The sequence below is a fragment of the Gordonia sp. PS3 genome (genome assembly GCF_041950545.1).
In the GTDB taxonomy this organism is placed as follows: Bacteria; Actinomycetota; Actinomycetes; order Mycobacteriales; family Mycobacteriaceae; genus Gordonia; species Gordonia sihwensis.
On record NZ_CP169524.1, the window covers coordinates 3427593 to 3658278 of the forward strand.

Below are 230686 nucleotides of genomic sequence, written 5' to 3' on the forward strand. Positions count from 1 at the left end.
GTGTCGAAGCCGCGGCGTCGCGCCGCACGGATGCCGTTGACGTTGAACGAGACCACGGTCAGTTCCTCGGATGCCACGGCCCCAGAATGCCCGAGCTCTCCGCGGGCGGCATCCGCCGCCCCCGGGCGCGGAATTCTATTCGGTTGCCCGGGGCTGACAGAATGAGTCCATGAGCCGCCCCCACGTGTCGCACCAGAATCTGAACCTGCGCCCCTTGGAACAGTCCGAGAAGCTGCAGAACGTCTGTTATGAGATCCGCGGGCCAGTGCACGAGCACGCGTCCCGTCTGGAGTCCGAAGGACACCGGATCATGAAGCTGAACATCGGCAACCCCGCACTGTTCGGCTTCGAGGCGCCCGACGTCATCATGCGCGACATGATCCACGCCCTCCCGTTCTCGCAGGGCTACTCCGAATCGGCGGGCGTGCTGTCGGCACGGCGTGCGGTGGTCACGCGCTACGAGACCATTCCGGACTTCCCCTACTTCGACGTCGACGACGTCCTGCTCGGCAACGGCGTCTCCGAGCTCATCACCATGACCATGCAGGCGTTGCTCAACAACGGCGACGAGGTGCTCATCCCGGCACCGGACTATCCGCTGTGGACGGCGATGACGGCACTGTCCGGAGGCACGCCCGTGCACTACCGGTGCGACGAGGACAACGGCTGGAATCCGGACATCGAGGACATCGAGTCGAAGATCACGCCGAACACCAAGGCGATCGTCGTGATCAACCCGAACAATCCGACCGGCGCGGTCTACTCCAGAGAGGTCCTCGAGGGCCTCGTGGATCTGGCACGCCGTCATTCGCTGCTGATCCTGGCCGACGAGATCTACGACAAGATCCTGTACGACGACGCCGAGCACATCAACATCGCGAGCCTCGCCCCCGATCTGCTGGTGCTGACCTTCAACGGCCTGTCGAAGGCCTACCGGGTGTGCGGCTACCGAGCGGGATGGGTGGTTCGCACCGGCCCCAAGGACCACGCGAAGGGCTTCATCGAGGGTATGTCGATCCTCGCCTCCACCCGACTGTGCGCCAATGTCCCCGCACAGCACGCGATCCAGGTGGCGCTCGGCGGTTATCAGAGCATCGACGCGCTCACCGCCCCCGGAGGCCGGCTGTTCGAGCAGCGCAATGTGACGTGGGAGAAGCTCAACGAGATCCCGGGCGTCAGCTGCGTGAAGCCGATGGGGGCGCTGTACGCGTTCCCGCGCCTGGATCCGGAGGTGCACCAGATCCACGACGACGAGCAGTTCGTCCAGGATCTGCTGCTGCAGGAGAAGATCCTGGTGGTTCAGGGTTCGGGCTTCAATCTCCCCGACACCCATCACTTCCGAATCGTCACACTGCCGTGGGCCCAGGACCTGGCCGAGGCCATCGAACGGATCGGCAACTTCCTCTCGTCGTACCGACAATGACCGGCTCCGACGCCCTGACCAGCGGAAAAACAGACGCTAACTGCTGCTAGCAGTTAGATGTGACACCTGGTAACGTCAAATCTGTCACACCGACAGATGGAGACGCCCATGGCCGATTGGCACCGCTTCAACGTCACGAACGGCGACGTCGATCTCGCGACCTTCTCGTACGGCACACCCGGCGAGAGCACGCCCGACAAGCCGGTCGTGCTGCTGGTGCACGGTTGGCCCGACACTCACCACCTGTGGGACCTGGTGGCGCCGCGGCTGGCGGAGCATTTCCGCGTCTACGCATACGACACCCGGGGGTTCGGCGACAGCACGCGTCCGGTAGCGGTGGAGTCGTACCGTCTCGACGCCCTGGCGCAGGACATGCTCGCGGTGTGCCACGCCGTGAACCCCGACGGCACGACACACGTCGTCGCGCACGACTGGGGTTCGGTCCAGGCCTGGGAGACGGTCACCACCGCCGGCGCCGATGACGTGATCGCCTCGTTCACCTCCGTGTCGGGCCCGAACCTCGACTACCTCGGCGAGTGGGCTCGCGCGAAGATGGCACGGCCCACGCCGCGGGGCGTCGCACAGGCGCTCTCCCAGGTCGCCTCGTCGGCCTACACCGCGTTCTTCCAGGTCCCCGGCGCATCGGACCTGTTCTTCCGGACCTTCGGATCCGACCGCGTCTGGACGGAGTTCCTCCACCTCGTCGAGGGGACCCCGCGCGAGAACGCTCGGTTCGGCCCGACGCTGCGAGAGGACATGATCAGCGGGCTCAAGCTGTACCGAGCCAACATCCGCGGCAAGCTGGCGAATCCGGAGCCCCGGCCGACCCGAGTGCCGGTGCTGGAGGTCGTGAACGATCGCGACATCGCGCTGCGTCCGGCGATCTACGAACGCACGCACACCCACGCGGACAGGCTCTGGCGTAAGCGGACCGCCACCGGCCATTGGCTCCCGTACACCAACCCCGGTTACCTGGCGGACACGGCGATCGAGTTCATCGAGACCATCGCCGGCGGCGCACCGGTGTCCCCCAACACCATCGACCGTGCCCGCGTCGACGGGCCGGCGCGCGAACTGATCGGCAAACTCGCCGTCGTCACCGGCGCGGGCAGCGGCATCGGACGTGAGACGGCGTATGCCCTGGCCGATCTCGGCGCCGAACTGGTCCTCGCCGACATCGACCTGGATTCGGCCGAGGAGACCGCGATCGCGTGCAAGGCCAAGGGCGTCCCGGCCACCGCCTACCGGCTCGACGTCTCCGACACCGACGCGGTGACCCGCTTCGCCGACGATGTGCGCGCTGCCCACGGCGTCGCCGACATCGTCGTCAACAACGCGGGCGTGGCCCTCGCCGGATCGGCGCTGGCCGCGTCCGACGAACAGGTGGACCGGCTCCTCGCCATCAACCTGCGCGGGGTCATCAGCGGCAGCCGCGCCTTCGGCAGGCAGATGGCCGAGCGCGGCGTCGGCGGACACATCGTCAACCTGGCCTCCGCCGCGGCTTTCACCCTCTCCCGCGACCTCGGCCTATACTCGGCGAGCAAGGCCGGTGTGCTGATGTTCTCCGAGTCGCTGCGCGCAGAACTCGCCGAGCACCGCGTCGGGGTCACCGCGATCTGCCCGGGCATCGTGCACACCAACATCACCGCGAACACCGAGTACGCCGGGGCCGCCGACGAGTCGGCGGCCCGCGAGAAGGTCGACAAGTTCTACCAGAAGCGGAACTTCACTCCCGACCGGGTCGCGCGCGACATCGTCGCCGCCATCGCGAAGAACAAGGCCGTGGTGCCGGTGACGCCCGAAGCCGAGTTCGGCTACCGCGTCTACCGCTTCTTCCCGTGGGCGGCGCGCATCGGCGCCCGTCAGAAGATCGCAGGCTGATCCACCTCGAACAGGACTCTTCTCTAGAACCGGAGGGACAGATGAACACCGGGCACACACACTCCACCGCCGACACCGATCCCGGCAAGATCGAACTCCACGCGCGCAACGTCGCATTCGATCTGTCGGAGACTCCGCTGCACTGGATCCCCGGCCACCCGATGTCGTCGAACATGATCACCGTCCTCAACCTGCTGCTGCCCGAGGGCGAACGGTGGTTCGTCGAGACCTTCAACGAGGCGCTGCCTCTGATCAAGGACGAGGCGCTCGCCGCCGACATGCGCGGATTCGTCGGGCAGGAGGCGATGCACGCCGAGGTTCACGACCGGGCCGTCGAGAACTGGCTGCGCGGACACGGCGTGGACCCCACCGGCTACCTGCAGCAGATGGAGTGGATCTTCCGGCGGGTGCTCGGACCTCGCGACGGGAACGCCGAGCAGAAGCGCAAGCACCTGATCGAACGCCTGTGGCTCATCGCCGCCATCGAGCACTACACCGCGATCCTCGGTGATTTCGCGCTGAACTGCACGTGGGCCGAGAACGGCGCCGACCCCGCGATGACCGACATGTTCACCTGGCACGGAGCCGAAGAGGTGGAGCACCGTGCGGTGGCGCACGACGCCGCCGCGTACTTCGCCGACAGTCCGCTCCGCCGCGCTCGCGCGATGGCGCTGGCCTTCCCCTTCCTGATCTGGCTGATGGCTCGCGGTTTCCGGTTCATCAACAGTCAGGATCCGACGGTCGCCGACAAGTCAGTCGTGGCGAAGACCCGCCTGTACGTCCGGAGCTACGTGCGCGACTCACGCGCCGGAGTGTTCCCGAAGCTCTCGAAGCTCGCGCTCGCGACGCTCACCTACTTCAAACCGGGCTTCGCGCCGACCGACATCGGCGACACCGCCCAGGCGGTGGCCTTCCTGGCCTCCTCGCCCGGAGCTCGTCGAGCGGCATGACGATCATGACGCACGGCTCCGCACGCCCCATCTCCGACCTCTCCACCGAACCGCCGCACCTGTACGGCCGGTTCCGCCGCGACCCGCTGATGAGGCTGCTCACCGGGGTCGGCAAGGTCTGGTTCCCGTTCTGGCGGCCGATCTCGCCGCTGCGCGATCCGGCCGCGAACGACGGCGTCATGACCCTCGACATCGTCGACCGCGAGGTGGTGGCCGTCGACGAGAACGTGATCGCCTTGACCTTCGCCGCGCCGGATCGCTCGATCCTGCCCGAGTGGCATCCCGGCGCGCACCTGGATCTGCTCCTGCCGTCGGGCCGCATGCGCGAGTACTCGCTCTGCGGCGATCCCGGCGATCGGCGCACCTACCGCATCGCGGTCCGGCGCATCCCGGACGGCGGTGGCGGCTCCATCGAGGTGCACGACGGTCTGCGGGTCGGTGACTCGATCCAGATCAAGGGACCGCGCAACGCCTTCCCGCTGGTTCTGCCCGGCTACGGATCGCCGGCGCGCACGCTGCGCTTCGTCGCCGCGGGCATCGGCATCACCCCGATCCTCCCCATGATCGCGATGGCCGACCGTTACGGACTCGACTGGTCGATGATCTACTCCGGCCGCTCCGCCGACTCGATCCCGTTCATCGACGAGCTCAGCCGGTACGGCGACAAGGTGACGGTCCGGACCGACGACGTCGACGGGCTGCCGGGCATGGCCGAACTGGTGGGACCGGTCCCGGCCGGCGACGCGGGGCTGTCGGTGTACTGCTGCGGTCCGGTCCCGATGCTCGAGCGCCTGCGTACGCATCTGGCCGATCGCAGCGATATCGAGCTGCACTTCGAGCGCTTCTCGCCGCCGCCGATCCTCGACGGCACCGAGTTCACAGTCCGGATCGGTTCCACCGGACGCACGGAGACGGTCGCGGCCGACGAGTCGGTGCTCACCGCGCTGCGGCGGGTGGATCCGGCCGTCCCGTACTCCTGTCAGCAGGGATTCTGCGGCACCTGTCGGCTCAAGACGAGCGCGGGCGAGGTGGATCATCGTGACACGCTGCTGACCGGACCCGAACGGGAGGATGGCTGGTTCCTCCCGTGCGTGTCCCGGTGCCGTTCCGACTCCCTGACCGTCGAGATGTGAGGACGGCTCCGGCACCGGTCCGGGGTTTGGAACAATGCACCCCATGACCGAGTACCGAATCGATGATCTGGCACGGGCCGCGGGAACGACGACCCGCAACGTCCGCGGCTACCAGGATCGGGGACTCATCCCGCGTCCCATCCGCCGCGGCCGGATAGCGATCTACAGCGACGAGCACCTGGCGAAGCTGCGCGTCATCAACGATCTGCTGGCTCGCGGCTTCACGATGACGCACATCGGCGACTTCTTCAAGCGCGTGCAGACAGGCGACGACATCGCCGAGTCGCTCGGGCTGCGCGAGGTGGTGTCGCGGCCGTGGTCGCAGACCCCCACCGACACCGTGACCGCCGCCGAGTTGCACGCCAAGCTCAACACCAGCGATCCGAAGCTGCTGAGCCGGGTCCGCGAGTTCGGGCTCATCGAGCCGATCGGCGACGATGACCCGCCCCGCCAGTACATGATCAAGGACGTCGAGACCATCGACGCCTACCAGCGTCTGATGCAGATCGGCATACCGCTGCCGTACATCCTCGACCTGCAGCGACAGCTCGACGAGGACATGGACCGTGCCGCAAAGACGCTGATCAGCGCCGGCCGCCGCGCCATCACCGAAGGCCGCTTCGACGGCTGGATCCCGGAGAGCGGCGCCGAGTCGGACTGGGCGTCCACCTTCTTGGGCGAGCTGAAGGTCACCGGCCGGGTGGCGGCGCACAACACGCTCTACCGCGCGCTCGACCGCGAACTGGCACGACAGCTCGACGACTACCTGGCCGTCGCCCGCGAACGCCGGGACCAGCGCGAGAGCTGAAGGCGACCGTCTCGGATCGGGCCGCGTGAGACCGCGCTACCCGATCACGATCGGCGGGAGACCCGGTATCGGGTTCGGGATCGTCCGACGCCGGTTCTCCGGGGGCGGAGCCGGCGGCGCAGGGCCGGTCTGCGCCTCCGTCGGCGTGCGCCGCGTCGTCTTGGGCGGCGGCGGGGGCGGCGGAGGCGTGGTGTACCTGGCCAGCGGCGCCCGCGCCGCGGCGACATCGCGCGGATCCACCGAGCCGGGCACCCGGACCGGCTCGGACGCGGTGTTCGAGGTCCGGGCAGTCGGCCGGGTCGCCGATTCCGCTGCGCTCCGGTCGGGCCCCGACGTCTCATGAGCATTCATCGCCAGCGCCACGCCGCCGCCCCCGATCGCGAGCAGCGCCAGCGCCGCCACCACGATCATCCGGCCCCTCATACCCGGCTGCGGTTCGACGGCCGCGTCCGCGGGCGCCGGCTCCTCGGCAGGTGGTTCCTCGGCGCCCTCGGCATCGTCGTACACGTCCGGCAGCGCGTTGCCGAAGCGATCCAGTCCGTAGTCGGCCGGGTCGATCAGCCCGGGGTCCGCGGCGCCGGCATCCCACGCGCGGATCGGCGGCGGTGCGGGGACGGGAGCGAGCGTCTCGGTCGGCTCGTCGTCACCGCCGAAGGTCGCCGGGAAGTCGTCGCCCGGTGCGATCACCGAGAAGCCGCGTTCGGTGAGCGACTCGGACAACCCGGGCCAGGCGGTGTCGCCGGGCCCCAGCGCGATCGCATCGACCGGCAGGGCGCCCGCGAGCTCCACCACCATTCCGTGGGCGCGATTCGCCTCCGGGACGGTGGCCTCGACGACGTCGTCGAGCGTCAGCGTGAGCACCCGGATGTGCTCGTCTCCGAGGATGAGCGCACTGTCGCGTCCGGCGAGCGAGGCGCGGGCCCGGCCCACCAGGGTGACGAGCTCGGCGAAGACCTCCGGGGCCGCAGCGTCGACGCGACCGGTATCGCGCAGGTACGCGGCGATTCTGGCGTCGAGCACGTCGGGGTGGATGCGCTCCTCGACCTCGGACGCGATCACCGCACCGTTCTCGATGCGCGCGGCCCACAGTCCGGTGGGACGCAGATCGAGGGCGATCACCGCACCCGTCGGGTCGCCGGGCAGGTCGAAGTCCGCCAGCCAGGCCGGCGGTCGGCTGAGCGGGCCCGTCACGACGACTCTCCTAGTGGTGATTCGAACCCGTCACCCGCACCGGTGCCGCCGGTGCCGGCTCCGGCTCATCTCTGGAAATTGAGGTACGCCTTCGACGGCGTCGGCCCGCGCTGCCCCTGATACTTCGACCCGACCGACGCGGAGCCGTACGGGCTCTCGGCGGGGCTGGTCAACCGGAACAGGCAGAGCTGGCCGATCTTCATTCCCGGCCACAGCGTGATCGGCAGATTCGCCACGTTCGACAGTTCGAGCGTGATGTGGCCGGAGAAGCCCGGGTCGATGAAGCCCGCGGTAGAGTGCGTGAGCAAGCCCAATCGGCCGAGCGACGACTTGCCCTCCAGACGGCCCGCGAGGAAGTCGGGCAGCGAGCACACCTCCAGGGTCGAGCCGAGGACGAACTCGCCCGGATGCAGCACGAAGGGCTCGCCCTCGGCGGGTTCGACCAAGGTGGTCAACTCGTCCTGCCGCTTCGCGGGATCGATGTGCGTGTACTTGGTGTTGTTGAAGACGCGAAACAGCGAGTCCAGTCGTACGTCCACACTCGACGGCTGGACCAGGCCCGGGTCGAACGGGTCGATGCCGAGGTTCCCGGCATCGATCTCGGCACGGATGTCGCGGTCTGATAGCAGCACGATTCCTCAGACTAGAGCATGAAGGCCGAGTTCATCGAGGGTCGGGAGTGCGGAGCGCACCGGGCGGCGGTGACGTCACTGCTCGTCCCGCTGCCGGCGCCGGTACTCGTCGAGCCGGCGACCGCCGGAGACTCGGTCGCGCACCAGGAGGCTGACGAAGCGGATACCGAGACCGAGCACGATCAAACTGCTCGCCATCTGAACCGATACGGCGATCCGCGCATTCTGCGATACCGCGACCAGGTCGCCGAATCCGGTGGTCGTGAAGACCGTCAGGCAGAAGTACAGGGCGTCGACTCTGCTCAGGGCCTCGTTGAACGAACCGGGCGCGTACTCGCTGAAGAGGTAGTAGGTCGCCGAGAACGAGACGATGTAGAAGCAGATCACGGCGGCGAGCATCTCGATCGCCGTCGCGACCGGGTGGTCGGACCGGAGGAAGTGCCGGACCTCCCATACGCAGAAGCCGCCGAGCAGCGCGACGCCGACGATCATCCCGGGCACCCGCCAGGTGCTGTCGCTGCCGATCGGCAGCAGGAAGTAGCCCGCGAGGAGGACCGCCGCGGCTCCGAGCGGCCGCAGCAACGCCGCGGCCACGTGGCTCGTTCGATGGGGCGCGGTGCCGGAATCGTTCATCGAATCAATCGCACCACGCGCGGCGGACCAGGCGCAGAGAATCGCCGAACCGCCCGGTGTCCGCGCCTGTCTCGCAGCAACTCACAGCAGCGTGACGCCCCAGAGCAGCGCCCAGATCACCGCCACCAGAGCGAAGTACACCAGCAGCGCACGCCGCGACTCCGCCGCGGTCGGCGTCGAATACAGTTGCACGCCACCGAACCGGGGGAACATGTAGGTCAGCTCCAGCAATTCGCCCGCACGGACCTCACCGGTGCACTCGGCGAGGTGCTTGCGTTCGGCGCCGCGTCGGATGAACCCCGGAAACGATGCGTTCCGGGAACCACGGGGACTTCGATCCGGCCCCACTTGACCGGTGCCAGTTCGTATCCGTCAACCTCGACGCTGATCGCCGAGGAGGCGAGCACGGGATTGAAGATCGCGAAGCCGCACATGATCGCCACCCCTTCGCTCAGGTACGGCCCCTGCGGCAGCATTCCGAATGCGAGCGGCCGCGGAAGCGGCGACGGGCCGGGTCCCCACGACGGGTGGCCGCCGGGCGGTGGTTCAGTCATCGAGTCTCCGGTGGGTAGCCGATCGCGGTGATCCGAACCTAATCGGGACGGACCTCTCGCCGCGAGAGCGACCATTCGGACGGCGTACCCGCTCGGGTTCTCCACCGTGGCCCCCACAGCCGAACGGTCAGCGGGTGAACGAGCCCTCCAGCCGATTTCGCGAGCCGGGATGGATCAGCCGGGCCACACTCACCAGTCCGTGCTCGGACCAGGTCCGGCGCCGGATCAGCAGGCACGGCTCGGACCGTTCGATCTGCAGCAGCCGGCACTCCTCGGGACTGGCCAGCACCGCCTCCACCACATGCTCTCCCCGGACCAGCGGAGCCACACGGCTGAGGTAATCGTTGGGCGTGAGTTCGGTGAAGTCCTGCGCGAGATAGTCGGGCGCCTCGGCAGGATTGACGAACCTGTCCTCGACCTGGATCGGCGTCTCGTCCTCGAAATGCACCAGCACCGAGTGGAACACCGTGGCGACCCCGACGGCTTCGCTCAACGGCGCGGACGCGGTAGTGGCCTTCTCTTCGCGCACCAGCACCACCTCGGTGCGGTGCCGGTGCCCGCGCTGCTGGATCTCGTCGGCGATGTTCTTCACCTCGAACAGCGGCGACGGCGCCTTCGTTCCCGCCACAAAGGTGCCCACGCCCATCATCCGGACGATCAGCCCCTCGCCGGTGAGTTCGCGCAGTGCCCGGTTGATCGTCATCCGGGAGAGCCCCAGCGCGTTGACGAACTGGTTCTCGGACGGCAGTTGATCGCCTTCGGACCACCGGCCCGACCGGATCTGAGCCGAGACCAACCGCTTGACGCGCTCGTAGGCGGGAAGCGACTCGCCGCCGGGCTCGTCGAACAGAGCCGCGAGGTCCGCGTCGAGTTCGACCACTGCCATCGACCGCCCCTGTTCCTCGAGATCTCACCGGCCCACGAAGTCTACCGACCTCAGCCGGCCATCCGTCGCAGTTGCCGCGACGCGACGGACAGCGCGGCCAGCCCGCGGTCGGCGGAGACCGGTATCCGGGCGACCTCGTCGAGCACGGCCCGCGCCCGGCTCAGCCGGGACCCGTTGCGCTCCTCCCAGTCCGCGATCATCCGTTCGGGGCCGTCGCCGGCCACCGAGTGCATGAGAACGTCGAGGGTCAGGACGCGCACGCTGTCGTACAACTCATCCCGCAGCGCCAGCCGCGCCAGCGTGTCCCACCGGCTCTCCGTCGGCAGCGCCGACACCCTGCCGAGCAGCGGAACCAGGCCCACGTGTTCGCACAGTCGGAAGTACAGTTCCCCCGCGACGGACAGTTCGCATCCGGACCGGTCGGCGATCTCGACGACGTCGAGCAGACCGAACCGATCCAGCACCAACTCCACGTCGCGCACCAGGTCTTCGTGCGCACCGCGGCGCGCGATCGCGCGCGTACGGTCGTGCAGGTTGGTGCGGTCGGCGCCCACCAGCCAGCCGCCGAGCAGTTCCGACGCCCTCGCGATCCGCTCGCGGAACCGCGCGATCTCGGCACCGACCGCCAGCGGCTGGGGACGACGATTCAGCATCCAGCGCGCCGCCCGGTCGAGCAGCCGCCGGGAGACCAGCACGAGTTCGTCGGCGACCGCGGCGGGGACATCGGCCGTACCGATGCGCGACCAGAGCTCCGGCAACCCGAACACCTCCGTCACCACGACGAACGCCCGCGCGGCGTCGTCCGTGGACGCCCCCACCTCCTCGGCGAGCCGGAAGACGTAGGCGAGGCCACCGCCCGCGACCACGCGGTTGGTCAGTTCGGTCGCGATGATCTCGCGGCGCAACCGATGCCGATCGATCGCGTCCGCGTGCGCGCGGTTCAGCGGCTGGGGGAAGTACTCGCGCAGGATCGGCACGCAGACGTCGTGGTCGACGAGGTCGCCTGCCAGCAGTTGCTCTTTCAGTTCGAGTTTGACGTGCGCCATCAGCGTCGCGAGTTCGGGGGCGGCGAGGCCCTCCCCCGCCCGCTTGCGAGCGGCGATCTCGGCGCGGTCCGGCAGCACTTCCAATGCGCGGTCGAGCGCGCCTGCGGCCTCCAGTGCCGCGATCTGCCGGGCGTGCACTCCGAGTTGCGCCGGCGCCTCGGTGAGGGCGGTACCGATCACCGCGTTCTGGGAGACGTTGTCCGCCAGTACCAATGCCGCGACCTCGTCCGTCATGGCCACGAGCAACCGCGCCCGCGCTTCGGCGTCGATCTCACCGGCGCCCACCAGGTCGTCCAGCAGGATCTTGATGTTCACCTCGTGGTCGGAGCAGTCCACGCCGGCGGAGTTGTCGAGGGCGTCGGTGCCGACCTTGCCGCCGCCGCGCGCGAACTCGATGCGGGCGGCCTGCGTCAGGCCGAGATTGCCGCCCTCCCCGATCACACGGGCGCGCAGGTCGCCGGCGTCCACGCGCACGGCGTCGGTGCCCTTGTCCCCCGCGTCGGCGTGAGACTCGGTGCCCGCCTTCACATAGGTGCCGATGCCGCCGTTCCACAGCAGGTCGACGGGTGCGCACAGGATCGCCCGGATCAGCTCCGGCGGGGTCAGTTCGGTGACGGACTCGTCGAGGCCGAGTGCCCGGCGCACCGGCGCACTGACCGGCACGGACTTCACGCCGCGCTCCCACACCCCGCCTCCCGCGCTGATGAGCGCACTGTCGTAGTCGGCCCACGACGACCGCGGCAGCTCGAACAGCCGCCGCCGCTCCGCGTACGATGACGCGGCGTCCGGGTCGGGATCGAGGAAGATGTGCCGGTGGTCGAAGGCCGCGACCAGCCGGATGTGTTCGCTGCACAGCATCCCGTTGCCGAAGACGTCGCCGCTCATGTCGCCGATCCCCGCGACCGTGAAGTCCTCGGCACCGACGTCGACGCCGAGTTCGCGGAATCGGCGGGTCACCGCCTGCCACGCCCCGCGGGCGGTGATGCCCATCTGTTTGTGGTCGTAGCCGACCGAGCCGCCGGAGGCGAAGGCGTCGCCGAGCCAGAAACCGTATTCGGCGGCCACCTCGTTGGCGATGTCGGAGAACGACGCGGTGCCCTTGTCTGCGGCCACCACGAGGTAGGCGTCGTCACCGTCGTACCGGACCAGGCCGGCGGCCGGAATCACGGCACCGGTGGCACGGTCGACGTTGTCGGTGACGTCGAGCAGCGAGCGGATGAACAGGCGGTAACCGGAAACGCCCGCCGCGCGCAGCGCCGCACGATCGGCTTCGGCGTCACCGGTCGCGGCGGGCGGGCGGCGCAGCACGAACCCGCCTTTCGCTCCGACCGGAACGATCACCGCGTTCTTCACCGCCTGTGCCTTCACCAGACCGACGACCTCGGTGCGGAAGTCCTCACGCCGGTCCGACCAGCGAAGCCCGCCGCGGGCGACCGCCCCGAACCGCATGTGCACACCCGCCATCGACGGTGAGTGAACGAAGATCTCGTGTCGCGGGCGCGGCTGCGGCAGTTCGGCGATGGCGCGCGGATCGAGTTTGAGTGCCAGCGCCTCGCGTTCGGGCGTGGCGAAGTAGTTGGTGCGCACGGTGTTCCGCACCACGTCGACCAATGCGCGCAGGATCCGGTCCTCGTCGAGACCGAGCACCGTCTCGATCAGCGCCGATACCTCGGCCGCCGCGGCCTCGCCCCCGTCGCCGGTCGCGGCGGCCGGGTCGAACCGGGCGGTGAAGTGCCCGACGATCCCCGCGGCGATGTCCGGGTGACGGCGCAGGACGTCGGCGACGTAGGCGCTGCTGTACGGCAGTCCGCCCTGACGGAGGTATTCGGCGCAGGCGCGCAGCACGGTCACCTGTCGCCAGTGCAGTCCGGCGCGGGCCGCCAGTTCGCCGAGCGCGTCCGGCTCGGTCCGTCCGTGCCACAGCGCCCGCACGGCGGCGGCGAAGCGCGCCGCGAAGGCCTCGAAACCGTCGGTCGGGGCGCTCGGGTAGCGGACCGTGAACTCGTACACCCAGCACGGCACCTCGGTCGGCGAGACCAGCGCGTACGGACGCTCGTCGAGCACTTCGACGCCGAGACTCTGCAGCAACGGCATCACGTCGCCCAGCGACGCCGGCTGTCCGCCGACGTACAGCGACAGCCGGTGCCGGTCCGCCGCGGCCGGGTCAGCGGCGAGGCGGACATCCAGGTCCCCGGCGGCGAGCCCGGCCAGAACGTCCAGGTCCACGCGAGCGCGCCGAGGCTCGAAGTCCTGCTTGTACCCGGCGGGCAGCCCGGAGACGAACCGTGCGAGTGAGTCGCGGATGTCGGTCTGTGCGCCGTCGAGGGCCGCCTCGTCCCATCGGCGGAAGACGCGGGCGAGGGCGTCGTCGATCCCGCCCGCGGCGGTGTCTCCGGCGTCCGTGTGGTCGGCGTCGGTGTGGACGAGGGCGGCGGTGTCGGTGGGAGATGCGGTGTCCATTTCAAGGGACCCTTCCGCCGGAGACCACGCTGCATCCGGCTGATCGTCGTGTCCGTTCGGGTGGTCGAACTTCTCGCGTCCCGGGACCGGTTTCGGAACCGCCCCTTGACACGAATCTGTATAGACAGGAATATACAAGTCATACTTGCAGAACGTGAGCCAGTACACAACCACCGATAAACACGACGCAGAACACCAGGAGTTCTCATGGACATCACCTCGCCCGGCCACGAAGCCCGCCCCGTCCGCGCACCGCGCGGCTCCGAGCTGAACACCCTCGGGTGGCAGCAGGAGGGCGCGCTGCGGATGCTGATGAACAACCTCGACCCCGAGGTCGCCGAACGCCCGGACGACCTGGTCGTCTACGGCGGCACCGGTCGCGCCGCCCGCAGCTGGGCCGCGTTCGACGCGATGGTGGCCACGCTCAAGACCCTCAAGGACGACGAGACCATGCTGGTGCAGTCCGGCAAGCCGGTCGGCGTCTTCCGCACCAACGAGTGGGCGCCGCGCGTGCTGCTGGCCAACTCCAACCTCGTCGGCGACTGGGCCAACTGGGAGGAGTTCCGCAGGCTCGAGGAACTCGGGCTGACCATGTACGGCCAGATGACGGCCGGCTCGTGGATCTACATCGGCAGCCAGGGCATCCTGCAGGGCACCTACGAGACCTTCGGTGCCGTGGCCCGCAAGCGCTTCGGCGGCACGCTGGCCGGGACGATCACCCTCACCGCCGGCCTCGGCGGCATGGGCGGCGCGCAGCCGCTGGCGGTCACGATGAACGACGGCGTCGCGATCTGCGTGGAGTGCGACCCGGCCCGCATCGACCGCCGGATCGCGCATCGCTACCTCGACGCGAAGGCCGAGACCGTCGACGAGGCGCTCGATCTGGCGACCAGGGCCCGCGACGAGCGCCGACCGCTGTCGATCGGCCTGCTCGGCAACGCGGCCGAGATCTTCCCGCAGCTGCTGGAGATGAACGCCCCGATCGACATCGTCACCGACCAGACCTCCGCGCACGACCCGCTGTCGTACCTGCCCGTCGGGATCTCCCTCGAGGACTGGCACACGTACGCCCAGAAGGATCCGCAGTGGTTCACCACGGAGTCGCAGCGCTCGATGGCCGCGCACGTGGAGGCGATGGTCGGGTTCATGGATCGCGGCGCCGAGGTCTTCGACTACGGCAACTCGATCCGCGACGAGGCCCGCAAGGGCGGCTACGAGCGGGCGTTCGAGTTCCCGGGCTTCGTTCCGGCCTACATCCGCCCGCTGTTCGAGGAGGGCCTCGGCCCGTTCCGGTGGGCGGCGCTGTCGGGCGACCCGAAGGACATCGAGGCCACCGACAAGGCCATCCTCGAACTGTTCCCGGAGAACGAGCACCTGCGGCGCTGGATCACGATGGCCGGTGAGCGGGTGGAGTTCGAGGGACTGCCCGCCCGCATCTGCTGGCTCGGTTACGGAGAGCGGCACCGTGCCGGACTCAAGTTCAACGAGATGGTCGCCAGCGGCGAACTGTCGGCGCCGCTGGCCATCGGCCGCGACCACCTCGACTCCGGTTCGGTGGCCTCGCCCTACCGCGAGACCGAGGACATGGCCGACGGTTCGGACGCGATCGCCGACTGGCCGCTGCTCAACGCACTGGTCAACACGGCGTCCGGCGCCTCCTGGGTGTCGATCCACCACGGCGGCGGCGTCGGCATGGGACGCTCGATCCATGCCGGTCAGGTGTGCATCGCCGATGGAACCGAACTCGCCGCGCAGAAGATCGAACGGGTCCTCACCAACGACCCGGGCATGGGCGTCATCCGGCACGTGGACGCCGGCTACGACCACGCCACCGAGACCGCGCGCACCCGCGGCGTGCGCATCCCGATGGCCGAGAGCTGACCGATGACCTCAGACGGATCGGTTCTCATCACCGGCATCGGCACGTTGATCACCAACAGCCCGGAGCTCGGCGACGGTCCGCTGGGACTGCTCCACGACGCCGCGATGGTCTTCCGCGACGGCGTCGTGGAGTGGGTCGGCCCCGCCGCCCGGGTTCCGGACGGCGCCGCGCACCACCGCTACGACGTGGACGGACGCGCCGTGCTGCCGGGCTTCGTGGACAGTCACGCACATCTGGTGTTCGGCGGTGAACGCGCCGAGGAGTTCGCGGCCCGGATGACGGGCGAGCCGTACGGCGCGGGAGGTATCCGTACCACCATCGCCGCCACCCGCGGCGCCTCCGACGACCAGCTCGACGCCAACATGGCGCGGCTGGTGCGCGAGGCGCTCGCCGCCGGGAGCACCACGATCGAATGCAAGTCCGGTTACGGGCAGGACATCGACACCGAGATGCGCAGCCTTCGCGTCGCGGGCCGGCACACCGGTGAGACGACGCTGCTCGCCGCGCACGTGACGCCGCCCGAATACACCGGTCGCACCGACGATTACGTCGAGATGGTCTGCGAGCGGATGATCCCCGACTGCGCACCGCACGCGAAGTGGATCGACGTCTTCTGCGAGACCGGCGCGTTCGACCGCGACCAGTCCGAGGCGGTGCTGCGTGCCGGCATCGACGCCGGGCTGACCGCGCGAGTGCACGGCAACCAGCTCGGCCCCGGCCCCGGCGCGCAGTTGGCCGTCGAGCTCGGCGCCGCGTCGGTGGACCACGTCACGCACACCACCGCCGACGACGTCGAAGCGCTGGCCGCGAGCAGCACGGTCGCGACCCTGCTGCCCACCGCCGACTTCTGCACGCGCAGCAGCAGATACCCCGACGCCCGCGCGATGCTCGACGCCGGCGTCACCGTGGCGCTGGCCGCCGACTGCAATCCCGGCACCAGTTACACCACGAGCATCCCGCTGTGCATCGCGCTGGCCGTGCGGGAGATGCACATGAGTCCCGACGAGGCGGTCTGGGCCGCCACCGCCGGCGGAGCAGCGGCCTTGCAGCGCAACGACATCGGCCGGCTGACGGTGGGATCGCGCGCCGACGCGATCGCGCTGGACGCACCGTCGCACATACATCTGGCCTATCGGCCGGGAGTTCCCCTGGTCCGCGAGGTGTGGAAGAACGGGGCACTCGTCCCCGCCCGACACTGACAACCGAAGATTGAGAGGCACAAGCGATGTCGATGACCGGACTCGTGGATGTGACACCCGAACCGTGGTCGGAGCGAGACGACGGCCCGGGTGCCGGGCATGTGCGGTGGCATCACGTGGTGCGCCCGCTCGTCGCCGACGATCCGCCCGCCGCCGACTCCCCCGCCCCCACCACGATCGTCGGCTTCGCCAGCGACGAAGGGGTACGCCGCAACAAGGGCCGCACCGGAGCGGCGACGGGGCCCGGTGCACTGCGGCGCGCGTTGGCGCCGATGGCCCTGTCCGGACCGATCAGCGTCTTCGACGCCGGCGACGTCGCTGTCACCGACGGCGAGCTGGAAGCCGGCCAGGAGCGGCTCGGCCGGTCCGCAATGAGCATCGTTGTAAGTGACACCAACCACGTTGTCTATACATGTATAGACGTGTGCTCCCGCTCGGTCAAGACCGCCGTCGCCGCATCGCCATGTCCGTCCGTCTCATGAGGACGCGGAGGCGGGGCCGACGCCGGATGCTCGAGCCGTCACAGCAGACGGAATACGTTGCGGCGGGCGATGTACGGACCGTCCGAGGAATGGTCGGGGCAGCGGGTCGGCGCCGCGTCAGCTCGCCCGACGACGTGGCGTTGAGACCGCGCCTGGTGCGGCGATCGCAGATGCACTCGTCGAGTGTCGCCATGCGGTGGACTCAGAGTCCGATCGAGACGTCCGGAGTCGGGTGCGGGCGAGCCCGCACCTACTCGCAGATGTTGACTCACAGTTGCCTCGCAACGCGAAATCCCCCGGCCAGAAGCACTCTGACCAGGGGATTTCGTGGAGCCGATGACGGGAATCGAACCCGCACTCTCAGCTTGGGAAGCTGATGTTCTACCACTAAACTACATCGGCACTGCGAGGCGATCTCGCGGCTCCAAGACTAGCAAACCGCCGTCGACTCGCAGTGACCGACGCTCCGGAAGCCGTCAGGTGTGACGGCTTCCGTCAGGCCGTCCAGTGCGGATCACGGCCCGACAACCCGACGAGCCTGTCGAGCGGCGGGGCGGTCTCAGGAACCGGCACGCTAGCCGCGAAGGCCTTGCCCTCGCCCTGGAAGTCCGGGGTGAGCATCCCGGGCGCGAACTCCAGCGAAGCCTCCAGCGCGCTGTCGGCGGGCGCCCAGGGTCTCCCGGCCGCGCGAGCCAGGTCCCAACCGTGAACCTGGTACTCCCACAACATCATCGACAGAGCCATGTCTCCGGGCATCGCGGACTCTCCGATTCGGAGCGGTTCGGCGGCGGCCTCCGGCAGCACGACGTCGAGTCGTTCGGCGAGCTCCCGTACCTGGTCGCCGCCGGTGCCGGCCACAGACACCGCGCCCGGATCACTGCAGAGATGGTCGTCTGAAGTGAATCCGTCGGTGAACGCGGTCAACCACCCCACGACGTGGGCCCGCAACGTCTGAAAGTCGAACTCGCTGCATGGAGTCGGAGCGTCGAGCGGAGTGTCTGAGGCACCGTCGAGAACGTCGGCGAGGCTCTTCAGGGTCTGGTTCAGGGCAGTGGACGTTTCCATGATTCGACGGTACGACCACACACTCCCGAGGTCTTGAAGATTTCCGACATCTCCACCGACCGCTCACGGACCAGTTTTGTCGGACCTGAGTGATAGCGTTCAGGTATTCAAGAAAACATGGTTTGAACAGCTGAAACACTCGGGGGAGGTGGCAGCGATGACCGATCCGATCACCGATTCGATCGCCACTGTCGTCGCCACCGGCGCGCTGCCGGGGCGGCCCGCCGAACTACTCGCCCTGATCGATGCCGCGGCGGTCAAACTCGCCGAGACCTCCCTGTCACCGGAGACCGAACCGGAACTGCTGGCCCACACACAGACCGCCGAACGCATCCGGCGACGCTGGGACGGCGTTTCGTCCAGATTGTTGGTGGAGGTCTCCGACCGCAACGCGCACCGCACCGCCGGCTACCTGAAGCCACACCAATACCTCTCACAAGGGCTGCGGCTGGGAACCCGCGAAGCGGGTCGACGGCTCCGGATGACCGAGACCATCGGCGAGTTCTCCAACTTCCAAGGTGAAACCCTGCCTCCACGCAAGCCCGCCACCGCCGCCGCGGTCGCGGCCGGGACCGTCGGCGCCGAACACGCGTTGGTGATCTCCGCGGTGCTGGCGAAAGTACCGGCCTGCATCTCGCCGGAGGTCAAAGCCCGCGCCGAAGCCGAACTCGCTCACGCTGCGGCCGGACTGAATCCGGATGATCTGGGCAAGGTCGGTGACCGCCTGCTCGCTCACCTGGACCCCGACGGTCAGGAAAGCGATCACGTCGACCGGCAACGCCAACGCGGAATCACCATCCTCCCGCAAGACCGACAACTCATGAGCAAAGTGCGCGGCGCGATGACTCCGGAGTTGCGGGCGAAGTTCGAGGTGATCTTGACCGCCTGGGCCGCACCCGGGATGAACAATCCCGCCGACCCGGATTCGCCGACTGGAACCATCGACGCCGACGGCATCGACGCCGAGGCTTTGGCGGCGGCGCGGGGCCGGGATCTGCGCAGCGCCGCTCAGCGCACACACGACGCACTGCTGGCGTTGTGTGATTACGTTCTCGCCCACGGCGGACTCGGAGCACCGAACCGGATACCAGCCGAGTTGGTCATCACCGTCACCGACCAAGAACTCGCCGCCCACGCCGGCATCGCATTGACCGCCACCGGCACCCGCGTTCCGATCGGCGAACTCGTCCGGCTCGCCGCCGAGGCTGTGCCGCATTTGGCGGTCTTCCGGAATCACACCAGCGAGGTCCTCTACCAGGGCCGCGGTGCGCGGTGTGCGAGCAAGGCGCAGCGGTTGGCGTTGTTCGCCCGCGACCGCGGCTGCACCGCCCCTGGCTGCGACCGCCCGTTCGCGCAGACTCAGGCCCATCACGCACCGGACTGGATCACCCCGGGAGGGCGCACCGACATCGACGCTCTCGGCGCCGCGTGCGGGCGCCACAACCGCGCCGTCGGCACCAACCGCGGCCAATGGGAGACCACCACCCTCACCGACGGACCCGATGCCGGACGCATGGCCTGGCGACCAGCCACCACCAATCACCCCTGGCGCCTGAACCCCATCCACCACGCCGGACAAGCACGGCACCTGTACCCACGAGAACTCCCCCAGCCACCTCCGCAGACGCAACCCGCACAGCCGAGAGCCGGATCCCGTCCGTACCACGCGGCCTGATCGGGCGCGCGGGACCGCGAATGCGGCCACTTCCCCCGAAATGAGACTATCGTCACACTCATGGGAGGGGCTCATCCGTCGCGCCGTCGCGCCATGTCGGTCCGAGTCAATCCTGCTCTGCTCCTGGCTGCGGCTCTCGCCCTCGCGCTCGCGTTGAGTGCCGCACTGACCCCGGCGATCCCGTCCAGTCTCACCGCCTCCGCCGAGGCCAAGCCGGCCGGCTCACTGCCGTCCACGTTCCTCTGGGGTGTCGCCTCCTCCGGTTTCCAGTCCGAAGGCGACTCCCCCGACAGCAACTGGACTCGCTACATCGCGAAGGGTGCGACCGACGATCCGATCGGGACGTCCGTCGATTTCCGGCATCGCTACGCATCAGACATAGCGCTGGCGAAGAGCCTCGGCGCCAAGGTCTACCGCATCGGCATCGAATGGGCCCGCATCGAACCGCGCCCCGGCCACCTGGCTGCACGAGAACTCGACTACTACGACGACGTCGTGCGCACCATCGTCGCCGCGGGAATGCGGCCGATGATCACCCTCGACCACTGGGTGTACCCGGGTTGGATCGCCGACCGCGGCGGATGGTCCGACCCCGGCACACTCGACGCCTGGCTGCGGCACAACCGGATCGTCGTCGACCGGTACGCCAAGTACCACCCGCTCTGGATCACGATCAACGAACCGGCCGCGTACGTCCTGAAAGAGGTCCAATACGGTGGCATACCGAAGAAATCGGTGACGCTGATGGTCGACAGACTCGTCAAGGCCCACCAGACCATCTACCGATACATTCACGCCAAAGACCCTGGCGCCCAGGTCAGCTCCAATGTCGCCTACATTCCGACCATCGAGCCCGGCCTCGACCAGGCCTTCCTCAACCGCATCCGCAACCAGCTCGACTACGTCGGACTCGATTATTACTACTCCATCTCCCCGACCGACCCCACGGCCGTGTACGCCGCGACGAGCGAGTTCTGGAAGGCGGCGGCGGCGACCGACGGCGTGTACTACGCGCTCCGCGACATGGCGCACCGCTTCCCGGGCAAGCCGCTCTACGTCGTGGAGGCGGGCATGGCCACCGAGAACGGCAAGCCCCGGCCGGACGGGTACCGGCGCGCCGACCATCTCCGCGACCTCGTCTACTGGATCCAGCGCGCCCGCCGCGACGGACTCCCGGTGATCGGCATGAACTACTGGAGTCTCACCGACAACTACGAATGGGGCAGCTACACACCGAGATTCGGTCTCTACACCGTGAACGTCAAGACCGATCCCACGCTCCGGCGGATCCCCACCGACGCCGTGACCGCCTTCCGTGGCATCACCGCCGAGGGCGGCGTCGGGACGCGCTACCGGCCGACCCGTCCCGCGACCGTGTGCTCACTGGTGGCAGCCCCGGCCAGCTGCCTGATGCCCGCACGATGACCGGCACTCAATCCGGCCACCGCCCGGCCTGCTTCAGTGCCAACCGAAGCGCGTACTCGAGCTGACCGTTGACGCTGCGCAGGTCGTCCGCCGCCCATTTGGCGATCGCCGCATGCACGTCCGGGTCCAGCCGCAGCAGCACCTTCTTCTGCTCGCGCTTCGCCGGACGGGAAGCGCCCGACTGCTCGGTCATCAGGCGTACAGGGTTCCCGCGTTGACCACCGGCTGCGTGGCACGGTCACCGCACAGCACCACCAGCAGATTCGAGACCATCGCCGCGCGACGCTCCTCGTCCAGCTCGACGACGCCCTGTTCGGCGAGCCGGTCGAGCGCGAGACCGACCATCCCCACCGCACCCTCGACGATCTGCTGACGCGCCGCCACCACCTGCGCGGCCTGCTGTCGGACGAGCATCGCCTGCGCGATCTCGGGCGCGTAGGCCAGGTGCGTGATCCGAGCCTCGATGATCTCGATGCCCGCCATCTGGGTGCGCTCACGCAGTTCGACGGTCATCTCCTCCGCGATGGTGGCACCGTCGCGCAGGCTGATGGTGTCGGTCTGATGCGAGTCGTACGGATAGCTCGTAGCCAGATGACGTACCGCCGCCTCCGACTGGATGGCGACGTACTCCTCGTAGTCGTCGACCGCGAACGCCGCCTTGAAACTGTCGACGACGCGATAGACCACCACCGCCGCGATCTCGACCGGATTGCCGTCCGCATCGTTGACCTTGAGCTTCTGAGTCTCGAAGTTGCGGATACGCAGCGAGATGGTCCGGCGATCGGTCAGCGGCGTCACGAGGAAGAAGCCCGCGTCGCTCACCGAACCGATGTAGCGGCCGAAGAACTGCAGCACCTTGGCCTCGTTGGGGCTGACCGTCGTCAGACCGGTCATCGTCAGCAGGGCCGCGAAGCCCACGATCACCGCGAGCACGGTGACGACGATGAGCGCGGGCGACGCCCCGTCCGACACCGCTGCGATGGTCGCGATCACCGCCACCACGCAGGCGATCACCACCACCAGCGATCCGAGCAGACCGATGAACCCGTTGGTCCGCCATGCATTCCGAAAGTCCACAGCGACACCCTCCCGTCGACGGCGGACCGGTCGTCCACCACTAGCAGGATGATATCACTGAGCTATCAGCGGCACGGCTGATCGCATGAGTCAGCTCGCCGGGCCGGAGACCTTGGTCATGCGGCGGGTTCCGGAGCGCACCTTCCACGACTGCGCGTGATACTCGCCGGTGTGCCGGTCGGCGCGGTCGTTGAGCGAGTACCAGTCCATCTGGGCCGCTGCGGGATCGACGGTCAGCACCCCGTACCCGTGGGCGTCCGTGTCGACCCAGCGGGCGTGCCGATTCGTCGCCGTGATGGCGGCCGCGGCGGCGTTCCCGACCGTGTGCTCGGGCGCCTTCACCATGTCGTCGAGATTGTTCGACGTCACCGAGGTCACCACGAACTCCGTGCCGAGTGTGCCCGCGCCCGGATAGTCGGCGGGCTTGCGCGGAATCTCATTGGCCCACGACATGTGGATGTCGCCGGTGAGGAACACCAGATTCTTCTTGCCCGCGCGGTCGGCGGCGTCGAGCAGTCGCGCCCGATCCTTCGTATAACCGTCCCACTGGTCGGTGTTGAAGGGCACGCCGTTCTCCGGAACACCGATCAGATCGGTGATCGCCTTGGTCGTGTCCGGGTTCAGCGGCGGCAACAGCACCGGCGAGATCATCACGGAGTTGCCGATGAGCTGCCATCGGGTGGTGGAGGTGACGATGCCGCCGGTGACCCACTCCATCTGCGCACGACCGGTGATCGTGGTGGCGCCGGCGTCGGACTGCTTGCTGAACCTCGACGCCTCGCGGTCCCGATAGGTCCGCAGATCGAGCATCGACAACTCGAGCAGCCTGCCGTAACGCAATCGCCGGTAGATGTGCCGGTTGTTCGCCGAGACGACCGGCCGAACCGGCATCCACTCGTAATACGCCTTGTCCGCGTTGGCCTTTCGTGCCGCCCACGACCCCTGCCTGGCGGGATCGTGATTCTCCGCCCCCGAGCGATACGAGTTGTCGGCGGTCTCGTGATCGTCCCAGGTCGCGATGAACGGGAGCGCGCGATGCAGTTGCTGCAGGTCGGGGTCGGTCTTGTACTGGCCGTGTCGGATGCGGTAGTCCGCCAGCGAGACGATGTCGTGCGCCGGGCGGTGGATCCGCACCGGGCCGTTCTTCCCGCCGTATTCGCCTGCGCCGTACTCGTAGATGTAATCACCGAGATGAATGACGGCGTCGAGCTCCGTCCGCTGGGCCAGGTGCCGATAGGCAGCGAAATAGCCCGCCTCCCAGTTGGAGCAGCTCACGACTCCGAAGCGAGCCTTCGCGACATCGGCGTCGGTGGCGGGCGCGGTCTTGGTGCGGCCGACCGGCGACACGGCGCCCGCAGCCGGCCCTCCGGTGACCCGGAACCGGTACCAGTAGACGCGGGCCGGCGCGAGTCCGCCGACGTCGACCTTCACCGTGTGATCGCGTGAGGCGTCGGTGGTGACCGAGCCCGAGGCGACCGTCGATCCGAAGTGCTCGTCCGCCGACATCTCCCAGACCAGATTCGACGACGGCCCGCGTCCGGAGCCGGGCGTCGCCTCCGCGGTCGGAGTGACGCGCGTCCAGAGGATGACACCGTTCGGCAGCGGATCGCCGGAGGCCACTCCGTGCTGGAACGCCGCCCGCGGGCCGGGCGCGCCCCGGGCGTCACCCGCCGCGACGACAGAGGGAACACCGAGGGCCAGCGCGCCGGCCCCGGCGGCGCCCATGAAGGCACGCCGGGAGACTGGGAGGGAGGTTCGTTTCTCAGACATCGCGAGAAGGCTGGCAGAGACAGGTTACTCGTCAGTAAACGCAAGTCGGCGCCGACATGGCGAATAGTGCTGGAATCGAACACCTTTCGTTCACGTAGACGTGGAACCATCACGCCCATGACCGACAACAGCCCCCAGCCGCACCGCCGCGGCCTCAATCGACGCACCTTCCTCGCGGGCGCCGCCGCCACCGGCGCGGCCGCCGGCCTCGGAGCACTGGGATCCACCGCCCGGGGAGCCGGAACCGCCTCCGCGGCGTCCCGCTTCCCCCTCCCGTCGAAGGCGTCGAGCCTCCACGTCCTGGTGACCGGCGACGCGGGCACCGGCGAGAAGCCCCAGTACGCGGTAACCGCCGCCGCTCGGAGGATCCACGCGACCACTCCGTTCGACCTCGCCCTCGGTCTCGGCGACAACATCTACGAGACCGGCCCGAAGGGCCCGGACGACCATCAATTCACCACCAAGTTCGAGAAGCCGAACGCCGGTCTCGACTTCCCGTGGCTGATGACGCTCGGCAATCACGACAACACCGCCGTGTTCCCCGGCGACGGCGGCTGGCTGCTGCGCGGCGACGCCGAGGTGGCCTACCACCGGCGCTCCCGCCGCTGGTACATGCCCGCGCGCTATTACAGCGTCCCGCTCGGCGTCGCCGACGTCTTCGTCCTCGACATGAACCCCCTCGCCGCCTACATTCCGCCCTTCCTGTCCCCCGAGTGGGAGCCCGGCGGCCACTACATGACGCGCCAGGCGGCATGGCTCGACCGCGCGCTGCGGACTTCGACTGCACCTTGGAAGATCGTCTGCACCCATCACCCGTACGCGAACAACGGACCACACGGGCCGGCAGGCGACTTCGACGGCCTCCCGGCCCCGCTGAACGGCGTGGAGATGAAGCGGTTCATCGAGAAGCACGTCGCGGGCCGCGCGCACTTCCTGTTCTCCGGACACGATCACAGCCAGCAGGTCCTCGAGAACGTCTCCGGACTCAAGGGCACGCGCCAGATCGTGTCCGGGGCCGCGGCGAAGTCGGTGAACGGCCGCTCCGCCGGCCGCTTCCGGGCCAAGTACGAGAACTACCGCGACCGCGGATTCATGACGCTCGCGATCGATTCCACATCGGTGGTTCTGACGGCCCACGAAGTGGCCGCGAACGCGTCCGGGCCGACGGAGGCCTTCACCACGACGTACCGACGCTGACGTCGAAGTACCTACACCGCACAGTCCCGATCCATCGGACTTTTCGCTGAAAACCCCTCCCCCGACCGACTGACGGCGCTAGTTTCAAGCAATCCATCTCAGTCGTTCGTCGCATCTCGTCGCGGGTCGCCGACCAGGGGAGGCTTCAGATGTCCAAGCTCACGACTCGACGGATCCTGGCCGCCTCCGCCGTGGCCATCGTCGCCGCAGGCGCGTCAGCGGCACCGGCGCACGCGGCGTCGACTCCGGGGGTATCGGCGACATGCGCACCCGGTGAATCGGCCGATGCGAGCATCCGCAATCCGATCAACGGCAACGTCCTGATCCCGATCACCGCCGACTGCAAACGGGCGGCACCGGTCACGGCGGCACTGGGTGACGGGTTGCTCCGCCTGTTCGGTCAGGAACCGATCCTGCGGGACCTCAACCAGGCGATCGCCGTCGGTCCGGCACTGCCGACCAAGGCCTCCATCGCGGGCGGCGGGATCACCGCCGCGATCGCGGTCACGGCGGTGAGGCGCATTCGCTCGCCAATGTGCTGAGCCTCGGTGTCGCCGCCGGTCTCCTCGGCGGAAAGGCCTCGGCCAATGCGACGGTGCTCGGAGCCTCCGTGGCGGTGGCAACGGTGACGGGCGCGCGCGCCGAGGCCACCGCCCTCCCCGCGGCACTCGCCTTCAGCACCGCCGACGCCCGCGGACGCACCACGACGACCACGGCGTTCGGCGGGGTCACCTCGGCGAGCAGTGGCAAGGGGCCCGGCAACGGCGCGATCTGTACGGCGGCCTTCGGCACCGCCGAGGTCCGCTCCGGAAACTCGGTGACCGACTCCTGCACCAGCGTGGGATTCCTGTTCCAGCGGACGCAGCACGACGACGGCCCGATCGCTCTCTCGGTCAAGAACCCGCTCGACGTGAGCCTGGTGAATCCCTTCGGCGAATCACTCGGCGACCTCGTCGGTGTGGTCGGCTCGGTGGTCGACGTTCCGGACGCGGTGCACGATCTCCTCGGTGCGCGGATGGTGCCGCGCCTGAACAGCGATGTGGTCCGCGTCGTGATGGATCCCGCCCGGCCGCGACTGGAGACCGACATCCCGGCCTGGCTGCGCGGCGAGACGCGACCCAAGGGCCGTTAGCCTGCGGTGCCGTCGTCCGCCGAGTTCGCGGAGGCGGCACGCGCGCCGCGTCCCCACCGGGCGATCGCGACGCCCCAGAACGCCAGCCACAGGCTCATCCCGCCGACCTGGATCCGCTGGGCCAGTCCCAGCCGGTAGTCGCCGCCGAGCCGGTCGGCGGCCAGCATCCAGACGGTCGCGAGCACGACGACGGCGAAGACCAGACCGCCCCCGTAACGCAGCCACGCCCAGTCGCCCCGCCGCCAGGCCGCCAATGACGCCGCGACCATCGCCACGAAGATCGCGAACACCGCGAGCGAGCTCGTGAGGGCGTGAACGTGCTGCAACTGCGGCAGCAGGCCGCGTGACTCGGATGGGCACCCCGGGTCGCGACCGGCCAGACACTCGATCGGCATCAGCGCGTCGGCGATGGTCGACGCACCGAACGCGCCGATCGCCACCGCGGCGGTGATCGAGAACCTGTTGCGCACCAGCGACGGCGGCCAACCGAGGCCGAACGCGGCGAGCAGCGAGAAGACCCCGGTCAGCACGTCGCCAGTCACGTAGACATCGCGGTGCGGCATGTGGCCGCTGTCGAGCTCGGACAGGAACGAGCGCATCGGATCGAGTCCGGAATGCAGGAACAGGTCGAGCACCCACGACGAGTAGCAGACCCCCGCCAACACCAGCATCGCGCCGACGAAGGCGGATCTGGCTCGTAATCCGTGCACGACGTCGGAGTCTACCGAGGTCGGCGCCCGACCGGTTCGCGCCGAGTCCCGTCGACGGCCCCTCGAACGTTTACATCGGCTGATGGTAGCTTTCTGGACCATGTCACCTCGCGAACTCCAGAACGTCTATGTCCTGGGCGGTAACCGGATCCCCTTCGCTCGTTCCAACGGCGCCTACCTGGGCGAGACGAACCAGACGATGCTCACCGCCGCGTTGAACGGCCTCGTCGACCGCTTCGGTCTCCACGACGTACGCCTGGGCGGGGTGGCCGGCGGCGCTGTCGTCAAGCTCGCCCGCGACCACAGCCTCACCCGCGAAAGCCTTCTCGACACCCCGCTGTCGCGGGCTACTCCCACCGTGGACGTGCAGCAGCAGTGCGCCACCGGAGGCCAGGCCGTGGTTCACATCGCGAACAAGATCGCGTGCAGCCAGATCGAGTCCGGCGTCGCATGCGGTGCCGACACCACCTCCGATCCGCCGATCGGATTCGGTCCTCGGCTGCGCAACCGGCTCGTCCGGGTCAACGCTGCCCGCAGCCTCCCCGACCGCCTGCGCGAGGCCGTGCAGATCCCGCTGTCATTGGACTTCGACGTCCCCAGCCCCGCCGAGCGCCGAACCAACCTCGTTCCCGGTGCCGCCCAGGCGGTGACCGGCGCGGCGTGGAACGTCACTCGCGCCGACCAGGACCGCATCGCGCTCGACTCCCACCACAATCTGGCGCGGGCCTACGACGACGGATTCTTCGACGACCTGCTGACCCCGTTCGCCGGGCTCGCCGAGGACGACAACCTGCGACGCGGTCTGACCGCCGAACGGGTCGCGGCGCTCGCACCGTGTTTCGGCGGGCCCGACGGCACGATGACGCCGGCGAACTCGACCACGCTGACCGACGGGGCGTCGTCGGTCCTGATGGGCACGGCCGCGTGGGCGCAGAGCCGCGATCTGACCCCGCTCGCCCGGCTGGTGGACGCACAGAGCTGGGCGGTCGACTACGTGGACGGCGACCCGAAGACGCAGGGCGTGCTGATGGCGCCGGTGTACGCGGTCGACGAACTGCTGCGCCGCAACGGCCTCGCCCTGCAGGACTTCGACTTCTACGAGATCCACGAGGCATTCGCCTCTCAGGTGCTCTCGACGCTGGCCGCCTGGAACGACGATGAGTTCTGCCGGACGGCTCTGGGCCGCGACCGGGCACTCGGCGAGATCGACCGCAGCCGCCTCAATGTGTGCGGCGGCTCGCTGGCCACCGGTCATCCCTTCGGCGCCACCGGCGGCCGCATCGTCGCAACGGTCGCCAAACTCCTCGCCTCCCAACCGGGCTCGCGCGCGCTGGTCTCGATCTGCGCGGGCAGCGGCATGGCCGTCACCATGATTCTGGAATCGGCCGGCTGACCGACCGCGGTCGGCGGACGCGCTCAGCGGCTGCCCGACGGGCGGGCCTGCACGGCGGTCGCGCGACGGCGTGGCACCAGGCCGGCCCGCGCGTGCGCGACGATGATCTCGGTGAGCGCGGTCACGGCCGGCGACCGCAGCTTCCAGTACTGCCAGAACAGCGGTACGTCGACCGGCGTCTGCGACAGTTTCACCAGGTCTCGCCCGGTGTGCTCGTCGTCGAGATCCACTTCGGGAACCGCTCCCCAACCGATGCCGGCGGCGATGGCCCGCCGGTACTCCGCGGCCGCCGGAATGTAGTGGACGGGCGGTGAGATCGGTTCGGCGACGAGCTGTTTCAGCGTTTTGATCTGCAAATGGTCGTTGCTGTCGAACATCACCATCGGCGCGTAGCGCATGTCTCGGGCCCGTACGCCGTGGGGCAGCCAGTACTCGATGAACTCCGGCGAAGCGACCGCGAAGTACCGCAGGGAACCGAGTTCGATGGTCTCGCAGCCCCGCACACCGACCGGGTCGGAGGTGACGGCCCCGATCACGTCGCCCGACCGAAGCAGCGCGGTGGTGATCGACTCGTCGTCACGGTTGACGTCGATCGAGACGGCGTGCTCGCGGTGGAGTTCGGCGAGCACCGGAAGGAACCACGTCGCCAACGAGTCGGCGTTGCAGGCGATCGACAGCTCCACCCGCGGCAGATGCCTTGGGTCGCCGTCGAACTCCGGCGCGGTCCCGATCAGCGCGCCCCGGGCCTCGGCCACCAGGACCTCCCACTGTTCGCCGAGCCGGGCGAGCACCTCGCCGTCGACGGTCGGCGTCGCGGGCTTGGTGCGGCGCACCAGCACTCTCCCCACCGACTGCTCCAGCGCCTTGATCCGCTGGCTCACCGCGGACGGCGTGACGTGCAGCGATGCCGCCGCCGCCTCGAATGTGCCCTCACGGAGGACGGTGGCCAGCGTCACGAGTCCTTCAACCGGAAACTCCATATTAAGTCATTCTAATCTTTACTAAGAATCATTTGTTGGACTAATGAGGTCGACGTTCCTAGCGTGGACTCACGTGATCAGCACGTACCTTCTCGCCGCGCTCGCCGGCCTCGTGACCGGCGCCGGCCTCATCATCGCGATCGGACCGCAGAACATCTATGTCATCCGGCAAGGCGTGAGTGGTGCCTACGTACTCCCGGTGATCGCGGTCTGCGTGGTCTCCGACATCGTCCTGATCAGCGCGGGAACGGCGGGGCTCGGCGCCTTGGTCTCCGCTCATCCGAGCGCCGTCGCGATCGCTGAGTTCGTCGGCGGCGGCTACTTGCTCGTCTTGGCCGCCCTCGCCGCGCGGCGCGCTCTTCGCCCTGGCTCCGGACCCGCGCACTCCGGCTCCGGACGGACCGTGGGGCTGTGGGCTGCACTGGGCACCGCACTCGCTCTGACCTGGCTCAACCCCCACACTTACCTCGACACGGTTCTCACCCTCGGATCGATCGCCAACAGTCACGGCGGCGCCAAGTGGTCGTTCACGATCGGCGCATGCACGGCATCCCTGATCTGGTTTCTGATGCTGGGCCTCGGCGCCCGGCGGATGGCGCCGGTGTTCGCCTCTGCGCGCGCGTGGCGCGTCCTCGACACCGCGATCGCCGCCGTGATGGCCGCTCTCGGCGTGATGCTGATCGCCGGAGCCTGAGTCGCACGCAGCGCGCCAGACGACGTCGCTGTACACCTCTCCCCGCGCACCGGACGTCTCTAGACTCGGCTGTACAGGCGAAGTGAGGAGAAGTGAGATGACCGGACCGAACCGACCCTCCGACCCCGTCGTGATCATCGGCGGCGGGCTCGCCGGAGCGAAGACCGCCGAGCAATTGCGGGAGAACGGATACTCCGGCGGCGTGGTGCTGATCGCCGCCGAGCGCGTCGCACCCTATGAGCGCCCACCGCTGTCGAAGGAGTTCCTCGCCGGAAGCAAGTCGCTGCCGGAGTTCACCGTCCACGACGAGGCCTGGTACGCAGATAACGACGTCGACCTGAGGTTGGGCGTGCGCGCCGAGTCCGTCGACACCGCATCGCGGACCGTGCGTCTCAGCGACGGCGGTGCCGTCGCCTACTCCGCACTGGTGCTGGCCACCGGGTCGACGTCCGTGCATCCGCCGATCGACGGCGCCGACGCGGCGGGCGTTCACTATCTCCGCACCGTGGACGAGGCGTCCGCGCTTCTGGAGACCTTCGGCGAGGGCAAGCGGCTCGCGGTGATCGGCGGAGGCTGGATCGGCCTGGAGGTGGCGGCCGCGGCCCGGCGTCGCGACACGGAGGTGACCGTGGTGGAGGCCGCCGATCAGCCGTTGCGGGCCGCGCTCGGACCCGAGATCGGCGCTGCCTTCGCCGATCTGCATCGCGCGCACGGTGTCGACCTGCGCACCGGGCGCAAGGTCTCGTCGATCACCGTCGCCGACGGCAGGGCCACCGGCCTCGAACTCGACGACGGAACGACCGTCACGGCCGACGCGGTCCTCATCGCCGTCGGAGCCCGGGCCGAGACCGGGCTCGCCGAAGCCGCCGGGCTCACGCTCGCCGACGGCGGGGTGGCCACCGACAGCCGGCTGCGGACCAGCGCAGCGGACGTGTACGCGGCCGGCGACATCGCCGCCGCCATGCACCCGATCCTGCGGACGCGGGTCCGCACCGAGCACTGGGCCAACGCTCTCAACCAGCCAGCCGTGGTCGCGGAGAACATCGTCGGGCGCGACACCGAGTACACCCGCATGCCCTACTTCTTCACCGATCAGTACGACCTCGGAATGGAGTACCGGGGCCTCGCCGAGGGCTACCGGCGCGTGGTGACGCGCGGCGACGTCTCCGGGCTGGAGTTCCTGGCCTTCTGGCTCGACGAGGCCGGAACCGTTCTGGCCGGGATGAACGTGAACATCTGGGACGCCGGCGACGACATCGCAGCCCTGGTGCAGGCACGGCGCCCGGTGGACGCCGCCGCGCTGGCCGACCCCGAAGTACCCTTGTCGAGCCTGATCTGACACCCGTTCTGCGCTCGTCCGCAGACACATACCGAAAGGACGACGCGGTGGACGCGACCATCTACTACAACGCGAGCTGCAGCAAGTCCCGCACCGCCCTCGACGCCTTGCGCGACGCCGGCGCCGACGTCACCGTCGTGGAGTATCTGACCGACACCCCCGACAGAGACGCACTCGCCGAACTGATCGCGGCCGCGGGCCTATCGGTGCGCGACGCGGTCCGGAGCGGGGAGCCGCTGTATGCCGACCTCGGTCTCGACGGAGCCGACGACGATGCGCTGCTCGACGCGATGGTCGCGCACCCGTCGCTCATCCAGCGGCCGCTGGTCGTCACTGACGCCGGGACCGTCATGGCGAGAACGCCGGAGAGTCTCCAGCGAATCGTCGAGGGTCTGCGCGGCCGCGAGTAACGTCGGCAGTCGTGACCGCGTCGAAGCCAGAGTCGAAGCCAGAACTGATCCAGACAGCCGCCGACGTTCGTATCGCCGCCACACGCGTCGGTGAGGGCCCCACCGTTCTTCTCAACGGCGGGCTCGGCATGCCGGCGGGTGTCTGGCAGTTCACCGGCGTGCCCGCCGCACTGGTGGAGGCGGGGTTCTCCGTCATCACCTACTCGGCGCGCGGACTCGTGCCGTCGTCCGCGCCGCCCGCGCCCTACTCGGTCCCGGAGATGGCCGATGACGCCGCCGCCGTGCTCGGCCACTTCGGGGTGGACGACGCCGTCATCGCCGGCTACTCGATGGGCTGCTACATCTCCCAGGTCCTCGCGTCGTCGTGGCCGGGACGGATCCGCGGTCTCGCAATGATCGCCGGGCTTCGGTCGTCCGCCATCGGGGAGATGGTGAACGAGATGGAACTCGGGCTCATCGAGCGGCTCGGTGAGATCCCCGAAGCGGTCACCGTCTTCGAACAACTGATGACCACTCTCGGACCGGGCATGCTCGGCGACGACCTGACCGTCCGCGCCTGGCGCGAGGTGCTGACGGCGGGCGAGCCGGTGTGGGCGTCACCGGACGGCCTCAAGGGCCAGCTCTCGGCGTCTCACGGATGGATGCTGGCCAAGGAGCCGACGCCCGAACGCCTCGCCGCGATCGACGTTCCGGCGCTCGTCGTCGCCTACCAGCACGACGTCTTCTTTCCGCCGTCGGGCAGTCGCGAAGCCGCGTCGCACATGCCGATCGCCGACTTCCACGAACTCGACGGACTCGCGCACGGCGGGCTCATGCTCGACCCCGATCGCCGCGCGACGGCCCTGCTGGTCGAGTTCTGCCGCAAGGTCACGGCGTCGTAGCCGCGCGGCTCCGTTCGGGGAGTGCGGCTCTCAGACCTTGTGCCCGTCCCACTCGTGGTCGTGCATGAAAGCCTCCGCGAGGCCCACCTTGTATCGGAATCCGTGACTCAGGATCGCCATGTAGGCCGGAATCAGCATCAGCGCGGGCAGCCGGTCCTCGGAATCCCAGATCACGTCGCTCGCCGCACGGAAGTCGCGCACGAACTGCCGCAGGCTGCGCCCACCTCGGCTGGACTTGCGCCAGCCGTAGAGGGTCATGCCGACGCCGATCATCCGAGTGCGGTTCTCGGGCGGGCTGATGATCTCGGTGTTCTCGCCGAAGAACGCGCGGTCGAGGCGATTCTGCCTGGTGTACATCATGATTCCGCTGGTGCCCCGCGGATTGCATTCGATCGTGTACAGCCCCTTCTCGGGGTGGTCGATGAAGTCGAGTCCCATGTGGCCGGTGAAGTTCACCGACTTCGCGAAGCGCTGCACCCAGTCGAGGATCGGCTGGTGATCGACCTGCGTGAAGGTCAGGCACGAGCTGCCGTCGATGGCGTAGTCGACGGGATAGGTGGCGTGGGCGAAGACCTCGCCGTCACGGCACACCGAGTAGGTGCAGTACCGGTCGCCCTCCATCCACTCCTGGGCGATCCACGGGTTGGTCTCGTCGTAGGTGAGGAAGTCGAGGGATTCGCCCGGCTGCGCCTTGTAGACCTTCTGCGAGCCGCGGGAGTACGTCTGCTTGATGGCGAAGGGCGTGTCGAAGTCGAGCCCGACCGTGTCCTGCGCCGAGGCCAGCTTCTTGAACTTGAGCGTGGGAAAGCCCCGCTCCACCAGCGCCTCCTGGAAGGAGAACTTGTTGTGGAGCATGTCCTCCACCTCGAATGGCGACAGGAACAGCTCGCATGCCGGCGGGAACAGACCGGCCATCATCGAGAGGATGTCGGTCTCCTCGTGGATGGGGATCACCATGTCGATGCCCTCGGACTTGACCAGTTCGGCGATCTCGCGGCAGTACTCCTGCGGCTTGAACTTGGGCGGACTGACCCGATGGAACGACGAGACGGCGTTCGAGAAGCGGCTCACCGTGATCGGGAGGCTGTCGCACGTCGACACCGTGTGCCCGGCAGCGGCGAACTGTCGCGCCAGGTTGAGCGTCAGAAACGACCTGCCGAAGGTGATGAGGACATGTTTGCGCGTACCGGAGACCACAGATACAGAGTAGACAAGTGAACAAGCCTCACGTGTAGCGTGTTCTTACCGAGTACTCATTCACGACTCAGGGGATTCTTCGTTGTACGTAATCGGGATCATTGCGGCGTCGATGGCCGCGGTGGCCTACGGAGTCTCGACCGTGCTCCGAGCACTCGGCGCCCGCCGGGTCGCGGTGGAGCAGCGGGAAGAGGGCAAGGCCGGGGTCGGCGGCGACAACTCGCCGTCGGTCGAGTCGACCTTCTCCACGCTCGTCGATCCCGCGTTCATCCTCGGGACTGTCATGGTCATCGTCGGCTTCGCGGGCGGCGCCGTCGCCGCGCGTTTCCTGCCGCTGTTCCTGGCTCAGTCGATCGTGTCCGCCAACCTCGTCGTCACGGCACTGCTCGGAACACTCCTGCTCAATATCGTTCTGCACACCCGTGACTGGGTCGCGATCTGGCTCGTGGTGCTCTCCCTGTTCCTGCTCGGCGTGTCGTCGTCCCCGGGCGTCAAGGACAGCGCGTCGATGACCTTCCACTGGGGTCTGATGATCGCGACCATCCTGCTGTGCACCGTCTCCCTGGTCGGCGTGTACCGGGGCGGTAAGTTCGCCGCGCCGATCGGCGGTGCCGGCGCGGGGCTGCTGTTCGGCGTGATCGCGTGTTCGGTCCGGGTGCTCGACGGCCTGGAGAAGTTCGACATCCTGACCATCCTGGGTGACCCCGCGGCGTGGTCGATCGCGATCGCCGGAGCGATCGGTTTCTACGTGCAGACGGTGGCGCTGCAGGTCGGTGCCGTCAGCGGCGTGACCGCGATGCTGGTGGTCGGTGAGACCGCGGGCCCCAGCATCATCGGCGTGGCCTTCCTGGGCGACAGCGCACACCCCGGTCTCGGCTGGCTCGCGGTGGTCGGCTTCATCGGCGCCGTGGTCGGCGCGGTCCTCGTCGCCTGGTACGGCACCGGCGACCCCGACCACTTCGGGGAGGCCCCGCCGGAGAAGGGCGGATGGCGCCGCGGCCGCGAGCAGGTCGACGACGCGGACCGCTGACGCGTCCTCAGCAGATCGCGGAACGGCTCGGCGAGGATGCCTGCGCCCAGAACCGCTTCGGGATCCGGCCGGCGTGCGCGGCCAGGTATCCGGCGACGACGGCGTGGCGCATGGCCGCGGCCATCGCCGCCGGGTCGTCCGCGCGCGTGACCGCCGAGGCCAGCAGGACGGCGTCGCAGCCGAGTTCCATGGCCAGTGCCGCGTCGCTCGCCGTCCCGATGCCGGCGTCGAGCACCACCGGCACCTCGGCCCGCGCGACGATCATCTCGATGTTGTGTGGATTGGAGATGCCGAGCCCGGTCCCGATCGGCGAGCCCAGCGGCATCACCGCGGCCACCCCCGCGTCTTGCAGACGCAGAGCGAGGACCGGGTCGTCGTTGGTGTACGCGAGAACCTGAAAGCCGTCGGCGACCAGCGCCGATGCGGCGTCCACCAACTCGAGCGGATCGGGCAGCAACGTGCGGTCGTCGGCCACCACTTCCAGCTTGACCAGATCCGTCTCGCACGCCTCACGGGCGAGCTGCGCGGTCAGTACCGCCTCGGCCGTGGTGTGACAGCCCGCCGTGTTCGGCAGGACCGCGATTCCGAGGCGACGCAGCAGGTCGAGCACACCGGTCCCGGACTCCGGACTGATGCGGCGCATCGCCACCGTCGTCAGCTCGGTTCCGGAGGCGATCAATGCACGTTCGAGCACAGCGAGATTCGGCGCGCCGCCGGTCCCCGTGATGAGCCGCGAACCGAACTCGCGGCCGGCCACGGACAGCGGCGGCACCTCCCCGACCGGTCCCTGTGCTGTGTCAGCCACCCTGCACCGCCGTCAGGATGTCGATCTCGGCGTACGCACCGAGCGGTCGGTCCCACTCGGCTTTGGAACGCACCACCCCGTCCACGGCCACCGCGACTCCGCAGTCGGGCAGGTCGAGGTGGGCCAGCAGCCCGGTGACGGTCGGCGCGTCATCGAAGGTGACGGTGTCGCCGTTGACGGTCAGTTCCATGTCGGCTCCCTGTTGTCGGTGTTGTCAGTTGCGATCGGATCCACCCGCGAGTCCGGTCCGCGCCGATCCGGCGGTCGGAGGAGGGCGGCCACGCGCGCCGCGGTCCACGGGGCGAGCGCGATGCCGTTGCGGCCGTGCCCGGCGGCGACGAGAATCCGCTCGTCCACCCGCCGCACCACGGGCACACCGTCCGGCGACGACGGGCGGATCCCCGCGCCCGCCTCGGCGAGTTCGTAGGTGCGCAGTCCCGGCATCAGCTCGGCGGCGTCGGCGAGCAGATCGCCCACCCCGCCCGCCAGCGGCATCCGATCACCGTCGTCGTAGGCCTCGTACTGGGTGGCGCCCACGACCACCCCGTCATCCCTCGGCACCAGGTACAGGGCGCGCCCATGCCAGCGGGCCCGGATCACATGCGTCGGCGGCGGCACCGACCAACGTGTGCGGCGCAGTCGGAGGATCTCGCCCTTCTCACCGCGGAGTTCCACGCTCGGCAGCAGCCTGCGGGAACCGAGGCCGGCCGCGACCAGCACCTGATCCCCGGGGATCGTCGACAGATCGGTCACCCGCCCGCGCTCCCAGATCACTCCGCGGCTCTTGAGCGCGCGTTGCAGCGCGGCGATCAGCCGCCGGTTGTCGAGCGACCCCTCACCGACCGCGTGAAACCCTCCGGCCACGCCGCGCACCAGCGCGGGTTCGGCTGCACGCAGCTCGGCCGGTGTCATCGCGGGCAGCCGGTCGGCGTCGCCGGGCGACGTGGACAGCCCGAACCGCACCTGTGTCCGCAGGTGCTCCAGATCGGCCGGCGCGGCACCGATCAGCAAGCTGTCGGCGGCCGTCCGCACGGTCGGATCGCCGAGTCGTTCGAGCAGGGCGGGCCATCGCGCCACCGAGTCCCGCGAGATCGCCAGCAGCCGGTCCTCGCCGGGATGTCCTTCTGCGAAGCAGCCGAGCATGCCGCCCGCGACGTGCGCGGCCCGCTCCTGCGGTCCGGCGTCGAAGACGCGCACCCGCCATCCGCGGTCGGCGGCGGACAGGGCGCACGTGAGGCCGACGACGCCGCCCCCGATCACCGACAGTTCACCGAGCCGCTCGGTGCTATGTCCCCTCGGGGAGGCGAACTCTTCGCCGGATGCGCTTTCACCAGACATGACGTCAGCCTTCCTTCGCCGGCATGACCCGGATCAGGTGTGACGGTCAGCGCCGGCGCAGCGCACTCTCAGCCCGGCGGACCTCCGGACTCCCGTGTCGATAACGCCTCACAGTCTACCGCCCGGCATCGGCGACTACGGTGTCGGTCATGGATGCCCGCACTCGTCTCGCCACCTCCCGCCTGTACCTGTGCACCGACGCGCGGCGCGAGCGCGGCGACCTGATCGACTTCGTCCGGAGCGCTCTCGCGGGCGGCGTCGACATCGTCCAGCTGCGCGACAAGAATTCGCCCGGGGAACGCGAGTTCGGCGAGCTCACCGCCGTGCAGGAGCTGGAACTGCTGCGGCGGCTGCGCGAACTGACGCACGCCGCGGGTGCGCTGCTGGCGGTCAACGACCGGGCCGACGTCGCGGTCGCGTCCCGCGCCGACGTCCTCCACGTCGGCCAGGACGATCTGCCGCCCGCCACCGCCCGGCGCATCGTCGGCCCCGACGTGGTGATCGGCCGCTCCACGCACACCGTGGAGCAGGCGCTCACCGCCGATGCCGATCCCGACGTGGACTACTTCTGCACCGGCCCGTGCTGGACGACGCCGACCAAACCGGGCCGGGCGGCCACCGGACTGGAGTTCGTCAGCGCGGTCGCCGCGGCGCGGCCCAGCAAGGCGTGGTTCGCGATCGGCGGCATCGACCTGCCCCGCGTTCGAGAGGTCACCGACGCGGGCGGCGAGCGCATCGTGGTGGTCCGGGCGATCACCGGTGCCGACGATCCCGCGACCGCCGCGCGCGACCTCCGGACGGCTTGCCTTTCCGGCACGGCGGAGTAAGCTGCTTGCCATCATGACGTGGAAGCTTCTTGTAGCCCGCCGCAGCGGGGTCTGATTCGACCGACCCCCCGCTGCGGGGTTGTCGTCTCTCCACATATCTGAGCTCGTCGGTCATCGAATCTTCGACCGAAATGAAGGCTCCCGATGCGTTCCATTCAGATCCTGCCGACATCCTGTACCCGTAACGGATACGACCGTCCGCAGCAGTCCCGCTCCTCTCGGCGACTGCCGAACTGGTTTCCACGGGAGGCGGCCGACATGACCACTTCGAGTTTCGACCAGACCTACGCACCCGCCGGCGACATCGCGTTGGAGGCGATCACGATCGAGCCGGGTCGCGGCGACACCGTCACCTGCCGCGCACGGATCAATCTCGGCCGACGATGCCACGACGTCAGCGCCACCGCGGTCGGCGCCATCGGCGCGATGACCGAGGTGCTGTACGCACTGGGCGCGGGCGTCGAGATCGTCTCGCTGTACCAGCATCAGGAGGACGGCGAGACCGTCACCTACCTGCTCTGCGAACGCGATCTGCACCGGAGTTGGTCGTACGGCCGGGGCCGCACCGGCGACGAGGCCACCATCAACGCGCTGATCGCGGGAGCCAATCAGCTGGCGTGAGCTCGCTCAGGTGGTCCGGGTTTCGGGCGGGCCGGACTCAGGTGAGCCGGGCCAGCAGCCCCGGCCACGCCTTCGCCAGACCGGGATGCAGCGGCAGCTCGGCCACCGACTCGGCGGGCACCCAGCGCAGTTCGGCGGACTCCCCGTTGCCGACCGTCGCGACCGGCGAATCGGCCTTGGCGATGACCGTCGTGTAACTCCACTCCGGCGCCGAGTGCGTGACGATCGACTCGATCACCGCGACGTCCGACTCAGCGATCCCGGCTTCCTCGTGCGCTTCACGCACCGCGGCCTGTTCCACGCTCTCGTGCGAGTCGCGGGCACCGCCCGGCAGCCCCCACGTGCCGCCCTGATGCGACCACACGGCGCGATGCTGGAGCAGCACCACGACGCCTGAGTCGGCCGGCGCGCACAGCAGCAGACCCGCCGCCCCGAAGCGTCCCCAGTAGCGCGCACCGTCCGCACCGAATACCCAGCCGTCACCGTCACCGCGCACCCTGCGACCTCCTGCACCGACCCACCGACTTCAGATCGGCTTCTCTGACGAATCACCGTACCGGGCTGTCCGTCTACTCGCAGCCGCGCCGACTAGGGTTGAGCGCAGCACATCCGAAAGGGACAACTCGTGGCCGGCCAGGTTTACCGAGTGCGCTCGGCACTCACGCATGCGGGCCGCAGTGTGCTGCCCGACCGTGGCGCGCCGAGCCCCACTCTGCGCCAGGTGATCGCCGACCGGCGCGAGATCGCCGCCATGACCCGCGAGCGGGTCTCGTCGCCGTTGCTGACGATGCGCTTCTACGCGACCACCACGCCCGGCAAACTCGTCATCATCCTGCTCGCGATGGTCCTCGCATGCGGTCTCACCGGCTGGTACTCGTCCGTCTCGCTCACCGAGCGAAGCCAGACCCTCGAAGCACTCGTCGACCGCGCCGAGCCGCAGGCCGAGGCCGCCGAGGTCCTCTACAGTTCGCTGTCGGTGGCCGACGCCGCGGCCAACTCCGCGTTCATCTCCGGCGGCCGCGAGTCCCCCGACCTCCGCGCGGAGTACACCGACTCCATCGCGACGGCGTCCTCCGCGCTCATCGCCGCCGCGGACGGACTGTCCACGGCGGCGGAGGTGTCCGAGCGCGACAAGCCCTCGCGTGACGATCTCGACACCATCGCCACCAACATCCCGGTGTACACGGGCCTCATCGAGACCGCACGCACCAACAACCGGCTCGCGAACCCCGTCGGATCGGCCTACCTCAGCGAGGCCTCGTCATTGATGATCGAGACCATCCTGCCCGCGGCGCAACGCCTCTACGAGGACCGGTCGTCGGCGATCTCCGACCCCCAGCGCACCCTCACCGTCCCACCGTGGGGCGTCTACGTGGCGCTGCTGATCATCATCGCGATGCTGATCGTCACCGGACGCTATCTGGCCCGGCGCACGCGGCGCCACTTCAACATCGGTCTCATCGGCGCGCTCACCGCGATGATCCTCGGCACGGTCTGGCTGCTCATCTCGGGACTGCTGTCGGTGGCCGCGGCCAACACGGCGAAGACCGCCGGTGCCGATCCGCTGCACACGCTGACCACCATGCGGATCCTCACACAGCAGGCGCGGTCGGCCGAGACGCTGTCGCTGGTCCGCCGGTCCGATCCGGGAGAACTCGACGTCGGCTTCAGCAAGGATCTCGAGGAGATCCACGATCACGCCGACCAACTCGCGAACGACCCCGACCACGCCGACGACCACGGCCTGACGCAGCCGCTCACCGACGTCCAGTCGGCGCTCGAACGTTGGCGCAGTGCCCACGAGGAGGTGGGCCGTCGGCTGGCGAGCGGTGACTACACGGCCGCGCGGGCCCTGACCATCGGCAACGGCAAGATCAGCACCGCAACCGGATACAACGAGGTCAACGACGCGCTGGTCAAGGCTATAGGCCAGGCCCGCACCACGTTCCGCGACAACATCAGCACCGCCCAGCGTCTGCTCGGCTTCACCGGCACTGGTATCGGCGTGCTGTGCGGGGTGGCCGCCGTGGCGGTCGCGATCGGCCTGTTCCCCCGGATCCGGGAGTACCGATGACAGCCTCCGCGTCCGCCCGCCGCCTGATCGTACTGCTGTGTCTCATCGCGTCCGGCCTCACCTCATGCGCCACCGTGACCAGCACCCCCAGCGAGCCGCCGTCCACCACCGCGCACGCGCCGTTCCCGCCCGACGTCGGTTTCGGCGCGCAGCCCGACGCGCCGGCGCCCGACTCCGACTGCGCCACGATCGCCGGACTCCGGCCGGGACCGCTGCCCGAACCGCGGCAGATGCCGCCCGGATCGACGATGGACCGGATCGCCAAGCGCGGACGGCTGATCGTCGGCACCGACCTCGGCAGCAATCCGCTGAGTTTCCGCGATCCGATCACCGGCGACGTCAAAGGATTCGACATCGACGTCGCGCACTGGATCGCCGAGGCGATCTTCGGGGATCCGAATCTGATCGAGTACCGGATGATCACCAACGAGAACCGAATCCAGGCGCTGGAGAACGGCGCGGTCGACGTCGTCGTCAAGACGATGTCGATCACGTGCGATCGGCTCAAGTCGATCGACTTCTCGGTGCCCTACTACGCCGCCGCCCAGCAGATCCTCGCGTACCGCAATTCGGGTATCTCACAGGCATCCGATCTCGCCGGGAAGAACGTCTGCGCCACTCGCTCGTCCACTTCCATCGCGCGTGTGGAACGTGCTGTTCCGAGCGCGAAATATCTCACCACCGCAAGTTGGGCCGACTGCCTGGTGATGATGCAGCAGGGGCAGGTGGACGCGATCACCTCGGACGACTCCATACTCGCCGGGATCGCCGCGCAGGACCCGTGGGTCCACGTGGTCGGCGACAGCCTCGGAACGGAGTACTACGGAGTGGGGATACCCAAGGGGCAGGATGACTTCGCGCGATTCATCAACGGCGTGATCGCGGCCCGCGAGGCCGACGGCAGCTGGCAGCGGTCCTACGACGAGTGGCTGTCGATCCTCGGGCCCGGATCCCCGCCGCCGACGATGTACCGGGATTGACGTGATGAGCGATATCAAGAAGAAGCGCAACAAGAACGGCGACGCCGAGCCGGTCGCCACCGAGGCGACCGCGCTCCCGGCCGAGACGCAGGCCTCGGCAGTCGAACCCGCACAGACCGAGGCCTCCGAGTCGGTCCAGACACAGGCGGGCACCGTCCCCGCGCCGATGGGCGCTGTCGGGGACACCGCGCCTACGGCGACCGTCACCCAGTCGACGCAGGTGCGGCGGATCCTCGACGACATCGCCGCCTCACGCAGGAAGAGCCGCAAGAGCGCCCACGTCCACGACCGCCGCCTCGGCAGTGAACTGGTCCAGCTTCCCGAGATCACCGACATCGACCCCGCGGACGCCGTCCTGGCCGACCCCGTGATCGCGCCGAGCAAGCGCAAGTGCTGGAACTGCGGCGAGCCGGTGGGCCGGAAGTCGGGCCGCGGCAAGGGACCGCTCAGCGGCACCTGCTGGAACTGCGGGTCGCGGTACTCGTTCGTCCCCGGTCTCAAACGGGGCACGATGGTCGCCGATCAGTACGAGATCGCCGGCGCGATCGCGCACGGCGGCATCGGATGGATCTACCTGGCTGTGGACCACAACGTCTCCGACCGCCCCGTCGTCCTGAAGGGCCTGCTGAACTCGTCGGACTCACAGGCTCAGGCGGTAGCCATCGCCGAGCGGCAGTTCCTCGCCTCGGTGAACGATCCGGGCATCGTGAAGATCTTCAACTTCGTGGAGGGCGTCACGGAGGACGGGCGGTCCGTCGGCTACATCGTGATGGAGTACGTCGGCGGTCACACTCTCAAACAGCTGACCACCAACGAGGACGGCACCTCGTCGCTGCTCCCGATCGAGCAGGCGATGGCCTACATCCTCGAAGTGCTCTCGGCCGTCGGATACCTGCATTCGGTGGGCCTGGTCTACAACGACGTGAAACCCGACAACATCATGATCACCAGCGATGAGGTCAAGCTCATCGACCTGGGTGCGGTGTCCGCGATCAACGGGACCGGGCATCTCTACGGCACGCCCGGGTTCCAGGCTCCGGAGATCGTGCAGACGGGCCCGCAGATCGTCACAGACATCTACAGCATCGGCCGCACACTGGCCGTCCTCACCGTCGACATGCCGATGGCCGACGGCCGATACCTCGACGGACTGCCCGACCCGCGAACCACTCCGCTGTTCGTGGAGAATCCGTCGTTCTACTTCCTGCTGCACCGGGCCACATCCCCCGACCCCGCCGAACGCTTCTCGTCCGCGGAGGAGATGACCACGCAGGTGCTCAACGTGCTGCGGGAGACCGTGGCGCTGCACACCGGCGTCCCCCGGCCCTCCATGTCGACGGTCTTCACCCCGCAGCGCTCGACGTTCGGCACCGAACTCCTGCTGGCGCCCGTGGACGGCTTCTTCGACCCGAAGGACGCGGCGATCCACGACCCCGCCGACATCGCGCGAGCGCTGCCGGTGCCGCTCGTGGACCCGACCGATCCCGCCGCGAGCGTCCTGACCTCGGCCGCTCTCTCGTACCCGCGGCAAACGCTCGACACCATCCGCGCCGCGCGCGCCGACGGGTACAAGGCGCTCATCGCGACGGACGACGCCGACGACGGCGCCGGACCGCAGCACCCGTCGATGGAACTCGACCTCGCCGAAGCGCGCGCCCATCTGGAGCTCGGCAATCTCGACACGGCGCTGCAGTTGCTTCGGGAGGTCGCGGTCCATCACGGGGACTCGTGGCGGCTGCACTGGTATCTGGGCATCTGCTCGCTGCTCAACGCCGAGCCGGAACTCGCCTTCGACCGCTTTCACGAAGTGCTGGAGGCGATGCCCGGTGAGGTGGCGCCGAAACTGGCGGTGGCGGGCACCGCCGAGCTGATCGGTTACTGGCTCTCCGCCGAGGAGTACACCTCCAACGACCAGATGGCGCAGGTGGAACGCTGGTACGAGATCGCGCGGCAGAACTATCACGATCTGTGGCTGACCGATCACAGCATCGTGTCCGCAGCTTTCGGGCTGGCCAGGATGATCCTGGCGGAGGGACGGTACGACGCCGCCATCGAGCCCCTCGATGAGGTACCCACCACGAGCCGGCACTACGGCACCGCGCAGATCTCGGCGATCATCACCCTCGTCCACGGTCGCCCGCCGAGCGAGGTGACGAGGTCGGAGCTGTTCGAGGCGGCCGAGCGCTTCGAAGAGATCAGCTGGGACGATCCCCGGCGCGGCCGCCTCCAGCTCATCATCCTCGGCACGGCTCTCGGGTGGATCGACGCTCACCTCGACGAGGACTATCCGGCCGACGACTTCCTCGGTTTCCCGTTCAACGAGCACGGTCTGCGGGCCGGAACCGAACGCTCTCTCCGCGAGCTGGCGAAGGCGACCCGCGACAATCGCGCCCACCGTTTCCTGCTGGTCGACCTCGCGAACCTGATCCGGCCCGCCACCCTGTTCTGACCGCCGCAACTCCCCAGGCTCGTTGAGCGCCCCCAGGCTGGCTGAGCACTTCCTCCCAGGCTGGTTGAGCGAGCGAAGCGAGTCGAAACCACCGCCCCCACCCCCACGCTGGTTGAGCGAGCGCAGCGAGTCGAAACCACCGCACCCACCCACCACACCCACACCCCTCTTCGGAGGGTGGCCGCACCCGACTGTGATGTGGATCATGTGACCATGACCACGAACACTGAGCTCTACCGCAGCAGCCGCGACCAGATGATCGAGCTGATCCACGATTACGACCGCGCCGTCCGCGAGTTCCGCTGGCCGGAGATCACCGGCACGTTCAACTGGGCCATCGACTGGTTCGACAGCTTCGCCCGCGGCAACGACCGTCTCGCTCTGTGGATCACCGAAGAGGACGGGTCGGAGGTCAAAGTCACGTTCGACGAGATGGCCACGAACTCCGATCGCGTGGCGACGTGGCTGCGGGGTCTCGGCATCACGAAGGGCGACCGCATCGTCCTGATGCTCGGCAATCAGGTGGAACTGTGGGAGCTGATGCTCGCGATCATGAAGCTCGGCGCGATCGTGATGCCGACGACCGCGGCTCTGGGCCCGGCCGATCTCACCGACCGGATCAAGCGGGGCGGCGCGAGCTGTGTGATCGCGAACGCCGCGGACACCGCCAAGTTCGACACGGTCGAGGGCGACTATCGGCGCATCGTGGTCGGCGGCGACGTCGCCGGCTGGACGTCGTACTCCGCCAGCGCCGATGCCGAGTCGGCCGGACCGTTCGAGTCGACCACCCTGGTGGGCGACCCGATGCTCATCTACTTCACCTCGGGCACCACCAGCCGGCCGAAGCTGGTGGAGCACTCGCAGATCAGCTACGCCGTCGGCCATTTCACGACGATGGCGTGGATCGGCGTGAAGCCGGGCGATGTCCACCTGACCATCAGCTCGCCCGGCTGGGCCAAGCACGCGTGGAGCCTGTTCTTCGCGCCGTGGATCGCGGAGGCGACGATCTTCGTCTACAACTACTCACGGTTCGACGCCGCCGCCCTCATGGGGCAGCTGCGACGGGCCCGCGTCAACACCTTCTGCGCCCCGCCGACGGTGTGGCGCATGCTGATTCAAGCGGATCTGGGAGAACGGCCGGAGGGGCTGCGCGAACTGCTCGGCGCGGGCGAACCGTTGAACCCCGACGTGATCCGTCAGGTCGAGCAGTCGTGGGGTCTCACGATCCGCGACGGCTTCGGGCAGACCGAGACCACGCTCCAGGTCGGCAACACACCCGGCCAACCGGTGAAAGCGGGTTCGATGGGCCGTCCGATGCCAGGCGTTCCGGTCACGCTCGTCGATCCGCTGACCGGTGAGGTCTCCGACGACGGCGAGATCTGTCTGGACCTCGCCCGGCACCCGATGAACCTGATGACCGGTTATCTCGGGGATCCGGAACGCAACGAGCAGGTGATGGCCGGCGGCTACTACCACACCGGCGATGTGGCGCACCGCGACGAGGACGGCTACATCACGTACATCGGCCGCACCGACGACGTCTTCAAGTCGTCCGATTACAAGGTCTCGCCGTTCGAGTTGGAGAGCGTGCTGATCGAGCATCCCGCCGTGGTGGAGGCCGCGGTGGTTCCGCAACCGGACGACACCCGTCTCGCGGTGCCGAAGGCCTACGTCGCACTCGCGGAGGGATGGGAGCCCACCGCCGAGACCGCGAAGACGATCATGGAGTACGCCCGGGACCATCTGGCGCCGTATCTGAAAGTGCGCCGCGTCGAGTTCTTCGAACTCCCGAAGACCATCTCCGGGAAGATTCGACGTGTGGAACTGCAGCAGCGCGAAGCCGCGTCGCATGCGGCGGGAGAGGAGATCGTCACCGAGTTCCGGTACGAGGACCTGGTCGTGTGACTCTGCCGGGGTGCGGGAGTTTCGACTCGCTCCGCTCGCTCAACAGGCCTGAGGGGGAGGGAGTCGACTGCACAACGCAGTTTCGACTCGCTCCGCTCGCTCAACAAGCCTGAGAGGAGAGTCGGTCAACAGGCCTGAGGGGGAGGGAGTCGACTGCACAACGCAGTTTCGACTCGCTCCGCTCGCTCAACAGGCCTGAGGGGAGAGTCGGTCAACCAGCCTGGGGGTGGGAGTCGCTCAACCAGCCTGCGGGGGAAATCGGTCAACCGGCCTGTGAGGTAGAGCCGGCGACAGCGACGGCCTGGCGGGCGATGGCGAGTTCTTCGTTGGTCGGCACCACGAGGACCGTCACCTCGGAGGATTCGGTGGAGATGACACGCGACTCACTGCTGCGGACCGCGTTGCGTTCGGCGTCGATCTCGATGCCGAACTTCTCCAGCCCGGCCAGCGAATCGGCGCGCACCGCCGCCGCGTTCTCCCCGACTCCGGCGGTGAACACGATGGCGTCGGCGCCGCCCAATTCGATCAGATACGCGCCGATGTACCGGCGCAGTCGGTGCAGGTACACGTCGTAGGCCAGGCGCGCCGCTGCGTCGCCCGCCTCGACCCGCTCGAGAATCGCGCGGAAGTCGTTCTCCCCGCACAGCCCCTTGAGCCCGGATCGCTTGTTGACGAGCGTGTCGATCTCATCGACCGACATCCCGCCCACCCGCGCGAGTTGGAAGACGATCCCGGCGTCGATGTCTCCGGTACGGGTGCCCATCACCAGCCCCTCGAGCGGCGTCATCCCCATCGTGGTGTCGACCGGGCGCCCGCCCGCCACCGCCGACATGGAGGCGCCGTTGCCCAGATGCAGCACGATCTGGTCGACGTCGGCGTAGTCGCGCCCCAGGAACTCTGCGGCCCGGCGCGAGACGTACTCGTGGCTGGTGCCGTGGAAACCGTAACGCCGCACCGCGTACTCCTCGGCCACGGCGGCGTCGAGCGCATAGGTGGCCGCCGCGTCGGGCAGGTCGTGGAAGAACGCGGTGTCGAAGACCGCGACCGCCGGCACGTCCGGCAACAGTGCCGACACCGCGTCGATGCCGACGAGATTGGCCGGATTGTGCAGCGGGGCCAGCGGGCAGATCCGCTCGATCTCCGAGCGCACCACGTCGTCGATCAGAGTCGGCTCGAAGAACGAGCGCCCGCCGTGCACCACGCGATGGCCGACCGCCGCCAACCCCGAGTCGGCGACGTCCACACCGTCGGCGGCGAAGAGTGCGAGGACCCGCGCGATCGCCGCCTCGTGGTCGGCGAGCGTCTCCTCGACCTCCACGTCGTGACCGCGGTACCAGTGCTTGATCCGCGACGCCGACTCCCCGATCCGCTCGGCGAGCCCGTCGGCGATCACCTCTTCGGTCACCGGATCGAGGACCTGGTATTTCAGCGACGACGACCCGGCGTTGACCACGAGCACCGTCCCGTCGATCGGTGTGCGGCTCATGCGTCGCTCCCGTTCTCTTCCCCGCCCGGGGTCTCGGTTCGCGGTCCCCGCTCCGTGGCGGCGAGGGCCTTCTTGATGTTCTGCGCCTGAATCGCGGTGATGGCGACGGTGTTGACGATGTCGGAGACGAGTGCGCCGCGAGACAGATCGTTCATCGGCTTGTTGAGTCCCTGCAGCACCGGGCCGATGGCGATCGCACCGGCGCTGCGCTGCACCGCCTTGTACGTGTTGTTGCCGGTGTTGAGGTCCGGGAAGATCAGCACCGTCGCGCGCCCGGCGACCGGCGAATCGGGCATCTTCGCCGCCGCGACCGAGGGTTCGATCGCCGCGTCGTATTGAATCGGCCCCTCCACCAGCAGTTCCGGCGCTCGCTCGCGAACCAGCTCGGTGGCGGTGCGGACCTTGTCGACGTCCTTGCCGGAGCCCGACCCGCCCGTCGAGTACGAGAGCATCGCGACCCGCTGCTCGATCCCGAAGGCCGCGGCCGTCTGCGCCGACGACACCGCGATGTCGGCCAGTTCCTCGGCCGTCGGGTCGGGAACCACCGCGCAGTCACCGTAGGTCAGGACCCGATCGGCCAGGCACATGAAGAAGACGCTCGACACCGTCGACACCCCGGGCACCGTCTTGATGATCTCGAATGCCGGCCGGATGGTCTGGGCGGTGGTGTGCACGGCACCGGACACCATGCCGTCGACGCGGCCGGTGTGCAGCAGCATGGTGCCGAAGTACGACTCGTCGCGCACCACCTCCGAGGCCCGTTCCAGCGTCATTCCCTTGTGCTTGCGCAGTTCGGCGTAGATCGGCGCGAACTCCTCGGCGAGCTCCGAGGTCGCCGGGTCGATGATGTCCACCTCGGACAGGTCGACGCCGAGTTCGTTGGCGCGGCGCCGCACCGAGTCCGGGTCGCCGAGCAGCGTCAACTCCGCCACACCGCGACGCACGAGCCGGTCGGTGGCCCGCAGGATCCGATCGTCGCCGCCTTCGGGCAGGACGATCCGCTGACGGTCCGACTTGGCCTGCGCCAGCAGCTGGTACTCGAACATCTGCGGGGTGACCACCTCCGGTGTGTGCAGATCGAGTTCGGCGAGCAGGTCCTGCGGGGAGACGTACCGTTCCATCAGACTCATCGCCGCGTCGATCTTGCGGACCGACCCGCTGACCATCGCGCCTCGGGTATGCGCGGCGATCCGCGCCGTCTCATAGGTTCCGTGATCGCACGCGATGATCGGCAGCGTCGGACGGAGCCCTTTGACCAGGGCGTCGATCATCGGGTGCGGTCGCAGACCGCCGTTGATGATGATCCCGGACAGCCGTGGAAAGCCTTCCGCCGCATTGGCGTTCACCAGTGCGAGCAGAACGTCCGACCGGTCCGCCGGTGCGATCACCACCATCGACTCGCTGAGCCGCTCGAGGATGTGCTCGACGGTCATGCCGCCGACCATCACCTCCAGCGCCTCGCGTTCGAGCAGATCCGCCTCGCCGGAGTACAGAACTCCGTCGAGCGCTTCGCAGAGTTCGGCCATCGTCGGCGCCACCAGGAGCGGCTCGTCAGGCAGCGCCCACGTCCGCACGTCCACCGATCCGAGCGCGGCCACCACCTCGAGCAACCGGTCGGGATCGCAACGGTTGGCGACCACGCCGACAGTGGTGGCGTGCGCGGCCTTGATGTCGGCCATCAGCATCTCGGCGACCGCCTTCACCTCCTGCGGCTGGCGCTCGAAGGCCTTGACCACCAGAATGATCGGCGCCGACAGATTGGCCGCGATCCGCGCGTTGAAACTCAGTTCGGACGGCGAGGCGACGTCGGTGTAGTCGGATCCGATCACCAGGACGTTGTCGCATTGCTCGGCGACGGTGTGGTACCGGTCGACGATCTCGGCGACGGCGGCGTCGGGGTCGGCGTGCACGTCGTCGTAGGTGACGCCGATGCACTGCTCGTACGGAATGTCGACCGACGCGAACTGGTGCAGGAGGTCGAGGATGTAGTCGTGTTCGCCGGCGGCGGCCCGAGAGATCGGCCGGAAGACGCCGACCCGTCCGCCCGCCGCCGTGAGGACGGCGAGCACCCCCAGCGCGATCGTGGATTTGCCGGTATCGCCTTCCGCCGACGCGACGTAGATGCTGCGGGCGCCCGTGCCAGTCATGCATCCGAGCGTAGTCGGTCGGGACGCATTGCTCGGACCGGCCGCCTCCGGCCCGTCACCGGACGACGGCACGCACCACCATTTCGGCGATCTCGTCGTCGGACATCACGCTGTCGGGGACGAGCATGCAGGAGTACACCACGCGGACCATGAACTCGCTGCCCGCGCGGGGGTCGGGGTACAGCACCGCTGCCTCGTCGTCCTGCACATCGGGCGCCGTGGCGTCGACGATCATCTCGATCAGCGACGGCCGCTCGGAATCGTGCGTGGTGATCAGGGCCCGCACCACTTCCTCGGGTTCGTTCCGGAGGACGTACTGCAGCGCCTCGTGCTCGCGGATGTAGGCGAGGCTGCCGCGGACGCGTTCACGGATCCGCTCGCCGGGGTCGGGCTGATCGGCACCCCACACCCGCAGCTGCGTCCGGAGCTGCTCGAGTTCGCGCGCCATGATCGCGGCGACGAGCGCATCGCGCCCGCCGAACATGCGGTAGGCCGTGGCGCGTGCGACGCCGGCCTGCCGCGCCACCGAGGTCAGGCTGAGGGCTTTGGCCCCGAAGCGCGACACCAGTGCGACGCCCACTTCCACCAACCGGTCACGATCCATGGGTTGAACGGTATCGAATCCCACTACCGTTCCGGGCGGATGTCTCGTCTCGATTGGACGAGAATCACTCACTCCTCGTCGATGTAGTGCATGGCCGCCTCTTCGGCCGAAGCGCCCGCGCCGTCGACGCCGGCGTCGGTCGCGAGCAACTGGTTGTCCACATCCGGACCGACGCCCTCGTCCGGCGCGATCAATCGCCCCGCCCGCCGGTCGCCGACCTCGTCGCGCTCTGGGAAGTCCGGGTCGCCGTCCTCGTCTGCATAGCCGACGTCGGGCACCTCTTCAGCGAGTCTCTCGTCGAGACAGTCGTGCTCGTGGGATGCAGGCGCGTAGTCGGGCGGCGAGTAACCGCGGTCGAGGACGTCCGACAGTTCGCTGTCGGCGAGAGTGTCCGCCGGCTGCAACTGATCGGTGTCGTCCTGGTCGTACTCGCCACCTTCGTACGAATCACGAGCGCTCATACTTCCAGGCTAATGCTTCGGCGTCCGCGCGTGGACGTGTTCTCCGCTACCTTCGCCACGGCTCGTAGCTGCGCGGATCCTCGATCGGTTCCAGGTGAATCGTGGGTACGAGGTCCTCGACCTCATCGTGCAGCGCGGCCTCGACCTCCTCGAGCAGGTCGTGTCCGCGCTGCACGGTCCATTGGCCCGGCACCAGCATGTGCAGCTGGACGAATCGCAGATGGCCGGCCTCGCGCGTGCGTACGTCGTGGAAGTCGACGCCGTCGCCCCGGAATCGGTCGAGGACCCGGTCGATCGCCGCGCGTTCGGCATCGGGCACCGCCGAGTCCATCAGCCCGCGCGTCGACTGGCGCACCAAGCGGTAGCCGACGAAGACGATGTTGACCGCGACGGCGATCGCGATGAGCGGATCGAGGATCGTCCAGCCGGTGAGTGCCACCACCGCGACTCCGGCGATCACGCCCGCGGTGGTCCAGACGTCGGTCATCAGATGCTTGCCGTCGGCCTCGAGCGTCAGCGACCGGTGCTGTCGGCCCGCGCGGATCAGCTGCCACGCCACCGCGGCGTTGATCACCGACGCCAGCACCGAGACCGCCAGACCGACGCCCACCGATTCGAGGTCACGCGGATTGAGCAGCCGGTCGACGGCCGTCACGATGATGACGATCGCGGCCACCACGATCATCACTCCTTCGACCACCGCGGAGAAGTACTCGCTCTTGACGTGACCGAAGTTGTGCTCGTCGTCGGCCGGCTTCGCCGCGATGCGCAGGGCGATGAACGCCACCACGGCGGCCACGAGGTTCACCACCGACTCGGCGGCGTCGGAGAGCAGACCCACCGATCCGGTCATCCACCACGCGACCATCTTCAGCGCGATCACCACGATCGCCGTCACGATGCTCAGCAGTGCCCACCTGGTCAGGTCCCGTGTCTGTTCCACCACACCGGAATCATCCCGCACGCCGGCGGGTCGCGCACCATCCGACGCCACGGAAAGTCGGCATTACGCTGCGGATTCTTCCGCACAGGGGGAGCATTGAAGCATGCTCGACGAGTTGAACGACCAGGCCCGCGCCGACTACGACTCCGGCGAGTTCAGCACGGCACTCGCCGGCTTCTCGGTGCTCCGCGAGATCCGTTCACGCCGCGAGGGCCCGTATTCGGTGAAGTACCTCGAGGCACTCCACAACAGCGTCCGCTGCATGTCGATGCTGGAGATGTGGGACGACGCCGACCTCCTGTGCAGCGAGTTGCACAGCAAGTACGTGCGCACGCTCGGTCGCGGTCAGGAGGTGACGGTCGACGTCGCCAAACACTGGGCGTGGGCGATGGTGCACCGCCACGACCTGCGACCGGCCACAGCACTGTATCTGACCACCGCCGACGCCATGTGGGATGCGGACGCGCCGGGCGCGCGCCGTCTCATCGGCGCGGCGGCCGTCGTCCCCGACGCCCGACCGGCCGAGATGGTGTGGCGGGGCCGGGTGGACGGTGTCCCGATCGCGCACACCGACGAACTGCTGGCGGTGCTGGGCGCCGTCGCCGAACGGCTCGCGGAACACGCAGACGCCGAGCCGACCCTCACCCTGGACGGTTTGGCGCTCACCGGCTGAGCTCGGTCAGATCACCGGTTCCTCACGCTCGATCCTGGCGGCCAGCGCGCTGACCTTGCCCGGCACGGTGAACAGCGTGACGACGCTGACCACGATGAGCAGCACCGCGAGGATCCACAGGATGGTCGAGAGGGTCCAGACGGCGGGCAGCACGATCATCGCGATACCCGCGAGCACCGAGACCACACCCGAGAGCATCACCAACCAGCGGGGCGCCATGGTGACCGTGAAGCGCGACCCGAGCAGATCCTGCAGACCGCCGATGATCCATCCGATGCCGATGAAGACACCCAGGAGCACCAGCGACTTGGACGGGTTGATGGTGGCGAGTACGCCGACGGCGAGCACGATTCCGCCGAACACGCCGAGGAGCAGCCGGGTCCCCGCGGTCGCCCGGGTCAGCGCGAAGGCGACGAAGAGCCGGAAGAGCCCGGCGACGATGAGCGAGATGCCGAACAGCACACCGATCACGGCCAGTGTCGCGGCGGGCCAGACGAGCGCGACGATGCCCAGCGCGATTCCGACGAGCGAGGAGAAGATGACGAAGGTCCGCACGGCGCCGACCGCGTCGTTCGGGAGAACCGACGGCGATGCTTGAGTGGTCATGCACGCAGCGTAGCGTGCAGACCTATGACTGATAAGGCCTTCTTCACCGTCGACGGCGCCGGTCGGTACGACCCCACCGGGTATGCGGTGGGACTGTGGGGCCCGGACGCGCTGAACGGACCGTCGGTCTGCGCGATCGCCGCCCGCGCCGCCGAGAACGCTGGCGGCAGTGCCGATTTCACTCCCGCACGGTTCACCCTCGAGTTGTTCAAGAGCGCACGACGGCTGCCCACCGTGCCCACCACGACCGTCCTGCGCGACGGTCACCGCATCCGGGTCATCGAGGTGTCGGTACGGCAGTACGACGGCGACGCCGAGATCCTCGTCGCGCGCGGCAACGTCGTGTTCCTGAAGACGGGTTCGAATCCGCCGGGCGAGCGATGGGAGCGCCCCGCGCGGGAGCGGACCTTCACCCCGCCCGCCGACGCCGGTGACGGCTACCGGCCGTGGTTCCGGACCGAGGGCGGGACGTGGTCCAACGACATGGGCGAGTACCAGAACTCCGAGCGGCTCACGATCTGGAGCAGGCCGTTCAACGCCGTCCCCGATGAGGAGTTGACGCCCTTCCAGCGCGCGGTGATCGCCGCCGAGTCGACGAGCCTGGTCACGAACATCGGCGACGGCGGTATCGGGTTCATCAACTGCGATCTGACCGTCGCGGTCGCCCGATTGCCGGAGGGCGTCCGCGTCGGCGTGGAGGCCGACTCGCACATCGAGAACGCGGGCGTCTCCGTCGGCACCGCCAACCTGTACGACGAGCACGGACAGTTCGGGGTGGGAATGGTGACCGCCGTCGACAACACCCGCGCGATGATCGATTTCACGACCGTGAAGCCGTACACCAACCGGGCCCCCGAACTGAGCTGACCCGGGAGAACCGGCGGCGACCACACCTGGGCGAGTAGTGTTCTAAGTCACAGCGAGCTATTTCCGGAGGCTGTCGTGACGAACAGGTATCTCAGGTACGGTGATCGTCGTTTCATCATCAATCGCGAGACGGAAGCCCGCCTTCACCGCGCGCTCGACAAGGTCTACGCCGACGGGAGCGCGGGCCACGAGTGGCTCAACCTCTACCCCGACAGCGAGGCCGAGTGCCGGCTGCTGATCGCCGCGGGGGTGCCGATCACGATTGAGACGGAGCCGTATCTCGACGCTCCTGCTTAGCCGCGTCTGCTCTCTCCGCCCGCCGGCGCGCATTGCGCGGGAGGATGTACCGGGTGTCGATGAGCCAATAGGCCGCGAAGACCGCTCCGGCGAGGCCCCAGCCGAGCAGGATGTCGAAGACGTAGTGCTCGCCGCTGTAGACCAGCGCGAACGCCATGGTGAGCGCGTACCCCATGAACATCGTCTTGCCGAACCAGCGCGTTCGCGGCCAAATGAACAGCGCGAGCAGCATCGTCAGTCCCGCATGCAGGGACGGGATCGCGGCGACGAGATTCGACTTCGTCTGACCGAACCGGACCGCTCGCAGCACCATGTCCAAGCCGATCACACTCCAGCCGCGGTCGGAGATCCGCTCCACGTACGGTTCGGCGCCGGGATTCTCCGGATGCACCTCACCGAGCAGGTTGCCGGGCACCTCGACGTCGGCCCGGTACATGCACGGCGGATCGTGCGGACTGTCGGCGACCTGCGCGACGGTGCAGCGGGCCGCCGCCCACGGCGGCGCCGCCGGGACCAGCGTGTAACCGACCAGGCCGAGGAAGCTCACCGCGATGAAGCACGCGGCGAACCGGCGCCACAGCGCCCGATCGCGCACCCACAGCACCGCGGCGGTCGCGTACGGAACGATGAAGTACGACATGTAGACCGCGCTGGTGATGACCTCCCACCACGGCGGCGAGGACTCCTTCAGATGCGACTGAAGCCAGACGGTCGGGTTGGTCCCGAAGATCCAGTGGTCGACGTCCGGCGCGAGTTGCCAGTGCGTCGGCATGTCGAGCCACACCGCGATGTTCCGGGTCCAGTCGTAGAGCATCAGGATCAGGACGAAGGGCAGCCAGTCGATCAGCACGGTGCTGACGCGACGGCGCCCGATGGTGGCGGCCGCCATCCCGAACGCGAGAAAGAAGATGAGACTCGTCCGGTCTGCGGCGATGCCGTACCGCCAGAAGTAGACGGCCAGGCTCACCGCCCAGATCGTCAGCAGGATCCGGCGCAGCAACCGGAAGTCGCGCACCTTCTCCTCGACGACTTCGATGGGCGCGTCGTCCGGGGGGAGATCCGGGATCGAGTCCGCACCGGCGGGAGGATCGTCTGGGTCGGGGTCGGATCCACCCGCCGTACCCGGCGACGCCGTGTCCACGCTCACGCCCGAGCCTCCTGCCCCAGTCGAGGACGGTGCCACCGTCCATGGCGAACTCTATAGAAGTTCTCCGGGAACTGGCTGTCAGTGCACCGGATGTCTTCCTTGCGGCCACCCCGGAGGCGGTCGGCCAGACGATAGGCTGGGTTCATGCGAGTCGGAGCCCATCTTCGCCAGGACGAGAACCCCGTCGCCACCGCCGAGGAACTCGGGATCGACATCTTCCAGATGTTCGTCACCGATCCGCAGAGCTGGAAGAAGCCCGAGCCGCATCCGCACGCCGAGCAGATCCGCGAGTCGCCGATCGACGTGGTCGTGCACTCGAGCTATCAGATCAACGTGGCGAGCCTGAACAACCGCCTGCGGATGCCGTCACGCAAGGCTGTGGAGCAGCAGGCCGCGGCGGCCGCCGACCTCGGCGCGATCGGCCTCGTGGTGCACGGGGGCCATCTGAAGGACGGGGAGGACGCGGCCGACGGATTCGCCAACTGGCGCAAGCTGTTCGAACGACAGGCGGACAAGGGCGGCTTCGGGGTGCCGATCCTGATCGAGAACACCGCGGGCGGCGATCACGCGATGGCCCGGACACTGGAGTCGATCGAGCGCCTGTGGGACGCCGTCGGAGACTTCCCCGAGGCCGGGTTCTGCCTCGACACCTGCCATGCCTGGGCCGGCGGTGAAGACCTCGTCGGCCTCGTGGAACGGATCAAGTCGATCACCGGCCGGATCGATCTGATCCATCTGAACAACTCGCGTGACGAGTTCGACTCGGGCCGCGACCGGCACGCCAACCTCGAGTCCGGCCAGATCGATGCGGAGGTGCTCGCCGAGTTGATGAAGACCGCCGGTGCACCCGGTGTGCTGGAGACGCCCGCCGACGGCATTCCCGACGATCTGGCGTATCTGCGATCGCTCTGACGGGCACCGGGCGCCGTCCGCTTGCATTTGTTAGCGGGGCCACACCGCACTCATATTGTCCGTCTGAACGGCTAGCGGTACGCTGTCAATAGTTACCGGCAAGTAACATAGTCGGCACCGAGTCAGCCACCGGAGCCACGCCCCCGGGAAACGAACTTCTAGAACAGCGAGTAAGGAAAACCATGGGCCATTACAAGTCCAACCTGCGCGATCTGCACTTCAACCTCTTCGAGATGTACAAGCTCGACGAGGTCCTCGCCTCCGGCGAGTTCGGCGACCTCGACCACGACACCGCGGTCGACATGCTCCGCGAAGTCAAGCACCTCGCCGAGGGCGTCATCGCCGACTCGTTCGCGGACGCCGACCGCAATCCCCCGGTCTTCAACCCGGAGGACCACAGCGTCACCATTCCCGACAGCTTCAAGAAGTCGTACAACGCCCTGATCGAGGCCGGCTGGGACAAGGTCGGCGTCGACGAGGAACTCGGCGGCCTGCCCGCACCCCGCTCGCTGTACTGGGCGATCGGCGAGATGATCCTGGGCGCCAACCCGCCGGTGTTCATGTACGCCGCCGGTTCGGGCTTCTCGAACATCTTCTACGACAACGGCACCGACGAGCAGAAGAAGTGGGCCGCCATCTGCTCCGAGCGCGGTTGGGGCGCCACCATGGTCCTGACCGAGCCGGACGCCGGCTCGGACGTCGGCGCGGGCATCACCAAGGCCACCCTTCAGGAAGACGGCACCTGGCACATCGAGGGCGTCAAGCGCTTCATCACCTCGGCCGACCAGGACATGACCGAGAACATCTTCCACCTGGTCCTGGCCCGCCCCGAGGGCGCCGGACCGGGCACCAAGGGTCTGTCGCTGTTCTTCGTTCCGAAGTTCCACTTCGACCATGAGACCGGCGAGCTGGGCGAGCGCAACGGCGCCTTCGTCACCAACGTCGAGCACAAGATGGGCATCAAGGCCTCGGCCACCTGTGAGGTCAGCTTCGGCCTGCACGGCACCCCGGCCAAGGGCTGGCTCGTCGGCGAGGTCCACAAGGGTATCGCCCAGATGTTCGACGTCATCGAGCACGCCCGCATGATGGTCGGCACCAAGGCCATCTCGACGCTGTCGACCGGCTACCTCAACGCTCTCGATTACGCCAAGCAGCGCGTGCAGGGCGCCGATCTGACGCAGATGACCGACAAGGCCGCTCCGCGCGTCACGATCACGCACCACCCGGACGTGCGCCGCGCGCTGATGACCCAGAAGGCCTACGCCGAGGGTCTGCGCGCCGTGTACCTGTACACCGCGTCGCACCAGGACGCCGTCGCCGCGAAGATCGTCTCCGGCGCGGACGCCGAGATGGCGCACAAGGTGAACGACCTGCTCCTCCCGATCGTCAAGGGCGTCGGCTCCGAGCGTGCCTACGAGAAGCTGACCGAGTCCCTGCAGACGCTGGGCGGTTCGGGCTTCCTGCAGGACTACCCGATCGAGCAGTACATCCGGGACTCGAAGATCGACTCGCTGTACGAGGGCACCACCGCCATCCAGGCGCAGGACTTCTTCTTCCGCAAGATCATCCGCGACAAGGGCCAGGCACTGGCCCACGTCGCAGGCCAGATCCAGGACTTCATCGACAACGGCCAGGGCAACGGTGGCGAACAGTTTGCGGCCGAGCGCGCACTGCTCAAGACCGCCAACGAGGACGTCCAGGCCATGGCCGCCAAGCTCACCGGCTGGCTGATGAGCGCGCAGGAGGATCCGAAGCAGCTGTACCTGATCGGCACCGCGTCGGTCCGCTTCCTGATGGCCGTCGGCGATCTGCTGATCGGCTGGCTGCTGCTGCGTCAGGCCGTCGTCGCGCAGGCCGCGCTCGACGCCGGTGCCTCCGGTGACGACAAGGCGTTCTACGAGGGCAAGGTGGCCTCGGGTGTGTTCTTCGCGAAGAACATGCTGCCGCTGCTGACCTCCGTTCGCCAGATCGTCGAGAACAACGTCGACAACGACCTGATGGAGCTCGACGAAGCCGCGTTCTGATCGGGCGGTTCAGATCCGGTCCACTCCGACCGGCGCAAGCGCAGGGACCCCGCCGGGAGCAGCCAGTTTCCCGGCGGGGTTCTCTCGTCACCGGATCCGGTCTACGGTCGGATCGGGGGAACTTCGTCCGATTGGAGCGCGAGGCAATGAAAGCACTCGTCTATCACGGGCCCGGGAACAAGTCGTGGGACGACGTGCCCGAACCTCGGATCCAGGCGCCCACCGATGTCATCGTGAAGATCGACGCGACGACGATCTGCGGCACCGACCTGCACATTCTGAAGGGCGACGTCCCCGCTGTCACGCCGGGACGCATCCTCGGCCACGAGGGCGTCGGGACGATCACCGAGGTCGGCGCGGCGGTGACCACGCTGTCTGTCGGCGATCAGGTGATCATCTCCTGCATCAGCGCGTGCGGTAAGTGCGCCTATTGCAAGCAGGGCGTGTTCTCGCACTGCCTCGGCGACGAGGGCACCTCGGGGATCGGCTGGATCTTCGGCCACCTCATCGACGGGACGCAGGCCGAGTACGTCCGTGTGCCCTACGCGGAGACCTCCGTGTACCGGCTGCCCGACACCATGCGTCCGGAACAGGGCGTCGTCCTCTCGGACATCCTTCCGACCGGTCACGAGATCGGCGTCCGCTACGGCGCGGTGAAGCCCGGGGACGTGGTCGCGGTCATCGGTGCCGGCCCCGTCGGCCTGGCCGCGATCGCCACGGCGGGACTCTACGGCCCGAGCCGCGTCATCGCCGTCGATGTGGATGCAGGCCGCGTCGAGCAGGCCCGCAGGTTCGGCGCCACGGACGGCGTCGTATCGTCCGACGACGACTGGCGCGAGCAGATCCTCGCGATGACCGACGGCCTCGGCGTCGACGTCGCCATCGAAGCGGTCGGAGTGCCGCAGACCTGGAACATGTGCCTGGACATCGTGCGCCCGGCGGGACACGTCGCCAACGTCGGAGTGCACGGCACCGGCGTCGACCTGCCGCTGCAGGATCTCTGGATCACCAACGTGACGATGACGATGGGACTGGTGAACACCGACACCCTCGGCACCCTGCTCAAGATGGTGGCGCAGCGGAAGATCGACCCGGACGTGTTCATCAGCCACCGGTTCGCACTGCACGACATGATGGACGCCTATGACGTCTTCGAACGCGCCGCGGAGACCAAGGCGCTGAAGGTGGTGCTCACCGCGTAGCGACGATCCGCTACCGCGCGTTCGCAGCCGCGATCACCGCGGTCAGCAGTCCCGGGTAGGCGGCTTCCATCTCGGCGTCGCGCAGCACGTACTCGGCTCCCTGGCCGGCGGGTCGGCGCTCGATCACGCCCGCCTCGCGCAAGATCTTGAAGTGATGGCTCGCGGTGGCCTTCGTGACGGTGTCGTACAACCCGGCGCACGAGACGGGCGCGCCCGCGCGGCTCAACCGCCGCACCATCTCCAGACGGACCGGATCGGCCAACGCGCTCAGCACCGCGTGCAGGTCGGCGACGTCCAACCGCGCAGTCGTCCCCGTCACGGGTCCACCTCCTCGAAAACAGTTTGATGGTTGTCGAACAGTTGCGGTACTGTCGTCACTGTTCGATCTCTATCAAACATACTCGAGGACGCCATGACCAGCAGCACCGTCACCGACCGACCGGTGGAGCGGACCACGCATCCGCAGGCGTGGTCGTACCTGCTCCTGCTCGCGCTTCTCGCGCTGGCACTGGGCTGCTCCGGACTGCCGTCGCCGCTCTATCCGATCTACCAGTCGGAATGGCATATGAGCCCGCTGACGATCACCATCGTCTTCGCGGTGTACGCGATCGGCGCGCTCGGATCGGCGCTGACCGTGGGCCCGGTCTCCGACGCCGTGGGCCGCAAACCCGTGCTCATCGCCGCACTGATCTCCATCCTCGCCGGACTCGGCCTGTTCCTCATCGCCACCAATGCGTGGGAGCTGATGATCGCCCGCTTCCTGCACGGAGGCGCGATCGGTGCCATCACCGTGGTGGCGGGCGCGGCACTGCTCGACGTCCGACCGCGCGACGGCGCCCGCAACGGCATGGCCAGCGGTATCGCCCTCAACGTGGGGATCACGATCACCGTCTTCGGTGCCGCCGCCGCGGCGCAGTGGGCATCGAACCCGCTGCGCGTGCCCTTCGCGATCGTCGGCGCCGTGGTCGTGGTGATGCTCGTCGCCGTGATCGCACTCGTGGAACCGCACACCGAACGCACCGGCGGCCGCATCCGCCTGCAGCGTCCGTCGATCCCGAAGGAGATCACCTCCGACTTCTGGTTCTCCGGAATCGGCATCATGACGGCGTGGTCGGTCCTCGGCGTCTTCCTGAGCCTCTACCCCGCGCTGACCCAGCACGCCACCGGCCACACGTCGGTGATCTTCGTCGGCGTCGTCGTGGCCGTGATGGCCGCGGCCTCCGCGGCGTCCCAGTGGGTGGGCGGCCGGCTCGATCCCCGCACCGCCGCCATCACCGGCGACCTGGGGATGATCGTCGCACTGCTGTCGGCGATCTGGGCGCTGCACACCGGGTCGACGGCATTCGTGATCGTCGATTCCATCGTGCTCGGCGCGGCCTTCGGTCTGGCGTTCGGAGGGTCTCTGCGGCATCTGAACGACGTCACGCCCGCGGATGCGCGCGGCCGGGTGATGAGCGCGTACTACCTGCTCGGCTACTTGGCGATGGGCGTTCCGACCGTCATCGCCGGGGCGCTGTCGTCGTCGTACGGAACCGCCGAGGTGTTCCCGTGGTTCGCCGGTGCCGTGGCCCTGGCGTGCTTCACGGCAGCGGTGCTCGGCCTCCGGGGCGGTCGGCCGGATCGGGTGCCCGCGGCCGGTGCCTAGGGCGGAAGGACCCGTCAGCCCTCGATGCCGAGATCGACGAGCAGTTCCTCCGCGATCCGCTCCAGATCGGCACGGATGCGCGCGGGGTCGACATTCGGCGGCAGCCGGACCTCCAACTCCGCCTCGAACAGCATCCCACCGGCCATCGGGGCCTCCCGGGTGCCGGTCGTCATCTTCTCGATCGAGACCCCGCCGGCGCTCAGCGCCGCCGAGAGTTCGTGAACGATGCCGGGACGATCGTTCCCGAGCAGTCCGATCGTGAGCGCCGGCCAATCGGCGGTGCTCGGTTCGGCGCCGTCCGCCGAATGGACCGCCACCTCCAGCAGCCCGTCCAGTCCGGTGACCGCGGCGATCAGTGCGTCGGCGCGCTCGTCGGGAACCGCCACGACGACGATGCCCGCGAACTTGCCCGCGAGTTGTGCCAGCTGACTGCGCTCCCAATTGCCGCCCTGCGCGGCGACCGCATCGGCGAGTGCCGACACCAGCCCCGGACGGTCGTCCCCGATCACCGACAGCACCAGATTCCGCATGGTCGAAGCGTATCGGGGAATGCTCACGCGGGCGGTCGCACCGGCAGGTTCTCCCGGAGGAATCGGCTCAATCTCTCCACGGCCGGCGTACGGATCGTCGAGGCCCAGGCCAGCCCGATGTCGCGGCGCAGCGTCTCCGGCGCCACCGGGACCTCGGCCACGCCGGCGATCGGGCGCCCGGCCCGCGGCAGCAACGCGATGCCCAGACCTCGTTCGACGAACTCGCGGGCGGTCGCGAACTCGGTGATCTCGATCGCGACCCTCGGCGTGTATCCCGCCGCGGCGCACCACTCCTGCGTCGCGCGCCGCAGGTGATACGTCTCCGGGTTCGCGATGAAGTCTTCGCCCGACAGCTCCGCGAGCGCCACCGAGGAACGCCGCGCACTCCAGTGATTCTCGGGTACCGCCACGACGATCTCCTGTGAGCCGACCATCGCGTGCTCCACCTCGTGCGCGAGCGGAATGGTGATCGCGAGATCGAGCTCCCCGGACCGCAGATCGGCCACCAACTGTGCGCCGTGAGCCTGTTTGAGCTCCAGGCGGATCCCCGGATTGCGGTGGTGGAAGGCCGCCAGAAGTTCGGGCACCTCGCCGGAACCCATCGTCAGCGGAAAGCCGAAACGAACCGATCCGGTGCTCCCGTCTCCTGCGTCGACCGCGCGCTCCACAGCGTGTTCGAGCGCGGCGAGCGGTGCGCGGATATCGGCGACCAACGACAGCGCGGCCGGAGTCAACCGCACCTTGCGTCCGTCTTTGATCAACAACGGAACGCCCATCTGCGCTTCGAGCGCGTGCAGGCGCCTGCTCATCGAACTCTGCGAGACGCCGAGCGCAGCCGCCGCGGCGGTCATCGAACCGCCGTGGGATTCGAGTGCGGTCAGCGCGCGCAGTCGAGGGGACAGCTCCCCGGTCCATTCATGCACAATCGGATCATATTCCAGCCGAATGACATTAGACGGATCATTAGCGGCGGACGAGCATCGAATACGTCACCTCGACGCGAAGGAGAGCCCGATGAGAATCCGTAACGCAGCCGTCGACCTTCCCGACGCCGACGTCGTCCTGGTGGGCGCGGGCATCATGTCCGCCACCCTGGCCTCGATGCTCGGTCACCTGGAACCCGAGTGGTCGGTGGTGGTGTTGGAAGCCGCCGATCGCGCCGCAACCGAGAGCAGCGATCCGTGGAACAACGCGGGCACCGGTCACTCGGGCTTCTGCGAACTCAACTACATGCCCGACCCGGAGGACTCCGCGAAGGCCGAATCGATCGCGGCGCAGTTCCTCCTGACCCGCGAATGGTGGGCACATCTGGCAGCGGCCGGCGGGCTCGACCCCGCGTCGTTCATCCACACCACCGGGCACCTGAGCGTCGTCTTCGACGGGGACACCGACTACCTGCGGCGCCGTCACGCCACACTGCGCCGGTCGCCGCTCTTCGACCGCCTCGAATTCACCGACGATCCCGCGACCGTCGGCGCATGGGCCCCACTGGTGACCGACGGTCGCGCGCCCGGACCGATCGCCGCCACGCGGCATCCGGACGGGACGGACGTCGACTTCGGGGCGCTGTCGACGGGTCTGCTCGAGACCTCCGGTGCCGAGGTCCTGTTCGGCCATCGGGTGCGCCGGATCGCCCGCGACGCTCACGGCCGGTCCACCGTCACCGGCCGCGGTCGGGCGGGCCGCTTCCGCATCCGCGCTCGGCATGTCTTCGTCGGCGCGGGCGGACAGGCCCTGCGGCAGTTGCAGAAAGCGAAGCTCGACGAGGTGAGCCGCTACGGGGTGCTGCCGGTCGGAGCGGCCTTCCTCCGGTGCGACGCGCCGGAGGTGGTCGCACGGCACGACGGCAAGGTCTACGGGCAGGCCCCGATCGGCGCCCCGCCGATGTCTGTGCCGCATCTGGATCGCCGGACCGTTCGCGGCCGCGACCATCTGATGTTCGGCCCGTACGCCACGTTCAGCACCCGGCTGCTCAAGGGTGGGCACCTGTGGGACTTCTTCGCCACACTGCATCCGCGGAATCTGTGGACCGTGATGTCGGCCGCGGCGACGAACCTGGATCTCGTCCGGTACCTCGTCTCCGAACTGCTCGCGGGGCGCGCGAAACGCTTCGCACAGCTCCAGCGGTACCTCCCCGAGGCCCGCGACGCGGACTGGACCCTGGTGCACGCCGGCCAGCGCGCGCAGCTCGTCACGCCCGGCCCGGGAGTCGCCGGAGTGCTGCAGCAGGGCACCGAGTTGATCGTGAGCGCCGACCGGCAGGTCTCCGGACTGCTCGGCGCATCGCCGGGTGCATCGACGGCCGTGCCGATCATGATCGATCTGCTCCGACGCGCCTTCCCCGCCGAATGGTCGCAGCGGTGGGCAGAGGACCTGCACGCGGCAGTGCCCGATCTGCGCGTCGAGGAGTGGACCCACGACGACGTGCGCCGCGCGACGGCCGAGACCGCCCGCGCACTGCGGCTGCGACCGCCGGCCGAGCACCGCTGAAAGACGAGCGACGGCCCCGCATTCGTGCGGGGCCGTCGCAGGCGTCGATCCGGTGCGGAGACTCTACTTCGGTGGCATCCGGATGCCGCCGTCCACGCGGACCACCTCGGCGTTCATGTACGAGTTCGTGATGAGCTCCTCGACCATCGACGCGAGCTCGTCCGGCACGCCCAGTCGCTTCGGGAACAGCACGCTCTCGCCGAGCTTGGCCTTGAACGCCTCCGACTCCGGACCCGAGCCGTAGATCGGGGTGTCGATCAGGCCGGGGGCGATGCAGTTCACGCGGATGCCCGCCGCCGACAGGTCGCGGGCGACCGGCAGCGTCATGCCGACCACGCCGCCCTTCGACGACGAGTACGCGGCCTGGCCGATCTGGCCGTCGAAGGCCGCGACGGATGCGAGGTTGACGATGGCGCCGCGCTCTCCGTTCGCATTCGGCTCGTTGCGGCTCATCGCGGTGGCGGCGAGGCGGACCGTGTCGAAGGTACCGATCAGGTTGATCGCGATGACCTTCTTGTAGAGGTCCAGGTTGTGCGCCGAGGCGAACTCGCCGTCGCGGCCGATGGTGCGCTGGGCCCAGCCGATACCGGCCGAGTTGACCACGGCCTTCAGCGGTCCGAGCTCGACAGCCTTGTTGACCGCCGCCTCGATCTGTGCGGTGTCGGTGACGTCGACAGCGACGAAGACGCCGTCGATCTCCTTGGCCAGGGCCTCGCCGTCCTCGGCTTTCAGGTCGGCGATGACCACCTTGGCGCCCCGCGCGGCGAGCCGGCGAGCCGTCGCGGCGCCGATGCCCGAGGCACCTCCGGTCACGATTGCACTTGCTCCATTGATATCCATGTCGGGGAGCATATCTGCCGGTGACCGGCAGCACAGCGCCGGGGCTGAAACACGTTTCAGTCCGCGGCTTCCGCAGGGCCGATCAGCGGCAGCGGACCACCGGTTCCGGGTCGTATTTGACGGTCCGGGTGTGCCGGTAGGTCTCCTGGCCGGTCTTGAGACTGCGGATGATCCTGGTGTTGGACGCGGTGAAGCCGGGCTGACCGCTGCTGGGCACACAGCTCTGCCCCGCCGGGACCTCCACGGTCGTCGGTGAGGTCGGATCGGTGCGGTCGCCCGTCACCGATTGGACCTCGACCGTCTTGGTGCTCCACATCCGGACGGTGATGCTCGACGGCGTCCACGACGTGTCGATGACGATTCCGTACGGCGTGTTGTTCTTGAACTGCAGATCGATGGCGCCCTCGAACACAGTGGCCTCGCGCGCCTCGGGATAGCGCGAGATGTAGTAGCTGTGCTCGGTGTGGGCGACGTCCTCCAGCCCGGCGAAGTACGAGGCGTTGTACAGCGTCGTGGCGAACTGCGAGATGCCGCCGCCGACCGCCTCGGACGGACGGCCGTGATCGATGATCCCCGACTCGACGTAGCCCTGGGCCGTCCCCCGCGGTCCGGTGTAACCGTTGAGCGAGAAGGTCTGGCCGGGCAGCACCAGCGCGCCGTCCACCTCTTCGGCGACGAGCCGGATGTTCTCCCCTGACGGTCCGCTGAACCCGCCGGTGGTGAACTCGGACACGACTTCCTTCACCCCCAGCTTCTTCGCCCGCTTCGTGTCGACCTTGGGTCGGGTGATCTTGTAGGCCACCCGACCCGACCGGGAGTCGGCGGAGACAGCCAGCTTCTCGATCTCGGCGGCTGTCCGGGTCCAGTCGACCGCGGCGCCGTCGGACGACGGCACCACTACGGGCGCGCCGCCGGTCAGCCGGAAACTCGCATCGACCGGGGTCGACTCGGTCTTGGCTGCGCGGTCGCCGAGGACTTCCCGCGCCTTCTTGGGATCCACGTGCGGGGTCAGACCGCCGCGGCCGTCGGGCACGAACGACACGAGCGCGCCCGCCTCCCGCGGTGAGACGATCACTCGCGCTCCGCGTCCGGCGAGCGGGACCGCCGACGCCGTCACGTTCTGGGCCGGCCCGTCGAGTGTGGCCTGAACCGTCTCAGCCGAGACGGTCGGCGAGAAGGGCTCCATCTCGAGGTCGATCGGGTGACCGCTGAGCCAGTTGTCGGCGATGGCCTGCTTCGCGGCCTCGCGCTTGATACGCAGTCCCTTGGACGGGAAGTCGCCGACCGGTTGCAGACCGTCGAAATGGACACCGCCCTCGACGGCCGCCTTCTCGAGCGACTCCCGATGCTCGTCGAGCGCCGCGTTGAAGTCGGCGTCGTCGAGCGAGACGACCGGGGCCACATCGCGGGAGAGGCCGATCATGCCGAGGAATCGATCCCAGGGATTGCGCGGCTGGTCCATGAGGCGCGCGAGCGTTGCTTCGACGTCGAAGTCGGCACCGAGCGCGGCCGGATCGATCTGCGCCGAGCCGGAGTCGGTGCGCACCGAGACCGGGCTGTGTGCGGCCACCGTCAGTCCGGTGAGCTTCGCGCGCGCCTGATCTTCGGTGAGGTCGCCCAGATCGAACTCGGCGATGTGTGCGCCGCGGGCCGTGTGGCCGTGGGTGAGGATCGCGTCGATCCCGAAGATCGCGCCGACGAGCAGCAGCGCACCGATGAGCGCGCGGGCGACCCACCGGCGGTGATCGGAGCGATCGTCGGAAGAGGTCACAACTGTCGAATCCTAGCCGGGAACAAGAGCTCCGGCTGAACCGCCGGGTCGGGGGTCTGGCGGTTCAGCCGGAGCTATCCGGTTTATAGGTGGCGGGTGCGGGGGCGTTACACATCCGCGGAAAAAACTTCGGAGTTCTCATCGATGATCGCAGGCCCCGGTCAGCGCCGTGCGGCGGCCGACCGGGGCCTGCGATCCGATGCGGGGATCAGCCTTCGACGATGGCCGTGACGCCCTGGCCGCCCGCGGCGCAGATCGACACCAGCGCACGACCGCCGCCGTTCTCCTTGATCTGCTTGGCGGCCTGCGCGATGATCCGGCCGCCGGTGGCGGCGAACGGGTGCCCGGCGGCCAGCGAGGAGCCGTTGACGTTGAGCTTGCTGCGGTCGATCGAGCCCAGCGCCCCGTCCAGGCCGAGACGCTCGGTGCAGTACTCCTCCGACTCCCACGCCTGCAGGGTCGCCAGGACCACGGAGGCGAAAGCCTCGTGGATCTCGAAGAAGTCGAAGTCGGCCAGGGTGAGGCCGTTGCGCTGCAGCAGGCGGGGGACCGCGTATGTCGGTGCCATGAGCAGCCCGTCGGGGCCGTTCACGTAGTCCACCGCGGCGGTCTCGGTGTCGCGCAGGTAGGCCAGCACCGGGAGATTCTTCTCGGCGGCCCACTCGTCGGTGGCGAGCAGGACGGCCGACGCGCCGTCGGTGAGCGGGGTGGAGTTGCCCGCGGTCATGGTGGCGTCGCCCAGGCTCACGCCGAAGACCGGCTTGAGGGTGGCCAGCTTCTCCACCGACGAGTTCGGACGGAGGTTCTCGTCGCGGGTGAGGCCCATGAACGGGGTGATGAGGTCGTCGAAGAAGCCGCGGTCGTAGGCCGCGCCCATCTTCTGGTGGCTGGCGGCGGCCAGCTCGTCCTGCTCGGCGCGGCTGATGCCGAACTCCTTGGCGGTGATGGCGGCGTGCTCGCCCATCGACAGGCCGGTGCGCGGCTCGCCGTTGCGCGGGATCTCGATGCCCAGCTTGGTCGCCAGACCGAGTGCGGCCTTGATCCGGTCCACGGTGCTCTTGGCCCGGTTCACCTCGAGCATCTGCCTGCGCATGTCCTCGGAGACGCCGATCGGGGCGTCGGAGGTGGTGTCGACGCCGCCGCCGATCGCGACGTCGTAGCGGCCTGCGGCGATGCCGTCGGCCACGATCTGAATGGCCTGGAGACCGGTGCCGCACGCCTGCTGGACGTCCACCGCCGGGGTGTAGGGCGACAACGACGAACCGAGCACCGACTCGCGGATGAGGTTGAAGTCACGCGAATGCTTGAGCACCGCGCCGCCGGCGACCATGCCGAGTTTCTCGCCCTGCAGGCTGAAACGGCTGACCAGCCCCTGGAGGGCGGCGGTGAACATGTCCTGATTGCTCGCGGTCGCGTACGCGCGGTCTTGACGCGCGAACGGAATGCGATTGCCGCCGAGGATGGCGACCGGGCGCTGCTGACGGGTTTCCGGCTGGCGGGGCGTGTACGAGGCCACAACTTCTCCTGGAGAGTCTCGGATGTCGACAGATCGACCTTGAGAGTATTCTTACTCCCGAGTAAGTTAATTGTCGACTCCTGAACCTGCGGCACATGTCACAGACGAGCGGGCTACTGCTCGTCGGCGGCATCCGCTTAGGGTCTCCGGCAGGACCGGTACCCGACACGGGACACGGATTCGTTTCACAGACATCGAAGGAGATAGTCGTGGCAGGCAACACCGACCTGTATTCGTCCATCGTCAACAGCGGCCCGGGCGCTTTCATCGCTTCGCGCGTCGGTCTTCCGCAGCCGCCGGCACTGCGTCGGTACTCGCCGTCTCAGCCCGCTCTCGCCGGTCCGGTCCTGCTCGGCGGCGCCGGACGTCTGGTGGAGCCGGTGCGGGAGATCCTCAGCGCGGGCGACGACTACACGCTGGTCGAGAACAACGCCGGCGGACGCAGCGCCGACAAGCTCGGCGCCGCGGTCTTCGACGCCACCGGCATCTCCAAGCCCGCCGATCTCGAGCAGCTGTTCGAGTTCTTCACGCCGATCATGCGTTCGGTGGGCAACTCGGCGCGCTTCGTGGTGCTGGGCACCACACCCGAGCTGACCGCTGAGCCCGACGAGCACGTCGCGCAGCGCGCACTCGAGGGCTTCACCCGCTCGCTCGGCAAAGAGCTCCGCAACGGCGCCACCGCCCAGCTGGTCTACGTCTCGCCCGAGGCCAAGACCGGCCTGTCCGGTCTCGAGTCGACCCTCCGCTTCCTGCTGTCGGCCAAGTCGACCTACGTCGACGCCCAGGTGATCCGGGTCGGCGCCGCCGACGCCGCTTCGGTGGAGAGCTGGGACAAGCCCCTCGCCGGCAAGGTGGCCCTGGTCACCGGTGCCGCACGCGGCATCGGCGCCACGATCGCCGAGGTGCTGGCGCGCGACGGCGCCCATGTCATCGCCGCCGACGTCCCGGCCGCGGGCGAGGCCCTCAGCGAGACGGCGAACAAGGTGGGCGGCACCGCGCTGCCGCTCGACGTGACCGCCGAGGACGCGGGAGCCAAGGTCGCCGAGCACGTTCTCGAGCGTCACGGCGGCCTGGACATCATCGTCAACAATGCGGGCATCACGCGCGACAAGCTGCTCGCGAACATGGACGCCGGCCGCTGGAACTCGGTCATCAGCGTGAACCTGATCGCACCGCAGACGCTGGTGAACGAGTTGGTCGAGCGCAAGGCCCTCCGGTCGGGCGGCGCCGTGGTCGACGTCTCCTCCATCGCGGGCATCGCGGGCAACCGAGGCCAGACCAACTATGGCGCGTCGAAGGCCGGCGTGATCGGCCTCGTCGACACCTACGCCCCGATCCTGGCTGAGAAGGGCATCACCATCAACGCCGTCGCCCCGGGCTTCATCGAGACCGCGATGACCGCCGCCATCCCGCTCGCCACGCGCGAAGTGGGCCGTCGCATGAATTCGCTGCAGCAGGGCGGACAGACCGTCGACGTCGCCGAGACCGTGGCGTACTTCGCCAACCCGGCGTCCAACGCGGTCACCGGCAATGTCGTCCGCGTGTGCGGTCAGAGCCTCCTCGGCGCCTGACGGGACCCCGCCATGACCAAGACCGTCACTCTGACGTCCCTGCCGGGCGCGGGCCAGATCTACCCGAAAGCCGTGAGCGCGATGCTCCCGGTGATCGGCAAGCCGGCCCGCGTCAGCGCGGACGCGTCACTGCCCGACACCGTCTACCGGATCGAGAACCTGCGCGTCGACGAGGCGCAGCTCAAGGAGTACTGCCGCACCACGGGTCTGCAGTTCGGTGCGCAGGTACCGTTGACATACCTGTTCGTTCTGCAGTTCCCGCTCGCGATGACCGTGATGGTCTCGCCGGACTTCCCGTTCGGCGCGGTCGGCGCGGTGCATCTGGAGAACCGGATCGAGCGGATCCGGGCCATCGGCGTCGACGAGCCGCTGACCGTCTCGACTCACGCCGAGAACCTCCGGGAGCACCGCAAGGGCATGCTGGTGGACGTGGTATCGGAGTTCCGCGTCGGCCGCGAACTGGTCGCCGTCCAGACCGGCACGTTCCTCAAGCAGCAGCGCACGAGCCTGTCGGACGCCGAACGAGGCCCGGCGCCCAAGGACGTCGCACCGCCGCCGCCCGATCGCGTGGTCAGCGTCGACCTCGGTCTGATCCGCCAGTACGCGAACGCCTCGGGCGACCGGAATCCGATCCACATGGCCGACCTGACGGCGAAGGCCTTCGGCTTCAGCCGCGCCATCGCCCACGGCATGTGGAGTGCGGCCGCCGTGCTCGCGAACGTCGAGGCTCAGCTCCCCGAATCGGTCGTGTACTCGGTCCGCTTCGGGAAGCCGATCCTGTTGCCCGCGAAGGTGAACATGTACACCGACCGGGTGGCCGACGGATACGACCTGTCGATCCTGAACCGCCGCAAGGGCTATCCGCATCTGACCGCCACGACGCGTCCGCGCGTCTGACCGCTTGCCCGCGCTCGGTGAGTCTCCCGCAGGCTCGTTGAGTCCTCCTCAAGGCTTGTTGAGCGAGCGCAGCGAGTCGAAACGTGTGCATGTCAGTTTCGACTCGCTCCGCTCGCTCAACAGGCCTAAGGAAGAACCCACGCAACTGGCCGAAGGAAGAACCCGCACGACACGCCGCAAAGGCAACTCGCCGAGTCCTCCCCAGGCTCGCTGAGTCCTCTCTCAGGCTTGTTGAGCGAGCGCAGCGAGTCGAAACATGTGCATGTCTGTTTCGACTCGCTCCGCTCGCTCAACTGGCCTAAGGAAGAACCCACGCAACTGGCCGAAGGTAGAACCCGCACGACACGCCGCAAGGGCAACTCACCGAGTCCTCTCCCAGGCTTGTTGAGCGAGCGCAGCGAGTCGAAACATGTGCGCGTCTGTTTCGACTCGCTCCGCTCGCTCAACTGGCCTAATGAAGAACCCACTCAACTGGCCTAAGGAAGAACCCGCTCAACAGGCCTAAGGAAGAACCCACGCAACAGGCCTCAGGAAGAACTCGCTCAACAAGCTTGGGAAGAGTTCGCTCAACTGGCCTGGAAGGCTCACTCAAACCGGGCCCGGCCGGCGTGAGGGATCCGACTATGTCTCGTCGCCGACGGCGTCCTCCGACACTCCGACACCGCGCAGACCGCGCCAGGTGATGCCGAGCAGCAGGTCGGTGGCCGTTTCGAGGTCGATGTCGCCTTCGGCGATCCGGTCGGCGACGGCCTCGCCGGCGCCGACGAGGGCCACCGCCGTCAATTCGAAATCGACGTCGCTCGCACCCTCGGTGGTGGTGCCGCGGCGGATGAGATCAGTGATCATCGAGGTGATTCCCTCGCGGCTCTCGGTGACGATGTGTGCGAACGTCGCGGTCCCGACCGCGACCCGGTAGAGCACTCGCCACGAATCGGAGTTCTGATAGACGAACCGGAGGAACTCACGCACCAGCGTGCGCGCCTGGTCCTTCTGCCTCATCGTGGGATCAAAACCCGCCGACATGGCTTCCATGAACCGGCCGGACTCGCGCGCGATACAGGCGCTGAACAGTTCGTCCTTGGAGCCGTAGTAGAGGTAGAGCATCGGCTTGGATATCTTGGCCTCGGCGGCGATGGCGTCCATCGAGGTATCCGCGAAGCCATTCGCGGCGAACGCTGAAATCGCAGCATCGAGCATCTGCTGCTCTCGAACTGCCCGCGGCAGCCGCTTGGTTCCGCTAGCCATGACTACAAACTTACCATCGAGTAAGAACGCGTCAGGAGCAGTTCACCACATGCTTGGCCTTCAGGATCCGGAGCACCGAGCGGTCGATCCGGCGCTGCGACAGCTTCCCGTCCGCGACCGCCTTCTCCAAAGTGTCCAGCACCGAGGTCACGTGATCGGTGGAAAGCCACAGGCCGACGTCCGAGCCTGCGGTGATCGCCTTCAGCACCGCCTGTTCGATCGTGTACTTGTCGGTGATCGCCTTCATGCCGGACAGATCGTCGGAGAAGACGACGCCGTCGAACGCCGGTCCGTTGTACTTCTTGCCGGTGCGCAACATGCCGATCGCCGCCGGACTGATGCTCGCGGGCGTCTCCGGCCCGGTCAGACCCGGCACGATCAGGTGCCCGACCATCACGCCCGCGGTCCCGGGACTGCGCAGCAGAGTCCGGTACGGAACGAGATCGGTGTTCTGCATGTCCGCCAGCGGAGGCGTGGTGACGGCGCCGGTGTGCGAATCCCCCGAAGCGTGCCCGTGGCCGGGGAAGTGCTTGTACACGGGCATGATGCCCGCGTCCTGGAGCCCGCGCGCATAGGCACCGGCGTACTCGGTGACCACCTCGGGATCGTTCGAGAACGACCGGTCGCCGATCACCTCGTCGTCGGGCTCGGCGCTGACGTCCGCCGACGGAGCGAAGTCGACGGTGACACCGAGCTTCGCCATCTTCTCGCCGGCCGCCTTGGCGAGCTGCCGGACCTGCTCGGGCGTCTTGGTGCGCGCCAGCACACGCGCCGACGGCATGTCGATGCCCAGCGACTTGAGGCGGCTCACTCGGCCACCCTCCTGATCCACGGTCACCATCAGCGGGACCTTCTGGCTCTTCGAGAGCGTGGCGACGGTGCCGTCGCTCAGCATCGACAGGTCGGTCCAACTGCCGACGAACACTCCGCCGATGTGCTCCTTCGCGACCACCCGCCGCGCGTCGGCCCCGTTCTGCACCCCGACCACCAGCAGCTGAGCGAGCTTGTCGCGCAGCTTCATCCCGGCCAGTTCCTCGGAGCCGCACGCGGCGGGAACCGTCGGAGCACTGCTCGAGGCGGAAACGGTCCGCGAACTCGTCGTCGTGTGCGACGACGGTGCGGCCTGATCGCCGGTCGAGTCCGAGCACGCCGCGGAGGCGAGAAGGCCTGCCGTTGCGACGAGGGCGACGAGAGCACGGCTGGGACGTAGATGCGTGAGCGGGCTCATCCACCCAGTGTTTCATGCTCGCTCGCGACGGCCGGATCGGCGCGGCGGACGAAGCCCGGGCGGCGCCGACTGAACTGGTACCTTGGAATCCATGCTGCGTGAACGCCTGATCTATGGTGCCGTCGCCGGAGTGGCCGGCGTGCTCGTCGGCATCGGCGCCGTCTTCCTCGGCGGGCAGCTCGCCTCCGAAACCAAGCCGTCGACCGACGTGAACAGCTTCAACGCCGACAACGGTTTCGTTCAGGGATCGGTGGACTACGGATCCCGCGGCGGCGGAGACGCCAACAACTGACTCGCGCACTCCTCCGCCGGTCCGCTCGGTCGAGTCCCGCAGCAACTGAGCCGGGCGGCCCGGGCCGGATTCTGACGCGGGCGCAGGCACTCATCGTCGCTGTCGTGGCGCTGGCGGTCTGTCTGCTCCAGCGCCCCGGCCGCATCTCGCCCGACACCAAGCTGGACCTGACCGCCGATCCGATCGGGTTCCTCACTCGCGCCGCGCACCTGTGGTCGCCGGATGCCCCGATGGGCCAGATCCAGAACCAGGCCTACGGATACTTCTTCCCGCACGGCCTGTTCTTCGCCGTCGGCGAGATCCTGCACGTGCCGCCGTGGATCACTCAGCGATTCTGGTGGGCGATTCTGCTGACCGTCGGCTTCCTGGGCGTGGTCCGTCTCGCCGAGGCGCTGCGCGTCGGGTCGTTCACATCGCGGCTGATCGCCGGTTGGGTCTTCGTACTGGCCCCCCGCGTGATGACCACGCTGGGCACCATCTCCTCGGAGACGCTGCCGATGATGCTGGCGCCCTGGGTGCTGCTCCCGGTGGTCCGGGCTCTCGACGCGTCCGACCCCCGTCCACTGTGGCGCAACGCGGCCCGGTCCGCATGCGCGGTGGCGCTGATGGGTGCGGTGAACGCCGTCGCCACGGCTGCGGCCGTGGCGGTGTCGGCGATCTGGTGGCTGCTGGCGACTGCGCGGCGCGACCGGGGACACCGCCGTCGCGGACTGGTCTTCGGCGCATGGTGGGCGGCGGGTCTGGCGATGGCGTGCCTGTGGTGGGTGGTGCCGCTGCTGATCCTCTCGCGGGTCTCCCCGCCCTTCCTCGACTTCATCGAGTCGGCGAGCGTCACCACCGAATGGACCTCCCTCACCGAAGTGCTGCGCGGCACCGACTCGTGGACGCCGTTCGTCTCCCCGGAACGCGCTGTGGGCGCCGTTCTGGTCTCCGAGCCGGCCGCGGTGGTCGCGACCGGCATCCTCGCCGCCGCCGGGTTGGCCGGTCTCACGATGCGGGCGATGCCGCACCGCCGCCGCTTCCTGACCATCCTGGTGATCGGCCTTCTCGCCCTGTGTCTCGGATATCCGGGAGCACTCGGCTCGCCCGTGCGTGAGACCGTCATCGCTTTCCTCGACGGTCCGGGCGCCGCGCTGCGCAACATCCACAAGTTCGATCCGCTGGTCCGGCTCCCCCTCGCGATGGGAATCGCGCATCTGCTCGCGCGTGTCCGTGTCCCGATCCGCAGCCGCGGTGCCGAACGAGGTGTGGCCGCCGCACTGGTGGTGGTGATCGCCGCGTTCGGCTCCGGGTCGTTGCTGTGGACCGGCGGGCTGGCACCGGCCAAGAGCTACCGCGCGGTCCCCGACTACTGGCAGCAGACGGCCGACTGGCTCGACGCCGCGCAGGCCGGCTCCCCGACTCCGTCGCGCGCCCTGGTGGTCCCGGGAGCGCCCTTCGCCGACCAGATCTGGGGTCTCACGCGCGACGAACCGCTGCAGGCGCTGGCGCACTCGCCGTGGGCCGTCCGCGACGCGATTCCCCTGACGCCGCCGGGCGCCATCCGCGCGATGGACTCGGTGCAACGGGCGCTGAGCTCGGGCCGCGGATCACCGGGACTGGCCGCGACACTCGCCGAACAGGGTGTCGGATACCTGGTGCTGCGGGCCGATCTGGACGCGGTGACGTCACGGTCGGCACGACCGCTGCTGGTGGCGCAGGCGATCCGCAACTCACCCGGACTGACGGAGGCGGCCCGGTTCGGTCCCGACGTCTCACCGCCGACGCTCGACGGCGTGGTCGTGGACGACGGACTGCGTCCGCCGATGCCGGCGGTGACGGTCTACCGGGTCGGACCTCCCGACGGCACCGGTGCCACGACCGCCGGCGCGCCCGGACTGGTGGACGTCGGCGCGATGACGCGGGTGACCGGCGGACCGGAGGCCCTCGCCGCGGTGGAGGACGCCCGCAGCCGAGCCGGAGAGGAACCGCTGGGTCCGGCGCTGCTGACCGCGGACGCGAGGCGCGCGGGCCTGCCCGACGCTCCGGCGGTGGTGACCGACGCCCCCGTCGACCGGGAGACCGACTTCGGGCGGGTCGACGACCATTCCTCGGCTATTCGCGGCCCCGACGATCCCCGGCTGACCAAGAACGCGGCGCCGGACTACCCGGTGCCGGACCAGCCGCTGGTCCGCGCGCAATGGCTGCTCGACAACCAGCCGGGCATGGTGCGCGTGACCAGTTCGGGCTCGGCCGCCGACGCGACGCAGCCCGGCCGGACGTCGCCTGCCAATTCCACCGCCGCCGCCTTCGACGGCGATCCGGACACCGCCTGGGTCAGTCGCGGTCTGGAGTCGGCGGTCGGCAGGTGGCTCTCGATCGACTTCACCCATCCGCGGGACGACCTCGCGGTGACCGTCACGACGGCCAAGGCGCTCGGGCCGGACGTCTCGACGCTGCTGGTCTCATCCGATTCCGGCAGCACCGTGGCTCAGGGAGTGAAACCCGGAGTGCCGACCCGGATCCTGGTGCCGTCGGGGCCCACGTCGAGCGTCCAGGTCCGCGCCATCGACACCGCCGACGGCTCGGCCGGTAATCAGTTCGCGATCGCCGAACTGTCGGTCGCCGACGCGAACACCGGTGTCCCGCTGTCGATCCGGCAGCGCACGGTGCTGCCGACACTCGACGCCGCAGACAACGTGTCCGGCTGGGTGCTCTCCCCCGAACTCGGTCCGATCCCGGATTGCGTCACCGCGGCGGACGGCCGGGTGCGCTGCTCGCCGGCGGTGGGGTTGAGTCCGGAGACGCCGGGCGTGTTCTCCCGGACCCTGTCGGTGCCGTCGCAGACCGACGCCGATGTGCATGTCACGCTGCGACCGAAGGCCGGCGGTGAACTCTCGGATCTGCTGGCCCGCACCGGCGTGATCCGCGCGGAGGCGCAGTCGTCGGTGGCCGATCCGCGCGGCAACGCATCGGCCGCCGTCGACGGTGATCCGAACACCACGTGGACCGCACCGGATCCGGACACGTTCCCGAAGGGAAGGAAACCCGTTCTGACCCTTCATCTGCCCGCCCCTCGCGAAGTGTCCGGGATCCGTCTCCAGACGCCCGCGGACTATCCGGCGCACCCGACCCGCGTGGCCGTGGAGTTGCGGAACGGTGATCGGACGGTGGCGCGGACGACAGCGCGGGTCGGCACGGACGGGGTGCTGTCGGTTCCCGCCGCCCGGGCCGACACCGTGGTGCTGACGATCGAGAAGCAGAGCGACCTGATCGACGTCAACGATCTCGGTTTCGCGAAGGACGCACCGGTCGGCATCAGCGAGGCCCAAGTGCTGCCGGGCGGCCCGAACGTACCCGACGACGACCATCGCATCATCGAGATCGGCTGCGCCACAGACCCGTCCGGCCCGTACGGCATGGGTGTCACGGCAGCCGGCCAGATGCTCCGATTGCATGTCCGCACCACCGTGGGCGCGCTGCGCCGCGGCGAGAGCGTATCGGCGACCGCGTGCCCCGGCCCGTCGCTGCGACTGCCGGCGGGTGAGCAGGAGGTCGCGGTGAATCCGGGACGCGCCTTCACCGTCGACGCGGTGACCCTCCGGCGTCCCGGCGCGGAGGCCTCCTCGCCTGCGGTGACACACCCGCAGGTGACCGAATGGGCGCCCACGGACCGGAGGCTGACGGTGGACGCCGCCGACACCGACCGCATCCTGTTCGTTCCCGAGAGCACGAATCCCGCCTGGCATGCACGCGCCGACGGCCGAGAACTGAAGCCGGTCGTGGTGAACGGCTGGCAGCAGGGCTGGATCGTGCCGGCGGGAACGGGCGGCACCGTCGCGCTCACCGTCGACCTCGACTCGCCGTACCGGTGGGCGCTGGGCGCCGGTCTGGCGCTGGTGGTGGTTCTGTTCGCCGTCGCCTTCGGTCCGAGGTTCGGACGGCGCCGCTGCGAGCCGGCCGTGCGGCCGGACGACGGCGTGCGCGCCGGACGAGGCGCGGTCGCCGCGGCGTCCGCCGCGGCCCTCGCGGCGGCGTTCCTGCTGACCGGCTGGCCGGGGGCGCTGATCGCGGCGGCGACCGGGGCCGTCACCTGGCGGCTCTCCGCCCGCCTACGACCGGCGCTGACGTTCACGGCGATGCTCGCGGCGACGGTGGTGCTGGCCGCGGGACCCTGGCATTCGGGCACCGCCTACACCGGCTACAGCGGCTGGGCCCAGGCGTTCGCGCTGATCGCCGTCAGCGCGGCGGTGGCGGCGGCGCTGTTCGGCCGGCCGCGGTGACGCCGGCGCGTTCCGGCGTCGGTTCGTCGGCGGGCACCTCCGCGGTCCGTCGCTTCTCCCGCGCCGACAACCGCGCCCGGAGCGGTTCCTCGACGAACGCGTAGCTGGCGGCCGAGAGCGCGACGGTGATGATCACCGTCAGCAGCCACACAGATACGAAGTGACCGTCGAACATCGGAATGCCGAACAGCCCGAAGACCACGCTCAGCACCGCGAGATGCCAGATGAAGATGCCGTACGACCATCGGCCGAGCGCGTTCATCACCCGAGAGTCGAGGAAGACGAACGGGCCGTCGGACAGCACCAGCGGCGCCAGCACCGCGAATGCGGCGACGGCGCCGAGCACCATCTTGGCCACGTAGGCCAGATGAGTCATGTCGCCGAGCCCGACCGGTCCGGCGATCGGCGTGCACGCGAGTCCGTACGCGACGACGAACACCACGAGCATCACCCGGCGGTCGGCGCCGAGCCGCACTGCGCGCGATCGGCGGTCGAGCCCGCCGATGGCGAGGGCGGCCGCGATCTCCGACAGCACCAGCCCCACGGCGAACCACGGCAGGTACCCGAGCACCCAGTTGCGCGCCTCGACACCGGCGGGAAGCGCGAGCAGTCGCGTCACCCAGGTCCACCCGAGGCTGACGATCGCGACCCCGACGATGATCGGGATGCGGCGGCGGGCGGCGGCACCCCGTACCCGGTACAGCGCGAAGCCGATCACCGGCAGAAGCAGGTAGAACGCGACCTCCACCGACAGACTCCACATCTGGGTGAGGCCGGGCGCGAGAGTGAGGGGGACGAACACCTGGGTGAGGGTGAGATTGGCCAGCCAGACCGTCGCCGAGGCGCCGCGCGCCTGCGGCAGCAGAGCCAGCACCGCGACCACCACCAGCGCGTACGCCGGCCAGATGCGGACGAAGCGATGTCGGAGATAGCGGCGCACGGCGGGCCGAGGAGCCCCGTCGTCGCGGGCCGCCGCGGCATACGGGCGCCACAGCAGGAATCCGCTGAGCGCGAAGAACAATGCGACGGCGAGGTCGAGGCGGCCGAGGATCTCTCCGAGCACCGGCCACTGCGTCACCCGCGTCTGGAAGGCGACGTGCGTCGTGAGCACGCCGAGCGAGGCCACGGCGCGCAGGCCCTCCAGTTGGGGGTAGAAACGCCGGGCCGGTGCCGGCTGCGAGTCAGACATGTCCTGCCCAGGGTAAGCCGCGCGAGGGCGGCGGCGGGAGCCCGGACGAGCGGCCGGCCCCCTCACATACAGTCGACGCTATGTCCGACGCCGCTCCCGACAGCCCCCGGACCGGTCCGCGCTGGTCGACCCGGGACCTCATCGCCCCGACCGCGTTCTTCCTCGGCGCACTGTTGCTGGCGGCGGCGGTCGCGATGGGCCCGATCATCGGTCCCGGCCTGAGGAAACTTCCGCTGAGCGTCGACCAGACATGGATCGCCGACTCCTCCGACGACACGACGGTCCTCGACCGCTGCTCCATCGACTCGCCCGCGGCGAGAGTGCTCGAGGCGCATCTGCAGCAGCGCCGCCGGACGGTCGCGGTGAGGCCGTCGGACTCCGACGTGGTCACACTGCAGGCGGCCACGGCGCTGGGCGTGGACTCGTACCTCGTCGACGGCAGGGCCCAGGACGCCGAGCGAGTCTGCGCAGAGCCCACGTTGGCCGCGACCATCGACCGGGTGACGGTGAACCGGGTGACGGCGTCGCCGACCGGGCGGTCGGAGATCCAGTACGACGACAAGCACGCCGCCGTCGCCGTCCCCGACCGCCGGGGTCGCACTTACGCACTGCCGTACGGCTTCGACGATCCCGGCGACTACTTCGACGTCACCACCAGGCAGACGGTTCCGCTGCAGGCCGCTGGTGAGACCGAGATCGACGGCCGCAGGGTGGTCCGGCTGCGCGCGGTGATCCCCGACACCGACCTGGGCGCGCTGGGAACCGATCCGCGCGGAGTGATCACCCGCCCGGCCTCGTGGTTCGGCACCTTCCCCGGAGTGGCGCCGAGCCGACGACTGACCGCCAGCCTCCATCACCGCGCCACCCGGGACCTGTTCGTCGACACGGCGACCGGCGTGGTGGTGGACGAGCGGATCGAGATCGAGGAGGAGTACCGGTTCGCACCGGGCGAAGCCGGGTCGAATCCGGCGCTGACGGGATTTCGCCTGCCCAATCTGAGCACCGTCCTCACCGGTGATCGGCACAGCCGAATCGACGGGGCCGACGCCGCCCGGCACCGCGCCCGCCCGGTGACTCTGGTGACGCGGACCCTGCCCGTCGCACTCGGCGCCGTGGGCGTGCTGGCGCTGATCGGCGGAGCGGTGTACGTCTACCGCACCGGCGTGCGGAACGGGCGGGAAGACGACGGCGTCAGGAAGCGGTGAGCCAGACGCCGGTCGCGGCCACCGCGCAGGCCGCCGCCCCGGCGGCGACGGCGACGAGCCCGGCCACCGAATCGACCGCGGTCAGGATCACCGACACCTCCACCACGAGGACTACGAGCGCCGGGATCGCACCCCGCGCGCGGTCGCGAGCGATCGCGGTCAACAGCATCAGCTGCAGCACCGCGAGCAGGGCTCCGGTGAGCGCGAACAACCACATCAACCCCGCCACCGGCCGGTAGTCGTCGGAGATCACCACGGGCACCAATCCGCCGCCGACGGCGGCGATCAGGGTGGTGACCAGACCCGTCAGCGCGAGGACGCCGACCGCGCCGCGGAGAGCGGCGGCCGAACGCACCGGGTCGGCCAGCCTCGGGTACACCACCACGCCGATGGCCTGCGGCAGCCAGAACGCCGCCTTGGTGGCGACGGCGCCGAGCGCGTAGACGCCCGCGTCCGCGGCGGTCAGCACCGATCGGGACAGCAGCAGATCCACCGACACCGCGACGATCATCACGAACTGCACGCCCGACGCGGCGACCACCGCCGACAGCGTGAGCCGCGACCCGGGAACTGCCGCGCCTCGGGAGCGTCCGGCCGGACCGATCGCGGCTGCGGCGACCGCGGCCACCAGCGCCGCCGCGACGGCCGTTCCCAGCGTCCCCGCCGCGAGCGCGCCGGCCGCGTCCGCCCCCGCGTACACCGCGCCCACCACGGGCGCCGACCGCAGGAGCCCGACGCCGGCGAGCACCGCCCCGAGCAACCGGAACCGCCCCGCCCCCTGAAGCAGCCCCTGGCCGCCCGAGACCACCGCGAGCGGTGCGGCACCGGCGAGCGCTGCCGCGGTGGGTCCGAGATCGGTGTGCGCGATCCTCATCATCGCGGCCACCGCGAGCACCGACACCAGGGCGACGACGCCGAAGACCACGCCGATCAGCCTCCACAGCCGACGCGACGGCGTTCCCCGCACCACCTCGCGCGCCACCACCGCCTGCAGAGCCAGCGCCGGCACCGAGGCGATGAGCATGGCCGCGTTGAGAACCGAGAACTCGCCGAAGGCGTCCGGCCCCAGCACACGGCTCGCCGGAACCTGCACCACGTACGCCAGCAGATTGGCCAGGAGAGAACCCGCGGTGACCCAGCCGACCGACCGCACGGTGGACCCGCGGCGGGGCGTGGCGGCGTCGACCATGCTGACCAGTGTGCCCGGCCGCTGCGCGATAGACTGCATCGGCAGTATCCGTAGCTGATCGAGACGAGCGCTAAGAGTCGATGTACGACACCGAACCATTCAACGAGCCCGACCCCTCCGATGTCGGGTCCCGCATCGACCCGGTACTGGCCCGCAGTTGGCTCCTGGTGAACGGGGCGCAGTACGACCGGTTCGAGGCCGCGTCGCGCTCCCGCGCCGACATCGTCATCCTCGACATCGAGGACGCCGTCGCACCGAAGGACAAGGACTCCGCCCGCGACAACGTGGTCCGCTGGCTCGCCGACGGTCACTCCGACTGGGTTCGCATCAACGGCTTCGGGACCCCGTGGTGGGCGGCGGATCTCGCCGCGCTGGCCGGGACGTCCATCGGCGGGATCATGCTGGCGATGGTGGAATCGGTCGATCACGTGACCGAGACGGCCCAGCGTGTCCCGGGCGTGCCGATCGTCGCGCTGGTCGAGACCGCCCGGGGCCTGGAACGGATCAACGAGATCGCCTCCGCCAAGGGCACCTTCCGCCTGGCGTTCGGCATCGGCGACTTCCGCCGCGACACCGGTTTCGGTGAGCAGCCGACCACGCTGGCCTATGCGCGGTCGCGGTTCACCATCGCGGCCAAGGCCGCCAACCTGCCGTCGGCCATCGACGGCCCGACCGTCGGTTCCAGCGCCCTGAAGCTGTCGGAGGCGACGGCCGTCAGCGCGGAGTTCGGGATGACCGGCAAGATCTGCCTCACCCCCGACCAGTGCGCGTCGGTCAACGAGGGGCTGTCGCCGTCACACGATGAGATCAAGTGGGCGCGTGAGTTCTTCACCGAGTTCGAGGCGGACGGCGGCGAGATCCGCAACGGCTCCGACCTGCCTCGGATCGCCCGTGCCACCAAGATTCTGGAACTGGCCCGCGCATACGAGATCGTCCCGAGCGACTACGGGATCAACGACCACATGCCCGCACCGACCGACACGTACCACTTCTGATCCGACGGCAGTGCGGTGACCGCCACCTCCACGCGCACGACCGGGGCGGCGGTCTACGCGGTCAGCGCTCTGCTCACCGCCCTGATCTGCGCGCCCCTGGTCGGGAACCACCTGCTCTACCGGGACGCGGTCGCGACTCCGCAGTCGGCGCTGACGGCCGCCGCGCTCGGCATCGACGGCACGGCGCCGCGAGCGGTCCCGCAGGACGCGCTGCTCGCCCTCGGCTCGCGTCTCGTGGACGGCGGCCTCCTGGTGGCCGGCCTGACGATCCTGGCCGTCTTCGCGGCCGGAGTGGGCTATGGGCGGCTGGCCCGCAGGCTCGTCCCGCGCGCCGCCACCGCCGGTGCGGTGGCCGCCGCCGTCGTCGGGATCTGGAATCCCTACGTGGCAGAGCGCCTGCTGCAAGGGCATTGGAGTCTGCTGGCCGGCTACGCCGCCCTCGGGTGGACGGTGTGCGCGGTGCTCGACCTGGCCGACGGCCGGCGGTCGTGGCGCCAATGGGCCGGTCTCGCCGGGATATTCGCGGCAGCCGGCCTGACGCCCACCGGTTCGCTTCTGGCCGGGATCGTGGCGGTGGCCACCGCGGCGGCGGTGCGGCTGCCGATCCGGACGGCGGGACTCGCCGCGGGATGCTGGCTCATCACCGCTTCTCCCTGGCTGGTGGCCTCCGCGGTCGCGTCGGACGTCGGGTCCTCCGGCGGCGCCGCGGTGTTCGCGCTGCGTGCCGAGCCGGGGCTCGGGCTGCTCGGCACCGCCCTCGGGCTCGGCGGCATCTGGAACGCCGACGCCGTCCCCGCCAGCCGCACCACCCCCTGGGCCCTGGTCGCGACACTGCTGCTGCTGGCGGTGGTGGCGGTCGGCACCGGCGTCCTGGTCCGGATGCGCCGGGCACTGAGCCCCGCGGTCGCCGGGCAGGCACTCCTGGCGGCGGTCGCGATCGCGGCGGTGGTGGTCGCTGCGACACCGCCCGGACTGGCGGTGATGGACGTCCTGTTGGCGCATGTGCCCGGTGCCGGGCTGCTGCGCGACACGCAGAAATACCTCGCGCTCGCCGTCCCGTTCGTCGCGGTCGCGGCGGCGGCCGCCGTGACCGCACTGCGTGCACTCGTACCGGCCGGCTTCGCCGCAGCGGCGGTGATCGCACTGATCGTGGCACCGCTCCCCGACCTCGCCTGGGGTGTGGGCGGCAAGATCCGGCCGGTGATCTACCCCGACGACTACGCCCGGGTGACGGCGCTCGTCGGCCACGACACGGACGGCGCCCGCGGCTCAGTGGCCCTGTGGCCCGGCGACGCCGTGCGACGGCTGTCGTGGGCCCGGGGGCCGTCGCTGTCTCCGCTCCCGCGCATGCTGGACGCACCGGTGATCGGTTCGGGCGAATTGACCGTGGACGGGACGACGGTGGACTCCCCCACCGGCCGGACGGCGCAGGTCCTCGACGTTCTCCGAGACGGAGGCGACCCGCAGCGGTTGGCACGGCTCGGCGTCGGCTGGGTGGTGGCCGAGGAGTCGGACCCGCCCACCCTGCTGGCCGCAACCGCTCCGGCCTACTCGGGCGAGCATCTGACCGTGTACCGGATTCCCGGTGCCGTGGCCGCGCCCGTTCCGGCGACCGCCGCGCGGGCGGCGGCATTCGCGGCCCTGGTCCTCTGGATCTGTTCGGTGGCCGCCGGTCTCGCCGCGGCCGTCGTCCGTCGAAGGGCCCCGGAGACCGAGGAAGACGAAGCGGCTCAACGGAAGTGATGCGGCGAGCACGCCGCAGAAGCACGCCAGTGCGCCACCCTCGCGTTCGGATCGAGCGCGGGGGTCGCGCACTGGCGTCGGTGCACCCGGTCCGGCACGTCGCTGAAGCACCCCTCGGTCAGTCGGCGGAAATCCTCCGTGTCCCAGCCGATGTCGCAGCTCCAGTTGTCGTGTCCGGCTAAACCGGTCCACCGGTATGTAACCGTATACTCTGAAGTAATATCGCGCAAGCGCGCTCGGTTACCATATGTGCCGAATACGACCACATCAGAGCGCATTTCTCATACACCGAGGGGGCGGCGATGGCCCAGCAGGCCAGGGCTGTGGAGACACGTCGTCAGATCGTGGTCGCCGCCGCGAATCTCTTCAGTCGCGTCGGCTACGAACGGGCGCGACTGAACGACATCGTCGGCGAATCCGGCCTCACCCGCGGCGCGATCTACTTCCACTTCCAGTCGAAGGACGACCTCGCGGCGATCGTCGTCGACGAATTCCAGGCCACCTCGATGAGGGCGGTCGGAACCATCGCGCAGACCGACACCTACGGCATGCGACAGCTGGCGATGCTGTGCCGGGAGATGGGCCGCCTGCTGGTGGACGACCCGGTGGTCCGCGCGGGCATCCGCCTCATCATCGAACTGCATTCCGGCGAGGCCCCGATCCCCGTGTACCTCGCGTGGATCGAAGCGATCAAGTACTTCGTCACGAAAGCCGTCGAAGACGGCGACGTGCCCCCGGACACCGACGCCGAGGAGGCCGCCGTATTCGTCACCGAGTCGTTCGTCGGCGCCCACGTCCTCTCCTACGCCGTGTCGGGCCACGACGATCTGCCCGCACGCATCGACCGGCTCGCCGACTACCTGGTGACGGCGCTGATGCCCGACGAACGCATCGCCGCGCGCCCCGACCTGCTCGGGGCACGCTGGACTCCGCCGACCGAACCCGGCGCCTGAGTCAGCCGCACACCTCGTCGAAGACGGCCGCGAACCCGTCCGCGGTTCCCGCCCAGGAGAACTGCTCGGCACGGTCCCGTGCGGCCTCCCCCAACGCGCGCCGCCGATCCGGGTCGGCCGCGAGGGCCGCGGCGGCCCGGGCGAGTTGGTCGGCGTCGTCCACCAACACGCCGGTGACCCCGTCGACGATGGAGTCGGCCAGCCCCGCCGAACTGCGATAGCCGATCGTCGGCACCGCGTGCTGTGCGGCTTCGATCACCGCCAGCCCCCATCCCTCCTTCCGCGACGGCATCAGATGGACGTCGGCGGCGGCGAGCAACTCGTGCTTGCGCCGATCGCTCACGTGCCCGTGAAAGCTGACCTGGTCGACGACCCCCAGAGACTGCGCCTGCGCGCGCAGCCGGCCCGCCCACCATCCGTCCCCGACGACGTCCAGGTGCACGTCCGCGCCCGCGGCGGACAGCGTGGCCACCACCTCGAGCGCGTCCTCGATCTGCTTGTGCGGCACCAGCCTCGAGACGGCGATCAGGCGGAGACCGCCCGACCGCCCGGTCACATCGATACCGTCCGGCACCGGGTCGACTCCGCCGCGCACGACGGTGATGCGGTGCCGGTCCACACCGAGACCGGTGAGTTCGGCCGCGGACGGTTCGGAGACCGTGATGTAGCGGTTCCGGCGGTGGATCCGCGGCGCGATCCTCGACTCGATCCACCAACCCACCCGGGCCAGGACCGGCCCCGCCACCGGCCACTGCTCCCGATGACAGTGGTGGACCAGGACCACCGTCGGCGCGGGAGCGACGAGGCGCGCGAAGAAGGGAACGCCGTTCTGGGTGTCGACGACGACGTCGGGCCGATACCCGGCCAGCCGTCCCCGTCCCCAGCGGGCCGCGGCGACGGTGGCCAGAGCCCGCGGGTACACGGTGAGCCGACCGCCCGCGCGGACGATGCGCACCCCGTCGACCGTCTGCTTCCTCGCAGCACCGGGATAGTGGGCGGTGAGCAGGGTGACGCGCGAACCCCGGGCGGCGAACTCGGCGCCCACGCGCTCGAGGTAGCGTTCGCTGCCCCCGCCCTGGGGATGGCCGGTGTCACGCCAGCACAGCAGCAGGACATCGGTCGGGACGCTCATTCGTTCCAGCGTATGCGAACCTGGCTGCATGCCGCGTTCCCGGTTCCCCGCTCCCGCCGCCGCCTTCGGTCGGCACGCCACGATCCGTCGTTCGGTGCGGCTCCTCGACGCCTTCCGGTACGAGCAGTCCGACCCGGCCCGGTTCTATTCGGCGCTCGCACACGACACCGCCGTGATGATCGACTCTCTCCACCCCGGCCCGCTGCGGGGCGCCACCGTGCTCGACGTCGGGGGCGGGCCCGGGTTCTTCGCCGACGCCTTCCGCGATCGCGGTGCCGCCTATCTGTCGGTGGAACCGGACGCGGGAGAGATGGCGGCCGCCGGGATCGACCAACGGTCGGCGGTCCGCGCGCAGGGCGAGCATCTCCCGTTCCGGACCGGAAGCGTCGATGTCTGCTACTCGTCGAACGTCGCCGAGCACACTCGGACCCCGTGGGCGATGGCCGACGAGATGGTCCGGGTCACCCGGCCGGGCGGAACGATCGTCCTCAGCTACACCCTCTGGTGGGGTCCGTTCGGCGGCCACGAGATGGGACTGACTCACTACCTCGGCGGCCACCGCGCCGCGCGCTGGTACACGCGGCGCACCGGTCACCTGCCGAAGAACCTCTACGGAGTGTCGCTGTTTCCGATCACCGCTGCCGCGGGACTGCGCTGGGCACGATCCACAGCCGACGCCGAACTGCTGGCCGCCATTCCGCGCTATCTCCCCAGGTTCGCATGGCCAGTTGTGCACATCCCCGTGGTCCGCGAGGCGGCAGCGACCAACCTGGTCCTCGTGCTCCGGAAAAACTGAGGTCAGGGGCGGTTTCGGGACACGCTTCCCACACCTGAATCCATCCACACTGTGGAAATTACATGTGTGTAATTCATGCACATTGTGGATGAAGGTTGTGGATAACTGTGGATAACTATCCCGAACAGGTGTTTGAGCACAGTACGAAACGAGGCACGCCGCGTAACGCGGCGTGCCTCGCAGGCAGACGGACCGGTCTAGCGCGGCAACCGTCCCGCGCAGCGGAGCGGACCGCCGCGGCTGGTGCTCGACGAGATCATGTCGTCGCCCTGCAGAATCGTGCACGTGACCGGACCGCGCACCACGATCGCTGTCATCTCGACCTCGCGGTCGGGCACGACCGTCTTGGCCGACCACGGAGTCCCCGTCGCGGCGACCACCACCCGACCGCCGGAATCGCGATAGGCCAGAGCCACCACGTCGCCGTCTCCGGTGAGCTGATAGGTGACCGAGCCGGGCTCCACCCGCGGGGTGGTCCGGGTCGGCGTCGGCTTCGGCGACGAGATCGTCTCACTCTCCTCGCTGGTGGTCGTGACGGTGGTCGGCGTCGCCGAGGGCCGGTCGGTTCCCGAGTTCGGCGAACCCGACCGGAACACGAGGAAACCGACGGCCGCCAGGATGATCACCGCGAGGACGACGATCAACGACAGGACCACCGTGCGGCCGCGGCCCGAGGGCGAGGGGCTAGTCATGCCGACCACCGTATACCCGGTGCGAGAAGCCCCTCATTCTGCGGTGATGGCCTCGAGCGGGCGGGTGCGAGCGGCGGTCACCGCAGGCCACAGCGCTGCGATCACCCCGACCACCGCGGCTCCGACCAGCGTCCCGCCGATCAGCGCCCACGGGATCACCACGCCTTCCAGACCCCAGTACGCCAGCGTCCGCACCAGCGGGATGCCGATCGCGAGACCCAGCACGGTGCCCAGCAGCGCCCCGAACACCGCGATGTACGTCGACTCGAGGTAGATCGTGCGGCGCACCTGCGCCCGGCTCATGCCCACCGCACGCAGCATGCCGATCTCCTGTCTGCGCTCCACCACCGACAGCGCGAGCGTGTTCACGATGCCGAGCACCGCGATCACCAGTGACAGGGCCAGCAGCGCGTACAGCGTCGCCATCATCTGGTCGATCTGCGAGGAGATCGAGTTCTTGAACTGATCGCGATCCTGCACCTGGGCGGTGAGGTACTCAGCGGTGGCGTCCTCGAGTTGCTTACGCAGGTCGGCCGCCCTCACCCCGGGCTTCGCGGTCACCAGCACCGGGCCCGCGATCCGCTTCATCGCGACCGGCATGAGCTGCTCGTACGTCGGCCAGCCCACCATCGACGACGCGATCGCCTGGTTGTCCTCGAAGATCCCCGTCACCTCGGTGGCGACCTCGTCGCCGGTACCGCTGGTGAAGGTGACCGTCTGCCCCAGTTTCCAACCGTTGTCGCGCGCTTGCGAGGAACTGATGAGGAGCCCGTCGTCCGGCAGATCCAGGCTGCCCTCGAGCACGTTGATGGACGCGACGTCACCGATCGAACCACCGTACGGGGAGGTCACGTAGGTGTCCTTCCCGTCGTAGCGGGCCTCGCCGTATGCCTGCGCGACCACCTTGTCCGCTCCCGGAGCCTCCTTGACCGCGTCCACCACCGAGAGCGGCAGCGGCATGTTGTTGGTGCCGGTGACGATGAAGTCGGCGCGGATGCCCTTGTCGACCGACGAGTCGACGGTGCCCTTGAACGACCATCCGAGAGTGCCGATCACCACCACGAGCATCAGGCCGAGGGTGAGTGCGAACGCGGTGGCCGCGGTACGCCGGGGGTTGCGGACCGCGTTGGTCCTGGCCAGTTTGCCGACGGTGCCGAAGGGCTTCTGGAAGAGGGCGCCGAACGCGCCCACGACGGGCTGGGAGATGGCGGGTGCCCCCAGCACCACGGCGATCACCGCAAGGAGCGCCCCGATTCCGACGATGGTGGCCGAGCCGGCCCCCTCCCCGAGTCCGCCGATCACCAGCGCGATGACGCCGAGGACACCGAAGACGGCCGCCAGCAGGGTCCGGACGCGGAGCGAGCCGGCGCCGGGTTCCACGGTGCTCTCGCGCATGGCCTCCACCGGCGGGATGCGCGAGGCTCGGCGTGCCGGAATCCATGCGCTGAGCAGGGTGACGACGACTCCGACGAACACCGCGGAGATGATCGCGGCCGCGCCGACCTGGATGCCGTTGGACGGCAGGCCCTGCGATTGGGTGTACGCGAGCAGGCCTGCGGCGATCGCGACACCCAGCGCCAGACCGATCAGCCCGCCGATGACGCCGACGATCAGCGCTTCGAGCAGCACCGACCGGGAGACGTTCTCCCGGCTCGCGCCGATCGCGCGCAGCAGCGCGAGCTCACGGTTCCGCTGGGCGACGATCATCGAGAAGGTGTTGTAGATGATGAAGGTGCCGACCAGCAGGCCGATCGCGGCGAAAGCCAGCAGGATGGCCCGGAAGATCGTCAGGAACTGCTGGATGCTCTCCTTCTGGTCCTCGCGCACCTGCTCGCCGGTGCGGACCTTGTACAGCTGGTCGAAGTCGGTCTTCCCCGATCGGGCGACCACGTCGGCCAGATGGGCGTGGACGGCGTCGCGCAGTTGGTCGTCGGACACCCCGGGACGGGCCGCGAGGTCGACGGTCGAGACGTACTTGCCATCCGAGAACAGCTTGGCGGCGGTCGCCTGGTCGAAGAGCACCCCGACATAACCGCCGGTGGACGACGGCATGTCGGTGAGACCGACCACGGTGACGTCCATCGGCGGGGCCAGCCCGGCTCCGACGACCACCTTCGTCCGGCTCCCGACCTTGAGCCCGCCCTTGTCGGCGGCCTGGGAGTTGACCGCGATCTCATCGGACTTCTCCGGTGCGCGGCCCTCGCTGAACTTCATGTCCTCGCCGACCGCCTCGTCGGGCGGGAGGTAGCTCATGCCGACGCTCGGCGCTCCGCCGGTCTGGACGGCCCGGCCGGACGAATCGGCGAGCGTCACCGGCCCGGAGTTCGAGGCGGCCACCCGTTCGATTCCGAGCTTCTGCTCGTTCTTCTTCAGATCGTCGACGATCGTCACGGGCACGCCGGGTGCTTCGTTGCCCGCCGCGGTGATCTCGACCGCGACTCCCTGCGCGACGTTGTCGAAGATCGAGTTGAAAGCGGTGGCCACGGTCGAGGTGAAGATGACCGCGCCCGCGACAAAGCTGGTGCCCAGCACCACCGAGAACACCGTCAGGATCAACCTGATCTTGTGAGACGCAAGGCTTCTCAGAGAAACCTTGCGCATGACGTTGGCAGCCATCGGTTCAGTTCACCTCGCCGGATCCGGCGGGACGCGTCGACTGCCCGTGGTCGTCCTGTCCCGGTGCCGAGTCGTCGAGATTGCGCATCACCTCGAAGACGTCGTCGGCGGACGGGCGCTGCAGTTCCCGGACGATCTGGCCGTCGGCCAGGAAGACGACGCGGTCGGCGTACGACGCCGCGCGCGGATCGTGGGTCACGATCACCACGGTCTGGTTGAACTCGTCGGTCGCGGCGCGCAGGATGGCGAGCACTTCACCGGACGAGCGGGAGTCGAGGTTGCCGGTGGGTTCGTCGCCGAAGATGATGTCCGGACGTCCGACGAGTGCGCGGGCGCAGGCCACGCGCTGCTGCTGGCCGCCGGAGAGTTCACTGGGACGGTGATTCAGTCGCGGCCGGATGCCGAGGCGGTCGATCACCGTGTCGAACCACGGGCGGTCGACCTCGCGGCCGGCGATCCCCTGCGGCAGGGTGATGTTCTCCTCGGCCGTCAGCGTCGGCACCAGGTTGAACGCCTGGAAGACGAATCCGATGCGGTCGCGCCGCAACTTGGTCATCTCCTTGTCGGACAGACCGGCCAGACCGACGTCACCGATGTGCACCTCGCCCTCGGTGACCGTGTCGAGTCCGGCCAGGCAGTGCATCAGGGTCGACTTGCCGGAGCCCGACGGCCCCATGATCGCGGTGAACTCTCCCGCACGGAATCCGATCGACACGCCCCGAAGCGCGTGCACGGCGGTGTCGCCGCTGCCGTACGTCTTCACCACGTCGTCCGCACGCGCCGCGATCATTGCATGCTTGCCTGCCGGTGCTGTTTCTGTCATGCAGACAAAGGTGTCAGAATTGCGCCGCCCGCGCATCAGGGACCACCCGGAATCACCGCCTCGCCCGACGATTCGCCGCGCGATCCGGACCTATCGGGCTTCGGCCTGCCGGGTTCCGGCGTAGTAGCGGCGCAGGAACTCGTCGCGGTACTCGACGTAGTCGCCTTCGTCGATCGCGCGCCGGGCGCGATCGACCAGGGTGATCGTGAACGAGAGGTTGTGCAGGGTCGCGAGCGTGGACGCCAGACCTTCCTTCGCCTTGAACAGATGGTGCAGGTAGGCACGGGTGTACTGCGTCGAGTAGTTGTCCAGCTCTTCATCGAGGGACCGGAAGTCGTTGCGGTACTTGGCATTCGTGATGTTGTACCGGCCGTCGAACGAGTAGATCGCACCGTTGCGCGCCACCCGGGTCGGCGAGACGCAGTCGAAGGTGTCGGCGCCGTTCTCGATGGCGGTGAAGATGTCGTCCGGCTCGCTGATCCCGAGCAGATGCCGCGGGGCGTCGTCCGGGAGCTCGTCGGTGACCCATCCGACGATGGTGCCGAGATTGGCCTTCTCCAGCGCGCCGCCGATGCCGTAACCGCCGAAACCCTTGCCGCCGTTCTCACGATCGATGCGGCTCAGCTCGACGAGGTCGCGAGTCGCCTTCCGCCGCAGGTCCTCGTACTGCGCCCCCTGCACCACACCCCACAGCGCCTGCTGCGGACGATGCGAGCGCTCGACGGAGAGCCGGTTGTGTTCGGCGAGGCACCGAATGGCCCACTGCCGAGTGCGTTCGAGTGACCGCTCCTGGTACCCGCGCGTATTCATCAGCGTGGTGAGCTCGTCGAAGGCGAAGATGATGTCGGCGCCGAGCCGGTGCTGGATCTGCATCGACACCTCGGGGGTGAACCGGTGCATCGACCCGTCGAGGTGCGATTTGAAGGTGACTCCGTCGTCGTCGACGTTGGCCAGCCGCTCCTTGCCGTCGGCGATCTTGTGGTCGTCCTGCTCGCCGACCAGGTCCATCGCGATGACCTTCTTGAAGCCCGCGCCCAGCGACATCACCTGGAAGCCGCCGCTGTCGGTGTACGTGGGTCCGGGCCAGTTCATGAACCGGCCGAGACCGCCGGCCTGATCGACGATCTCCGGCCCCGGCTGCAGATAGAGGTGATAGGCGTTGGCGAGCACGGCCTGCGCGCCGAGCGCGGCGACCGACTCCGGCAGGACCGTCTTGACGGTGGCCTTGGTTCCCACCGGGATGAAGGCAGGGGTCTGGATCTCGCCGTGCGGTGTGGTGATGGTCCCGGTGCGCCCGGTGGTGCCTTCGAGGCGGGTTCGCGGAGCGAAGTGGCTGGTGGTCACGCAGGCCATCATCCCAGCCGTGCGCTCGGCCGCTCAAATTCGTTAGCGTTGTGCCCATGACTCGCACGATGAAACTGGCCGCGACCGCACTCCTCGGCTGTTCGATCGCCCTGGCCGCCACCGCCTGCGGTTCGGAGAACGAGGCGTCGTCCGGCGCCGACAAGTCCGGGGCCTCCGCGGTCACCGGTTCCAGCGACACCAGCGTCCCGGTGGTCGGCGGACCGAAGCCCCAGAGCACCGCCGCCACGGACGAGAGCACCGGCGAGGCGACGTCGTCGTCCGGGGACAAGACCTGCGGCCCCACCAAGGGGCCCGACGGCGCCCTCCAGATCCACATCGTCGCGGGCGACCTGTCCTGCTCGTCCGCCAAGGACATCGCGAAGCAGTACGGACCCCTGATCGCGACCGGCGCACCGCAGACCGTGTCGGGCTGGGACTGCGGACCGTCGACGACCGTCGGCGAACTCGCCCGCTGCACCAAGGGCGGCCAGGCCTTCGCGCTGATGCCCAACTGAGGCTCGCAGGCCAACGCACAGTCGACCGCGCAGTAAACGCGACATTCGGCGACAGAACCCCCGTCCCGGACGGGGGTTCTGTCGCCGAATGTCGCGTCTGTGTGTGGTGGCGCGGTGCGACGCTCAGCCGAGCGCCTGCACCACTCGTTCGAGGGCGGCGACCCGGCTGCCCTTGACCAGCACGGCGTCGCCGCTGCGGAGTCCGCTCAGGGCGTCGACGGCGCCCTCGATGCCCGAGACATGCGCCACGCCGTCGCCGTAGGCGGGCTCGTCCACCGCGATCACCGTCACGCCCAGTTCACGGGCCTGCTCGGCGACGGCGCGGTGGGCGGCGTCGCTGTCGTCTCCGAGTTCAGCCATCGTGCCGAGCACCGCGAACCGGCGTCCGGCCTCGACGCGCGCCAGTGCCGACAGGCCCGCCGCCATCGACGTCGGGTTGGCGTTGTAGGCGTCGTTGATGACGACGACTCCCGCGGCCGTGGTGCTCATCTCCATCCGCAGTCCGGACAGACCCGCGCGCAGCAGACCGTCGGCGATCCGCTCGACCGACACCCCCACGCCGCCGCCGGCAGCGGCCGCGGCCAGGGCGTTGCCGACCTGGTGCTCCCCGCGTGCCCCGAGCCGCACCGGCACGCTGCCCCACGGGCTGTGCAGAGTGAAGGCCGCACGCAACTGGTCGTCGAGCACGATGTCGGTGGCGCGCACGTCCGCGGCGGGATCGACACCGTAGGTCACGACCCGCGCGCTGGTCCGCGACGCCATCGCCGCGACCACCGGGTGGTCGGCGTTGAGAACGGCGAGCCCGTCGGCAGGCAGAGCCTCGACGAGTTCGCCCTTCGCCCGTGCCACATCCTCGATGCTGCCGAACATCTCCAGATGCACCGCCTCGACGCGGGTGAGCACTCCGACCGTCGGGGAGGCGATGGAGCACAGCTGTGCGATGTGACCGACACCGCGCGCGCCCATCTCCAGGACGACGGCCTCGGTGTCGTCGGGTGCGCCGAGCAGGGTCAGCGGCAGCCCGAGTTCGTTGTTGAACGACTTCTCGCTCGCGGCGGTGCGGAAGGTGGTCGACAGCACGCCGGCGAGCAGGTCCTTGGTCGACGTCTTGCCGACCGAGCCGGTGACGCCGACGACGCTGCCGGTGAGTCCGGCGCGGACGAAGCGACCGAGATCGGCGAGCGCCTCGGCGGTGTCCGCGACCTGGACGGCCGTCGCGGCGAGGGCCGGATCCGGCGTCCGATCGGTCAGGTACACGGGAGCGCCGGCCTGCACCGCCGCCGGGATGTAGTCGTGGCCGTCACGCGCGGCGACGATCGGCACGAACAGCTGACCGGGCCGCGCGGACCGCGAGTCGATGCTCGCGGAATCGACCGTCACATCCGGTCCGTGAAGGGTGCCGCCGGTCGCGGCGGCGATCTGACTGGCGAGGAGATGCACGACAGACCACGGTACAAGCAAGCACGTATGGTTGCATCCATGAGCACCCCCCTCATCCGCCTGGTCGTCCTCTACGGCGGAGTGTCCGCCGAACACGACGTCTCCCGTGTGAGCGCCGCCCATGTACTGGCCGCCGCGGATCGCTCCAAGTACCGCCTGATCCCGGTCGGCATCGACAAGCGCGGCGGATGGCACCGCAACGACGCCGCGGCCGAAGCCCTGGCCGCCGGCGCGGAACTGCCGAACAGTCTCGACGTCGAAGGCCCCGAGGTGAATCCGCTTCAGGTGCTGGCCGGCCGTCCCGAAGACCTCACCGTGGTGTTCCCGCTGCTGCACGGGCCGCACGGCGAGGACGGCACCGTGCAGGGCATGCTCGAGCTGTTCAAGCTGCCGTACATCGGCTGCGGAGTGCTGGCATCGGCGGTCTGCATGGACAAGGCGATGGCGAAGGAGATCGCCGCTCGCGCGGGCATCCCGCAGTGCAAGTGGATCACCTTCCGCGACGGTGTGGACGACGCCCGCCAGGTGCTGGCCGACGCGACCGAGCAACTCGGTCTGCCGGTGTTCGTGAAGCCGGCGAACATGGGCTCGTCCGTCGGCGTCAGCCGCGCCGACTCGATCGAGGAACTCGACGCGGCGATCAACCACGCCCTCCGTTACGACGACGTGGTCGTCATCGAGGAGACGGTGACCGGCCGCGAGGTCGAGGTGGCCGTCCTCGGCAACGCCGCCCCCGACGCGTCCCTCCCCGGAGAGATCAAGCCCGGCAGTGACTTCTACGACTACGAGGACAAGTACGTCACCGGCGCCGCCGAGCTGATGATTCCCGCACCGCTGTCGGACGAGGCGATCGCGCAGGTGCGCGAGTTGGCCGCCGACGCCTTCGTGGCGCTGCGCTGCGCGGGTCTGGCGCGCGTCGACTTCTTCTACGAGGAGGACGGTCGCGGCTGGCTTCTCAACGAGGTCAACACGATTCCCGGTTTCACCCCCGCATCGATGTACCCCAAGATGTGGGAGGCCACCGGGATCACCTATCCCGACCTGATCGACCGCCTCGTGACGCTGGCGCTCGAAGTGCATCGCCGACGGAGCTCGTTCTCCACCGAGCACTGAGCGTCATCGGTCGGTGCCGATCACCTCACCAGTGGCGGCGTCGACGACCACTTCGGTGTCGTCGCCGGCTGTGCCGACGTTGATCTCGTACACCAGGCGGCCGTTCTCGCGATGGAGCTTCCACTCGGACACCGGTCCGGCGACTCGCGCCTGCGCGGCCCTCATGGCGCGATCGGGTTCGACGGTGACTTCACCCGCCTCGAACCGCTCCGCGCCGGCGTGGGCTGCGTCGTCGCCGTGGAGATCGTCGGTCGTCTTCGCGACCACGCCGCCGTTCGCGGCGTCGATCGTGATGTCGGATTCCTGTGTGGCGGAGGCCAGCTCGATCTCGTACACGGTCCGGCCGTGCTCGGTCTCGAGCTTGACCGCGGTGGGCGACCCGGTGAACTGCGCTCCGGCGGTCCGCAGTGCGTCGCGCCAGGAGACGGCGGGCGCAGTCGCGGCGAGATCGACACCGCTTCGCGACGGCGCGGCCGACGCCTCCGGCGACTGCGACCCGGCGGTCCGGGTGATCGTCTCGGTCTTCGTCTCCGGCGTCGCGTCGTCGGTTCCGCACCCGGCGAGCAGACCTGCGCCCGCGGCCAGTACCGCGGCTGCCGAGAGTCTGACGTTCAGCGCATGTGTGTTCAAGGCGTGTCCTCCCAGAAGAGAAGTCTCGTCACGTGACTCACACCGTACGGACATTCTCCGGGCCGGACATTGGAAAAGGCCCCTGACCTGCTCTGCAGATCAGGGGCCCTCGGCGGTGGCGGAGGTGTGTGAGACTGCGACATCGTTGACACGTCTCATCGGGGGTTTTCCGCGCACATCGTTGACACCTGCGGCGCGACATCGTTGACGTTTTGGCCGCGGACATCGTTGACACCTGCAGCGCGACATCGTTGACAGTGACCTCGACGGTGAGCCGATGCCACGATCGGGCATGACAACCGAAGACAAACGACTGGTGATCGTCCGCGCGGTCCGCGACCAACACCTCACACCGACACAGGCTGCCGCGCGTTACCGAGTGTCCCGGCAGTGGGTGTACGAACTCCTCAAGCGATACGACCGCGAAGGACCCGCAGGTCTGGTGCCGCGCTCACGAGCTCCCCGTCATCGCCCCGGAACGACCCCGGCAGTGATCACCGACCGAATCATCGCACTGCGCCGACAACTGACCGCCGAAGGCAAAGACGCCGGACCAGAGACCATCGGATGGCACCTGCACAGGGAAGGACTGCAGGTGCCTGCGGCCTCGACGATCCGCCGCATCCTGCACGCCGCGGGCCTGATCACCCCAGAACCCCGCAAACGGCCCCGCAGTTCCTACATCCGCTTCGAAGCCGACCTGCCCAACGAATGCTGGCAAGCCGACATCACTCACTGGTACCTCGCCCACGGAGACCGGGTAGAGATCCTCGACTTTCTCGATGATCACTCTCGATTCCTGCTCCACATCAGCACGCAGAACGCATACACCGGAACAGATGTCGTCACCGTCATGAACGCACTGATCAACCAGTACGGGGCACCGTCATCGACCCTGACCGACAACGGGATGGTGTTCACCACCCGACTCACCGCACGCAACGCCGGCCGTAACGGCTTCGAGAAACTCCTCGAAGCCCACCACATCACCCAGAAGAACGGCTCACCCGGACACCCGCAGACACAAGGCAAGATCGAACGCTTCCACCAAACCCTCAAACGGTGGCTCCGCGCCCGCCCCCGACCCACCACCATCGAGGACCTACAAGCACATCTCAACGACTTCCGCACCTGGTACAACACCGACCGTCCGCACCGTTCGCTAGGCCGCCGCACACCCTGCCAGGCCTACACCGCGCTGGCGAAGGCACATCCGCAGACCACCACTGAACCAGAGTGGCGTACCCGGACCGACCGGATCGACAACCACGGCAAAGTCAGCCTCCGCTACGCCGGCCGCCTACGACACCTCGGAATGGGCCGAGCCAACATCGGCCAGCCAGTACTCATGCTGATCCACGACCACGACGTCATCACCACCCACGCAGAGACCGGCACAATCATCGCCACCCACCACATCGACGACACCCGCGACTACCAGCCGCCAGACAAGAACACACCGACAACCCGCGAACCCCCGGAAAAGCAATGAGTCGCGACATCGTGTGTAAACGATGTCGCGACTCATCACATCGGCGGTGGCGGAGGGATTTGAACCCCCGGTGCGGGGTTACCGCACACGACATTTCGAGTGTCGCACCTTCGGCCGCTCGGACACGCCACCGCGAAGAACTGTACCGCAGCCCGTCACCAGCACGAAATCGGCAGGTCAGACCCAGTTTCTCGACGATTCAGTGTCCGGAGCGCTTGTTGACGAGATCGTCGAACTTCTCCTTAGCCGTCTCGACCGCGCCGGTGACCTGCTCGCTGTTCGCGATCTCGGCCAGCTTTCCCTTCGCCGTCTCCACCGCGCTCACGACGTGCTCGTTGCTCGCGATCTCGGACAGCTTGTCCTTGGCCGTCTCCACGGCGCCGGCGACGTGCTCGTTGGCGGCGAACTCGGTCAACGCGGACTTCGCGTTCTCCACGGCACCGGCGACCTGCTCGCTGTTGGCGAATTCGTCGACCTTGCGCACCACCGTGTCGACGACCTCGGTGATCTTGTCGATGGGATCGGACATCTCATTCCCCTTCTCGCGATGTCTGCGCGGGCTGCGCCCACCTCCTCAATCTGCCACAGGCGCACGCGCGCGGCGAGAGCCCGGAAGCGAATTCAGGGATAGTTCAGGGCTGACCCCGACGGCCGGCGAAGAAGTCGCGGACCAGCGCGGCGCACTCGTCCTCACGGACCCCGCCGAGCACCTCCGGGCGGTGCAGCTGCCGCTCATCGCGCAGCACGTCCCAGAGTGACCCGACGGCGCCGGTCTTCGGCTCCCAGGCACCGAAGATCAGCCGCGAGACGCGCGACAGTCCGATCGCGCCGGCGCACATCGTGCACGGCTCCACGGTGACGACCAGGGTGCAGCCCGACAGCCGCCATCCGTCGCCGTGGCGGGCGGCGGCCGCCCGCAGCGCCAGGATCTCGGCATGAGCGGTCGGATCGCCATCGGCTTCGCGGCGGTTGGCGGCACGGGCCAGCTCGCTCCTGTCCGGCCCGAAGACGACTGCCCCGATCGGGACGTCGCGGGAGTCCGCATCCCGTGCCGCTTCGAGTGCGACGGACATCAGGGCCGCCGCGTCCCGGTCCACCGCTCCCCGATCCGGTCGCGGGCTGGGGTCCACCGGCATGGACCCGGTCAGCGACCGAGCTTGTCGAGTTCCGCGGCGAGCTCGTCGGCGAAGCCGAGGCGCGCGGCGATCATGCCGATCTGCTCGTCGGCGTACAGATCGGTGTCACCGACGATGATGCTGAGCACGGCGTCCGGCAGACCGAGGTCGGCCAGGATCGAGAGGTCGCCCTCCTCCCACGGATCCACGTCGTCGAGCTCGTCGGGATCGATGTCGGGGATGTCGACGTGCAGCGCGTCGAGGGCGTCGGCGGCGATGTCGTACTCCACCGCGGCGGTGGCGTCCGAGAGGAGCACGTGGGCTCCGGCGGGAGCCGGCCGGACGATGAGGAAGAACTCGTCGTCCACGTCCAGGAGGCCGAACACGGCTCCGGTGGCCCGCAGCTCCCGCAGCTGCAGTTCGGCGTCGTCGAGACTGTCGAGAGCGGACGGCTTCAGCGTCGTGAGCTTCCACCCCGACTCCTCGCGGACGACCGCGACAGCGAATCCTTCGACCTCGTCGTATTCGCTCTGCGCACCGGGCTTCGCCATGACCGCCACCGTAGTCGGTTTTCGGGACTCTCCCAAGTCGAACCGACCCCGATGTGCCACGCTGGAACCGTGTCTGCTGCACCGTCTCGCCCCGTCTGCATCCTCGGTCTCGGCCTCATCGGCGGGTCCCTGCTCCGCCGCCTCTCCGACACGGGCGGTCCCGCGTTCGGCTACAACCGCTCGGCGGGCACCGTCGAGGCCGCGGCGGCCGACGGCTACGACGCCTCCACGGACCTGTCCGCGGTCCTCGAGCGCGCCCGGAACGACGACGCGATCGTCGTTCTGGCGACTCCCTTCACCGCACTCGAACCGATGATCACCGCGGTCCGGGAGCTGGCGCCGGACTGTCTTCTCACCGATGTGGTGAGCGTGAAGGAGCAGGTCTCCGACCTCGTCCGACGGCTCCATCCGCGGGCCCGGTACGTCGGCGGGCATCCGATGACAGGCACCACCGCGTCGGGTTGGCCGGCCACCGATCCGGGGCTCTTCGAGGGCGCGATGTGGATGGTCGCGACGCACGACGACACCGTCGCCGACGACTGGCTCGACGTCGCGGGGATCGCCCTGGCCGCAGGCTCGTACGTGGTACCCGCCGCGGACGACGCGCACGACCGCGCGGCGGCGGCGATCTCCCACAACCCGCATCTGACCGCCGCGGTGACCGCCACGGTCGGCGCGGGTGAGAGCGACCTCGCGCTCCGGCTGGCCGCAGGCAGCTTCCGGGACGGCACTCGGGTGGCGGGTACCGCCCCCGACCTGCAGCGGGCGATGCTCGAAGCCAACTCGGTGGCCCTGCTCAACACGCTGAGCGAGACGATCGACCGGTTGATCACCGCGCGCGACGCACTGCGCGAGCACGGCGACGTCGCGGTGATCGTCGACGACGGCCACCGCGCGCGGCGCAAGTACGAGCGGATCGCCGGATCGCCGCCGGAGCCGATCACCGGCGTCCGGATCGGCGATGCCCGGTGGCAGGAGGAACTGCGCAGGCAGGCCCACCTGGCCCGGGTGTGGATGGGCTGAGCGGCCCGGATCAGATCAGCGTCGCGATACCCGCGTAGTCGCGCACGATGCCTGCGTCGTCGACCGTCAGATCGCGACGTCCCTTGGGACCGATCACCGTGACGCGGCCTTCCGGGCCGCCGACGTAGCTCTTCTGCACCGAGTCGATCTCACAGTCGGGCAGCCGGAGCCTGACGACCGGGACGTCGTCGCGGCGGACGCCGTCGGCGATCCCGAAGCGCCGGATCGGCAGTCCCTTGAAGAAGGGCGAGAGCTCCAAGTCGATCATCTCGGCCCCGTCGAAGTCACTGCGCACGGTGCTGGTCGGCGATTGGACCATCCAGCGACCGTCCATGTCACGGCTGATGTCGAGCGAGCTCTCGCCGCCGGCGCGCAGCAGGCGCACCGACAGCCGCCGCGTCACCCCGCTGTCGTTGGTGACGAGTTCGTACGATGCGGAGTAGGCCTCGGTGGTGTCGGTGGCGGCGGCCACGATGCGGCCGTACGCGCGGACCCGGGCACCGCTCAGATTCAGCCGCACTTGCTCGAACCGATCGCCGTCGGCGCTACGCCAGGTCAGCATCGCTTTCACGCCGGCATCGGCGGACGACGCGTCGAAGGAAGTCATTCTCTAACGGTAGCGTCATCCCTCGTATCGACAGGTGAGCATGCCCGAAGACTGCGCGTCCTGCGTCGTCTGACGGTCGACCACCTTGCCGTCGACCGTGATGCTGCATGACGCCGGATCGGTGTCCGAGAGGATCACGCTGACCCGCAGCAGCGCGTTCTGGCTGCCGCGCACGGTGTGCCGCCACGTGCCGCCGGCGTTGCGTTCGATCTTCACCGACGTGTCGTCGACGTACAGGATGGTCGCGCGCCCGGAGTCGACCTGGTACTCCACCGTCGCGGCGCCGGAGTGGACCGGCGGCTGTGCGCTGTCGGGATCGCGCGGCACCGACTGTTCGGGTTGGTCGGGCAGGCCCCGCAGATAGGGATCGTCGGTCGACTGCGCGTCGGGCGGATCGGCTCGCCGCACCGGGTCGTCGTCGCCGGTCGGAAACATCCGGAAGGCGAGCGCAAGGCACAGCACCCCGACGGCGACGACGGCGACGCCGACGGCGAGACCGCGACGTCGATCCGGAGGTGGCTGCGGCGCGGGCGCGGGTGGGGTGGGATCGGGCGGCGCGGCCGCGGGCGGCGGCCCGGCGAGAGCGCGTTCCCGGTCGTCGTAGGTGAACAACGGAGCGCCGTGCTCGCTGTAGCCGAGCGGTGGGTACGACTGCCCGGGAGCCAGCGGCGGCCGGTATCCCGGCGCCGGCTGCGATGACCGGTCCACGGCGGCTCCTCCCGACGACGTCCTCCCTTCGATGGTGCCAGAGGCGACGGCCCGGGCACGCCGACGGCCCGGATCCCCGATCGGGAATCCGGGCGGTCGCGGCCGGATCGGTCAGGCCTTGACGTCGGACGGATGCGTCGCCAGCGGAGTCACCGTGATGTCCATGTACGGGAACAGCGGCAGCCCCGACAGGATCTCGTGCAACTCGTCGTTCGACTCGACGTCGAAGATCGAGTAATTGGAGTACTCGCCGACGATGCGCCAGATCTGCGGCCACTTGCCCGACCGCTGAAGCTCCTGCGAGTACGCCTTCTCCCGCGCGACGGTCTCCTCACGGACCGTCAGGTCCATGTCGTGCGGAATCCGCACATCCATCCGGACGTGGAACAGCATCGGCTCAGCCCTCCACCGGATCGAGCACGAAGCCGTAATCGATCGTGTAGCCGCCGTGACCGTCCGGCTTCGGGTCGAGAATCAGTTCCGGCTTCACGGCGTCGGCGATGTCGTCGCCGTTGTGCGGATCGCCCGGGAAGTACAGCTGGGCGGTCAGCAATTCGTGCCCCGGAGCCGAGACCTTGACGTGCAGGTGAGCCGGGCGCCACGCGTGCCAGCCGGCCGCGGCGATCAGCTTGCCGCACGAGCCGTCCGTCGGGATCTGGTAGGGGGCGGGACGGATCGTGGTGATCTTGAACTTGCCGTCGGGGCCGGTCGAGAAGGTGCCGCGCAGATTCCACTCCGGGATGCCCGGGGCGAACTGCGAGTAGTAGCCGTCGGCGTCGGCGTGCCACAGCTCCACCTTGCCCTGCAGCGGGGTGCCGTCGGTGGAGGTGATCTGCGCCTCCCAGACCAGCGGATCGCCCGCCTCGCCGTCGCGCATCGGGATGGTGCCCTCGGCGCCCTGCTCGGGCGCATCCGGGACGTAGTACGGCCCTTCGATCGAGCCCTTGTTGCCGTGGCGGTGCGCGGTGTTGACGTCCTCGACGACGTGCTCCACCCACACGTCCAGGAACAGCGGCCACTCGCCGTCGAGGCCCACCTGGATCATCCACGCCTTGAGGGAGTTGTACTCGTCGTAGGTGACCTGGTTGTCGCGGATCGTCTGGTGGACCCCGGCCAGCACCTGGCGGGCGAGCTTGTCGACGCGCTCGGGGCTGACGTTCTTGACGGCGTCGTACGGCGACTTGTCCTGCTGGAAGCGCTCGGTGGCGGATGCGCCTGACGCCGCGGCGGACGGGCTGTGCTCGGTGGTGGTCATGACTGTCTCCTTTGATCTTCAGTTCGTCGTCTCGCCCATGGGCTGTGCGAGGAGTCGTTCACTTGTCGGTGCGGTAGCGGTCGAGTTTGTCGGGGTCAATGTCGATTCCGAGTCCGGCGCCGGATGAGGTCTGCAGGCAGCCGTCACGGATCTGGAGCGGTTCGGCGAGCAGGTCGTCGCTCATGTCGAGGAAGTTCGACAGTTCGCCCGCATAGTGCGAGGTCGCTTCGAACGCCGCACCGAAGGCCAGCGCGCAGGCCGTGCCTATCTGGCCGTCGATCTGATTGCCCATCACCATCTCCAGGCCGAGGCCCTCCGCCAGGTGATGCACACGCCGCGACTGCGTGAATCCGGTGCGGGCGGTCTTGATGTTGATCGCCGTGGCCGATCCCGCGAGGATCTCGCGAGTCACGTCGGCCGGCGTGGGAACCGATTCGTCCGCGATGAACGGGATGTCGAGCTTGCCGACCAGCCAGCGACGCCCGAGGACGTCGTCGGCGGGGCAGAGTTCCTCGGCGAACAGCAGGTCGAGGTCGGCCATCTCCTTCATGGCGCGGGCCGATTCGGCGGCGGTCCAGCCGCGATTGCCGTCGATGTACAGCTCGACGCTGTCGCCGAAGTGTTCGCGCAGCGCCCGTACGACGGCGATGTCGAGCTCGGCCGGGCGCCGCCCGACCTTCACCTTGAACGTCGAGATACCGTGCCGCTCGCGCACCTTGTGAGCTTCGGCGACCATCTTCGCCGGATCGTCGAAGCCGAGCATGTGGCTCACCCGCATGCGGTCGGTGTATCCGCCGAGGAGTTCGGAGACCGGCTGCCCGAGGGTCTTGCCCAAGGCGTCCCACAGGGCCATGTCGATCGCCGACTTGGCGGTGGGATTGCCGACGGTCCGTGCCAGCCTCGCCCCCACCTGTTCGCGTTCGAGCAGGGTGAGGCCGTGCAGTTGTTCGGCGAAGACGTCCTCGATGACGGCGACGATGCCGCGCTGGGTCTCGCCGTAAGTGTAGGGCCGCGGCGGCGCCTCGGCGACGCCGATCACCCCGTCGTCGGTGTGCACGCGGACCAGGACGTGCTCGGCCGCGTGCACCTCGCCCGAGGCGAAGTGAAGGGGTTTGAGGTAGGGAATCGAGAAGGGAATCGATTCCACCCGGGTGATCTTCAACGTGTCTCTCCCATCGAGGAGTCCAGGGCCCGCGCGGACGCGGACGCGAATGCAGCGGCGGCGACGGCGGCCACGGCGTCGACCACCGGGTTGTCGTCGCCCGCGCGCCGGGCGAGAGCCACCGGCATGGTTCCGGTGTCGGGCAGGTCGCGCACCACGACGTTCTCCAGCGGCAGTGCGCGGACGGAGGCGGGCAGCAGGGCCACGCCGAGTCCGGCGGCGACCAGCGCCAGGAGCACCGGGGTGCCGGAGGCGTCGTGGGCGCGGTGCGGGACGAAGCCCGCTGTGCGGCAGGTGCGGACGGCGGCCTCGTTGACCGCCGAGTCGCGACTGTCGTACATGACGAACGATTCGCTGCGCAGATCGTCCACCGAGACCACCGGTTCCACCGCGAGACGGTGGTCGGAGGCGACCGCCAGGACGAGTGGCTCCACGTCGATCGTCCGGACCTCGATCCCCTCTCCGACCACCGGCGGCCGGAGTACGCCGAGGTCGATGGCGCCGTCGCGGAGCCGATCGCACTGGTCGGGGGTCAGCAGATCGGAGACGATCCGCAACTCCACGTGCGGCAGTTCGCTGCGGACGGCCCGGGCGATGCGCGGCAGATGCGAGAACACGGCGATGCCGGTGAGTCCCAGGCGGACCACACCGCTGCGGCCGGCCGCGACGCGCTGCACGCCGTCGACGGCCGCGTCGATGCCCACCAGAATCCGGTCCACCTCGCCCTTGAGGAACTCACCCGCCGCGGTCAGCGTCACCTGACGGGTGGTGCGGGCGAACAGCGAGACCCCCAGCTCGGCCTCCAGTTGGCGGATCGCGTACGACAACGCCGGCTGCGCGATGTGCAACCGGTCCGCCGCCCGCCCGAAATGACAGGTGTCGGCGACGGCGGCGAAATATCGCAGATGCCGTAGCTCCATGTCGCGCTCCTGTCGGTGTGTCGATTCACCGGCCGGGACGCATCGTCATAGTCGCCCCTCTGTGTGATCCGGATCATCCGTACGACCACGGTAAGCACAAGATCCATACGACACCAGGACTCATTTTCGCCTTATTGATCTGTCCTGTTTATGAATCTACGCCTGGGTCAACACTGGGGTTTCTACTGGTGTGAGTGCCATCACGAGATGGGACCGTCGAGGGACAACGCACACAGGAGGTTCTCAATGACTGCGACCAGTTCTCGCCCCAGCGCGTCGATTCCCGGTACGGCGATCACCGCGGACACCCGCGAGCACGTCCGCGAAGTACTCCGGGACGCCGTCATCGACGACCGCGAGGCCGGGGTGTTCCGCGCCAACCGCCGGATCTTCACCGACGAGGACATCTTCGAACTGGAGATGCGGCACATCTTCGAGGGGAACTGGATCTACCTCGCGCACGAGAGCCAGGTCGCGAACCCGGGCGACTACTTCACCACCTACATCGGCCGCCAGCCGGTGGTCATCACCCGCGGCCGCGACGGCGAACTCAACTGCCTGATCAACGCCTGCGCGCACCGCGGAGCGATGATCTGCCGCCGCAAGACCGACAACCGGATGACGCTCACCTGCCCGTTCCACGGCTGGACCTTCCGCAACGACGGCACCCTGCTCAAGGTGAAGGACCCCGACGGCGCCGGATACCCGTCCACCTTCGACTGCGAGGGATCGCACAACCTCACGAAGGTCGCGCGGTTCGACAGCTATCGCGGGTTCCTCTTCGGCAGCCTCAACGCCGACGTCCTCCCCCTCGAGGAACACCTGGGCGACACCCGCCGGGTGATCGACATGCTCGTCGACCAGTCGCCGGACGGCCTGGAGGTGCTGCGCGGCGCGTCGACCTACACCTACGACGGCAACTGGAAGGTCCAGGCGGAGAACGGCGCCGACGGCTACCACGTGACCGCGACGCACTGGAACTACGCCGCCACCACCTCCCGGCGCACCACCGGGGAGTCGAAGAACGACGCGAAGGTGCTCGACGCCGGCGGATGGGGCAAGTCCGGCGGCGGCTACTGGTCGTACCCGCACGGTCACCTGTGCCTGTGGACCTGGGCGGCCAACCCGCAGGACCGGCCGCTGTGGGACCGGATGGACGAACTCAAGGCCCAGTTCGGCGAGGCCAAGGGCGAGTTCATGGTGAAGGGCTCACGCAATCTGTGCCTGTATCCGAATGTCTACCTGATGGACCAGTTCTCCACCCAGATCCGGCACTTCCGCCCGATCGCACCGGACAAGACCGAGGTCACGATCTACTGCATCGCGCCGAAGGGTGAGAGCGACGCCGCCCGTGCCCACCGCATCCGCCAGTACGAGGACTTCTTCAACGCGTCGGGAATGGCGACGCCGGACGACCTCGAGGAGTTCCGGTCGTGCCAGCTGACCTTCCGCGCGACCGCCGCGCCCTGGAACGACATGAGCCGCGGCGCCGAACACTGGCTCACCGGTCCGGACGAGGTCGCCACCGCGCTCGACATGCCGAACGTGATCTCCGCCGGCCTGAAGAACGAGGACGAGGGTCTCTACCCCGTGCAGCACGGCTACTGGCTCAAGACCATGCGCCGCGCCGTCGATGCCGAGGACGTCGAGACCGCCGTCGGCTGAGCGCGATCGGACCACCACTTCGTACCCGAGATCGGACAGGACTCATGACTACCGCCCAGACCACTCCGGCCGACACCGACGGCCGCAAGCTCATCACCCAGAACGCCATCGAACAGTTCCTCTACCGCGAGGCACGGTACCTCGACGACCGCGAGTTCGAGAAGTGGCTCGACTGCTACGCCGACGACGTCGTCTACTGGATGCCGTCGTGGGCCGACGACGATCGCCTCACCGAAGACCCCCGACGGGAGATCTCGCTGATCTACTACGGCAACAAGGGCGGGCTCGAGGACCGGGTGTTCCGGATCCGTACCGAACGGTCGTCGGCGACGTCGCTTCCCGAGCCGCGCACCAGCCACAACATCACCAACGTGGAGGTGATCGAACGGCGCGGCGACATGGTTGACGTCCGGTTCAACTGGCACACCATGTACTTCCGCTATCACACCGTCGACCCGTACTACGGCACGTCGTTCTACACGATCGACTTCTCCGGCGAGGCACCGCTGATCCGCCGCAAGACCGTGGTCCTCAAGAACGACTACATCCACCACGTGGTGGACGTCTACCACTTCTAGGGACTCACCATGACTGTCACTTCCGGCCCCGCATCCGGACGCACCGCGGCACCCGCCGAGGCGCCGACGCACCGCGTCGCACTCGCCTTCGAGGACGGGGTCACCAAGTTCATCGACTGCCGCGAGGACCAGACGGTGGCAGACGCGTCGTACCGGCAGCGGATCAACATCCCGCTCGACTGCCGCGACGGCGCCTGCGGCACCTGCAAGGCCATGTGCGAATCGGGCGACTACGACGGCGGCACGTACATCGACGACGCCCTGTCGCCCGCGGAGTCGGCCGACGGCTACGCCCTGCCGTGCTGCATGAAGCCGCGGTCGGACCTGGTGCTGCAGATCGCGGCCACGTCGGACGTCGCCAAGACCCAGGCCGCCGAGTTCAGCGCCACCGTGGTCGGGCTCGAGCGCCTCTCGCCCACCACGATGCGCCTGTCCGTCGAGATCCCGAACCGCTCCGAGCTGGCGTTCCTGCCCGGTCAGTACGTCAACATCGACGTTCCGGGCACGGACGACGGCAGCGGGAGTCCGGTGCGCCGCTCGTATTCCTTCGCGAACGGACCGCACGAGGACACTCTCGTCTTCCTGGTGAAGCTGACTCCCGGCGGCGCGATGTCGACCTATCTCACCGACCGGGCGTCGACCGGCGATCTGCTGACGCTGCGCGGGCCGCACGGATCGTTCTTCCTGCGCGAATCGATGCGGCCGGCACTGCTGCTCGCCGGCGGCACGGGCCTCGCGCCGATCCTCGCGATCCTGCGGAAGCTGCGCCACGACGGCAGCGCGCGCCGCATCCATCTCATCTACGGCGTCTCCACCGACGACGACCTCGTGGAGACCGAGACGCTCGACCGGATGCAGTCGGAGGTCGCCGGATTCACCTGGGACCACTGCGTCTCCGATCCCGGCAGCAGCGCCGCGAACAAGGGCTACGTCACCTCGCTGATCGCTCCCCGTCACCTCTACGGCGGCGACGTCGCGACCTACCTGTGCGGGCCGCCGCCGATGGTCGAATCGGTGCGCAGACACTTCGTCGAGGCGGGGATCGAACTGACCGGGTTCTACTACGAGAAGTTCGCCCTCGCTGCGGGCCCGTCGCCCGCCGAGCCGGTGACCGACGCAGTCGCGGCATCGGCGTCGGCGAACGCCGAGGCGCCCGTCGACGTGCCGATCGCGCCCGCCCTCGACGCCCGCGCCGTCGCGGGGCAGCCGGTGCTTCCGGCGATCAGCCTGCCCGGTCTCGAACCGCGGTCCGCGCCGGGCGCGGACGAGTCCCGGGCCCGCATCGCCGGGCAGCGGATCTGGCCGGAGCCGACCGCCGCCGAACCGTCTGCTCTGCTCGACGCCGACACCGGAGTCCTGGAACCCGGTGCGGCCAGGTCGATCGCCGGGCAGGAGGTGTTCCCCGGCTCGGCTGCCGCCCCCGTGGCGGACGTCGACGCGGCCGCCGAATCGGTGGCGACCCAGCCCGGGACCACGGCGGACGAGCCCGCGAGCATTGCACCCGCAGAGGTCCCGACGGTCGGTTCCGAGGGTTATGAGATCGGCGAAGAGCATCCCGAGATCCACGAATCCGATGCGCTCTTCGAAGCCCGAGCCGCGCTGGAACTCGGTGCTCTCGAGTTGATGATCGGCCGGATGACCTCGCAGCAACTCGCCGGGTATCGCCTCCTCGCGGAGGCCACCGTCCCGTACGTGGACGGCGATCGCTTCGTCGACTCAGCCGAGTACACGGCCACCAACGCCGCTTTCCACGACTACCTGTTCCACGTCACCGGCAACACCCACCTGCTGGAGGCGTACACCGCGCTCGGGGTCAAGGGCCGGATGAGCGAAGTACTGCGGACCGCCACCTGGTGCCATCCCCTGTGCACCCAGGACCATCTCGACATCGTCGCCGCGTTCGAAGCCGGAGACCGCGACACCGCCCGCGCCCTCATCAGCGCACACGGCGAACGATCCAAGCAGACGATGCGGCGAGCGATGGCCGACGAACTCGCCGCTCGCAAGCCACGGTTCGTGACTCCGGGACGGTTCGCCGGGAAGGTCGTCGTCGTGACGGGCGCCGGGCAGGGCATCGGCGAGGCCACGGCCCGCCGGATCAGCGCCGAGGGCGGACGCGTGGTGGTGGCCGACCGGTCCGAGTACGCGCGCACGGTCGCGTCTGATCTGTCGGCGAGCGGACCCGGCGCGATCGCGGTGAACGCCGATCTGGAGTCGTATGCCGGCGCCGCGGAGGTGATCGATCGCGCGCTGGCCGCCTACGGGCGGGTGGACGTGCTGGTCAACAACGTGGGCGGCGCCATCAACTTCAAACCCTTCACCGAGTTCACCGACGAGGAGATCCGCGCCGAGGTGGACCGTTCGTTGATGACCACGCTCTACGCTTGCCGCGCGGTGCTGCCCACGATGGTGGAGCGAGGCGGCGGCGTCATCGTCAACGTCTCCTCGGCGGCCACCCGGGGCATCCATCGGATTCCGTACTCCGCGGCCAAGGGCGGGGTCAACGCGATCACCGCCTCCCTGGCGATGGAGTACGCACCGGCCGGTGTGCGAGTGGTGGCCACTGCCCCCGGCGGAACCGACGCCCCGCCGCGCCGTGTTTCACGGGGAACACCGGTGCCGGCCGACGACACGCAGCGCGAATGGTTCCAGGCACACATCGACCAGACGCTCGACGCCTCCCTGATGAACAGGTACGGAACCCTCGACGAACAGGCCGCGGCGATCTGCTTCCTGGCCTCCGACGAGGCCTCGTACATCACCGGTTCGGTGCTTCCGGTCGCCGGCGGCGACCAGGGGTGAGCCCCATGCGTGCCCGTCGTTCGCGGCAGTCGACCGCGAGCGACGCCACGCGTCCGCCCTGACAGGAATAACCTCGACAACCATGATCATCGAGGCCGCCTGCGTCGGCCGGGAGAACGAACTGTCGGAGCTGACCGGCCGCGTCGCCGACGCCGCCGGTCCCGGCTTCGTGCTGATCACAGCCCCGCACGGTGCCGGGAAGTCGACGTTGCTGCGGCGCCTGTCGGAGATCCTGCGGGGTCGCCGGGTCCGGGTCGCCGCCGCACCCGAGCTCGGCGATCCGGCCGAGCTCTTCGGTGACGACCCCGCAGCGCTGCTGATCGACGACGCCGATCATGCGGACGACGCGGCTCTGCGCCGGCTCGGGCGGCTCGCCGCCGCGCGTCCGCAGGCCCACGTCACGGTGATCCTGGCCGCGGAGCGGTCCACGCCCGCCATCGCCGACCTGCTGCCGGACACCTTGCGACTTCCAGGTCTGGACCGCAGCGCCGTGGCGGAGATCGCCGCGGCCCGCGGGCGGTCGGTGCACCCGTCTCTTCTCGACGAACTGACCAGGCACACGATGGGCCGACCGCGCGAGATCGTCGAACTGCTCGACGAGTTGCCCGACCGTCTGTGGTCGCGGGCCGACGCAGCCCTGCCCGCACCGGCCCGTGAGGTGGAACGGGTCCAGACCGCCCTGGCGGCGTGTCGACCGGAGACGCGGCGGCTCATCGAGGCGATCGCGATTCTGAACGATCCGAACTCACTCGGCACGGCCGTGGAACTCTCGGCGGTCGGCGACGTGCTGTCCGCCGTCGACGAGGCGGTCGGAACCGGGCTCGTGGAGCCGGCCGCCGCCGTCGGTCCGGCCGCCTCGGCCCTGGCCGTGCCGACTCCGGTCACCCGTGCCGCGGTACTCGAAGTGCTGGGGCCCAAGCGGACCGGGTTGCTGCACCGCCGAGCCTCGGAGCTGGTGGCGGATCCGGCACGCAGACTGCATCATCGCGTCGCCGCCGCACCGGTGCCGGACGCCGAACTCGCGGACGAGGTCGCCGCACTGGCGGCCGATCGGGGCGGCGCGGGCGAATGGGCGGAGGCCGCCGAGCTCTACCGTGAGGCCGGGCGGCTGACCGACGAGCCGCTCCGGCATGCCGAACGAGTGACGCTCTCGGTGGACGCGCTCTTGGCCGACGGTGACTGCCTCACCGCCGGTTCCATGGTGCCGACGGTGGAGAGCCTTCGCGAGACTCCGCTGCGCAATGCGACACTCGCTTATCTGGCGATCCTGCGCGGACGATCGGCCGAGGCCCGGATCCGGCTCGACAGAGCGTGGGGCATCGTCAGCGTGGAGCGCGAACCCGCGATCGCGGCCCTCATCGCGCAGCGTTACGTACTGCACTGCCTGGTCCGCTGTCAGGGCGAGCGCCTCGTCGGCTGGGCGGACCGCGCGATCGACATGGCCGGAACCGCCTCGCCCGCCGGTGTGGAGGCCGCCGCGATCCGCGGGCTCGGCCTGGCATGGTCCGGCCGCACGGCCGACGCCGTCGCGTCGTACGACGCGCTGGGCCGCGACGTCCGGTTCGGAGCGCAGACGCAGCGGGTCGCCATCGGCCACGGCTGGCTGCAGCTGGGGCTGGACGAGGTGGACTCCGCGCGCACCAGTCTCGAGACGGCGGTGTCGATGGCGAATCTGGGCGGCTCCAAACGCATCACGCTGTGGGCACTGGGCTGGCTGGCCCGTCTGCGGTTCGTGAGCGGCGACTGGGACGGGGCACTGCTCACCGTCGCGCAGTCGCGCGAGCTCGCGACCACCAGCGGCATCACCCTCGCCACCCCGCTCGCCGACTGGACCGCGGCTCAGGTCCACTGCCTCCGAGGCGACCGGGAGGCCGCGGACGCCGCGGTCGCGCATTCGGCCCGACTGGCGGGCGACTACGAGATCATGCAGATTCCGCTGCTGCTGGCACAGGCGCAGATCGCCGAGGCGGCCGCCGATTACAACAAGGTCACCCGAGTTCTCTCCCCGCTGAGGCTCCTCGCCGAGGACACTCCGGCTCTCACCGAACCGGGCTGGTGGCCGTGGGTGGACGTGCTGGCCAACGCGCTGGTACTCGACGGCCGGCTCGAGGCCGCCGACAGTCTGCTCCGCCCGCACGAGGAACTGGCCGACCTGCGCGGGCATCGTTCGGCCGGTGCCCGGCTCCGCTACGCCCGCGGCCGCTATCTCGGTGCCATCGGCGACATCGCCTCCGCGCGAAGGAAGTTCGAGGAGGCCCTCGAGCTTCTCGACGGTCTGCCCCTGCGGCACGACCAAGCGCGCGTCAACTTCGCCTACGGGCAGACTCTCCGCCGGGCGGGCAAGCGGCGCGCCGCCGATGCGGTGATGGGCAACGCCCGCGACATCTACCGGTCGCTCGGAGCCACGGCGTACGTCGACCGCTGCGACCGCGAGTTGAAGGCCGGCGGCCTGCACGCGGTTCGCGGCGACCGCAGTTCTGCGGAGCTGACACCGCAGGAGGAGTCGGTGACCGCGCTGGTGGCCTCCGGGATGAGCAACCGGGAGGTGGCCGCCGAGCTCTACATCTCACCGAAGACGGTGCAGTACCACCTGACCCGCATCTACGCGAAACTCGGCGTCCGGTCGCGTTCGGAGCTGGCCGCGCTGCGCCGGTGATCTCGGCAGCGGCTACTGCGCCAGCAGATGGTCCAGCAATGCCGGATTCACGATCTGCGGTTGCTGAGCACAGGCCAGGTGGGCCGACTCGGGAACCACCAGCAGCCGACCGTCCTGGACGCCGTCGACGATCTCGGCCAGGACCGACGGTCCGGTCGCGGTGTCGTCGCGGCCGGCGATCGCCAGGGTCGGCGCGGAGATCGACGGCAGATCGGCGCGCTGATCCATCGCGGCGATCGCCTCGCAGCAGCCCGCGTACCCCTCTGCGGGCGTGCCCGCGACCATCGCCTCGTAGTAGCGCTTCCGCTCGGCGTCGGCGGACAGGTACTCGGGGGTGAACCAGCGGCTCACCACCGCCTCGGCGATCGGCGCGACACCGTCCGCACGCACGGCGGCCGCCCGTTCCGCGTACGACTCGGCGTTGGCCAGCCGGGCCCCGGTGCACAGCAGCGCCAGGCGCCGAACGCGGTGCGGTGCGCGGACCGCGACCCGCATCGCGGTCATGCCGCCGAGCGAGAGCCCCACCAGGTGGGCGCGGTCGACGCCGAAACCGTCGAGGAGCGCCAGCACGTCATCGGCGAGGTCGTCGATGCTGTACGGTCCGTCCGGCACCGGGCTCTGCCCGTGACCGCGGGTGTCGTAGCGGATCACCATGAAGTGCTGTTCCAGGTCGGCGATCTGCGCGTCCCACATCCGGTGCGTGGAGCCGAGCGAGTTGGAGAGCACGACGGCGGGTCCGTCGGGCCGGCCGCTGACCACCGCGTGGACGTCGACGGCGCTCATCGGATCGCCTCGAACACGGCCGCGAGTCCCTGGCCGCCGCCGATGCACATCGTGACCAGCACGTTTCGGGCGCGTTGTCGCTTCGCCTCATGGGCAGCGGTGACCACCAGCCGCGCGCCGGTCGCTCCGATCGGGTGGCCCAGCGAGATGCCCGAGCCGTTGGGATTGAGCCGCTCGTCGCCGGGCTCGACTCCCCATTCGGCCAGGACGGCCAGCACCTGCGCGGCGAAGGCCTCGTTGAGTTCGATGAGGTCGATGTCGTCGAGTGTCAGTCCGGCGCGCGCGAGTGCCTTGGCGGTGGCACCGACCGGCCCGATCCCCATCTCCTCGGGTGCGCATCCGGTGACGGCCCACGAACGCAGTGCGAGCATCGGATCGAGGTCGCGCCGCTCCGCTTCGGCGAGTGTGGTGACCACCATCATCGCGGCGCCGTCGTTCTGGCCCGAGGCGTTTCCGGCAGTGACGGTCGAGTCGGGGTCGACGGCCAGGCGGATCGGGCGCAGTCGGGCCAGCGATTCGGCCGTGGTGCCGGGACGTGGATGCTCGTCCCGGTCTACGACGACGTCGGGGTCGCGGCGGCCGCCCGGGACGGTGACCGGAACGATCTCGTCGGTGAATCGGCCGGCCTCGATGGCGGCGAGGGCACGGCGATGCGATTCGGCGGACAGCCGATCCTGTTGCTCTCGGGTGAGTCCGTAGCGGGCGCGCAGATTCTCGGCGGTCTCGATCATCCCTCCCGGCACCGGATGCGATTGCCCGCCCGCCGTCAACCGAGCACGATCGAGGCGATCGCGCAGTTCCACGCCGCCCTGCCCGACCCCGGTGCGCAGGCCGAGCGCGTAGTGCTCGACGGTGGACATCGACTCGGCGCCGCCCGCGACGATCAGATCGGCCCCTCCCCCGGCGATCTGCGCCGCCCCGGACAGGACGGCCTGCAGACCCGAGCCGCAGCGGCGGTCGAGCTGCATTCCGGGCACCCCGGCGCCGAGTCCGGCGTCGAGGGCGGCGATCCGGCCGAGAGCCGGCGACTCGCCGCTCGGATACCCCTGTCCCAGCACGACGTCGTCGACCTCGTTCTCTCCGAGACCGGTCCGGGCGACGAGCTCGCTGAGCAGGTCGGTCGCGAGGCGGTCGACCGTCAGCTTCGCCAGCGCTCCGCCCATGCGGCCGACCGGTGTCCGCAGCGGGGAACAGATCACGATGTCGTCGTGGGTGCGAATGCCGGACGCAGTAACCATGCGTCCAGCCTAGAAAGCCGGACCCATATCGTGAAGTACATGTTCTACGATCGCTGAAACAGGAGAGGTATCAATCATGGAACTGCGGCATCTCCGGTATTTTCGCGTGGTCGCCGAGGAGCTGCACTTCCGTCGCGCCGCCGAACGTCTGCACATCGCGCAGCCGCCGCTGTCTTCGCAGATCAGACAGCTCGAAGAAGAGCTCGGCGTCCAGTTGCTGACGCGATCGACCCGTCGCGTGGAACTGACTCCGGCCGGGGAGGTGTATCTGGACCGGGTCCGCGAGATCCTCGACGCCGTCGATGCGGCCGGCGAGCAGGCGCACCGGGTGGCCGAGGGCATGCAGGGCGCGTTGACGATCGGGTGCGTCGGATCGGCCACCTATTCACTCTTCCCGCGTCTGGTGCGAGCACTGCGCGACGAGCTGCCCGGCGTCGATGTGAGCGTGCGCGGCGAGATGCTGGCCCCCGACCAGGTGACGGCGCTCGAGGCCGGCCGGATCGATCTGGCGCTGCTGCGGCCCCCGGTCACCAGTGCGCGCGTGGTGGTGGAGCCGGTGCGCCACGATCGACTGATCGCGCTGGTTCCCGACAGTCACCGGCTCGCCGGACGCGGCGAGGCGGATCTGGCCGACCTGCGCGACGACGACTTCGTGATGCACGCGGGCCACGGCCGCTCGGCGCTCAACGGACTGGTCACCGGCCTGTGCGCCGACGCCGGGTTCGTTCCGCGGATCCGGCACGAGGTGACCGAGACCTCGACTCTCGTCACGCTCGTGGCCGCCGGGCTCGGAGTGTCGGTGGTTCCCGAGCCGACGTCGGCTCTCGACATCGCCGGAGTCCGGTACCTTCCGCTGCGCCCCGAGGCAGGAATCGATCTGTCCGCGGCATGGATTCCCGAGCCGGCGTCTCCCGTCGTCGAGCGTGCGCTGACGGTCCTGCGGCGGATCGCCGCGGAGTGAGCCGGTACGAGGGCGCTGACGGTCCGCCCAATGGCGCCGGTTCGTCGTTCTAGGAACTTGTGCCGTAGTCCACCGACGAGAAGGTCCCCGTCGCGAACGACGGGGACCTTCTCGGAGTGCGCCCGTAGGGATTCGAACCCCAAACCTTCTGATCCGTAGTCAGATGCTCTATCCGTTGAGCTACGGGCGCGTAGTGGATCTTGCGATCCGCACTTCTTCAATTGTACCGGGTGCGTGTCCCGGTCGGCGGAGGCGAGAGGATTTGAACCTCCGGTTCCACTTTCATGGAACAACTCATTAGCAGTGAGTCCCATTCGGCCGCTCTGGCACGCCTCCCTGGTGGAGTCCTTTCGGGCCGCCGGGGCAAAACATTACACAGAGGGAGCGTCGGGACGCAAATCGCCGACCGGATGAGCATCGACCCGCAGGTCAGACGTACATTTGAGGGGTGAGCATGCGAATCCGCCCCGATCTGGACACCCTGCCCGTCTACGTCCCCGGCAAGACCTTTCCGGGCGCGATCAAGCTCGCCAGCAATGAGGTGACCGACCCCCCGCTCCCCGGCGTGGCCGCTGCCATCGCCGAGGCCGCAGCGACGGCCAACCGCTACCCCGACAACGGGATGGTGGAGCTCACCGACGAACTGGCCAAGAGCCTGGGCGTGACCCCCGCGGAGATCCAGGTCGGCTGCGGATCGGTGATCCTCTGCCAGAACCTGATCACCGTCACCGCCGTCCCGGGCGACGAGGTGCTGTTCGGCTGGCGCTCGTTCGAGATGTACCCGGTGGCGTCGCGCGTCGTCGGCGCCACCCCGGTCCAGATCCCGCTCACCGGCGACGCCGTGCACGACCTCGCAGCCATGGCGGGCGCGATCACCGACCGGACGCGCCTGATCTTCGTGTGCAACCCCAACAACCCGACCGGCACGGTGGTCGAGGCGCAGGCGCTGCGCGACTTCCTGGCCGCCGTGCCGTCAGACATCGTCGTCGCGCTCGACGAGGCCTACTTCGAGTACATGCGGCTGACCGGACCGTTCGCGTACGATGCCCTCGAACTGCGGCGCGAGTTCCCGAACCTGGTGGTCCTGCGCACCTTCTCGAAGGCGTACGGACTCGCCGGCCTGCGGGTCGGATACGCGGTCGGCGATCCGGAGGTGATCACCGCGCTCAACAAGGTGCACGTGCCGTTCACCGTCAGCAGTGTGGCCCAGTCCGCGGCCGTCGCCTCCCTGCGCGCACAGGACGAGCTGCTGGCACGGACCGACGCGGTGGTCGCCGAACGTGAACGCGTCACGGCACGACTGCGCGAGCTCGGCTACCGGGTACCCGATTCACAGGCGAACTTCGTGTGGCTGATGCTCGGCGACGACTCCATGCCTTTCGCGACCGAGTGCGCCGAGGCCGGGGTGATCGTCCGACCGTTCGCGGGCGACGGGGTGCGGGTCACCGTCACCCATCCCGCAGAGAACGACGCCTTCCTCACCTTCGCGGAGAAGTACGCCGGCGCGCGGTCAGAGTGAGGGCGCGATGGCGTTCCACGCCTCGGGCAGGTCGCGCTTCCAGTAGTCCCAGCTGTGCGTGCCGATCAGGCGGAATCCCGAGGTGAAGGGGATGTCGTTGGCGCGCAGCAGTGTCGCGAACTCGAGCGAGCAGCGGTTCGCGCCCACCTCCAGCGCCGAACCGGCAGCGATCTGCGCGTTCTCCGGGCCGTCCTTGGGGTCACGCTTGGCGGCCAGGTCGAGCGGTCCCACCGCACCCGAACCGGACGAGATGTACAACGCCTTCCCGCGCAGGGCGTCCAGCTTGTGGGCGGGATCGTGCTGCACCCAGTCCTTGGAGCCGGGCGCACCCCACATATTGTCGGCGTTGGCGCCGCTCTTCGCGACGGTCGCGCGGACGTAGGCCTCGTTGGCCTGGCCCGAGACACGCGGGCAGCCGCTCATCGAGGCGACACCGCGGTACAGCTTGGGGTGGCGGGTGGCGAGGGCGAACGCCGACTGGCCGCCCATGGACAGACCCATCACCGCATTACGTCCGGACCCGCTGAACTTCGCGTCGATCACGGGCGGCAGCTCCTGCGTCAGGAAGGTCTCCCACTGAGGCTTGCCGAGCTTCTTGTCCGGCTTCTCCCAGTTGGTGTAGAAGCTGCCCGCTCCACCGGCAGGCAGGACGACGTTGACGTTGCGCCCGGCGAAGAACGACTCGGCGCCGCCCTTGGTGATCCAGTCGCTGACCTTGTCTCCGCCGTCCGCGCCGTCGAGCAGGTACACAGTGGGCCGCGGACCGGAGCCGCCGGGGCTGAGAACCGTGACCGGCACCGAGCCGTTCATCGCCGCCGACTCAACGGTGAGGTCCACCCGGTGAATGCTCCGAACCTTCTCCGCGACCACGTGCGCCCCCTTGGGAGCGGCGTTGACCGGTGCGGTCGACACCGACGCCAGCATGGCCGCAGCCGCGACGACAGACCCGGCGGTGACCAGCTTCAGTGACATACGATCGCACCACATGGTCGCCCAGCGTACCCGGCGAAAGTGTCGACCGTGTGAACGTCGATGCCGAGCAGCGTGCTGGGCCGGCACTAGGATCGGCGACATGACCGAGACGTCGACGCTGCCGGACGGCCGTCGCCACGCCTTCACCGCGCAGGTCCCCGTCAGGTGGTCGGACATGGACGCCTTCGGTCACGTCAACCATGCGCGGATGGTGACCCTCATGGAGGAGGCACGTATCCAGTGGCTCCTGAGCGCCGGGGACGACTACGCACCGCTCATCAAGAGCGCGATGATCGTCCACGTCGACATCCGGTACCGAGCACAGCTGCACCACGACGATTCGCCGCTCCGGATCGGGATGTGGATCAAGGGTTTCCGATCGGTCGACTTCACGATCGGCTACGAGATCGCCGGCGCCGCCGCGCCCGCGGGGGCGCGCCCGGCGTGCGTCGCAACCACTCAGATGGCCGTCGTCGACATCGAGAAGCACAGTCTGCGACGCCTGACCGCCGCCGAGAAGGACCGTCTGCGCGAGTGGACCCGCTCCTGAGGCTCAGGGCTCGTACTTCGCCGGAAGCTGCGCGGGTGCCGCCGTGCCGAGCTGAGCGATGTTGCCCTGCAGGACGTCCCGGTAGATGCGCAGCTGTTCTTCGCCGCTGCGCACCTGCTGCGACAGCCTGCGGGAATGGTCCGCGGACAGTTCGCGGTCGCCGGAGCGCGAGAGCAGATGGTCGATGCGCGCGTCGATGGTGGTGGCACGGTCGAACTCGTTGAGCAGCCGCAACTCGACAGCCGCGGACTCGACGGTCGCACAGATGTCGATGAGAGCGTGGACGCGGTCGATCAGTTCGGTCCACACCGGCCGCAACGCCTCTTCGCGCTCTCTGATGTGGGCGACGAAGCCGGGATCGAAACCGCCGTTGTCCCGAGCGCGGTCGAGATCGACGCGCAACGCCCGCAGCGCCACGACGTCGGAGGCGATCTCGGCGAGTTCGGCGTGCAGGTTCACCTGCACCCGCTGCATCTCGAAGTGGTCCGACAGCCAGGCCGGGTTGGTCCGGATGCGGTCGTAGTAGTGGCCGGCGACGAACAGGAGTGCCTCGTAGCCGTCGGCGAAGCTCGAACCGCGCGACGAGTCCTGCGTGGTGGGCATGGTTCCGAAGACTTCGTCGGCCCAGTGCTCCACCTGCCTGCGTCCGGCGCGCCCGGCGACCTTGTCGACGATTCCCGCCACTTTGTCCAGGGCATCGGTGCCGGCCCAGCGGGCACCCGAGGTGGACAGGTTCGCCACCGGTGTGCAGAGCAGCCCGGCGAAGAGTTGCTCGCGCTCATCGACCTCGAGGTAGACGTTCTCGCGGCGTTCTCGGCGAATGGCCCGCATACCCGACGGAAAGACGCCCTTGCCGGTGACGACCGCGCGGTGCGCCTCGTCGCGCCGGCGGGTGAGCCCGGCCATCCGGGACCGGATGATCGGGACCACGACGCCCGGCAGCATCGTCGACGCCAGTTTGCGCTCGGCGTGCACGATTCCGCGCTGCACGCGCCGCAGTTCACTGAATCCCGACTGCGGAACCGGCATCGGCAGTCCCTGCGAGACGCGGCGGACCACCGTCGCCCGCGCGGTGGGCACGAGATAGCCGGCAGCGATGAGAATGCACGCGGTGTCGGACAGTTCCGCAGGCTGCCCGGGCACCCGCGCATCCGTCGTCCACTGACGGAGATCGGCTGCCGTGACAGCACGCTGCGGTGAGGTCATGGCGCCGATTCTACCCGCGGACCCCGACAGATCGCGTGGGAGAATCCCGCCACAGCGGGGCGGTGAGGCGATGCAGCGACCACGCGACGGGCACGCTGATGACACTGGTCACGACGAAGGCCGCGAGGGTGGATCCGGTGAAGACCGAGTACCCGAGAAGATCCATCGTGAACTCCAGCACCATCACGTGGACCAGGAAGAACTCGTAGGAGATCTCGCCGAACCACACCATCGGCCGACTGCCGCACACCCGGGACCACGCGTCGTCGCCGGGGCCGATCGCCAGGGGACCGACCAGACCCAGGGCCACCACCAGGTAGAGCGTGTGTTTGACGACCGTCGCTCCGGCGTCGGCCGGCACGATCGTCGGCTCTCCGGCGACCGCGCCGCCGCTGATCAGGAACGCACCGACCGCGACAGCGACGCTCGGGATCGCGGGCCACCGCGTCACCGTCCGGGCCAGGACGGCGAGCACCATCCCGCCGACGAACCAGCTCGCGAAGGCGGGCGGCCACATTCGCGCGGTGGGGTCGACGCCGTCGGACCCGTGCACCACCACCGTCCACAACGGCGAGACCAGCAGCAGCCCGCCCAGGCACACGAGCAGCAGGTCGGGCCGCCACCGATCGCGGCACACCAGATGCGCGATCGGCCACGCCACCAGCGGCAGCGCGATGTAATAGGCCACCTCCGCCGCCATGCTCCACATCTGGGTGAGGCCGGTGTGCAGGTGTCCGAGCCCGTACACCTGGGTGAATGTGAGGTTCCGCAGCAGGTCCGACCACCCCTGACCGAAGTCGGACGTGTCCGTGCGCACCAGGAAGATCGCGTACACCGCCAGCACCGTGACCCAGTAGGCGGGCACGATCCGCCGCACCCGATGCCATGTGTAGCGCCGCAGCCCCGGATACTCGGCCGGCGCTCCGGATTGCGTCTCCTGCAACGCCCGCACCCAGGGCGCGAACAGCAGGTAGCCGGAGAGGACGAAGAAGAGCGCGACGCCGACCTCGAAACGAGACAGCAACCGACCCACGTAGTCGTCGGTGTAGTGGCCGGTCCAGTACGCGGCGTGCGTGAGGCAGACCGACAGCGCGGCGACGGTCCGGACACCGGTCAGTGCGGGGACGCGGCGTCGCACCGGGGTCAGATCCAGCCCCGATCGCGTGCGATCCGCGCGGCCTCGGCCCGCGTCGACGCGCCGGTCTTGCCGATGGCCGACGACAGGTGATTGCGCACGGTGCCCGCCGAGAGGTGCACCTGCGACGCGATGGTCGCGACGGTCGCACCCGAGAGCGCGGCGGTGAGAACCTCGGTCTCGCGCGGAGTGAGCGGATTGTCACCGCTGGTGAGGCTCTCGGTGGCCAGCGTCGGATCGATGACGCGGAGCCCGGCGTGGACGCGTCGCACGGCGTCGGCCAGTTCGGCGGCGGGGGTGTCCTTGACGACGAATCCGGACGCACCGGCGTCCACCGCGCGGCGCAGGTATCCGGGCCGGCCGAAGGTGGTGACCACCAGCGAGCGGACTCCGGGCAGTTCCCGCGTGATGCGGGAGGCCGCCTCGATGCCGTCGGCCCCGGGCATCTCGATGTCGAGCAGGCACACCTGGGCGCCGCTGGACCGCGCCGCGTCCACCACCTCGTCTCCCCGGCCCACCTGCGCGACCACCGCGAGGTCGGGCTCGAGATCGAGCAACGCCGCGAGCGCACCGCGGACCAGCGCCTGGTCGTCGGCCAGCAGCAGTCGGATGGTCTCCACCGGTCCCCCTCTCGGAGAAGAACCTACCGTCCCTCGTCCACGCTCGCGGTCACCGTGGTGCCGGTGGCATCGGAATCGACCGTCAGGCGTCCGCCGCCGGCATCGACCCGTTCAGCGAGCCCGCGCAGGCCGTTCCCGAAGGTCAACAGCGGCGAGCCGTGACCGTTGTCGGCGACGGTCAGGCTGTGATCGGTGAGCGTCACGACGCATCGGGTGGCTCCACTGTGGCGGACCACGTTCGTCACCGACTCGCGCAGCACCCATGCGAACAGCGCCGCGTGCGGACCGTCGTAGGCGTCCGGATCCGGCAGGTCGGCGTCGATCTCCGCCGCCGTCAGCGCGATCTCCGCGGCCGCGACCACACTCGGCAGTTCCGGCGCACGCAGGTTGCCGACCGTCGACCGGACCTCGGCGAGCGCCTGCCGGGCGAGCGCGTTCAGTTCCGCCATCTCCTGCTTCGCCCGCGCCGGATCGAGATCGACGAGCCGGCCCGCGAGCTCGGACTTCACCGAGATCACGGTCAGCGAGTGCCCCAGGATGTCGTGCACGTCGCGGGCCACGCGTTCGCGTTCGGCGACCACCGCGAGCTGCCCGTTCAGCTCCCGCTGGCGTTCGGCGGCGAGTTCCCGGTCGCGCTCGCCGTCGCGCATCACGCGCGAGAACCCCATCGTGATGCCGACGACCAGCAGGACGATCAGGAAGCCGCTGTCGAGCTCCCACCCGAACAATTCCGGGACGACCACCGCCGAGACGAGGACCGCCGCCACCCCGGCCAGCGAATACCCCACCCGCCACGGTGCCGCGAAGGCGACCGCCGCCATCACGAACGGCGCCACGGAGAACGCGTCCGCGCGCAGCAGCGGCATCAGTCCGATCATCAGAACCGCGAGCAGGGCGATCGCGGCGTTGCGCGCCGGCGCGGAGCGGGGATCGCAGTCGAACATCGAGTACACGCACAGCAGCAGATAGACGACGACGAACACCGCGATGATCGCCAGGGCCAGAGCTTTCATCAGCCATCGCGCGTCGGCGGTGATGATCCCGGCGATCGGATACCCCATGAACAGCAGCCACACGGCCGCGAACAGCCAGCGCCCGCTCCGCCACGGTGAGGTGGGGGCGGGCGCTGCGGTCATCGGTTCCTCCAAACTGGTCCCGGCACGGCGCGAACTACTGCCTGCGCGTGCTGCGGTTGTAGAAGTAGCTTGCCGCAACGGCGAATGCGATGGCCCAGAAGGCGATGTTCGCGATGATCACCCACAGGGAGATCGGGGTGCCGTAGACGGTGACCCCGTGGTCGAGCGGGTACCGCGCCAGCGAGACGACGCCGAACATCGGGGTGAATTCGGCGATCCGCAGCATGGTTCCGTTCAGGGGGACGAAGACGTTGCCCGCGAAGGCCAGCAGCGCGAGCACGCCGCCGAGGGCCTGCATGGCGCCGTCGGACTTCAGAATGCTGCCCAGGGCCAGCCCCAGCGCCGCGAAGACTGCCGAGCCGAGCCACGCCAACACCAGGCACACCGCCCAGACTCCGACCGGGGCGGTGGCTCCGGAGATCGCGCCGACCACGGCCAGCAGCACCACCGGCAGTGCGCTCATGGTCAACGCGAGCGCGACCTTGGTCGAGACGTAACCGGCGGGCCGCAGCGGGGTCATCATCAGTGTGCGCGTCCAGCCGGCCTGCTGCTCGATGGAGACCGCGGCGGCGTTCGACGCCGCCGCCAGGACCGCGCCGTACAACGCCATGCCGACCAGGACGTAGAAGGCGACGTTGCCGCTGCCGACCGTCTCGGAACTCTTCTGGGTGGCGCCGAAGACGAGGTACAGGAGGGCGGGCATCGCGACCGTGAAGATCATCGCTCGCCGGTTCCGCAGAACGCGGCGGATGTCGTTACGGAGATAGACGGTCGACACGCTGCTCGCAGCGAGGGTGGAATTGAGACTCATGGCAATGCCTTTCAGGTCTCGGCGCGTCAGGCGCCGGTGGTCAGCGCGACGAACGCGTCTTCGAGGTTGTGGCTGGCGATCTCGAGATCGCGGGCGCGTGTGCTGGTCAGCAGGTGGCGGGCGAGGACATCGGAGTTCTCGAGAGACAGATAGATCCGGCCGCCGCGCCGTTCGGTGATCTCCAGGTCCGGGAACACCCGCTGGAGACCGGGCACGGCGTCGTCGTCGAGGACGGCCGAGACGATGCGGCGGCTGGCCCGGGCGCGGATGTCGGCGGTGGAGCCGTCCGCGACCACCCGGCCGCTCGCCATCATCACGATGCGGTCGGCGAAGGAGTCCGCCTCCTCCAGATAGTGGGTGGCGAACAGGACGGTGCGGCCGTGCTGGGCGTCGGCTCGCATGGCGGCCCAGAAGGTCCTGCGCGACTCCACGTCCATCCCGGCGGTCGGCTCGTCGAGGACGATGAGGTCGGGATCGGGCAGCAACGCCAGCGCGAACTTGAGTCGCTGCTGCTCACCGCCCGAGCACCGGGAGACCTTGCGAGCGCCGAGATCGGCGATGTCGGCACGGCGCATCACCTCGGGGATGTCGGCGGTGCGCCCGTGAAGCGCGGCGACAGTGGAGACGGTCTCGGCGACGGTGAAGTCGTCGAGCAGTCCGCCGGTCTGCATGACCGCGGCGATCCGGCCGGCGCGCGCCGCCTCGCGCGGATCGCGGCCGAAGACCCTCACCTCGCCGGAGTCGGGTGTGGTGAGGCCGAGGATCATGTCGATGGTGGTCGTCTTGCCCGCGCCGTTGGGTCCGAGGAAGGCCACCACTTCGCCGGGCTGGATCTGAAGGTCGATGCCGTCGACGGCCTGGACGGTCTCGCCCTTCGAGCCGCGGAACCGCTTCGACAGATCGGAGATGGCGATGGCCGGAACCGTCGACGCGGTTCGCGCTGGGGTGAGATGTCGCTGTGTCATGACATTCACTCTCCCGCCGGGGGACGCCGGTCACCCAGAGCGGATGTCATCGGTTCGCCATGACGTTTGTCATGGGCCCGGCACAACGATTCGCGATCGCGGCAATCGGTGTAGCCCGGGCCGCCGACGGGGCCGGTCGTTGCCCGGGTCACACCGTGCAGGCACAATCGAAGGACGAGGACCTGCGAAAACAGTCGGGAGTTGAACGCGATGAGAGACGGCGCCGGCGTGTCGACTCGCGTCCGCCGTGCCTACGAGCAGTTCCTCGCCGGTGTCTCACCCGCCGACGACTCCGTGCGCTCGCTGGTCCGGGAATCGTGGGAGCGGTCCCGCAGCCGAGGAGTGGATCCCGGTGAGGTGGAACCCGGCCACGACGCCGGTGCCCCCATGTCGGGTGATGCCTTCGACGCGTACCGCTCGTCGCATCGGCTGGCGGCCGTGCGGCCGCTGGTGCAGTCGCTGATGCTCGACGACATCGCCGATTCCGGCGTGGTGGTCGCGCTCACCGACAACCAGGGCCGGCTTCTGTGGGTGGAGGGCGACCACGGAGCCCGTGACGCCGCGGCCCGCATCAACTTCGTCGAGGGCTCGGTGTGGAGCGAGGACACCGTCGGCACCAATGCGCCCGGACTCGCCCTGACGATGAATCGCGGTGTGCAGATCATCGGTCCGGAGCATTTCTCCGGTCCCGTCCAGAACTGGAACTGCGCCGCGGCCCCGGTGCACGATCCGGTGTCGGGCGAACTGCTCGGCGTCGTCGACGTCACCGGCGGACCCGCGGCCGCGGCACCGTTCGCTCTCGCGGCGGTCCGATCGGTGGTCGCCGCGGTGGAGCGGGAACTGCAATCACGCGCCGTCGACCTCGCCGCACCCGAGACCTTCGTCCGACCCGACACGCGCCCCCGGCTGACCGTGCTGACCGACGGCCCCGCCCACTGGCACGATGCCGCGGGCGCCGCCCGACCGCTGTCGCCGCGGCACGCGGAGATCCTGCTCCTGCTGCAGAGCTACCCCGAAGGCCTGGGCACCGAGCAACTCGCGACGATGCTCTCGGACGAGGTGCTCGGCGCGGTCACCGTGCGCGCCGAGATCTCGCGGCTGCGGCGCGACCTCGGCGATGTGATCGCCGCCCGCCCGTACCGGCTCACCGTCGACGCCGGCTCCGACGTCGACGAGTTGCGCGGGCTCATCGCCGCGGGCGATCTGACCGCGGCGGTCCGGGCGTTGGGGCGCGGCGGACTGCTGGCCGAGTCCCTCGCCCCCGGCGTGGTGGAACTGTTCGACGAAGTGCGCGAAGACCTGCGATCGCGCATGTTCGGCACCGGCGACCTCGTCGCCCTGAACGCGTGGGTCGCCTCGCCGCACGGCCGGGACGACATCACCGCGTGGAACGCGCTCGCCCAGCGGCTCCCCGCCGGACATCCGCAGCGGGCGGTCGCACAGGGGCGGGTCCGGCTGCTCGATCGGCGGTTCGGAGTGCGGCGCTGAGGGCGCCGGGCGCACCCCGCGCCGCGATGCAACGCGACTGCAACCACACCACCCCTAGTGTGTGATTCACCTCACCAATTGAAGTGAATCCACGAAGGAGTGCAAGCATCATGACCGTCTTCGCAAAGCCCGGAGCCGACGGCTCGCTGATGAGCTACCAGTCCCGCTACGACAACTGGATCGGCGGCAAGTGGGTTCCGCCGGTGAAGGGTCAGTACTTCGAAAACCCGTCGCCCGTCGACGGCAAGACCTTCTGCGAGGTGGCCCGCTCCACCGCCGAGGACATCGATCTGGCGCTCGACGCCGCGCACGCCGCCGCACCCGCGTGGGGCAAGACGTCGGTCGCCGAGCGCGCCGCCGTCCTGAATAAAATCGCCGATCGCATGGAGGAGAACCTCGAGGCGATCGCCGTCGCCGAGTCGTGGGAGAACGGAAAGGCCGTCCGCGAGACACTCGCCGCCGACATCCCGTTGGCGATCGACCACTTCCGCTACTTCGCCGGCGCCATCCGCGCCCAGGAGGGCGGCATCTCCGAGATCGACAAGGACACCGTCGCCTACCACTTCCACGAGCCGCTGGGCGTCGTCGGTCAGATCATCCCGTGGAACTTCCCGATCCTGATGGCGACCTGGAAGCTGGCCCCGGCCCTGGCCGCGGGCAACGCGATCGTCATGAAGCCGGCGGAGCAGACCCCGGCGTCGATCCTGTACGTGATGAGCCTGATCGGCGATCTGCTGCCGGACGGCGTCGTGAACATCGTGAACGGCTTCGGCGTCGAGGCGGGCAAGCCGCTCGCCTCGAGCAACCGCATCCGCAAGATCGCCTTCACCGGCGAGACCACCACCGGCCGCCTCATCATGCAATACGCGTCGGAGAACCTGATCCCGGTGACCCTGGAGCTGGGCGGCAAGAGCCCGAACATCTTCTTCGAGGACGTGATGGCCTCCGACGACGGCTTCCTCGACCGTGCGCTCGAGGGCTTCTCGATGTTCGCCCTGAACCAGGGTGAGGTGTGCACGTGCCCGAGCCGCGCGCTGGTGCAGAGCAGCATCTACGACGATTTCCTCGAGCGCGCCGTCGCCCGGGTCGCCGCCATCAAGCAGGGCAACCCGCTCGACACCGACACCATGATGGGCGCCCAGGCGAGCAACGATCAGTGGGAGAAGATCAAGTCGTACCTGGAGATCGGCAAGCAGGAGGGCGCCAAGGTGCTCACCGGCGGCGAGCCCGCCGATCTGGGCGGCGACCTCTCCGGTGGCTTCTACATCCAGCCGACCGTCTTCGGCGGCAAGAACGACATGCGGATCTTCCAGGAGGAGATCTTCGGACCGGTCCTGTCGGTGACCTCGTTCACCGATTACGACGACGCGCTCTCCATCGCCAACGACACGCTGTACGGCCTGGGCGCCGGCGTGTGGAGCCGTAACGGCGCCGTCGCCTACCGCGCGGGCCGCGACATCCAGGCCGGCCGGGTGTGGACTAACACCTACCACGACTACCCGGCGCACGCCGCCTTCGGCGGCTACAAGCAGTCGGGCGTCGGCCGCGAGAACCATCTGATGATGCTCAGCCACTACCAGCAGACCAAGAACCTGCTGGTCGGCTACGCGCAGAGCGCCAAGGGCTTCTTCTAAGCCGGCGTGCGATGAACGAGCCTGCAACCGTCGCGCGTGTGGTTGCCACCGACTCCGCCGTGGAGCTCCTGACCAAGCTGTCGGAGCTCCACGGCGGGCTCATGATCCATCAGTCGGGCGGATGCTGCGACGGCTCCGCTCCGATGTGCTACCCGGTCGGCGAGTACCGGGTCGGCCAGCGTGACGTGCTCGTCGGCGAGGTCGAACTGCCCGAACCGCTGCCCGCGGTGCGCATCTGGATCAACGGCGACCAGTTCGAACTGTGGAAGCACACGCAGCTGATCCTCGATGTGGTTCCCGGCCGCGGAGCCGGATTCTCCCTCGAAGCCCCCGAGGGCGTCCGGTTCCTGTCCCGATCGCGGGTGTTCACCGATGAGGAGAACGCCGCACTCGCGGATTCGCCGCCCCTGACCGGGGCAGACCTGGACGTGTAGCGGCGACCCGCAGAATTTTTGGCTCCCGGAACGGTCTGAGAGACCGTTCCGGGAGCCAAAGTTTTCCCGATCGGAGCTCACCCGGCGAGCAGCACCCCGCCGAGTGCCACACCGGCCACCAGGACGGTGGTCAGCGCCGCCTGGACGAAGGGACGCCATCCCACCCTGCGCATGACCTCCATGCGGACGCCGAGTCCGAGAGCCGCCATCGCGATCGTCAGCAGCACCACCTGCGCCTCGTGCCCCACGGAGATGACCGCCGAGGGCAGCCCTCCGGTGGACCGCAGGATCGCGCACGCGACGAATCCCACCACGAACAGCGGGACGATGGGAGGCCGCTTGCCCGCTACCCCGGTGGCGCGGCGCTGACGGATGCTCAGAACGGTGACGACCGGCGCGAGCATCATCACGCGGGCCAGCTTCACCACCACCGCGACGGTGAGCGCGCCTCCGCCGATCATCCCGCCTGCGGCCACCACCTGCGCCACCTCGTGGATCGAGCCGCCGGCCCACAGCCCCGCGACCTCGTCCGAGAGCCCCATCGCGTTGGAGAACAGCGGGATCGCCGGAATCATCAGCGTTCCGAAGATGACGACGGTGCCGACCGCGGTGGCGGTGTCCTCGTCGTCGGCCTCCACCACGCCGTCGACCGCCGCGACCGCCGCCGCACCGCAGATCGACATGCCGCAGGCGATCAACAGCCGGCGGGCGAACGGAATGCCCAGCGCCCGTCCGATGAGCAGACCCCCGACGATGCCGCCGACGACGATCGCGACCACCACCAGAATCATCCCGAATCCGAGTCCGAGCACATCGCCGAGAACCAGTTGCAGCCCCAGCAGCGCGACACCGATGCGCAGCAGCGTCTTCGACGCCAGCGTCAGTCCGGGCGCCGCGGCGGCAGGCAGCCGGACCACGTTGGCGACCACCGCGCCGATCACGATGGCCAGCAGGAGCGGACTGACCGCAGGCAGCAGCAAGGTGATGCCGGTGGCGGCGAGGGCGACCGCGCCGCAGATCAGCAGCCCCGGAACCACGGCGCGGGGATCGGGCCGGTCGCCTCTCCCGGACTTTCCGGCACGATGCAGTGTCTGAGTCATACCTCCACGGTCGGCGAACCGGAGGCGATCGGGAACCCGGAGATCCGATATACAGACATATCAAATCGATATGGTCATGCCCCCGTCCGTCTCGCTAGAGACTGGCCTCCCGGCCGAGCCGGGAGGCGAGTTTCTGCAGCATCAGCAGCCCGGCGCCCATCCGGTCGGCGAACTCCAGCAGCCGGTCGACGGCGGCCGAGCCGGGATTCTCCAGCCGGAAGGCCAGCAACTCCCGGGCACCCGCGTGCATCACGCGCGCCGTCAGTTCCGGATCGAGCTGGTCGAGCCCGATGTCGGCGACGACGTCCGCCAGGTACTTCCGCACCCGCTCCTGCGACACTTCGAGCCGCCGGCCGAACTCGGCAGGCGCCCCCAGCGGGGGCGACAGGAACAGCCGCCAGCTCGCCGGATTCTCGTCGATCGCCTCGATCAGCCGCGCGAGCACCGCACGCAGCTGCTCGAGTCCGGCGAGACCCTCCGCGCTCGCGACAGCGGCCGCGAAGTCGGCCTGGTCTCGGTCGCCCTCGCGATCGACCAGCGCGACGAACAGTCCGGTGACGTCGCCGAACTGCTGATAGATCAGCGTCCGGTGCACTCCGGCCTCGTCGGCGATGCGGGCGGGGGTCGCGGCGTGAAAGCCCTCGCGGTCGACGATCGCGAGAGCGACGTCGAGAATCTGCTCACGCCGGGCCGCACCGCTCATCCGCCGACGCACGTTCTCCGAAGCCACCCTTGACATCGTAGTTCACACATTGTTAGTTAGTAACTAACAATGTGTTAGTTACCCCGGAGGGCCGCCGTGACCACCTATTACCCCGATCTCGCCGACGTGGTCCGCCGACAAGCCGACGCCCTGCCCGAGGTGTACGGCGACGTCGACTTCAGCGGCGTTCCCTACCGGTTCACCACTGACCCGGACGTCGAATCGGCACTACCGGCGTGGGTGGGCGGCCGGTCCCGCTACCTGTCGGACGAGCGAATCGTGGAGCTGATGACCACGTCGACGATGCTCGGCGACGTGGTCGCCGACAGGTATGCGGCGCTCGCGGCCGACCACAGCGTCTCGGAGCTGATCTCGATGCTCCGCACGGCGTGCCGCGAGGGGATCGACGCCGTCGAAGACGCGCCTTCCGAACTGGCGTCGTTCCTGGAAGCGATGGAGACCACCCCCGACTGGATCGATCTGGACCTGGTCGCCGAAGGCGCCCGCCTGTCGCGAGTGCCGTCCGCGCTGCTCTCGCCGTTCATCACCCGCGGGGCGTTCATCGCCACCTTCACGAATCTGTACGCCGCACTTCCGATGGTGATGACCGGCGCACTGACCGGCAAACGCGCGGCACGGCGGGTCAACGAGACGACGAGCTTCTTCGCGGTCACCACGCTGCCCGGCGCACTCGACCGCGACGGCGCGGGGTTCGAGGCCGCCGCGATGGTGCGACTGATGCATTCGATGGTGCGGTACAACGCCTTGCGCCGATCCGGAACCTGGGATGTCGACACCTACGGAATCCCGATCCCCCAACTCGATCAGGCACCGGCCGGTCTGATGGGCGCGTTCATCCTCGCCCAGCGCGCATTGCGACAGGGTCGCTCCGAGTTCACCCGGGCCGAGCGGGCGACGGTGGAGTTCCACCGGTACCGCTGCTTCCTGCTCGGGCTTCCCGAGGAACTGGTCCCCGCCACGCCCCGGGGAGTGGTCGACGTGTTCACCGGCCGCGCTGCGCTGCTGCGCGCCGGATTCGACGGCTCGTGCGCGTCACTGGTCTCGTCGACGATGAACGCCTACCTGCGCTCGGGACACACCGCCTTCGACCGTGCCGCCGAATCCGTCGAGCGCAGCTACAGCAAGATCGCGTTCATGATCGCGTTCTGCCAGGGGAATCGCCGTGCCGCGGCACGGATGGGCGTCGAGATCGCCGCCGCCGACTTCGCCAGGATCGCGGTCACCGCACCGTTCATCGTCGGTCGCCTCGCGGCCGCCCAGTACGCGACGCGGATCCCGTTCCTCGCCCCGCACGTCGACCGGTACGCGACGCGGATGGTCGAGCGACGGCTCGCCGACTACGGCAAGCCGGAGTTCCGGACCGACCACACCGAGTACGCCGTCGCGCACTGAACGATGCACGACCGCCGGCGCGACCGGGGTACTGTCCAGCCGTGGACTTGCGATCGATCGACCTGGGGGCGCTCGAGTTGCTCGTCGGAGTCGACGACCACGGCAGTCTGAGCGCGGCGGCCCGCGCGTTGCACGTCGCACAGCCCAATGCGTCACGGGCCATCGGGCGGCTGGAACGCCTGCTCGGCGTCCGTCTGCTCGATCGGGTCACCACCGGCTCCCGCCTCACCCCGGATGGGACCGTGCTGGTGCATTGGGCCCGACGCACCGTCGACGATGCGCGCGCACTGCTGGATGTGGCGGCCGGGCTGCTCAGCGATACCGCCGCCGAGGTGACCGTCGACGCCTCGATGACGGTCGCCGAACATCTGATGCCCCTGTGGCTCGGGACATTCCGCACCGACCATCCCGAGACCACCGTGCACCTGCGGGTCCGCAACTCCAGCGCGGTGTTCGAGGCCGTCGCCTCGGGCGGCTGCGACGTCGGCTTCGTCGAGAGCCCGTCGATTCCGTCCGGACTGCACAGCGCGGTGGTCGCGCGCGACCGCCTCGTGCTCGTCGTTCCGCCCGGCCACAAATGGTCGCGCCGTCGGCGCCCCATCGACATCGCCGAACTCGCCGCGACGCCGCTGCTGGTCCGCGAACCCGGATCGGGCACGCGCACGACACTGGAGGTGGCGTTGACCGGATACGACATCGCCCCGCCGATCCTCGAACTCGGCAGCAGCGCCGCGATCCGCACCGCGGTGGCCGGCGGGGTCGGCCCCGCCGTGCTCAGCACCCTCGCCGTCCAGGAGTCCGCGCGCAGCGGCGAGTTGCGCGTGATCGATGTGGACGGGCTCGATCTGACCCGGGAACTGCGCGCCGTGTGGCGACCGCCACGCACTCTCCAGGGCCCCGCGACCGAACTCGTCCGGATCGCCCGCCGGTCGGCACAATAGATCCGTGACCGCCGACCAGCCCGGCTACGACGCCCTCGCCGACCTCTACGACAGAACGTTTCCGGATCCGTTTCAGACGGCGCTCGAGCGCCGGGCCGTCGACGCCTTCGCGGACATGGTGCTCGAGTCGCGGCCGGATGCGGGGGTCGTCGACGTCGGCTGCGGCACGGGCGGTGTCTCCGCGCATCTCGCCGGACGCGGGCTGAGCGTGTGCGGCGTCGATCCGAGCGCCGGAATGCTGGCGGTGGCCCGACGGAGGCACCCGCAGCTGACGCTCCGGACGGACGATGCCCGGCTCGTCACCGTCGACCTGTCACGGGTGGGCGGCGTCGTGGCGCGGCACAGCCTGATCCACGTACCTCCGGACGAGGTGCGCGAGATCCTCGTCGACTGGTCGGCACGACTGTCCGCCGGCGCCGTGGTGCTCATCTCGACGCAGGCCGCCGACGAGCCCGGTGTGCACGAATTCGATCACGCCGTCGCGAAGGCGTGGCGCTGGCATCCGGACGCGCTCGCCGACGCGGTCGTCGCGGCCGGCTTCGCGGAGATCTGGCGCACGGTGAGCCGAGCGGACGCCGACCACCGCTTCCCCGACGTCCATCTGACGGCGCGGCGCCCATGACCGATCACGCACCGGTCCCGCCGTCGCGACCGTCGGTCCGCGCACTACTCCTGTCGCGGCCGTCCACCCGTGGACGCTGGGCTCCGGCACTGCGCGGAGGGCTGGCCTTCCTGCTGCCCGCGCTGACGCTGTACGGGCTGGGATTCGAGCGAAACGCGGTCCTCGCCGCACTGGGCTCGTTCGCGCTGATGTACGGCGAACGTCGCCCGTACCGGATCAGGTGGCGGGTGAACCTCACCACGGGTCTGCTGCTGGTCGCCTCCGCGGCCCTGTTCGGCGCGCTCGGCTCATGGATGGGTCCGGGTGGATCGACGGCTCGCGAGATGACGATGGTCGGCGCGCTCGCGGCGCTCACCGCCGTCTCGGTATTCGGGGTGAACACCCTGCGTCTGGGGCCTCCCGGTCCGTTCTTCCTGGTCTTGGTCGGAGGTGTCGCCGTGGTCGTCTGCCGCGCCGGCGGCTCCGCCGCGACGGTGGCCCTGTGTACGGCCGCGGGCGCGGCCGCCGCGTTCATCGTCAGCATGTCGCCCGGACTGTGGCGCCCGCACGGACCCGAGATCGCCGCCACCGAGACCGCACTGGCCGAGGGCGAGCGCTTCCTCGCCGACAACCGCGAGCCCTCCCGCAGGCACAGTGTCGCGGCGTCGACGCTGAACGCGTGGTCGGTGCTGCACGACGCGGCGCAGATCGACGGCGATCTCGCACATCGTCTCTGGCTCACTCATCACCGCGTTCACGGCGCCGAGGCCGGCGCGCTGATGGCGCCGCTCCCCCGTCCCAGCATCGTGCACCGCCTCAGATTCGGAGCGCGCCTCGACAGCCACGCGACAGTGACGGCCACCCGGGCGACGGTGGCCACGCTGCTCGCGGGCGGGGTCTCGGTCCTCGCCGGCCTGGGACGCCCCGACTGGGCGATCATGGGCGCGGTCCTGGTGCTGCAGTTGGGGCCCGACCGTGTCCGCGGCGCGGTGCGCGGTGTGCACCGCGTGCTCGGAACGCTCGGCGGTCTGGCGATCTTCGCCGTGCTGCACACACTCGATCTGCACGTCGCCGCGCTGATCGTGGTGCTGGCCGTGCTGAACATCATGATCGAGCTGACCGTCACCACCAACTACGCGCTCGCGGTCACCTTCATCACGCCGCTCGCGCTGCTGATGGGAGCGCCGACTCAGCCGCTCGGCGAGCAGATGCTCTCACGCGTCATCGAGACCCTGTTGGGCGTCGCGTTCGCGGTGGCGACGATGTGGCTGCTGTTCCCGCGGATCCACCGCAGCACCCTCCGCTCCGCGGACGAGGCGGCCAGGGCGGCGTGTTCCGATGTGTTGAACCGGGCGAGCACGGATGTCCCCGCGTCGGCGTCCATGCGCGTGTCGCGGCGCGACCTCCAGTGGCAGTTGCTGGAAGCCGAGCTGGCCGCGACCGACAGCGCGAACGACGAGCCCGCCTGGGCGTACCGCTACTGGCCCGCCCATGCGGCGGTCCGATCCGTGGGCTACGACACGCTCGGCGCCTGCTGGCGCGCCGGCCCCGACACCCTGATCGGCGAGACGATCCGCGCCGACCTCGCCGACCGCGTCACCGCGAGCCGCACGATCGGCCTCACCCCTCCCCCGACTGAGCGAGGCCCTGAACAGGCAGGTTGAGCAGCCTTCATATAGGCCAGTTGAGCGAGCGCAGCGAGTCGAAACCCTCCCGACCCAGCGACCTCCAACAGGCCAGTTGAGCGACCTCCAACAGGCTGGTTGAGCAGCCTTCCACAGGCTGGTTGAGCGAGCGCAGCGAGTCGAAACCCTACCGACCGCCACACCCCCACTCACCGACCCCCTCAGTACCCCGCATCCGGCTCGACCACCGCCAGCAGCTCCTCGCCCGCTTCGAACCGCCGGATGTTCTCCGCGAGGAAGGGCGCCATCTCGCGCGTGAGCCCGGACGCCGGATTGGCCACGTGCGGGGTGATGATGACGTTGGGCAGCGACCAGAGCGGATCGTCGTCCGCGGGCGGTTCCGGATCGGTGACGTCGAGCGCCGCGCCCGCGATCACTCCCTCCGACAACGCCCGGTGAAGAGCAGCCTGATCGATCAGCGGCCCGCGGGCGATGTTGACGACCCAGCTGTGCGGGTGCAGTCTGCCGAGGGTCTCGTCGTTGAGCAGGTGACGGGTATCCGGAGTGTCGGGTGCGGCGAGCACCACGTGGTCGGTACGCTCCCACACCTCGTCCATTCGGTCGGCGGGCAGCATCAGCTCAGCGCCTTCGACGGCGCGGCCGCTGCGGTTGACGGCGATCACCGAGGCGCCGCACGCCGCCAGACGCGGCGTCAGCTCGCGCCCGATCCCGCCCGCACCGATGATCGCGACCGTCGCACCCCGCAGTGTCCGGACGGCCGGGTCGATCCGTTCCTTCGCCCACCCGTCCCGGACCGCCGTGTTGATCTGCCGCAGCCCGGCCAACAGCAACGCGAGGGCGTGTTCGGCGACGCCCGCTGCGTAGAAGCCCGAGGCGTTGGTCCAGAGTCGACGGCCGTCCAAGACGCCGGCGTCGACGAAGCGTTCGATACCGGCGGTGCTGAGCGCCACCCAGCGGACGGCGTCGCCGAGTTGCGGGAAGCCGTCCGGCCCGCCGATCCAGACGAGAGCCTCGGCGTCGTCGAGCCCGGTCACCTCACTTCCGGCTCCGGTCACCGCCTCCGACAGGTGCCGGTCCACAACCGGTTCGATCGCGATCTTCACGAGCGCCTCCTCAATCTCCGGTCCCACGGTAGACCGAATGCTCTGTTCCGATCACGCGTGCCATTCGTTCGATTCACCATCGGCTCGCATGGCACACTTGCCCGGTCGATGCTGCGACCGAAAAGAGCACTTCATGGAGATGACGGAAATCGCCGGGTACAGGATCCTGCGCACTCTCGGCGCCGGCGGGATGGGACAGGTGTTTCTCGTCGAGCATCCCCGTCTGCCGCGTCGTGATGCATTGAAACTGCTCGACGCGGGTGTCTCGCGGAACAGCGAGTTCAAAGCCAGGTTCCAGCGTGAGGCGGATCTTCTGGCCCAACTGTCACACCCGAACATCGTTACGCTGTACGACCGCGGCGAGTACGACGGCCGTCTCTGGGCCACCATGGAGTTCGTCGAAGGCACCGATGCCGGCCAGTTGCTCGAATCGACTGGCCCGCTGTCGCCTACCCGAGTGATGTCTCTAGTCGCGAGCGCAGGGTCAGCGCTCGACTACGCGTGGCGTAAGCAGCGGATCACCCACCGCGACGTGAAGCCCGCGAACATCCTTCTCGCGATCGACGATCACGACACCGTCGAGGCAGTGAAGCTCGCCGACTTCGGCATCGCAAAAGCGGCCGAAGAGACGACGACCTTGACCTCCACCGGAATCACCGTCGGCACCTTGGCGTATATGAGCCCGGAAGCGATTGAGGGCGCGGAAATCGACAACCGATCAGACATCTACTCACTCGGTTGTACCGCGTTCCATTTGTTCTCTGGGCAGGCTCCCTTCACCGGTAAGACTATGACCGCGCTGATGTCGGCTCATTTGAACGGTGAGCCGCCCAGCCTTTCAAAGTTCGCCCCGCATCTGCCGGCGACGTTGGATTCGGTGTTCACTCGAGTCCTGTCGCGAGAGCCCGACTCGCGATACTCGAGTTGTGCCGAATTCGTGGCTGCGTTGTCCGATGCGCTGGATGGCAGAACAACGCCGCTGACCGGTCCGGCCTACGCCCAGACGATTGTCGGAACGCACTCGGTTCCAGGGCGCCATCCGCACCACCGATCGTCGTCGCGCCGGAACCGATGGATCACGGCGGTCTCGGCACTCGCCGCGACCGCGGTCCTCGCAGTCGGTGGAGCCGCCGCGTACGCGTACTTCCAGCAACGGGACGAGACGCCGACAGCTTCGGCACCCATCACACAGACCACGGTCACGACGCACGTCACATCCACGCCATCGACCACCACTGCTCCTGCGATCGCCACGGTCTACGAGCAGGTCACGCCGACCGAGGAGCCCGAACCCGTGACCGTCACGCCCGAACCCGTCGAAGGGCAGGAGTGCGGGTTGGATCAGTTCGGTGACATCTCCGCTGACGGCACACTGTTCTGCAGCGCAGAGAACGGCGCGTGGACCGACCGTACACACCAGTCTCGTCCTGCTGTGACGTACGGTACTGAGTGTTCCGAACCCGGGGCGCGCGCCCGGATCAGCGGTACCGACGCAATCGCAACCTGTGAGTCCGACACTGACGGGACTCCGACCTGGGGCTACTAGACTCCGACCCTCATCGTTACCGCCGACCGCGTCGTGCGGCCTTGCCGAAGCTATTGCCTGCGATCTTGCCCGCCGCCTCGCGGTTCGCCCGCTTGGCGGCAGCCTTCTCCTTCGCGGTCCGCTTGGGCTGCGGCTCCCTGCCGCGCGACGAGTTCGCCCCGCGACCACGGACGAGTCCGACGAATTCGTCGGCGAGCTGGGACGTGGGCGACGGCCAGACCAGTCCCACCCGGCTGACGGGGGCGTCGAGCAGCGGCCGGTAGACGAGGTCGCGGCGATGGTGCAGCCGGGCCAGCGACTGCGGCACGGCGAGCAGTCCGGTGCCGGCCGCCACGAGTTCGATCGCGTCGGCGGTGGTCGCCGGACGGTGGTCGAGCAACGGCCCGGGCCACCGATCCCAGGTGAGGGCGTCGTCGAGGGGCGACAGAAAGGTCTCGTCGGCGACGTCGTCGGCGCGCAACTCGTCCGTCAGGGTCAGGTAGTGGTCCTTCGGAACCACGACCACAGTGGTCTCGACGTACAGATCGATGGTGTGATGGGGTCCGGGATCGACGGCGTCGAGGGCCTCCGGCAAGCGTGTGACGGCCGCGTCGACCGCGCCGTCGGCGAGCAGCCGCACGCTGTCGGACACGCTGCACGCCACCAACTCGAGCGGCACGTCGGCGAACCGTTCGCGCCATTTGCGTTCCCATTTCGCCGGCGTGACGCCGGGGACGTACGCCAGACGGAAGCGGCGGTGCGCGGCGGCGTTCTCGGCCGAGTCGGGAGTCACGGGGAAAGACTATCGGGGCCGGGCGGTCACGCGCCGCGTCCGGCGACGGCGAGCAGCCGGTCGGCGGGGTGATCGGAGGCGGCGGGCAGCTCCGGACCGAACAACCCGAGCGCGCGAAGGTCCTCGATGATGGGCGTGCCCACATCGAGCAGGTGAGCGACCAGTTCCGCCGGGGGCGTCCATTCCACGCCGAGCGCGTCGGCGAGGTCCTTGCTGTGCAGGGTCAGTTCCAGCAGCCGCAAATGCATCAGCGAGGCGCCGGTGCGCCGCCCGGCCCGGTGATCGACCAGCGCGCTCAGATCCGCGTGCTCGGCCGCCTCCCGCAGTCGGTGCTCCTGTTCCCAGAAGCTGCCGACAGCATCGGCGCCGATGTAGTCGACACCGCGGGTAGCCGCCGTGTCCGCCGCGCTGCCGCCGTCGAGCAGGATGGCGTACCGCTGCGCACCGCCCGCGACATGGTCGACGAGCTGTCGGACCGTCCAGTCGCCGCAGCCGCCGGCGCGGTCGAGATCGCCGTCGACCCGCTCCAGCAACTCCACCCACAGCGTCTCCGCGGAACCGAGCAGTTCGTCGCCGGCCAGTGCTGCGACCACCTCGTCGGCGGTGCGCAGTTGCACGCCGATCGACTCCAGATCGGCCAGCCGAGCCGGCGTGACCTGCGAGGTCGCGTCGGAGATCAGGACGGTGCGGTAATCGAGTTCCGAGGCGTCGAAGAGGGTGGCCCGGGGGCAGTTGGGCAGATTGCAGCCCGCGACCACCACGGTGCTCACGTCGTGGTCACCGAGCAGCGAGTCGAGGGGCGTGCGGAAGAACGCCGACCACCGGGGCTTGTACACCACGTACTCCGCAGCGCCGATCTGCTGCACCGCACCGAATCGCAGTGAATCCCAATCGAACTCGACGGGACCGGGCAGCAGATCTGGGGGAATCTCAGCTCCCGGAGTGCCCGGCGCGACGACCGCGTCACCGGCCTCGACCGCGGCGCGCCGGAGCAGGTCGACGTCGCTCTCCCCCGGGCGGTACGACCGCACGATGTGGACCACCGGCCGGCCGAGCCGACGGAACTCCGCGACCGCCGCCGTCATCGCCGGCAGGGCCTCGCGCGTGCCCGGCACAGCAGCCGGGCCGTCGACGAAGTCCCGCTGGACGTCGATGAGCACCAGCGCCGCGTCGGCCCAGTCGGGAACGAGGTAGTCGGCCACGTCATCGATGGTCGCACAGCGCTGCGCAGAGCGTCAGTCGCCCGCCGGCAGCGGAATGTTCTGAAGGCGCAGCTGCCCGCGGGCGAGATCCTTGCCGGTGGCCTCGTCGCTGATCCGGACGAGCCAGAGCTGCTGCGTGCGGCCCTGAACGATCGGTTCGGCGACCACCCGCGCACGAGTGCCTCGCGACGACCGCAGGAAGTCCGTCGAATTGTTCAGCCCCACCGCGAACTGCCCGCGGTCGGCCACGGCCACGCTGGCGCCGATGCTGCCCGCGCTTTCGACGATGGCCGCGTACACGCCGCCGTGGACCACACCGAACGGCGTGTGGTGCCGCTCGTCGAGATCGGCGTATCCCTCCACGCGCGTGCCGGAGGCCTCGGTGACGACGAGGCCGGAAGCGTCCATGAACTCGCTCGACGTCGACGGAATCGGTGCGGTGTCGGTCATCGTGTCTCTCCTGCGATCGATGTCGGCGACACGTTGCCGCTGACTTCTGATAGAGAAGTTAGATCGCCGATCAACTGACTGTCAACATCGAAGCCAGCTAGACTGGCGACGTGGACTGGCTGGATTTCGACACCGACAACTGCTCCGTCCAGCGCACGCTCGACGTCATCGGCGACCGCTGGAGCGTGCTCGTGCTGCGCGAGGTATTCAATGGTGTGCGCCGGTTCGACCGCATCAAGCAGCACACCGGGATCTCCGACTCTGTCCTGTCCGACCGTCTGCGCAGGCTCCTCGACGCCGGCGTGCTGGTGGCCTCCGAGTATCGGGAGCCTGGGTCGCGGCGCCGGAAGGAGTATCGACTCACCGACGCCGGGCTCGACCTTCAGCCGGTGCTGATCTCCATGCTCCGGTGGGGCGACAAGCACCGCGCCGACCCGGCGGGCCCGTCGCTGAACGTGGTGCACCGCGGGTGCGGCGCTCCGGTGCGCACCGAGATCGTCTGCGACGCCGGGCACCCCGTGCCCCAGCGCGAGGTACGCAATGAACCGGGTCCGGGTGCGCGCAAGCGCGCCACCGGGCCCGTCGCCTGACGCATCCGCGCCGTCAGTCCTCTCCCAGCTCCGGCGGAGCGCTCCGATAGACCGGCGGCGTCTCCGACATCCGGATCGGATTGGCCACCGTCCTGACCGGCGCGTCGCGGCGCGGGTCGTCGACCTGCGCGATCGGTTCCAGTCCGAGCCGATCGGCCAATGCGAACGCCTCGGCGATGTCGTTGACCGGTCCGCATGGGACTCCGACCGCCGCGAATCGGGTGAACCAGCCGTCGGCGGTGTCGGCGCGCAGCAGCTCGGTGAGTTCGTCGATGAGCGACTCGCGATTGGCGACGCGGTCGGAGTTGGTGGCGAACCGCGGATCGTCGGCCATCCCGGGGGCGCCGAGTTCGGCGGTCAGCGCGGAGAACTGGCGGTCGTTGCCTACCGCGAGGATCAGGGGACGGTCGGCCGTCGGGAACGGCTGATACGGCACCACGCTCGGATGCATGTTGCCCATGGCCCGCGGGACCACACCCGCGCCGACGTATCCCGAACCCTGATTGGCCAGTGCCGACAGCAGCGACGACAGCAGGTTCACCTCCACCCGCTGCCCTCGGCCGGTGCGGTCACGGTGGCGCAGTGCCGACAGGATGCCGACGGCCGCGTGCAGACCGGTCACCACGTCGACCAGCGCGACGCCGACCTTCGTCGGCTCCTCCGGCGACGCGCCGGTGATGCTCATCAGACCGCCGACGGCCTGCACCAAGAGGTCGTATCCAGGCAGGTCGTTGTGTCCGCCGAAGCCGGTGATCGAGCAGTAGACGACGCCGGGGTTGACCGCGGCGACTTCGGAATAGCCCAGACCCAGCCGGTCCATGGCTCCCGGCAGGAAGTTCTCGACCACCACGTCGGCCCGTGCGACGAGGTCCCGAGCCGAGGCGAGGTCGTCGGCGTCGCGCAGATCGAGCGCGAGCGAGGACTTGTTGCGGTTCACCGCCTGGAAGTACGTCGCCTGCCCGCCCGCGTACGGCGGCCCCCACGACCGCGTGTCGTCACCCGATCCCGGCCGTTCGATCTTCACCACCTCGGCGCCGAGGTCGGCAAGGAGCATGGTCGCGTAGGGCCCGGCGAGCACTCGGCCGAAGTCGGCGATCAGCAGCCCGTCGAGGGCTCCGCCAGCGCCGTCGCCCGTCACCGGAAGGCGGCTTCGCCGGTCAGGGCGCGGCCGATGGTGAGCTGGTGGACCTCGGACGTGCCCTCGTAGGTGAGCACGGACTCGAGGTTGTTGGCATGCCGGATCACCGGGTACTCCAGGGTGATCCCGTTGGCGGCGAGGATGGTGCGGCATTCGCGGGCGATCTTGATCGCCTCCCGGCAGTTGTTGAGCTTTCCGAGACTCACCTGGGCCGGCTCCACCTCACCGGCGTCCTTGAGCCGGCCGAGCTGGTAGGCGAGCAGGTGTCCCTTACCGACCTCGAGTGCCATGTCGGCCAGTTTGGCCTGGGTGAGCTGGTAGGCGGCCAGCGGCTTGTCGAACACCCGGCGGGTCGACGCGTACTCGATCGCGGTCTCCAGGCAGTCGCGGGCGGCACCGATGGAGCCGAAGATGATCCCGAAGCGCGCCTCGTTGAGACAGCTCAGCGGACCGCTCAGACCCGCCGCCTCGGGCAGCATCGCCGATTCGGGCAGACGCACGTCCTCCAGGACCAGCTCCGAGGTCACCGATGCGCGTAGCGACATCTTGGCGCGGATCTCCGGCGCCGAGAATCCGGGCGTGTCGGTCGGGACGACGAAGCCGCGGATCCCCCGGGCGCCCTGCGCCAGGTCGGTCTTGGCCCACACCACCGCGACGTCGGCCACCGAACCGTTCGTGATCCACATCTTGGCGCCGTTGAGCACCCAGTCGGAGCCGTCGCGGACCGCCCGCGTGCGCATGCCGCCCGGATCGGACCCGAAATCCGGTTCGGTGAGCCCGAAGCAGCCGAGCGCGTCGCCCGCCGCCATCTGCGGCAGCCACTGCTGCTTCTGCTCATCACTGCCCCAGTGATGGATGGCGAACATCGCGAGCGAGCCCTGCACCGAGACCAGCGAACGGATGCCCGAGTCGATCGCCTCGAGTTCCAGGCACGCCAGGCCGTAGGTCACCGCACTCATCCCCGCACAGCCGTAACCGTCGAGGTGCATGCCGAGCACCCCGAGTCCGCCCAGTTCCTTGGCCAGTTCGCGCGCCGGGATCCGCGCCTCGTCGAACCAGCCCGCGATGTGCGGCCGGATCCTCTCCGCGCCGAACTTCCGGACGGTGTCGCGGATCGCCTTCTCCTCGTCGGAGAGCAGTCCGTCGAGGGCAAAGAGTTCGGTGACGGTGCGGGTGTCGGCCATGAGGATTCTCCTGAGTTCGGGGACGAGGTGGCTGCAATGCTTTGCGCAATCGATTGCATATGGTGGAGTGAGAGTATCCATCACGGCGGCGAGCCGTCAATGCCCATCGACGTCAATGCCCATCGACGAGGACCCACCCGATGACAGATCACTCCGGCCCGCGCCGCACGCGCCCGCCGACGATGAAAGAGATCGCCGAACGTGCCGGTGTGCACGTCTCCACGGTCTCGCGGGTACTACGGCAGACCGAACCGGTCGACGGATGGTCCGAGGCGGCCAAGCGCGTCCGCGAGGTGGCGCAGGAACTCGGCTATCAGCCCAACCTGTGGGCCGCGAGCCTGCGCACCCGGCGCACCACGACCATCGGCGCGGTGATGCCGCGGCTCACCGACGGCGTGGTCGCGACCGTCTACCAGGGCGTGGAGCAGGCCGCACGCGAAGCCTCGTACTCGGTGCTCCTGTCCAGCCCGCCCGACGACCCCGACGCGCAGCGACAGGCGATCGAACTGCTCACGGGCCGTCAGGTGGACGGTCTGATCCTCAGCAGTCTGCACAGCCCGGCGGCCGAGTTCGTCCGCCGATTGAAGCTCACCGTCCCCGCGGTGGCGTTGAACCGCCATGCCGGGTCGGGCCTGCCCTTCGCCGGCGGCGACGACCGTCTCGGCGGCGCGCTCGCCGGGCGGCATCTGCTCGACTGCGGATACCGGCGCATCGCGGCGGTGGGCGGTCCACTGTTCGCGACGACCGGCCACGACCGGCTGTCGGGCTTCCTCGACGCGATGAGCGACGCGGGCGTCCGCATCCCCGACCATCGCATCGCGCACGCTCGAATGGATGTGCAGGGCGGGATCGACGCGGCCCGCTCACTGCTCACCCGCGACGACCGGCCCGACGCCGTCTTCTGCGTCAGCGACACCATGGCGATCGGCCTGCTCGGCGTGGCCCGCGACCTGCGTCTGTCCATCCCCGGCGATCTCGGCGTCGTCGGCTACAACGACATCCCGGTGGCCGCACAGCTCCCCGTCCCGCTGACCACCGTCGTCACGCCCGCACACGAGATCGGTGCAGCGGGAGTGCGCCTACTGCTCGGGATGGTCACCGGCACCGACCCCCAACCGGACGACGTCCGGCTCCCGGTCCGGTTGGTCGTGCGGGGGTCGACGGCGCAGCAGCGTTGACGGGTTCGTCGACGGGTGACATCACTGCCCGTAGCTGTATCGGAGCCCGGCGAAGAGCAACTCGTTGACTCGCTTGCGCATATGACCGGTCAACGATGCGTCCGGCACCTCGCCTGTGACATCGAGCCGCCACGTCAGCCGAGTCCCGCTGCCGCGCGAGGCGAGCTCGAACTCGATTCGGGCGTCCGGGCGCCTCTTCCAGATCGACGACCAGATCACCCGATGTTCGGAAGCGACGATCGTCACTCCTGGAACCGCTTCGTCGTCCAGGAGGCTCAGCCACGGACGCGCGGGCTGTCGTTTCGGATCGATCAAGTCCTCGAACACCGCCCGAGGCGGCGCCGGCAGGTCGCGGGTCCGCTCGCCGATGACGGTCCGAAGCGGCTCGATCACTCCGGACGGCCGTCACCGGGTGCGTCCTCCGACGCCGTCTTGATCCAAGCCAGCGTCGCGGACACGTGCTCGGAGAGTTCATCGGTATGGCGTTCGATACCGCCGAGCAGGACGCGGGCGAACAGCCGTGCGGTGGCCGACGCACCGTCGGGCATCTGGCGACGCTCGCGGAGCACGGTCCCGTCACCGTCGGCGGTCAAGGTGTAGGTCCACACCGCTCCGCTCGATCGCGTATGCCACGCGATCTCCCGGCCGATGTCGAACGTCGTCACGGTGTTGACCGTCGGCCAGAGCGCCAGACCGTTCCGGTTCCATCCGACGAACGTCTCGCCGGCGCGCAGCGGTCCGCGACGACGGCGGGTGGTGGCGAAGAGTTCCGGACTCGCCTGCGTCATCGTCCGGGGATCGATCAGCAGCGACCACACTCGATCAGGTGCCGCGTGGATGCGGATCGACTCGTCCAGGTCGCGCTCAGCACGTTCGGGGTTCACAGTTCGACCATAGAGCCCGCGAGCGCGGCGTTCAGTAGCAGAAGCCGCATTCACCCGATGTCGAGAGCACGGTGAAACAGTTCGGGCACAGCTTGGGCTTGGGCTCTTCCGGCTTCGGGTCGGCTTTGGGTTTGGCCTTGGCCTTCTTCGGCTTCGGTTCGGCCGCGGCCGCGGGCTTCGTTCCCGGCGCAGCGGACTTGGCCGCCTTCGCCGGCGACTTGGCTGCCTTGGGCGGTCGTGCCGGACCGCGAGCGGCGCGCTTCTCCGCTACCCGGGGAGCCAGCGTCGGGCGGGCACCCGCCGGGATCGTCGCGCCGAAGAACTCGTAGCAGCGGAACCGCACATGCGCCGCATCCGAGTCGAGATCGGCGGGGACGGACCGGCCCGCGACACCGAGCGCATGCGCGTAAGCATCACCGGCTGTCTGGTCGAGCAGCACACACAGTGACGCCAGGAGCGGTTCGCCGTCGTCCTGCCCCTCGGTGACGGCGCCGAGGAGATCGGCGATCCACTTGCGCACCGGAGCGCCGGCCTTGATGCCGGTCTGGCTCTGAACCTGGAATCCCAGCTCAGCCTGGGTGATGAGGGAGCCGTACACGCGCGCGGTCTCGATCAAGGCCTCCCGGGCCGCGACGGCCCACGCGGCGAGGGCGTCGGAGAACGGAACGGGGATTTCGCCGGCCACCCGCCATGCGGGGACTCTCGTGTCGTCGTCGGAGTGCACCCGAAAACGCTACGGCGTCACGCCCCGATAGTCGAATCGCCGGTCCGGGCGGAGCAACACCGCTCGGACCGCCGGCGAAGACAATCCACAGTTGGAATCACTTCCATATTTGGATCTCATTCTATATCGTCGGAGCATGCCTCGAAATGATGCGACCTTTCCTTCGACCGGCGGGACCTGCGCCGGCTGGCTGTACGAGCCCGCCGACGCGGCCGGCACGCCCAGGCCGATCATCGTCATGGCGCACGGTCTCGCCGGCGTGAAGGAGATGCGGCTCGACGCCTTCGCGGACCGCTTCGCCGACGCCGGATACCGATGCCTGGTCTTCGACTACCGGCACTTCGGCGCCAGCAGCGGTGAGCCACGCCAACTGCTCGACATCGGCAGCCAGCTCGACGACTGGCGCGCGGCGATCGCGTACGCGCGGACTCTGGACGACGTCGATCCCGAGCGCGTGGTGATCTGGGGAACGTCCTTCGGCGGTGGCCACGTGATCCATACCGCCGCGCGTGATCACCGCATCGCCGCAGTCATCGCGCAGTGCCCCTTCACCGACGGACTGGCGGCGTCGATGGCGATTCCGCCGGTCACATCCGCAAAGGTCACCGCACTCGCGGTGCGCGACCTGATCGGCGCTCGCCTCGGACGCGCGCCGATCATGGTGCCTAGTTACGGGCCGCCGGGGTCGACAGCCCTGATGACCGCACCGGATTCGGCACCGGGAGTGGAGGCCCTCATGCCGCCCGGCGCCGACATTAGGTCCGACGTGGCGGCTCGCTTCGCGCTCGACATCATCAGGTACTTTCCGGGTCACGACGCGGGCCGGGTCAGCTGTCCGATCCATTTCGCCGTCTGCGAGAACGACACGGTCGCGCCCACGCGCGCCACCCTGCGTCACGCCGCGAAGGCGCCCAAGGGTGAGATCCGAATCCAGCGAGGCGGCCACTTCGACATCTACGTCGGCGACGACTTCGAGACCAACGTCGCACAACAACTCGCATTCCTCGCCGAGCACGTTCCCGCCGGCGACTGACCCGCCCACCGCCACACCCACCGCACCACCAGTTCAGGAGTTTCGAATGTCCCGCTACCAGCTCGCCGGCCGCACCGTTCTCATCACCGGATCCACCGGAGGCCTCGGGTCGGCCGTCGCCCGTGCACTGCGCGACCGCGGCGCCAACCTCGCCCTCGTCGACCTCGACGCCGATCTCGCCCAGCGCCAGGCCGCCGAGCTCGGACCCGAGACGGTCGCACGCGGCTGGTCCGCCGACGTACGCGACCTGGACAGCCTGCAGTCCACGGTCGATGCGGCCGCCGAGCACTTCGGCCGCATCGACGTCGTGATCGCCAATGCGGGCGTCGGATCGATGGCGCCGCTCGAGACGATCGACCCCGCGGCCTGGGAACGGATCATCGACATCAACCTCAACGGCGTGTGGCGCACGTTCCGGGCCGCCCTTCCGCATGTCAAGTCCGAGCGCGGATACATGCTGGCCGTCTCCTCGATGGCGGCGTTCGTGCACTCTCCGCTCAACGGCCCCTATGTGGCGAGCAAGGCCGGCGTCTGGGCCCTGTGCGATGCGACCCGTCTCGAAGTGCGTCATCACGGTGTCGGTGTCGGCAGCGTGCACCCGACCTTCTTCAAGACGCCGATGATGGACGACGTGCATTCCGATCCCGCAGGCAACACGCTCTGGGGAGGGAACAAGAGCGGACTGTGGAAGATGATCCCGCTGGAGACGGTGGTCGACGCCGTGGTCCGCGGCATCGAGCGGCGTGAAGATCTGATCGTCCCGACGCGAACGAACGCGCTCGCGGCGCGGATCCCCGGGCTGGTCCGGCCCTTCGTCGACCGTTTCGGGTTCCGCGGCACCACCATTCCGGATGCGATGGCTCAGGCGTCGACATCCGGCTGGATCAGCCGCTGACACCGGCTCCCGCTCAATGCCTATTCACTAGCGCTCGAACAATAGATAGACGACGTGTTGAATTAATTTGTTCGGGTGTCCGAATACTCGCTAGGGTGGCGTGACGTACGAGAGTCACGCTCAACGAGGAGAGTCACCGGTGCCCGTCTACCACCTGCCCGACCTGCCCTACGACTACGGCGATCTCGAACCCGCCATCAGCGGCGAGATCATGGAGCTGCATCACGGCGCGCACCATGCCGCCTACGTCAAGGGAGCCAACACCACGCTCGAGCGGATCGAACAGGCTCGGGCCGAGCGCGACTTCTCGAATCTCCCCGGGTTGGAGCGTGCGATGGCGTTCCATCTGGCTGGACACATCCTGCACTCGATGTTCTGGACCAACCTGTCGCCGGAAGGCGGCGGCCGGCCCGCCGGCGCACTTGCGGCCGCGATCGACGAGTACTTCGGCGACTTCGACTCATTCCAGGCCGAGATGAACGCCGCCGCCGCGAGCGTGCAGGGAGCCGGCTGGGCGGCCCTGTCGTGGGACCCGCTCGGCGTACGGCTGGTGGTGACTCAGATCCACGATCACCACATCACCGTCGCACCGACGACCACCCCGATTCTCGTCTTCGACACGTGGGAGCATGCGTTCTACCTCCAGTACTGAATCGCCCCGGGTCTGATGGAGGCTCTCAATCCTGGGAAGGATGATGAGAGTCATGGCAGGACCGGGGAAGTACAGCGTTGAGCTCCAGCAGCGGGCGACGCGGATGGCGATGGACGCCAGGAAGGACCCCGAGTCCGCTCGTGGGGCGATCAAGCGGGTCGCCGATCAGCTCGGGGTTCATCCCGAAGCGCTTCGGAATTGGGTCCGTCAGGCCGAGATCGACGGCGGTGTTCGGCCGGGTACCACGACCGACGACGCGCAGCGGCTGGCCGAGCTCGAGCGCGAGGTCCGCGAACTGCGTCGGGCGAACGAGATATTGAAGACATCTGCGGCGTTTTTCGCGGCAGCGGAGCTCGACCGCAAGATCAAGTAGAGGTACCCACCGCGGTGCTGGTCGACTATATCGATCAGCACCGCGACCGGTTCGGGGTCGAGCCGATCTGCGCTGTGGTGAAGGACGCCGGCGTGCAGATCGCCCCGAGCACCTACTACGCCGCTAAGAAGCGGCCACCCTCGGCACGTGCGGTACGAGACGCTGAGCTGGTCATCGATATCCGGCATGCTCACAAGGCCAACCTCGGCGTCTATGGCGCCCGCAAGATTCACGCCGAGCTCAACCGCGAGGGCCTCAAGGTCGCCAGGTGCACCGTCGAGCGACTGATGAAGGATGAGGGCCTACGTGGCATCGGTCGGGAGAAGACCCGCAAGACCACCATCGGCGCCGACGCCGAGACCGAACGTCCGGAAGACCTCGTCGACAGGAAGTTCGTCGCCACTGCACCGAACCAGCTGTGGGTGGCCGATCTGACCTACGTCAGAACACACGCCGGGTGGGCCTACGTCGGGTTCGTCCTAGATGTGTTCAGCCGGATGATCGTCGGCTGGCAGGTGTCGACCTCGCTTCGCACTGACCTCGCTTTGGACGCCCTCGACATGGGGCTGTGGGCCCGGCAGCGCCGACCAGGACCTCACTGGCCTTATCCACCACAGCGACAGAGGAGTCCAGTATCGAGTGATTCGCTACACCGAGCGGCTCGCCGAGGCCAACGCCGTCGCATCCGTCGGGTCGAAGGGCGACAGCTACGACAACGCCATGGCCGAGGCGCTCAACTCGCTGTTCAAGGCTGAGTGCATCCGCAACCCCGTCATGCGGCCCAAGGGCGGCTGGAAGAACGTCGGTGACATCGAGATCGCGGTCGCTGAATACGTCGACTGGTTCAACCACCGACGGCTTCACGGCGAGATCGGGCTCGTCCCGCCAGCTGAATTCGAGGCCAACCACTGGGCATCACAACCCACGAAGCACTACCGTCAGAATCCGGTCCTCACCGAGGTCGGATCCAACTAACCGAGCCTCCACGAAACCCGGGGCGATTCAAACACGAAAGGTGACGCCGGAAGGGATTGCGGATCCGAGATGTTGTGAACCCCCAAACAGACCAACCTGTCTATTTCCTACCCTGTAGACAGACAGGTCGGTCTGCTGTCGTCCGCAACCACGAACAATCAGCGTTCGGAACGCGTTCGTGCCGTTCAGAGTAACGCCAGGCCCGTCCTCGGTCCCTCGTCGACAGCAGTGAACCTACATGGCGTTAGACCCAGTCGGGGCGTCGGACGGGTCGGAGGCTCCCTCACAAGGCAAGATTGGTACTCCGCAGAGTTGCAAGCAGAGGGAGCACCACGGTGGGATCGATCCACGAAGTCATCGACGCGTTCAGGCAGGCCCCGTCAAACTCGGAGCGCGGCACGAAGTTCGAGAAGCTGATGGTCCGCTACTTCGAGCTGGACCCCCTGCTCGCCGACCGCTACGAGTCGGTATGTCGTTGGATCGATTGGGACGGCCGGAACGGCAAGCCCGACACCGGCATCGACCTCGTCGCACGCGATCGCATCACCGGTGAACTCACAGCGATCCAGTGTAAGTTCTACGAACCTGACCACCGCCTGGCGAAAGACGACATCGACAGCTTCTTCACCGCGCTCGGCAAAGCCCCGTTCACCCGCGGCATCATCATCTCCACCACCGACCGCTGGGGGAAGAACGCCGAAGACGCGTTGAACGACCAGTCCAAACCCGTACAACGCATCGGCCTGGACCTCCTCGCCGACTCACCGATCGACTGGCAGATCGAGTGGGCCGACGACGACTTCACCGTCGGAGTCGAGCAGATCACCCGGCACAAGCCCAAAGACCATCAGCAACTCGCAATCAACAAGGTCTTCACGGGATTCGCTGCCGGAAACGACCGCGGCAAGCTCATCATGGCGTGCGGCACTGGCAAAACGTTCACCGCGCTCAAGATCGCCGAACGCACAGCAACAGAGAACGGCGGGCACGCACGCATCGTGTTCTGCGTTCCATCGATCTCTCTGCTGTCTCAGACGCTCCGTGAGTGGACCGCACAGACCTCAATGCCGTTGCGTGCGTTCGCTGTCTGTTCTGACCAGAAGGTCTCACGGGCGGCTGAGGATTCCCGCACCTACGACGTTGCCATCCCGGTCACCACCAACGCAGCGAAGCTGGCAGAGTCGCTCACCAGCGCAGACCTCGACAGCAACGGCCTAACGGTCGTCTTCACTACCTACCAGTCCCTGCCAGTGGTCTCCGACGCCCAGGCCCAAGGACTGCCGGACTTCGACCTTGTGCTTTGCGATGAAGCACACCGGACGACCGGCGTCACCCTCACCGGCGCGGATGAGTCCAACTTCGTCAAAGTCCACGACCCTGACTTCCTCAAATCGACTCGACGCCTGTACCTGACCGCCACCCCACGGATTTACGACCAGAAGCTCAAAGACAAGGCCGAAGAGCATTCGGCCGAGGTCGCCTCGATGGACAACGAAGAGTTGTTCGGCCCAGAGTTCCACCACCTCGGATTCGGAGAAGCCGTCGAAAAAGGGCTGCTCACCGACTACAAAGTCCTTGTGCTGACGGTCGACCAGTCCCTGGTCGCAGGCCCCATGCAGGCACAACTCGCCGGCCCCGACGGCGAGCTGAGCCTGGATGACGCCACCCGCATCGTCGGCTGCTGGAACGGGTTGGCCAAACGCGCCGGCGCTGCGATCGACGGCTCCACTTTTGCCCCTGGCGAGAACCCCATGCGCCGTGCTGTGGCCTTCGCCAAAGACATCGCCACCTCGAAGTCGGTCGCCGAGATGTTCCCCGCTGTGGTCGACGCCTACCGCGACACTCTCGACGATGAAGACAGCGACGACCCCGCAACCAACAACACGGACTTGTACTGCTCGGTCGAACATGTCGACGGCACCTACAACGCACTGGAACGCACGTCCCGCATCAACTGGCTCAAAGGCATCAGCGCACCGCTGTCGGACAACGAATGCCGAATCCTCACCAACGCACGCTGCCTGTCCGAGGGCGTCGACGTCCCCGCCCTCGATGCCGTCCTCTTCCTGCACCCACGCAACTCGATCGTCGACGTCGTCCAAGCCGTCGGCCGCGTCATGCGCCTGTCCGATGACAAGGACTACGGCTACATCATCCTTCCTGTGGCCGTACCGGCCGAGATGAGCCCGTCACAAGCGTTGCAGGACAACAAACGATTCAAGGTCGTGTGGGAGGTCCTCAACGCGCTACGTTCCCACGACGAGCGTTTCGACGCCCACGTCAACGCCATCAACCTCAACGCCGCCGACACCAAGAAGCTCGGTGCTGGTACCGACTCGTTGATGGGCGGACACATCGGCCCGGCCGCCACCGACGAGACTGAGTCGATCGGCCCGTCCGACGGCACCGGGTCCGACAACACCAGCAACGACGCTGACTTCACCTCGCAGTTGGCGTTGTTCTCCCTGTCGCAGTGGCGGCAAGCGATCTTCGCCCGCATCGTCGACAAAGTCGGCACCCGCACCTACTGGGAAGACTGGGCGCACGACGTCGCCGACATCTCCGCCGCGCAGATCACCCGCATCAAAGCGATCCTCGCCCAAGGCGATCCAGCCATCGAAGCGGAGTTCGGCAAGTTCGTCGACGGGCTGCGCGACAACCTCAACGACTCCATCAGCACCGACGACGCGATCAGCATGCTGTCCCAGCATCTGATCACCAAACCAGTCTTCGACGCCCTGTTCAGCGAACACGACTTCGCCTCCCACAACCCGGTCTCGATCGTCATGCAACGCATGGTCGACACCCTCGGCGACACCGGCCTCGAATCAGAAACAGCAAGTCTCGACAGCTTCTACGACTCCGTCCGACTCCGCGCCTCCCAGGTCACCAGCGCCGAAGGCAAACAGCGCATCATCGCAGACCTATACGAACGCTTCTTCAAAATCGGGTTCAAAAAGCAGGCCGATGCCCTCGGCATCGTCTACACCCCCGTCCAGGTCGTCGACTGGATCCTCCACGCCGCCGACACCGTCTCCCGCGAGCACTTCGGCAAGGGACTCACCGACGACAACGTCCACATCCTCGACCCGTTCACCGGCACCGGCACCTTCATCACCCGACTCATGCAGACCGGCCTGGTCACCCCCCACGACCTCGCCCGCAAATACACCCAAGAACTACACGCCAACGAGATCATGCTGCTCGCATACTACGTCGCCGCAGTCAACATCGAAGCCACCTACCACGCCCTGGTCGGCAAGGTCGACACAGCCGATTATCAGCCGTTCCCCGGCATCGTCCTCGCCGACACGTTCCAGATCAGCGAATCCGACGACACTATGGACGCTGAAATGTTCCCGGCAAACAACGACCGCATCACCCGCCAACTCGGCACCAAAATCAACGTCATCATCGGGAACCCGCCCTACTCGGTCGGCCAAGACAGCGCCAACGACAACAACGCCAACATCAAGTACCCCACCCTCGACGGCCACATCGAGAACACCTACGCCGCCCGCTCAACGGCCACCAACAAGAACAGCCTGTACGACTCCTACATCCGAGCATTCCGCTGGGCCACGAACCGCATCGGCGACCAAGGCATCGTCGCATTCGTCTCCAACGGCGGCTGGATCGACGGCAACGCCCACGACGGCATGCGCCTCACCCTCGCCAACGACTACAGCGACCTCTACGTCTACAACCTCCGCGGAAACGCTCGGACCGCAGGCGAACTCCGCAAGAAGGAGAAGGGCAACGTCTTCGGCAGTGGTGGACGAACAACGATCGCCATCTTCGTCGGTGTCAAAGACCCCACCCACACCGGACCCGCCACCATCCACTACCGCGACATCGGCGACTACCTCAACCTCGACGACAAACTCCGCATCCTCGACACCGACCCACTACCCACTATCGACTGGGACACCATCACCCCCAACACCGCAGGTGACTGGATCAACCAACGCAACGACACCTTCGCCACATACCCCGCAATCGGCGACAAGAAGACGAAGCCGGGAGACATCACGGTGTTCAGCACGTTCTCTGCCGGTCTTCAGACCAATCGAGACGCTTGGGTGTACAACTACAGCCGGACCAAGCTCGAAGAGTCCGTCGCACGCCTCATCACCAACTACAACGCCGCACTCACCGACTTCCGGGCGTACTGCGCCGATCGTGACATCACGAAGCCCAAAGAAGCCACTGTCACCGAGTTCCTCAAAACCTCACCGACCGCGTCGGACTCAGGGCGCATCAAATGGTCTCGTAGTCTACGAACCCATGCCGCACGGAATCGAGTAATCGAGAGAGCAGGAGAGTTCACATCCGGAACTTACCGTCCGTTCGATAAGCAGCACGTCTACTTCGACAAGTACCTCAACCACGAGCGATCACAAATTCCAAGCATGTACCCAACCCCGCACCACACGAACATCGGGATCGTTCTGACGGCTCCAGCGTCGCACTTTGAGTTCACACCATTCGCTACGAGGGAGTTGCCGAATCTCCACACTCTGGACACAGGCCAGTTCTTCTCTCGGTACACCTACCGCAAACCCGACACGGACGATGGGGCACTCGACTTCTCGACCGGTGAGGTCAACGTCGACGAATGGGGCTACGAGCGCGTCGACAACATCACCGACGAGATCGCATCCTTGTACCGATCGAAACTCGGCGAAGACATCACCAAGGACGACATCTTCAACTCCGTCTACGGACTCCTGCACTCACCGACCTACCGCACCACCTATGCAGCAGACCTGAAGAAGATGCTGCCACGCATCCCCACACCGGAGTCCCGTACCGAGTTCGACACCTACACCAACGCTGGCCGACAACTGCTTGAGCTGCACACCGACTACGAAGACGCCGAGCCGTACCCGCTCGACGTTGCCGTGAAGAAGGGCCACAACCCCGGCGACCCTGACACCTGGCGCGTGCAGAAGATGAAGTGGCGCTCCAAAGCCGACCACTCCACGATCGTCTACAACCCTCACGTGACCATCTCCGGTATCCCCGAAGACGCGGAACGCTACCTCCTCGGATCACGGACCGCCCTCAGCTGGATAATCGAGCGCTACCAGGTCAAAACCGATAAGGACTCCAAGATCGTCAACGACCCCAACGACTGGTGCGACGAACATGACGATCCGACCTACATCGTCGACCTGATCCGCAAGGTAACCACCGTGGCCGTGAAGACCATGAAGATCGTCGACTCTCTGACCTGACCGGCGAAAGTCACGAGATCGGCCACGTGCGCTCACCCGAGAATTAGCGCAGCGTTAGCGCATTAGCGGTTCCTCGGCATCCACACTGAAGCAGGTCGCAGGTCAGAATTACCACATCTGACCTGCGATAATCCGCGGAAGCGGGGGGATTTGAACCCCCGGTGGTTTTACCCACGCTCGCTTTCAAGGCGAGTGCATTCGGCCGCTCTGCCACGCTTCCCTGGCGATCCACGTTATCGCATGACCGGTGGCCGGGAGCCCGCCGGTGGTCCCGGGCCGCACCGGACGAATGGGCTCTCGACGCGACCGGGCTCGTGCTGGAACACTGAACCGTATGCGAGCCATCCCCGGTACCGCGTCCGCGACCCTCACCGACGTCCCCGACCCCGAACCACAGCCCGGCGAGGTCGTCATCGACGTGGCCGCGGCGGGAGTCAATCGAGCCGACCTCCTCCAGCGCGCCGGGCACTATCCCCCGCCGCCGGGAGCCTCCGACATCTTCGGGCTCGAAGTGTCGGGCGTGGTCAGCGCGCTCGGTACCGGCGTCACCGGGTGGCGGGTCGGCGACGAGGTCTGCGCGCTGCTGGCCGGCGGCGGTTACGCCGAGCGGGTCGCCGTGCCTGCGGTCCAGGTGATGCCGATTCCGCGAGGCATCGACCTGGTCTCGGCGGCATCGCTGCCGGAGGTCGCGTGCACGGTGATGTCGAATGTGGTGATGACCGGCCGGCTGGCGCCGGGCGAGCTCTTCCTCGTCCACGGCGGCACCAGCGGCATCGGCACACACGCCATCCAACTGGCGAGCGCGCTCGGCGCGCGCGTGGCGACCACCGCGCGCAACGAGAAGAAGCTCGCACGCGCGGCCGAGTTGGGCGCCGACATCCTGATCGACTACACCGTCGACGACTTCGTCGAGCGCCTCAAGATCGAGGGCGGCGCCGACGTCATCCTCGACATCATCGGCGCCAAGTACCTGGCCCGGAACGTCTCGGCGCTGGCCACCAACGGCCGCCTGGTCATCATCGGCATGCAGGGCGGCGCCAAGGCCGAACTGAACATCGGGCAACTGATGGCCAAGCGCGCGTCGGTCAGCGGCACCACCCTGCGTACCCGCCCCGCCAGCGGCGGACCGGATTCGAAGGCCGCGGTGGTCACCGAGACCGTGGCACGCACCTGGCCGCTCATCGAGTCGGGCGACATCCGGCCGGTGATCGACTCCACCTTCCCGCTCGCGGAGGTCGATGCGGCGCACGCGCGCCTCGAATCCGGCGACGCCGTCGGCAAAGTGCTTCTGACCATCGCCTGACGGCCGCGGCGGCATCGCCCTTCGGCGTCAGTCCTCGGTCTCGGCGATGCGCGCGCCGAGGTTGCCGAAGAGCGTGCAGAGCTGCTCGAACTCCTCGGGAGTCAGTTGGTCGACGACGAGTCGGCGCACCGCCCGGTCACGCGTGTCGAGGATCGGCTTGAGCGCTTCCATACCCTCGTCGGTGATCTGCACCCACTTCTGACGGGCATCGTCCTCCACCGACTCCGCGCGCACCACGTAGCCGCGCTCCAGAAAGCGGCTGACCTGGCGCGACACCGTGCTGAGACCGATCTGGGTGGCATCGGCGAGATCGCTGATGCGCAGTTGCGGCGCGGACGCGAGAACCTCGAGCAGTCGCCAGTCCGCCGACGTCAGCGGCGCCGCACGGTCGATCTCGCGGAAGAACGCGCGGTACATCATCCAGCCGCCGCTCACGAACTGCTGCCACAGCTTCTGCTGCTCCGGCGTCAACGCAGGCCCATCAGCGCCGCGCTCAGCGAAATCGCCACCTTCCGGTTCCGCCAAGGTCGTGTCCTCCACCCTCATGAGATTCTCGATCGACCGCCACGACGAGTCACGGTCGGCCGATCACGACCCTACCGGCGGGTACGCGGTGGCCAAACTCGACGTCCGCCGAACGGATCAACACCGTATGCGCGATCAGCCGAACGAGCCGAGCACCCTCACCAGCTGGTCTGCCTCGTACGGAGTGGAGTACGGAGAGAGCCCCACCGTGACGGCGCCGCCGATCTCGTCGACGCCGATCGCCCCCAGCGCGCGGCTGGGAACCTCTGCCAGTGCGGCGATCCCGTTGTCGCTGAGCCGAACACAGACTTCAGTGGCCGGAACACCCTCGACGACGAAGCTGACCACGGGGACCCGGTGCACATCGGGCCCGATGACCCGCACGTTCGACAGATGCGACAGGGAGTTCACCAGGTAGTACAGCAGACGGTGCACGTACTCGAAGGTCGCGTCCATCGACGCGGTGATGCGTTCGCGGCGGGTGCCCGCAGCTGCTTGATCGAGGCCGGCGAGATACTCGATCGACGCGATCAACCCGGCGAGCAGGGCGCCCGGCAGCGGCTCGGGTTCGAGGCGTGCCGCGCCGGCGGCCTTCGGATTCATCGACACGCGGACCAGTGAGCCCAACTGCTCCGGATCGGCGAAGACGAGGGCGGCGACCCGCGGGCCGCCCCACCGCTCGGCGCTGACCAGCACCGCATCGGCGCCGAGCTCGTCCATCGACAGCGGCACATAGGGCGCCGCGGTGGTCGCGTCCACCAGAAGCCGGGCCCGCGCGGCGCGGGCGTGCCCGGCGATCGGACCGATATCGGTGATCGCGCCGTTCACCGACGAGGCGAGAGTGACTGCCACCAGTGAGGTGCGGTCGTCGATGATGTCGGCGAACTGCCAGGTCGGCAGGGTCCCGTCCTCCACGTCGATCTCCGCCCACCGGACCTGAGTCCCGTGGCGTGCCGCTCCGGTCAGCGCCGGCGTCAGAACGGCCTCGTCGTCAGACCGCGAGAGCACGATGTTCCGGTTCAGCCACGCGGACAGGGGCAACGCGTCGGCCAGCGCCGACATCAGCGCCGCTCGAGACGACCCCAGCACCACACCGGCGGGATCGGCGCCGAGCAGATCCGCGACCGCCCGCCGGGCGTTCTCGATCGTCTCCGCCGCTGCGCGAGCCTGGGGGCTACGACTGCCCGCGACCACCGGAAGCGACCGGAATCCGGTCGAGACGGCGGACGCCACCGAATCGGGGATCTGCATCCCGGTCTGCGGATCGAGGTAGATCCAGCCGTCCCCCAACGCGGGAAAGAGCCCCCTGACCGAGGCGACGTCGAACGGCATGCGCACAACGATACTGGCACCGAAAAGGCACAATGGACGCCATGCACCCCGCAATGTTCGGCTCCCCGACACCGGGCGGCCCAGACGACCAGCCCGATTCGGGCTTTCCCCAGCAGCAGTCCATCATCCTCCCCGGCGGACTGCCGTCGAACGAGGAGAGCCGCGATTCCGCGGACGACGACCAGCCCGGCACCGTCGCGTCGATGGTGGAACAGCCCGCGAAGGTGATGCGGATCGGGACGATGATCAAGCAGTTGCTCGAAGAGGTGCGCGCGGCTCCTCTCGACGACGCCAGCCGCAACCGGCTCGCGGAGATCCACCGCACGTCGATCGCCGAGCTCGCCGACGGGCTGGCGCCGGAACTCCGTGACGAGCTCGACCGGCTGGCCCTGCCCTTCTCGGACGATGTGACCCCGTCTGACGCCGAGCTGCGGATCGCGCAGGCTCAGCTCGTCGGCTGGCTGGAGGGCCTGTTCCACGGCATCCAGACCGCGCTGTTCGCTCAGCAGATGGCCGCCCGCAGCCAACTCGAACAGATGCGCCAGGGCGCGCTGCCTCCGGGAGCTGTGCCACACGACGGGCACAGCACAGGTCAGTACCTCTGAGGCACTTGTATGCTGTGGCCTTGTGTCAGCCGTAGTCAATGACGGCGGAATCCCGCCCGCGCCCCAGGCCTCCGACTCGAAGACGTTCGGTCGTGGCTTCAAGGACCTCGTCGACGGGTTCCGCAACTCCGAGCTGTGGTTGCACCTCGGCTGGACCGACATCAAGCAGCGCTACAAGCGCTCGGTGCTCGGTCCGCTGTGGATCACGGTCGCCACCGGCGTCACCGCCGTCGCGATGGGAATCCTCTACGGCGAGCTGTTCCACCAGGACATCAAGGTCTTCCTGCCGTACGTGACCCTCGGCTTCATCTTCTGGGGCTTCATCGAGACCTCGATCCTCGACGGCTCGGTGGTCTTCTCCACCAATGAAGGACTGATCAAACAGCTCCCCGCGCCCACCAGCGTGCACGTGTACCGGGTGGTGTGGCGCAGCCTCATCATCTTCGCCCACAACATCGTGATCTATCTGATCCTGCTCGCGGTGTTCCCGCAGCCCCTGGGCTGGACGGTCCTGCTCGTCTTCCCGGCGCTGCTGCTGTACGCGCTGAACGCCGTCTGGACGACGATCGTCTTCGGCATCATGTCGACCCGGTTCCGCGACATCGGCCAGCTGCTGACCACCGCCGTCCGGCTCGTCTTCTTCATGACGCCGATCATCTGGTCGGCGCAGTCGCTCAGCAGCACCGGCGCCGACGAGTCGAGCCGGCTGAAGCTGGTGGAGCTGAACCCGATGTACCACTACCTGGAGATCGCGCGCGGCCCGCTGCTCGGCCAGCACGTCGCGCTGTACCACTGGCTGATCGTGATCGGTTGCACAGCCGTCGGCTGGACGGCAGCGATGTTCGTGATGCGCAACTACCGCGCCCGCGTGGCGTACTGGGTCTAGGAGGACCTGTGACAGCCAACACCGACATCCGCGTCGACACCTGGGACGCCTGCGTCGACTTCCCCATCTTCGACGCCAAGACGCGCTCCCTCAAGAAGGCGGTGATCGGCGCCGCCGGCGGCGTGATCGGCGCCAACAATTCCAAGACCGTCGTGGTCGAGGCCCTGCGCGACATCAACCTGCACCTGCAGCACGGCGATCGCGTCGGCCTCGTCGGCCACAACGGCGCGGGAAAGTCGACACTGCTGCGTCTGCTCTCGGGTATCTACGAGCCGACCCGCGGATCGTGCCGCGTCACCGGCCGCGTGGCGCCCGTCTTCGACCTCGGCGTCGGCATGGATCCGGAGATCTCCGGGTACGAGAACATCATCATCCGCGGCATGTTCCTGGGGATGAGCCGCAAGGAGATGCTGAAGAAGACCGACGAGATCGCGGAGTTCTCCGAGCTCGGCGACTACCTCGAGATGCCCCTGCGCACCTACTCCACGGGCATGCGCGTGCGTCTGGCGCTGGGCGTGGTCACCAGCATCGATCCGGAGATCCTCATCCTCGACGAGGGGATCGGCGCGGTGGACGCGGAGTTCATGAAGAAGGCCCGCGTCCGGCTGCAGGCCCTGGTGGAGCGTTCGGGAATCCTGGTCTTCGCCAGCCATTCCAACGAGTTCCTCGCTCAGCTCTGCGACCGCGCACTGTGGATCGACCACGGTCAGATCCGGATGGACGGCGGCATCGAAGAGGTCGTCGGCGCCTACGAGGGTCCCGACGCCGCGCAGCACGTGCGCAAAGTGCTCGACGAACTCGCCGACGAGCGCGACGGCGCCTCCGGCACCCCGGGTTCGGCGTGAGTGCGCCGACCGCCGAGATGGTCGTCGGCGTCGTCGTCACCCATAAGCGCCGCGAACTGCTCGCCGAATCCCTGAAGGTGCTGGCGGCGCAGGACCGGCCGCTCGACCACCTGATCGTCGTCGACAACGCCGCCGAGCCCGAGGTCGGCGAGCTCGTGGCGAGCCAGCCCGTGCCGACCACCTACCTGCCCTCGCGGCACAACCTCGGCGGTGCCGGCGGCTTCGCCCTCGGCATGCTGCACGCGCTGGCGCTGGGCGCCGACTGGGTCTGGTGCGCCGACGACGACGGCCGGCCGGAGGGCCCGGAGGTGCTCTCGACACTGCTGGACTGCGCTCGCCGCCACCGCCTCGGCCAGGTCTCCCCCGTGGTGGTGAACATCGACGCGCCCGACGACCTCGCCTTCCCGCTGCGCCGCGGTCTGGTGTGGCGGCGCAAGCGGTCGGAACTCTTCACCGATACCGAGACACCCGGTCACGACGATCTGCTGCCGGGCATCGCGTCACTGATGAACGGTGCGCTGTTCTCCGCGGACACCCTCGACGCGATCGGCGTCCCCGACCTCCGGCTGTTCTTCCGCGGCGACGAGGTGGAGATGCATCGACGCCTGGCACGTTCGGGGATCGGCTTCGGCACCTGTCTGACCACCGCCTATCTGCACCCCGACGGCAGCGACGAGTTCCGGCCGATCCTCGGAGGCCGGATGCACACGCAGTACCCCGACAACGAGGTGAAGCGGTTCTTCACCTACCGCAATCGCGGTTATCTGATGAGCCAGCCCGGCATGCGGAAGCTGCTTCCGCAGGAGTATGCGCGATTCGCGTGGTACTTCCTCGTGCAGCAGCGCGATCCGGCGGGGTTCCGCGAGTGGATGCGGCTGCGCCGCCTCGGTCGCGCGGAGCGGTTCGGCCGCCCCTGAGCCACGTGCGGAGGCGGATGGGCGGACCCGGTCGCCGGAGATCCGGAAACCTCGTCCCGCACTAGAACGTGTTCTAGTCTGGGGTCCATGCGATTCACCTTTGCCGAAGCGATGACCGACTACACCTACTATCCGGCGCTGGCGCAGGCGGCCGAGCGATCCGGGTTCGCGGGCATGACGATCCCCGACTCCCTCGCCTACCCCAAGGAATCGGACTCGGTGTACCCCTACACCCCGGACGGCAGGCGGGAGTTCCTCGAAGACAAGGACTTCATCGAGACCTTCATCCAGGCCGCCGCCCTCGGCGCCGTCACCAGCACCCTGCGCTTCCTGCCCTTCGTGCTCAAACTGCCCGTCCGACCGCCGGCACTCGTCGCCAAGCAGGCCGCGTCGGTGGCCTGCCTGACCGGCAACCGGCTCGCCCTGGGCGTCGGAACCAGCCCCTGGCGCGAGGACTACGACCTGATGGGCGTCGACTACGCCCGCCGCGGCAAGCGCATGGACGAATGCATGGACATCATCCGCGGCCTGACGACTCCCGGGTACTTCGAGTTCCACGGTGAGTTCTACGACATTCCCGAGATCAAGATGAGTCCGACACCCTCCGAGCCGATTCCGCTCCTGGTCGGCGGGCACGCCGACGCCGCACTGAAGCGAGCCGTGATCCGCGGCGACGGCTGGATGCACGGCGGCGGCGCCCCCGAGGAACTCGACGCTCTGATCGACAAGCTCGGCGCGATCCGCAAGGCCGAGGGCAAGGAGAACGATCCGTTCGAGATCCACGTGATCTCCCTGGATGCGTACACCGTCGACGGGTGCCGCCGCCTCGAGGACAAGGGCGTCACGGACGTGATCGTCGGGTTCCGGCTGCCCTACATCATGGGCCGCGACACCGAGCCGCTGGAGACCAAGATCGCGAATCTGGAGCGCTTCGGCGAGTCGGTGATCGCGAAAGTCAACGGGTGATCGCAGTCGTGCGACGGCCCCACCGGGCGCCGACCGGCCCCGAACCCGGCATTTTTCTGCTCCCTCGCACGTCAGGTACCTTATTCGAATGACCAGCCGTGAACTGACTCGCGCTGAGGCCATCGATCAGGCGATCGGAAAGGTCTTCACGACAGCCGACTACTACGAGGTGGGTCGCGAGAAGATCCGCGAATTCGCCCGCGCCCTGCACGACGACAACCCGCTTCACTGGGACGACGCCAAGGCCCGCGAAGGCGGGCACGCCGCGCTCGTCGCACCCCTGACGATCGTCGCCATCATGGGTGCCAAGGCGCAGGCCCAGCTCCTGGAGAAGGCCGTCCCCGGCGACCTGCTGAAGTCGGGCGTCCTGCAGATCGACCAGCGGTTCGCCTTCCACCGGCCGATCGAGGCCGGCGACCGGCTCTACTGCGACGTCTCCCTCGAGTCGTACCGCACCGTGGCGGGAGCCGACCTGTTCACTGTCAAGACCCTGGTCCGAGACATCGACAAGGGCGTGCTGCAGGAGTCGTGGACGTCGCTGGCCGGTCCCGGCGAGGACGCCGACCGTCTTCCCGACGACTTCGAGGAGATCGTCGACGGCATCATGTTCACCGGTGGCGACCGGCACGTGCAGCCGCTCAGCCCGGCCGAACCGGCGGCGATCCCGCCCGAGTCGGATGTGCGTTGGACGACGATTCCGTTCGACTCGCTGACCGAGGGCATGGACCTGCCGGTCCGCGCGCAGCGCTTCACCCGCGGCGACGTCATCAACTACATCGGCGTATCCGGCGATCCGAACCCGATCCATCACAGCGCGAAGGTGGCGCAGGCCGCCGGGCTCGACACCGTGGTCGCGCAGGCGATGCTGACCCTCGGAACCGCCGCCGGTTACCTCACCTCGCAGGTGGGCGACCCCGCGGCCTTCCGCGACATGAGCGCACGGTTCACCAGCCCGGTCTACGTCCCGGCTCACGAGCCGGCGGTCGTCGAATACACCGCGAAGGTCAAGTCGCTCGACCCCGAGACCCGTCGCGCCCTGATCGTCTTCGGCGCCAGCGTCAACGGGAAGCGCGTCTTCGGCCGCTGCACCGCGACCGTCCAGTTCGCCTGATCGTCTCAACTCTCATGCCGTATTCCGTTACCCGATTCGGGTAACGGAATACGGCATAACACTTCTCGGACGTCAGCGGATCTTGAAGATCACCGCACGCTGGACGACGAAGTTGATGACGGTCGCGACACCTTGCGCGATGCAGAAAGCCAGGACGATGAGGAGGAAGCCCGTCCCCCAGGCGTGCATCAGCCAGTTGTAGAGACCGATGTTGACGAAGAAGGTCACCGCGTAGAGCAGGACGACGGCGATGAACCGCGCGGTGCTCGGCTCGGCTCGGAAGGTCCACCGGCGGTTGATCAGATAGGCGATCGTGGTGCCGAGAATGAAGCCCGCCGCTTTGGCCAGCCAGAACGGCGCACCGAATACCTCCTGGAGCAGGAAGGTGAGGCTGAAGTCGAAGACCGCCGAGAGCGCTCCAGTCGCGATGAACCGGATGATCTGGGTCTTGATGTCGACATCGGTCGACGCCTCTTCGTCGTCGAGCGGCAGCTCGATCGGCATCGGTGCGTGACGGGTGTGGAAGTCCTCGTGCTCCGGATGATGTCCGGGCTTCGCAGGATCCTCGTTCACGGGCGACGTATCTGACACCGTGCCAGCCTAGCCCGTGGCCGACCGAGGTCGATATGAGCGAAAGCTGAGAACGCGGTCCCGCAATCGAGCCGTCCGGCTACCGGATTGTGAGGCGGTTGGCTTAGGGTCGTCCACTATGAGCAGTCCCTCCCTCCTCCGTTTCAAGCGATCGGTGGTCGCCCTCACCGTGGCGGCGACTGCGGCCGCCGGCCTCTTCGCCACCGCTCCGGCCGCTCGCGCCGACGACGCCGCCACCGGCGCACCGGTCTGGTCGGGTCTCGACGCCCGGGGCTACAACGGCCCGATCGGCGCACCCGGCACACTGATCCAGAAGACGCCGCTCGCCGGGTCGGTCGACCTGACCGGCGCGTCGAGCGCCTATCGCATCCTCTACGCGACCACCGACGTCCACGGTGCCCCCGCGGTCAGCACCGGCGCCGTCTTCCTCCCGAAGCGCCCGGCACCGAAGGGCGGCTACAAGGTGATCGCCTGGGCGCACGGGACCACCGGGCTCGGCGACGACTGCACCCCGTCGGCCCAGCCGCGAAGCGATCGCGACCAGGAGTACCTGAACCACTGGCTGAACCAGGGCTACGCGATCGTCGCGACCGACTACGCGGGCCTCGGCACTCCGGGCCTGATGAACTACCTGAGCAGCAAGGTGCAGGCCCACTCGATCGTCGACTCGGTGAAGGCCGCATCGCACTCCGGCCTGCCGCTGTCGAAGACGTGGGCGATCGTCGGACAGTCGCAGGGCGCGAGCGCGGCGCTCAACGGCGCCCGCCGTGCGACCGAGTACTCGCGCGGATCGGGCCTGGACTACCGCGGCGTGGTCGCCACCGGCACCCCCGCCAACATCGAGCACATCGTCTGGCAGGCCGGTCCCGGCTTCCCTCCGGTCGCGTTGCCCACCGGTCTGAACGTCTACGCCGCCTACATCTGGGCCGGTTTCTCCGACGCCCGGCCCGACCTCAAGCCGCTGTCGATCCTCACTCCCGAGGGGCGTCGAGTGGTGAACGAGGCACGCACCCGCTGCTACCCGGAGATGCGTTCGGTGGTCGAGGGAGCGAAGATCCGCGACTGGTTCCGCAAGCCCGTCACCTCCATCCCAGGCGTGCAGGGCGCGCTGGTGGACTACATGAGCACCCCGTATCGCGGCTACGACCGTCCGATCTTCCTCGGCCAGGGGCTCAAGGACATGGACGTCCCGGCTCCGTCGGCGCTGTCGCTGTACGCGCAGATGGTCTCGGCCGGGCAGCCCGTGGAACTGCACGTCTACCCGACCCAGGATCACTCGGGCACCGTCCTGGCCTCGATGAAGGACTCGACGCCGTTCGTCGCGCGGATTCTGCGCTGACGCCCGGCGCACAGTAGACACTCCATTCGACGACAGAACCCCCGTCCCGGACGGGGGTTCTGTCGTCGAACGGCGCGGAGGCGCGCGGCTCAGGGTTCGGGTTTCACCACGAGGACGGGCTTGCGGCATTCGACGAGCAGGTATTGCGAGGTACTGCCCAGCAGCAGCTTGCCGACCTGGGTGCGTCGCCGCATGCCGATGATGAGCAGTTCCGCCTCGGGATCGTCCATCGCGTTGAGGAGTTCCTCGGCCGGGGTGGTGCCGATCGGCTGCGTGATACGGAACTTCACCCCCGACGACGACAGCCGCTCCTGAATCTGCACGATCTCGTCGGCCTCGGCGTAACGCTGGCCGCGTGCCTCGGAGACCGCGTTGATCACCAGGAGATCGGTCCCGCGGCGGCGCGCCTCATCGATGCCGTGCTCCAGGCAGGTTCGCCCGAACGAGCCGGACGAGTATCCGACGACGATCATGCCCGCCACCTCCCTGGTTCCTGTCACACGTCTCGAGAACAGAATGTAGTCGACGCCGGCGATCACCACAGTCCGCGGCGGCCACAGCCCGACCTCGATACGCAGTGCCGCCCGACACAGCGCCGACTCAAGGATCCCGGACCAGCTGACCGACGAGTAGTCTCTACTCCGATGACGAACACAGCTGTACTCCCGATCGAGACCCGCAAGCTCATGGGGTGGGGCCGGACCATGCCGACAGAAGGCCATGTCCTGTCGACTCCGTACCCGGAGCTCATCGCCGAAGCGGTGGCACGCGTGGCCGACGACAACGCAGACAAGCCCAGCTACCTTCGCCGCGGCGTCATCGCCCGCGGCCTCGGCCGGTCGTACGGCGAGAACGCCCAGAACTCGGGCGGTCTGACGATCGACATGACCCAGCTGACCAGGATCCACGAGATCGACGACGAGACCGGGATCATCGATCTCGACGCCGGCGTCGACCTGGACACCCTCATGCGCATCGCGCTGCCCCACGGCCTGTGGGTTCCGGTGCTGCCGGGCACGCGCCAGGTGACGATCGGCGGCGCCATCGGCTGCGACATCCACGGCAAGAACCACCACAGCGCCGGCAGCTTCGGCAACCACGTGGTCGAGATCTCGCTGCTCACCGCGTCGGGCGAGATCCTGACGCTGACCCCGGGCGGCACCTCCGACGACCCCGACGCCTCCATCTTCTGGGCGACGATCGGCGGCATCGGCCTCACCGGCATCATCCTGCGCGCCAAGATCCAGATGACGCGCACCGAGACCGCGTACTTCATCGCCGACGGCAGCGTCACCAACAGCCTCGACGAGACCATCGCCCTGCACATGGACGGGTCGGAGGAGAACTACACGTACTCCTCGGGCTGGTTCGACGCGATCAGCAAGCCTCCGCGTCTGGGCCGAGGCACCTTCTCGCGCGGGAGCCTCGCGCGGCTCGACCAGTTGCCCGACAAGCTCGCGAAGGACCCGCTGAAGTTCGACGCGCCCACGCTGGTGAACTTCCCGGACATCTTCCCGAACGGGCTGGCCAACAAGCTGAACTTCTCACTGGTCGGCGAGGCCTACTACCGGATGGGCGGCGACTACCAGGGCAAGATCCAGAATCTGACGCAGTTCTACCACCCGCTCGACCTGTTCGGGAACTGGAACCGCGCGTACGGATCGAAGGGTTTCCTGCAGTACCAGTTCATCGTTCCGCCCGAGGCCGTCGAGGAGTTCAAGGGCATCATCTACGACATCCAGGCGTCTGGCCATGTCAGCTTCCTCAACGTCTTCAAGCTGTTCGGCGAGGGCAACCAAGCGCCGCTGAGCTTCCCGATGCCGGGCTGGAACATCTGCGTCGACTTCCCGATCAAGCGCGGCCTGCACGAGTTCGTCACCGAACTCGACCGTCGCGTGATGTCCATCGGCGGACGCCTGTACACCGCGAAGGACTCGCGGACGAGCGCGGAGACCTTCCACGCCATGTACCCCGAGATCGACAAGTGGATCGCCACCCGGCGCCGCGTCGACCCGAACCACGTCTTCATGTCCGACATGGGCCGCAGACTGGAACTGGTCTGACCCGAGCCGGCTGAGTCCGAACCGGCTCGACGAGCCCTACACCGACCGCACGTGAGAAAGCAGACACCCATGTTCAACGCCGTCGGCGTTCCGCAGTCCATCCTGATCCTCGGCGGCAGCTCCGAGATCGGTCTGGCCATCGCTTCGGAGTTCCTCACCCGGGGTCCGATGCGCGTGGTGCTCGCCACCGTCCCGAACGACCCGGCGGCCGCCGCTGCGGCCGAGCAGATGACCGCCGCCGGCGCGTCGTCGGTGGAGCAGATCGACTTCGACGCGCTCGCCACCGACACCCACCGCGAGGTGATCGACAAGGCCTTCGAGGGCGGCGACATCGACGTCGCCATCGTCGCGTTCGGAATCCAGGGCGACGACGAGCAGGCCTGGCAGGACCAGAAGCTCGCGGTCCTCGAGGCCGAGATCAACTACACGGCCGCCGTCTCGGTGGGTGTCCTGTTGGGCGAGAAGATGCGCGAGCAGGGCCACGGTCAGATCATCGCGATGAGTTCGGTGGCCGGCGAGCGCGTCCGCCGCTCCAACTTCGTCTACGGCTCCACCAAGGCCGGCCTCGACGGCTTCTACCTCGGGCTGGGCGACGCGCTGCGTCCCGAGGGCATCCGGGTGCTGGTCATCCGCCCAGGCCAGGTCCGTACCCGCCTGTCCGCGCACGTCGCCGAGGCCCCGCTGACGGTGAACAAGGAAGACGTGGCACGGATGGCCGTCGCCGCGGTCGACAAGGGCAAGGACGTCATCTGGGTGCCCGGCCCGTTCCGCTTCATCATGATGGTGTTGCGGCACATCCCGCGCCCGGTGTTCCGCAAGCTCCCCATCTGACGGCCGGTGGAGACCTCCGCTGCCGACCGGCCCCGGCTCTCCGGTCGTACCCGTGACGTCGTCGAACTCGGCGGCGCGGTCCTCGGTGCGGCGGTCATCGCCTTCGCCGGGCTCAAGATCATCGGCGCAGTCGGCTGGCCTGCGTTCAACACCTCCAATGTCACGCGGGCGCTGACCACGCTCGGGCAGACGGCCTGTCTGCTGCTCGCCGTGGTCGCCGTGGTGTGGTCGCGCTACGGCTCGCGGATCCTGGCCTCGCTGTTGTCGGCGTTCGCGTCCGCCGGGCTGGTGACGGTGACGCTGGGCATGCCGCTCGGCGCCACCAAGCTGTATCTCTTCGGCCTGTCCGTCGATCAGCAGTTCCGCACCGAGTATCTGACGCGCCTGACGTCGAGCCCGCATCTGGCGGACATGACCTACGCGGATCTGCCGCCGTACTATCCGGCGACCTGGTTCTGGCTCGGCGGCCGGTACGCGAACACCCTGGGGTTGGCCGGCTGGGAGGCCTACAAGCCGTGGGCAATCCTGTCGGTCGCGGTGGCCGCCGCACTCGGCGCGGCCCTGTGGAACCGGATGGTCGGGGTGACGGCCGGGACCGCCGTCTCGATCGCCGTGACCCTGGTGACCCTGCAGTTCGCGTCGCCCGAACCCTATTCCGCCACCCTCATCCTGGTCGGCATCCCGATGCTCGTGGTGTGCGCGTACGCGCTTCGAGGCCGGTCGAGACTGGCCGGCGGTCCCACGCCGCTGTCGCAGACGAGTTGGCTCGCGGTGATCGCGGGCGGCGTCTTCATCGGCCTCTCCGCCACCGTGTACACCCTGTTCACCGCGCTCTTCGCCGGCACCGCGGTGCTGATGGCGCTGGTCTATCTGGTGCAGGCCTGGCTGCTGCCGCGCAACAAGACGGTGCCGCGCGAGACGATCTCCGCGGAGCGACGGCCCCGCATAGTCGCGGTTCTCATCCGGCTCGTCGTGATGGGGGTGCTCGCCGGCGCCATCGCGCTCATCGTGTGGGGTCCGTACCTCGTCGAGCGGTTCAGGACCGACGTCGCGGTGAGCGGCAGCGCCGAGCACTACCTGCCGGAGTCCGGTTCGATTCTCGCGCTGCCCATGTTTCATGTGAGCCTGCTCGGCCTGCTGTGCCTGATCGGCTTCGTCTGGATCCTGATGCAGTGCCGCCGGCGCACCATCGCGATGAGCATGGCGTGCACTCTCGTCGGCGTCGTCGGACTGACGCTGCTGTCGCTGGCCCTCACGGCCAAGGGAACCACCCTGCTGTCGTTCCGCCTCGAGCCGGTCAGCACCGCCGTCCTCGCCGCGGCCGGCGCGTTCGGCGTGGTGTGGCTCAGCCGGGCGGCGATCGCCCGATTCGGCGACATCCGGACCGTGATCGGAGTGGTGGCGGCGGCCGCCGCGCTGGCCGTCGCCCAGCAGATTCCGTCGGTGCTGTCGGTGGAGATCACCACCGCGTACACCGACACCGACGGCCGCGGCGTGCGCGCCGATCAGCACGCTCCCGGCGCCGAGTCGTACTACCCGAAGATCGACGAGACCATCCGTGCCCAGACGGGCCGGCCGGCCACCGACAACGTGGTGCTGACGGCCGACTTCGGTTTCCTCTCGCTCTACCCGTACTGGGGATTCCAGGGGTTGACCTCGCATTACGCGAACCCGCTGGCAGAGTTCACCGAGCGTGCGGCGACGATCGAGAAGTGGTCACAGGCGTCGACGCCGCAGGAGATGAAGGACAACCTCCGCACCAGCCCGTGGCGGCCGCCGAACGTCTTCCTGTTCCGCTACAGCCCGGACGGGTACACGCTGCGACTCGCAGAGGACGTCTATCCCAACGATCCGAACGTCAAGCGGTATACCGTCACCTTCAACCCCGCGGCCTTCGACGATCCGGCGTTCACCGTGACGGAGATCGGGCCGTTCGTTCTCGTCGTGAAGAAGAGCTGATCGCATGGCAGACCTCGACATCACCACCATCGACCACGGTTCGGCCAAGACGCACCTGGTGCACACGAAGTATGTGAACTGGGTGATCCTTCAGTCCGATGAGGGCGTCACGCTGGTGGACGGCGGGTATCCCGGTCACGCCGACGCGGTGGCCGAGTCGCTGCGTCGGGTGGGCAGCGACCTGTCGGAGGTTCACGCGGCCCTGCTGACCCACGCGCACATCGACCATCTGGGCGGGCTGGCGCGGATCGGCCGGACGCGGTCGTTCCCGGTCTACGCCGACCCTGCGGAGGTGCCGCATGCGCGTCGTGAGTTCCTCGAGCAGGCGGACGCGTCGACCATCGCTCCGATCGCCTATCGTCCGCGGGTCCTCGGCTGGCTGCAGGGCGTGGTGCGCCTGGGCGCCCTCGACAAGTCCGGCATCGGCGACGCTCAGCCGCTCGGCGACCTCTCGCTGCTGCCGGGCTCGCCGACCGCGGTGCCGACCCACGGGCACACCCGCGGGCACAGCGCCTTCCTCGCGGGCGACGGCGAGGTGCTGATCTCGGGCGACGCGCTGATCAGCGCTCACCCCACTACCAAACGCCGCGGACCGCAGTGCCTCGACCACGTCTTCACCCACGACGTCCCCGCGAACGAGGAATCCGTCGCGGCACTGCGCGACCTCGACGCGGTGATCGTGATGCCCGGCCACGGCCCGATGCTGTGCGGCCGGGTCTCGACCTTCGTCGATCAGGCCCTGAGCCGATAGCCTCGGCCGGGCCCGAGGCGAACCGTCAGCCGCGCGGGGCGCCCGCCGGGCGACTGGCGCGGCGACGACGGCGCGGGGCCGCCGAACCCGCATCGGACTTGGGCGTCGAGGACGTGTGGACCGCCTTGGCGGCCGGGCGCGACGGCTGCGTCTCGCCGTGGCCCGCGCTGCCGGAACGCGGACGTCCCGAACCGCCGCGAGCCGAAGCACCCCGCCCCGAACCGCCGCGGCGAGCACCGCCGCCGGATGCGGAACCGGAGCCCTGACCCGACCGGCGACGCCCCTGGCCGCCGCCCTGCCGCTGCGACTGCTGCGGCGCCACCGGCGGCGCCTCGCGGTACGGCGCACGCTCACCCACGAGTTCGTCGACGACATCCGACTTCGCCGTCACCTGCTGGCCGGGAACCTTGATCGCGGCCTTCTGCAGCAGCTTGCGGAGATCGCCCCACTGCTCGGGCAGGCAGATGGTGACCACGTCGCCCGCCGAGCCCGCACGCGCGGTGCGGCCCGAACGGTGCAGGTACGCCTTGTGCTCGGCCGGCGGATCCACGTGGACGACGAGTTCCACACCGTCGACGTGAACGCCGCGCGCCGCGACATCGGTCGCGACGAGGACCTTGGAGCCGTCCGGTGCGGCGAACGAGGCGAGGTTGCGGTCGCGCTGCGCCTGCGACAGGTTGCCGTGCAGATCGACGGCGGGCACGCCTTCGGCGGTCAGCTTCTTGGCCAGCTTCTTGGCCTGGTGCTTGGTGCGGGTGAACAGGATGCGCCGTCCGGTACCCGAGGCGAGCTCGCGAACCAACTCGGTCTTGTCGGCGGCCGAGCCGACGCGGAACACGTGATGGGTCATCTGCGCCACCGGCGAGGTCGCGTCCTCCAGCGAATGCGTCACCGGCGTGGAGAGGAATCGCTTCACCAGCTTGTCGACGCCGTTGTCGAGCGTCGCGGAGAACAGCATCCGCTGGCCGCCCGCGGGGGTGGCGGCCAGGATGCGGGTCACCACCGGAAGGAAGCCGAGGTCGGCCATGTGATCGGCCTCGTCGAGCACCGTGATCTGGACGTCGTCGAGGCTGACGATGCGCTGTCGCATCAGGTCCTCGAGACGTCCGGGGCAGGCGACGACGATGTCGGCTCCCGCGCGCATCGCCGACTCCTGGCGGGTCTGCTTCACACCGCCGAACACGGTGGTGACACGCAGGCCCACCGCCGAGGCCAGCGGCTCCATCGCGGTGGCGATCTGTGTGGCGAGTTCGCGGGTCGGCGACAGCACCAGTCCGGTCGGGCGGCCGGGCTTGCGGCGCACGCCGGCTCCGGCCAGGCGGGTCACCAGCGGCACGGAGAAGGCGAGAGTCTTACCGGAGCCGGTCTTGCCGCGGCCGAGGACGTCGCGGCCGGCGAGAGTGTCGGGGAGCGTGCGCGCCTGGATGGGGAACGCCTCGGCCTTGCCTTCGGCGGCGAGCGCGTCGGCGATGGGGGCGGGCACACCGAGATCGGCGAATGTGGTCATGGAGGTGGGAGCCTTTGCATGCGGGCATCCGCGTACGGCACATAGGCGCCGCAGAGCGGATTCAGGTGGCGAACACGCGCGGCGGGCGCGTGTCGGTTCGCCGTATGAAAGTTCGACGCACCCGCGTTGGATCCGGGGTCTGCGTGGAGGCGTTCTACGACGCACGGCGCATTTGCGCCGAATGAACGAGCGTGCGCAGTAGCACGCTCCGACTCGTCCATCCTACGGCATCGGAACCGATAAGCGGTGAACGAGCAGGTCAGCGCCCCATGAGAGCGGCGATTCGGCGCACCGCGAACTCGTATCCGGCGGTTCCGCAGCCCACGATCACCCCCGCGGCGATCGGCGAGATGTACGAGTGATGGCGGAACGGTTCGCGGGCGTGCACGTTGCTGATGTGCACTTCCACCACCGGCACCTCGGGCACCACGAGGGCGTCGGCCAGCGCGACTGAGGTGTGCGTCCATCCGCCGGGGTTGATGACGATGCCGCCGATCTCGCCGCGGGCGGCGTGGACGGCGTCGATCATCTCGCCCTCGTGGTTGGTCTGCAGCGCCCGGACCGTCAGGCCGAACTCGGCCGCGGTCCGGCGGGTCGACTCGACGACGTCTTCGAGGGTGTCCGCGCCGTAGACCTCTGGCTGACGCACCCCGAGCATGTTCAGGTTCGGGCCGTTGAGCAGCAGAATCGGCGGAGTCTCGGGGGCATCAGACATGGTTGGGACTCTACTCGGCGCCGCCGTGCGCCGCCGTGGGCGACGGCTCCACCAGACCGCGCAGCGTGTGCGCGACCGACTCCGGCAGCGGGCGGGACCGCTCAGTCGCGGTGTCGACGTTCACGTACACCAGCCGCACCTCGCTGACCGGCTCCCCGCCCCTGCTCATCGCGAACCGCAGGGAGAAACTCGACCGGCCCACTGACAGGCACGTCACGTCCACGTCGATCACGTCGTCGAACTTCGCGGGCCGGGAGAAGGTGATCTCGGCTTTCACCACGGATGGGTCGAGGCCGTCGTCCAGTAGTCCAGGATACGGGTGGCCGATCGCGCGGAACCACTCGGTCATCGCCACATCGGCGAGTTCCATGTACCGCGCATTGAAGAGAAATGTCTGCGTATCGGTCTCGTGATACCGAACCCGGTGCTGGTAGGCGATCAATCGTCGGTCCTTTCGCATCTCGGCGATGTGATGCTCTCCCGATACTGCCTCACCCACCGGCCGCCCGACTCTGGTAACGGTGGAGGAGGTCCATCACACGCGGGCCGGTCCGGCCCGCCGCTATTGGAGGGAGGATTCCTTGACTACCGCGCGGAGCACCCACGAGGCCGTCGACGACCGCTACCCCTCGCGGCTCGACGCCAGTGCCACCCACGACATCAACACCATTCCCCGGCCCGATCCGACGGTCTGGGGCGCCACCCCCGGCCCCTTCCCGGCGACGGCGCTCGCCGAGTACGAGCGCAAGGGGTTCCACATCGAAGACGGTCTGTTGACCCCGGCTCAGGTGCAGGAGTGCTGGTCGGAGTTCGACCGGATGACCGACGACGCCGACCTCGCCGACAGCGGACTGTTGATCCGTGAACGGGAGTCCGGGGCCATCCGGTCGATCTTCCGCGTCCACCGGGTCAGCCCGGTCTTCGAGGCCCTGGCCCGCACACCCCGGATCCTCGACCGCGCCCGCCAGATCCTGGGTTCAGAGGTCTACATCCACCAGTCGCGGATCAACGCGATGCCGGGCATGGCAGGCACGGGGTTCTACTGGCACTCCGACTTCGAGACCTGGCACGCCGAAGACGGCCTGCCGGCGCCGCGCACCGTGAGCCTGTCGATCGCGCTCACCGACAACTTCCCGTTCAACGGCGGCCTGATGCTCATGCCCGGCGCCCACCGGACGTTCGTGCCCTGCATCGGCGAGACGCCCGAAGGCCATTTCCACGAGTCCCTGCAGGACCAGCGCGTCGGCGTCCCCTCGCCGAGCGCCATCACCGAACTCGGATACGAACACGGCATCGAGCAGTTCACCGGCGCCGCCGGCGCCGGCCTCTTCTTCGACTCGAACTCGATGCACGCCTCCGGTAACAACATCTCGCCCTACCCGCGGGCGAATGTGTTCCTCGTGTTCAACAGTGTCGAGAACGCGCCCCGCGAACCGTACGGGGGCACCGCACCGCGGCCGGACTATCTCGCCGAGCGCGACGTGACTCCGCTGACCCCGCTGGCGGATTCACCGTTCGCGTGAGGAACGGCCGCCGGCCCGGATCGGGCCGGCGGTGCGCGCGGCGGCGGGGCGGCGGGCACCGCGAACCGCCGGGCTAGGATGACGACCTGTGCCAGCTTTCACCGTCCGACGCGCCCAGATAACCGCGATCGTCACCGGCGCACTGGGCGTCCTCCTGGCTCTGGCCACCCCGCTGCTCCCGGTGAAGCAGACTGTCGCCGAAGTGAGCTGGCCGCAGCACGGCGTCGTGGAATCGGTCTCGGCACCGCTGTTCTCCTACGCACCGATCAACCTGAGCGTCGACATTCCGTGCTCCGCGGTCGGCTCCCTGCCCGCCGGAAAGACAGTGCTGTTCTCGACGACCTCGCCCTCTGCGCCGAAGGCCACCGACCGCGGACTGTTCGTGCGGGTCACCGGCTCGGAGAACCCCAGCGTGGAGGTCGTCACCCGGAACATTCCGATTCTGTCGGCACCGTTGTCGCAGGTGCGCTCCAGCGCATGCGAACAGATCCGGGTCCGCGCCACCTCCGACGAGGTCAGCGCGGCCTTCACCGGCCTGCGCACCGCATCCGGCGAGCCCCTCGAGGCCGCGACCGGATCCGGCAACATCCCCGGCGGCGACCAGCGTCCGCAGGTCACCGGGCTGTTCACCCAGCTCACCGGCCCGGCGTCGACGCTCGACGGTCTCGATGCCCACATGGTGATCGATTCCCGCTACAGCACGGCGCCGACGATCACCAAGTGGATCGCCATCGTCGTCGGAGTGCTCTGCACGCTCATCTCGCTGGCCGCGCTGGCCCGGCTCGACGCCACCGACCGCCGCGGGCACCGCCGGATCTTCCCGGCACGCTGGTGGCGGCTGAACCCTCGCGACTACACCGTCATCGGGCTGCTGGCCGTCTGGCACATGATCGGGCCCAACACCTCCGACGACGGCTACCTCATGACGATGTCGAGGGTGGCCCAGAACAGCGACTACACCGCCAACTACTTCCGGTGGTTCGGCGCGCCCGAATCACCGTTCGGCTGGTACTACGAGGTCTTCGGTCTCCTCAGCCACGTGAGCGTCGCGAGCCCGTGGATGCGGCTGCCCGCCCTCGCCTGCGGGATCGTCAGCTGGCTCATCATCAGTCACGAGGTGATACCGCGGCTGGGACGCGCCGCACGCATCCGCCCCGCCGTGCCGTGGACCGCCGCCGCGGTCTTCCTGGTCGCCTGGTTCCCGTTCAACAACGGCCTGCGGCCCGAGCCCATCATCTGCCTCGGCGCCCTGCTGACCTGGTGTTCGGTGGAACGCGCCATCGCCACCGGCAGGCTGCTCCCCGCCGCGGTGGCCTGCGCGGCCGGCGCGTTCAGCATCGCGGCCGGGCCCACCGGCGTGCTCGCGATCGCGGCCCTCGTCGCAGGTGCGCGCCCGATGTTCCTGGCCCTGCGCCGCCGCGCGATCGAGGTCGCCGCGCTCACCGGCCGCGGCCGGTTCCAGGCCTACGCCGCACTGCTCGCGCCGATCGCCGCCGCGGGCACCTTCGTGATCTTCGTGGTCTTCTCCAATCTCACGCTGCGCGCGTTCAGCGAGGCGTCGAAGATGAAGACCGCGCTCGGACCGTCACTGAACTGGTACAACGAGATCGATCGCTACTCGTCGCTGTTCGCGTTCTCCGCCGACGGCGGCATCGCCCGGCGCTTCGCGGTTCTGGCGATGGTGCTCGGCATGACGGTCGCCGGAGCGGTCCTCATCCGCAAGTCACGCATTCCCGGAACCGCACTCGGACCCGCGCGGCGCATCGTCGGCATCACCTTCGGTTCGCTGCTGTTCCTCATGTTCACGCCTACCAAGTGGACGCATCACTTCGGCGTGTTCGCCGGACTGGCTGCCGCACTGGCCGCCCTCGCCACCATCGCCGCGAGCAGTCAAGCCACCCATTCGCGCCGCAATCGGACGATCTTCGGTGCGCTGGTCCTGTTCGTCGCCGCGCTCGCGATGACTGCACCGAACTCGTACTACTACGCCTCGGCGTGGGGTATGCCGTGGGGCGTCTCGCAGGTCATGGTCGCCGGCGTCCCGCTCGGCGACATCCTGCTCTACGCGGCTCTGGCGCTGCTCTGCCTGGCGTTGTGGTTCCACTTCCGCGAACCGTTCACCGGCACCGATCCGCACCCGGCTCCGCCCGCTCATCCGTCACGGCTGCGCCGCTCGGCCGGCGCCGCGACCCACGTGATCGCCGCCGCCCCGCTCGGGATCGTCGCGGGCGTCCTGGTGGTCTTCCTCATCGCGACCGCCGCGATGGCGGGAGTCCATCAGAGCGACTCCTTCTCGGTGCCGCGATCGAATTTCGCCGCCCTCGCCGGCCGTCCGTGTGCGATGGCCGACAAAGTCCTGGTGGAGACCGATCCGAGTCGCTTCCAGCTCACACCGGTCGACGCCTCGCTGGCCGACCCGCTCGCCGGGTCGCCGACGCACTCCGATTCCGACAACGGTCCGACCACCGGTTTCACGCCGGACGGCATCCCCGACGAGGTGGAGACGAAGGCCTCTTCGGGTTCGCTCGGAGTTCTGGCCCGGGACGCCGCCTACGACCCCGATCTGCTCATCGCGAACAGCGGGGGCACCGGCGGCGGCACCACCGAGACCGCGGGCGTCAACGGAAGCCACGCCCAGCTCCCGTTCGAGCTCGACCCCGCCCGCACGCCGGTGATGGGCAGCTACGACGCCGACGAGCAGACGCCGTCGTCGCTGACCTCGGGCTGGTACCGGCTGCCCGCCGACTACAAGAGCCGCCCGCTGATCACCCTGTCTGCCGCGGGCGTGTTCCCGTCGCGGAATCTGCGGCTGGAGTACACCGACGCCCGCCTGACGCCGGGGATCAAGGACGATGCGATCGAGTCGACGGGCTCGATCGGCCTCATCGACCCCGGACCGCGGCCCTCGTGGCGGAACGTGCGGATCGACACCGCGTCGCTGCCCGACGATCTGACCGCGGTCCGCATCGTCGCCACCGACAACGACCTCGCGAAGGACCATTTCATCGTGGTCACGCCGCCGCGACTGCCGGAGATGACGACGCTGCAGCAGACCGTCGGCAGCTCCGACCCCACACACGTCGACTGGACCTCGGGTCTGGTGGTGCCGTGCCAGCGCCCGTTCGACTTCCATGCGGGCGTCGCCGAGATCCCCAAGTGGCGGGTCCGTCCCGGCGCCGACCTGGCCGCAGTGAGCGCATGGCAGGGAGCCCTGGGCGGCGGACCGCTCGGCTGGCTGGAGGTGTCGCAGCGCGCCGACACCGTCGCGACCTACCTGAGCGACGACATCGGCCGCGACTGGGGAGCTCTCGAACGCTATACGCCGTACGACGCCGCGGTGCCCGCCCAGATCGACTACAGCGAGAAGGTACGGAGCGGACTGTGGAGTCCCGCGCCGATCCGCTACTGACACCCGGAGCCGGATACGCGGGATCCTGACGAGACCAGAGGCGCCGAGAACAGAGGCGCCGAGAAGAGGTGACGAGGAACAGGCCACCACCGCACGGGACAAAGGGCGGATAACGGGCGGATGTGACGCCCCGCGGCACGTTTGGGCCGTTCCGAGCCCGGTCGACTAACGTCATAGGGCGTGCCAGACCCGACTCCCACTCCGCCGGACGCCGAGCCCGACCGTCCTTCGAGCCCGCTGACGGCGTCGACCGCGCGATGGGTCGCCATCGTGGCGGGCCTCATCGCCGTGGTGGCTGCGACCGTGACTCCGCTTCTGCCCGTGGCGACCACGTCGGCCACCATCTCTTGGCCGCAGGGACAGTCACTGAATCCCGACAACCCGTCTGTCGTCGCGCCGCTCATCGCGCAGACCGCCCAGGACGTCGACATCACCCTCGACTGCCGCGTCCTCGCGCAGCTACCCGCAGGCAAGACCACCGTGCTGTCGACGATGCCGCCCGGCGCGCAGAAGGCCGCGAGCAAGGCCCTCACGGTCACCGCTACCGATTCCGCGGTGTCGGTTCTGTTCCGCAGCAATCTGGCCGCAGTCGCCGATCGGGGCGAGATCGCCTCGGGTCGATGCGAGCGTCTGCACATCTTCTCCTCCGCGACCGCGACGGGGGCGCAGTTCGTCGGTCTCGGTCCGGCGAAGATCCTCGAACCCGATACGCGCCCGCAGATCGACGGCCTGTTCACCTCGCTCACCGCCGCGCAGGTGAAGGCCGCGGGTGACGGAATCCGCTCCCGAATCGTCATCGACGACCGTTACGAGAGCCACGCCTCGGCGGCCAAGATCGCCGCGATGGTGATCGCCGTGCTCGCGACTCTCGTCGCGCTGTTCGCACTCTGGTGCCTCGACCGCATCCACGGCCACACCGGCGCCCTCATCGCACGAAGCGGCTCCCGGCTGTCGCGACTGCGTCCCAAGGTCTCCGACCTGGTCGTCAGCGGCGTGCTGCTGCTGTGGACCTTCCTCGGCGCCGGCGCTCCCGACGACGGTTACATCCTCAACATGGGCCGCACCGCGGGCGAGGCCGGCTACATGTCGAACTACTACCGGTTCTACGGCATCGCCGAGGCACCGTTCGACTGGTACTACAGTTTCCTCGCCCTCTGGGCGAAGGTCTCTCCGACCATCCTGTGGATGCACATTCCGCAGCTCGTCGCCGGCGTCGCGTCGTGGCTGATCCTCTCGCGCGTGGTGCTCCCCCACTTCGGCAAGGCCGTCGCGAGGAACGCATGGGCCGAGTGGACGGCCGGCGCGGTCTTCCTCGCCTTCTGGCTGCCCTTCTGCTCGGGTCTGCGCGGCGAGGCGATCATCGTCCTCGGTTCGCTGCTCACCTGGTGGGCCACCGAGTCGGCCATCACCCGCAGGCGGATCCTGCCCGCCGCACTCGCCGCGACCGTTGCCGGACTCACCCTCGCACTCGCGCCCCAGGGCGTGGTCGGTGTGGCGATCCTCCTCGTCGCCGCACGCCCGATGCTGCACGTTCTGATCGACCGCCGGCGCGAATCGGGACTGCTCGCACTCTTGGCTCCCATCGCCGCCGCCGGGACCGTCGTCGCCGTCGTCGTGTTCCGCGACCAGACGCTGATGACCGTGCTGGAGGCCATGAAGATCCGTTACCAGACGGGCCCCATCGTGCCGTGGCACCAGGAGTTCCTGCGCTATTACTTCCTGTCCGTCGGCACCCCCGACGGCGCGCTCGCCCGCCGGATCCCGGTACTGCTGACATTCGTCGCCGCGTTCCTGGTCGCCGCAGTGCTCCTGCGCCGAGGCGGCGTCAAGGGCGTCGCCACCTCGCCCGCTTGGCGGATGATCGGCGCTTTCGGCGTCACCCTGCTGCTGCTGTTCGGCACGCCCACCAAGTGGACGATCCAGTTCGGCGTGCTCACCGGTCTCGGATCGGCCCTCGCCGCGCTCGCGGCGATCGCGATCGCACAGAGCGGCGCCCGTTCGCTGCGGAATCTGTCCGCGCTGACCGCGGGACTGCTGTTCGCACTCGCCGCGGCGGCCGCGGGCACCAATGCTTGGCCGTACGCGTACAACCTGGGCATCCCGTGGTTCAACATCGCACCGGTGGCCGCCGGTTTCGAGGTCTCCACCATCCTGCTCGCGCTGGCCGTGGTGGCCGTCGCCGTCACCCTCTGGCTGCATCTGCGCAACGACTACGTCGCCAACAAGGGGCTCGCCCATCACGCCGAGGGCGTCCCGGACAGCCCCGCCGACAAGCGCCGGATCGCCCTCGCGTCCACGCCGCTCCTGGTGATCGCCTCCCTGATGGTGGTGGCCACCATCCTGGCCTTCGGCCGCGCCGTGGTCATCCGTCACCCGGCGATGACCGTGGCCTCCAACAACGTCGACGCGCTGACCGGGAACACCTGCGGTATGGCCGATCAGGTTCTCGCCGAACCCGATCCCAACGCGAACATGCTGACCCCGGCCGGTGGCGCGTCGCCGACCGCCGCGCTCACCGGCGCCGATCCGGTCGGGTTCACCCCGGACGGCATCCCCGACGACCTCTCTCCGGACACCCGCAGTTCCCGCGCCGGTCAGATGCACGTGGGCGGTTCCACCTCCAAGCCCTTCGCCATCATCGGCGGTCTCGGCGCCGGCACCACCGGAGGCGTCGGCCCGAAGACGGTGAACGGCTCGACGGCGCTGCTGCCCTTCGGTCTCGATCCGAAGACCACCCCGGTGCTGGGCAGCTACGGGTACAACGCCAACGCACATCTGACGACCGGCTGGTACGAGCTCCCGGCGCGCGACGCGTCGCCGCTGATCGCCTTCGCCACCGCGGGCGCGGTCTCGACCATCGACGCCGACGGCGTGCCGACCTTCGGACAGAAGCTGGTGGTCCAGTTCGGCAAGAAGGGCCCGGGCGGCTCGTTCGTGCAAGTGGGCCCGGAGGTCGTTCCGATCGATCCCGGACCGGTGATTCCCAACCGGCCGTGGCGCAACCTACGCGTTCCGATGACGCAGGTGCCGCCGCAGGCCGAGGTGATGCGCCTGGTGCTGGCCGACACCAACCTGGGCCCGATGCAATTCATCGGCATCACGCCGCCGCGCGCCCCCAAGTTGCAGACCCTGCAGGAGCTGGTCGGCTCCACCGCACCGGTGCTGATCGATTTCCCGGTGGCCGCGCACTTCCCGTGCCAGCGACCGCTGGCGATCCGGCACGGTGTGGCCGAGGTCCCCGACTGGCGCATCCTGCCCGACTACGTGACGGCCAACTCCCAGTCGAAGACCTGGATGGCCGCCAATTCGGGCGGTCTGCTCGCCGTCACCGAGGGCACCACGTCGCAAGTCACCGTCCCGACGTATCTGCGCGACGACTGGCATCAGGACTGGGGCTCGCTGGAGAAGGAGTTCCCGCTCAGTCCGGGCGCGGTCCCCGCCGCCGTCGTCACCGATCCGGTGCGCAGCTGGGGCTGGACGCGAACCGGGTCGATCCGGGTGGAGCCGAGTAAATGACCGAGCGTGACGGGAATGAAGAAACGGTGACCGTGAACGATTCTCCGCAGACCGCCGAGGCCGGAGCGACCGGCCGCCTGCGTCGGCTGAAGACGCGCGACTACCGCAACGCCAAGCTGGTCGCCGCGGTGGCCGGTCTGCTCGGCTTCGTGCTCGCGGCGCTGACGCCCATCCTGCCGATCGATCAGAAGACGTCGGAGCTGCACTGGCCGCAGAACGACGCGGTCACCAACGTCACCGCGCCGATGGTCTCGTACGTCCCGACCTCGATGGACGTCTCCGTGCCGTGTTCACTGGCCCGGAGTCTGCCCGCCGACGGCGGCGTCCTGATGTCGACCGTGCCCAGACAGGGACGTCAGGCCACCGCGCGCGGGTTGTTCGTCCGCGCCACCGACAAGTCGATCAGCATGATCGTGCGCGACGTGGTGCTGCTCTCGACTGACCGCGCCGCGGCGCAGAGCGACCCCGGCTGCCGCTTCGTGATGACGGGCGACGGCGACGGCGTCACCGCATCGATCGAGGGTGTCGCGCCCGGCGACAGCACGTCTTACCGCACCGACGATCCGGACATGCGGCCGCAGATCCTCGGAGTGTTCTCCGATCTGCCCCGTGACGTCTCACGCGACGGTCTGTCGTTGAACGCGACCGTCGACACCCGCTTCGTCAACTCCCCCACGCCGCTCAAGCTGGCGGCGATCATCGTCGGCATCATCGCGACACTGTTGTCGTTGCTGGCGCTCGGGGTGCTCGACGCACGGGACGGCCGCGGGCACAAGCGGTTCCTCCCCGCCGGATGGTTCACCATCCGAGGCCCCGACGTCGCCGTCTTCCTCGTCCTGGCCGTGTGGTGGCTGATCGGCGGCAACACCTCCGACGACGGCTACAACATCACCGTCGCCCGGATCACGAGCGAGGCCGGCTACGCCGACAACTACTTCCGGTACTTCGGCGTCCCGCAGGACCCGTTCGGCTGGCACTTCCAAGTCCTGTCGTGGATGACGCACATCTCGGTCGCCACCCCCTGGCTGCGTCTGCCGAGCCTGCTGCTCGGTCTGCTCGGCTGGTGGCTCATCAGCCGGGAGGTGATCCCCCGGCTGGGTCGGTCGGTGCGCAACAGTTCGGCGGCCGTCTGGACCGGCGCGATGGTGTTCCTCACCATCTGGATGCCGTACAACAACGGCATCCGCCCGGAACCGGCCGAAGCCGTGGGCGCGCTGCTGACCTGGTGCTGCGTGGAGCGCGCGATCGCCACTCGGCGGCTGCTGCCCTACGCGATCGCCGCGATCGCCGCGGCCTTCACCCTGGCTCTCGCGCCGGGCGGTCTGATGGCGGCGGCCGCCCTGGTGGCGGGCCTGCGCGGGATCGTCAAGACGATCGTCGACCGGCGCAGGCGCGACGGACTGCTCCCGATGATCGCGCCGCTGCTGGCGGCGGGCACGGCCGTGCTGTTCATGATCTTCTACGCGCAGGCGCTCGCACCGCTGCTGGAGGGCAACAAGGTGGCGGGCGAGGTCGGCCCCACCGAACAGTGGTGGCAGGAACCGGTCCGCTACTACTACCTGATCCTGCAGACCGGCGACGGCACCTTCCCACGCCGCTTCGGCATCCTGATGATGATCCTGGCGCTGGTGATCGCGATCTTCCGGCTCGCGTCGAGACGATCGCCGCAGGGCATCGCGCGGGCTCCGATGTGGAGGCTGGTCGCCGTCATCATCGGCACGATGTTCTTCACCTCCTTCACCCCGACCAAGTGGACGCACCATTTCGGCATCTACGCGGGTATCGGCGCGGCGCTCTGTGCGGGCGTGGCGGCGATGATGGCCCCGGCCCTGCTCCGTTCGCGGCGCAACCGCGCATTCTTCGCGTCGGCCGTGTTGCTGGTGACGGCGGTGTCGGCGGCGGGCACCAACATGTGGTGGTACGTCGGAAGCTACGGCGTTCCCTGGTGGGACCGCCCGGTGGCCCTGGGCGGGATCAAGCTGAGTTGGATCGTGCTCTTCTTCGCCGTTCTCACCGCCGCGGTGGGTCTGTGGTACCACTTCCGTGACGACTACGTCGACGAGGCGACCCGCACCGGCACCGTCCGTACCGGCTTGGCTCGGTTCAAGTTCTCGCCGTTGCCGGTGATCGCCGGACTGCTGGTCGTCTTCATGCTCGGCTCCTTCGTCAAGGGCGCCTGGGTGCAGCGCGACAGCTGGTCGTGGGCCAAGTCGAATGTGCGCGCGCTCACCGGCGACGAGTGCGGGTTGGCCAACGACGTCCTCGTCGAGGACGATCCGAATGCCGCGATTCTGCATCCGGCGGCCGTCGACGGACATCCCGCGCCGACGCCGCGCGCGGCCCTCTCAGGCCAGAACGTCGGCTTCACTCGAGACGGCATCCCGGCCGGAACGTTCATCGATCCGCTGGAGGAGAAGGACGGAACCGACGAGGACACCGATCCGGCGACCGCACCCCCGACCGCCGGGGGCGGCGCCGCGACCGCGGACACCGCCGACAACGGCACGGACGACACCGAGCAGAATCCGGTGGGCGCCGAGCCGACGGCACCCACCAGCGCCGTCCGGCTGCCCTACGGCCTCGATCCGGCCACCACCCCGGTGCTCGGCAGCTACGGCTCGCCGGGTGTCAACTCGGTGACCACCGACTGGTACGACCTCGGCTTCGAGGCGGGCAGCGCCCCGGCCGACAAACCGCTGCTGACCGTCGCCGCGGCGGGTTCGATCGAGGCGGTGAACGGCCTGGGCGCCCTCACCCCCGGACGGAAACTGACCGCACAGTTCGGCCGCCGGGAGGCGAACGGCCGGGTGACCCCGCTGGGCCGGGCGCTGACGCCGGTGGACGCGATGGAGCAGAAGTACTGGCGCAACATGCGGTTCGCGTTCGCCGACGCACCGCCGCGCGCCGATGTGGTCCGGCTCAGCGTGCTCGACGACGCCGCCGCGGTCAACGAATGGGTGGCGTTCACGCCGCCGCGCGTGCCCGCACTGCGCACCCTGAACGACGTCGTCGGGCGGACCGACCCGGTGTTCATCGACTGGATGCCGGGACTGGTGTTCCCGTGCCAGAGGCCGATGGCCGTCAGCTACGGAATCCTCGAGATCCCGGACTGGCGCATCATGCCCGACGCCGACGCCACCAAGCGCAACAGCCAGACCTGGTCGGCGGGCGTCAACGGCGGTCCGCTCGGCATCACCGACGGACTGCTCAAGGGCACGCTGGTGCCGACGTACCTGCGCAACAACTGGGGCCGCGACTGGGGCGGCCTGGAACGGTACGCGATGGTGGTCGACGCCGAGCCCGCCGAGATGGTTCACGGGTCGCATCAGGTGAGCGGACTGTACAGCCCCGCGCCGATGCGCTCGAAGGGCTACTGAGGCTCCGCTCGGGAGAGGGGTGAGCAGCGGATCGGACCGGCTGCCGCGGGCCGCGGCGTTCTCAGTCGATCCGCAGCTCACCCATCTCGTCCCAGCCGTCGCCGTCGACCTGACGGGAGACGATCCTCGGGGTCGAGACGAGGTGCGGGCGCATCGCCTCCAATCCCGCGGCGAAGTGGTCGCTGGAGACGTGCGGGCCCGCTCCCTCGTCGGTGAAGGCCTCGACGAGCACGTACTCCGACGGATCGTCCAGGCTGCGCGACCACTCGAACCACAGGTTCCCCGGCTCGGCTCGCGTGGCCGCGGTGAATTCGGCCACCACGTCCGGGAACCGGTCGACGCTGTCGGGCTTGACCTGGAATTTGACGACGATGAAGTACATGCGGGTCCTGTCTGGAGTTGGGACGATTGCCGATCCCATTATCGGTCGTCCCGCCTGTACCGGCCACGGATCGCGGCGCCCGGCGGTCAACGGCAGTCGGTGCGCTTCTCGTGCCGGGCCGAGGTGAACAGGTCGATCGCGTCAATCGTCATGAGTGCGTTCCTTCCAGTCTCTTCTCGTTCGTATCGCCCTTCTCGTTCGCATCGCTGCGGTCACGCGCCGCGGCCTCCACGAGCGGCGTGACGGTGCGCGTCCGCCGAGGCGTGCGGCGCGGCAAGAGCACGATCGCCGCCACTGCCGCCAGGGCGAACAACCCGGCGGCCACCGCCAGCCCCAGGGCGTAGCCGCCGCTCACCGCCACGGGGTCGACCGACGTCCCCGATCGGTGCGCTGCGATGGTGGCGAGGGCTGCCACTCCGACTGCACCGCCCAGTTGCCTGGAACTGTTCATGAGTCCGGAGGCCATGCCCGCCTCGTGCGGAGCGACGCCGGTGGTCGCGGCGGTCGCGACCGGCGCCAGGACCAGGCCGACACCGACGCTGGTGAGGATCGACGGGCCGAGCACATCGACCATGAAGCTGCCACCTGGATCGATCGTGGCGAACCAGCAGAGTCCGGCCGCCGCCACCACTGCCCCCGGCACCAGCGCGGTGCGCGGCGAGTGCGCCGCCGTGATGCGGACGGCGACGACGGTCCCGGCGATCAGTCCGGCCGTGAAGGGCAGGAACGCCACTCCTGTGGTCCCCGCGCTCAGGCCGAGGATGTTCTGCATGTACAGCGATACGAGATAGAACGCCGCGAACTGCCCGGCAGCTGCCAGGAAGACGATGATGTTCGCGCCCGAGACCCACCGGTCGGCGAGCAGACCCGGACGCAGCAGCGGTGCGGCAGACTTCGCCTCGATCACGATCAGACCCGCCAGGAGCAGCCCCGCGGTGGCCAGCGTCGCGATCGTGATCGCTGATCCCCAGCCGACGGTGTCGGCGCGCACGACGCCGAGCACCAGAAGTACGGCGCCCGCGGTCGCGGCGAGCGCGCCCGGCCAATCGAGCCGCTGACCCCGTGCGGACGATTCTCCGGCAGGCACTCCGAGCGGGATGAGCGCGAGCGCCGTCATCACGATCGGAATGTTGACCAGCATGACCCAGCGCCAGCCGGCGTACTCGGTCAAGAGTCCGCCCGCGAGCACCCCCAGCGCGCCGCCGGCCGCATTGACCGCACTCCAGACCCCGAGGGCCCGCACCCGGGCCCCGCCCTCGGGAAACGTAGCGGTGAGCATCGCCAGTGCCGACGGTGCCACCGCCGCGGCACCGAGGCCCTGACCGGCCCGGGCCGCGATCAACTGCCACGGCGCGTGCGCCGCGCCGCCGGCAAGGGAGCAGACGCCGAACACGATCAGTCCCGCGACGAAGACCCGGCGGCGGCCGTAGAGGTCGCAGGCGCGTCCGCCCAGCAGCAACAGTCCGCCGAAGACCAGGGCATACACGTGCACCACCCACGACAGATCGAGCGGAGCGAAACCCAGGTCGAGCCCGATGGTCGGGAGCGCGACGGTGACGACGGACATGTCCAGAGCGACGATGAACTGAGCGACGCAGGCCGCGGCGAGCACCACCGTCGGCTTCCCGATCCTATTTTTGTACATGTATAAAAACTAACGGCGCGCCCCTCGATTGTCGACCCCTGAGGAATGATGAGGGCATGGCGCAACCTTCAGTTCCCCGAAAGAGCACAGGCAGGCCACCACGGATATCGCTCTCGGAGATCCTGGACGCGGCGCGCCGCATCGTCGACGAAGACGGTGTGGACCGCCTGACGATGCGGCGGCTGGCGTCGGAGTTGGGAATTGCGCCGATGGCGGTCTACCACCACGTCCGGAACAAGGACGAGTTGCTGGTGATGCTGTTGGACGACTACGCCGCGCAGAACCTGCGGCGATTCGAACCGCCGGAGCGGGCGCGCGATCGCGTCCTGTCCGGGGCCGACGCGATCCACGAGGCCCTCGTCGGCTGCCCGTGGATCGTGGAGGTGCTGACCGCCGACGATCTGCTCTCGACCTCGGCTCTCTGGTTCGTCGAACAGATCGTCGACGGTCTCGTGCAGGCCGGCCTGACGCTCGATCAAGCCGTCCGCGGGTATCGGTCGATCTGGTACTACACGGCGGGTGAGATCGTCGTGAAGACCACCGCGGCGCGCCGGCGGTCGGACGACCGCCGCACCTTCCGCGATCAGGTCTTCGCCGACCTCGATCGCAGCGAACTACCGAGACTCGCACAGGCCGCCGACCGCTGGGCGCCACTCACTTCGGCTGACACGTATCGCGAGGGCCTGGCCGCGCTGGTCGACGGGCTGCTTCAGTCGGTGCAGTCCCAGACGTAGGGCTCGGAGGTAGGGCCCGGACGCCTCGGCCCGACCTCACCCGACGGCGGTCCCGACCAGCGAACCGATGCCGTATGTCACCGCCATCGCAATGCCGCCGCCGATCACCATCCGCAGCGTCGGCCGCCACGGCGACGACTTGCCGAGGTACGCACCGAGGACCCCGGTGGCGGCCAGTGCCACCAGCACCGCGACCACCGCCACCGGGATGCGCCACTGTGCGGGCGGTACCAGGATCGCGATCAGCGGAAGCAGTGCTCCCACGGTGAACGACACCGCCGATGAGAACGCGGCCTGCCACGGGTTGGTGAGTTCGTGCGGATCGATTCCGAGTTCGGCCTCAGCGTGGGCGGCGAAGGCGTCCCGGTCGCTCAGCTCGGCGGCGGCCCGCCGCGCCGTCTCCGGTGACATGCCCTTCTTCTCGTAGATGCCCGCCAGTTCCTCGAGTTCTTCTTCGGGCTGGTTCCGCAGCTCCCATTTCTCCTTCGCGAGCATCGCCGCCTCGGTGTCGCGCTGCGTGCTCACCGACACGTACTCCCCCAGCGCCATCGACACCGCGCCCGCCGCGAGGCCCGCGATCCCCGCGGTGAAGATCGGACCGCGGTCGGCGGTCGCCGCGGCCACGCCGACGACGATGCCCGCCGTCGAGACGATGCCGTCGTTGGCGCCCAGGACTCCGGCGCGCAACCAGTTGAGCCGGCTCGCCAGCGCGCCGGTGTGGGGCTCGTCGGCATGCCCGCCGTCGGGCGTCGGCCTCGTCTCCGTCGTCATGAATCCATGGTCGCAGCTGGTCAGCGTCCCGGCAAGCAAGGTTTGGCAGGGCTGAGAAGTGTGAGCCGAGGGTTACCCGTGAACTTCCGTAGAGTCCGGCCGCGCGTCCTGACCGGTTCCCGCCGATACCGTAGATTCACTCGCATGGACACCATCAACGGGCTGCCCGCGCACCCGCTTCTCGTACATTTCGTCGTGGTCGCGGTTCCAGTCACCGCACTGGTGGCGATCGCCATCGCCGTATGGCCCAGGGCCCGGATCGCCCTCGGCGTCTTCCCGTCGATCCTCGCACTCGTCACGTTGATCGCCGTGCCGATCACCACATCCGCTGGTGAGGCATTGGAAAAGAAGGTCGGCTCGACTCCTCAGCTGGAGCAGCACACCCAGCTCGGCGACGAGCTGATCCTCGCGGTCGGTCCGCTGTTCGGGCTGATCGCCCTGCTCCAACTGCTGCGGTATCCATTCGTCACCGAACGGATTCCGCTGTCGGACAAAACTATCGGAGTCGTCGACGCCGTCGTGCGAGTCGCGGTCGTCGCAGCGGCGATCGCCTCGCTGGTGATGGTGGTGCTCGTCGGCGACAGCGGTGCCCGCGCGGTGTGGGGCGGTTAGTCTCGCGGCGGCTCAGCTGCCCGACAGAGTCGGATTGCAGAAAACCAGTTTCACTTATAAGTGCAACTGGTTTAGTGTCGAGACAACGACTGGGAGGTGTGTAGCGATGAGTGCAGTGATCGATCGGGGCGTCGGAAAGACCACAGTGACCGTGACGTCAGACCAAGTGTCGCAAGCCAGTGCAGTCGATCTGGCGGCCCTGCGTGCGGCGGTGCCGGCAGAATTGGCTGGAGTCCTTATTGAGGTGCTCCGGATCGTCGCCGCCGGCGGGACGGTAACCGTGGGATCGATGCCGGATGAGCTGACGACCACCGCCGCGGCAGACCTACTCGGCATGTCACGACCGACATTGATGAAGCTGATTCGAGATGAACAGATAGTTGCGCACAAGGTCGGCACCCACACTCGACTGAACACGTCCGACGTTCTCGCCTACCGAGACCGGCTGCGTGAGCAACAGCGGGCAGCGTTGTGGGAGCTACGCGAGTTCGAGCAGGCGGAGGACCTAGACTACTGAAACGGCACCTCCTGTCGGCGACTCTGTCCCGCACGGGATCTATTGTGACTTGAGTGACTTCAGGAGTGCCGAACGTGCTGCCGGATGCGAACGTGCTTTATTCGCGAACACTTCGGGACTGGATTTGTCTCCTCGCCGCGAGATCAGGTCCGCCGCTGTTCCACCTGCGCTGGACCGAGGATGTGCTCGCCGAACTGGTTTACCACCTGCGCAAGAATCACCCGCATTACTCCGATCACCAGGTCGGCGGCGTCCGACAACGGATCATCAAAGTCGCGGTGCACGGTCGGATCGAGGGATACGAGGTCGACTCGGCGTTTGAGTACACCGATGAGTACGACGCGCATCTGCACGCCGCGGCTGAGCACGGCCGCATACAATACGTCGTCACCAACGATCGAGGATTCCACCGGTTCGCCGAGGCGAACGACGAACGTCTCGGATACGAGGTATATACCCCCGACGACTTCCTGATGCTCGTCCATCGGGACGCAATCGCCACCGTCCGCGAGGCTCTACTCGACCAGATCACCTACCATTGCCGTCTCGGCAGACCGTTCAACCTCGCCGATCGCCTCGAGGCCGCTCAAGCCCCGACCTTTGCCGCCGCGATCCGCGCGATGATGCAAGCCCCGGCTGTCGCGGAAGCGCTATCCCGCGCGTCGTCCTCGACCTGACCCGCACTGATTGCCCGCTGGGCAGGCGAGTCTCTCATTCCCTCCTGGTCCCCTCTCGTCAGCCAATGAGTGCGCTCGTTGTCAGAGGGGATCGGTAAGATTCGAACATAGAAACACAGCAGGAGTGTTCTCGGACACTGTGCAGGTCGAAAGGGGGTGGGTTCGATGGTCACGTCAGAAGTGCTGCTCCCGGACGACCCGGCCGCCCTCGCCCGCCTGTTGGAAGCTGCGGCAACCAAGTTCGCGTCCCTGCCACTGTCCGCGGTCCCCGAAGACACCCTGCTGGAAACCGTCGAGACATTGGAACGTACTCATCGTCGTCTCGACGGTGTCGACGCCGCGGTGCTGGTGGAGGTCTCCGACCGCGGCGCCTACCGCAAAGCCGGATACCTATCGGTGCACCAGTACCTGGCGCAGGGGTTACGGCTCGGTGACGGTGCCGCCCGATCCCGACGCGTCAGCGCCGCCGGCATCGGACGATTCACCGACCTACAAGGCCAAACCCGCCCACCGGTACTGCCGGCGACCGCGGTCGCGGTCGGCGAGGGAGCGATCGGCGCCGACCACGTCCGCGAAATCGACGCCATCATGGACAAGATCCCCACCGCCATCGACGCATCAGTACGCGCGCGGGCCGAGGTGCAGTTGGCGTGGGTCGCCCGCGAGCTGAGTCCGGCCGGTGTCCGCACCGCCGGCATCCGACTGCTGGCGCACCTGGATCCGGACGGGACCGTCACCGACGAACGCGACCGCAAACGCCTGCGCGGCTTCACGATCCTGCCCCAGGATCTGCGGCTGATGAGCAAAGTCCGCGGCTACCTCACCCCGGCGTTGCGGGCGGAGATGGAGGCGGCACTGCCGTCGTGGGCGGCGCCGGGGATGAACAATCCCGACGACCCGGACTCCCCATCCGGGACCGTCGAATCGGCCGACCCGGCCGCCCTCGCCGCCGCCGTCGAACGCGATACCCGCACACCCGCGCAACGCACCCACGACGGACTGCAAGCCCTGCTGCGCACCTCACGCACTGGCGTTGGGGGTGGTCGGCGGTCGGGTGATCTGGTCATCACCGTCACCGACCACGAATTGGCCGAGCGGGGCGGGATCGCGTTGACCGCGACCGGGACCCGGCTGCCGGTGGCGGAGTTGATCGAGGTCGCCGCCACCGCGACCCCGCATCTGGCCGTCTTCTCCGCCCATACCGGGCAGGCGTTGTATCTCGGTCGGGGTCGCCGGCTGGCGTCGCGGGCGCAGCGGTTGATGCTCTTCGCCCGCGACCGCGGCTGCACCGCCCCCGGCTGCGCAGCCCCGTTCACCCGCGCCCAAGCCCATCACTTCCCGGACTGGGCCGACGGCGGACCCACCGACATCGACCACCTCGGCGCCGCATGCGGACGCCACAACCGCTCCGTCGGCCCCCGCCCCGGGCAATGGCAGACCACCATCCTGATCGACGGACCCCACGCCGGCAGAGTCGCCTGGCGACCCAGCGGCAACACCAGCCGCGGCGGGACAAGACCACCCGGATGGCGGATCAACCAGATCCACCACGCCGAACTGTTACCGGACCACCAACCCCAGCCGCCGCCCGAACCCAGCGAATCTCGCATCGAGAACTACCTCGACACCCTCCTGGCCGCCTGACCACGAGCAGAGACCGGCCGCGGCCGGAAGGATACCGATCGCTAGATCGGCATCAAGTAGTGCTTGCGCGGGTTCCGCAGCACCTGCTTGTCGCGCAGCTGTGCCAGCGCCTTGCGGAGTTGGAGTCGAGTCTGCGCGGGTTCGATGACCGCGTCGACGTACCCCTTCTCCGCGGCGAGGTACGGGGTCGCCATCATCGCGTTGTAGAAGGCGATGAAGTCCTGCCGGACCTTGTCGGCGTCGTTGGCCGACAGACCCTCGGTCTGCTTGCGGGTCAGCACGGCCGCTGCCGACTCCGCACCCATGACGGCGATCTTGGCCGTCGGCCAAGCGAAGTTGATGTCGGCGCCCAGTTGCTTGGAGCCCATCACCGCATACGCGCCGCCGTAGGCCTTGCGCAAGACCACGGTGATCTTCGGAACGTCGGCCTCCACGTAGGCGTAGAGGAACTTGCCCGACCGCCGGATGGTCCCCTTCTGCTCCTCCACCAGGCCCGGCAGGATGCCGGGGGTGTCGACGAGGAAGATCAGCGGGATGTTGTAGGCATTGCAGATCCGGACGAAGCGCGTCGCCTTCTCCGCCGAGTCGGTGTCGAGGGTTCCCGCCATGACGCTCGGCTGATTGGCGACCACGCCGACGCTCCGACCGTCCACTCGCGCGTAGCCGGTGAGGATGTTCGGGGCGAACAGCTCCCCGACCTCGTGGAAGGCGCCGTCGTCGAACAGGCGGATGATGATGTCCCGCATGTCGTAGCCGGCATTGTCGTTGTCGGGCATGAACGTGTTGAGGCTGAGGTCCGACTCGGTGATCTCCGGCTCCAGACCCGGGTTGATGATCGGCGGCTCCTCGTGTGCGCTCGACGGCATGTACTGCAGGTACTCGCGGACCCACTCGAATGCCGCCGCCTCATCCGGTGCGATGTGGTGGATGTTGCCCCACCGCGCCTGGTTGTGGGCGCTGCCGAGGTCTTCGGCCGAGATCTCCTCACCCGTGGTCTGCTTGATGACGTCGGGCCCGGTGACGAACATGTAGCTCTTGTCCTCGACCGCCACCAGGATGTCGGTGTTGGCAGGCGTGTACACCGCGCCGCCCGCGCATTTGCCGAGGATCACCGAGACCTGCGGCGCCAGACCCGACAGCAGGTCGTTGCGGCGTCCCATCTCGGCGTACCAGGCCAGCGATGTGACGGCGTCCTGAATGCGGGCGCCGGCCGAGTCGTTGATACCGACCATCGGGCAGCCGAGCTTGCCCGCCCATTCCATCAGCGCTGACACCTTGCGGCCGAACATCTCACCGACGGTGCCGCCCATCACGGTCTGGTCGTGACTGAAGGCGGCCACCGGCCGTCCGTGGACCAGCCCGTGACCGGTCACCACGCCGTCGCCGTAACCGGTCTCCCCGGCTCCCGGCATCTTGGCGAGCGCACCGACCTCCACGAAGGTCCCCGGGTCGAACAGCAACTCCAGCCGTGCGCGCGGCGACAGGATGCCCTTCTTGGCGCGCTTGGCGATCGCCTTCTCGCCCCCGGGTTCCTTCGCCAGTTCGAGCTTCTCGCGCAGATCGGCGAGCTTGGCAGCAGTCGTGTCAGTCACTACGTGTGCCCTTTCCGTCACTTCTCGGTACTGATATCTGCCATGCGGCGGGCCAGGTCGGCTGCGACCTTCGCGACGTAGGGCTCATCCACGATGGCCAGGTGGTCGCCGCCGATGTGAATGATCTCCAGATCGTCCACCACCTCGCCCCAGCGCCCGTCCTCATCGATCTCGGCCCACTGCGGCTCGAGTTCGATGGCTCCGTCGTGCATCTTGTCCGCGCGGTAGAGCACCACCTTGCCGTCGTACGGCGTGGGATCGATCTCGGTGAGCGCACGGTTGTCGAGGAACGACGTCCGCTGATGCTCGATGATCCCGCCCGGAATCTTGGTCCCCGACATCGACATCATCTCGGTGATGATCGCGAACTGCTCGTTGTCGTCGGCGGCGACGAGCCGGTCCATCGGGATCGGCACGTCCTCGTCGAGCCCGTAAGTCTTGATCGCGAACGCCTTCCAACGCTCCAGCCGCGCTCGCTTGTTCTCCGGGGTGTCGGGCACGTCCCGGGTCGGGCGCACCACATCGATCAGTCCGACGAAGGCGATCTCCTCGCCCTCCTCGCGGAGCAGCTGTGCGGCGCCATAGGCCAGCGCCCCGCCCAGAGACCAGCCCACCAGCACGTACGGACCGTGCGGCTGCACCTCGCGCAGGCGCGGCATGTACTGACGTACCCGCTCTTCGATGGTGCCCTCGACTCGGTCGAAGCCGATCACCGGCTGGTCGTCCGGCAGCCGCTTGAGCAGTGCCTCGTAGGCCGAGGTGTTGCCGCCCGCGGGGTGGAACACCAGCATCGGCGTCGGGTCGCCCGCGGCGGTGTCGAACGTGTGCTTCGGCGTGCCGTCGGAATTCTTCGGGACACGCAGGAACCGCACGAAGCCGTCGATGTCGGCAGACGCCTCCATGTGCTGACGAACGTAGTTCGAGAGCTCCTCGATCGTCTCCGAATCGAGGACGTCCTCGACGTCGATCTCGCCTCCGGTGCGCTCGTTCAGCCGCTCGGTGAGCTTCTCCGCGGTCTCGTCGTCGAGCACCGGCAGCTTGTTGAAGACGCCACCGGCCGACTTGCCGGTCACCACCGCGTACGCACCGTAGGTCAGGCGTTCGGCAGCATCGCGCGGCGGCACATCGGTGCCCGAAGCCTCCGCCACCGACGCCTGGTCGGTGATGGTGGGAGCCTGTGCGGGCGGGGTGTCGGTGGCGGTCTCGGCCATCTTGGGCGCTTCGCTCACCTGGCTCCGACTCGACTCCTCGCTCGCGCTCGTCGTCGGCTCAACGGGCTCGACCTGCTTTGCAGGCTCCGGCGCATCGGGCGCCTGTCCCTTCAAAGCATCCTTGGCCAGTTCCGCATCGATGTAAGCGTTCAGCGCGGCGGTGTCGAGTTCTCCGCCGCCGGTGGCCTTCTCCAGGTCGTCGAGCTGATCGCGGTGGGTGACCGCGAAGGCGACGAACTTCTCGACGTCCGACAGATCAGCCTGTCGCATCGCCTGCAGCTGCAGCTGCGGGATCTCGAACTCGTACTCGACGCGGTTCTTGATGCGAACCGCCATCAGGGAGTCGAGGCCCAGTTCGATGAGGGGGATCTCCCGCGGCAGGTCCTCGGGGTCGTAGCCCATCGACTCGCCGACGATGACCGCGAGGCGGTCGCCCACGCTCTCTCCGGAGTCCGGGCTCCACCGGTCGCCGATCACGTCGACGACCTCGTCCTCGACGACCACCTTCTCGTCGACGAAGCCGGAGGCCTTCGCGGCCTCGGCAGGCGTCTGCGCGTCCGCGCCGGTCGCGGACGGCACCGGCTCGCGCACCGTGCCGCCGGTCACCGCGGCCTGGTAGAGCAACGCGAATCCGCCCTGCGGACCGGCGTGCACACTGATCGCCGCGCCACCCGGGTGGCCGGTGAGCGTGGTCGTGACCGTGCCGTCGGTCGGGAAATCACCGAGAGACTCGACTGCCGCCACCGCGGCGCCGGAACCGAGCACCTGCTTCGCCGCGGCGAGCACCAGCTCCCGCGGATCGGTGACCGCCGCGGCGTTGACCTCCCAGGCGTGCCTGCCGTCGGGCAGCGCGACGTGCGCGCCCGGCACCGAACCGGCACCCGAGCCACCGGAGATCACTGCATCGATCCAATACGGCTTGCGCTCGAACCGCGTTCGCGGAATGTTCGCGAACCGCTGATCCGGTCCGGTGCCGAACAGCGCCGCCACATCCACCGGATGCCCGTGGACGTACAGCTTCATCAGCGCGTTGACGAGCCCGTAGCTCTCGTCCTCCTTGCGGCGCAGCGTCTCGATCAGCTCCGCGTCGTGCACCCCGGCGCCGAACGTGGTGGCAGCCACCGAGATCAGGACGGCGGGATTCGGCGAGAGTTCGACGAACGTGCGGTGCCCGGCCTCCACCGACTTCGCGATCGCCTGGGCGAACCACACACTGTGGCGCAGGCCCTTGAGGTAGTAGTCGATCGTGAACACGTCGGGGGTGCCCGGACGGTAGAAGGTCTCGCGGTCCACCGAGCTGTAGACGCCGTACTTCAACGGCTGCGGCTCGATGCCGGTGATCTCGTAGGAGAGTTCACCGAGCAGCGGGTCCATCTGCGAGGTGTGGCTCGCGCCCTTGGTCTGCAGCTTGCGGCCCAGCTTGCCCTCGGCCTCGGCACGCGCCACGATCGCGTCCACCTGTGGTCCCGGACCGCCGATCACCGTGTGCGTGGGAGCCGCGTAGACGCAGATCTCGAGGTCCGGGTAGTCCACGAGGACGTCGTTGATGTCTTCCGCGCTGTACTCGACCAACGCCATGAAGCGCACCGCGTCGCCGGTCAGCATCGCCTCGCCCTCGCCCATCAAGCGCGAACGCTGGCAGATCACCCGCGTGGCGTCCTCCAGCGACAGTCCGCCGCTGATGTAGGCGGCCGACGCCTCGCCCATCGAGTGCGGAACAAGGACGCCGGGCTCAGCGCCGTAGTGGCGCATCGTGTCGGCCAGCGCCACCTGGATCGTGTAGATGCCGATCTGCGCGGTCTCGATCTCGTACGTCCGCGCATCGTCGAGGAAGATCTCGACCATCGAATACCCCAGCTCCCGCTGGATGTAGGCGTCGACGCGGTCGGCGTACTTCGCGAACACCGGGTTCTCGGTGTACAGCTGCTTGGCCATCTTGCGATGCTGCGAGCCGAAACCGGAGAGCAACCACACCGCGGACGCGGCGTCGGGAGAGTCGCAGGTGTAGACGAAGGGCAGCGACTTGCCTTCGGCGACCGCGCGCATGCCCTTGACCGCGTCCTCGTACGTACGAGCCATCACCACCGAGCGCGTGCGGCCGTGGTTGCGGTGAGCCAGGGCACGGCCGATCTCCGCCAGCGGCGTCTGCCTGCCCTCGTCCGACTCCAGCCACTCGACCAGCTCCGCGGCGGCCTTGCGCCGGCGCGAGGCCAGAAAACCGGAGATCACCAGGGGCACTACAGCGCCGGGGACGGCGGCCGGCGCGAAGCCCTCCGCCGGATCGGCCTCGGGTGCTTCCGCGGCGACCGGCTCACGCTTGGCCTGAGCCGCGAGCACCGCCCGCTCGGCCTCGGTGAGGAAGTCGTCGTCGTCGAGATCGTCGGGCACCGGGACCCCGGCGGCGGCGTCGGCGTCGGCGGGCGAGGCCGCGCGGTCTTCGAAGTCGGACGGCAGCACCTCGCGGACCACGACGTGCGCGTTGGTTCCGCCGAAACCGAATCCGGAGACACCGGAGACGGCGTGCCCGGAGTACCGCGGCCACTCGGTCGGTTCGGTGATCACCCGGAGGTTGGTGGCCTCGAACTGGATGTACGGGTTGGGTCCTGCGTAGTTCAGCGAAGCGGGGAGTTTGTCGTTCTGAAGCGAGAGCACCACCTTGGCGAGCGCACCGGCGCCCGCCGCCGACTCCATGTGACCGAAGTTGGTCTTGGCCGAGCCGAGCAGCATCGGCGCGTCGCCGCTGCGGCCGCGACCGACCACGCGGCCGAGCGCATCGGCCTCGATCGGGTCGCCGAGCACGGTTCCGGTGCCGTGCGCCTCGACGTAGTCGACGGTGCGCGGGTCGATGGCGGCGTCGGCGTACGCCGATCGCAGCACCTCCACCTGGGCTTCGGGATTCGGCGCGAAGATGCCGTTCGAGCGTCCGTCGGAGTTGACCGCGGAACCGGCGATCACCGCGAGAACGGTGTCGCCGTCGCGGCGGGCGTCGGCCATCCGCTTGAGGACGAAGACGCCGCCGCCCTCGGCGCGGATCATGCCGTTGGCGTCCGAGGAGAAGGCCTTGATCCGACCGTCCGGCGCCTGTGCGCCGATCTGGTCGAAGCCGAGCGTCGCGGCCGGGGTGATGAGCATGTTGACGCCGCCGGCGATGACGACATCCGAATCACCGTTCCGCAGGCTGCGCACGCCCTCGTGAACGGCGACCAGCGACGACGAGCACGCCGTGTCGATGGCGAGCGACGGGCCGTGGAAGTCGAAGAAGTACGACACTCGGTTCGCGATGATCGACGTCGCCGTACCGGTCAGCGCGTACGCGGCCGTCTCCGATGCGCCTTCGCCGAGCCCGAGGGTCGCCAGCAACTGGTAGTCGTTGGTCGAGGTGCCCATGAAGACGCCCACCTGGCCACCGCGCAGGTCACTCGGCGGGATGTGCGCGTGCTCCAGCGCCTCCCACGTCAGCTCCAGTGCGAGCCGCTGCTGCGGGTCGACGTTCTCCACCTCGCGCGGGCTCATCTGGAAGAAGTCGGCGTCGAAGCCCGTCACGTCGTCCAGGTAGCCGCCGCGGACGTTGCCCTTCTCGATGGCCTCGGCCAGTCGCGGGTCGGCCTTGAACTCGAGCCACCGGTCGTCCGGCAGATCGGTGATGCCGTCGACGCCGCTGATCAGCGCCTCCCACGTCGACTCCGGGGTGGTGCCCGCCTTGGGGAACCGGGTGGCCAGGCCGACGATGGCGATATCGTCGTCGGCCGATCGCTCACGCTCCCAGAACCGGTCGGCCTCGACGTCGAGTCCCTCGTCGGGATCGCCTTCGATGATCCGCTTGGCCAGCGACGCGATCGTCGGGTGGTTGTACGCGGCGGTCGCGGTGAGGATGACCCCGGTGAAGTCCTCGACGTCGGCCGCGAGCGCGACGGCGTCCCGCGAGGCCAGTCCGAACTCCTCCATCGGGCGGTCGTCGGAGATCTGCTCGACGGCCACACCCGTGGCCCGCGACACCCAGTTGCGGAGCCAGTCGCGCAGTTCGTCGACGGTCAGGTCGCCGACGGTCTCGCCGTTCGAGACGGCGCGGCCGGCCGGGGACTCAGTGCTCTCGGAGGGCCCGGTGCGCTCGGTGGGCCCAGTGGTGTCGGAGGGCGCAGTGCTGTCAGACGGCGCGGTGTTCTCAGTTTCAGACATCGTATTCAGCCTACCGGTGGCGTTAATCATTTCGTTACTCAGCAAAAGGCCCGGTATGTCACGGCGTGACATACCGGGCCGGTCGCCGTCTCATGCGTCGGCGTCGGGGAACGCGGTCTGCTGGTACCCGCCGCGCAGGGTTCCGTCGATGTACGCGGCCTTGGTGGCGCGGCGTGCGATCTTGCCGCTGGACGTACGCGGAATGGAACCGTTCGGGACCAGCAGCACGTCGCGGGCCATCACGCCGTGCCTGCCGGCGATGGTCGCGCGTACGGCGTCGGCCACTTCCTGCGGGTCGGCTTTGCGTCCGGGACGCTCGGCGACGATCACCAACTGCTCGGACGAGTCGTCGGGATCGCGGGTGAGTCCGCTGAAACCGCCCTCGAAGACCTCGTCGGGCAACTGGTTGGCCGGCACCGCGAATGCGGCGACGAAGCCCGGACGGATCGCGACGCTCGCCTCCTGGGCGCTCGCCTCGAGATCCTGCGGGTAGTGGTTGCGGCCGTCGACGATCACCAGGTCCTTGACTCGCCCGGTGATGTACAGGTCGCCCTCGTACCAGACGCCGAAGTCGCCGGTCCGCATCCAGCGGTCGTTGTCGGGTGCGCCCTCGGCGTGGCTGCCGCTCTCGAGCCGCTTGGCCAGCCGGTTGTGGAAGGTCTCGACGGTCTCCTCGTCCTTGTTCCAGTAGCCCTCGCCGATGTTCAGTCCGTTCAGCCAGATCTCACCGACCCGCCCGTCGGCCTGCTCCTCGCCCGTCTCCGGGTCGACGATGGCGGCCCACTGGCTCAGCGCCACCTGACCGCACGAGACCTGCGCCACGGCGCCCTCGGCCTCCGGGTCGACCGGCACGAATTCGCCCTGATTGAGCTTCTCGCGGTCGACGTACCGGACGAGCGCCTCGTTGTCGCGCTGGGTGGCGGAGACGAACAGCGTGGCCTCGGCCATGCCGTAGCAGGGTTTGATCGCCTTGGGCGAGAGCCCGTACGGCGCGAAGGCCTCGTTGAACTTGCGCATCGAACTGACGGTGACCGGTTCGGAACCGTTGATCAGGCCGATCACGTTCGACAGGTCGAGCGTCTCGCCCTCGTGGGGCAGACCGCGCAGCGCCGCGTGCTCGTAGGCGAAGTTGGGGGCCGCGGCGTAGGTCGGGGCGTGGTCGTCGACCGCCGCCAGCTCGCGGATCCAGCGGCCCGGGCGGCGCACGAAAGCCATCGGGCTCATGATCGTGACGTAGCGGCCGCCCAGCGCGGGCAGGATCACGGTGAGCAGACCCATGTCGTGGAACAGCGGCAACCAGGTGACGCCGCGGGCGTTGCGGTCGATCTCGATGGTGTCGTAGATCTGCAGACAGTTCGCTGCCACCGCCCGGTAGGTGATCTCCACGCCGGCGGGCACGCGGGTCGAGCCGGAGGTGTACTGCAGGTAGGCGACCGAGTCGAGGCTGTTCCGGTCGGCCACCGGCGGCACCCAGGAGGCGCCCACCGAGTCGGGAACCGCGTCCACCGCGATCACGCGGGGGCGCTCCTTGGCCGGACGGTCGGCGAAGAAGTCGCGCACCGCCTCGGCCGATTTCGTCGAGGTGAGGATCGCCGAGGGCTTGCAGTCCTCGAGGACACCGATCAGCCGGTCGGTGTGGCCGGGCTCGTCGGGACTGAACAACGGCACGGCGATGTTGCTCGCGTACAGCGAGGCGAAGAAGCCGATCACGTACTCCAGCGACTGCGGCGCGAGGATCGCGACCCGGTCACCCGGCTGCGTCACCTGCTGCAGCCGCGCGGCGACGGCGCGCAGACGCTTGCCGAACTGCGCCCAGGTGAGGTCGATGCGCTCACCGTCCCGCTCCCGGCTGAAATCGAGGAAGCGGTAGGCCAGGGTGTCGGCCTGTTCCCGAACGTTGCGCTCGACATAGTCGACCAGCGTCACGTCGTCCTCGAAATGGAGGTTGCCGGTCTCGTCGAGGAACTGCTCGAACTCGGTATTCAGCATCCGTTAACTCCTGTTACCCGCACTCTTGCACGGCCTTGGGTCAATTGATCCGCACGCGTCCCCCAGTGGCACCACGGTGCCCAGCCCCCCGAACGTACGAAAACCTCGGTCAGTTTACTCTCCCCGCAGAAGCGGGATGACAGGCGCGAACGCGTCCATCTGCGTCGGGAATACTCCCACGTAGCTCATCGTGGTCCGGCGGCGGACTTCACGGATCTGCTCGGCGATCTCCTCGAAGGAGCCGAAGGCCAGGTACGGCGACGAGAGGATGTCGTCGACGGTCAGCTCCACATCGCGCGCGATGTTCGGCGGATACCCCTGCTCCAGAGCCTTGAGCGCCATCTCCGCGGTGGCCACGCGATCGTCGGTGACGACGATGGTGGCGATGGTCCAGTTCAGTTCGATCTGATCGAACCGGTCGCCGGCGGCCTCGCGGATCCGGTCGACGCGCTCGATGGTCTTCTCGATCGTCATGTCCGACAGCCGGAGCTTGCCCTCGCGGGTGGTGCCGGTCGCCACCGAGATGATGTCGGCGTGCTTGGCGGCGAGCGCGAGCATCTTGGGACCTCCGCCGCCGACCGCGATCGGCGGTCGCGGCCCCTGGCGCGGTCGAGGCGACCCCTCGAGGCCCTTGATCTGGTAGAACTCGCCGTCGAAGTCGACGGTCTCGCCTCGCATCAGCTTGTCCAGGATCGTCAACGACTCGTCGAGCCTGCGGATCCGCTCGCCGGGCGTGCCGAATTCGATGCCCGCCTTGTCGAACTCCTCTTTCATCCAGCCCGAGCCGATGCCCAGCTCCAGCCGGCCCTTCGACAGGACGTCGATGGTGGTGGCCTCCTTGGCCAGCACGGCCGGATGCCGGAAACCGTTGGCCAGCACGGACGTCGCGAGACGGATGGTGCTGGTGGCCTGCGAGAGCGCACCGAGGGCCGCGAGCGGCCCCACCTGGTTGCCCATGTGATCCGGTATCGCGAAGGTGTCGTACCCGTACTCTTCAGCGGTCTGGGCGAGCTTCACGAATTTCCGGGCGCCGCCCTCGTCCTTGTTGCCCTCGCCGCCCGCGCCGAAGCGGAACTTCCGAAGTCCGTCGGCGGTATGCGTCGACGAGTCTTTGGCAGTCGTCACGAAGCGTTCTCCTCATAGGTCTGCGGCCCGCTGCGCGGGCCCCAACCCGAGAAGGCTATCGCAGGCAGTCGCATCGCCCAAGCTGACCGGCACTGATACCGCCCCTGTCGGACGGCGCGGATCTCGGGGAGCCGGTCTCCGGTTCAGGTGTGCTCGGGATGCGGCGCACCGGAGATCAGCTTCGAGGCCCACGCGGTCATCCACTGCGTGGCGCTCTGTCCGCTGTTCGACTTCCAGTACCGGGTGGTCGCGTACAGGGCGTGCACCGGGTTGCCCGCCGCGTTCGCCAGCTTGCCGATCGCACTCAGCGGATCGTTGACGGTCGGCGAATCGCAGATGAGGTCGCCGGGCGCGCAGATCGAGTAGACGCGATCGGAGAGGTCGCCGAAACCGCCGCTGCGAGCGCCGGACAGCGTGGTTCCGGGAACCATGCTGCCGAAACCGCCGAGTGCGATCTCGGCGCCGACACCGGCCGGGCTCGGCGCCACGTCGTGCTGACCGCCCGGCTGACGACGGCCGTCGGCGATCATCCCCACGCCCAGGACCAGGTCCTGGTCGGCCGCCGGGATGGGACCGCGGCCGTTGGCGATATCGCTCGCGACATCGCCGGTGATGACCGCGCCCTGGGAGAAGCCCATCAGCACGTACCGCGTCAGCGGGCAGTGCGCATGCGTCTTGCGGAGCTTCTCCTCTGCACGCCGGGTGCCCTGAGCACGCGAATCGTCGTAGCTCGCCTGACGGTCCGCCAGGTTGGTCGGATTTCGGAACTGCGCCTTGTACGGCACGGTGTACACCTCGGTCCGCGACCGATCGAACTTCTCCTCCAGCGGCGAGGAGACCTTCAGCATCAGCGACTTCGGGTTCGCGGTGGGATGGTACGGATCGTCGCCCGCCTTCGACTCCCATGTTCCCGGGATCACCAGGGTCAACACGTCGGGACAGTCGGCCGGTTGCGCCTGCGGACGGTTCGACGGCGCCGTGGTGGTGGTGCCCGGCTGCCCGGGCCCCGGCGGAGGGGGCGGCGGCTTGAGCCACTGATAGATCAGGAATCCGATCAGCAGCGCAGCGACGATCGCGAGGACGAGCACGATCAGCAGCAGCCGCCCGATTCGGCGGCGCTTCAGCACAGGTTCTTCTCTGCCGCGGTGATCACCTTGTCGGACTTCGTGTTCGCCTCGGCGTCACTCTTGGTCATCGGGCCGATCGCGGCACGCACGTACGCCTTCACCAGCATGGGATCGGCCTTCTGCGACTTCGCGTCGCAGACGTAGTGACCCATGGTCAGCGCCACGTTGTTGTCGTCGTCGCCCATGAACGAGACGTTCTGCTTCTTCAGATCCGTCAGATACGCCTTGTCCTTGTCGCTCAGCTTGATGCCGCTCGGCGGCGGCGATCCGCCCGGGAAGTTGCCCGGCGGCGTGGTGGACGAGTTCGGCTTGGTCTCGGGCGGCGACACGGCGGCCTTCGACGCCCCGCTCTCGGCCTGCTTGGACGCCTCAGCCGATGCGGATGCCTTGCTCGAATCCGATCCGGGCATCGTGGTGGTGGTGACTGGCGCGGTGCCGATGGGGGCGCTCGCGGTCGACGAATCGCTGCACGCGGTGAGCGCGCCGACCGCGACGGCGAGCGCTCCCGCCGCGACGGCGAGCCGGAGGTACTTGGCAGTCATGACGGCCAGCCTACCGCCGTCGAGCGGCCCGACCCGCCGCGCAAAGGGGTTCACCTGCGAAGACATGGCAATTCCTCAGACGAAACTCAGGCAGTGGTGGTGCGGGTCACTCGACCCGGGCACCGCCCTGCGGAGTCCAGGTGATCTTGCCGCGTTCGAAGGTGTTGAACTTGACGCCGTCGCGGCCGGTCTGCTCGTCGCTGGTCGGCAGTCCCAACCGGTCCGCGGCGGGCACGTACGCGCCGCCGATCGCGCCGCCGACCACCTTCGGCCCCTTCGGTCCGGTGAAGATGCGTCCGTTGCGGAAGTCCTGGGCACTGCCACCGGGCACCGGGTACTGCGGGGTGAGGCAGCCGCCGAGATCCTTGACCTGCGGCGCCTTCTTGAAGGCGTCGCCCACCTGGCACGCCACCTTGTCGCCGCTGAGTCCCAGCGCGCTCGCGGCCTGCGGCCACGCCTGTGCCATTTCGAACTCCCAGTAGGGCCAGGTGTGCGTACCCGACGGCCGGTAGACGGCCTGCCCCGGGATGCCCAGCTTGTTGAGGCGGAAGGCGAACTGCTGGCTGGTGACCCGAGAGAGGACCTCCAGGCCCACGCCGGAGTAGTTGGTCGCCAACAGCGGGATGTCGGAGGGCTTGTCGTGGGGGCCCACCACGCCGTTGCCCGACGAGATGTACAGGCTGGTGCCCCGCAGCTTGGATGCGAGCACGTACGGGTCGTGCTCCTTCCAAGCCGGGTCGCTCGGCGGTCCGAACATCTTCATCGAGTCGTAGCCGCCGCCGTCGCGCAGGGCGAACTGGACGGCCTGCGGCATCCCGTACGACGACAGCTGGAGAATGCCCGAGAAGGACGCCGCGAACCGGTAGAAGCCGGGGTTGCGGGCAGCGAGCATCATCGCCGCCGACCCGCCCATCGACAGACCTTCGATGCCGCGCACGTCGGTGGATCGCCACTGTCCCTCGAGGATCGGCGGCAGCTCGTGGATCAGGAAGCTCTCCCACTGGTAGTTCTTACCGCGGTCGGGTTCCTTCCAGTCGGTGTAGAAGCTCGACTCACCGCCGACCGGCATGATCACGTTGACGTTCTTGTCCTGATAGAACTGCTCGGCGTTGGTGTTGATGAGCCAACCGCTCTGGTCGTCCTGCGCCCGCAGTCCGTCCAGCATGGTCAGCTGGGGGAACTTGGCGCCCGGGTTCGAGAACCAGTCGCGGGCCAGGAGGATCTGAACCTGGATGTCGGTGTTCATCGCGGGCGAGTGCACCCACAGCGCCACGCGGTGCGAGCTGTACCAGTACGTCTTGGTGACCACGGCCGGCGGTGCCGGCTTGGCCGGAGCGGGCTTGGCTCCCGGCTTGTCGCCGGGCTTGGCGTCCGGCTTCGCGCCCGGCTTGGCGGGGGCGGGCTTGTCGGCGCCCGGCTTGGGCGCGGGCTTGGGAGCCGGCTTGGCGGGCGCCTGCTGCGGCGGCTGGGGCGCCGGATCGGCGAGCGCGGGCCCCGCACCGGCGGCGACCATCGATACGGCCACGGCGAGACTCGCCGCGCCTCGTCTCGCGGTCGTCGTCTTGGTCCAGATCTTCACTGCGTACTCCTCACAAGTCCCCGGCCGTGCCTTCTCGCGCCCACGCGACACCGGGCGTCTCCCGTGTTTTTACACGGGAAATCCTCAGTTCGGTGCGCGCCACGCTGTGACTCGTGTGAATTATGTGACTGAAGTGTCTAAGACGTCCCGGAATGACGCGACCGAACCAGCCCCGCCCGGCCACAGTCGGCCCGACAACGGACTGAGCCGCGACATCGCGGATGCGATGTCGCGGCTCAGGCGAGATGTGCTCTAGCGCGCGGCCAGTGGGATCAGTTGAAGAATCCCCGGGCCTTGGCGTTCCACAGCATGTCGCTCCAGTAGCCCCAGGCGTGGGTGCCGTTGGCGGAGTACGACATCACCGGGACTCCCTGGACGAAGGCCGCAGCCTCGAAGGCCTTGGCCTGCGCGAACGCCAGGAGCTCGAGCGGCGTGCCCTTGAACAGGTCGTCGAAGGTGTTCTGCGGGTAGTTGTAGCGGCCGAACAGACCGTTACCCGAGCCGACGAAGATCTTGAGGCCGTGCATGCGGTTGATGAGCATGAACGGATCGTTCTGCGTCCAACGCGGGCTCCACGGCGGACCCCACATCGCGTCGACGTTCCACGGCTGCGGCTCCACGTCCAGCATGGCCAGACGGAGCGCGGTGCGCATGCCCGGCGCCGACAGCGTCAGGTAGCCCGACAGCGAGCCGGCCGCGTAGTAGAGGTCACGACGCTGCGCGGCGTGCGTCAGCGCGGCACCGCCGCCCATCGACAGACCCATGATGGCGTACTTGCCGCCCTTGCTCGCGAAGCCCTTGCTGCGCAGAGCCGGGACGAGGCGCTTGTCGAGCACGCAGCCCCACTTGTACGCCTTGCGCTGGCCGTTGAAGTTCGACGGCGCATCCCAGTCGGTGTAGAAGCTGGCGGGACCGCCCACCGGCATGACGACGTTGACGCCGCGATCGGCCATCGCGCGGGCGTTGGTCTCGATGTCCCAGCCGCTGCGGTCGTAGCGCGCACGCATTCCGTCCAGCAAGATCACCGTGCGGGTGTTGCCGGGCTTGCGCCAGGCCTGCACCTTCACCTGACCGGGGGCCATCGACTTGTTGCCGAAGGCGCCGTTGGTCGGCATGCCACAGGCGTCGATCCAGAACCCCGCGTACGACGCGGCGCTCGCCTGACCCGCTCCGATGGCGGTACCCATCAGCCCCATGGCAGTGAGCACTGCGACGAGGACCGCGGTGAACCGGCGATGGCCGGCCTGCGGTTTGCTCTTAGCTACGCGCATTGACTGCATTCTCCCTAACTCTGCTTTGCACTCACCGGCGGTCCTGAGACCACCTGTGAACCTCTTCGGCACGCGTGGGCACCGTCGTTGACGTCACAAAAGTCACATCTGCAACTGGATAGAGCGAGCCTATTCGACTCTCCCACCCTCACCAAACCCTGTGATCGCAATCACATAGCCTGGTCAGTCGACTTGTGCACAGCCGCTCCGCGGGCCTTCACCCTCGTTGCGGCCACGCCGTTTCTATCGTGCAACCGAGCAAGGACGTTACCGTTTCGATATCTGGCCCGCCAATCGGTGAGAGCTATCTGACACATGTCCGTCTCAGCTTCACCTGAGGCGGCTCTCAGTTATCCGAGGTCAGCCCCTTGGGCATCGCCAAGCCGCACCGCTCGATCTCGTATTTCGGTTCGCGGGCGATCCGGTAGGAATTGAACTCTGCGGCCTGCCGCAGATTGTGCCGGAATCGGGCGAATGTCCAGGTGCCCTTGTACGAGGCGAATCGCGCTTCGGTCATCGGGCAGGTCAGTGCCACGCGGGCCATCTTCACCTCGTCCCGGTCGATGAACGCCGGGAAACCCGAGACGCTTCCGCTCTCGGCGACCACCCATTCGGTCGGCAGATGCTTGTCGTGCCCGATGCGCCCGTCGGTCAGCCGCGGCGTGTGCGCCGCCAACGGATACGCCAGGCCCATCTGGTCCACCACCCGGACGTCGAGCGGAGCGTTCATGCTCGTCATGCCGAGGTTGAGGAAGTACACCGTGGTCTGTCTGGGGATCCCGGGCTTCAAGTGCTCGGGCAGCGGAGCCACGTACCACTCGTCGAAGTTCGCCGACGGGAGGATCACCCCGCCTCCGGCGGCCTCGGTCTGCCGGATCTTCTCGACCATCGCGCGCATCCGCGGATACTCGAGGTAGTCCTCTGCGGTGATCGGGTTCTCGTTGCCCATGTTCGTCACATAGAAGCGACGCTCGTCGACGATGCCGTCGCGGCCGATGTCCATACCGGCGTTGGGCAGCACGGTCTGATTGACCGCCACCCCCCACCACACGGTGGTGACGACGCCGCCGAGCAGCAGCAGCCCGGCGCCGAACTGGTACCGCGACCGCGCGCTGGAGAGCGAGGCGGGAATCGTCACCGGGATCACCATCACCGGCAGCAGCAGAATGAACAGCGGCGCCAGCAGGACGCGGCCGTGCATGAAGTCCCCGCCTTGCCGAATCCAGTACAGGCCGAGGATCAGCCCGGCCACCAGCGTCGTGACGACGACGGCGTTCTGGGACTGCACGTGGTCGACGGCCGACGACCACGTGCGACGGAGCCGCTGCATCGGCGGGACCGGCGGCGCCCCGAGGATCTCCGGCGCATCGGCATCGTCGGCGGGGGCCGCCGAGACGGCAGACGCCGCCCGAGGAGCCTCGCGGCGAGTCAGGTACGCGCCGACGGCGAGCAGTACGCCCGCCACGATCGCGACGATCACCGGCAGCAACAGGGTGTACGGGGTGAACAGGTTGTCCAGGTAGGCGAAGCCCTGCTTCCACTTGGACCCGCTCGCATCCTTCGCGATCGCCGGATTCGGCACCAGGACGGCGTAGTAGCCCATGCGGAAGATCTGATAGCCGATCGGGACGGCTCCCGCGACCACCACCATCGCCACACGCATGCGCCAGCCGATCCGCGAGACGAACAGCACCAGCAGGACCAGTCCGCCGAAGACCGTGATCTCCGGACGGATCAGCGGCGCCATGCCCGCGGTGAAAGCCAGGAGCAGGAAGGCGATCCGCGACCGCCGGCTCCCGTCGGCCGGGTCACGCCGGCCCCAGGCGAGGAACTGGCACCACAGCGCGGCGATCCAGAAGATCACCAGACCGTTCTCGAGGCCGGACGTGGCGAAGTCGCGCGCGGGCGGAATCACGATGTACACGATCGCGCCCAACGGCAGCAGCAGCGTGAGCCCCGGCCCGAGCGCCCGGCGACCGTACAGGCGCGCCGTGCCGTACATGGCGAGCGGCAGCGCGGCCACCGACAGCACCAGCGCCACCCAGAGTGCGACGTACTCGGTGTGCTCGGCGCCGGTCACCCAGCTCCAGAACCAGATCAGGTAGGTCCACGCGGTGGAGGTGTTGGCCTCCACCCGTTCACCGGCGTTGAAGACCGGTCCGTTGCCCGCGAGGAGGTTGCGCACGGTGCGCAGGACGATGAGGCCGTCGTCGGCGATCCAGCGGCGCTGCCACGCACCGATCGCGAACAGCACGGTGACGGCGAGGGCTCCGATCGAGAAGCTGGCGATCGGTGCGATCAGCCTGCGCCGGTCGCCGCGGTTCGCGGGCCGTCCGCCGTCGCGGGGCTCGTCGAGGGCCTCCGGGCCATCGGGGTCGTCGGAGACGACCGGGATCACCGTCGTCGGATCATCGGACCGGGACTCATCAGAGCGGGACATAGACCGCAACACCCACCAGCACGACCCACGCCACCGCAAGGAACTGCAGCACCCGATCGCCGAGCGCGATGTCCTCCGGCTCGCCGGCCTGACCGCCGTCGACGTCGACGGCGTAGCGGAGGATCGCGACGGTGAACGGCACCATCGAGATGGCGTAATAGACGTTCTGCGAGTGGATGCCGTCGAAGGCCCACAGTCCGTAGCAGAGGACGACGGCGGTGGCCGAGAGCGTCCACACGAACCGCAGGTACGTGGTGGTGTAGTACTCGAGCGACTTGCGGATCTTGGCCCCGGTGCGCTCGGCCAGCTGCAACTCGGCGTAGCGCTTGCCCGCGGCCATGAACAGCGAACCGAAGGCCATCACCAGCAGGAACCACTTGGACAGGTCGATCTCGGCGGCCACGCCGCCGGCGATGGCGCGCAGCAGGAAGCCCGACGACACGATGCAGATGTCGACGACGGCCTGGTGCTTGAGCCCGAAGCAGTAACCGAGTTGCACGCCCAGGTACACCGCGATCGTCACGGCCGTCTGCCAGTTGGCGATGAACGCGATGCCGATCGATCCGGCGGCCAGCACCACGGCGAGCACGAAGGCGAGGTTACGCGGTACCACGCCCGCCGCGATGGGCCGGAAGCGCTTGGTGGGATGGTTGCGGTCGGCTTCCACGTCGAGAGCGTCGTTGATGAGGTAGATCGACGACGCGACCAGGCAGAACGAGATGAACGCGATGCCGACGTTCAGCATCCGGTCCGAATCCTTGAGGACCTCGGTTCCGGCCGCCAGCGGCGCCGCCAAGACCAGGACGTTCTTCACCCACTGGCGCGGGCGGAGTGCCTTGATCAGACCCGTCGCCAGATTCTTCGGCGGACCGGGGACGCCGTGCTCGATCGGCTCCTCGCTCATCGGTGCTTCCTCACTTGCTCGAGTCTCGGTTGCGGGATTGTGCATCGGCGGCGATCACCGCTCCCGCGGTCACTGCACCGACAAGAGCGCCGGCGGCCACATCGGAAGGGTAATGGACACCCAGAACCAGACGCGAAAGCAGCATCGGCGGAACCACCGCGGCGGGCACCAGCACCTGCGCGACGGGACTGCCCGCGGCCCGCCCCAGCAGAATCGCCGCAGCGGTGGTGGACGTGGCGTGACTGGACGGGAAACTCAGCCTGCTGGGGGTCCCGACGCCGACGCGGATGTCGGGGTGGCTCGGGCGCCTGCGGCGCACCACGCGCTTGATCACCACGGACGCGGCATGCGCCACGAATGCGCCGGCACCGGCTTCCAGGTAGCGGCGGCGCGCGACCTCGTCGCCACGTCGGTGCGCGGCGTAGGCGCCGGCCCCGGCGAGCGCCAGCCAGCCCAGCGAGTGCTCTCCGAAATGCGAGAGTCCGCGTGCGCCGGAGAGCACGCCGGGCCGGTCGGCGATCGCCGACTGAACGGCCACCAGCATCGCCGCCTCGCCGGTCGCGGGTTCCGGCGCGGCGATCTGATCAATCGATTCCGAAGACACGGGCCCAGCTCTCCTTGCTCACCAGATCGTCATGTGCGGCGCGGTACTCGTCCCGCTTCGCGTCGAACTCATCGCGCAAACGCTTGACGAGAGCCGCCGACTCCCTTGCCAACGACAGCATCTTGTCGCGATCACGCTGGCGGTAGACCACCCCGCGACCGTCGGCGGTGGTGACGGTGACGCCGTCGACCCGGCCGAGCGAGAACCAGCGCGCCTCGATGGGCGGATAATTGGCCTGCGGGACGCTGTGATGCCGGGGATCGGCCGGGCGCACGTTGTTCACGACCGCCGCGGCGAGTGCCTTCACCTTCGCGACCGGGCCGGTGGGGACGTCTGCGCCCAGCGCCGTGGCCTCCCCAGTGGCGGTCGGCAGGTCGGTGGCCGAGGGAAGCACCACCGCGTCGGGGTAGCCCTTGCGGATCTGCGCCACCTTGCCCAGGGCGGTGGGCAGCAGCGACCGGATGTGCTCCGGCCCGGCGAGGAAGTCGCGGATCGCCTCGTTCTGGATGGCGACCGTGGAGTACTCCAGGCACAGGAGGTGCTTCGCGGTGGCCTTGGCCATCGACTTGAGGATGCCGTCGATGGAGCCGTCGGTGTAGATCGACGCGACCACCAGGCGGTTGCGCAGATGGAAGTACGCCTGCCAGTCGATGGCGTCGTCCTTGTCGCTCCACGCCATATGCCAGATGGCGATGCCCGGGATGGTCGCGGTCGGATAGCCCGCCCGCTCGGCACGGAGCGCGAACTCCCAGTCGTCCCACTTGATGAACAGGGGCATCGGCAGGCCGATGGTCTCCGCGACCTCGCGGGGGATCATGCACATCCACCAGCCGTTGCCCTCGACGTCGATGCGCCGGTGCAGGTTCTTGGAGTTCTCGCGATCGCTGAGCGGATACTCGGCGAAATTGTGGTCGTACTCGACGAACGGAGCGGCGGTCCACATGAACCGGTTGCGGTCGATCACCTCCCCCATGCAGTGCAGATGGCTGCGATCCTGCAGGTTCAGCATCTGACCGCCGACCAACATCGGCGACTTGGCGAAGCGCGACATCGCGAGCGCACGCAGGATCGAGTCCGGCTCGATCATGATGTCGTCGTCCATGTACAGGATGTACGGGCTGTCGGTGAGCCGCAACGCCTCGTACATGATGCGCGCGTAGCCGCCCGACCCACCGAGATTGCCCTGGTCGAAGATGTGCAGACGATCACCGAGGCGCTCGGCGGCGGCCGAGTAGCCGTCCTCGTCGACCACCTTGCGGGTGCCCTGGTCGGGCATCAGGACGGCGTCGATCACGGCGTCGACCATCGGGTCCGAGGTCAGCGCGCTCAATGCCGCGACCGCGTCGGCCGGGCGGTTGAAGGTCGGAATGCCCACGGTGACGCGGTCGGTGCCGGCCTGTGCGGGCTCGATCGGTGCATACCACCCGGCCGAGAGGATCTCGGTGTCCGTGTCGGTGGTGATGTCGAACCAGATCCAGCCGCCGTCCTCGAACGGGCCGAGGTCGGTCTGAAACTCGAACACGCCGGTCCCGTCGTCCCCGAGCGGAACCAGATCGCCGCCGATCGCGATACGGGAGCCGTCGATCTTGGATCGGTAGAGGTCCACGCGCGCATTTCCGCGCACCTCGACGCGCAGGACCACCGAGTCCAGGACGCTCCAGCGGCGCCAGTACGAGGCGGCGAAGGCGTTGAAGTAGGTCGCGAAGCTGATCTCCGAATCGGCGCCGAGCCGCACGCTGGTGCGGTCGGGCGCGTGGGCGCGCGAGGCGTTGCTCGGCGACTCCACGAGGTACAGCGACCGAACGTCCAGCGGTTCACCGGGACGCGGGAAGATCACGCGCTGAAGCAGGCTGACCGCTCCGGATTGCTGTGCCTGAGTCATCGGGCCGCTCCCTCGGCCAGCGGCGCACCGTCGCGCAGGTGCGGCGCCAGCGTGTTGTCGAACATGGTCAGCGCGCTGGCGATGGCCATGTGCATGTCCAGGTACTGGTAGGTGCCGAGGCGACCGCCGAAGAGCACCTTGGACGAGGCCGCCTCGGCTTTCGCCAATTCGCGGTAGGCGTTCACCATGGCGCGATCGTCCGGGGTGTTGATCGGGTAATAGGGCTCGTCGTCGTCCTTGGCGAAGCGGCCGTACTCCCGCATGATGACGGTCTTGTCGGTCGGATAGCTCTTCCGCTCCGGGTGGAAGTGGCGGAACTCGTGGATCCGCGTGAACGGCACGTCGGCATCGTTGTAGTTCATCACCGGGGTGCCCTGGAAATCGCCGGTCGGCACCACCTCGAGCTCGAAATCGAGCGTGCGCCAGCCGAGCCGGCCCGCCGAGTAGTCGAAGTAGCGATCCAGCGGGCCGGTGTAGACGACGGGTGCGTCGGGACTCGCGGCGCGCAGCTCGTCGCGGACGTCGAACCAGTCGGTCGACAACCGCACCTCGATGCGCTCATCGGCCGCCATGTTCTCCAGCCACGCGGTGTAGCCGTCCACCGGCAGACCCTCGTAGGTGTCGTTGAAGTAGCGGTTGTCGAAGTTGTAACGGACCGGCAGACGGGTGATGTTGCCCGCCGGGAGGTTCTTCGGATCGGTCTCCCACTGCTTGGCGGTGTAGTGCTTGATGAATGCCTCGTAGAGGGGACGGCCGATCAGGCTGATCGCCTTCTCCTCGAAGTTCGCCGCCGCATCGGTGTCGACCTCGGACGCCTGTTCGGCGATCAGCGCACGCGCCTCGTCGGGGGTGAAGTAGCGGCCGAAGAACTGGGACACCAGGCCCAAGCCCATCGGGAACTGGTAGGCCTGGCCGTTGTGCATCGCGAAGACTCGATGCTGGTAGCCGGTGAAGTCGGTGAACTGGTTGACGTACTCCCACACACGCTCGTTGGACGTGTGGAACAGGTGCGCGCCGTACTTGTGGATCTCGATGCCGGTCTCCGGCTCCGCCTCCGAGTACGCATTGCCACCGATGTGGTCACGCCGTTCGACGACGAGCACTCGCTTCCCCAGTTGCGTCGCTGCGCGTTCGGCGACGGTCAAGCCGTAGAAACCCGAGCCGACCACGATCAAGTCGTAGGTGCTGTTGTTCGTCACGACTGTTCAGCCTATCGGACCGATCCTGAGTATTCCCGCAGCGAGCACGCGCGACGGCCCGCCCGGCGGTGTGAGATTCGTCCGTGAAAGAGGCCGTGAGAACCGTCAGCCCAGGCCGTCCCGCGTGGGGAAACCGAGCGCGGCGAGGCCGCCCGCGTTCAGGAAGTCGGTCAGCGACTGGCCCATCAGCGCGTGCACGCCGGTGAGCGGGCTGAAGTAGATGACGCCGTTCTCCAGCACCTGCACCAGACCCGGCAGTCCCTTGCCGTCGGTGAGCAGTTCCGGTTTGGCGACGGTGCCCGTGGAGCCCTGCGAGTTGTCGCTGCGCTCCAGATTCACCTGCTTCAGATCCACCTGCTTCGCGGTGAGCTGCTTGAGTCCCTCGGTGACCAGTTTCTCCAGCATCGGGGTGACCTCGCCCACGATGCCGGTCACGTCGGGCAGTCCCACCGCCGACAGCCCGGGCACGATCTGGTTGAGGACGGCGCCCAGCGGGCTGAGGTCGAGCAGTCCCCCTCCCGGCGAGTCCGGTCCCACCTGCGGCTTGACGATCTTCGGCATCGATTTCTGGCCCCGCACGGAGAACCAGTCCGATTTCAGTTGCAGCTTGACCCGCGCGTCGTTGCCCGAGGCCTCCACCGTTCCGCCGGTGCCGGTCACCCGGACCTTGACGACGCGGCCGCCGCCTTCGCCGAGACCGTTGGCCTCGATCACCTCGAAGCTCTTGAGCGACCCGACGCCGAACGCGGAGCCGATGCTCGACGCGCTGACGGTCGCGGACCACGAGTGGTCGGGTGCGATGGAGTCGCCCGCATCGCGGACGGCCGGGAAGAGTCCGCCCGCGGTGTACCCGCCGGTGGAGGCCGAGAACTCGGTGAGAGCGGGTTTGCCGTTCAGCAACCGGATCTGCCCGGCGGTGGCGTCGGCGGCCCGGCTGGTCCGGGGATCCTCGCCGGAGGCGCCGTGATACATCTGGGACGCCTGGGTGTTGTCGATCTTGCGACCCGCGGCCAGTCCGGCCAACACATAGGAGCGCGCCGCGACCGCCTGCGCCTTGAGGGCCTCGAATCCGCCGGTGTCACCCCAGGACGGCATCGACTCCTTGGGGATCACACCCTTGACGTAGTCGTCCACGTGCAGCTTGTTGTAGACGCCGCCCGGACCGATGCCGATGGAGCCGCGGTACTTGTCGCCCCCGTTGCAGAAGGTCAGCAGTTCCTGGTCCCGCCGGTTGGTCCCCGGGTTGATCGGGTCCACCTGCGTGGCCGGAACAGTGCTGACGACGGCGCCGCCGCAGCCGTCGGTAATCGTGGCCGTACCCCCGGACAGGCTGACCGCCTGTCCGGGAGCGACCGTCTGCGTGCCTACGCGCATTCCGGCAGCCGCATGAACACCGACCGACGCCTTCTCGCTCAGCGAGACCGTGACGTCGGGGGTGCTCACCTTCCCCGCGACTGTGTTTCCGTAGTAGTGCCGGAGGATCTGATCCGCCGACCACCCCTGCTTCGCGTAGCCGTACGCACCCCACTGGCCCAGACCGCGTCCGTGCCCGTGCCCGTGCCCGTCGAGGACGATCGGCGTGTTCGCCGCCAGGGCGACCCCGTCGGAGGAGAACACGTCGGTGCCGCCGACGACCAGACCACCCGCGAGCAACGCGGGCGCCAGGCCCAGGGCAGCGAAGGTCAGAGTTCGCTTCTTGGCTCGGCTCGGTCGAACATTCGGCAACTGCACAACCCCTTATGGCGGGACCACTGCATGCGTGTGGCCCGTGTGACTAGTGGGACTCCTGTGACAGTAGTGACCAGACTGCGGACACGACAAGTTCAGACGGTCACAACCGAGTCACGCTTTTAGAACCAGCGTTCGAGGACCTGGGCGACACCGTCGTCGAGGTTCGACGAAGTCACTTCGTCGGCCGCCTCCGCCGCTGCCGGATCGCCGTGCCCCATCGCCACGCCGTGCGCCGCCCACCGCAGCATCTCGGCGTCGTTGGGCATGTCGCCGAACGCTATCGGTGCCCGTCCGTCGACGTCCGAATGCTCCACGAGCCACGCGAGCCCTGCGGCCTTGTGCGTTCCGGCCAGTGAGAACTCGATCAGGCCGGTGTCGATCGAGAAGGTGATCTCCGCCAGGTCGCCGACGCGCGGCGCCACCGCCTCCGCCATCGCGCGCGAGGACATGCTCGGCATTCGTGCCAGCAGCTTGACCGCAGGCGACGCGGCGACCTCGTCCTGGCTCACATAGACGTGATCGGGATTGAGCCAGGCGTGTTCGTAGCCCGGCGTCGCGACGAACGGCGGCGTCGCGGTGTCGTAGGCGGAGCCTCCGGCCCGCTCCGCGGCGAGCCCGCATCCCGGCAGTACGTCCGCGCAGATCTCGGCGATCCGAGCGAGTGCGCCCGGTTCGAGGGTCGCGGCGTGCAGCACCGTGTCGGTGGCGACGTCATACACGATGGCGCCGTTGGCACAGACCGCGTAGCGCACGGCGGCGGGGGTGTCCGCGAGTTGATCGGTGATCTCGGGAATCCAGCGTGGCGGGCGACCGGTAGCCAGAACCAGTTCGACGCCGCGCTCACGGGCGCGGCGCAGCACCGAGACCGTGCGGCCGGAGATCCGGTTGTCGTCGTCGATCAGGGTGCCGTCGACGTCCGAGGCGATCATCGTCGGAGTCGGCGAGTCGGTGGTCATTCGGATCGGCTCCCCCGTTTGGCTGCGCGACGTCGCGCCTTCTCCGCTGCTTCCGCGTCCTCGATCACCAGTGCCTCCGCGGGTGTCGGCGCACTGCCGCCGAGTCTCTCCGGCAACCAATCGGCACCGGCGGGCGCCTCCGGGTACCGGTCCTGCGCCCGGTGCAGAAGGACGGTCATCGTCTCGCGCAGTCGGGCCGTGCCCACGGCGGGATCCTCGTCGGCGGAGAAGGTCATCGGCGCACCGAACTCGACGTCGATCGGGATGCGATGGAATCCGATCCGGCGCTTGGCGCCCTTGGTCCATTGCCGCTGTGCGCCCCAGACGATCGTCGGGATCACGGGTACGCCGGCCTCGGCCGCCATCCGCACAGCTCCCGACTTGAACTCCTTGAGTTCGAAGCTGCGGCTGACCGTCGACTCGGGGTACACGACGATGAGTTCACCGCCGCGAAGCGCGTCGACGGCGGATCGATATGCGTCCCCGCCCGCTGAACGGTCCACCGGCACCGCCCTGGCGTGTTTGACGAGAAATCTCATGATGCCCAGGTCCATCACTTCGGACTTGATGAGGTACCGCCCGCGTCGACCGCGCTGGTGGAGCCCCAGACCGGCCGGAATGAAGTCCACGTAGCTGGTGTGGTTGATCACCACGACACCCCCGCCCGCGGCGGGAACGTTCTCGAGGCCGAAGTAGCGACGCCGAACCCCCTGCGCCAGCATGATCGATCCGGCGATCCCCTCGAGGGTTCGATAGACCGGCTCCATCGTCAGTCCGCATCTCCGGACGCCTCGCGCCGAGCCCTCTTCGCCGCCTTGGCCTCGGCATCCGCGCGGTCCATCGCGTTGGCCTCCTCGAGCGTGGGGGCACCGCCGCCGCGCGCCGCGGGCACCCAGAACTCACCCGCCGGGTACTCGCCGTAGCCGTCCTGCAGTTCGGTGAGCTTGGCTCGCATGGAGTCGAACAACCGCTGAGTCAGTTCCTCCGGCGTGCCCTCCGGCCTCAGGGGCTCGCCGACCCCGACCATGATCTTGAATCCGGTCCGGCCGAGCTGCCGCGGATGTCCCTTGGTCCAGATCCGCTGCGCTCCCCAGATGATGGTCGGGATGATGGGCGCGCCCGACTCCAGCGACATCCGCGCCGCTCCGGACTTGAACTCCTTGAGTTCGAAGCTCCGGCTGATCGTCGCCTCCGGGTAGACGCCGACCAACTCACCGCGCTTGAGGTAGTCGACGGCGTCGCGATAACTCTGCGCACCGTTGGCGCGATCGACCGGGATGTGCTTCAGGGACCGCATGATCGGTCCGCCGACGGCGTTGTCGAAGACCTCTTTCTTGGCCATGAAGCGGACGTACCGCCGCGGCTTCTGCAGGAATGCGGGAATGCCCGCGAAGGTGAAGTCGAGGTAGCCGGTGTGGTTGATGGCCACCACCCCGGGACCGTGGGCCGGCATGTTCTCCACACCGGAGATATCGAACTTCAAGCCCTGGGCGAGCCAGAGCAGACGGGCGGTGGACACGACTCCGGCGTACACGGGTTCCATGTCAACAGAGCTTAGTCACCGGCTCCGACACCGCAGGACTCCGCGAGGCGTCGTCGCCGGCTCCCGCGCTCATGCGAGCGATCGACTGATCACCAGCCGCTGGATCTGGTTGGTGCCCTCGAAGATCTGAGTGATCTTCGCTTCGCGCATGAATCGCTCCACCCGGAAGTCGCGCGTGTAGCCGTTGCCTCCGAACACCTGGACCGCGTCGGTGGTCACCTTCATCGCCGCATCCGTCGCCACCAACTTGGCCACCGACGCATTGCGCGAATACGGCAGTCCGGCGTCGCGGCGCCGTGCCGCGTCCAAGTACGTCGCCCTCGCCGAGTCGACGGCCGCGGCCATGTCCGCGAGCAGGAAGCCGAGGCCCTGGTGGTCGATGATCTTGCGGCCGAAGGTCTCGCGCTCCTTGGCGTAGGCCACCGCTTCGTCGAGGGCCGCCTGTGCGATGCCGGTCGCGACCGCCGCGATGCCGAGGCGTCCCGAGTCCAACGCACTGAAGGCGATCTGGAGTCCCTGGCCCTCCGCACCGATCCGGCGCTCGGCCGGCACCAGCGCACCGTCGTACCGGGCGGAGGTGGTCGGCACGGCGGCCAGGCCCATCTTCTCCTCGGGGCGCCCGAAGCTGAGGCCCTCCGTGCCGTCCGCCACGAGGAAGCAGGAGATTCCCTTGGACCCCTCGCCGGTCCGGGCGAACAGGTTGTAGAAGTCCGCGACGCCGCCGTGGGTGATCCACGCCTTCTCGCCGGTGATCCGGTAGTCGTCGCCGACCGCCTCCGCGCGGCATGCCAGGGCCGCGGCATCGGATCCGGCCTGCGGTTCGGACAGACTGTACGCACCGATGCTCGCCCCGCCGAGCATCTCCGGAAGCCAGCGTTCCTGCTGTTCCCGGGTGCCGAAGGCGAACAGCGGATGACATGCCAGGCTGTGCACGCTCACTGCGACGCCGACCGCCGCCCAGCGCGCCGCGATCTCCTCGAGTACCTGCAGGTACACCTCGTACGGTTGCCCTCCGCCGCCCCACTCCTCGGGATACGGGAGGCTGAGCAGCCCCGCCTCGCCGAGCTTCGCGAACACGCCCTCCGGATACTTCTCCGCCTTCTCGTGCTCGTCGACGATCGGAGCGAGCACCTTGTCCGCGATGTCGCGCGTCAGGTCGATCAGATCGCGGGCTTCTTCGGTCGGCAGCAGGCGGTCGACGGGCACGTCGGACTCCTCGGGATTCGAAAGCGAACAGTACTGGGAACGGTTTCAGAGTACTGCCGGGCCGGCAGTACTACAAGACAAGGAGCAGTACCCCTGGTCAGTACTATCGAACCCATGTCCGCGCCGACCGATCCCGACTTCGCCACGCGACGCCGCTCGCAGTTGTTCGACGAGTTGCTCGCGATGTTCCTCGAGGAGGGCTTCGCCCACTTCACCCTCGACGCCATCGCCGGGCGCCTGCGGTGCTCCAAGTCGACGCTCTACACGCTCGCCGCCAGCAAGGGCGAACTGGTCCGCGCGACCACCATCCACTTCTTCCGCCGGGCCACCGACGACGTCGAGGCCGCCGTAGCGGAGGCCGCGTCGCCGCGCGAGAAGATCACCGCCTATCTGGAGGCGGTGGGCGACGCACTCGGCGGGGCCTCGCCTGCGTTCATGACCGATCTCGCCGCCTTCGCTCCGGCGAGAGAGGCGTACGAGCAGAACACCCGGATCGCGGCGGCGCGCGTGCGGGAGCTGATCGACGAGGGCGTCGCCACCGGCCAGTTCCGGGACGTGCACGCGGCTTTCGCCGCCGACCTGGCCGCGACCGCGATGGTCCGGATCCAGCAGGGCGACGTGCGCGCGGTCACCGGCCTCGACGACGCCGGCGCCTACCGCGAATTGGCTGCGCTCCTCACAGCGGGGATCAGCGCCTGACCCGGATCATCCGCGGCCAGGTCAGCGCCCAGGCGACCGGTCCGGCCATCGCATCCAGAAGTCCAACTCGAGCGGTCCGGTGCCGGGTTCGGCCCGGTACGGCTCGAAGTCGGTGATCCCCTCCGCGGCGAGCACGTCGTCGTCGATCAGGCACCGGCCGGTGAACTCCGCCGCGGGCTTGGTCAGGACCGCGTACGCGGCGTCGCTCATGATGTCGGCACTGCGCGCACCCCGGAGCATCTCCTCGCTGAGGAGATTGCGGACCGCCGCGGTCGCGATCGAGGTCCGGGGCCACAACGTGTTCGCGGCGATGCCGTCCGCGGCGAGTTCCCGCGCGAAGCCGAGCGTCAGGATGGTCATGCCGAACTTCGACAGGGTGTACGCCGCCCCGACCTGATCGAACCATTCGGGCGCGAGGTCCACCGGGGGCGAGAAGGTCAGGATGTGCGGGTTCTCCGACTTCCGCAGGTGCTCGATCGCCGCCTTCGAGAGTGCGAACGTGCCGCGCGCGTTGATGTCCTGCATGAGGTCGTACTTCTTCATAGGGATGTCTTCGGTGGCGGTGAGATCGATCGCCGATGCGTTGTTGACCACGATGTCGATGCCGCCGAACCGCTCCACCGTCTGCGCCACGGCGCCGGCGACGGACTCGTCGTCGCGGACGTCGCCCACGATCGGCAGCGCCCGCCCGCCGGCCTCTTCGATCGCCGCGGCCGCGGTGTAGATGGTCCCGGGGAGCTTCGGGTGCGGCTCGGCCGTCTTGGCGAGCAGCGCGATGTTCGCGCCGTCGCGCGCCGCGCGAATCGCGACAGCCTCGCCGATGCCGCGGCTGCCGCCGGAGATGATGAGCGTCTTGCCGCGCAGTGAACCCGTTTCGGTCATGGTCGCCTTCCTGTCCACCGATCCGAGCCGTGACGGCCCAGATCGATCGTTCGTATTCGATCCGAACGTAGAAGGCTCGGACGCGATCCGTCAATAGCCCGATCCACGCACTTCAAGCCCGTTAAAACAGACCGTCAGTCCTTTCGCGAACCGCTCCGATCGCACACGGCAGATTTAGTATCCTTAAATCCATGAACGATGATTCGGCGTCGGCCGCCACTATCGAAGCCGAGCTGGGATCGCGGATCCGAGCGGCACGCCTAGCTCAGCGGCGGACTCTCCGCGATCTCGCCGCGGCGGTCGGCGTCAGCACGGCCACGCTCAGCCTGATCGAGAACGGGCGATCCGGGCTTCGCGTGGCTCGGCTCGCCCGGATCGCCGACGCACTCGGACTTCCGCCGGCGGCGCTCCTGTGCCCCGAAGTCCCCGAACCGCCGGCTCCGGGGCCGCCCACAGCCGGCGGCATCCTGCCCGACGACGGCGACTGGCGACGGTACCGCCCACTCGTCCTCGATCCCGTTCTCGCCGCAGCGCTCGACGAGATCGTCGAAGTGGGATACCACGGCGCGACCATCCGCAGCATCGCGAACCGGTGCGGAAGCACGGTCTCGGCTCTCTACACCAGGTATGAGAACAAGCAGCACATCCTGATGACGCTGCAGGAGCTCGCCGTCAGCGCGGCGACCGACCGCGGCGCCATCGCCCGCGCGGACGGCCGGAACCCCGTCGAACGCTTCTGCTTCCTGGTGGAGCATCTGGCATTGCTGCACACCTACCGGCGCGAGCTCGCGTTCATCGGCACCAGCGAACTGCGCAGTCTCGATCCGGAGAATCGGCGCCGGATCGCCGGACGCCGCACCGATCTGCAGCACATGGTGGACGAGGAGGTCGACGCCGCCGTGCGCGCGGGGCGGTTCCACCCGGACCATCCGCACGAGGCCTCGCGCGCGGTCGTGACCATGTGCACGGCGATCTCCGGCTGGTGGCGACCGGGCGGCCCGTTGTCGCCGGAGCGGGTGGCACAGTTGTACGTCGGCTTCGCACTTGACCTGATGCGCGCCGATCCGCGATAGCGACGCCGGTCACGGCGCGACGATCTGCCCCCACCGCCGACCGTGCTCGGCGATACCCTGGAACAACAGCCCCTGCGCCACCCGAAAGGCAGCACCCCGTGCAGATCACCAGCATCGGCCACGCCGGATTCCACATCCAGACCGCAGCCGGATCGATTCTCTGCGATCCCTGGGTCAACCCCGCGTACTTCGCCTCCTGGGTGCCCTTCCCCGACAACTCCGATCTGGACTGGAAGGCGCTCGGCGACTGCGACTACCTGTACGTCTCGCACCTGCACCGCGACCACTACGACGAGCAGAACCTGCTCGAGAACGTGAACAAGGACGCGACCGTGCTGCTGCCGGACTACCCGGTGCCGGATCTGCGCCGCGAGCTCGAACGCCTCGGCTTCACGAAGTTCGTCGAGACGCAGGACTCCACGAAGCACACCGTCTCGGGACCCAAGGGCGATCTGGACATCATGATCATCGCGCTCCGCGCGCCCGCCGACGGCCCCATCGGCGACTCCGGTCTGGTGGTCGACGACGGCGAGACCGTCTGTTTCAACATGAACGACGCCCGCCCGATCGATCTCGACGTGATCGCCGACGAGTTCGGCCGCGTCGATGTGCACCTGCTGCAGTACTCCGGCGCCATCTGGTACCCGATGGTCTACGACATCCCCCGCAAGTCGAAGGCCAACTTCGCGATGCAGAAGCGCCAGCGCGGCATGGACCGCGCACGCTCGTACATCGAGCAGGTCGGTGCCACGTGGGTGGTCCCGTCGGCCGGGCCGCCGATGTTCCTGGACGACGACCTGTTCGGTCTCAACGATTTCAACACCGGCAGCGATGCCGACAAGGCCAGCATCTTCCCCGATCAGGCGGAGTTCCTGGAACAGATGCGCACGCACGGCACCGACGACGGGGTCAAACATCGCGGACTGATGATGGTCTCCGGGTCGGCGGCCGACTTCGCGGGAGACGAACTTCGCGAGATCGTGCACCCGTATCCCCCGGAGACGGTTTTCGGCGAGAACAAGAAGGCCTACCTGGAGGCGATGAAGGAGAAGTTCGCTCCGGTCATCGCCGCGCAGAAGGCCACCTGGGCCTCACCCGACGGACCGTCGCTCCTGGAACCGCTGCGCGAGAAGTTCGAGCCGATCATGAAGCAGTCGGACCTGATCTGCGACGGCATCGGCTACCCCGTCGGTCTGGTGGTGGGAGAAGAGACGTACGTGCTCGACTTCCCCAAGCGAACGGTGCGGATGCGCGAGGACGGCGACGGCAAGTACCGGTACGGATTCCGGATCGCCCCCGAGTTGGTGCGCACGGTGCTGCGCGACGACGAACCCGACTGGGTGAACACCATCTTCCTCTCGACCCGGTTCACCACCTGGCGGATCGGCGGATACAACGAGTACCTGTACACCTTCTTCAAGTGCCTCACCGATGAGCGCATCGCCTACGCCGACGGCTGGTTCTCCGAGGCGCACGACGACTCGGCGTCCATCGAGCTCGACGGGTGGGAGATCCAGCGCCGCTGCCCGCACCTGAAGGCCGATCTGAGCAAGTTCGGCGTGATCGAGGGCGAGAAGCTCACGTGCAACCTGCACGGCTGGCAGTGGGATCTGGCGAGCGGGCGCTGCCTGACGTCGAAGGGACACGAGCTGCGAGCACAGCGTGCCGAGCCCTAGTCCGGACGCCCCCAGCCGGTGCTATGCCGGCCGTTCACTGGCCGAGCGGAGGGCTGAGCGGCGGGAACGGTTCCAGGAGGCCGGCCTCGAGCTGTTCGGCACCCTCGGCTTCTCCTCCGTCACGGTCTCGGCGCTGTGCGCCGAGGCCGGATTGTCGCGCAGACAGTTCTACGAGGAGTACTCGAGCCGGGAGGCGTTGCTCGCCGAGGTCTACGACAAGATCCAGGAGCACGCACGCAAGACTGTCGTCGACGCGGTGCGGGCGCTCGGGGAGACGAATCCCCGCGAGGCGGCGCGCGCGGCGATGAGCGCCTACATCGACACGATCGCGACCGATTCGCGAGCTATCCGATGCTCCTTCATCGAGGTCGTCGGGGTCTCCGCCGAAGTGGAACGGCGTCGTCTCGCCGGTCGTGTGACATGGGCGCGGTTCATCGCCGACACGATTTCAACGATCCCGGGAACCACGCGCAAAGACGTCGACTACGCCGCGACTGCCTTCATCGGCGCGCTGACCTCGGTCGTTCACCGCTGGGGGACGGCACAGGAGCGTCCGGACCGGTCGGAGATCGTAGATCTGCTGTCGGACATACTCGTTCACATCGCAATCGACCGCACTGACTAGTGCACACAGCCGGTTAACCGTGATAGCTTTGGCACAGGTTCTGAGACGCTAGAGTCTCACACCGCGTGCTCGGTCCGGGTGGAATCGGGGCTCTTGGGAGGGAGCTGCTCGGATCGCCGGAGGGCGCGGCGCCGGTTTGGGGGAGAATCCGCAAACTGCGCCGCGCTTTCTCTTGCCACAGGTCAGGACGGATTCAGCACACCGGTCGCGACCAGGACCGCATAACCGATGAAGGCCACGGTGTCGATCAGCGCGTGCGCCAGGACGAGCGGCCAGAGCCGCCCCGTCGCCTGATACCAGCGTCCGTACACCAGACCCATCACGAGGTTGCCCGCGCCGGCACCGACGCCCTGGTACAGGTGGTAGCCGCCGCGCAGAAGCGCGGACGACGCCAGCGCACCCCGCTCTCCGACGCCCAACTGCCGTAGCCGGGTCATGAAGTAGCCGACCACGACGACCTCCTCGGCGAACCCGTTGCCGAACGCCTTCATCGCCAGAACCGGGATCCGCCACCACAGACCGTCGTCCGGCGCCGCCACGAGCTGCGAATTCCAGCCCATCGCCTGAGAGAACGCGACCAGCGCCAGACCGGGCAGTCCGATGATCGCCGCCAGGACTGCGGCGGGCGGCACATCCGCACGCACGGGCCGCCCGAGGCCGATCCGCCGAAGGCCGATTCCGCTGCGCCACAGCAGGTACGCGCCCAACCCACCGATCGCCAGCAGGCGGACCACGCTCATCGACTGACGGATCACGTCGATCGCGGCCACCGACGAGCTCACCGGGTTGAGGGCGACCGTCGTGTCGCCGATGCCCGCGGTGAGAGCGTTCTCCGCCAACGACAGCACCGCGTACACGGCCGAGAACCCGAAGGTGAGAACGCCGACGAGGATCAGTTCGACGACGATCGCACGCCGTTCGCCGCGGTCGTCGACGCGTCCCACGGCAGGCGCGGGCGGGTGGACGAAAGCCCGCAGAAGTCCGCGGATGCCGCCCGCCTCAGAACTCACCGCTCCAACGGTAGCGGCAGCACTGAGGCGATGCGTTCAGTCCTCGCCGAAGCAGGGATGCAGGGCCAGCGAGTGAATCGCCGCGGACAGTTCCGGGATGCGGGAGACCGGGCGGGCGAACGGCATCCGCACGTCTTCATCGCGATTGCCGACCTCCACGCGGAAGGTGATGCCGAACCGGTCCAGGCGCAGCGGCCGGGCGCGCCCGCCTCGGACGTGGTCGGGCAAGCGCTGAGCGAGTTGGCAGATGAGGTCCTGGTGATCGGCGTCCAGGTGCACCAGCCAGTCGTTCTCGAACTCCCAGAACAGATCCGGACTCGCGGCGGCGAGCGCGTCCACGTCGACGCCGCCCGCCCCGGTCGACGTCGCGATGACAGCCGACTCGAGCGCCATTCGCATGAGGCTGTATCCGTGGCCCACGTCGAGCAGCTTCTCGTCCGGGTGGTCACCGGCGATCTCCACCGCCAGGTCGCGCTCGAGCCGTGCGGGCACCTCGTGAAGCGTGCCCGACAACCAGATCAGCGACCGCACCCGCTCGCGCATCCTGACCGGTGCGACGTCGATGACCTCGACCATCGCCGTGACGTCTCCGCCCTCGCGGACCAGGCGCAGCGCCGGCGTCTCGTCGGGAACCAGGAGAAAGGCGTCGCTTTCGAACAGATGGACCATCCCGACCGAATCGCACCCCTTCGGCTCGGTCGCCGCACAGTCCGGCGCACTGACCGACAGCGTTCCCGAATGAGCACGACGGCAGGCCGTCTGGATCAGTTCGGCATCGCACGGCGCGAGGATCGTGTTCACGTCCACCTCCAGGAAACGGTCTAATTAGCTAAGCCTAACTTATGCTCACCTAACCTAACCTGAGGGCTTTTCGCCGTCAACGCCCCGGCCGCACGGCCGGTTTCTCTCGACTACTGTGAAATGGTGCCCGTCTACGCTTACTTCGGCCCCGCCGGCACGTTCACCGAGATGGCGCTCGATGCCGTCCTGCGCCGACGCGGCGAGGCATCGACGGCGACCAAGATCGCGGTGAGCAATCCGCCGGCCGTCATCGATCTGATCCGCAGCGGGGGCGCGGACTTCGGCTGCGTCCCCATCGAGAGTTCGCTCGAGGGAGCGGTCCCGGCCACGATGGACGCCCTGTCGCCGAGCGCCGGCCTCCCGCGCGTCCAGGCGTACGCGGAGGCGGCTCTCGACATCTCCTTCACCGTCGCCGCGGCAACGCCCATGGACCCCGCCGACGTGCGGACCGTCGCGGCGTATCCGGTGGCCGCGGGTCAGGTCCGCCGCAGCATCGAAGAGCTGTTCCCGCGGGCCGAGGTGGTCGTCGCCACCTCCAATTCGGGCGCAGCGCGCGACGTGGCCGAGGGTCGCGCCGACGCCGCCGTGACCACGGCCGCCGCGGCGCGGATGCATGAGCTGGCGACGCTGGCCGACGGCGTCGCCGACTCCGACGACGCCGTCACCCGGTTCCTGCTGCTGGGGCCTGCGGGGCCGCCGCCGGAACCGACGGGAGCAGACCGCACGTCGGTGATTCTGGACCTTCCGAACACGCCCGGAAGCCTGGTCGCGGCGATGAACGAGTTCGCGATGCGCGGCATCGACCTGACCCGTATCGAATCGCGGCCGGTCGGCCCCGGACAGTACCGTTTCTATCTCGACGCGCGAGGCCACGTTCGGGACGCTGCGGTCGGCGAGGCGCTCCGCGCCCTGCACCGCAGTGCCGAACGTGTGGTCTTTCTCGGATCGTGGCCGGTCGACCCGCAGTTGGCCGTGACCACGGCCGCGACACCGCCCGACCACACCGAGTCACGCGAGTGGTTCCACCGTCTTCTTTCTGGAGAACTCTAAAGACATGGCAAGGCTTCACCTGGTCCGGCACGGCGAGACCACGTCCAACGTGCTCAAACGTCTCGACACCGCACTTCCCGGCGCGTCGCTGACCGATTTCGGCGCGCGACAGGGCGTGCGGTTCGGGCTCGAACACCCGCTGACCGACTCGGCGGTGCTGGTGAACTCTGTCGCCAATCGGGCGCAGCAGACCGCGGAACTGATCGGATCGGTGTGGGACTCGTCCACCGAGACCGTGGAAGGCGTTCACGAGATCCAGGTCGGCGACCTCGAGGGGCGCAGCGACCGCGAGGCGCATGAGCAGTTCCACGAGATCGTCGCGCGCTGGCACCGGGGCGACCTCGACGCCCGGCTGCCCGGTGGCGAGTCGCTGGAGATGCTTCACGACCGCTATCTGCCGATCATCGACGATCTGGCGTCGCGGTACCTCACCGGCGCGAATCAGCGGGACGTGTACTTGGTCTCCCACGGTGCGGCGATCCGGCTGATCGCCGCACACCTGACGCGGCTCGACCCGGAGTTCGCCATGAAGAACTACCTGAACAACACCGGTTCGGTGGAGTTGGAGTTCACCGGCGATCTGTGGGTCTGCCACCGATGGGGCGAAGCCGCACTGCCGGACGCCGACGGTTCGGATACCGCACCCGGCTACGAGGATCCGATGGGCTGACCCGGCCCCGACGGCCTGATCCGGTCAGCCCCAACCGTTGGCGTGCAGCCACTCGTCGCTGATACCGAAATGGTGCCCCACCTCGTGCAGCACGGTGATCGCGACCTCTCGGCGCAGTTGCTCGGCCGAATGGCACATCGCGAGGAGCGGCTCGCGATAGATCTCGATCGTGTCGGGCAGGAAGCCGCTGTACTCGGTGGTCCGCTCGGTGAGCGCCACACCCGTGTACAGGCCCAGGATGCCGGGATCGTCCTCGTTGTGCGGACGCACCAGGATCACGACGTTCGACATGGCGTGCATCAGCTCCTCGGGGAGGAGGTCGAGCGCATCGCCGACGAGGTTCTCGAACTCTCGCTCCGACATCCGCAGCGGCATGTCAGCCGCCTGCCGGCGCGGGAAGCTGCGCGTCGTTCGGCGTGTAACCGGGAGGCAGTGGCACGGGCTCGCCCACCGACCGTCCCGGCGGGCCGACGTCGACCGGCTTCGGACTGCCGCCGTTGATGAGCAGCGTGTCCGGTCCGCCGCGGGCGTCGCCGACCAGGGTCGCGAAGCCGCCGCGGTCGGGCAGCGCCGCGTAGCAGACCACACGCCGGCTTCCCGTCAGCCAGCTCACCTCGGAGATCACCGACCACTGCACGTTGAGCGTGGTCGCCTTGAACTTCTGCGCGCCGCCGAAGAACCTGTTCGTCTGCGTCGGGCAGATCGTCTTCAGGTAGTCGTTCTGATCCGCGACGCTGGGCCACGGCTTGCCGGAGTTGCGGCCCCCGAAGCGCTGGGACAGGTCCACGGTGCCGGTCACCTGGAAGGCGTGGGGTTCGGCGCAGTTCACGACGCTGCTGGTGGCCTTGCGGGTGGTCTTGTCGATGCCGATGCAGGTGCCGTCGGGCCATGCGAACGACTGGTCCACATCGCGGACGCGGCCGGTGAACTCCTCCTGGCCGCCGCCGGCACCGGGTTGTTCGATTCCGCAGCGCAGACTGCGCACGCCGCGTTCCCACTCCACCTTCGACGGGAACATCAGTCCGGGCGAGAGCCGGCCCTGCGGATCCAGTCCACCGCCCAGGTAGCGGTCGACGATCACGCCGCAGCTCTCATCGCGGATCGCGGCGAAGCGCTCCGGTCCGGGCCACGGTGCCTCCGAGGAGAACTCGGAGCTCGGGAACGCGGAGGTGTCGAGCACACCGGCCACTTCGAACCGATGCGGCGACTCGCACGCCACCGCGCTCGGCTCGCCGGGTGTGTCGGCGCTCCAGGTGAGGCAGTCGCCCGCCTCGGATCGGGTGAAGTCGTTCTCCTGCGCGGGCGATCCCTCACCGATGACCGACGAGCCGACATCGCCGACGTCGTCGAAGACACCGGTTCCGAGCATCACTCCGCCCGCGGCGAGCGCACCGACGAGCACGGCCCCGAGCACCAGCCGCAACGAGTTCTTCGGCATCCGGTTGCGGGAGTCGGCCGGCTCGCGGCCGTCGGCGGGCTCGGGCCCCCCGTCGTCCCCATCGCGCTCTCCGTCGTCACCGTAGTCGTCGTCGCCGTATCCGTCGTCGCCGTAGTCGTAGGCGTCCTCCGGTTCGACGCCCCACTCCTCGACGTCGTCCTCGACCTCCGCGTCGTAGTCGTCGAGTCCGGCCGTCGGCTCCGCCTCCCCGCCGATCTCCGGGAGCTCTGCGGTCGCCTGCTCATCGCCTTCGACGGCACCGACCGGCCCCCACACGTCGGCATCGCCGTCGACGACGGGGCGGGCCTCGTCGTCGCCGCGGCCGTCATGCATCGGTTGATCCCTCTTCGAAGTCATCGCGTTCCATCATGCCTGGTCGTTGCTCGCCTCGTGTTCCGAGTAGGGTTCAACGTGTGATCGACCTGAAGATCGTGCGTGAGAACCCCGACCTTGTACGTGCCTCCCAGCGTGCCCGCGGCGAGGATCCCGGACTCGTCGACCAGCTCCTGGAGGCGGACGCGGCACGGCGCTCGGCGATCGCCGAAGCCGACGCCCTGCGCGCGGAGCAGAAGTCGCTCGGCAAACTCGTCGGCAAGGCATCCGGAGACGAGAAGACCGCTCTGCTCGCCAAGGGCAAGGAACTGGCCGAGCAGGTGAAGGCCGCCGTCGCGAAGCAGAACGACGCCGACTCCGCGTCGCAGGCCGCGCACCGCGCCATCTCGAACATCATCACCGATGCCCCGGCCGGTGGCGAGGACGATTACCTCGTCCTCGAACACGTCGGTGAACCGCGCGCCATCGACGACCCGAAGGACCATCTCGAACTCGGAGAGAGCCTCGGCCTCATCGACATGGCCCGCGGTGTCAAGGTGTCGGGTTCGCGGTTCTACTTCCTCACCGGTCTGGGCGCGATGCTGCAGCTCGGTCTGCTCAACATGGCCGCGGCGAAGGCGACCGCCAACGGTTTCACGCTGATGATCCCGCCGGTCCTGGTGAAACCGGAGATCATGGGCGGCACCGGCTTCCTGGGCGCGCACAGCGACGAGATCTACCACCTCGACGAGGACGACCTGTACCTCGTCGGCACGTCGGAGGTGCCTCTCGCCGGGTACCACAAGGACGAGATCCTCGACCTCTCCGGCGGACCGAAGCGTTACGCGGGCTGGTCCACCTGCTTCCGCCGCGAGGCGGGGTCGTACGGCAAGGACACCCGCGGCATCATCCGCGTGCACCAGTTCGACAAGGTGGAGGGCTTCATCTACTGCAAGCCGGAGGACGCCGAGGCCGAGCACCAGCGGATTCTGGGCTGGGAGAAGGACATGCTCGCGGCGATCGACGTGCCGTACCGAGTCATCGACGTGGCAGGCGGGGACCTGGGCAGCTCGGCCGCCCGCAAGTTCGACTGCGAGGCATGGGTTCCGACGCAGGGCACGTACCGCGAACTCACCTCCACGTCCAACTGCACCACCTTCCAGGCACGACGACTCTCTGTCCGCTACCGGGACGAGAACGGCAAGCCTCAGATCGCGGCGACCCTCAACGGCACCCTCGCGACCACCCGGTGGCTGGTCGCCATCCTCGAGAACCACCAGCAGCCGGACGGTTCGGTTCGCCTTCCCGAGGAACTCGCGCGGTTCGTCGGGGTGGAACACATCCGACCGGTGTAGTCGGCATTCCGGACGTCGTCGTCCGCGCCCTCGAAACCGTTTCATCCGTGCCGTCGCCGGGTATCCGACGGCACGGATGAAACCGCCAGAGAGGACCTCGGGTCGATGGACGTGCCACAGAGACTGATCGATCGCATCAGCGAGTTCGAGGAGGCCGATCGGGCCGCAGCGCCGCTCGCCGGTGCGGTACACCGCGTGACTCGGCGCGATGCGGTGAAGAACGCACTGTCGGGCAGCGCACTCGGCCATCAACTGCATCCGGTGCTGACCGATCTGCCGATCGGCGCCTGGACGATGGCGTCCGCGCTCGACTACTTCGGCGGCACTCGTCACGCGGACGGCGCGAGGCGGCTGGTCGCGCTCGGTGTGCTCAGCGCTGCGCCCGCCGCTGCGGCCGGAGCCTCCGATTGGTCGGATTCGTACGGCGGCGACCGGCGGATAGGCCTCGTCCACGGCGTGATGAACCTGGCG

General features: G+C 68.5%; 201 protein-coding genes, 5 tRNA genes, 2 pseudogenes, 1 riboswitch and 1 other annotated feature (2 of these 210 only partly in view). Of the genes and pseudogenes, 97 read left to right on the forward strand and 111 right to left on the reverse strand.

Annotation, left to right across the window (positions count from 1 at the left end):
* A protein-coding gene (locus ACE11G_RS15920) for an exodeoxyribonuclease III (RefSeq protein WP_006896965.1) crosses the window boundary here: on the reverse strand, positions 1–77 show its 5' portion. 799 nt of this gene lie to the left of the window's left edge; only the first 77 of its 876 coding nucleotides appear in the window; the start codon lies at positions 75–77; its stop codon lies off the left edge, out of view.
* A gap of 92 nt (positions 78–169) precedes the next feature.
* Between ACE11G_RS15920 and ACE11G_RS15925 the strand changes: the two genes are divergently transcribed.
* The 5 genes from ACE11G_RS15925 (at position 170) to ACE11G_RS15945 (ending at position 6195) form a co-directional block, all read left to right on the forward strand.
* Entirely contained in the window at positions 170–1423 is a 1254-nt protein-coding gene (locus tag ACE11G_RS15925; RefSeq protein ID WP_006896966.1) for a pyridoxal phosphate-dependent aminotransferase, read from the forward strand.
* A 108-nt stretch (positions 1424–1531) separates the two neighbouring features.
* Positions 1532–3304 carry an SDR family oxidoreductase gene (locus tag ACE11G_RS15930; RefSeq protein ID WP_375003041.1) on the forward strand — a complete coding sequence of 591 codons (1773 nt, stop codon included), beginning with the start codon at positions 1532–1534 and terminating at the stop codon, positions 3302–3304.
* 41 nt (positions 3305–3345) lie between these two features.
* A complete protein-coding gene (locus ACE11G_RS15935) occupies positions 3346–4254 on the forward strand; it encodes a metal-dependent hydrolase (RefSeq protein ID WP_006896968.1) in 909 nt (302 codons plus the stop codon).
* A 5-nt stretch (positions 4255–4259) separates the two neighbouring features.
* Complete coding sequence (locus ACE11G_RS15940; protein WP_375004177.1) at positions 4260–5387, forward strand: PDR/VanB family oxidoreductase; 1128 nt, start codon at positions 4260–4262, stop codon at positions 5385–5387.
* A 43-nt stretch (positions 5388–5430) separates the two neighbouring features.
* Positions 5431–6195, forward strand: coding sequence for a MerR family transcriptional regulator (locus tag ACE11G_RS15945; RefSeq protein WP_375003044.1), 765 nt, complete (start codon positions 5431–5433; stop codon positions 6193–6195).
* A gap of 36 nt (positions 6196–6231) precedes the next feature.
* Here the strand turns inward: ACE11G_RS15945 and ACE11G_RS15950 are convergent, their stop codons facing one another.
* The 7 genes from ACE11G_RS15950 to ACE11G_RS15980 form a co-directional block, all read right to left on the reverse strand.
* Complete coding sequence (locus ACE11G_RS15950) at positions 6232–7386, reverse strand: hypothetical protein (RefSeq protein ID WP_346076661.1); 1155 nt, start codon at positions 7384–7386, stop codon at positions 6232–6234.
* A gap of 65 nt (positions 7387–7451) precedes the next feature.
* Positions 7452–8018 carry a dCTP deaminase gene (dcd, locus tag ACE11G_RS15955; RefSeq protein WP_006896972.1) on the reverse strand — a complete coding sequence of 189 codons (567 nt, stop codon included), beginning with the start codon at positions 8016–8018 and terminating at the stop codon, positions 7452–7454.
* Between the two features lie 75 nt (positions 8019–8093).
* Entirely contained in the window at positions 8094–8651 is a 558-nt protein-coding gene (locus tag ACE11G_RS15960) for a potassium channel family protein (protein ID WP_375003047.1), read from the reverse strand.
* Positions 8652–8732: 81 nt separating this feature from the next.
* The gene (locus tag ACE11G_RS15965; RefSeq protein WP_375003049.1) at positions 8733–8864 is read right to left on the reverse strand and encodes a hypothetical protein; all 132 of its coding nucleotides are present in this window, start codon (positions 8862–8864) and stop codon (positions 8733–8735) included.
* Positions 8865–8869: 5 nt separating this feature from the next.
* A complete protein-coding gene (locus ACE11G_RS15970) occupies positions 8870–9205 on the reverse strand; it encodes a hypothetical protein (RefSeq protein ID WP_375003051.1) in 336 nt (111 codons plus the stop codon).
* 127 nt (positions 9206–9332) lie between these two features.
* Positions 9333–10091: a histidine utilization repressor gene (gene hutC, locus ACE11G_RS15975; RefSeq protein WP_278125953.1), complete on the reverse strand. Its 759-nt coding sequence runs from the start codon at positions 10089–10091 to the stop codon at positions 9333–9335.
* A gap of 50 nt (positions 10092–10141) precedes the next feature.
* Positions 10142–13597, reverse strand: coding sequence for an NAD-glutamate dehydrogenase domain-containing protein (locus ACE11G_RS15980; RefSeq protein ID WP_375003053.1), 3456 nt, complete (start codon positions 13595–13597; stop codon positions 10142–10144).
* Positions 13598–13804: 207 nt separating this feature from the next.
* Here ACE11G_RS15980 and hutU point away from each other — a divergent pair, with 207 nt between their 5' ends.
* The 3 genes from hutU to ACE11G_RS15995 are packed head-to-tail and all read left to right on the forward strand — an operon-like array spanning position 13805 to position 17160.
* Positions 13805–15478 (forward strand): urocanate hydratase, encoded by a 1674-nt coding sequence (gene hutU / locus ACE11G_RS15985; protein WP_006896977.1) that lies wholly within the window; start codon positions 13805–13807, stop codon positions 15476–15478.
* 3 nt (positions 15479–15481) lie between these two features.
* Complete coding sequence (gene hutI / locus ACE11G_RS15990) at positions 15482–16678, forward strand: imidazolonepropionase (RefSeq protein WP_375003056.1); 1197 nt, start codon at positions 15482–15484, stop codon at positions 16676–16678.
* A 32-nt stretch (positions 16679–16710) separates the two neighbouring features.
* Complete coding sequence (locus tag ACE11G_RS15995) at positions 16711–17160, forward strand: hypothetical protein (RefSeq protein WP_375003058.1); 450 nt, start codon at positions 16711–16713, stop codon at positions 17158–17160.
* 328 nt (positions 17161–17488) lie between these two features.
* Here the strand turns inward: ACE11G_RS15995 and ACE11G_RS16000 are convergent.
* Positions 17489–17562: transfer RNA gene (locus ACE11G_RS16000), tRNA-Gly, on the reverse strand.
* A 93-nt stretch (positions 17563–17655) separates the two neighbouring features.
* Positions 17656–18225 (reverse strand): TIGR03086 family metal-binding protein, encoded by a 570-nt coding sequence (locus tag ACE11G_RS16005; RefSeq protein WP_039867662.1) that lies wholly within the window; start codon positions 18223–18225, stop codon positions 17656–17658.
* Between the two features lie 157 nt (positions 18226–18382).
* On the opposite strand from ACE11G_RS16005, the gene ACE11G_RS16010 reads away from it, so the two are divergent.
* Together ACE11G_RS16010 and ACE11G_RS16015 are read left to right on the forward strand one after the other, a co-directional pair.
* The gene (locus ACE11G_RS16010) at positions 18383–19900 is read left to right on the forward strand and encodes a DUF222 domain-containing protein (protein ID WP_375003060.1); all 1518 of its coding nucleotides are present in this window, start codon (positions 18383–18385) and stop codon (positions 19898–19900) included.
* Positions 19901–19993: 93 nt separating this feature from the next.
* Positions 19994–21325 (forward strand): family 1 glycosylhydrolase, encoded by a 1332-nt coding sequence (locus tag ACE11G_RS16015; protein ID WP_375004178.1) that lies wholly within the window; start codon positions 19994–19996, stop codon positions 21323–21325.
* Between the two features lie 7 nt (positions 21326–21332).
* Here ACE11G_RS16015 and ACE11G_RS16020 read toward each other — a convergent pair whose 3' ends face one another.
* From ACE11G_RS16020 to ACE11G_RS16030, 3 genes are all read right to left on the reverse strand, one after another.
* Complete coding sequence (locus ACE11G_RS16020; RefSeq protein WP_006896996.1) at positions 21333–21518, reverse strand: toxin-antitoxin system HicB family antitoxin; 186 nt, start codon at positions 21516–21518, stop codon at positions 21333–21335.
* Positions 21518–22402, reverse strand: coding sequence for an SPFH domain-containing protein (locus ACE11G_RS16025; RefSeq protein ID WP_006896997.1), 885 nt, complete (start codon positions 22400–22402; stop codon positions 21518–21520). Before ACE11G_RS16025 ends, ACE11G_RS16020 begins: the two co-directional genes overlap by 1 nt.
* A 90-nt stretch (positions 22403–22492) precedes the next feature.
* Positions 22493–24127, reverse strand: a complete 1635-nt coding sequence (locus ACE11G_RS16030) for an alkaline phosphatase (protein ID WP_006896998.1) — start codon at positions 24125–24127, stop codon at positions 22493–22495.
* 162 nt (positions 24128–24289) lie between these two features.
* Between ACE11G_RS16030 and ACE11G_RS16035 the strand changes: the two genes are divergently transcribed.
* The 3 genes from ACE11G_RS16035 to ACE11G_RS16045 all read left to right on the forward strand — a co-directional run bounded on the left by ACE11G_RS16035 (position 24290) and on the right by ACE11G_RS16045 (position 26501).
* Positions 24290–25369 (forward strand): metallophosphoesterase, encoded by a 1080-nt coding sequence (locus ACE11G_RS16035; RefSeq protein WP_006896999.1) that lies wholly within the window; start codon positions 24290–24292, stop codon positions 25367–25369.
* Between the two features lie 149 nt (positions 25370–25518).
* Positions 25519–25911, forward strand: a complete 393-nt coding sequence (locus tag ACE11G_RS16040; protein WP_375003063.1) for a hypothetical protein — start codon at positions 25519–25521, stop codon at positions 25909–25911.
* The gene (locus ACE11G_RS16045) at positions 25905–26501 is read left to right on the forward strand and encodes a hypothetical protein (protein WP_375003065.1); all 597 of its coding nucleotides are present in this window, start codon (positions 25905–25907) and stop codon (positions 26499–26501) included. The genes ACE11G_RS16040 and ACE11G_RS16045 overlap by 7 nt, the downstream gene beginning before the upstream one ends.
* On the opposite strand, the gene ACE11G_RS16050 is transcribed toward ACE11G_RS16045, so the two are convergent.
* Positions 26498–27172 carry a DUF998 domain-containing protein gene (locus ACE11G_RS16050; RefSeq protein ID WP_062366204.1) on the reverse strand — a complete coding sequence of 225 codons (675 nt, stop codon included), beginning with the start codon at positions 27170–27172 and terminating at the stop codon, positions 26498–26500. The genes ACE11G_RS16045 and ACE11G_RS16050 overlap by 4 nt on opposite strands.
* A 139-nt stretch (positions 27173–27311) precedes the next feature.
* Between ACE11G_RS16050 and ACE11G_RS16055 the strand changes: the two genes are divergently transcribed.
* Positions 27312–28604: an acetyl-CoA C-acetyltransferase gene (locus ACE11G_RS16055; RefSeq protein WP_006897002.1), complete on the forward strand. Its 1293-nt coding sequence runs from the start codon at positions 27312–27314 to the stop codon at positions 28602–28604.
* A 23-nt stretch (positions 28605–28627) separates the two neighbouring features.
* On the opposite strand, the gene ACE11G_RS16060 is transcribed toward ACE11G_RS16055, so the two are convergent.
* Positions 28628–29584 (reverse strand): LysR family transcriptional regulator ArgP, encoded by a 957-nt coding sequence (locus ACE11G_RS16060; RefSeq protein WP_006897003.1) that lies wholly within the window; start codon positions 29582–29584, stop codon positions 28628–28630.
* Positions 29585–29627: 43 nt separating this feature from the next.
* Between ACE11G_RS16060 and ACE11G_RS16065 the strand changes: the two genes are divergently transcribed.
* From ACE11G_RS16065 to ACE11G_RS16080, 4 genes are all read left to right on the forward strand, one after another.
* The gene (locus ACE11G_RS16065) at positions 29628–30278 is read left to right on the forward strand and encodes a LysE/ArgO family amino acid transporter (protein WP_006897004.1); all 651 of its coding nucleotides are present in this window, start codon (positions 29628–29630) and stop codon (positions 30276–30278) included.
* A 97-nt stretch (positions 30279–30375) separates the two neighbouring features.
* On the forward strand, positions 30376–31617 hold the full coding sequence (locus ACE11G_RS16070; protein WP_006897005.1) for an NAD(P)/FAD-dependent oxidoreductase: 1242 nt from the start codon (positions 30376–30378) through the stop codon (positions 31615–31617).
* A gap of 47 nt (positions 31618–31664) precedes the next feature.
* A complete protein-coding gene (arsC, locus tag ACE11G_RS16075; protein WP_006897006.1) occupies positions 31665–32027 on the forward strand; it encodes an arsenate reductase (glutaredoxin) in 363 nt (120 codons plus the stop codon).
* 11 nt (positions 32028–32038) lie between these two features.
* Positions 32039–32908, forward strand: a complete 870-nt coding sequence (locus ACE11G_RS16080) for an alpha/beta fold hydrolase (protein WP_006897007.1) — start codon at positions 32039–32041, stop codon at positions 32906–32908.
* A gap of 30 nt (positions 32909–32938) precedes the next feature.
* Here the strand turns inward: ACE11G_RS16080 and ACE11G_RS16085 are convergent, their stop codons facing one another.
* Positions 32939–34105: an ATP-grasp domain-containing protein gene (locus tag ACE11G_RS16085; protein WP_006897008.1), complete on the reverse strand. Its 1167-nt coding sequence runs from the start codon at positions 34103–34105 to the stop codon at positions 32939–32941.
* Positions 34106–34187: 82 nt separating this feature from the next.
* Here ACE11G_RS16085 and ACE11G_RS16090 point away from each other — a divergent pair, with 82 nt between their 5' ends.
* Positions 34188–35135, forward strand: coding sequence for a hypothetical protein (locus ACE11G_RS16090; RefSeq protein WP_006897009.1), 948 nt, complete (start codon positions 34188–34190; stop codon positions 35133–35135).
* A 7-nt stretch (positions 35136–35142) separates the two neighbouring features.
* Here the strand turns inward: ACE11G_RS16090 and ACE11G_RS16095 are convergent, their stop codons facing one another.
* The 3 genes from ACE11G_RS16095 to ACE11G_RS16105 all read right to left on the reverse strand — a co-directional run bounded on the left by ACE11G_RS16095 (position 35143) and on the right by ACE11G_RS16105 (position 37278).
* Positions 35143–35940, reverse strand: a complete 798-nt coding sequence (locus ACE11G_RS16095; RefSeq protein ID WP_006897010.1) for a thiazole synthase — start codon at positions 35938–35940, stop codon at positions 35143–35145.
* Complete coding sequence (gene thiS, locus ACE11G_RS16100; RefSeq protein WP_006897011.1) at positions 35933–36130, reverse strand: sulfur carrier protein ThiS; 198 nt, start codon at positions 36128–36130, stop codon at positions 35933–35935. The genes ACE11G_RS16095 and thiS overlap by 8 nt, the downstream gene beginning before the upstream one ends.
* Positions 36121–37278 (reverse strand): FAD-dependent oxidoreductase, encoded by a 1158-nt coding sequence (locus ACE11G_RS16105; protein ID WP_006897012.1) that lies wholly within the window; start codon positions 37276–37278, stop codon positions 36121–36123. Before ACE11G_RS16105 ends, thiS begins: the two co-directional genes overlap by 10 nt.
* Positions 37271–37384: riboswitch (TPP riboswitch) on the reverse strand. (Overlaps the previous gene by 8 nt.)
* 43 nt (positions 37385–37427) lie before the next feature.
* Here ACE11G_RS16105 and thiE point away from each other — a divergent pair.
* Positions 37428–38105: a thiamine phosphate synthase gene (gene thiE, locus ACE11G_RS16110; protein WP_006897013.1), complete on the forward strand. Its 678-nt coding sequence runs from the start codon at positions 37428–37430 to the stop codon at positions 38103–38105.
* A gap of 258 nt (positions 38106–38363) precedes the next feature.
* Positions 38364–38726 (forward strand): hypothetical protein, encoded by a 363-nt coding sequence (locus ACE11G_RS16115; protein ID WP_039867667.1) that lies wholly within the window; start codon positions 38364–38366, stop codon positions 38724–38726.
* A gap of 37 nt (positions 38727–38763) precedes the next feature.
* Here the strand turns inward: ACE11G_RS16115 and ACE11G_RS16120 are convergent, their stop codons facing one another.
* Entirely contained in the window at positions 38764–39222 is a 459-nt protein-coding gene (locus tag ACE11G_RS16120; RefSeq protein WP_006897015.1) for an NUDIX hydrolase, read from the reverse strand.
* Positions 39223–39351: 129 nt separating this feature from the next.
* On the opposite strand from ACE11G_RS16120, the gene ACE11G_RS16125 reads away from it, so the two are divergent.
* The 4 genes from ACE11G_RS16125 to ACE11G_RS16140 all read left to right on the forward strand — a co-directional run bounded on the left by ACE11G_RS16125 (position 39352) and on the right by ACE11G_RS16140 (position 46134).
* Positions 39352–40800 (forward strand): hypothetical protein, encoded by a 1449-nt coding sequence (locus ACE11G_RS16125; protein WP_006897016.1) that lies wholly within the window; start codon positions 39352–39354, stop codon positions 40798–40800.
* On the forward strand, positions 40797–41780 hold the full coding sequence (locus ACE11G_RS16130) for a glutamate ABC transporter substrate-binding protein (protein ID WP_045537237.1): 984 nt from the start codon (positions 40797–40799) through the stop codon (positions 41778–41780). Before ACE11G_RS16125 ends, ACE11G_RS16130 begins: the two co-directional genes overlap by 4 nt.
* A 4-nt stretch (positions 41781–41784) precedes the next feature.
* Positions 41785–44229: a serine/threonine-protein kinase gene (locus tag ACE11G_RS16135; RefSeq protein WP_062366344.1), complete on the forward strand. Its 2445-nt coding sequence runs from the start codon at positions 41785–41787 to the stop codon at positions 44227–44229.
* Positions 44230–44442: 213 nt separating this feature from the next.
* Complete coding sequence (locus ACE11G_RS16140) at positions 44443–46134, forward strand: AMP-binding protein (protein ID WP_062366342.1); 1692 nt, start codon at positions 44443–44445, stop codon at positions 46132–46134.
* A gap of 262 nt (positions 46135–46396) precedes the next feature.
* Here ACE11G_RS16140 and ACE11G_RS16145 read toward each other — a convergent pair whose 3' ends face one another.
* The 5 genes from ACE11G_RS16145 to ACE11G_RS16165 all read right to left on the reverse strand — a co-directional run bounded on the left by ACE11G_RS16145 (position 46397) and on the right by ACE11G_RS16165 (position 51778).
* Positions 46397–47620: an acetate kinase gene (locus ACE11G_RS16145; RefSeq protein WP_006897020.1), complete on the reverse strand. Its 1224-nt coding sequence runs from the start codon at positions 47618–47620 to the stop codon at positions 46397–46399.
* Positions 47617–49767, reverse strand: a complete 2151-nt coding sequence (pta, locus tag ACE11G_RS16150) for a phosphate acetyltransferase (RefSeq protein ID WP_045537235.1) — start codon at positions 49765–49767, stop codon at positions 47617–47619. Before pta ends, ACE11G_RS16145 begins: the two co-directional genes overlap by 4 nt.
* A 55-nt stretch (positions 49768–49822) precedes the next feature.
* Positions 49823–50371: a TetR/AcrR family transcriptional regulator gene (locus tag ACE11G_RS16155; RefSeq protein WP_006897022.1), complete on the reverse strand. Its 549-nt coding sequence runs from the start codon at positions 50369–50371 to the stop codon at positions 49823–49825.
* 68 nt (positions 50372–50439) lie between these two features.
* Entirely contained in the window at positions 50440–50832 is a 393-nt protein-coding gene (locus tag ACE11G_RS16160) for a DUF5709 domain-containing protein (protein WP_045537234.1), read from the reverse strand.
* 46 nt (positions 50833–50878) lie between these two features.
* Positions 50879–51778, reverse strand: coding sequence for a cation diffusion facilitator family transporter (locus ACE11G_RS16165; RefSeq protein WP_006897024.1), 900 nt, complete (start codon positions 51776–51778; stop codon positions 50879–50881).
* Between the two features lie 100 nt (positions 51779–51878).
* On the opposite strand from ACE11G_RS16165, the gene ACE11G_RS16170 reads away from it, so the two are divergent.
* Positions 51879–52448 carry a hypothetical protein gene (locus tag ACE11G_RS16170; protein ID WP_045537233.1) on the forward strand — a complete coding sequence of 190 codons (570 nt, stop codon included), beginning with the start codon at positions 51879–51881 and terminating at the stop codon, positions 52446–52448.
* Positions 52449–52454: 6 nt separating this feature from the next.
* Here the strand turns inward: ACE11G_RS16170 and ACE11G_RS16175 are convergent, their stop codons facing one another.
* Positions 52455–53054 (reverse strand): HdeD family acid-resistance protein, encoded by a 600-nt coding sequence (locus ACE11G_RS16175; RefSeq protein ID WP_045537231.1) that lies wholly within the window; start codon positions 53052–53054, stop codon positions 52455–52457.
* 24 nt (positions 53055–53078) lie between these two features.
* On the opposite strand from ACE11G_RS16175, the gene ACE11G_RS16180 reads away from it, so the two are divergent.
* Positions 53079–53921 (forward strand): acyl-CoA thioesterase domain-containing protein, encoded by an 843-nt coding sequence (locus ACE11G_RS16180; protein ID WP_045537229.1) that lies wholly within the window; start codon positions 53079–53081, stop codon positions 53919–53921.
* Between the two features lie 75 nt (positions 53922–53996).
* Positions 53997–54218: a hypothetical protein gene (locus ACE11G_RS16185; RefSeq protein WP_006897028.1), complete on the forward strand. Its 222-nt coding sequence runs from the start codon at positions 53997–53999 to the stop codon at positions 54216–54218.
* Here the strand turns inward: ACE11G_RS16185 and ACE11G_RS16190 are convergent.
* Positions 54178–55365 carry a phosphatase PAP2 family protein gene (locus ACE11G_RS16190; protein ID WP_375003077.1) on the reverse strand — a complete coding sequence of 396 codons (1188 nt, stop codon included), beginning with the start codon at positions 55363–55365 and terminating at the stop codon, positions 54178–54180. The genes ACE11G_RS16185 and ACE11G_RS16190 overlap by 41 nt on opposite strands.
* A 144-nt stretch (positions 55366–55509) precedes the next feature.
* Between ACE11G_RS16190 and ACE11G_RS16195 the strand changes: the two genes are divergently transcribed.
* From ACE11G_RS16195 to ACE11G_RS16205, 3 genes are all read left to right on the forward strand, one after another.
* Positions 55510–56277 (forward strand): deoxyribonuclease IV, encoded by a 768-nt coding sequence (locus ACE11G_RS16195; RefSeq protein WP_006897030.1) that lies wholly within the window; start codon positions 55510–55512, stop codon positions 56275–56277.
* Positions 56278–56459: 182 nt separating this feature from the next.
* Entirely contained in the window at positions 56460–58301 is a 1842-nt protein-coding gene (locus ACE11G_RS16200; RefSeq protein ID WP_006897031.1) for an acyl-CoA dehydrogenase, read from the forward strand.
* Between the two features lie 146 nt (positions 58302–58447).
* A complete protein-coding gene (locus ACE11G_RS16205; RefSeq protein WP_006897032.1) occupies positions 58448–59503 on the forward strand; it encodes a zinc-dependent alcohol dehydrogenase family protein in 1056 nt (351 codons plus the stop codon).
* Between the two features lie 10 nt (positions 59504–59513).
* On the opposite strand, the gene ACE11G_RS16210 is transcribed toward ACE11G_RS16205, so the two are convergent.
* Positions 59514–59822: a helix-turn-helix transcriptional regulator gene (locus tag ACE11G_RS16210; protein ID WP_006897033.1), complete on the reverse strand. Its 309-nt coding sequence runs from the start codon at positions 59820–59822 to the stop codon at positions 59514–59516.
* A 93-nt stretch (positions 59823–59915) separates the two neighbouring features.
* Between ACE11G_RS16210 and ACE11G_RS16215 the strand changes: the two genes are divergently transcribed.
* Complete coding sequence (locus ACE11G_RS16215) at positions 59916–61148, forward strand: MFS transporter (RefSeq protein WP_045537222.1); 1233 nt, start codon at positions 59916–59918, stop codon at positions 61146–61148.
* A 14-nt stretch (positions 61149–61162) separates the two neighbouring features.
* Here ACE11G_RS16215 and ACE11G_RS16220 read toward each other — a convergent pair whose 3' ends face one another.
* Positions 61163–61678 (reverse strand): glycine cleavage system protein R, encoded by a 516-nt coding sequence (locus ACE11G_RS16220; RefSeq protein ID WP_006897035.1) that lies wholly within the window; start codon positions 61676–61678, stop codon positions 61163–61165.
* Between the two features lie 23 nt (positions 61679–61701).
* The gene (locus ACE11G_RS16225; RefSeq protein WP_045537220.1) at positions 61702–62601 is read right to left on the reverse strand and encodes a LysR family transcriptional regulator; all 900 of its coding nucleotides are present in this window, start codon (positions 62599–62601) and stop codon (positions 61702–61704) included.
* A gap of 91 nt (positions 62602–62692) precedes the next feature.
* On the opposite strand from ACE11G_RS16225, the gene ACE11G_RS16230 reads away from it, so the two are divergent.
* A complete protein-coding gene (locus ACE11G_RS16230; protein ID WP_222110870.1) occupies positions 62693–64168 on the forward strand; it encodes a malate:quinone oxidoreductase in 1476 nt (491 codons plus the stop codon).
* Between the two features lie 63 nt (positions 64169–64231).
* On the opposite strand, the gene ACE11G_RS16235 is transcribed toward ACE11G_RS16230, so the two are convergent.
* The 3 genes from ACE11G_RS16235 to ACE11G_RS16245 form a co-directional block, all read right to left on the reverse strand.
* On the reverse strand, positions 64232–65008 hold the full coding sequence (locus tag ACE11G_RS16235) for an SDR family NAD(P)-dependent oxidoreductase (RefSeq protein ID WP_039867696.1): 777 nt from the start codon (positions 65006–65008) through the stop codon (positions 64232–64234).
* 82 nt (positions 65009–65090) lie between these two features.
* Complete coding sequence (locus ACE11G_RS16240) at positions 65091–66779, reverse strand: VanW family protein (RefSeq protein ID WP_375003083.1); 1689 nt, start codon at positions 66777–66779, stop codon at positions 65091–65093.
* Positions 66780–66987: 208 nt separating this feature from the next.
* Positions 66988–68295 carry an acetyl-CoA C-acetyltransferase gene (locus ACE11G_RS16245; protein ID WP_045537214.1) on the reverse strand — a complete coding sequence of 436 codons (1308 nt, stop codon included), beginning with the start codon at positions 68293–68295 and terminating at the stop codon, positions 66988–66990.
* A gap of 203 nt (positions 68296–68498) precedes the next feature.
* Here ACE11G_RS16245 and ACE11G_RS16250 point away from each other — a divergent pair, with 203 nt between their 5' ends.
* Entirely contained in the window at positions 68499–69866 is a 1368-nt protein-coding gene (locus ACE11G_RS16250; RefSeq protein WP_174302296.1) for a 3-oxoacyl-ACP reductase, read from the forward strand.
* A gap of 12 nt (positions 69867–69878) precedes the next feature.
* Complete coding sequence (locus ACE11G_RS16255) at positions 69879–70763, forward strand: MaoC/PaaZ C-terminal domain-containing protein (protein WP_006897042.1); 885 nt, start codon at positions 69879–69881, stop codon at positions 70761–70763.
* 621 nt (positions 70764–71384) lie between these two features.
* On the opposite strand, the gene ACE11G_RS16260 is transcribed toward ACE11G_RS16255, so the two are convergent.
* Both ACE11G_RS16260 and ACE11G_RS16265 read right to left on the reverse strand, forming a co-directional pair.
* Positions 71385–72008: a TetR/AcrR family transcriptional regulator gene (locus ACE11G_RS16260; RefSeq protein WP_006897043.1), complete on the reverse strand. Its 624-nt coding sequence runs from the start codon at positions 72006–72008 to the stop codon at positions 71385–71387.
* 31 nt (positions 72009–72039) lie between these two features.
* The gene (locus ACE11G_RS16265) at positions 72040–73236 is read right to left on the reverse strand and encodes a glycoside hydrolase family 3 N-terminal domain-containing protein (protein WP_375003086.1); all 1197 of its coding nucleotides are present in this window, start codon (positions 73234–73236) and stop codon (positions 72040–72042) included.
* A gap of 91 nt (positions 73237–73327) precedes the next feature.
* Here ACE11G_RS16265 and ACE11G_RS16270 point away from each other — a divergent pair, with 91 nt between their 5' ends.
* Positions 73328–73528 carry a DUF2613 domain-containing protein gene (locus ACE11G_RS16270; RefSeq protein ID WP_006897045.1) on the forward strand — a complete coding sequence of 67 codons (201 nt, stop codon included), beginning with the start codon at positions 73328–73330 and terminating at the stop codon, positions 73526–73528.
* Between the two features lie 104 nt (positions 73529–73632).
* Positions 73633–77790 carry an alpha-(1->3)-arabinofuranosyltransferase gene (locus tag ACE11G_RS16275; protein WP_346076826.1) on the forward strand — a complete coding sequence of 1386 codons (4158 nt, stop codon included), beginning with the start codon at positions 73633–73635 and terminating at the stop codon, positions 77788–77790.
* Here ACE11G_RS16275 and ACE11G_RS16280 read toward each other — a convergent pair.
* Positions 77747–78979, reverse strand: a complete 1233-nt coding sequence (locus ACE11G_RS16280) for an acyltransferase family protein (protein ID WP_375003088.1) — start codon at positions 78977–78979, stop codon at positions 77747–77749. The genes ACE11G_RS16275 and ACE11G_RS16280 overlap by 44 nt on opposite strands.
* Positions 78980–79059: 80 nt before the next feature.
* Between ACE11G_RS16280 and ACE11G_RS16285 the strand changes: the two genes are divergently transcribed.
* Complete coding sequence (locus ACE11G_RS16285; RefSeq protein ID WP_278125901.1) at positions 79060–80184, forward strand: porin PorA family protein; 1125 nt, start codon at positions 79060–79062, stop codon at positions 80182–80184.
* Here the strand turns inward: ACE11G_RS16285 and ACE11G_RS16290 are convergent.
* Positions 80171–81412 (reverse strand): polysaccharide biosynthesis protein, encoded by a 1242-nt coding sequence (locus ACE11G_RS16290; RefSeq protein WP_278125899.1) that lies wholly within the window; start codon positions 81410–81412, stop codon positions 80171–80173. The genes ACE11G_RS16285 and ACE11G_RS16290 overlap by 14 nt on opposite strands.
* A gap of 41 nt (positions 81413–81453) precedes the next feature.
* Between ACE11G_RS16290 and ACE11G_RS16295 the strand changes: the two genes are divergently transcribed.
* The 3 genes from ACE11G_RS16295 (at position 81454) to ACE11G_RS16305 (ending at position 85064) form a co-directional block, all read left to right on the forward strand.
* Entirely contained in the window at positions 81454–82368 is a 915-nt protein-coding gene (locus ACE11G_RS16295; protein WP_006897435.1) for a CoA ester lyase, read from the forward strand.
* 15 nt (positions 82369–82383) lie between these two features.
* Positions 82384–84111, forward strand: coding sequence for a hypothetical protein (locus tag ACE11G_RS16300; protein ID WP_375003091.1), 1728 nt, complete (start codon positions 82384–82386; stop codon positions 84109–84111).
* Positions 84112–84413: 302 nt separating this feature from the next.
* Entirely contained in the window at positions 84414–85064 is a 651-nt protein-coding gene (locus ACE11G_RS16305) for a ScbR family autoregulator-binding transcription factor (protein ID WP_375003093.1), read from the forward strand.
* A gap of 1 nt (position 85065) precedes the next feature.
* Here ACE11G_RS16305 and ACE11G_RS16310 read toward each other — a convergent pair whose 3' ends face one another.
* Positions 85066–86196, reverse strand: a complete 1131-nt coding sequence (locus ACE11G_RS16310; protein WP_375003095.1) for a glycosyltransferase family 4 protein — start codon at positions 86194–86196, stop codon at positions 85066–85068.
* A gap of 28 nt (positions 86197–86224) precedes the next feature.
* On the opposite strand from ACE11G_RS16310, the gene ACE11G_RS16315 reads away from it, so the two are divergent.
* Positions 86225–86992 carry a class I SAM-dependent methyltransferase gene (locus ACE11G_RS16315; protein WP_006897440.1) on the forward strand — a complete coding sequence of 256 codons (768 nt, stop codon included), beginning with the start codon at positions 86225–86227 and terminating at the stop codon, positions 86990–86992.
* A 197-nt stretch (positions 86993–87189) separates the two neighbouring features.
* Here ACE11G_RS16315 and ACE11G_RS16320 read toward each other — a convergent pair whose 3' ends face one another.
* From ACE11G_RS16320 to tgt, 4 genes are all read right to left on the reverse strand, one after another.
* On the reverse strand, positions 87190–87684 hold the full coding sequence (locus ACE11G_RS16320) for a hypothetical protein (protein ID WP_062366338.1): 495 nt from the start codon (positions 87682–87684) through the stop codon (positions 87190–87192).
* A gap of 33 nt (positions 87685–87717) precedes the next feature.
* Positions 87718–90300, reverse strand: coding sequence for an ABC transporter permease (locus ACE11G_RS16325; protein WP_006897442.1), 2583 nt, complete (start codon positions 90298–90300; stop codon positions 87718–87720).
* Positions 90301–90304: 4 nt separating this feature from the next.
* Positions 90305–91123 carry an ABC transporter ATP-binding protein gene (locus ACE11G_RS16330; protein WP_051999670.1) on the reverse strand — a complete coding sequence of 273 codons (819 nt, stop codon included), beginning with the start codon at positions 91121–91123 and terminating at the stop codon, positions 90305–90307.
* 90 nt (positions 91124–91213) lie between these two features.
* Positions 91214–92479, reverse strand: coding sequence for a tRNA guanosine(34) transglycosylase Tgt (gene tgt, locus ACE11G_RS16335; protein WP_006897444.1), 1266 nt, complete (start codon positions 92477–92479; stop codon positions 91214–91216).
* 44 nt (positions 92480–92523) lie between these two features.
* Here tgt and ACE11G_RS16340 point away from each other — a divergent pair, with 44 nt between their 5' ends.
* Positions 92524–92982: a hypothetical protein gene (locus ACE11G_RS16340; protein ID WP_278125889.1), complete on the forward strand. Its 459-nt coding sequence runs from the start codon at positions 92524–92526 to the stop codon at positions 92980–92982.
* A 123-nt stretch (positions 92983–93105) separates the two neighbouring features.
* Here the strand turns inward: ACE11G_RS16340 and murF are convergent, their stop codons facing one another.
* On the reverse strand, positions 93106–94422 hold the full coding sequence (gene murF, locus ACE11G_RS16345) for a UDP-N-acetylmuramoyl-tripeptide--D-alanyl-D-alanine ligase (protein WP_045539048.1): 1317 nt from the start codon (positions 94420–94422) through the stop codon (positions 93106–93108).
* A 39-nt stretch (positions 94423–94461) separates the two neighbouring features.
* Between murF and ACE11G_RS16350 the strand changes: the two genes are divergently transcribed.
* On the forward strand, positions 94462–95535 hold the full coding sequence (locus ACE11G_RS16350; RefSeq protein ID WP_006897447.1) for a D-alanine--D-alanine ligase family protein: 1074 nt from the start codon (positions 94462–94464) through the stop codon (positions 95533–95535).
* 3 nt (positions 95536–95538) lie between these two features.
* On the opposite strand, the gene ACE11G_RS16355 is transcribed toward ACE11G_RS16350, so the two are convergent.
* Positions 95539–96165, reverse strand: a complete 627-nt coding sequence (locus ACE11G_RS16355) for a PepSY domain-containing protein (protein WP_375003099.1) — start codon at positions 96163–96165, stop codon at positions 95539–95541.
* Between the two features lie 292 nt (positions 96166–96457).
* Between ACE11G_RS16355 and ACE11G_RS16360 the strand changes: the two genes are divergently transcribed.
* Positions 96458–97657 carry an IS481 family transposase gene (locus tag ACE11G_RS16360; protein WP_278125250.1) on the forward strand — a complete coding sequence of 400 codons (1200 nt, stop codon included), beginning with the start codon at positions 96458–96460 and terminating at the stop codon, positions 97655–97657.
* Positions 97658–97701: 44 nt separating this feature from the next.
* Here ACE11G_RS16360 and ACE11G_RS16365 read toward each other — a convergent pair.
* The 4 genes from ACE11G_RS16365 to ACE11G_RS16380 all read right to left on the reverse strand — a co-directional run bounded on the left by ACE11G_RS16365 (position 97702) and on the right by ACE11G_RS16380 (position 99323).
* Positions 97702–97789: transfer RNA gene (locus tag ACE11G_RS16365), tRNA-Ser, on the reverse strand.
* A gap of 67 nt (positions 97790–97856) precedes the next feature.
* Positions 97857–98186 (reverse strand): mannosyltransferase, encoded by a 330-nt coding sequence (locus ACE11G_RS16370; protein WP_222110878.1) that lies wholly within the window; start codon positions 98184–98186, stop codon positions 97857–97859.
* A gap of 103 nt (positions 98187–98289) precedes the next feature.
* Positions 98290–98793, reverse strand: a complete 504-nt coding sequence (locus ACE11G_RS16375; protein ID WP_278125883.1) for a nucleoside deaminase — start codon at positions 98791–98793, stop codon at positions 98290–98292.
* An 8-nt stretch (positions 98794–98801) separates the two neighbouring features.
* A complete protein-coding gene (locus ACE11G_RS16380; protein WP_006897451.1) occupies positions 98802–99323 on the reverse strand; it encodes a tRNA adenosine deaminase-associated protein in 522 nt (173 codons plus the stop codon).
* A gap of 69 nt (positions 99324–99392) precedes the next feature.
* On the opposite strand from ACE11G_RS16380, the gene ACE11G_RS16385 reads away from it, so the two are divergent.
* Positions 99393–100346, forward strand: a complete 954-nt coding sequence (locus tag ACE11G_RS16385; RefSeq protein ID WP_375003102.1) for a prephenate dehydrogenase — start codon at positions 99393–99395, stop codon at positions 100344–100346.
* Positions 100347–100356: 10 nt separating this feature from the next.
* On the opposite strand, the gene ACE11G_RS16390 is transcribed toward ACE11G_RS16385, so the two are convergent.
* The 6 genes from ACE11G_RS16390 to ACE11G_RS16415 form a co-directional block, all read right to left on the reverse strand.
* Positions 100357–100953, reverse strand: coding sequence for a putative glycolipid-binding domain-containing protein (locus ACE11G_RS16390; RefSeq protein WP_006897453.1), 597 nt, complete (start codon positions 100951–100953; stop codon positions 100357–100359).
* Positions 100954–100968: 15 nt separating this feature from the next.
* Positions 100969–101661 carry a hypothetical protein gene (locus ACE11G_RS16395; RefSeq protein ID WP_062366171.1) on the reverse strand — a complete coding sequence of 231 codons (693 nt, stop codon included), beginning with the start codon at positions 101659–101661 and terminating at the stop codon, positions 100969–100971.
* 111 nt (positions 101662–101772) lie between these two features.
* Positions 101773–102054: a muconolactone Delta-isomerase gene (gene catC / locus ACE11G_RS16400; protein WP_006897455.1), complete on the reverse strand. Its 282-nt coding sequence runs from the start codon at positions 102052–102054 to the stop codon at positions 101773–101775.
* 4 nt (positions 102055–102058) lie between these two features.
* Positions 102059–102916, reverse strand: coding sequence for a catechol 1,2-dioxygenase (catA, locus tag ACE11G_RS16405; protein ID WP_375003105.1), 858 nt, complete (start codon positions 102914–102916; stop codon positions 102059–102061).
* A 58-nt stretch (positions 102917–102974) separates the two neighbouring features.
* Complete coding sequence (locus ACE11G_RS16410) at positions 102975–104078, reverse strand: mandelate racemase/muconate lactonizing enzyme family protein (RefSeq protein WP_375003107.1); 1104 nt, start codon at positions 104076–104078, stop codon at positions 102975–102977.
* Entirely contained in the window at positions 104075–104998 is a 924-nt protein-coding gene (locus ACE11G_RS16415) for a LysR family transcriptional regulator (protein WP_062366168.1), read from the reverse strand. Before ACE11G_RS16415 ends, ACE11G_RS16410 begins: the two co-directional genes overlap by 4 nt.
* 246 nt (positions 104999–105244) lie before the next feature.
* Between ACE11G_RS16415 and benA the strand changes: the two genes are divergently transcribed.
* From benA to ACE11G_RS16435, 4 genes are all read left to right on the forward strand, one after another.
* On the forward strand, positions 105245–106663 hold the full coding sequence (benA, locus tag ACE11G_RS16420; protein ID WP_062366167.1) for a benzoate 1,2-dioxygenase large subunit: 1419 nt from the start codon (positions 105245–105247) through the stop codon (positions 106661–106663).
* A 44-nt stretch (positions 106664–106707) separates the two neighbouring features.
* On the forward strand, positions 106708–107241 hold the full coding sequence (gene benB / locus ACE11G_RS16425) for a benzoate 1,2-dioxygenase small subunit (RefSeq protein WP_062366166.1): 534 nt from the start codon (positions 106708–106710) through the stop codon (positions 107239–107241).
* Between the two features lie 9 nt (positions 107242–107250).
* Positions 107251–110043: a benzoate 1,2-dioxygenase electron transfer component BenC gene (gene benC / locus ACE11G_RS16430; RefSeq protein ID WP_062366163.1), complete on the forward strand. Its 2793-nt coding sequence runs from the start codon at positions 107251–107253 to the stop codon at positions 110041–110043.
* Positions 110044–110125: 82 nt separating this feature from the next.
* Positions 110126–112699 (forward strand): LuxR C-terminal-related transcriptional regulator, encoded by a 2574-nt coding sequence (locus tag ACE11G_RS16435; protein WP_062366161.1) that lies wholly within the window; start codon positions 110126–110128, stop codon positions 112697–112699.
* A gap of 12 nt (positions 112700–112711) precedes the next feature.
* Here the strand turns inward: ACE11G_RS16435 and pcaD are convergent, their stop codons facing one another.
* On the reverse strand, positions 112712–113482 hold the full coding sequence (gene pcaD, locus ACE11G_RS16440) for a 3-oxoadipate enol-lactonase (protein WP_006897462.1): 771 nt from the start codon (positions 113480–113482) through the stop codon (positions 112712–112714).
* Positions 113479–114720 carry an acetyl-CoA C-acetyltransferase gene (locus ACE11G_RS16445; protein WP_062366158.1) on the reverse strand — a complete coding sequence of 414 codons (1242 nt, stop codon included), beginning with the start codon at positions 114718–114720 and terminating at the stop codon, positions 113479–113481. Before ACE11G_RS16445 ends, pcaD begins: the two co-directional genes overlap by 4 nt.
* A 76-nt stretch (positions 114721–114796) precedes the next feature.
* Here ACE11G_RS16445 and ACE11G_RS16450 point away from each other — a divergent pair, with 76 nt between their 5' ends.
* A complete protein-coding gene (locus ACE11G_RS16450) occupies positions 114797–115681 on the forward strand; it encodes a LysR family transcriptional regulator (RefSeq protein ID WP_045537891.1) in 885 nt (294 codons plus the stop codon).
* A gap of 117 nt (positions 115682–115798) precedes the next feature.
* On the opposite strand, the gene ACE11G_RS16455 is transcribed toward ACE11G_RS16450, so the two are convergent.
* Together ACE11G_RS16455 and ACE11G_RS16460 are read right to left on the reverse strand one after the other, a co-directional pair.
* Positions 115799–115871: transfer RNA gene (locus ACE11G_RS16455), tRNA-Arg, on the reverse strand.
* Between the two features lie 57 nt (positions 115872–115928).
* A tRNA-Ser gene (locus ACE11G_RS16460) sits at positions 115929–116017 on the reverse strand.
* Between the two features lie 112 nt (positions 116018–116129).
* On the opposite strand from ACE11G_RS16460, the gene hisC reads away from it, so the two are divergent.
* Complete coding sequence (hisC, locus tag ACE11G_RS16465; protein ID WP_278125864.1) at positions 116130–117200, forward strand: histidinol-phosphate transaminase; 1071 nt, start codon at positions 116130–116132, stop codon at positions 117198–117200.
* Here hisC and ACE11G_RS16470 read toward each other — a convergent pair.
* On the reverse strand, positions 117192–118172 hold the full coding sequence (locus tag ACE11G_RS16470; RefSeq protein ID WP_082083920.1) for an alpha/beta hydrolase family protein: 981 nt from the start codon (positions 118170–118172) through the stop codon (positions 117192–117194). The two genes, hisC and ACE11G_RS16470, sit on opposite strands and share 9 nt — an antisense overlap.
* Before the next feature lie 100 nt (positions 118173–118272).
* On the opposite strand from ACE11G_RS16470, the gene ACE11G_RS16475 reads away from it, so the two are divergent.
* Positions 118273–118722: a thioesterase family protein gene (locus ACE11G_RS16475; protein WP_045537897.1), complete on the forward strand. Its 450-nt coding sequence runs from the start codon at positions 118273–118275 to the stop codon at positions 118720–118722.
* Positions 118723–118725: 3 nt separating this feature from the next.
* Here the strand turns inward: ACE11G_RS16475 and ACE11G_RS16480 are convergent, their stop codons facing one another.
* The 6 genes from ACE11G_RS16480 to ACE11G_RS16505 are packed head-to-tail and all read right to left on the reverse strand — an operon-like array spanning position 118726 to position 124595.
* Positions 118726–119928 (reverse strand): hypothetical protein, encoded by a 1203-nt coding sequence (locus ACE11G_RS16480; RefSeq protein WP_375003113.1) that lies wholly within the window; start codon positions 119926–119928, stop codon positions 118726–118728.
* Positions 119929–119938: 10 nt separating this feature from the next.
* Positions 119939–121066, reverse strand: coding sequence for an acyltransferase (locus tag ACE11G_RS16485; protein ID WP_006897469.1), 1128 nt, complete (start codon positions 121064–121066; stop codon positions 119939–119941).
* 5 nt (positions 121067–121071) lie between these two features.
* The gene (locus ACE11G_RS16490; RefSeq protein WP_006897470.1) at positions 121072–121683 is read right to left on the reverse strand and encodes a response regulator transcription factor; all 612 of its coding nucleotides are present in this window, start codon (positions 121681–121683) and stop codon (positions 121072–121074) included.
* Positions 121684–121706: 23 nt separating this feature from the next.
* On the reverse strand, positions 121707–122819 hold the full coding sequence (locus ACE11G_RS16495) for a sensor histidine kinase (RefSeq protein WP_045537903.1): 1113 nt from the start codon (positions 122817–122819) through the stop codon (positions 121707–121709).
* 34 nt (positions 122820–122853) lie between these two features.
* The gene (locus ACE11G_RS16500; protein WP_006897472.1) at positions 122854–123630 is read right to left on the reverse strand and encodes an ABC transporter permease; all 777 of its coding nucleotides are present in this window, start codon (positions 123628–123630) and stop codon (positions 122854–122856) included.
* Between the two features lie 26 nt (positions 123631–123656).
* A complete protein-coding gene (locus ACE11G_RS16505; RefSeq protein WP_006897473.1) occupies positions 123657–124595 on the reverse strand; it encodes an ABC transporter ATP-binding protein in 939 nt (312 codons plus the stop codon).
* Positions 124596–124805: 210 nt separating this feature from the next.
* Between ACE11G_RS16505 and ACE11G_RS16510 the strand changes: the two genes are divergently transcribed.
* The 3 genes from ACE11G_RS16510 to ACE11G_RS16520 all read left to right on the forward strand — a co-directional run bounded on the left by ACE11G_RS16510 (position 124806) and on the right by ACE11G_RS16520 (position 128151).
* A complete protein-coding gene (locus ACE11G_RS16510) occupies positions 124806–126083 on the forward strand; it encodes a hypothetical protein (RefSeq protein ID WP_045537930.1) in 1278 nt (425 codons plus the stop codon).
* 110 nt (positions 126084–126193) lie between these two features.
* Positions 126194–127717, forward strand: coding sequence for an aldehyde dehydrogenase family protein (locus tag ACE11G_RS16515; RefSeq protein WP_006897475.1), 1524 nt, complete (start codon positions 126194–126196; stop codon positions 127715–127717).
* Positions 127718–127728: 11 nt separating this feature from the next.
* Positions 127729–128151 carry a DUF779 domain-containing protein gene (locus ACE11G_RS16520; protein ID WP_045537907.1) on the forward strand — a complete coding sequence of 141 codons (423 nt, stop codon included), beginning with the start codon at positions 127729–127731 and terminating at the stop codon, positions 128149–128151.
* A gap of 77 nt (positions 128152–128228) precedes the next feature.
* Here the strand turns inward: ACE11G_RS16520 and ACE11G_RS16525 are convergent, their stop codons facing one another.
* Together ACE11G_RS16525 and ACE11G_RS16530 are read right to left on the reverse strand one after the other, a co-directional pair.
* Positions 128229–129251: a YeiH family protein gene (locus ACE11G_RS16525; RefSeq protein ID WP_082083922.1), complete on the reverse strand. Its 1023-nt coding sequence runs from the start codon at positions 129249–129251 to the stop codon at positions 128229–128231.
* 94 nt (positions 129252–129345) lie between these two features.
* Positions 129346–129981, reverse strand: a complete 636-nt coding sequence (locus ACE11G_RS16530; RefSeq protein ID WP_375003118.1) for a TetR/AcrR family transcriptional regulator — start codon at positions 129979–129981, stop codon at positions 129346–129348.
* A gap of 69 nt (positions 129982–130050) precedes the next feature.
* Between ACE11G_RS16530 and ACE11G_RS16535 the strand changes: the two genes are divergently transcribed.
* The 4 genes from ACE11G_RS16535 to ACE11G_RS16550 are packed head-to-tail and all read left to right on the forward strand — an operon-like array spanning position 130051 to position 134573.
* On the forward strand, positions 130051–131367 hold the full coding sequence (locus tag ACE11G_RS16535; protein ID WP_006897479.1) for an oxygenase MpaB family protein: 1317 nt from the start codon (positions 130051–130053) through the stop codon (positions 131365–131367).
* A gap of 41 nt (positions 131368–131408) precedes the next feature.
* A complete protein-coding gene (locus tag ACE11G_RS16540) occupies positions 131409–132308 on the forward strand; it encodes a LysR family transcriptional regulator (protein WP_375003119.1) in 900 nt (299 codons plus the stop codon).
* A 4-nt stretch (positions 132309–132312) separates the two neighbouring features.
* Positions 132313–132930, forward strand: a complete 618-nt coding sequence (locus ACE11G_RS16545; RefSeq protein WP_222110896.1) for a class I SAM-dependent methyltransferase — start codon at positions 132313–132315, stop codon at positions 132928–132930.
* The gene (locus ACE11G_RS16550) at positions 132927–134573 is read left to right on the forward strand and encodes an FUSC family protein (protein ID WP_045537911.1); all 1647 of its coding nucleotides are present in this window, start codon (positions 132927–132929) and stop codon (positions 134571–134573) included. Before ACE11G_RS16545 ends, ACE11G_RS16550 begins: the two co-directional genes overlap by 4 nt.
* A gap of 182 nt (positions 134574–134755) precedes the next feature.
* On the opposite strand, the gene ACE11G_RS16555 is transcribed toward ACE11G_RS16550, so the two are convergent.
* Positions 134756–135658, reverse strand: a complete 903-nt coding sequence (locus ACE11G_RS16555; RefSeq protein WP_375003120.1) for a D-isomer specific 2-hydroxyacid dehydrogenase family protein — start codon at positions 135656–135658, stop codon at positions 134756–134758.
* Positions 135659–135791: 133 nt separating this feature from the next.
* Here ACE11G_RS16555 and ACE11G_RS16560 point away from each other — a divergent pair, with 133 nt between their 5' ends.
* A complete protein-coding gene (locus ACE11G_RS16560; protein WP_375003121.1) occupies positions 135792–137204 on the forward strand; it encodes a serine/threonine protein kinase in 1413 nt (470 codons plus the stop codon).
* Between the two features lie 16 nt (positions 137205–137220).
* Here the strand turns inward: ACE11G_RS16560 and ACE11G_RS16565 are convergent, their stop codons facing one another.
* From ACE11G_RS16565 to ACE11G_RS16580, 4 genes and pseudogenes are all read right to left on the reverse strand, one after another.
* Entirely contained in the window at positions 137221–137976 is a 756-nt protein-coding gene (locus ACE11G_RS16565) for a LysR family transcriptional regulator substrate-binding protein (protein ID WP_006897485.1), read from the reverse strand.
* A 26-nt stretch (positions 137977–138002) separates the two neighbouring features.
* Entirely contained in the window at positions 138003–138569 is a 567-nt protein-coding gene (locus ACE11G_RS16570) for a TIGR03086 family metal-binding protein (RefSeq protein WP_375004180.1), read from the reverse strand.
* Positions 138549–139178 (reverse strand): annotated as a pseudogene (locus ACE11G_RS16575) (cysteine hydrolase family protein); the annotation flags it as partial. The pseudogene ACE11G_RS16575 and the gene ACE11G_RS16570, both read right to left, overlap by 21 nt.
* Positions 139179–139211: 33 nt before the next feature.
* On the reverse strand, positions 139212–139628 hold the full coding sequence (locus tag ACE11G_RS16580) for a PaaI family thioesterase (protein ID WP_006897487.1): 417 nt from the start codon (positions 139626–139628) through the stop codon (positions 139212–139214).
* A 110-nt stretch (positions 139629–139738) separates the two neighbouring features.
* Between ACE11G_RS16580 and ACE11G_RS16585 the strand changes: the two genes are divergently transcribed.
* Positions 139739–140218, forward strand: a complete 480-nt coding sequence (locus ACE11G_RS16585) for a helix-turn-helix domain-containing protein (protein ID WP_006897488.1) — start codon at positions 139739–139741, stop codon at positions 140216–140218.
* Positions 140219–140231: 13 nt separating this feature from the next.
* Here ACE11G_RS16585 and ACE11G_RS16590 read toward each other — a convergent pair whose 3' ends face one another.
* Both ACE11G_RS16590 and ACE11G_RS16595 read right to left on the reverse strand, forming a co-directional pair.
* Positions 140232–141356, reverse strand: a complete 1125-nt coding sequence (locus tag ACE11G_RS16590) for a CaiB/BaiF CoA-transferase family protein (RefSeq protein WP_006897489.1) — start codon at positions 141354–141356, stop codon at positions 140232–140234.
* Positions 141353–142540 (reverse strand): acyl-CoA dehydrogenase family protein, encoded by a 1188-nt coding sequence (locus ACE11G_RS16595; RefSeq protein WP_006897490.1) that lies wholly within the window; start codon positions 142538–142540, stop codon positions 141353–141355. Before ACE11G_RS16595 ends, ACE11G_RS16590 begins: the two co-directional genes overlap by 4 nt.
* A 140-nt stretch (positions 142541–142680) precedes the next feature.
* Here ACE11G_RS16595 and ACE11G_RS16600 point away from each other — a divergent pair, with 140 nt between their 5' ends.
* On the forward strand, positions 142681–143718 hold the full coding sequence (locus ACE11G_RS16600) for a LacI family DNA-binding transcriptional regulator (protein WP_062366143.1): 1038 nt from the start codon (positions 142681–142683) through the stop codon (positions 143716–143718).
* Between the two features lie 21 nt (positions 143719–143739).
* Here ACE11G_RS16600 and ACE11G_RS16605 read toward each other — a convergent pair whose 3' ends face one another.
* The 3 genes from ACE11G_RS16605 to ACE11G_RS16615 are packed head-to-tail and all read right to left on the reverse strand — an operon-like array spanning position 143740 to position 145326.
* Entirely contained in the window at positions 143740–144111 is a 372-nt protein-coding gene (locus ACE11G_RS16605) for a hypothetical protein (RefSeq protein ID WP_082083923.1), read from the reverse strand.
* Complete coding sequence (locus ACE11G_RS16610) at positions 144108–144602, reverse strand: SRPBCC family protein (RefSeq protein ID WP_062366140.1); 495 nt, start codon at positions 144600–144602, stop codon at positions 144108–144110. Before ACE11G_RS16610 ends, ACE11G_RS16605 begins: the two co-directional genes overlap by 4 nt.
* A gap of 31 nt (positions 144603–144633) precedes the next feature.
* A complete protein-coding gene (locus tag ACE11G_RS16615; protein ID WP_045537928.1) occupies positions 144634–145326 on the reverse strand; it encodes a hypothetical protein in 693 nt (230 codons plus the stop codon).
* Positions 145327–145462: 136 nt separating this feature from the next.
* Here ACE11G_RS16615 and ACE11G_RS16620 point away from each other — a divergent pair, with 136 nt between their 5' ends.
* The 5 genes and pseudogenes from ACE11G_RS16620 to ACE11G_RS16640 all read left to right on the forward strand — a co-directional run bounded on the left by ACE11G_RS16620 (position 145463) and on the right by ACE11G_RS16640 (position 154494).
* A complete protein-coding gene (locus ACE11G_RS16620; RefSeq protein WP_375003126.1) occupies positions 145463–146359 on the forward strand; it encodes an alpha/beta hydrolase in 897 nt (298 codons plus the stop codon).
* A gap of 46 nt (positions 146360–146405) precedes the next feature.
* On the forward strand, positions 146406–147254 hold the full coding sequence (locus ACE11G_RS16625; protein ID WP_375003128.1) for an SDR family NAD(P)-dependent oxidoreductase: 849 nt from the start codon (positions 146406–146408) through the stop codon (positions 147252–147254).
* Between the two features lie 139 nt (positions 147255–147393).
* On the forward strand, positions 147394–147906 hold the full coding sequence (locus ACE11G_RS16630) for a superoxide dismutase (RefSeq protein WP_375003130.1): 513 nt from the start codon (positions 147394–147396) through the stop codon (positions 147904–147906).
* Between the two features lie 52 nt (positions 147907–147958).
* A pseudogene (locus ACE11G_RS16635) lies at positions 147959–149254 on the forward strand (IS3 family transposase).
* Positions 148237–148386 (forward strand) — a sequence feature (AL1L pseudoknot). (Overlaps the previous pseudogene by 150 nt.)
* A gap of 335 nt (positions 149255–149589) precedes the next feature.
* A complete protein-coding gene (locus ACE11G_RS16640) occupies positions 149590–154494 on the forward strand; it encodes a DEAD/DEAH box helicase (protein ID WP_375003132.1) in 4905 nt (1634 codons plus the stop codon).
* Positions 154495–154629: 135 nt separating this feature from the next.
* On the opposite strand, the gene ACE11G_RS16645 is transcribed toward ACE11G_RS16640, so the two are convergent.
* A tRNA-Ser gene (locus tag ACE11G_RS16645) sits at positions 154630–154714 on the reverse strand.
* Positions 154715–154828: 114 nt separating this feature from the next.
* On the opposite strand from ACE11G_RS16645, the gene ACE11G_RS16650 reads away from it, so the two are divergent.
* Positions 154829–155797: an NAD(P)H-quinone oxidoreductase gene (locus tag ACE11G_RS16650; protein ID WP_375003134.1), complete on the forward strand. Its 969-nt coding sequence runs from the start codon at positions 154829–154831 to the stop codon at positions 155795–155797.
* 27 nt (positions 155798–155824) lie between these two features.
* Here the strand turns inward: ACE11G_RS16650 and ACE11G_RS16655 are convergent, their stop codons facing one another.
* Positions 155825–156322 (reverse strand): MarR family winged helix-turn-helix transcriptional regulator, encoded by a 498-nt coding sequence (locus ACE11G_RS16655; RefSeq protein ID WP_231875775.1) that lies wholly within the window; start codon positions 156320–156322, stop codon positions 155825–155827.
* A gap of 135 nt (positions 156323–156457) precedes the next feature.
* Positions 156458–157654 carry an aminotransferase class V-fold PLP-dependent enzyme gene (locus tag ACE11G_RS16660; protein ID WP_375003136.1) on the reverse strand — a complete coding sequence of 399 codons (1197 nt, stop codon included), beginning with the start codon at positions 157652–157654 and terminating at the stop codon, positions 156458–156460.
* Between the two features lie 32 nt (positions 157655–157686).
* Between ACE11G_RS16660 and ACE11G_RS16665 the strand changes: the two genes are divergently transcribed.
* The 6 genes from ACE11G_RS16665 (at position 157687) to ACE11G_RS16690 (ending at position 162984) form a co-directional block, all read left to right on the forward strand.
* Positions 157687–158259, forward strand: coding sequence for a bacterial proteasome activator family protein (locus ACE11G_RS16665; RefSeq protein ID WP_006897093.1), 573 nt, complete (start codon positions 157687–157689; stop codon positions 158257–158259).
* A 22-nt stretch (positions 158260–158281) separates the two neighbouring features.
* Positions 158282–159145 (forward strand): ABC transporter permease, encoded by an 864-nt coding sequence (locus ACE11G_RS16670; protein WP_006897094.1) that lies wholly within the window; start codon positions 158282–158284, stop codon positions 159143–159145.
* An 8-nt stretch (positions 159146–159153) separates the two neighbouring features.
* Positions 159154–159990, forward strand: a complete 837-nt coding sequence (locus ACE11G_RS16675; protein ID WP_006897095.1) for an ABC transporter ATP-binding protein — start codon at positions 159154–159156, stop codon at positions 159988–159990.
* A gap of 17 nt (positions 159991–160007) precedes the next feature.
* A complete protein-coding gene (locus tag ACE11G_RS16680) occupies positions 160008–160907 on the forward strand; it encodes a glycosyltransferase (RefSeq protein WP_062367982.1) in 900 nt (299 codons plus the stop codon).
* Positions 160908–160994: 87 nt separating this feature from the next.
* Complete coding sequence (locus ACE11G_RS16685; RefSeq protein WP_006897097.1) at positions 160995–161873, forward strand: TIGR03619 family F420-dependent LLM class oxidoreductase; 879 nt, start codon at positions 160995–160997, stop codon at positions 161871–161873.
* Positions 161874–161961: 88 nt separating this feature from the next.
* On the forward strand, positions 161962–162984 hold the full coding sequence (locus ACE11G_RS16690; RefSeq protein WP_006897098.1) for a fused (3R)-hydroxyacyl-ACP dehydratase subunits HadA/HadB: 1023 nt from the start codon (positions 161962–161964) through the stop codon (positions 162982–162984).
* A gap of 72 nt (positions 162985–163056) precedes the next feature.
* On the opposite strand, the gene ACE11G_RS16695 is transcribed toward ACE11G_RS16690, so the two are convergent.
* Positions 163057–163557 (reverse strand): GtrA family protein, encoded by a 501-nt coding sequence (locus ACE11G_RS16695; RefSeq protein WP_006897099.1) that lies wholly within the window; start codon positions 163555–163557, stop codon positions 163057–163059.
* Between the two features lie 136 nt (positions 163558–163693).
* On the opposite strand from ACE11G_RS16695, the gene ACE11G_RS16700 reads away from it, so the two are divergent.
* Positions 163694–164914: a S9 family peptidase gene (locus tag ACE11G_RS16700; protein WP_006897100.1), complete on the forward strand. Its 1221-nt coding sequence runs from the start codon at positions 163694–163696 to the stop codon at positions 164912–164914.
* Between the two features lie 89 nt (positions 164915–165003).
* Here the strand turns inward: ACE11G_RS16700 and ACE11G_RS16705 are convergent, their stop codons facing one another.
* Positions 165004–165387: a universal stress protein gene (locus tag ACE11G_RS16705; protein ID WP_039867714.1), complete on the reverse strand. Its 384-nt coding sequence runs from the start codon at positions 165385–165387 to the stop codon at positions 165004–165006.
* A 171-nt stretch (positions 165388–165558) separates the two neighbouring features.
* Between ACE11G_RS16705 and ACE11G_RS16710 the strand changes: the two genes are divergently transcribed.
* The 4 genes from ACE11G_RS16710 (at position 165559) to ACE11G_RS16725 (ending at position 170518) form a co-directional block, all read left to right on the forward strand.
* Entirely contained in the window at positions 165559–166977 is a 1419-nt protein-coding gene (locus ACE11G_RS16710; RefSeq protein ID WP_375003140.1) for an FAD-binding protein, read from the forward strand.
* Between the two features lie 69 nt (positions 166978–167046).
* On the forward strand, positions 167047–167808 hold the full coding sequence (locus ACE11G_RS16715; RefSeq protein WP_006897103.1) for a decaprenylphospho-beta-D-erythro-pentofuranosid-2-ulose 2-reductase: 762 nt from the start codon (positions 167047–167049) through the stop codon (positions 167806–167808).
* 6 nt (positions 167809–167814) lie between these two features.
* Positions 167815–169767, forward strand: coding sequence for an arabinofuranosyltransferase (locus ACE11G_RS16720; RefSeq protein ID WP_006897104.1), 1953 nt, complete (start codon positions 167815–167817; stop codon positions 169765–169767).
* A 4-nt stretch (positions 169768–169771) separates the two neighbouring features.
* Positions 169772–170518, forward strand: coding sequence for an MBL fold metallo-hydrolase (locus ACE11G_RS16725; protein ID WP_222111337.1), 747 nt, complete (start codon positions 169772–169774; stop codon positions 170516–170518).
* 25 nt (positions 170519–170543) lie between these two features.
* Here the strand turns inward: ACE11G_RS16725 and ACE11G_RS16730 are convergent, their stop codons facing one another.
* From ACE11G_RS16730 to ACE11G_RS16740, 3 genes are all read right to left on the reverse strand, one after another.
* Positions 170544–172025, reverse strand: coding sequence for a DEAD/DEAH box helicase (locus ACE11G_RS16730; protein WP_375003143.1), 1482 nt, complete (start codon positions 172023–172025; stop codon positions 170544–170546).
* Between the two features lie 259 nt (positions 172026–172284).
* Entirely contained in the window at positions 172285–172740 is a 456-nt protein-coding gene (gene aroQ / locus ACE11G_RS16735; protein ID WP_346077407.1) for a type II 3-dehydroquinate dehydratase, read from the reverse strand.
* A 10-nt stretch (positions 172741–172750) separates the two neighbouring features.
* Positions 172751–173200: an acyl-CoA thioesterase gene (locus ACE11G_RS16740; protein WP_375003145.1), complete on the reverse strand. Its 450-nt coding sequence runs from the start codon at positions 173198–173200 to the stop codon at positions 172751–172753.
* 121 nt (positions 173201–173321) lie between these two features.
* Here ACE11G_RS16740 and thpD point away from each other — a divergent pair, with 121 nt between their 5' ends.
* The 4 genes from thpD to ACE11G_RS16760 all read left to right on the forward strand — a co-directional run bounded on the left by thpD (position 173322) and on the right by ACE11G_RS16760 (position 184565).
* On the forward strand, positions 173322–174263 hold the full coding sequence (gene thpD, locus ACE11G_RS16745; RefSeq protein WP_375003147.1) for an ectoine hydroxylase: 942 nt from the start codon (positions 173322–173324) through the stop codon (positions 174261–174263).
* Positions 174264–174351: 88 nt separating this feature from the next.
* Positions 174352–177672 (forward strand): arabinosyltransferase domain-containing protein, encoded by a 3321-nt coding sequence (locus ACE11G_RS16750; protein WP_375003149.1) that lies wholly within the window; start codon positions 174352–174354, stop codon positions 177670–177672.
* A 180-nt stretch (positions 177673–177852) separates the two neighbouring features.
* Positions 177853–181188, forward strand: a complete 3336-nt coding sequence (locus ACE11G_RS16755; protein WP_375003151.1) for an arabinosyltransferase domain-containing protein — start codon at positions 177853–177855, stop codon at positions 181186–181188.
* The gene (locus ACE11G_RS16760; RefSeq protein ID WP_375003153.1) at positions 181185–184565 is read left to right on the forward strand and encodes an arabinosyltransferase domain-containing protein; all 3381 of its coding nucleotides are present in this window, start codon (positions 181185–181187) and stop codon (positions 184563–184565) included. The genes ACE11G_RS16755 and ACE11G_RS16760 overlap by 4 nt, the downstream gene beginning before the upstream one ends.
* 61 nt (positions 184566–184626) lie before the next feature.
* Here ACE11G_RS16760 and ACE11G_RS16765 read toward each other — a convergent pair whose 3' ends face one another.
* Together ACE11G_RS16765 and ACE11G_RS16770 are read right to left on the reverse strand one after the other, a co-directional pair.
* Positions 184627–184947 (reverse strand): putative quinol monooxygenase, encoded by a 321-nt coding sequence (locus ACE11G_RS16765; RefSeq protein WP_346077398.1) that lies wholly within the window; start codon positions 184945–184947, stop codon positions 184627–184629.
* Positions 184948–185095: 148 nt separating this feature from the next.
* Positions 185096–186592 carry an MFS transporter gene (locus tag ACE11G_RS16770; RefSeq protein WP_375003155.1) on the reverse strand — a complete coding sequence of 499 codons (1497 nt, stop codon included), beginning with the start codon at positions 186590–186592 and terminating at the stop codon, positions 185096–185098.
* Between the two features lie 56 nt (positions 186593–186648).
* Between ACE11G_RS16770 and ACE11G_RS16775 the strand changes: the two genes are divergently transcribed.
* Positions 186649–187326, forward strand: a complete 678-nt coding sequence (locus tag ACE11G_RS16775) for a TetR/AcrR family transcriptional regulator (protein ID WP_375003157.1) — start codon at positions 186649–186651, stop codon at positions 187324–187326.
* Between the two features lie 36 nt (positions 187327–187362).
* Here ACE11G_RS16775 and ACE11G_RS16780 read toward each other — a convergent pair whose 3' ends face one another.
* Positions 187363–188097, reverse strand: a complete 735-nt coding sequence (locus ACE11G_RS16780) for a VIT family protein (protein WP_006897116.1) — start codon at positions 188095–188097, stop codon at positions 187363–187365.
* Positions 188098–188241: 144 nt separating this feature from the next.
* On the opposite strand from ACE11G_RS16780, the gene ACE11G_RS16785 reads away from it, so the two are divergent.
* From ACE11G_RS16785 to ACE11G_RS16800, 4 genes are all read left to right on the forward strand, one after another.
* Positions 188242–188709, forward strand: coding sequence for a DUF2231 domain-containing protein (locus tag ACE11G_RS16785; protein ID WP_006897117.1), 468 nt, complete (start codon positions 188242–188244; stop codon positions 188707–188709).
* 106 nt (positions 188710–188815) lie between these two features.
* Positions 188816–189226 (forward strand): helix-turn-helix domain-containing protein, encoded by a 411-nt coding sequence (locus tag ACE11G_RS16790; protein WP_006897118.1) that lies wholly within the window; start codon positions 188816–188818, stop codon positions 189224–189226.
* 74 nt (positions 189227–189300) lie between these two features.
* Positions 189301–189903 carry a PIN domain-containing protein gene (locus tag ACE11G_RS16795; RefSeq protein ID WP_006897119.1) on the forward strand — a complete coding sequence of 201 codons (603 nt, stop codon included), beginning with the start codon at positions 189301–189303 and terminating at the stop codon, positions 189901–189903.
* 165 nt (positions 189904–190068) lie between these two features.
* Positions 190069–191547 (forward strand): DUF222 domain-containing protein, encoded by a 1479-nt coding sequence (locus ACE11G_RS16800; protein WP_375003160.1) that lies wholly within the window; start codon positions 190069–190071, stop codon positions 191545–191547.
* 41 nt (positions 191548–191588) lie between these two features.
* Here the strand turns inward: ACE11G_RS16800 and ACE11G_RS16805 are convergent, their stop codons facing one another.
* From ACE11G_RS16805 to ACE11G_RS16890, 18 genes are all read right to left on the reverse strand, one after another.
* The gene (locus ACE11G_RS16805; RefSeq protein ID WP_006897121.1) at positions 191589–193139 is read right to left on the reverse strand and encodes an acyl-CoA carboxylase subunit beta; all 1551 of its coding nucleotides are present in this window, start codon (positions 193137–193139) and stop codon (positions 191589–191591) included.
* Positions 193140–193156: 17 nt separating this feature from the next.
* Positions 193157–198526, reverse strand: a complete 5370-nt coding sequence (pks13, locus tag ACE11G_RS16810; RefSeq protein WP_006897122.1) for a polyketide synthase Pks13 — start codon at positions 198524–198526, stop codon at positions 193157–193159.
* 90 nt (positions 198527–198616) lie between these two features.
* Positions 198617–200515, reverse strand: a complete 1899-nt coding sequence (fadD32, locus tag ACE11G_RS16815) for a long-chain-fatty-acid--AMP ligase FadD32 (RefSeq protein ID WP_006897123.1) — start codon at positions 200513–200515, stop codon at positions 198617–198619.
* Between the two features lie 114 nt (positions 200516–200629).
* A complete protein-coding gene (locus ACE11G_RS16820) occupies positions 200630–201640 on the reverse strand; it encodes an LLM class F420-dependent oxidoreductase (protein WP_006897124.1) in 1011 nt (336 codons plus the stop codon).
* Between the two features lie 143 nt (positions 201641–201783).
* A complete protein-coding gene (locus ACE11G_RS16825; RefSeq protein ID WP_045539322.1) occupies positions 201784–202767 on the reverse strand; it encodes a cutinase family protein in 984 nt (327 codons plus the stop codon).
* Positions 202761–203309, reverse strand: coding sequence for a DUF732 domain-containing protein (locus tag ACE11G_RS16830; RefSeq protein WP_039867708.1), 549 nt, complete (start codon positions 203307–203309; stop codon positions 202761–202763). Before ACE11G_RS16830 ends, ACE11G_RS16825 begins: the two co-directional genes overlap by 7 nt.
* Before the next feature lie 106 nt (positions 203310–203415).
* Positions 203416–204888: an alpha/beta hydrolase-fold protein gene (locus tag ACE11G_RS16835; RefSeq protein WP_375003164.1), complete on the reverse strand. Its 1473-nt coding sequence runs from the start codon at positions 204886–204888 to the stop codon at positions 203416–203418.
* 272 nt (positions 204889–205160) lie between these two features.
* Positions 205161–206159, reverse strand: a complete 999-nt coding sequence (locus ACE11G_RS16840) for an alpha/beta hydrolase family protein (protein ID WP_006897128.1) — start codon at positions 206157–206159, stop codon at positions 205161–205163.
* A gap of 346 nt (positions 206160–206505) precedes the next feature.
* Positions 206506–208599, reverse strand: coding sequence for a hypothetical protein (locus tag ACE11G_RS16845; RefSeq protein WP_375003167.1), 2094 nt, complete (start codon positions 208597–208599; stop codon positions 206506–206508).
* Entirely contained in the window at positions 208586–209503 is a 918-nt protein-coding gene (locus ACE11G_RS16850) for a decaprenyl-phosphate phosphoribosyltransferase (RefSeq protein WP_006897130.1), read from the reverse strand. Before ACE11G_RS16850 ends, ACE11G_RS16845 begins: the two co-directional genes overlap by 14 nt.
* Before the next feature lie 10 nt (positions 209504–209513).
* Entirely contained in the window at positions 209514–210107 is a 594-nt protein-coding gene (locus tag ACE11G_RS16855; RefSeq protein WP_006897131.1) for a phosphatase PAP2 family protein, read from the reverse strand.
* Positions 210088–211989: a glycosyltransferase gene (locus ACE11G_RS16860; RefSeq protein ID WP_062367834.1), complete on the reverse strand. Its 1902-nt coding sequence runs from the start codon at positions 211987–211989 to the stop codon at positions 210088–210090. Before ACE11G_RS16860 ends, ACE11G_RS16855 begins: the two co-directional genes overlap by 20 nt.
* Positions 211986–213188, reverse strand: a complete 1203-nt coding sequence (glf, locus tag ACE11G_RS16865) for a UDP-galactopyranose mutase (RefSeq protein ID WP_062367833.1) — start codon at positions 213186–213188, stop codon at positions 211986–211988. Before glf ends, ACE11G_RS16860 begins: the two co-directional genes overlap by 4 nt.
* 105 nt (positions 213189–213293) lie before the next feature.
* Positions 213294–214913: a SpoIID/LytB domain-containing protein gene (locus ACE11G_RS16870; protein WP_375003170.1), complete on the reverse strand. Its 1620-nt coding sequence runs from the start codon at positions 214911–214913 to the stop codon at positions 213294–213296.
* Between the two features lie 125 nt (positions 214914–215038).
* Positions 215039–215875 (reverse strand): HAD family hydrolase, encoded by an 837-nt coding sequence (locus ACE11G_RS16875; RefSeq protein ID WP_045538148.1) that lies wholly within the window; start codon positions 215873–215875, stop codon positions 215039–215041.
* Complete coding sequence (locus tag ACE11G_RS16880) at positions 215872–216642, reverse strand: lysophospholipid acyltransferase family protein (RefSeq protein ID WP_375003172.1); 771 nt, start codon at positions 216640–216642, stop codon at positions 215872–215874. The genes ACE11G_RS16875 and ACE11G_RS16880 overlap by 4 nt, the downstream gene beginning before the upstream one ends.
* A gap of 2 nt (positions 216643–216644) precedes the next feature.
* Positions 216645–217418, reverse strand: a complete 774-nt coding sequence (locus ACE11G_RS16885; RefSeq protein ID WP_006897137.1) for a 1-acyl-sn-glycerol-3-phosphate acyltransferase — start codon at positions 217416–217418, stop codon at positions 216645–216647.
* A gap of 69 nt (positions 217419–217487) precedes the next feature.
* Positions 217488–218624, reverse strand: coding sequence for an acyl-CoA dehydrogenase family protein (locus ACE11G_RS16890; RefSeq protein WP_006897138.1), 1137 nt, complete (start codon positions 218622–218624; stop codon positions 217488–217490).
* A gap of 114 nt (positions 218625–218738) precedes the next feature.
* Between ACE11G_RS16890 and ACE11G_RS16895 the strand changes: the two genes are divergently transcribed.
* Positions 218739–219323, forward strand: coding sequence for a TetR/AcrR family transcriptional regulator (locus ACE11G_RS16895; RefSeq protein WP_375003175.1), 585 nt, complete (start codon positions 218739–218741; stop codon positions 219321–219323).
* Positions 219324–219344: 21 nt separating this feature from the next.
* Here the strand turns inward: ACE11G_RS16895 and ACE11G_RS16900 are convergent, their stop codons facing one another.
* Positions 219345–220205 carry an SDR family oxidoreductase gene (locus ACE11G_RS16900; RefSeq protein ID WP_375003177.1) on the reverse strand — a complete coding sequence of 287 codons (861 nt, stop codon included), beginning with the start codon at positions 220203–220205 and terminating at the stop codon, positions 219345–219347.
* Positions 220206–220396: 191 nt separating this feature from the next.
* Between ACE11G_RS16900 and ACE11G_RS16905 the strand changes: the two genes are divergently transcribed.
* The 3 genes from ACE11G_RS16905 (at position 220397) to ACE11G_RS16915 (ending at position 223579) form a co-directional block, all read left to right on the forward strand.
* Positions 220397–221278: a helix-turn-helix domain-containing protein gene (locus ACE11G_RS16905; RefSeq protein WP_278125750.1), complete on the forward strand. Its 882-nt coding sequence runs from the start codon at positions 220397–220399 to the stop codon at positions 221276–221278.
* Between the two features lie 98 nt (positions 221279–221376).
* A complete protein-coding gene (locus ACE11G_RS16910) occupies positions 221377–222954 on the forward strand; it encodes an MBL fold metallo-hydrolase (protein ID WP_062367830.1) in 1578 nt (525 codons plus the stop codon).
* On the forward strand, positions 222941–223579 hold the full coding sequence (locus ACE11G_RS16915; protein WP_062367829.1) for a TetR/AcrR family transcriptional regulator: 639 nt from the start codon (positions 222941–222943) through the stop codon (positions 223577–223579). The genes ACE11G_RS16910 and ACE11G_RS16915 overlap by 14 nt, the downstream gene beginning before the upstream one ends.
* Before the next feature lie 182 nt (positions 223580–223761).
* On the opposite strand, the gene ACE11G_RS16920 is transcribed toward ACE11G_RS16915, so the two are convergent.
* Positions 223762–224589: a CPBP family intramembrane glutamic endopeptidase gene (locus ACE11G_RS16920; RefSeq protein ID WP_375003180.1), complete on the reverse strand. Its 828-nt coding sequence runs from the start codon at positions 224587–224589 to the stop codon at positions 223762–223764.
* Between the two features lie 36 nt (positions 224590–224625).
* Positions 224626–225396 carry a DUF2470 domain-containing protein gene (locus tag ACE11G_RS16925; RefSeq protein ID WP_006897145.1) on the reverse strand — a complete coding sequence of 257 codons (771 nt, stop codon included), beginning with the start codon at positions 225394–225396 and terminating at the stop codon, positions 224626–224628.
* Positions 225397–225510: 114 nt separating this feature from the next.
* On the opposite strand from ACE11G_RS16925, the gene pheA reads away from it, so the two are divergent.
* Together pheA and ACE11G_RS16935 are read left to right on the forward strand one after the other, a co-directional pair.
* Positions 225511–226440 carry a prephenate dehydratase gene (pheA, locus tag ACE11G_RS16930; RefSeq protein ID WP_006897146.1) on the forward strand — a complete coding sequence of 310 codons (930 nt, stop codon included), beginning with the start codon at positions 225511–225513 and terminating at the stop codon, positions 226438–226440.
* A gap of 4 nt (positions 226441–226444) precedes the next feature.
* Positions 226445–227110 carry a histidine phosphatase family protein gene (locus ACE11G_RS16935; RefSeq protein WP_062367828.1) on the forward strand — a complete coding sequence of 222 codons (666 nt, stop codon included), beginning with the start codon at positions 226445–226447 and terminating at the stop codon, positions 227108–227110.
* Between the two features lie 24 nt (positions 227111–227134).
* Here the strand turns inward: ACE11G_RS16935 and ACE11G_RS16940 are convergent, their stop codons facing one another.
* Entirely contained in the window at positions 227135–227485 is a 351-nt protein-coding gene (locus ACE11G_RS16940; protein WP_006897148.1) for a metallopeptidase family protein, read from the reverse strand.
* A 1-nt stretch (position 227486) separates the two neighbouring features.
* Positions 227487–228881, reverse strand: coding sequence for a septum formation family protein (locus ACE11G_RS16945; protein ID WP_062367827.1), 1395 nt, complete (start codon positions 228879–228881; stop codon positions 227487–227489).
* A gap of 80 nt (positions 228882–228961) precedes the next feature.
* Here ACE11G_RS16945 and serS point away from each other — a divergent pair, with 80 nt between their 5' ends.
* Both serS and ACE11G_RS16955 read left to right on the forward strand, forming a co-directional pair.
* Positions 228962–230215 (forward strand): serine--tRNA ligase, encoded by a 1254-nt coding sequence (serS, locus tag ACE11G_RS16950; RefSeq protein WP_006897150.1) that lies wholly within the window; start codon positions 228962–228964, stop codon positions 230213–230215.
* Positions 230216–230320: 105 nt separating this feature from the next.
* Positions 230321–230686: the 5' portion of a DUF2231 domain-containing protein gene (locus ACE11G_RS16955; RefSeq protein ID WP_375003184.1), read on the forward strand. Its footprint extends 339 nt past the window's final position; only the first 366 of its 705 coding nucleotides appear in the window; its start codon is at positions 230321–230323; its stop codon lies off the right edge, out of view.

Excerpts from the sequence above, each read along its gene's own strand:
- ACE11G_RS16305 (WP_375003093.1), top strand. The coding sequence starts at position 84,414 with ATGGCCCAGCAGGCCAGGGCTGTGGAGACACGTCGTCAGATCGTGGTC.
- ACE11G_RS16035 (WP_006896999.1), top strand. The coding sequence starts at position 24,290 with ATGACCGACAACAGCCCCCAGCCGCACCGCCGCGGCCTCAATCGACGC.
- ACE11G_RS16580 (WP_006897487.1), bottom strand. The coding sequence starts at position 139,628 with ATGACCGACACCGCACCGATTCCGTCGACGTCGAGCGAGTTCATGGAC.
- ACE11G_RS16895 (WP_375003175.1), top strand. The coding sequence starts at position 218,739 with ATGTCCGCGCCGACCGATCCCGACTTCGCCACGCGACGCCGCTCGCAG.
- ACE11G_RS16350 (WP_006897447.1), top strand. The coding sequence starts at position 94,462 with ATGAGCACCCCCCTCATCCGCCTGGTCGTCCTCTACGGCGGAGTGTCC.
- ACE11G_RS16415 (WP_062366168.1), bottom strand. The coding sequence starts at position 104,998 with ATGGAGCTACGGCATCTGCGATATTTCGCCGCCGTCGCCGACACCTGT.
- ACE11G_RS15965 (WP_375003049.1), bottom strand. The coding sequence starts at position 8,864 with ATGTTCCCCCGGTTCGGTGGCGTGCAACTGTATTCGACGCCGACCGCG.
- ACE11G_RS16690 (WP_006897098.1), top strand. The coding sequence starts at position 161,962 with ATGACCAGCCGTGAACTGACTCGCGCTGAGGCCATCGATCAGGCGATC.
- ACE11G_RS16145 (WP_006897020.1), bottom strand. The coding sequence starts at position 47,620 with ATGAGCCGCACACCGATCGACGGGACGGTGCTCGTGGTCAACGCCGGG.
- ACE11G_RS16900 (WP_375003177.1), bottom strand. The coding sequence starts at position 220,205 with ATGACCGAAACGGGTTCACTGCGCGGCAAGACGCTCATCATCTCCGGC.
- ACE11G_RS16195 (WP_006897030.1), top strand. The coding sequence starts at position 55,510 with ATGCGAGTCGGAGCCCATCTTCGCCAGGACGAGAACCCCGTCGCCACC.
- ACE11G_RS15945 (WP_375003044.1), top strand. The coding sequence starts at position 5,431 with ATGACCGAGTACCGAATCGATGATCTGGCACGGGCCGCGGGAACGACG.
- ACE11G_RS16065 (WP_006897004.1), top strand. The coding sequence starts at position 29,628 with ATGAGGTCGACGTTCCTAGCGTGGACTCACGTGATCAGCACGTACCTT.
- catA (WP_375003105.1), bottom strand. The coding sequence starts at position 102,916 with ATGACCACCACCGAGCACAGCCCGTCCGCCGCGGCGTCAGGCGCATCC.
- ACE11G_RS16515 (WP_006897475.1), top strand. The coding sequence starts at position 126,194 with ATGACCGTCTTCGCAAAGCCCGGAGCCGACGGCTCGCTGATGAGCTAC.
- ACE11G_RS16050 (WP_062366204.1), bottom strand. The coding sequence starts at position 27,172 with ATGCTGGTGTTGGCGGGGGTCTGCTACTCGTCGTGGGTGCTCGACCTG.
- ACE11G_RS15925 (WP_006896966.1), top strand. The coding sequence starts at position 170 with ATGAGCCGCCCCCACGTGTCGCACCAGAATCTGAACCTGCGCCCCTTG.
- ACE11G_RS16315 (WP_006897440.1), top strand. The coding sequence starts at position 86,225 with ATGCCGCGTTCCCGGTTCCCCGCTCCCGCCGCCGCCTTCGGTCGGCAC.
- pheA (WP_006897146.1), top strand. The coding sequence starts at position 225,511 with ATGGTGCCCGTCTACGCTTACTTCGGCCCCGCCGGCACGTTCACCGAG.
- ACE11G_RS16475 (WP_045537897.1), top strand. The coding sequence starts at position 118,273 with ATGACCGAGACGTCGACGCTGCCGGACGGCCGTCGCCACGCCTTCACC.
- ACE11G_RS16040 (WP_375003063.1), top strand. The coding sequence starts at position 25,519 with ATGTCCAAGCTCACGACTCGACGGATCCTGGCCGCCTCCGCCGTGGCC.
- ACE11G_RS16235 (WP_039867696.1), bottom strand. The coding sequence starts at position 65,008 with ATGGATATCAATGGAGCAAGTGCAATCGTGACCGGAGGTGCCTCGGGC.
- ACE11G_RS16330 (WP_051999670.1), bottom strand. The coding sequence starts at position 91,123 with ATGACAGAAACAGCACCGGCAGGCAAGCATGCAATGATCGCGGCGCGT.
- ACE11G_RS16560 (WP_375003121.1), top strand. The coding sequence starts at position 135,792 with ATGGAGATGACGGAAATCGCCGGGTACAGGATCCTGCGCACTCTCGGC.
- ACE11G_RS16375 (WP_278125883.1), bottom strand. The coding sequence starts at position 98,793 with ATGCCGGTGGACCCCAGCCCGCGACCGGATCGGGGAGCGGTGGACCGG.
- ACE11G_RS16230 (WP_222110870.1), top strand. The coding sequence starts at position 62,693 with ATGAGAATCCGTAACGCAGCCGTCGACCTTCCCGACGCCGACGTCGTC.
- aroQ (WP_346077407.1), bottom strand. The coding sequence starts at position 172,740 with ATGTCTGATGCCCCCGAGACTCCGCCGATTCTGCTGCTCAACGGCCCG.
- ACE11G_RS16320 (WP_062366338.1), bottom strand. The coding sequence starts at position 87,684 with ATGACTAGCCCCTCGCCCTCGGGCCGCGGCCGCACGGTGGTCCTGTCG.
- ACE11G_RS15960 (WP_375003047.1), bottom strand. The coding sequence starts at position 8,651 with ATGAACGATTCCGGCACCGCGCCCCATCGAACGAGCCACGTGGCCGCG.
- ACE11G_RS15970 (WP_375003051.1), bottom strand. The coding sequence starts at position 9,205 with ATGACTGAACCACCGCCCGGCGGCCACCCGTCGTGGGGACCCGGCCCG.
- ACE11G_RS16700 (WP_006897100.1), top strand. The coding sequence starts at position 163,694 with ATGAGCAGTCCCTCCCTCCTCCGTTTCAAGCGATCGGTGGTCGCCCTC.
- ACE11G_RS16360 (WP_278125250.1), top strand. The coding sequence starts at position 96,458 with ATGACAACCGAAGACAAACGACTGGTGATCGTCCGCGCGGTCCGCGAC.
- ACE11G_RS16840 (WP_006897128.1), bottom strand. The coding sequence starts at position 206,159 with ATGCGCGTAGCTAAGAGCAAACCGCAGGCCGGCCATCGCCGGTTCACC.
- ACE11G_RS16015 (WP_375004178.1), top strand. The coding sequence starts at position 19,994 with ATGTCGGTCCGAGTCAATCCTGCTCTGCTCCTGGCTGCGGCTCTCGCC.
- thiS (WP_006897011.1), bottom strand. The coding sequence starts at position 36,130 with ATGGAACTGACCGTCAACGGCGACACCGTCACCTTCGATGACGCGCCG.
- ACE11G_RS15935 (WP_006896968.1), top strand. The coding sequence starts at position 3,346 with ATGAACACCGGGCACACACACTCCACCGCCGACACCGATCCCGGCAAG.
- ACE11G_RS16525 (WP_082083922.1), bottom strand. The coding sequence starts at position 129,251 with ATGACTCAGACACTGCATCGTGCCGGAAAGTCCGGGAGAGGCGACCGG.
- ACE11G_RS15995 (WP_375003058.1), top strand. The coding sequence starts at position 16,711 with ATGACCGGACTCGTGGATGTGACACCCGAACCGTGGTCGGAGCGAGAC.
- ACE11G_RS16255 (WP_006897042.1), top strand. The coding sequence starts at position 69,879 with ATGACCAAGACCGTCACTCTGACGTCCCTGCCGGGCGCGGGCCAGATC.
- ACE11G_RS16785 (WP_006897117.1), top strand. The coding sequence starts at position 188,242 with ATGGACACCATCAACGGGCTGCCCGCGCACCCGCTTCTCGTACATTTC.
- benA (WP_062366167.1), top strand. The coding sequence starts at position 105,245 with ATGACTGCGACCAGTTCTCGCCCCAGCGCGTCGATTCCCGGTACGGCG.
- ACE11G_RS16470 (WP_082083920.1), bottom strand. The coding sequence starts at position 118,172 with ATGTCACTGAAGCTGGTCACCGCCGGGTCTGTCGTCGCGGCTGCGGCC.
- ACE11G_RS16445 (WP_062366158.1), bottom strand. The coding sequence starts at position 114,720 with ATGGTTACTGCGTCCGGCATTCGCACCCACGACGACATCGTGATCTGT.
- ACE11G_RS16660 (WP_375003136.1), bottom strand. The coding sequence starts at position 157,654 with ATGCCGTTCGACGTCGCCTCGGTCAGGGGGCTCTTTCCCGCGTTGGGG.
- ACE11G_RS16325 (WP_006897442.1), bottom strand. The coding sequence starts at position 90,300 with ATGGCTGCCAACGTCATGCGCAAGGTTTCTCTGAGAAGCCTTGCGTCT.
- ACE11G_RS16845 (WP_375003167.1), bottom strand. The coding sequence starts at position 208,599 with ATGTCCCGCTCTGATGAGTCCCGGTCCGATGATCCGACGACGGTGATC.
- pcaD (WP_006897462.1), bottom strand. The coding sequence starts at position 113,482 with ATGAGCGCCGTCGACGTCCACGCGGTGGTCAGCGGCCGGCCCGACGGA.
- benC (WP_062366163.1), top strand. The coding sequence starts at position 107,251 with ATGACTGTCACTTCCGGCCCCGCATCCGGACGCACCGCGGCACCCGCC.
- ACE11G_RS16705 (WP_039867714.1), bottom strand. The coding sequence starts at position 165,387 with ATGATCGTCGTCGGATACTCGTCCGGCTCGTTCGGGCGAACCTGCCTG.
- ACE11G_RS16550 (WP_045537911.1), top strand. The coding sequence starts at position 132,927 with ATGACCGATCACGCACCGGTCCCGCCGTCGCGACCGTCGGTCCGCGCA.
- ACE11G_RS16285 (WP_278125901.1), top strand. The coding sequence starts at position 79,060 with ATGTCCGACGCCGCTCCCGACAGCCCCCGGACCGGTCCGCGCTGGTCG.
- ACE11G_RS16520 (WP_045537907.1), top strand. The coding sequence starts at position 127,729 with ATGAACGAGCCTGCAACCGTCGCGCGTGTGGTTGCCACCGACTCCGCC.
- ACE11G_RS16710 (WP_375003140.1), top strand. The coding sequence starts at position 165,559 with ATGACGAACACAGCTGTACTCCCGATCGAGACCCGCAAGCTCATGGGG.
- ACE11G_RS16020 (WP_006896996.1), bottom strand. The coding sequence starts at position 21,518 with ATGACCGAGCAGTCGGGCGCTTCCCGTCCGGCGAAGCGCGAGCAGAAG.
- hutU (WP_006896977.1), top strand. The coding sequence starts at position 13,805 with ATGGACATCACCTCGCCCGGCCACGAAGCCCGCCCCGTCCGCGCACCG.
- ACE11G_RS16260 (WP_006897043.1), bottom strand. The coding sequence starts at position 72,008 with ATGGCTAGCGGAACCAAGCGGCTGCCGCGGGCAGTTCGAGAGCAGCAG.
- ACE11G_RS16005 (WP_039867662.1), bottom strand. The coding sequence starts at position 18,225 with ATGGAAACGTCCACTGCCCTGAACCAGACCCTGAAGAGCCTCGCCGAC.
- ACE11G_RS16790 (WP_006897118.1), top strand. The coding sequence starts at position 188,816 with ATGAGTGCAGTGATCGATCGGGGCGTCGGAAAGACCACAGTGACCGTG.
- ACE11G_RS16200 (WP_006897031.1), top strand. The coding sequence starts at position 56,460 with ATGGGCCATTACAAGTCCAACCTGCGCGATCTGCACTTCAACCTCTTC.
- catC (WP_006897455.1), bottom strand. The coding sequence starts at position 102,054 with ATGCTGTTCCACGTCCGGATGGATGTGCGGATTCCGCACGACATGGAC.
- ACE11G_RS16680 (WP_062367982.1), top strand. The coding sequence starts at position 160,008 with ATGGTCGTCGGCGTCGTCGTCACCCATAAGCGCCGCGAACTGCTCGCC.
- pks13 (WP_006897122.1), bottom strand. The coding sequence starts at position 198,526 with ATGTCTGAAACTGAGAACACCGCGCCGTCTGACAGCACTGCGCCCTCC.
- ACE11G_RS16875 (WP_045538148.1), bottom strand. The coding sequence starts at position 215,875 with ATGACCACCGACTCGCCGACTCCGACGATGATCGCCTCGGACGTCGAC.
- ACE11G_RS16885 (WP_006897137.1), bottom strand. The coding sequence starts at position 217,418 with ATGGAACCCGTGTACGCCGGAGTCGTGTCCACCGCCCGTCTGCTCTGG.
- benB (WP_062366166.1), top strand. The coding sequence starts at position 106,708 with ATGACTACCGCCCAGACCACTCCGGCCGACACCGACGGCCGCAAGCTC.
- ACE11G_RS16155 (WP_006897022.1), bottom strand. The coding sequence starts at position 50,371 with ATGGATCGTGACCGGTTGGTGGAAGTGGGCGTCGCACTGGTGTCGCGC.
- ACE11G_RS16945 (WP_062367827.1), bottom strand. The coding sequence starts at position 228,881 with ATGCATGACGGCCGCGGCGACGACGAGGCCCGCCCCGTCGTCGACGGC.
- ACE11G_RS16170 (WP_045537233.1), top strand. The coding sequence starts at position 51,879 with ATGCTCGACGAGTTGAACGACCAGGCCCGCGCCGACTACGACTCCGGC.
- ACE11G_RS16665 (WP_006897093.1), top strand. The coding sequence starts at position 157,687 with ATGGACGCCATGCACCCCGCAATGTTCGGCTCCCCGACACCGGGCGGC.
- ACE11G_RS16940 (WP_006897148.1), bottom strand. The coding sequence starts at position 227,485 with ATGCCGCTGCGGATGTCGGAGCGAGAGTTCGAGAACCTCGTCGGCGAT.
- ACE11G_RS16290 (WP_278125899.1), bottom strand. The coding sequence starts at position 81,412 with ATGCAGTCTATCGCGCAGCGGCCGGGCACACTGGTCAGCATGGTCGAC.
- ACE11G_RS16055 (WP_006897002.1), top strand. The coding sequence starts at position 27,312 with ATGTCACCTCGCGAACTCCAGAACGTCTATGTCCTGGGCGGTAACCGG.
- ACE11G_RS16380 (WP_006897451.1), bottom strand. The coding sequence starts at position 99,323 with ATGGCGAAGCCCGGTGCGCAGAGCGAATACGACGAGGTCGAAGGATTC.
- ACE11G_RS16600 (WP_062366143.1), top strand. The coding sequence starts at position 142,681 with ATGACAGATCACTCCGGCCCGCGCCGCACGCGCCCGCCGACGATGAAA.
- ACE11G_RS16280 (WP_375003088.1), bottom strand. The coding sequence starts at position 78,979 with ATGTCTGACTCGCAGCCGGCACCGGCCCGGCGTTTCTACCCCCAACTG.
- ACE11G_RS16030 (WP_006896998.1), bottom strand. The coding sequence starts at position 24,127 with ATGGGCGCCGCCGGGGCCGGCGCGCTGGCCCTCGGTGTTCCCTCTGTC.
- ACE11G_RS16450 (WP_045537891.1), top strand. The coding sequence starts at position 114,797 with ATGGAACTGCGGCATCTCCGGTATTTTCGCGTGGTCGCCGAGGAGCTG.
- ACE11G_RS15980 (WP_375003053.1), bottom strand. The coding sequence starts at position 13,597 with ATGGACACCGCATCTCCCACCGACACCGCCGCCCTCGTCCACACCGAC.
- ACE11G_RS16480 (WP_375003113.1), bottom strand. The coding sequence starts at position 119,928 with ATGACCTCACCGCAGCGTGCTGTCACGGCAGCCGATCTCCGTCAGTGG.
- ACE11G_RS16715 (WP_006897103.1), top strand. The coding sequence starts at position 167,047 with ATGTTCAACGCCGTCGGCGTTCCGCAGTCCATCCTGATCCTCGGCGGC.
- ACE11G_RS16760 (WP_375003153.1), top strand. The coding sequence starts at position 181,185 with ATGACCGAGCGTGACGGGAATGAAGAAACGGTGACCGTGAACGATTCT.
- ACE11G_RS15930 (WP_375003041.1), top strand. The coding sequence starts at position 1,532 with ATGGCCGATTGGCACCGCTTCAACGTCACGAACGGCGACGTCGATCTC.
- ACE11G_RS16105 (WP_006897012.1), bottom strand. The coding sequence starts at position 37,278 with ATGTCTGGTGAAAGCGCATCCGGCGAAGAGTTCGCCTCCCCGAGGGGA.
- ACE11G_RS16265 (WP_375003086.1), bottom strand. The coding sequence starts at position 73,236 with ATGAGCCCGCTCACGCATCTACGTCCCAGCCGTGCTCTCGTCGCCCTC.
- ACE11G_RS16220 (WP_006897035.1), bottom strand. The coding sequence starts at position 61,678 with ATGCGGAATCTGGTGCTGTCGGTGATCGGGGACGACCGTCCGGGGCTG.
- ACE11G_RS16860 (WP_062367834.1), bottom strand. The coding sequence starts at position 211,989 with ATGACTCAGGCACAGCAATCCGGAGCGGTCAGCCTGCTTCAGCGCGTG.
- ACE11G_RS16135 (WP_062366344.1), top strand. The coding sequence starts at position 41,785 with ATGAGCGATATCAAGAAGAAGCGCAACAAGAACGGCGACGCCGAGCCG.
- ACE11G_RS16495 (WP_045537903.1), bottom strand. The coding sequence starts at position 122,819 with ATGACCGCAGCGCCCGCCCCCACCTCACCGTGGCGGAGCGGGCGCTGG.
- ACE11G_RS16830 (WP_039867708.1), bottom strand. The coding sequence starts at position 203,309 with ATGACTGCCAAGTACCTCCGGCTCGCCGTCGCGGCGGGAGCGCTCGCC.
- fadD32 (WP_006897123.1), bottom strand. The coding sequence starts at position 200,515 with ATGCTGAATACCGAGTTCGAGCAGTTCCTCGACGAGACCGGCAACCTC.
- ACE11G_RS16780 (WP_006897116.1), bottom strand. The coding sequence starts at position 188,097 with ATGACGACGGAGACGAGGCCGACGCCCGACGGCGGGCATGCCGACGAG.
- ACE11G_RS16270 (WP_006897045.1), top strand. The coding sequence starts at position 73,328 with ATGCTGCGTGAACGCCTGATCTATGGTGCCGTCGCCGGAGTGGCCGGC.
- ACE11G_RS16340 (WP_278125889.1), top strand. The coding sequence starts at position 92,524 with ATGACTCGCACGATGAAACTGGCCGCGACCGCACTCCTCGGCTGTTCG.
- ACE11G_RS16310 (WP_375003095.1), bottom strand. The coding sequence starts at position 86,196 with ATGAGCGTCCCGACCGATGTCCTGCTGCTGTGCTGGCGTGACACCGGC.
- ACE11G_RS16730 (WP_375003143.1), bottom strand. The coding sequence starts at position 172,025 with ATGACCACATTCGCCGATCTCGGTGTGCCCGCCCCCATCGCCGACGCG.
- hutC (WP_278125953.1), bottom strand. The coding sequence starts at position 10,091 with ATGGCAGTGGTCGAACTCGACGCGGACCTCGCGGCTCTGTTCGACGAG.
- ACE11G_RS16500 (WP_006897472.1), bottom strand. The coding sequence starts at position 123,630 with ATGAGTCTCAATTCCACCCTCGCTGCGAGCAGCGTGTCGACCGTCTAT.
- ACE11G_RS16765 (WP_346077398.1), bottom strand. The coding sequence starts at position 184,947 with ATGTACTTCATCGTCGTCAAATTCCAGGTCAAGCCCGACAGCGTCGAC.
- ACE11G_RS16370 (WP_222110878.1), bottom strand. The coding sequence starts at position 98,186 with ATGTCCGATCCCATCGACAAGATCACCGAGGTCGTCGACACGGTGGTG.
- ACE11G_RS16205 (WP_006897032.1), top strand. The coding sequence starts at position 58,448 with ATGAAAGCACTCGTCTATCACGGGCCCGGGAACAAGTCGTGGGACGAC.
- ACE11G_RS16130 (WP_045537237.1), top strand. The coding sequence starts at position 40,797 with ATGACAGCCTCCGCGTCCGCCCGCCGCCTGATCGTACTGCTGTGTCTC.
- tgt (WP_006897444.1), bottom strand. The coding sequence starts at position 92,479 with ATGATGGCCTGCGTGACCACCAGCCACTTCGCTCCGCGAACCCGCCTC.
- ACE11G_RS16770 (WP_375003155.1), bottom strand. The coding sequence starts at position 186,592 with ATGTACAAAAATAGGATCGGGAAGCCGACGGTGGTGCTCGCCGCGGCC.
- ACE11G_RS16295 (WP_006897435.1), top strand. The coding sequence starts at position 81,454 with ATGTACGACACCGAACCATTCAACGAGCCCGACCCCTCCGATGTCGGG.
- ACE11G_RS16595 (WP_006897490.1), bottom strand. The coding sequence starts at position 142,540 with ATGGCCGACACCCGCACCGTCACCGAACTCTTTGCCCTCGACGGACTG.
- hutI (WP_375003056.1), top strand. The coding sequence starts at position 15,482 with ATGACCTCAGACGGATCGGTTCTCATCACCGGCATCGGCACGTTGATC.
- ACE11G_RS16725 (WP_222111337.1), top strand. The coding sequence starts at position 169,772 with ATGGCAGACCTCGACATCACCACCATCGACCACGGTTCGGCCAAGACG.
- ACE11G_RS16390 (WP_006897453.1), bottom strand. The coding sequence starts at position 100,953 with ATGACTTCCTTCGACGCGTCGTCCGCCGATGCCGGCGTGAAAGCGATG.
- ACE11G_RS16650 (WP_375003134.1), top strand. The coding sequence starts at position 154,829 with ATGCGAGCCATCCCCGGTACCGCGTCCGCGACCCTCACCGACGTCCCC.
- ACE11G_RS16160 (WP_045537234.1), bottom strand. The coding sequence starts at position 50,832 with ATGAGCGCTCGTGATTCGTACGAAGGTGGCGAGTACGACCAGGACGAC.
- ACE11G_RS16070 (WP_006897005.1), top strand. The coding sequence starts at position 30,376 with ATGACCGGACCGAACCGACCCTCCGACCCCGTCGTGATCATCGGCGGC.
- ACE11G_RS16510 (WP_045537930.1), top strand. The coding sequence starts at position 124,806 with ATGAGAGACGGCGCCGGCGTGTCGACTCGCGTCCGCCGTGCCTACGAG.
- thiE (WP_006897013.1), top strand. The coding sequence starts at position 37,428 with ATGGATGCCCGCACTCGTCTCGCCACCTCCCGCCTGTACCTGTGCACC.
- pta (WP_045537235.1), bottom strand. The coding sequence starts at position 49,767 with ATGACTGGCACGGGCGCCCGCAGCATCTACGTCGCGTCGGCGGAAGGC.
- ACE11G_RS16505 (WP_006897473.1), bottom strand. The coding sequence starts at position 124,595 with ATGACACAGCGACATCTCACCCCAGCGCGAACCGCGTCGACGGTTCCG.
- ACE11G_RS16435 (WP_062366161.1), top strand. The coding sequence starts at position 110,126 with ATGATCATCGAGGCCGCCTGCGTCGGCCGGGAGAACGAACTGTCGGAG.
- ACE11G_RS16140 (WP_062366342.1), top strand. The coding sequence starts at position 44,443 with ATGACCACGAACACTGAGCTCTACCGCAGCAGCCGCGACCAGATGATC.
- ACE11G_RS16905 (WP_278125750.1), top strand. The coding sequence starts at position 220,397 with ATGAACGATGATTCGGCGTCGGCCGCCACTATCGAAGCCGAGCTGGGA.
- ACE11G_RS16010 (WP_375003060.1), top strand. The coding sequence starts at position 18,383 with ATGACCGATCCGATCACCGATTCGATCGCCACTGTCGTCGCCACCGGC.
- ACE11G_RS16880 (WP_375003172.1), bottom strand. The coding sequence starts at position 216,642 with ATGGAGCCGGTCTATCGAACCCTCGAGGGGATCGCCGGATCGATCATG.
- ACE11G_RS16215 (WP_045537222.1), top strand. The coding sequence starts at position 59,916 with ATGACCAGCAGCACCGTCACCGACCGACCGGTGGAGCGGACCACGCAT.
- ACE11G_RS16620 (WP_375003126.1), top strand. The coding sequence starts at position 145,463 with ATGCCTCGAAATGATGCGACCTTTCCTTCGACCGGCGGGACCTGCGCC.
- ACE11G_RS16115 (WP_039867667.1), top strand. The coding sequence starts at position 38,364 with ATGACCACTTCGAGTTTCGACCAGACCTACGCACCCGCCGGCGACATC.
- ACE11G_RS15940 (WP_375004177.1), top strand. The coding sequence starts at position 4,260 with ATGACGCACGGCTCCGCACGCCCCATCTCCGACCTCTCCACCGAACCG.
- ACE11G_RS16175 (WP_045537231.1), bottom strand. The coding sequence starts at position 53,054 with ATGACCACTCAAGCATCGCCGTCGGTTCTCCCGAACGACGCGGTCGGC.
- ACE11G_RS16625 (WP_375003128.1), top strand. The coding sequence starts at position 146,406 with ATGTCCCGCTACCAGCTCGCCGGCCGCACCGTTCTCATCACCGGATCC.
- ACE11G_RS16935 (WP_062367828.1), top strand. The coding sequence starts at position 226,445 with ATGGCAAGGCTTCACCTGGTCCGGCACGGCGAGACCACGTCCAACGTG.
- ACE11G_RS16740 (WP_375003145.1), bottom strand. The coding sequence starts at position 173,200 with ATGCGAAAGGACCGACGATTGATCGCCTACCAGCACCGGGTTCGGTAT.
- ACE11G_RS16775 (WP_375003157.1), top strand. The coding sequence starts at position 186,649 with ATGGCGCAACCTTCAGTTCCCCGAAAGAGCACAGGCAGGCCACCACGG.
- ACE11G_RS16060 (WP_006897003.1), bottom strand. The coding sequence starts at position 29,584 with ATGGAGTTTCCGGTTGAAGGACTCGTGACGCTGGCCACCGTCCTCCGT.
- ACE11G_RS16800 (WP_375003160.1), top strand. The coding sequence starts at position 190,069 with ATGGTCACGTCAGAAGTGCTGCTCCCGGACGACCCGGCCGCCCTCGCC.
- ACE11G_RS16850 (WP_006897130.1), bottom strand. The coding sequence starts at position 209,503 with ATGAGCGAGGAGCCGATCGAGCACGGCGTCCCCGGTCCGCCGAAGAAT.
- ACE11G_RS16685 (WP_006897097.1), top strand. The coding sequence starts at position 160,995 with ATGCGATTCACCTTTGCCGAAGCGATGACCGACTACACCTACTATCCG.
- ACE11G_RS16180 (WP_045537229.1), top strand. The coding sequence starts at position 53,079 with ATGACTGATAAGGCCTTCTTCACCGTCGACGGCGCCGGTCGGTACGAC.